At 59.7% G+C, this 226137-nt stretch carries 231 protein-coding genes, 7 tRNA genes, 3 rRNA genes and 1 pseudogene (1 of these 242 running past the window's edge); 77 read left to right on the forward strand and 165 right to left on the reverse strand.

Translation table 11 applies throughout. The features are described 5' to 3' along the window. The 5 genes from rrf to LOY50_RS19330 all read right to left on the reverse strand — a co-directional run. Positions 1–108: ribosomal RNA gene (gene rrf / locus LOY50_RS19310) — 5S ribosomal RNA — on the reverse strand (it extends 8 nt beyond the left edge of the window). 155 nt (positions 109–263) lie between these two features. Then, positions 264–3155 (reverse strand): 23S ribosomal RNA (locus LOY50_RS19315). 246 nt (positions 3156–3401) lie between these two features. Further along, positions 3402–3477, reverse strand: a tRNA-Ala gene (locus tag LOY50_RS19320). A gap of 30 nt (positions 3478–3507) precedes the next feature. Next, a tRNA-Ile gene (locus tag LOY50_RS19325) sits at positions 3508–3584 on the reverse strand. An 81-nt stretch (positions 3585–3665) separates the two neighbouring features. Further along, positions 3666–5202, reverse strand: a 16S ribosomal RNA gene (locus LOY50_RS19330). The 16S, 23S and 5S rRNA genes sit together here with 2 tRNA genes alongside, the layout of an rRNA operon. A 681-nt stretch (positions 5203–5883) precedes the next feature. Here LOY50_RS19330 and rhtA point away from each other — a divergent pair. Together rhtA and LOY50_RS19340 are read left to right on the forward strand one after the other, a co-directional pair. Then, positions 5884–6774, forward strand: coding sequence for a threonine/homoserine exporter RhtA (gene rhtA / locus LOY50_RS19335; protein WP_024619799.1), 891 nt, complete (start codon positions 5884–5886; stop codon positions 6772–6774). 167 nt (positions 6775–6941) lie between these two features. After that, positions 6942–7223 carry a hypothetical protein gene (locus LOY50_RS19340; RefSeq protein WP_014337379.1) on the forward strand — a complete coding sequence of 94 codons (282 nt, stop codon included), beginning with the start codon at positions 6942–6944 and terminating at the stop codon, positions 7221–7223. A 6-nt stretch (positions 7224–7229) separates the two neighbouring features. On the opposite strand, the gene LOY50_RS19345 is transcribed toward LOY50_RS19340, so the two are convergent. Continuing rightward, positions 7230–7799, reverse strand: coding sequence for a TetR/AcrR family transcriptional regulator (locus LOY50_RS19345; protein ID WP_214509800.1), 570 nt, complete (start codon positions 7797–7799; stop codon positions 7230–7232). An 89-nt stretch (positions 7800–7888) separates the two neighbouring features. Between LOY50_RS19345 and LOY50_RS19350 the strand changes: the two genes are divergently transcribed. Both LOY50_RS19350 and LOY50_RS19355 read left to right on the forward strand, forming a co-directional pair. Next, a complete protein-coding gene (locus tag LOY50_RS19350) occupies positions 7889–8617 on the forward strand; it encodes an SDR family oxidoreductase (protein WP_258688900.1) in 729 nt (242 codons plus the stop codon). 34 nt (positions 8618–8651) lie between these two features. Continuing rightward, complete coding sequence (locus tag LOY50_RS19355; RefSeq protein WP_258688901.1) at positions 8652–9242, forward strand: 2-hydroxychromene-2-carboxylate isomerase; 591 nt, start codon at positions 8652–8654, stop codon at positions 9240–9242. Between the two features lie 9 nt (positions 9243–9251). On the opposite strand, the gene LOY50_RS19360 is transcribed toward LOY50_RS19355, so the two are convergent. The 5 genes from LOY50_RS19360 to LOY50_RS19380 all read right to left on the reverse strand — a co-directional run bounded on the left by LOY50_RS19360 (position 9252) and on the right by LOY50_RS19380 (position 13898). Then, positions 9252–11060: an aminopeptidase P family protein gene (locus LOY50_RS19360; RefSeq protein WP_258688902.1), complete on the reverse strand. Its 1809-nt coding sequence runs from the start codon at positions 11058–11060 to the stop codon at positions 9252–9254. Between the two features lie 45 nt (positions 11061–11105). Beyond that, entirely contained in the window at positions 11106–12272 is a 1167-nt protein-coding gene (locus LOY50_RS19365) for a cysteine desulfurase family protein (protein WP_214509796.1), read from the reverse strand. A 159-nt stretch (positions 12273–12431) separates the two neighbouring features. Then, on the reverse strand, positions 12432–13046 hold the full coding sequence (locus tag LOY50_RS19370; protein WP_253476686.1) for a LysE family translocator: 615 nt from the start codon (positions 13044–13046) through the stop codon (positions 12432–12434). A gap of 103 nt (positions 13047–13149) precedes the next feature. Beyond that, on the reverse strand, positions 13150–13416 hold the full coding sequence (locus LOY50_RS19375) for a hypothetical protein (protein WP_018600280.1): 267 nt from the start codon (positions 13414–13416) through the stop codon (positions 13150–13152). 116 nt (positions 13417–13532) lie between these two features. Further along, the gene (locus tag LOY50_RS19380; protein ID WP_253476687.1) at positions 13533–13898 is read right to left on the reverse strand and encodes an antibiotic biosynthesis monooxygenase; all 366 of its coding nucleotides are present in this window, start codon (positions 13896–13898) and stop codon (positions 13533–13535) included. Between the two features lie 96 nt (positions 13899–13994). Between LOY50_RS19380 and soxR the strand changes: the two genes are divergently transcribed. From soxR to LOY50_RS19430, 10 genes are all read left to right on the forward strand, one after another. Beyond that, complete coding sequence (gene soxR, locus LOY50_RS19385; RefSeq protein ID WP_258688904.1) at positions 13995–14447, forward strand: redox-sensitive transcriptional activator SoxR; 453 nt, start codon at positions 13995–13997, stop codon at positions 14445–14447. A 106-nt stretch (positions 14448–14553) separates the two neighbouring features. Next, a complete protein-coding gene (locus LOY50_RS19390; RefSeq protein ID WP_258688906.1) occupies positions 14554–15015 on the forward strand; it encodes a VOC family protein in 462 nt (153 codons plus the stop codon). Positions 15016–15345: 330 nt separating this feature from the next. Then, on the forward strand, positions 15346–16560 hold the full coding sequence (locus tag LOY50_RS19395; protein ID WP_258688907.1) for a PepSY domain-containing protein: 1215 nt from the start codon (positions 15346–15348) through the stop codon (positions 16558–16560). Continuing rightward, a complete protein-coding gene (locus tag LOY50_RS19400; protein WP_258688908.1) occupies positions 16557–17099 on the forward strand; it encodes a thiamine pyrophosphate-binding protein in 543 nt (180 codons plus the stop codon). The genes LOY50_RS19395 and LOY50_RS19400 overlap by 4 nt, the downstream gene beginning before the upstream one ends. After that, positions 17096–17422: a hypothetical protein gene (locus tag LOY50_RS19405; protein ID WP_253476695.1), complete on the forward strand. Its 327-nt coding sequence runs from the start codon at positions 17096–17098 to the stop codon at positions 17420–17422. The genes LOY50_RS19400 and LOY50_RS19405 overlap by 4 nt, the downstream gene beginning before the upstream one ends. Next, positions 17419–17994, forward strand: a complete 576-nt coding sequence (locus tag LOY50_RS19410) for a DUF6162 family protein (protein ID WP_258688909.1) — start codon at positions 17419–17421, stop codon at positions 17992–17994. Before LOY50_RS19405 ends, LOY50_RS19410 begins: the two co-directional genes overlap by 4 nt. Before the next feature lie 35 nt (positions 17995–18029). Continuing rightward, entirely contained in the window at positions 18030–18959 is a 930-nt protein-coding gene (locus LOY50_RS19415) for a metal ABC transporter solute-binding protein, Zn/Mn family (RefSeq protein ID WP_214509788.1), read from the forward strand. Next, positions 18956–19708, forward strand: a complete 753-nt coding sequence (locus LOY50_RS19420; RefSeq protein WP_258688910.1) for a metal ABC transporter ATP-binding protein — start codon at positions 18956–18958, stop codon at positions 19706–19708. Before LOY50_RS19415 ends, LOY50_RS19420 begins: the two co-directional genes overlap by 4 nt. Continuing rightward, entirely contained in the window at positions 19708–20607 is a 900-nt protein-coding gene (locus tag LOY50_RS19425; RefSeq protein ID WP_018600264.1) for a metal ABC transporter permease, read from the forward strand. Before LOY50_RS19420 ends, LOY50_RS19425 begins: the two co-directional genes overlap by 1 nt. After that, positions 20608–21501, forward strand: a complete 894-nt coding sequence (locus LOY50_RS19430; protein WP_253476704.1) for a metal ABC transporter solute-binding protein, Zn/Mn family — start codon at positions 20608–20610, stop codon at positions 21499–21501. Positions 21502–21748: 247 nt separating this feature from the next. On the opposite strand, the gene prpF is transcribed toward LOY50_RS19430, so the two are convergent. The 5 genes from prpF to LOY50_RS19455 all read right to left on the reverse strand — a co-directional run bounded on the left by prpF (position 21749) and on the right by LOY50_RS19455 (position 28636). Continuing rightward, positions 21749–22942 carry a 2-methylaconitate cis-trans isomerase PrpF gene (gene prpF / locus LOY50_RS19435; protein ID WP_258688911.1) on the reverse strand — a complete coding sequence of 398 codons (1194 nt, stop codon included), beginning with the start codon at positions 22940–22942 and terminating at the stop codon, positions 21749–21751. Between the two features lie 42 nt (positions 22943–22984). Continuing rightward, complete coding sequence (gene acnD / locus LOY50_RS19440) at positions 22985–25576, reverse strand: Fe/S-dependent 2-methylisocitrate dehydratase AcnD (RefSeq protein WP_258688913.1); 2592 nt, start codon at positions 25574–25576, stop codon at positions 22985–22987. A 198-nt stretch (positions 25577–25774) separates the two neighbouring features. Beyond that, positions 25775–26902: a 2-methylcitrate synthase gene (gene prpC / locus LOY50_RS19445; RefSeq protein ID WP_013693956.1), complete on the reverse strand. Its 1128-nt coding sequence runs from the start codon at positions 26900–26902 to the stop codon at positions 25775–25777. A 133-nt stretch (positions 26903–27035) separates the two neighbouring features. Then, positions 27036–27926 (reverse strand): methylisocitrate lyase, encoded by an 891-nt coding sequence (prpB, locus tag LOY50_RS19450; RefSeq protein WP_258688914.1) that lies wholly within the window; start codon positions 27924–27926, stop codon positions 27036–27038. Next, positions 27923–28636 carry a GntR family transcriptional regulator gene (locus tag LOY50_RS19455; RefSeq protein ID WP_003204063.1) on the reverse strand — a complete coding sequence of 238 codons (714 nt, stop codon included), beginning with the start codon at positions 28634–28636 and terminating at the stop codon, positions 27923–27925. The genes prpB and LOY50_RS19455 overlap by 4 nt, the downstream gene beginning before the upstream one ends. Positions 28637–28916: 280 nt before the next feature. Here LOY50_RS19455 and LOY50_RS19460 point away from each other — a divergent pair, with 280 nt between their 5' ends. From LOY50_RS19460 to pabB, 4 genes are all read left to right on the forward strand, one after another. Then, positions 28917–29453: an ATP-dependent zinc protease gene (locus tag LOY50_RS19460; protein WP_214509781.1), complete on the forward strand. Its 537-nt coding sequence runs from the start codon at positions 28917–28919 to the stop codon at positions 29451–29453. A gap of 5 nt (positions 29454–29458) precedes the next feature. Then, positions 29459–30991 carry an inactive transglutaminase family protein gene (locus tag LOY50_RS19465; RefSeq protein ID WP_253476718.1) on the forward strand — a complete coding sequence of 511 codons (1533 nt, stop codon included), beginning with the start codon at positions 29459–29461 and terminating at the stop codon, positions 30989–30991. Continuing rightward, entirely contained in the window at positions 30991–31977 is a 987-nt protein-coding gene (locus LOY50_RS19470) for an alpha-L-glutamate ligase-like protein (RefSeq protein WP_013693958.1), read from the forward strand. The genes LOY50_RS19465 and LOY50_RS19470 overlap by 1 nt, the downstream gene beginning before the upstream one ends. Before the next feature lie 320 nt (positions 31978–32297). Beyond that, positions 32298–33641 (forward strand): aminodeoxychorismate synthase component I, encoded by a 1344-nt coding sequence (gene pabB / locus LOY50_RS19475; RefSeq protein ID WP_258688917.1) that lies wholly within the window; start codon positions 32298–32300, stop codon positions 33639–33641. Positions 33642–33767: 126 nt separating this feature from the next. Here the strand turns inward: pabB and thrH are convergent, their stop codons facing one another. Further along, entirely contained in the window at positions 33768–34385 is a 618-nt protein-coding gene (gene thrH, locus LOY50_RS19480; protein WP_223472556.1) for a bifunctional phosphoserine phosphatase/homoserine phosphotransferase ThrH, read from the reverse strand. Positions 34386–34559: 174 nt separating this feature from the next. Between thrH and LOY50_RS19485 the strand changes: the two genes are divergently transcribed. The 3 genes from LOY50_RS19485 to LOY50_RS19495 all read left to right on the forward strand — a co-directional run bounded on the left by LOY50_RS19485 (position 34560) and on the right by LOY50_RS19495 (position 38074). Next, on the forward strand, positions 34560–35303 hold the full coding sequence (locus tag LOY50_RS19485) for a phosphoadenylyl-sulfate reductase (protein ID WP_258688918.1): 744 nt from the start codon (positions 34560–34562) through the stop codon (positions 35301–35303). A gap of 452 nt (positions 35304–35755) precedes the next feature. Next, positions 35756–37285: an NCS1 family nucleobase:cation symporter-1 gene (locus LOY50_RS19490; RefSeq protein ID WP_258688919.1), complete on the forward strand. Its 1530-nt coding sequence runs from the start codon at positions 35756–35758 to the stop codon at positions 37283–37285. 60 nt (positions 37286–37345) lie between these two features. Then, positions 37346–38074, forward strand: a complete 729-nt coding sequence (locus LOY50_RS19495; protein ID WP_018600232.1) for an aspartate/glutamate racemase family protein — start codon at positions 37346–37348, stop codon at positions 38072–38074. Positions 38075–38205: 131 nt separating this feature from the next. Here the strand turns inward: LOY50_RS19495 and LOY50_RS19500 are convergent, their stop codons facing one another. Beyond that, a complete protein-coding gene (locus LOY50_RS19500; RefSeq protein WP_253476722.1) occupies positions 38206–39129 on the reverse strand; it encodes a LysR family transcriptional regulator in 924 nt (307 codons plus the stop codon). Between the two features lie 125 nt (positions 39130–39254). Here LOY50_RS19500 and LOY50_RS19505 point away from each other — a divergent pair, with 125 nt between their 5' ends. Continuing rightward, the gene (locus LOY50_RS19505) at positions 39255–40001 is read left to right on the forward strand and encodes a 3-oxoacyl-ACP reductase family protein (protein WP_253476724.1); all 747 of its coding nucleotides are present in this window, start codon (positions 39255–39257) and stop codon (positions 39999–40001) included. A 69-nt stretch (positions 40002–40070) separates the two neighbouring features. Here the strand turns inward: LOY50_RS19505 and LOY50_RS19510 are convergent, their stop codons facing one another. The 5 genes from LOY50_RS19510 to LOY50_RS19530 all read right to left on the reverse strand — a co-directional run bounded on the left by LOY50_RS19510 (position 40071) and on the right by LOY50_RS19530 (position 45621). Continuing rightward, on the reverse strand, positions 40071–40766 hold the full coding sequence (locus LOY50_RS19510; RefSeq protein WP_014339428.1) for an HAD-IA family hydrolase: 696 nt from the start codon (positions 40764–40766) through the stop codon (positions 40071–40073). Between the two features lie 256 nt (positions 40767–41022). Next, entirely contained in the window at positions 41023–41406 is a 384-nt protein-coding gene (locus LOY50_RS19515; RefSeq protein WP_253476726.1) for a hypothetical protein, read from the reverse strand. A gap of 87 nt (positions 41407–41493) precedes the next feature. Next, entirely contained in the window at positions 41494–41700 is a 207-nt protein-coding gene (locus LOY50_RS19520) for a hypothetical protein (protein WP_253478620.1), read from the reverse strand. 563 nt (positions 41701–42263) lie between these two features. Further along, positions 42264–42674 carry a glycine zipper domain-containing protein gene (locus LOY50_RS19525; RefSeq protein WP_003204097.1) on the reverse strand — a complete coding sequence of 137 codons (411 nt, stop codon included), beginning with the start codon at positions 42672–42674 and terminating at the stop codon, positions 42264–42266. A gap of 757 nt (positions 42675–43431) precedes the next feature. Next, complete coding sequence (locus LOY50_RS19530; RefSeq protein WP_258688921.1) at positions 43432–45621, reverse strand: response regulator; 2190 nt, start codon at positions 45619–45621, stop codon at positions 43432–43434. Positions 45622–45930: 309 nt separating this feature from the next. Here LOY50_RS19530 and LOY50_RS19535 point away from each other — a divergent pair, with 309 nt between their 5' ends. From LOY50_RS19535 to LOY50_RS19550, 4 genes are all read left to right on the forward strand, one after another. Further along, positions 45931–46209 carry a short-chain dehydrogenase gene (locus LOY50_RS19535; protein ID WP_258688923.1) on the forward strand — a complete coding sequence of 93 codons (279 nt, stop codon included), beginning with the start codon at positions 45931–45933 and terminating at the stop codon, positions 46207–46209. 257 nt (positions 46210–46466) lie between these two features. Next, positions 46467–47159 (forward strand): phytanoyl-CoA dioxygenase family protein, encoded by a 693-nt coding sequence (locus LOY50_RS19540; RefSeq protein ID WP_258688924.1) that lies wholly within the window; start codon positions 46467–46469, stop codon positions 47157–47159. An 84-nt stretch (positions 47160–47243) separates the two neighbouring features. After that, complete coding sequence (locus LOY50_RS19545; RefSeq protein WP_258691258.1) at positions 47244–48299, forward strand: alpha/beta fold hydrolase; 1056 nt, start codon at positions 47244–47246, stop codon at positions 48297–48299. Between the two features lie 75 nt (positions 48300–48374). Then, positions 48375–48944 (forward strand): DJ-1/PfpI family protein, encoded by a 570-nt coding sequence (locus LOY50_RS19550; protein WP_253476732.1) that lies wholly within the window; start codon positions 48375–48377, stop codon positions 48942–48944. A 59-nt stretch (positions 48945–49003) separates the two neighbouring features. On the opposite strand, the gene LOY50_RS19555 is transcribed toward LOY50_RS19550, so the two are convergent. Beyond that, complete coding sequence (locus LOY50_RS19555; RefSeq protein WP_253476734.1) at positions 49004–49531, reverse strand: Lrp/AsnC family transcriptional regulator; 528 nt, start codon at positions 49529–49531, stop codon at positions 49004–49006. 132 nt (positions 49532–49663) lie between these two features. On the opposite strand from LOY50_RS19555, the gene LOY50_RS19560 reads away from it, so the two are divergent. The 3 genes from LOY50_RS19560 (at position 49664) to LOY50_RS19570 (ending at position 52351) form a co-directional block, all read left to right on the forward strand. Further along, positions 49664–51124, forward strand: coding sequence for an L-lactate permease (locus LOY50_RS19560; RefSeq protein WP_258688925.1), 1461 nt, complete (start codon positions 49664–49666; stop codon positions 51122–51124). A 116-nt stretch (positions 51125–51240) separates the two neighbouring features. Further along, the gene (locus tag LOY50_RS19565) at positions 51241–51630 is read left to right on the forward strand and encodes a hypothetical protein (protein ID WP_258688926.1); all 390 of its coding nucleotides are present in this window, start codon (positions 51241–51243) and stop codon (positions 51628–51630) included. A gap of 34 nt (positions 51631–51664) precedes the next feature. Beyond that, the gene (locus LOY50_RS19570) at positions 51665–52351 is read left to right on the forward strand and encodes a hypothetical protein (RefSeq protein WP_258688927.1); all 687 of its coding nucleotides are present in this window, start codon (positions 51665–51667) and stop codon (positions 52349–52351) included. Positions 52352–52471: 120 nt separating this feature from the next. Here the strand turns inward: LOY50_RS19570 and LOY50_RS19575 are convergent, their stop codons facing one another. Continuing rightward, a complete protein-coding gene (locus LOY50_RS19575) occupies positions 52472–53332 on the reverse strand; it encodes a LysR family transcriptional regulator (protein WP_258688928.1) in 861 nt (286 codons plus the stop codon). 184 nt (positions 53333–53516) lie between these two features. On the opposite strand from LOY50_RS19575, the gene LOY50_RS19580 reads away from it, so the two are divergent. After that, positions 53517–55043 (forward strand): MFS transporter, encoded by a 1527-nt coding sequence (locus LOY50_RS19580; RefSeq protein WP_258688929.1) that lies wholly within the window; start codon positions 53517–53519, stop codon positions 55041–55043. 8 nt (positions 55044–55051) lie between these two features. Here LOY50_RS19580 and LOY50_RS19585 read toward each other — a convergent pair whose 3' ends face one another. Then, the gene (locus tag LOY50_RS19585) at positions 55052–55822 is read right to left on the reverse strand and encodes a DeoR/GlpR family DNA-binding transcription regulator (protein ID WP_018613693.1); all 771 of its coding nucleotides are present in this window, start codon (positions 55820–55822) and stop codon (positions 55052–55054) included. A 252-nt stretch (positions 55823–56074) separates the two neighbouring features. Between LOY50_RS19585 and LOY50_RS19590 the strand changes: the two genes are divergently transcribed. Then, entirely contained in the window at positions 56075–57355 is a 1281-nt protein-coding gene (locus tag LOY50_RS19590; protein WP_258688931.1) for an HAD family hydrolase, read from the forward strand. A gap of 132 nt (positions 57356–57487) precedes the next feature. On the opposite strand, the gene LOY50_RS19595 is transcribed toward LOY50_RS19590, so the two are convergent. The 3 genes from LOY50_RS19595 to LOY50_RS19605 form a co-directional block, all read right to left on the reverse strand. Continuing rightward, positions 57488–58051: an NADAR family protein gene (locus LOY50_RS19595; RefSeq protein ID WP_258688932.1), complete on the reverse strand. Its 564-nt coding sequence runs from the start codon at positions 58049–58051 to the stop codon at positions 57488–57490. A gap of 178 nt (positions 58052–58229) precedes the next feature. Beyond that, the gene (locus LOY50_RS19600) at positions 58230–58853 is read right to left on the reverse strand and encodes an SMI1/KNR4 family protein (protein WP_258688933.1); all 624 of its coding nucleotides are present in this window, start codon (positions 58851–58853) and stop codon (positions 58230–58232) included. A gap of 90 nt (positions 58854–58943) precedes the next feature. Then, positions 58944–59558: an alpha/beta fold hydrolase gene (locus LOY50_RS19605; RefSeq protein WP_258688934.1), complete on the reverse strand. Its 615-nt coding sequence runs from the start codon at positions 59556–59558 to the stop codon at positions 58944–58946. 213 nt (positions 59559–59771) lie between these two features. Here LOY50_RS19605 and LOY50_RS19610 point away from each other — a divergent pair, with 213 nt between their 5' ends. Continuing rightward, complete coding sequence (locus LOY50_RS19610) at positions 59772–60227, forward strand: GNAT family N-acetyltransferase (RefSeq protein ID WP_258688935.1); 456 nt, start codon at positions 59772–59774, stop codon at positions 60225–60227. A gap of 2561 nt (positions 60228–62788) precedes the next feature. Continuing rightward, positions 62789–63067 (forward strand): hypothetical protein, encoded by a 279-nt coding sequence (locus LOY50_RS19615; RefSeq protein WP_053180799.1) that lies wholly within the window; start codon positions 62789–62791, stop codon positions 63065–63067. A 373-nt stretch (positions 63068–63440) separates the two neighbouring features. On the opposite strand, the gene LOY50_RS19620 is transcribed toward LOY50_RS19615, so the two are convergent. The 5 genes from LOY50_RS19620 to LOY50_RS19640 all read right to left on the reverse strand — a co-directional run bounded on the left by LOY50_RS19620 (position 63441) and on the right by LOY50_RS19640 (position 67168). Next, entirely contained in the window at positions 63441–63884 is a 444-nt protein-coding gene (locus LOY50_RS19620) for a DUF4124 domain-containing protein (protein WP_258688936.1), read from the reverse strand. Between the two features lie 277 nt (positions 63885–64161). Then, entirely contained in the window at positions 64162–64599 is a 438-nt protein-coding gene (locus LOY50_RS19625; RefSeq protein ID WP_258688938.1) for a DUF1851 domain-containing protein, read from the reverse strand. Between the two features lie 70 nt (positions 64600–64669). After that, positions 64670–65485, reverse strand: coding sequence for a suppressor of fused domain protein (locus LOY50_RS19630; protein WP_258688940.1), 816 nt, complete (start codon positions 65483–65485; stop codon positions 64670–64672). Beyond that, complete coding sequence (locus LOY50_RS19635; RefSeq protein ID WP_258688942.1) at positions 65482–66579, reverse strand: sterol desaturase family protein; 1098 nt, start codon at positions 66577–66579, stop codon at positions 65482–65484. The genes LOY50_RS19630 and LOY50_RS19635 overlap by 4 nt, the downstream gene beginning before the upstream one ends. A gap of 100 nt (positions 66580–66679) precedes the next feature. After that, the gene (locus LOY50_RS19640; protein ID WP_258688943.1) at positions 66680–67168 is read right to left on the reverse strand and encodes a GNAT family N-acetyltransferase; all 489 of its coding nucleotides are present in this window, start codon (positions 67166–67168) and stop codon (positions 66680–66682) included. A gap of 101 nt (positions 67169–67269) precedes the next feature. Here LOY50_RS19640 and LOY50_RS19645 point away from each other — a divergent pair, with 101 nt between their 5' ends. After that, entirely contained in the window at positions 67270–67836 is a 567-nt protein-coding gene (locus LOY50_RS19645; RefSeq protein ID WP_258688944.1) for a nucleotidyltransferase family protein, read from the forward strand. Positions 67837–67842: 6 nt separating this feature from the next. On the opposite strand, the gene LOY50_RS19650 is transcribed toward LOY50_RS19645, so the two are convergent. From LOY50_RS19650 to LOY50_RS19660, 3 genes are all read right to left on the reverse strand, one after another. Next, the gene (locus LOY50_RS19650; protein WP_258688945.1) at positions 67843–68289 is read right to left on the reverse strand and encodes an NUDIX hydrolase; all 447 of its coding nucleotides are present in this window, start codon (positions 68287–68289) and stop codon (positions 67843–67845) included. A gap of 73 nt (positions 68290–68362) precedes the next feature. Next, positions 68363–69166: a diaminopimelate epimerase gene (dapF, locus tag LOY50_RS19655; protein WP_258691259.1), complete on the reverse strand. Its 804-nt coding sequence runs from the start codon at positions 69164–69166 to the stop codon at positions 68363–68365. A 118-nt stretch (positions 69167–69284) separates the two neighbouring features. Beyond that, positions 69285–70097, reverse strand: a complete 813-nt coding sequence (locus tag LOY50_RS19660) for a helix-turn-helix transcriptional regulator (protein WP_258688946.1) — start codon at positions 70095–70097, stop codon at positions 69285–69287. Positions 70098–70214: 117 nt separating this feature from the next. Here LOY50_RS19660 and LOY50_RS19665 point away from each other — a divergent pair, with 117 nt between their 5' ends. Next, positions 70215–70556 (forward strand): DUF2834 domain-containing protein, encoded by a 342-nt coding sequence (locus tag LOY50_RS19665; protein WP_258688947.1) that lies wholly within the window; start codon positions 70215–70217, stop codon positions 70554–70556. Positions 70557–70648: 92 nt separating this feature from the next. On the opposite strand, the gene LOY50_RS19670 is transcribed toward LOY50_RS19665, so the two are convergent. After that, positions 70649–71659 (reverse strand): PDZ domain-containing protein, encoded by a 1011-nt coding sequence (locus tag LOY50_RS19670; protein ID WP_258688948.1) that lies wholly within the window; start codon positions 71657–71659, stop codon positions 70649–70651. Positions 71660–72014: 355 nt separating this feature from the next. On the opposite strand from LOY50_RS19670, the gene LOY50_RS19675 reads away from it, so the two are divergent. Then, complete coding sequence (locus tag LOY50_RS19675; protein WP_258688949.1) at positions 72015–73130, forward strand: S1C family serine protease; 1116 nt, start codon at positions 72015–72017, stop codon at positions 73128–73130. A gap of 3 nt (positions 73131–73133) precedes the next feature. Here the strand turns inward: LOY50_RS19675 and LOY50_RS19680 are convergent, their stop codons facing one another. From LOY50_RS19680 to LOY50_RS19710, 7 genes are all read right to left on the reverse strand, one after another. Then, the gene (locus LOY50_RS19680) at positions 73134–73676 is read right to left on the reverse strand and encodes a GNAT family N-acetyltransferase (protein WP_258688950.1); all 543 of its coding nucleotides are present in this window, start codon (positions 73674–73676) and stop codon (positions 73134–73136) included. A 49-nt stretch (positions 73677–73725) separates the two neighbouring features. Then, positions 73726–74307 (reverse strand): hypothetical protein, encoded by a 582-nt coding sequence (locus LOY50_RS19685; protein ID WP_258688951.1) that lies wholly within the window; start codon positions 74305–74307, stop codon positions 73726–73728. 481 nt (positions 74308–74788) lie between these two features. Then, positions 74789–75076, reverse strand: coding sequence for a type II toxin-antitoxin system Phd/YefM family antitoxin (locus tag LOY50_RS19690; protein WP_053189602.1), 288 nt, complete (start codon positions 75074–75076; stop codon positions 74789–74791). A 151-nt stretch (positions 75077–75227) separates the two neighbouring features. Then, positions 75228–76184: a 2-hydroxyacid dehydrogenase gene (locus LOY50_RS19695; RefSeq protein ID WP_258688953.1), complete on the reverse strand. Its 957-nt coding sequence runs from the start codon at positions 76182–76184 to the stop codon at positions 75228–75230. Between the two features lie 32 nt (positions 76185–76216). Beyond that, the gene (locus LOY50_RS19700; protein WP_214509753.1) at positions 76217–76975 is read right to left on the reverse strand and encodes an SDR family oxidoreductase; all 759 of its coding nucleotides are present in this window, start codon (positions 76973–76975) and stop codon (positions 76217–76219) included. 21 nt (positions 76976–76996) lie between these two features. Beyond that, the gene (locus tag LOY50_RS19705; protein WP_258688954.1) at positions 76997–77695 is read right to left on the reverse strand and encodes a fumarylacetoacetate hydrolase family protein; all 699 of its coding nucleotides are present in this window, start codon (positions 77693–77695) and stop codon (positions 76997–76999) included. Between the two features lie 101 nt (positions 77696–77796). After that, on the reverse strand, positions 77797–79146 hold the full coding sequence (locus LOY50_RS19710; protein ID WP_258688955.1) for an MFS transporter: 1350 nt from the start codon (positions 79144–79146) through the stop codon (positions 77797–77799). Between the two features lie 565 nt (positions 79147–79711). Between LOY50_RS19710 and LOY50_RS19715 the strand changes: the two genes are divergently transcribed. Further along, complete coding sequence (locus tag LOY50_RS19715) at positions 79712–80644, forward strand: AraC family transcriptional regulator (protein ID WP_027911477.1); 933 nt, start codon at positions 79712–79714, stop codon at positions 80642–80644. A gap of 21 nt (positions 80645–80665) precedes the next feature. On the opposite strand, the gene LOY50_RS19720 is transcribed toward LOY50_RS19715, so the two are convergent. Both LOY50_RS19720 and LOY50_RS19725 read right to left on the reverse strand, forming a co-directional pair. Beyond that, positions 80666–80893: an integrase gene (locus LOY50_RS19720; protein ID WP_003204158.1), complete on the reverse strand. Its 228-nt coding sequence runs from the start codon at positions 80891–80893 to the stop codon at positions 80666–80668. Between the two features lie 140 nt (positions 80894–81033). Continuing rightward, positions 81034–81516: a nuclear transport factor 2 family protein gene (locus tag LOY50_RS19725; protein ID WP_258691260.1), complete on the reverse strand. Its 483-nt coding sequence runs from the start codon at positions 81514–81516 to the stop codon at positions 81034–81036. Between the two features lie 917 nt (positions 81517–82433). Between LOY50_RS19725 and LOY50_RS19730 the strand changes: the two genes are divergently transcribed. The 4 genes from LOY50_RS19730 (at position 82434) to LOY50_RS19745 (ending at position 86011) form a co-directional block, all read left to right on the forward strand. Beyond that, complete coding sequence (locus LOY50_RS19730; protein ID WP_258688956.1) at positions 82434–82649, forward strand: hypothetical protein; 216 nt, start codon at positions 82434–82436, stop codon at positions 82647–82649. A 727-nt stretch (positions 82650–83376) separates the two neighbouring features. Next, complete coding sequence (locus LOY50_RS19735) at positions 83377–84195, forward strand: Dam family site-specific DNA-(adenine-N6)-methyltransferase (RefSeq protein ID WP_258688957.1); 819 nt, start codon at positions 83377–83379, stop codon at positions 84193–84195. A gap of 59 nt (positions 84196–84254) precedes the next feature. Then, positions 84255–84806, forward strand: coding sequence for a hypothetical protein (locus LOY50_RS19740; RefSeq protein WP_258688958.1), 552 nt, complete (start codon positions 84255–84257; stop codon positions 84804–84806). Then, a complete protein-coding gene (locus LOY50_RS19745) occupies positions 84806–86011 on the forward strand; it encodes a DGQHR domain-containing protein (protein WP_258688959.1) in 1206 nt (401 codons plus the stop codon). Before LOY50_RS19740 ends, LOY50_RS19745 begins: the two co-directional genes overlap by 1 nt. A gap of 96 nt (positions 86012–86107) precedes the next feature. Here the strand turns inward: LOY50_RS19745 and LOY50_RS19750 are convergent, their stop codons facing one another. The 24 genes from LOY50_RS19750 to LOY50_RS19865 all read right to left on the reverse strand — a co-directional run bounded on the left by LOY50_RS19750 (position 86108) and on the right by LOY50_RS19865 (position 104594). Continuing rightward, positions 86108–87088, reverse strand: a complete 981-nt coding sequence (locus LOY50_RS19750; RefSeq protein ID WP_258688960.1) for a hypothetical protein — start codon at positions 87086–87088, stop codon at positions 86108–86110. Then, entirely contained in the window at positions 87061–87765 is a 705-nt protein-coding gene (locus tag LOY50_RS19755; RefSeq protein WP_258688962.1) for a hypothetical protein, read from the reverse strand. Before LOY50_RS19755 ends, LOY50_RS19750 begins: the two co-directional genes overlap by 28 nt. Then, positions 87762–88307, reverse strand: coding sequence for a DNA-binding protein (locus tag LOY50_RS19760; protein ID WP_258688964.1), 546 nt, complete (start codon positions 88305–88307; stop codon positions 87762–87764). Before LOY50_RS19760 ends, LOY50_RS19755 begins: the two co-directional genes overlap by 4 nt. Beyond that, complete coding sequence (locus LOY50_RS19765) at positions 88304–89236, reverse strand: hypothetical protein (RefSeq protein ID WP_258688965.1); 933 nt, start codon at positions 89234–89236, stop codon at positions 88304–88306. Before LOY50_RS19765 ends, LOY50_RS19760 begins: the two co-directional genes overlap by 4 nt. Beyond that, entirely contained in the window at positions 89229–89867 is a 639-nt protein-coding gene (locus LOY50_RS19770) for a hypothetical protein (RefSeq protein WP_258688966.1), read from the reverse strand. Before LOY50_RS19770 ends, LOY50_RS19765 begins: the two co-directional genes overlap by 8 nt. A 2-nt stretch (positions 89868–89869) precedes the next feature. After that, the gene (locus LOY50_RS19775) at positions 89870–92449 is read right to left on the reverse strand and encodes a phage tail protein (protein WP_258688967.1); all 2580 of its coding nucleotides are present in this window, start codon (positions 92447–92449) and stop codon (positions 89870–89872) included. Between the two features lie 9 nt (positions 92450–92458). Next, complete coding sequence (locus LOY50_RS19780; RefSeq protein WP_099312221.1) at positions 92459–92983, reverse strand: phage tail protein; 525 nt, start codon at positions 92981–92983, stop codon at positions 92459–92461. Next, on the reverse strand, positions 92980–94152 hold the full coding sequence (locus LOY50_RS19785) for a baseplate J/gp47 family protein (RefSeq protein WP_258688968.1): 1173 nt from the start codon (positions 94150–94152) through the stop codon (positions 92980–92982). The genes LOY50_RS19780 and LOY50_RS19785 overlap by 4 nt, the downstream gene beginning before the upstream one ends. Then, positions 94149–94466: a DUF2590 family protein gene (locus LOY50_RS19790; protein WP_226476991.1), complete on the reverse strand. Its 318-nt coding sequence runs from the start codon at positions 94464–94466 to the stop codon at positions 94149–94151. Before LOY50_RS19790 ends, LOY50_RS19785 begins: the two co-directional genes overlap by 4 nt. Continuing rightward, positions 94463–96775, reverse strand: coding sequence for a phage tail tape measure protein (locus LOY50_RS19795; protein WP_258688970.1), 2313 nt, complete (start codon positions 96773–96775; stop codon positions 94463–94465). The genes LOY50_RS19790 and LOY50_RS19795 overlap by 4 nt, the downstream gene beginning before the upstream one ends. 6 nt (positions 96776–96781) lie before the next feature. Continuing rightward, positions 96782–96925 (reverse strand): DUF6890 family protein, encoded by a 144-nt coding sequence (locus LOY50_RS19800; protein WP_370881270.1) that lies wholly within the window; start codon positions 96923–96925, stop codon positions 96782–96784. Between the two features lie 20 nt (positions 96926–96945). Then, entirely contained in the window at positions 96946–97233 is a 288-nt protein-coding gene (locus LOY50_RS19805) for a putative phage tail assembly chaperone (RefSeq protein ID WP_099312215.1), read from the reverse strand. A gap of 35 nt (positions 97234–97268) precedes the next feature. Beyond that, positions 97269–97721, reverse strand: coding sequence for a lysis protein (locus LOY50_RS19810; protein WP_258688972.1), 453 nt, complete (start codon positions 97719–97721; stop codon positions 97269–97271). Beyond that, a complete protein-coding gene (locus LOY50_RS19815; RefSeq protein ID WP_258688973.1) occupies positions 97721–98254 on the reverse strand; it encodes a lysozyme in 534 nt (177 codons plus the stop codon). Before LOY50_RS19815 ends, LOY50_RS19810 begins: the two co-directional genes overlap by 1 nt. Then, positions 98251–98457 (reverse strand): hypothetical protein, encoded by a 207-nt coding sequence (locus LOY50_RS19820; RefSeq protein WP_063033543.1) that lies wholly within the window; start codon positions 98455–98457, stop codon positions 98251–98253. Before LOY50_RS19820 ends, LOY50_RS19815 begins: the two co-directional genes overlap by 4 nt. Next, complete coding sequence (locus LOY50_RS19825) at positions 98454–98672, reverse strand: TraR/DksA family transcriptional regulator (RefSeq protein ID WP_258688974.1); 219 nt, start codon at positions 98670–98672, stop codon at positions 98454–98456. The genes LOY50_RS19820 and LOY50_RS19825 overlap by 4 nt, the downstream gene beginning before the upstream one ends. Next, entirely contained in the window at positions 98672–99121 is a 450-nt protein-coding gene (locus LOY50_RS19830) for a phage protein (RefSeq protein WP_099312207.1), read from the reverse strand. Before LOY50_RS19830 ends, LOY50_RS19825 begins: the two co-directional genes overlap by 1 nt. A 5-nt stretch (positions 99122–99126) precedes the next feature. Further along, positions 99127–100248, reverse strand: a complete 1122-nt coding sequence (locus LOY50_RS19835; RefSeq protein WP_258688975.1) for a DUF2586 domain-containing protein — start codon at positions 100246–100248, stop codon at positions 99127–99129. A gap of 11 nt (positions 100249–100259) precedes the next feature. Next, positions 100260–100940, reverse strand: a complete 681-nt coding sequence (locus LOY50_RS19840; protein WP_258691261.1) for a phage virion morphogenesis protein — start codon at positions 100938–100940, stop codon at positions 100260–100262. Next, on the reverse strand, positions 100930–101376 hold the full coding sequence (locus LOY50_RS19845; RefSeq protein WP_258688976.1) for a phage tail protein: 447 nt from the start codon (positions 101374–101376) through the stop codon (positions 100930–100932). Before LOY50_RS19845 ends, LOY50_RS19840 begins: the two co-directional genes overlap by 11 nt. After that, positions 101373–101834, reverse strand: coding sequence for a head completion/stabilization protein (locus tag LOY50_RS19850; RefSeq protein ID WP_258691262.1), 462 nt, complete (start codon positions 101832–101834; stop codon positions 101373–101375). The genes LOY50_RS19845 and LOY50_RS19850 overlap by 4 nt, the downstream gene beginning before the upstream one ends. 99 nt (positions 101835–101933) lie before the next feature. Beyond that, entirely contained in the window at positions 101934–102656 is a 723-nt protein-coding gene (gpM, locus tag LOY50_RS19855; RefSeq protein ID WP_099312197.1) for a phage terminase small subunit, read from the reverse strand. Next, positions 102653–103675 carry a phage major capsid protein, P2 family gene (locus LOY50_RS19860; protein WP_258688977.1) on the reverse strand — a complete coding sequence of 341 codons (1023 nt, stop codon included), beginning with the start codon at positions 103673–103675 and terminating at the stop codon, positions 102653–102655. The genes gpM and LOY50_RS19860 overlap by 4 nt, the downstream gene beginning before the upstream one ends. 1 nt (position 103676) lies before the next feature. Further along, positions 103677–104594 (reverse strand): GPO family capsid scaffolding protein, encoded by a 918-nt coding sequence (locus LOY50_RS19865; protein WP_258688978.1) that lies wholly within the window; start codon positions 104592–104594, stop codon positions 103677–103679. A gap of 163 nt (positions 104595–104757) precedes the next feature. Here LOY50_RS19865 and LOY50_RS19870 point away from each other — a divergent pair, with 163 nt between their 5' ends. The 3 genes from LOY50_RS19870 to LOY50_RS19880 all read left to right on the forward strand — a co-directional run bounded on the left by LOY50_RS19870 (position 104758) and on the right by LOY50_RS19880 (position 107922). Next, positions 104758–106809: a terminase large subunit domain-containing protein gene (locus tag LOY50_RS19870; protein ID WP_258688979.1), complete on the forward strand. Its 2052-nt coding sequence runs from the start codon at positions 104758–104760 to the stop codon at positions 106807–106809. Then, positions 106748–107590 (forward strand): phage portal protein, encoded by an 843-nt coding sequence (locus LOY50_RS19875; protein WP_258691263.1) that lies wholly within the window; start codon positions 106748–106750, stop codon positions 107588–107590. The genes LOY50_RS19870 and LOY50_RS19875 overlap by 62 nt, the downstream gene beginning before the upstream one ends. A gap of 74 nt (positions 107591–107664) precedes the next feature. After that, entirely contained in the window at positions 107665–107922 is a 258-nt protein-coding gene (locus LOY50_RS19880) for an ogr/Delta-like zinc finger family protein (protein ID WP_258688980.1), read from the forward strand. A 38-nt stretch (positions 107923–107960) separates the two neighbouring features. Here the strand turns inward: LOY50_RS19880 and LOY50_RS19885 are convergent, their stop codons facing one another. Together LOY50_RS19885 and LOY50_RS19890 are read right to left on the reverse strand one after the other, a co-directional pair. Next, on the reverse strand, positions 107961–108146 hold the full coding sequence (locus LOY50_RS19885) for a hypothetical protein (protein ID WP_178965117.1): 186 nt from the start codon (positions 108144–108146) through the stop codon (positions 107961–107963). 75 nt (positions 108147–108221) lie between these two features. Continuing rightward, on the reverse strand, positions 108222–108614 hold the full coding sequence (locus tag LOY50_RS19890; protein WP_258688981.1) for a helix-turn-helix domain-containing protein: 393 nt from the start codon (positions 108612–108614) through the stop codon (positions 108222–108224). A 42-nt stretch (positions 108615–108656) separates the two neighbouring features. Here LOY50_RS19890 and LOY50_RS19895 point away from each other — a divergent pair, with 42 nt between their 5' ends. The 8 genes from LOY50_RS19895 to LOY50_RS19930 all read left to right on the forward strand — a co-directional run bounded on the left by LOY50_RS19895 (position 108657) and on the right by LOY50_RS19930 (position 114799). Then, positions 108657–108869, forward strand: a complete 213-nt coding sequence (locus LOY50_RS19895) for a DNA-binding protein (RefSeq protein ID WP_106576223.1) — start codon at positions 108657–108659, stop codon at positions 108867–108869. A 29-nt stretch (positions 108870–108898) separates the two neighbouring features. Continuing rightward, on the forward strand, positions 108899–109378 hold the full coding sequence (locus tag LOY50_RS19900) for a YmfL family putative regulatory protein (RefSeq protein ID WP_275263648.1): 480 nt from the start codon (positions 108899–108901) through the stop codon (positions 109376–109378). After that, positions 109375–109611, forward strand: a complete 237-nt coding sequence (locus LOY50_RS19905; protein WP_242196034.1) for a hypothetical protein — start codon at positions 109375–109377, stop codon at positions 109609–109611. Before LOY50_RS19900 ends, LOY50_RS19905 begins: the two co-directional genes overlap by 4 nt. A 74-nt stretch (positions 109612–109685) precedes the next feature. Next, complete coding sequence (locus LOY50_RS19910) at positions 109686–109919, forward strand: hypothetical protein (RefSeq protein ID WP_099312178.1); 234 nt, start codon at positions 109686–109688, stop codon at positions 109917–109919. 4 nt (positions 109920–109923) lie between these two features. After that, positions 109924–112722, forward strand: a complete 2799-nt coding sequence (locus LOY50_RS19915; protein ID WP_258688983.1) for a toprim domain-containing protein — start codon at positions 109924–109926, stop codon at positions 112720–112722. Positions 112723–112737: 15 nt separating this feature from the next. After that, the gene (locus tag LOY50_RS19920) at positions 112738–113031 is read left to right on the forward strand and encodes a hypothetical protein (RefSeq protein ID WP_258688984.1); all 294 of its coding nucleotides are present in this window, start codon (positions 112738–112740) and stop codon (positions 113029–113031) included. Positions 113032–113096: 65 nt separating this feature from the next. Next, the gene (locus LOY50_RS19925) at positions 113097–113345 is read left to right on the forward strand and encodes a hypothetical protein (RefSeq protein WP_258688985.1); all 249 of its coding nucleotides are present in this window, start codon (positions 113097–113099) and stop codon (positions 113343–113345) included. A 269-nt stretch (positions 113346–113614) separates the two neighbouring features. Continuing rightward, positions 113615–114799 (forward strand): Arm DNA-binding domain-containing protein, encoded by a 1185-nt coding sequence (locus LOY50_RS19930; protein WP_258688987.1) that lies wholly within the window; start codon positions 113615–113617, stop codon positions 114797–114799. A gap of 28 nt (positions 114800–114827) precedes the next feature. Here the strand turns inward: LOY50_RS19930 and LOY50_RS19935 are convergent, their stop codons facing one another. From LOY50_RS19935 to LOY50_RS19950, 4 genes are all read right to left on the reverse strand, one after another. Continuing rightward, positions 114828–115079 carry a hypothetical protein gene (locus LOY50_RS19935; protein WP_258688989.1) on the reverse strand — a complete coding sequence of 84 codons (252 nt, stop codon included), beginning with the start codon at positions 115077–115079 and terminating at the stop codon, positions 114828–114830. A gap of 242 nt (positions 115080–115321) precedes the next feature. Then, on the reverse strand, positions 115322–116188 hold the full coding sequence (locus LOY50_RS19940) for a patatin-like phospholipase family protein (protein WP_176999679.1): 867 nt from the start codon (positions 116186–116188) through the stop codon (positions 115322–115324). Between the two features lie 76 nt (positions 116189–116264). Further along, positions 116265–116870 (reverse strand): RNA polymerase sigma factor, encoded by a 606-nt coding sequence (locus LOY50_RS19945; RefSeq protein WP_258688990.1) that lies wholly within the window; start codon positions 116868–116870, stop codon positions 116265–116267. A 441-nt stretch (positions 116871–117311) separates the two neighbouring features. Further along, positions 117312–117401 (reverse strand) — tRNA-Ser (locus LOY50_RS19950). A 308-nt stretch (positions 117402–117709) separates the two neighbouring features. On the opposite strand from LOY50_RS19950, the gene LOY50_RS19955 reads away from it, so the two are divergent. The 3 genes from LOY50_RS19955 (at position 117710) to LOY50_RS19965 (ending at position 120545) form a co-directional block, all read left to right on the forward strand. Continuing rightward, positions 117710–118399 (forward strand): crotonase/enoyl-CoA hydratase family protein, encoded by a 690-nt coding sequence (locus LOY50_RS19955; RefSeq protein ID WP_253476772.1) that lies wholly within the window; start codon positions 117710–117712, stop codon positions 118397–118399. Between the two features lie 317 nt (positions 118400–118716). Next, positions 118717–119439, forward strand: a complete 723-nt coding sequence (locus LOY50_RS19960) for a 1-acylglycerol-3-phosphate O-acyltransferase (protein WP_258688992.1) — start codon at positions 118717–118719, stop codon at positions 119437–119439. A 134-nt stretch (positions 119440–119573) separates the two neighbouring features. Next, positions 119574–120545, forward strand: a complete 972-nt coding sequence (locus LOY50_RS19965) for a magnesium and cobalt transport protein CorA (RefSeq protein WP_214509746.1) — start codon at positions 119574–119576, stop codon at positions 120543–120545. Positions 120546–120729: 184 nt separating this feature from the next. Here the strand turns inward: LOY50_RS19965 and LOY50_RS19970 are convergent, their stop codons facing one another. From LOY50_RS19970 to LOY50_RS19980, 3 genes are all read right to left on the reverse strand, one after another. Continuing rightward, complete coding sequence (locus LOY50_RS19970; protein WP_003204170.1) at positions 120730–121464, reverse strand: amidotransferase; 735 nt, start codon at positions 121462–121464, stop codon at positions 120730–120732. Between the two features lie 89 nt (positions 121465–121553). After that, positions 121554–123698 carry a 3-hydroxyacyl-CoA dehydrogenase NAD-binding domain-containing protein gene (locus LOY50_RS19975; RefSeq protein WP_258688993.1) on the reverse strand — a complete coding sequence of 715 codons (2145 nt, stop codon included), beginning with the start codon at positions 123696–123698 and terminating at the stop codon, positions 121554–121556. A 25-nt stretch (positions 123699–123723) separates the two neighbouring features. Continuing rightward, complete coding sequence (locus tag LOY50_RS19980; RefSeq protein WP_258688994.1) at positions 123724–124929, reverse strand: acetyl-CoA C-acetyltransferase; 1206 nt, start codon at positions 124927–124929, stop codon at positions 123724–123726. A 609-nt stretch (positions 124930–125538) separates the two neighbouring features. Between LOY50_RS19980 and LOY50_RS19985 the strand changes: the two genes are divergently transcribed. Then, complete coding sequence (locus LOY50_RS19985; RefSeq protein ID WP_258688995.1) at positions 125539–126351, forward strand: cytochrome c; 813 nt, start codon at positions 125539–125541, stop codon at positions 126349–126351. Between the two features lie 211 nt (positions 126352–126562). Here the strand turns inward: LOY50_RS19985 and LOY50_RS19990 are convergent, their stop codons facing one another. The 14 genes from LOY50_RS19990 to LOY50_RS20055 all read right to left on the reverse strand — a co-directional run bounded on the left by LOY50_RS19990 (position 126563) and on the right by LOY50_RS20055 (position 138119). Continuing rightward, a complete protein-coding gene (locus tag LOY50_RS19990; protein ID WP_046063711.1) occupies positions 126563–127366 on the reverse strand; it encodes a transglutaminase family protein in 804 nt (267 codons plus the stop codon). Continuing rightward, positions 127363–128313, reverse strand: a complete 951-nt coding sequence (locus LOY50_RS19995) for an alpha-E domain-containing protein (protein WP_253476784.1) — start codon at positions 128311–128313, stop codon at positions 127363–127365. Before LOY50_RS19995 ends, LOY50_RS19990 begins: the two co-directional genes overlap by 4 nt. A 9-nt stretch (positions 128314–128322) precedes the next feature. Then, positions 128323–129732 (reverse strand): circularly permuted type 2 ATP-grasp protein, encoded by a 1410-nt coding sequence (locus LOY50_RS20000; RefSeq protein WP_014339467.1) that lies wholly within the window; start codon positions 129730–129732, stop codon positions 128323–128325. Between the two features lie 439 nt (positions 129733–130171). Next, entirely contained in the window at positions 130172–130513 is a 342-nt protein-coding gene (locus tag LOY50_RS20005; RefSeq protein ID WP_003179463.1) for a ribonuclease E inhibitor RraB, read from the reverse strand. A 201-nt stretch (positions 130514–130714) separates the two neighbouring features. Beyond that, a complete protein-coding gene (locus LOY50_RS20010; RefSeq protein WP_057452053.1) occupies positions 130715–130951 on the reverse strand; it encodes a hypothetical protein in 237 nt (78 codons plus the stop codon). Positions 130952–131092: 141 nt separating this feature from the next. Next, complete coding sequence (locus LOY50_RS20015; RefSeq protein ID WP_253476786.1) at positions 131093–131701, reverse strand: START domain-containing protein; 609 nt, start codon at positions 131699–131701, stop codon at positions 131093–131095. A gap of 54 nt (positions 131702–131755) precedes the next feature. Next, positions 131756–132010, reverse strand: a complete 255-nt coding sequence (locus tag LOY50_RS20020) for a YkgJ family cysteine cluster protein (protein ID WP_003204182.1) — start codon at positions 132008–132010, stop codon at positions 131756–131758. A gap of 147 nt (positions 132011–132157) precedes the next feature. Further along, positions 132158–132634: a translation initiation factor 2 gene (locus tag LOY50_RS20025; protein ID WP_258688996.1), complete on the reverse strand. Its 477-nt coding sequence runs from the start codon at positions 132632–132634 to the stop codon at positions 132158–132160. 85 nt (positions 132635–132719) lie between these two features. Then, complete coding sequence (locus LOY50_RS20030; protein ID WP_018613628.1) at positions 132720–134162, reverse strand: PLP-dependent aminotransferase family protein; 1443 nt, start codon at positions 134160–134162, stop codon at positions 132720–132722. Between the two features lie 200 nt (positions 134163–134362). After that, positions 134363–135172 carry an OmpA family protein gene (locus LOY50_RS20035; RefSeq protein ID WP_253476792.1) on the reverse strand — a complete coding sequence of 270 codons (810 nt, stop codon included), beginning with the start codon at positions 135170–135172 and terminating at the stop codon, positions 134363–134365. Continuing rightward, positions 135169–135528 carry a DUF4398 domain-containing protein gene (locus LOY50_RS20040; protein ID WP_253476794.1) on the reverse strand — a complete coding sequence of 120 codons (360 nt, stop codon included), beginning with the start codon at positions 135526–135528 and terminating at the stop codon, positions 135169–135171. Before LOY50_RS20040 ends, LOY50_RS20035 begins: the two co-directional genes overlap by 4 nt. Before the next feature lie 9 nt (positions 135529–135537). After that, complete coding sequence (locus LOY50_RS20045; RefSeq protein ID WP_258688997.1) at positions 135538–136362, reverse strand: ABC transporter substrate-binding protein; 825 nt, start codon at positions 136360–136362, stop codon at positions 135538–135540. A 75-nt stretch (positions 136363–136437) separates the two neighbouring features. After that, the gene (locus LOY50_RS20050; protein ID WP_214509736.1) at positions 136438–137367 is read right to left on the reverse strand and encodes an electron transfer flavoprotein subunit alpha/FixB family protein; all 930 of its coding nucleotides are present in this window, start codon (positions 137365–137367) and stop codon (positions 136438–136440) included. Positions 137368–137369: 2 nt separating this feature from the next. After that, the gene (locus tag LOY50_RS20055; protein ID WP_014339477.1) at positions 137370–138119 is read right to left on the reverse strand and encodes an electron transfer flavoprotein subunit beta/FixA family protein; all 750 of its coding nucleotides are present in this window, start codon (positions 138117–138119) and stop codon (positions 137370–137372) included. A gap of 546 nt (positions 138120–138665) precedes the next feature. Here LOY50_RS20055 and LOY50_RS20060 point away from each other — a divergent pair. Next, entirely contained in the window at positions 138666–140330 is a 1665-nt protein-coding gene (locus LOY50_RS20060) for an electron transfer flavoprotein-ubiquinone oxidoreductase (protein WP_258688998.1), read from the forward strand. 170 nt (positions 140331–140500) lie between these two features. Here LOY50_RS20060 and LOY50_RS20065 read toward each other — a convergent pair whose 3' ends face one another. After that, entirely contained in the window at positions 140501–141391 is an 891-nt protein-coding gene (locus LOY50_RS20065) for an AraC family transcriptional regulator (RefSeq protein ID WP_258688999.1), read from the reverse strand. Between the two features lie 180 nt (positions 141392–141571). Between LOY50_RS20065 and LOY50_RS20070 the strand changes: the two genes are divergently transcribed. Then, positions 141572–142624, forward strand: coding sequence for an NAD(P)-dependent alcohol dehydrogenase (locus LOY50_RS20070; RefSeq protein WP_253476800.1), 1053 nt, complete (start codon positions 141572–141574; stop codon positions 142622–142624). Between the two features lie 6 nt (positions 142625–142630). On the opposite strand, the gene LOY50_RS20075 is transcribed toward LOY50_RS20070, so the two are convergent. The 5 genes from LOY50_RS20075 to LOY50_RS20095 form a co-directional block, all read right to left on the reverse strand. Next, complete coding sequence (locus LOY50_RS20075; RefSeq protein ID WP_253476802.1) at positions 142631–143434, reverse strand: IclR family transcriptional regulator; 804 nt, start codon at positions 143432–143434, stop codon at positions 142631–142633. Between the two features lie 59 nt (positions 143435–143493). Then, on the reverse strand, positions 143494–144804 hold the full coding sequence (locus tag LOY50_RS20080) for an MFS transporter (protein ID WP_258689002.1): 1311 nt from the start codon (positions 144802–144804) through the stop codon (positions 143494–143496). Positions 144805–144981: 177 nt separating this feature from the next. Next, positions 144982–146130 (reverse strand): galactonate dehydratase, encoded by a 1149-nt coding sequence (gene dgoD, locus LOY50_RS20085; RefSeq protein ID WP_018613609.1) that lies wholly within the window; start codon positions 146128–146130, stop codon positions 144982–144984. Between the two features lie 49 nt (positions 146131–146179). Beyond that, positions 146180–146800, reverse strand: a complete 621-nt coding sequence (locus LOY50_RS20090; RefSeq protein WP_258689003.1) for a 2-dehydro-3-deoxy-6-phosphogalactonate aldolase — start codon at positions 146798–146800, stop codon at positions 146180–146182. Positions 146801–146819: 19 nt separating this feature from the next. Beyond that, entirely contained in the window at positions 146820–147800 is a 981-nt protein-coding gene (locus tag LOY50_RS20095; protein ID WP_258689005.1) for a 2-dehydro-3-deoxygalactonokinase, read from the reverse strand. Between the two features lie 188 nt (positions 147801–147988). Between LOY50_RS20095 and LOY50_RS20100 the strand changes: the two genes are divergently transcribed. Beyond that, positions 147989–148621 (forward strand): glutathione S-transferase family protein, encoded by a 633-nt coding sequence (locus LOY50_RS20100; protein WP_214509731.1) that lies wholly within the window; start codon positions 147989–147991, stop codon positions 148619–148621. A gap of 5 nt (positions 148622–148626) precedes the next feature. Here the strand turns inward: LOY50_RS20100 and LOY50_RS20105 are convergent, their stop codons facing one another. Next, positions 148627–149109, reverse strand: a complete 483-nt coding sequence (locus LOY50_RS20105) for a GNAT family N-acetyltransferase (protein WP_003204214.1) — start codon at positions 149107–149109, stop codon at positions 148627–148629. Positions 149110–149226: 117 nt separating this feature from the next. Between LOY50_RS20105 and LOY50_RS20110 the strand changes: the two genes are divergently transcribed. From LOY50_RS20110 to LOY50_RS20120, 3 genes are all read left to right on the forward strand, one after another. After that, the gene (locus LOY50_RS20110; protein ID WP_258689008.1) at positions 149227–149883 is read left to right on the forward strand and encodes an HD domain-containing protein; all 657 of its coding nucleotides are present in this window, start codon (positions 149227–149229) and stop codon (positions 149881–149883) included. A gap of 84 nt (positions 149884–149967) precedes the next feature. After that, a complete protein-coding gene (locus tag LOY50_RS20115) occupies positions 149968–150312 on the forward strand; it encodes a hypothetical protein (protein WP_258689010.1) in 345 nt (114 codons plus the stop codon). A 32-nt stretch (positions 150313–150344) separates the two neighbouring features. Continuing rightward, entirely contained in the window at positions 150345–150725 is a 381-nt protein-coding gene (locus LOY50_RS20120; RefSeq protein ID WP_258689012.1) for a Rho termination factor N-terminal domain-containing protein, read from the forward strand. A gap of 283 nt (positions 150726–151008) precedes the next feature. On the opposite strand, the gene araH is transcribed toward LOY50_RS20120, so the two are convergent. From araH to LOY50_RS20235, 23 genes are all read right to left on the reverse strand, one after another. After that, entirely contained in the window at positions 151009–151977 is a 969-nt protein-coding gene (araH, locus tag LOY50_RS20125; RefSeq protein WP_253476812.1) for an L-arabinose ABC transporter permease AraH, read from the reverse strand. Between the two features lie 10 nt (positions 151978–151987). Further along, the gene (araG, locus tag LOY50_RS20130) at positions 151988–153532 is read right to left on the reverse strand and encodes an L-arabinose ABC transporter ATP-binding protein AraG (RefSeq protein ID WP_253476814.1); all 1545 of its coding nucleotides are present in this window, start codon (positions 153530–153532) and stop codon (positions 151988–151990) included. A gap of 75 nt (positions 153533–153607) precedes the next feature. Then, positions 153608–154612 carry a substrate-binding domain-containing protein gene (locus tag LOY50_RS20135; protein WP_253476816.1) on the reverse strand — a complete coding sequence of 335 codons (1005 nt, stop codon included), beginning with the start codon at positions 154610–154612 and terminating at the stop codon, positions 153608–153610. A gap of 175 nt (positions 154613–154787) precedes the next feature. Continuing rightward, complete coding sequence (locus LOY50_RS20140) at positions 154788–155606, reverse strand: SDR family oxidoreductase (protein WP_258689014.1); 819 nt, start codon at positions 155604–155606, stop codon at positions 154788–154790. Positions 155607–155842: 236 nt separating this feature from the next. Beyond that, positions 155843–156718 (reverse strand): SMP-30/gluconolactonase/LRE family protein, encoded by an 876-nt coding sequence (locus LOY50_RS20145; protein ID WP_258689015.1) that lies wholly within the window; start codon positions 156716–156718, stop codon positions 155843–155845. After that, positions 156715–157461 carry a FadR/GntR family transcriptional regulator gene (locus LOY50_RS20150; RefSeq protein WP_003204233.1) on the reverse strand — a complete coding sequence of 249 codons (747 nt, stop codon included), beginning with the start codon at positions 157459–157461 and terminating at the stop codon, positions 156715–156717. Before LOY50_RS20150 ends, LOY50_RS20145 begins: the two co-directional genes overlap by 4 nt. A 575-nt stretch (positions 157462–158036) precedes the next feature. Beyond that, positions 158037–158597: a DUF1285 domain-containing protein gene (locus LOY50_RS20155; protein WP_258689016.1), complete on the reverse strand. Its 561-nt coding sequence runs from the start codon at positions 158595–158597 to the stop codon at positions 158037–158039. A 16-nt stretch (positions 158598–158613) separates the two neighbouring features. Continuing rightward, the gene (locus LOY50_RS20160; protein ID WP_063324923.1) at positions 158614–159219 is read right to left on the reverse strand and encodes a DUF4823 domain-containing protein; all 606 of its coding nucleotides are present in this window, start codon (positions 159217–159219) and stop codon (positions 158614–158616) included. 265 nt (positions 159220–159484) lie between these two features. After that, entirely contained in the window at positions 159485–160453 is a 969-nt protein-coding gene (locus tag LOY50_RS20165) for a GTP 3',8-cyclase MoaA (protein ID WP_058544656.1), read from the reverse strand. Between the two features lie 153 nt (positions 160454–160606). Next, positions 160607–161245: a TetR/AcrR family transcriptional regulator gene (locus LOY50_RS20170; protein WP_003204240.1), complete on the reverse strand. Its 639-nt coding sequence runs from the start codon at positions 161243–161245 to the stop codon at positions 160607–160609. A 384-nt stretch (positions 161246–161629) separates the two neighbouring features. Next, positions 161630–162424 (reverse strand): TatD family hydrolase, encoded by a 795-nt coding sequence (locus tag LOY50_RS20175; RefSeq protein WP_077505178.1) that lies wholly within the window; start codon positions 162422–162424, stop codon positions 161630–161632. A gap of 11 nt (positions 162425–162435) precedes the next feature. Then, the gene (locus tag LOY50_RS20180; RefSeq protein ID WP_253476826.1) at positions 162436–162792 is read right to left on the reverse strand and encodes a PilZ domain-containing protein; all 357 of its coding nucleotides are present in this window, start codon (positions 162790–162792) and stop codon (positions 162436–162438) included. A 42-nt stretch (positions 162793–162834) separates the two neighbouring features. Beyond that, a complete protein-coding gene (locus LOY50_RS20185; protein ID WP_258689017.1) occupies positions 162835–163821 on the reverse strand; it encodes a DNA polymerase III subunit delta' in 987 nt (328 codons plus the stop codon). Next, positions 163814–164446, reverse strand: coding sequence for a dTMP kinase (tmk, locus tag LOY50_RS20190; RefSeq protein WP_253476830.1), 633 nt, complete (start codon positions 164444–164446; stop codon positions 163814–163816). The genes LOY50_RS20185 and tmk overlap by 8 nt, the downstream gene beginning before the upstream one ends. Before the next feature lie 19 nt (positions 164447–164465). After that, positions 164466–165626 carry an endolytic transglycosylase MltG gene (gene mltG / locus LOY50_RS20195; RefSeq protein WP_258689018.1) on the reverse strand — a complete coding sequence of 387 codons (1161 nt, stop codon included), beginning with the start codon at positions 165624–165626 and terminating at the stop codon, positions 164466–164468. Positions 165627–165629: 3 nt separating this feature from the next. Continuing rightward, positions 165630–166445: an aminodeoxychorismate lyase gene (gene pabC, locus LOY50_RS20200; protein WP_258689020.1), complete on the reverse strand. Its 816-nt coding sequence runs from the start codon at positions 166443–166445 to the stop codon at positions 165630–165632. Next, on the reverse strand, positions 166445–167689 hold the full coding sequence (fabF, locus tag LOY50_RS20205) for a beta-ketoacyl-ACP synthase II (protein WP_018613569.1): 1245 nt from the start codon (positions 167687–167689) through the stop codon (positions 166445–166447). Before fabF ends, pabC begins: the two co-directional genes overlap by 1 nt. A 108-nt stretch (positions 167690–167797) precedes the next feature. After that, on the reverse strand, positions 167798–168034 hold the full coding sequence (gene acpP, locus LOY50_RS20210; protein WP_003175607.1) for an acyl carrier protein: 237 nt from the start codon (positions 168032–168034) through the stop codon (positions 167798–167800). Between the two features lie 191 nt (positions 168035–168225). Continuing rightward, complete coding sequence (gene fabG / locus LOY50_RS20215) at positions 168226–168969, reverse strand: 3-oxoacyl-ACP reductase FabG (protein ID WP_018613558.1); 744 nt, start codon at positions 168967–168969, stop codon at positions 168226–168228. A gap of 15 nt (positions 168970–168984) precedes the next feature. Further along, entirely contained in the window at positions 168985–169923 is a 939-nt protein-coding gene (fabD, locus tag LOY50_RS20220; RefSeq protein ID WP_258689022.1) for an ACP S-malonyltransferase, read from the reverse strand. 123 nt (positions 169924–170046) lie between these two features. Then, on the reverse strand, positions 170047–171057 hold the full coding sequence (gene plsX, locus LOY50_RS20225) for a phosphate acyltransferase PlsX (RefSeq protein ID WP_258689023.1): 1011 nt from the start codon (positions 171055–171057) through the stop codon (positions 170047–170049). A 4-nt stretch (positions 171058–171061) separates the two neighbouring features. Further along, positions 171062–171244 (reverse strand): 50S ribosomal protein L32, encoded by a 183-nt coding sequence (gene rpmF / locus LOY50_RS20230; protein ID WP_003179396.1) that lies wholly within the window; start codon positions 171242–171244, stop codon positions 171062–171064. Between the two features lie 13 nt (positions 171245–171257). Beyond that, positions 171258–171785 carry a YceD family protein gene (locus tag LOY50_RS20235; RefSeq protein WP_018613526.1) on the reverse strand — a complete coding sequence of 176 codons (528 nt, stop codon included), beginning with the start codon at positions 171783–171785 and terminating at the stop codon, positions 171258–171260. Between the two features lie 105 nt (positions 171786–171890). Here LOY50_RS20235 and LOY50_RS20240 point away from each other — a divergent pair, with 105 nt between their 5' ends. Then, a complete protein-coding gene (locus tag LOY50_RS20240; protein ID WP_258689024.1) occupies positions 171891–172469 on the forward strand; it encodes a nucleoside triphosphate pyrophosphatase in 579 nt (192 codons plus the stop codon). Between the two features lie 151 nt (positions 172470–172620). Here the strand turns inward: LOY50_RS20240 and sppA are convergent, their stop codons facing one another. From sppA to rluC, 3 genes are read right to left on the reverse strand one after another with little or no spacing between them, the layout of a single operon-like run. Further along, a complete protein-coding gene (sppA, locus tag LOY50_RS20245) occupies positions 172621–173610 on the reverse strand; it encodes a signal peptide peptidase SppA (RefSeq protein ID WP_258689025.1) in 990 nt (329 codons plus the stop codon). A 20-nt stretch (positions 173611–173630) separates the two neighbouring features. Beyond that, on the reverse strand, positions 173631–174293 hold the full coding sequence (locus LOY50_RS20250) for an HAD-IA family hydrolase (RefSeq protein ID WP_258689026.1): 663 nt from the start codon (positions 174291–174293) through the stop codon (positions 173631–173633). After that, on the reverse strand, positions 174283–175239 hold the full coding sequence (gene rluC / locus LOY50_RS20255) for a 23S rRNA pseudouridine(955/2504/2580) synthase RluC (RefSeq protein ID WP_258689028.1): 957 nt from the start codon (positions 175237–175239) through the stop codon (positions 174283–174285). The genes LOY50_RS20250 and rluC overlap by 11 nt, the downstream gene beginning before the upstream one ends. Before the next feature lie 699 nt (positions 175240–175938). Between rluC and rne the strand changes: the two genes are divergently transcribed. Continuing rightward, positions 175939–179151: a ribonuclease E gene (gene rne, locus LOY50_RS20260; protein ID WP_258689029.1), complete on the forward strand. Its 3213-nt coding sequence runs from the start codon at positions 175939–175941 to the stop codon at positions 179149–179151. A 394-nt stretch (positions 179152–179545) separates the two neighbouring features. Here rne and LOY50_RS20265 read toward each other — a convergent pair whose 3' ends face one another. From LOY50_RS20265 to LOY50_RS20320, 12 genes are all read right to left on the reverse strand, one after another. Next, complete coding sequence (locus tag LOY50_RS20265) at positions 179546–180136, reverse strand: nucleotidyltransferase family protein (protein WP_258689031.1); 591 nt, start codon at positions 180134–180136, stop codon at positions 179546–179548. 20 nt (positions 180137–180156) lie between these two features. Next, entirely contained in the window at positions 180157–181128 is a 972-nt protein-coding gene (locus LOY50_RS20270) for an XdhC family protein (RefSeq protein WP_258689032.1), read from the reverse strand. Beyond that, positions 181128–183443 carry a xanthine dehydrogenase family protein molybdopterin-binding subunit gene (locus LOY50_RS20275; protein ID WP_258689033.1) on the reverse strand — a complete coding sequence of 772 codons (2316 nt, stop codon included), beginning with the start codon at positions 183441–183443 and terminating at the stop codon, positions 181128–181130. Before LOY50_RS20275 ends, LOY50_RS20270 begins: the two co-directional genes overlap by 1 nt. Next, the gene (locus LOY50_RS20280) at positions 183440–183910 is read right to left on the reverse strand and encodes a (2Fe-2S)-binding protein (RefSeq protein WP_258689034.1); all 471 of its coding nucleotides are present in this window, start codon (positions 183908–183910) and stop codon (positions 183440–183442) included. Before LOY50_RS20280 ends, LOY50_RS20275 begins: the two co-directional genes overlap by 4 nt. A 266-nt stretch (positions 183911–184176) precedes the next feature. Beyond that, on the reverse strand, positions 184177–185196 hold the full coding sequence (murB, locus tag LOY50_RS20285; RefSeq protein ID WP_253476868.1) for a UDP-N-acetylmuramate dehydrogenase: 1020 nt from the start codon (positions 185194–185196) through the stop codon (positions 184177–184179). Continuing rightward, a complete protein-coding gene (locus tag LOY50_RS20290; RefSeq protein WP_014339516.1) occupies positions 185193–185657 on the reverse strand; it encodes a low molecular weight protein-tyrosine-phosphatase in 465 nt (154 codons plus the stop codon). The genes murB and LOY50_RS20290 overlap by 4 nt, the downstream gene beginning before the upstream one ends. Further along, entirely contained in the window at positions 185657–186421 is a 765-nt protein-coding gene (kdsB, locus tag LOY50_RS20295; RefSeq protein ID WP_053189634.1) for a 3-deoxy-manno-octulosonate cytidylyltransferase, read from the reverse strand. Before kdsB ends, LOY50_RS20290 begins: the two co-directional genes overlap by 1 nt. After that, positions 186418–186603, reverse strand: coding sequence for a Trm112 family protein (locus LOY50_RS20300; protein ID WP_003174668.1), 186 nt, complete (start codon positions 186601–186603; stop codon positions 186418–186420). Before LOY50_RS20300 ends, kdsB begins: the two co-directional genes overlap by 4 nt. Positions 186604–186626: 23 nt before the next feature. Then, a complete protein-coding gene (gene lpxK / locus LOY50_RS20305; RefSeq protein WP_258689035.1) occupies positions 186627–187637 on the reverse strand; it encodes a tetraacyldisaccharide 4'-kinase in 1011 nt (336 codons plus the stop codon). Then, positions 187637–188065 carry a biopolymer transporter ExbD gene (locus LOY50_RS20310; RefSeq protein ID WP_214509707.1) on the reverse strand — a complete coding sequence of 143 codons (429 nt, stop codon included), beginning with the start codon at positions 188063–188065 and terminating at the stop codon, positions 187637–187639. The genes lpxK and LOY50_RS20310 overlap by 1 nt, the downstream gene beginning before the upstream one ends. Continuing rightward, the gene (locus LOY50_RS20315; protein ID WP_170845976.1) at positions 188062–188697 is read right to left on the reverse strand and encodes a MotA/TolQ/ExbB proton channel family protein; all 636 of its coding nucleotides are present in this window, start codon (positions 188695–188697) and stop codon (positions 188062–188064) included. Before LOY50_RS20315 ends, LOY50_RS20310 begins: the two co-directional genes overlap by 4 nt. A 95-nt stretch (positions 188698–188792) precedes the next feature. Continuing rightward, complete coding sequence (locus LOY50_RS20320) at positions 188793–191039, reverse strand: DNA internalization-related competence protein ComEC/Rec2 (protein WP_253476874.1); 2247 nt, start codon at positions 191037–191039, stop codon at positions 188793–188795. Between the two features lie 144 nt (positions 191040–191183). Here LOY50_RS20320 and LOY50_RS20325 point away from each other — a divergent pair, with 144 nt between their 5' ends. After that, positions 191184–191699 (forward strand): DUF2062 domain-containing protein, encoded by a 516-nt coding sequence (locus tag LOY50_RS20325; RefSeq protein WP_003204298.1) that lies wholly within the window; start codon positions 191184–191186, stop codon positions 191697–191699. 93 nt (positions 191700–191792) lie between these two features. Here the strand turns inward: LOY50_RS20325 and LOY50_RS20330 are convergent, their stop codons facing one another. From LOY50_RS20330 to LOY50_RS20345, 4 genes are all read right to left on the reverse strand, one after another. Further along, entirely contained in the window at positions 191793–192572 is a 780-nt protein-coding gene (locus tag LOY50_RS20330; protein ID WP_003204300.1) for an ABC transporter permease, read from the reverse strand. A 2-nt stretch (positions 192573–192574) separates the two neighbouring features. Further along, complete coding sequence (locus LOY50_RS20335) at positions 192575–193507, reverse strand: ABC transporter ATP-binding protein (protein ID WP_214509705.1); 933 nt, start codon at positions 193505–193507, stop codon at positions 192575–192577. Positions 193508–193643: 136 nt separating this feature from the next. After that, positions 193644–194267 carry a glutathione S-transferase family protein gene (locus LOY50_RS20340; protein ID WP_258689037.1) on the reverse strand — a complete coding sequence of 208 codons (624 nt, stop codon included), beginning with the start codon at positions 194265–194267 and terminating at the stop codon, positions 193644–193646. Between the two features lie 44 nt (positions 194268–194311). Next, complete coding sequence (locus LOY50_RS20345) at positions 194312–194971, reverse strand: transglutaminase family protein (protein WP_258689038.1); 660 nt, start codon at positions 194969–194971, stop codon at positions 194312–194314. A 260-nt stretch (positions 194972–195231) separates the two neighbouring features. Here LOY50_RS20345 and LOY50_RS20350 point away from each other — a divergent pair, with 260 nt between their 5' ends. Both LOY50_RS20350 and LOY50_RS20355 read left to right on the forward strand, forming a co-directional pair. Continuing rightward, the gene (locus LOY50_RS20350) at positions 195232–197679 is read left to right on the forward strand and encodes an acyl-CoA dehydrogenase (protein WP_258689039.1); all 2448 of its coding nucleotides are present in this window, start codon (positions 195232–195234) and stop codon (positions 197677–197679) included. A 116-nt stretch (positions 197680–197795) separates the two neighbouring features. Further along, positions 197796–198203, forward strand: coding sequence for a PA2817 family protein (locus LOY50_RS20355; RefSeq protein WP_018604120.1), 408 nt, complete (start codon positions 197796–197798; stop codon positions 198201–198203). A gap of 644 nt (positions 198204–198847) precedes the next feature. Here LOY50_RS20355 and LOY50_RS20360 read toward each other — a convergent pair. After that, positions 198848–199846: a LysR family transcriptional regulator gene (locus LOY50_RS20360; protein WP_258689040.1), complete on the reverse strand. Its 999-nt coding sequence runs from the start codon at positions 199844–199846 to the stop codon at positions 198848–198850. 90 nt (positions 199847–199936) lie between these two features. On the opposite strand from LOY50_RS20360, the gene LOY50_RS20365 reads away from it, so the two are divergent. The 4 genes from LOY50_RS20365 (at position 199937) to LOY50_RS20380 (ending at position 203328) form a co-directional block, all read left to right on the forward strand. Continuing rightward, positions 199937–200563: an alanyl-tRNA editing protein gene (locus tag LOY50_RS20365; protein WP_258689041.1), complete on the forward strand. Its 627-nt coding sequence runs from the start codon at positions 199937–199939 to the stop codon at positions 200561–200563. Positions 200564–201042: 479 nt separating this feature from the next. Beyond that, on the forward strand, positions 201043–202266 hold the full coding sequence (locus LOY50_RS20370; protein WP_253476892.1) for a type II and III secretion system protein family protein: 1224 nt from the start codon (positions 201043–201045) through the stop codon (positions 202264–202266). 56 nt (positions 202267–202322) lie between these two features. Beyond that, entirely contained in the window at positions 202323–203036 is a 714-nt protein-coding gene (locus LOY50_RS20375) for a tetratricopeptide repeat protein (RefSeq protein WP_214509698.1), read from the forward strand. 22 nt (positions 203037–203058) lie between these two features. Next, on the forward strand, positions 203059–203328 hold the full coding sequence (locus LOY50_RS20380; protein ID WP_013694011.1) for a DUF3613 domain-containing protein: 270 nt from the start codon (positions 203059–203061) through the stop codon (positions 203326–203328). Positions 203329–204118: 790 nt separating this feature from the next. On the opposite strand, the gene LOY50_RS20385 is transcribed toward LOY50_RS20380, so the two are convergent. From LOY50_RS20385 to LOY50_RS20445, 13 genes are all read right to left on the reverse strand, one after another. Next, on the reverse strand, positions 204119–204319 hold the full coding sequence (locus LOY50_RS20385) for a nucleoid-structuring protein H-NS (RefSeq protein ID WP_258691286.1): 201 nt from the start codon (positions 204317–204319) through the stop codon (positions 204119–204121). Between the two features lie 209 nt (positions 204320–204528). Then, positions 204529–205494 carry a type II secretion system F family protein gene (locus LOY50_RS20390; protein WP_214509696.1) on the reverse strand — a complete coding sequence of 322 codons (966 nt, stop codon included), beginning with the start codon at positions 205492–205494 and terminating at the stop codon, positions 204529–204531. A gap of 27 nt (positions 205495–205521) precedes the next feature. After that, entirely contained in the window at positions 205522–206508 is a 987-nt protein-coding gene (locus LOY50_RS20395) for a type II secretion system F family protein (protein WP_214509695.1), read from the reverse strand. After that, the gene (locus LOY50_RS20400; RefSeq protein WP_258689043.1) at positions 206505–207947 is read right to left on the reverse strand and encodes a CpaF family protein; all 1443 of its coding nucleotides are present in this window, start codon (positions 207945–207947) and stop codon (positions 206505–206507) included. The genes LOY50_RS20395 and LOY50_RS20400 overlap by 4 nt, the downstream gene beginning before the upstream one ends. A gap of 3 nt (positions 207948–207950) precedes the next feature. Continuing rightward, the gene (locus tag LOY50_RS20405) at positions 207951–209171 is read right to left on the reverse strand and encodes an AAA family ATPase (RefSeq protein ID WP_214509693.1); all 1221 of its coding nucleotides are present in this window, start codon (positions 209169–209171) and stop codon (positions 207951–207953) included. Continuing rightward, complete coding sequence (locus LOY50_RS20410; protein WP_258689044.1) at positions 209165–209659, reverse strand: TadE family protein; 495 nt, start codon at positions 209657–209659, stop codon at positions 209165–209167. Before LOY50_RS20410 ends, LOY50_RS20405 begins: the two co-directional genes overlap by 7 nt. After that, positions 209659–210138: a TadE/TadG family type IV pilus assembly protein gene (locus LOY50_RS20415; protein ID WP_258689045.1), complete on the reverse strand. Its 480-nt coding sequence runs from the start codon at positions 210136–210138 to the stop codon at positions 209659–209661. Before LOY50_RS20415 ends, LOY50_RS20410 begins: the two co-directional genes overlap by 1 nt. Positions 210139–210146: 8 nt before the next feature. Further along, on the reverse strand, positions 210147–211463 hold the full coding sequence (locus tag LOY50_RS20420) for a TadE/TadG family type IV pilus assembly protein (RefSeq protein WP_258689046.1): 1317 nt from the start codon (positions 211461–211463) through the stop codon (positions 210147–210149). A 69-nt stretch (positions 211464–211532) separates the two neighbouring features. Continuing rightward, on the reverse strand, positions 211533–212348 hold the full coding sequence (gene cpaB, locus LOY50_RS20425; protein ID WP_214509690.1) for a Flp pilus assembly protein CpaB: 816 nt from the start codon (positions 212346–212348) through the stop codon (positions 211533–211535). A 15-nt stretch (positions 212349–212363) separates the two neighbouring features. After that, positions 212364–213692: an AAA family ATPase gene (locus tag LOY50_RS20430; protein WP_258689047.1), complete on the reverse strand. Its 1329-nt coding sequence runs from the start codon at positions 213690–213692 to the stop codon at positions 212364–212366. A gap of 2 nt (positions 213693–213694) precedes the next feature. Then, entirely contained in the window at positions 213695–214225 is a 531-nt protein-coding gene (locus tag LOY50_RS20435) for a prepilin peptidase (protein ID WP_258689048.1), read from the reverse strand. 26 nt (positions 214226–214251) lie between these two features. Then, positions 214252–214446 (reverse strand): Flp family type IVb pilin, encoded by a 195-nt coding sequence (locus LOY50_RS20440; protein WP_109754421.1) that lies wholly within the window; start codon positions 214444–214446, stop codon positions 214252–214254. Between the two features lie 156 nt (positions 214447–214602). Continuing rightward, a complete protein-coding gene (locus tag LOY50_RS20445) occupies positions 214603–214797 on the reverse strand; it encodes a Flp family type IVb pilin (RefSeq protein WP_008070254.1) in 195 nt (64 codons plus the stop codon). A gap of 311 nt (positions 214798–215108) precedes the next feature. Between LOY50_RS20445 and LOY50_RS20450 the strand changes: the two genes are divergently transcribed. Continuing rightward, positions 215109–215978, forward strand: coding sequence for a DNA-binding response regulator (locus tag LOY50_RS20450; protein ID WP_258689049.1), 870 nt, complete (start codon positions 215109–215111; stop codon positions 215976–215978). 47 nt (positions 215979–216025) lie between these two features. Here the strand turns inward: LOY50_RS20450 and LOY50_RS20455 are convergent, their stop codons facing one another. After that, complete coding sequence (locus LOY50_RS20455; RefSeq protein ID WP_003204346.1) at positions 216026–216457, reverse strand: Lrp/AsnC family transcriptional regulator; 432 nt, start codon at positions 216455–216457, stop codon at positions 216026–216028. A 187-nt stretch (positions 216458–216644) separates the two neighbouring features. Between LOY50_RS20455 and LOY50_RS20460 the strand changes: the two genes are divergently transcribed. The 4 genes from LOY50_RS20460 to LOY50_RS20475 all read left to right on the forward strand — a co-directional run bounded on the left by LOY50_RS20460 (position 216645) and on the right by LOY50_RS20475 (position 221406). Next, positions 216645–217358 (forward strand): YitT family protein, encoded by a 714-nt coding sequence (locus LOY50_RS20460; RefSeq protein ID WP_214509686.1) that lies wholly within the window; start codon positions 216645–216647, stop codon positions 217356–217358. Between the two features lie 102 nt (positions 217359–217460). Then, on the forward strand, positions 217461–218945 hold the full coding sequence (amrS, locus tag LOY50_RS20465) for an AmmeMemoRadiSam system radical SAM enzyme (RefSeq protein ID WP_027911508.1): 1485 nt from the start codon (positions 217461–217463) through the stop codon (positions 218943–218945). Continuing rightward, entirely contained in the window at positions 218942–220087 is a 1146-nt protein-coding gene (locus LOY50_RS20470; protein ID WP_258689050.1) for a PLP-dependent aspartate aminotransferase family protein, read from the forward strand. The genes amrS and LOY50_RS20470 overlap by 4 nt, the downstream gene beginning before the upstream one ends. A 62-nt stretch (positions 220088–220149) precedes the next feature. Further along, positions 220150–221406 (forward strand): PLP-dependent aminotransferase family protein, encoded by a 1257-nt coding sequence (locus LOY50_RS20475; RefSeq protein ID WP_258689051.1) that lies wholly within the window; start codon positions 220150–220152, stop codon positions 221404–221406. 68 nt (positions 221407–221474) lie between these two features. Here LOY50_RS20475 and LOY50_RS20480 read toward each other — a convergent pair whose 3' ends face one another. The 5 genes from LOY50_RS20480 to LOY50_RS20500 form a co-directional block, all read right to left on the reverse strand. Continuing rightward, complete coding sequence (locus tag LOY50_RS20480) at positions 221475–222107, reverse strand: LysE family translocator (RefSeq protein ID WP_214509682.1); 633 nt, start codon at positions 222105–222107, stop codon at positions 221475–221477. A 272-nt stretch (positions 222108–222379) separates the two neighbouring features. Then, positions 222380–222455, reverse strand: a tRNA-Gly gene (locus LOY50_RS20485). Between the two features lie 3 nt (positions 222456–222458). Next, a tRNA-Glu gene (locus LOY50_RS20490) sits at positions 222459–222534 on the reverse strand. Between the two features lie 104 nt (positions 222535–222638). Further along, positions 222639–222714, reverse strand: a tRNA-Gly gene (locus LOY50_RS20495). Positions 222715–222716: 2 nt separating this feature from the next. Then, positions 222717–222792: transfer RNA gene (locus tag LOY50_RS20500), tRNA-Glu, on the reverse strand. Between the two features lie 371 nt (positions 222793–223163). On the opposite strand from LOY50_RS20500, the gene LOY50_RS20505 reads away from it, so the two are divergent. Next, entirely contained in the window at positions 223164–223922 is a 759-nt protein-coding gene (locus LOY50_RS20505; RefSeq protein WP_253476929.1) for a hypothetical protein, read from the forward strand. Positions 223923–224087: 165 nt separating this feature from the next. Here LOY50_RS20505 and LOY50_RS29190 read toward each other — a convergent pair whose 3' ends face one another. After that, positions 224088–224969 (reverse strand): methyl-accepting chemotaxis protein, encoded by an 882-nt coding sequence (locus LOY50_RS29190; protein ID WP_371128556.1) that lies wholly within the window; start codon positions 224967–224969, stop codon positions 224088–224090. 27 nt (positions 224970–224996) lie between these two features. Continuing rightward, positions 224997–226055 (reverse strand): annotated as a pseudogene (locus tag LOY50_RS29195) (methyl-accepting chemotaxis protein); the annotation flags it as partial. Positions 226056–226137: the final 82 nt, after the last annotated feature.

Here is a 226137-nt window from a genome sequence, read left to right on the forward strand (position 1 = left end):
ATGACCTACTCTCACATGGGGAAACCCCACACTACCATCGGCGATGCATCGTTTCACTGCTGAGTTCGGGATGGGATCAGGTGGTTCCAATGCTCTATGGTCGTCAAGAAATTCGGGTACTGAGTCGCGGCCAGCTGGCCTCGCTTCAGCAAATTTGGTATGTGATAGCGTCGGTGTTTTGTGAGATTCGAACTTTCGGTTCGTTTCGTCTTCACACACCGCAATCTGGTCTCTTTCGAGTTCACAAATTGCTTGGGTGTTATATGGTCAAGCCTCACGGGCAATTAGTACAGGTTAGCTCAACGCCTCACAGCGCTTACACACCCTGCCTATCAACGTCGTAGTCTTCGACGGCCCTTCAGGGGACTCAAGGTCCCAGTGAGATCTCATCTTGAGGCAAGTTTCCCGCTTAGATGCTTTCAGCGGTTATCTTTTCCGAACATAGCTACCCGGCAATGCCACTGGCGTGACAACCGGAACACCAGAGGTTCGTCCACTCCGGTCCTCTCGTACTAGGAGCAGCCCCTCTCAAATCTCAAACGTCCACGGCAGATAGGGACCGAACTGTCTCACGACGTTCTAAACCCAGCTCGCGTACCACTTTAAATGGCGAACAGCCATACCCTTGGGACCGGCTTCAGCCCCAGGATGTGATGAGCCGACATCGAGGTGCCAAACACCGCCGTCGATATGAACTCTTGGGCGGTATCAGCCTGTTATCCCCGGAGTACCTTTTATCCGTTGAGCGATGGCCCTTCCATACAGAACCACCGGATCACTAAGACCTACTTTCGTACCTGCTCGACGTGTCTGTCTCGCAGTCAAGCGCGCTTTTGCCTTTATACTCTACGACCGATTTCCGACCGGTCTGAGCGCACCTTCGTACTCCTCCGTTACTCTTTAGGAGGAGACCGCCCCAGTCAAACTACCCACCATACACTGTCCTCGATCCGGATAACGGACCTGAGTTAGAACCTCAAAGTTGCCAGGGTGGTATTTCAAGGATGGCTCCACGCGAACTGGCGTCCACGCTTCAAAGCCTCCCACCTATCCTACACAAGCAAATTCAAAGTCCAGTGCAAAGCTATAGTAAAGGTTCACGGGGTCTTTCCGTCTAGCCGCGGATACACTGCATCTTCACAGCGATTTCAATTTCACTGAGTCTCGGGTGGAGACAGCGCCGCCATCGTTACGCCATTCGTGCAGGTCGGAACTTACCCGACAAGGAATTTCGCTACCTTAGGACCGTTATAGTTACGGCCGCCGTTTACCGGGGCTTCGATCAAGAGCTTCGCGTTAGCTAACCCCATCAATTAACCTTCCGGCACCGGGCAGGCGTCACACCCTATACGTCCACTTTCGTGTTTGCAGAGTGCTGTGTTTTTAATAAACAGTCGCAGCGGCCTGGTATCTTCGACCGGCGTGGGCTTACGCAGCAAGTGCTTCACCCTCACCGGCGCACCTTCTCCCGAAGTTACGGTGCCATTTTGCCTAGTTCCTTCACCCGAGTTCTCTCAAGCGCCTTGGTATTCTCTACCCAACCACCTGTGTCGGTTTGGGGTACGGTTCCTGGTTACCTGAAGCTTAGAAGCTTTTCTTGGAAGCATGGCATCAACCACTTCGTCACCCAAAGGGTAACTCGTCATCAGCTCTCGGCCTTAGAATCCCGGATTTACCTAAGATTCCAGCCTACCACCTTAAACTTGGACAACCAACGCCAAGCTGGCCTAGCCTTCTCCGTCCCTCCATCGCAATAACCAGAAGTACAGGAATATTAACCTGTTTTCCATCGACTACGCTTTTCAGCCTCGCCTTAGGGACCGACTAACCCTGCGTCGATTAACGTTGCGCAGGAAACCTTGGTCTTTCGGCGTGGGTGTTTTTCACACCCATTGTCGTTACTCATGTCAGCATTCGCACTTCTGATACCTCCAGCAAGCTTCTCAACTCACCTTCACAGGCTTACAGAACGCTCCTCTACCGCATCACTTACGTGATACCCGTAGCTTCGGTGTATGGTTTGAGCCCCGTTACATCTTCCGCGCAGGCCGACTCGACTAGTGAGCTATTACGCTTTCTTTAAAGGGTGGCTGCTTCTAAGCCAACCTCCTAGCTGTCTAAGCCTTCCCACATCGTTTCCCACTTAACCATAACTTTGGGACCTTAGCTGACGGTCTGGGTTGTTTCCCTTTTCACGACGGACGTTAGCACCCGCCGTGTGTCTCCCATGCTCGGCACTTGTAGGTATTCGGAGTTTGCATCGGTTTGGTAAGTCGGGATGACCCCCTAGCCGAAACAGTGCTCTACCCCCTACAGTGATACATGAGGCGCTACCTAAATAGCTTTCGAGGAGAACCAGCTATCTCCGAGCTTGATTAGCCTTTCACTCCGATCCACAGGTCATCCGCTAACTTTTCAACGGTAGTCGGTTCGGTCCTCCAGTTAGTGTTACCCAACCTTCAACCTGCCCATGGATAGATCGCCCGGTTTCGGGTCTATTCCCAGCGACTAGACGCCCTATTAAGACTCGCTTTCGCTACGCCTCCCCTATTCGGTTAAGCTCGCCACTGAAAATAAGTCGCTGACCCATTATACAAAAGGTACGCAGTCACCCAACAAAGTGGGCTCCCACTGCTTGTACGCATACGGTTTCAGGATCTATTTCACTCCCCTCTCCGGGGTTCTTTTCGCCTTTCCCTCACGGTACTAGTTCACTATCGGTCAGTCAGTAGTATTTAGCCTTGGAGGATGGTCCCCCCATATTCAGACAAAGTTTCTCGTGCTCCGTCCTACTCGATTTCACTTCTAAGATCCTTTCGCGTACAGGGCTATCACCCACTATGGCCGCACTTTCCAGAGCGTTCCGCTAAAATCAAAGAAGCTTAAGGGCTAGTCCCCGTTCGCTCGCCACTACTAAGGGAATCTCGGTTGATTTCTTTTCCTCAGGGTACTTAGATGTTTCAGTTCCCCTGGTTCGCCTCTTGCACCTATGTATTCAGTACAAGATAACCATCTTATGATGGCTGGGTTCCCCCATTCAGACATCTCCGGATCAAAGTCTGTTTGCCGACTCCCCGAAGCTTTTCGCAGGCTACCACGTCTTTCATCGCCTCTGACTGCCAAGGCATCCACCGTATGCGCTTCTTCACTTGACCATATAACCCCAAGCAATCTGGTTATACTGTGAAGACGACATTCGCCGAAAATTCGATCTTGCTCATGAGAGCAACTCACAAATTTTACCTTAGCCTGATCCGCTACCAGTGAAAGTAACGTTCAGTCTATCTTTCTATCACATACCCAAATTTTTAAAGAACGAACTAGTCAAAGACTAGAAATCAACATTCACCATCGTACTGATGGAATGCTCATTTCTAAGCTTTATACAATCGAAGCAGTAGTGGTGGAGCCAAGCGGGATCGAACCGCTGACCTCCTGCGTGCAAGGCAGGCGCTCTCCCAGCTGAGCTATGGCCCCGTATTTCTACAGGCGTTTCCCACACAAAATTGGTGGGTCTGGGCAGATTCGAACTGCCGACCTCACCCTTATCAGGGGTGCGCTCTAACCAACTGAGCTACAGACCCAATTTCGGGCTGCTTCTTTCGTCTTCTTCAATGAATCAAGCAATTCGTGTGGGAGCTCATGAAGCAGCTGCGGTCGTCGATTAAGGAGGTGATCCAGCCGCAGGTTCCCCTACGGCTACCTTGTTACGACTTCACCCCAGTCATGAATCACACCGTGGTAACCGTCCCCCCGAAGGTTAGACTAGCTACTTCTGGTGCAACCCACTCCCATGGTGTGACGGGCGGTGTGTACAAGGCCCGGGAACGTATTCACCGCGACATTCTGATTCGCGATTACTAGCGATTCCGACTTCACGCAGTCGAGTTGCAGACTGCGATCCGGACTACGATCGGTTTTGTGGGATTAGCTCCACCTCGCGGCTTGGCAACCCTCTGTACCGACCATTGTAGCACGTGTGTAGCCCAGGCCGTAAGGGCCATGATGACTTGACGTCATCCCCACCTTCCTCCGGTTTGTCACCGGCAGTCTCCTTAGAGTGCCCACCATTACGTGCTGGTAACTAAGGACAAGGGTTGCGCTCGTTACGGGACTTAACCCAACATCTCACGACACGAGCTGACGACAGCCATGCAGCACCTGTCTCAATGTTCCCGAAGGCACCAATCCATCTCTGGAAAGTTCATTGGATGTCAAGGCCTGGTAAGGTTCTTCGCGTTGCTTCGAATTAAACCACATGCTCCACCGCTTGTGCGGGCCCCCGTCAATTCATTTGAGTTTTAACCTTGCGGCCGTACTCCCCAGGCGGTCAACTTAATGCGTTAGCTGCGCCACTAAGAGCTCAAGGCTCCCAACGGCTAGTTGACATCGTTTACGGCGTGGACTACCAGGGTATCTAATCCTGTTTGCTCCCCACGCTTTCGCACCTCAGTGTCAGTATCAGTCCAGGTGGTCGCCTTCGCCACTGGTGTTCCTTCCTATATCTACGCATTTCACCGCTACACAGGAAATTCCACCACCCTCTACCATACTCTAGCTCGACAGTTTTGAATGCAGTTCCCAGGTTGAGCCCGGGGATTTCACATCCAACTTAACGAACCACCTACGCGCGCTTTACGCCCAGTAATTCCGATTAACGCTTGCACCCTCTGTATTACCGCGGCTGCTGGCACAGAGTTAGCCGGTGCTTATTCTGTCGGTAACGTCAAAACACTAACGTATTAGGTTAATGCCCTTCCTCCCAACTTAAAGTGCTTTACAATCCGAAGACCTTCTTCACACACGCGGCATGGCTGGATCAGGCTTTCGCCCATTGTCCAATATTCCCCACTGCTGCCTCCCGTAGGAGTCTGGACCGTGTCTCAGTTCCAGTGTGACTGATCATCCTCTCAGACCAGTTACGGATCGTCGCCTTGGTGAGCCATTACCCCACCAACTAGCTAATCCGACCTAGGCTCATCTGATAGCGCAAGGCCCGAAGGTCCCCTGCTTTCTCCCGTAGGACGTATGCGGTATTAGCGTCCGTTTCCGAGCGTTATCCCCCACTACCAGGCAGATTCCTAGGCATTACTCACCCGTCCGCCGCTCTCAAGAGGTGCAAGCACCTCTCTACCGCTCGACTTGCATGTGTTAGGCCTGCCGCCAGCGTTCAATCTGAGCCATGATCAAACTCTTCAGTTCAAACATCTTTGGGTTTTGAGAAAACCCTAAACTTGGCTCAGCAATCGTTGGTTACATCTTTGATTTCTCGCGGAGTAACTTGTGATGCTGATAATCTGTTGACTAGCAGTCTGACTCCACAAGCACCCACACGAATTGCTTGATTCAGTTGTTAAAGAGCGGTTGGCTGAGTCTTTCGTCTCAACCGAGGCGCGCATTCTACAGCGCCCCATGCATCTGTCAAGCGGTTATTTTCAGAAGTTTTCAAAGTTTCGCTTCGGAAACATCAACAACTTCAACCACTTGCGCTTCCGATCTCTCGTTAGCGGGAGGCGAATTCTACAGCGTTACTCGCTGCTGTCAACACCTCTTTTTCACCGCTTTCGACCGAGAAGATCGAACCGCCAATAGAGCCAAACAACACCGCTCTACCTGCTCCTTCCGAGCCTCGATGAACTGAAGCCCAACACCTTCGAAACTTACTTAACTCATTGAATCTCAAGGAGTTTTCCGTTTCGACTGCGCCGGAAGTGGGGCGAATTATAGACTTCCAGAATCTGCCGTCAACCCTTAATTTGATTTTTCTATCTGTAATCCGAAACCACACTTAAATCTGCCCGGTATATAGACGGAATCGTCGCACATGCGCAATATACTGCTCAATGCAGCCTCCCCCGCCTTTATTCTGGACGACACTTCGTAATGACACCCCCTCCACATCGCAGCCTGGCCTCCACCCTGTATCCGGTTGCCCTGCTATTAATAGCCATGGCCTCCATCCAATCGGGAGCCTCCCTCGCCAAAAGCATGTTCCCGGTAGTGGGCGCACAGGGCACAACGACGCTGCGACTCATTTTTGCCAGCCTCATCATGCTGTTATTGCTACGTCCCTGGCGCGCCAAGCTCACCGCCCAATCCCTGCGCACCGTGATCGTTTATGGAATGGCACTGGGCGGCATGAACTTTCTCTTCTATATGTCGGTTCGTACCGTTCCACTGGGCATTGCCGTGGCACTGGAGTTCACCGGGCCCCTGGCAGTTGCCATTTACGCCTCACGCCGGGCAATCGACTTTCTCTGGATCGCCCTGGCAGTCGCTGGCCTGCTTCTGCTTATACCGACCGGAGCGACCAATGCCGGTATTGACCTGCTTGGAGCCGGCTATGCGCTGGGCGCAGGTGTTTGCTGGGCGTTGTACATCCTGTTTGGCCAGAAGGCTGGCGCGGACAATGGTGTGCAAACCGCCGCATTAGGGGTGATGATCGCCGCCCTGTTCGTCGCACCGATTGGGATCGTGCACGCAGGCGCCGCACTGCTCACACCGAGCCTGATTCCAATCGCCATCGGCGTCGCCATTCTGTCTACGGCCCTGCCCTATACCCTGGAAATGATCTCCCTGACCCGAATGCCAGCCCGCACTTTCGGCACTCTGATGAGCGTCGAACCGGCAGTCGCGGCCCTGTCGGGGCTGGTCTTTCTCCAGGAGTACCTGTCCTTGGCCCAATGGCTAGCCATTACCTGCATTATCCTCGCGTCGGTCGGCGCAACGATGACCATGGCCAACACCGCAAAGCCTGCCGTCGCGGCAGATTGAAGCAGGATTTAACGAAGGTCTGGTATTTGCCACGCATTTAGGCCATGTTTAGACCGCTAACCCAATGTCAGACATGGATTTTTCATACAGGACGTCATGAACGCTTCAAGCAAGAGCGAACACAATCGTACGTGGACACAAGATCCACGACGGTTATAAGGATGGGAATGAAACGAATTTTGATACTGATCGCCGTACTTGCAGTAGCGGGCTGTGCGGCAACATCGAAAACTGAAGTCAAGCGCGGTAAAAAAGGCCTGCACATCAATTGCTCCGGCCTGTCCTCATCCTGGGATCAGTGCGCCGCCAGCGCTGCCAACTCATGTGCTCCCAAGGGTTACAAGGTCATTGCCAAGTCCGGCGACGCCGTCGAGGAACCCGGGGATTATCCCTTCGGGCTCAACCCCGCTGGCTATACCAGCCGCAGCATGATCGTCATCTGTAAATAGGCCATGTCAGTCGAGCCCTTGCTCGGCCATTCGGCGCCTGATCTCCTCATGACTGGACTTGAGGACGTCACGCTGGACCTGCGGCGTGACCAGCATCCGCGCAACGACCAATGCTCCCACGCATTGAGACAGGATGGCCCAGGCCAGACTGTCGCTTCCCAATATCCGCGCCCAGCTTTCGTGCAAACGACATATCCATGTTTGCGCCGCCTCCCTCACCTCGACATCCGATCGCGCGATCTCGGCACCCAGTACTGGCAACGCACACCCTGCTTCGGGCTGCTCAACGTGGCTCATGCTCAAGTACTGCTTGAGGCAGCGCTCCAGCTTCATTGAGTCCATGGCACCGTCGCCACTCAGACGATCCAGGCTTTGGGCCAACTCCCGCTCAACAATGGCCTTGAAAAGCTCATCCTTCGATGAGAAGTGGCTATAAAACGCACCGCCGCTCAACCCGATCGCTTTCATCAAGCCATCGACACCGACCGTGGAGAAACCCGACTTCTTGGCAGAGACGGCACTGCTGGCGAGCAGCTTCTCGCGGGTTTCCATTTTGTGATTGGCTGAATATCGCATGGTCCTGCCCCTGATTGCTCACCTTGACGCTTGCCGGATCTTAGCATAACGTCCGTTCAGTTAACGATCGTTTACCAATGAGGCTGACCATGAATAACAAGAAGGTCGTACTGGTTGTTGGCGCAGGCGATGCCACGGGTGGCGCGATTGCCAGACGCTTTGCACAGGAAGGCTTTGTTGCCTGCGTTACCCGCCGTAGCGCCGACAAGCTCGCGCCACTGGTGGATGGAATCCGCGCCCAAGGCGGCGAAGCCCACGGGTTTGCCTGTGATGCGCGTAAAGAAGACGACGTGATCGCACTCATCGAACAAATCGAGAACCAGATCGGCCCGATCGAAGCCTTTGTGTTCAACATCGGCGCCAACGTCCCCTGCAGCATCCTCGAAGAAACCGCACGCAAGTATTTCAAGATCTGGGAAATGGCCTGTTTCTCAGGCTTTCTCAATGCACGGGAAGTGGCCAAGCGCATGGTCAAGCGCCAGCGCGGGACGATTCTGTTCACCGGGGCAACGGCGGGATTGCGCGGCGCTTCGGGGTTTGCCGCATTCGCGGGCGCCAAACATGGCGTCCGGGCACTGGCCCAGAGCATGGCCCGTGAGCTGGGGCCGCTGAATATTCATGTGGCCCATGTGGTGGTGGACGGCGCCATCGACACCGACTTCATCCGCGATAATTTCCCGGAAAAATATGCCACCAAGGATCAGGACGGCATCCTGAACCCTGAACACATCGCCGACAATTACTGGTACCTGCACAGCCAACCCCGCGACGCCTGGACCTTCGAACTGGACCTGCGGCCCTGGAGCGAACGCTGGTAAACCCTCCCCTCACAACAACAAGAGAGCAGATCCCATGAGCAAATCGGTGGAGTTTTACTTCGATTTCGGCAGCCCGACCACGTACCTGGCCTACACCCAGTTGCCGACGCTGTGCGCGCAGACCAACAGCCAGTTGATCTATCGTCCGATGTTATTGGGCGGCGTCTTCAAGGCAACCGGCAATGCATCACCGGCGACAGTGCCGGCCAAGAACCCTTACCTGTTCAAGGATCTGAATCGCTTCGCCAAGCGCTACGGGGTCGCCTTCAAGTTCAATCCACACTTTCCCATCAATACACTGCAACTGATGCGCGCGGTGACTGGCATGCAGTTGCGCCAACCTGAACGCTTCGAGGCCTTCGTCGATTGCCTGTTCCGCGCCTTTTGGGTGGATGGCCGCAACCTCAATGACCCGACGACTGTCGCTGCGGTCCTGAACGAGGGCGGTTTCGATGCCGACTATGTGCAGGCCTTGACGAACGACGAGCAGGTCAAGCAAGCACTCAAGACCACCACTGAAGAAGCCATCGCACGGGGCGTGTTCGGCGCCCCGAGCATGTTTGTCGGCAACGAATTGTTCTTCGGCCAGGATCGGTTGGACTTCGTCCGTGAAGCCCTCGCCTGACCCTCTACTTCAAATCGCCATCGTTCGCGTGTTGAGCCATTGCAGCGCGTCACCGTCCAGCAACGGGCTCAAGCGACGCTGAACCTCGGCGTGGTAGGCGTTGAACCAGTCTTTTTCGTCCTGGGTCAGCAGCGAAGGTTCCAGGCAGCGGGTGTCGATCGGGCACAGGGTCAGGGTTTCGAACTCAAGGAACTCACCGAACTCGCTGCTTCCTGCTTCACGGTTCAACACCAGGTTCTCGATGCGCACACCCCAGCGACCGGGACGATAAGTGCCCGGCTCGATGGAGGTGATCATGCCAGCCTGCATCGCCGTTTGCGGCGCGGCAGCGGCTTGATAGGCAATCACCTGCGGGCCTTCGTGGACATTGAGGAAATAGCCGACGCCATGGCCGGTGCCGTGGCCGTAATCCACCTGCTCCGCCCAGATCGGTGCACGGGCGATAGCATCCAGCAACGGCGAAAGGATGCCCCGCGGGAATTTGGCCCGGGACAGGGCAATCACGCCCTTGAGCACGCGTGTGCAATCACGTTTCTGCTCAGCAGTGGGTGTGCCAACCGGCACCATGCGAGTGATGTCGGTGGTGCCTCCCAAGTACTGGCCGCCGGAATCGATCAGCAACAGGCCATCACCTTCGATGACCGCATGGGCTTCTTCCGTGGCGTGGTAATGAGGCATCGCGCCGTTGGCGTTAAAGGCGGCGATGGTGTTGAAACTCAGGGAGACGAAGTCCGGCCGGCGCGTGCGGGCGGCGGTCAGGTGCTCGTCGATGGTCAACTCGGTGATGCGCTCGCGCCCCCAGGCCCCTTCCAGCCAGGCGAAGAACTCACAGAGCGCCGCGCCATCCTGCTCCATGGCCCGACGGATGTGTTCGGCATCGGCCAGGCTTTTGCGGGACTTGGCCAGCGTCGTTGGATTGAGACCTTCGACCAGCTTCACGCCGCTGCCCAGGTTATCCAGCAAGCCGACCGTCACCCGCGCCGGATCGATCTGCAGGCTTGCGCCGTCCGGCACTTCACGCAATGCGGCATCGGCTTCGCTGTAATCGCGCAGGGCCACGCCATCCTGTTCAAGAACGGCACGCAGCGCTGCGTCAACCTTGTCCAGGGCCACGAACAGCGTTGCCTGTTGCTGGCTGATCAAGGCGAAGGAGACGAACACGGGGTTGAACGACACATCCGCGCCGCGCAGGTTGAACAACCAGGCGATGTCATCCAGCGTGGCGATGAAATGCCAGTCGGCACCACGCTCCTTGAGGGATTCGCGCAGCTTGGCGAGTTTCTCGACCCGGCTGACGGTCGCCTGGGGAGGCAAATGGGCATAGACCGGCTGATCCGGCAAGCTTGGGCGATCGCTCCAGACCGCCTTGAGCAGATCGATGTCGGTGCGCAACCGTGCGCCGCGTTCCGTAAGCTTGCCGCCCAGGGTGCGGGCCGATGCCACGGCCATAACCGCACCGTCAACGGCGACCACTCCACCCTCAGGCGTTTGTTCCGCCAGCCAGTCCAGGGGCCCAGGCTGGCCGGGAATGAGCTTGACCAGCTCGATACCACTGCCCTCCAGCTCCTTGGTGGCCTGCTCCCAATAACGGCTATCGGCCCAGACGCCAGCGAAACTGCCGGTCACGATCAAGGTACCCACCGATCCGTGGAACCCCGACAGCCATTGCCGCCCCTGCCAATAGCCCGGCAGGTATTCGGACAGATGCGGGTCGGCCGATGGCACCAGCAGCGCATGAATGCCCTCTCGGCTCATCAGTTGGCGGATTTGGGCCAGGCGCTGGGGAACCAGTCCATGGGGCAAGGGCTCGGTGCTCATTGTTTCTCCTGCTCATTGATATTGTTGTTCGATGCCGAAGACGGCTTATGGGGTCGTGGCCCAGAACGCCGGCGCTGTCGCGCACGCCGCCTGGATCAGCCGCACCGCCTCGTCGATATCCTGTTCGGTGGTAAAACGGCCCAGGCTCAAGCGAATGGTCCGCCCGGCCGCGCGCGCATCGTGCCCCAGGGCCAGCAGCACGTGGGACGGGCTGTTCTGCGCCGAATTGCAGGCCGAGGTGGCGGAAAATGCAATCGATGCGCCCAACGTCGCCGGGTTGAACTCACCTTCGTTGAAGGTCAGGCTCAGCGTGTGGGGAATCCGACGGCTCGCACTGCCGTTTATACGCACACCGGGCAAGGCCAGCAGCGGCTCAAGCAAACGATTGCGCAACCGGGCGATTTTTGCGAGTTCTTCGTCGAATGCCTCGGCTGCGAGTTCGAATGCGGCGCCCATGGCTGCGATCTGGTGGGTCGCCAGGGTCCCGGAGCGCAAACCGCCTTCATGCCCACCGCCGTGAATCTGCGCCGACAACCGTGGCCGGGCACGGTCGCCGACGTAGAGCGCACCGATGCCCTTGGGGCCGTAGATCTTATGCGCGGAAAAAGACATCAGGTCCACCGGCCAACGAGACAGGTCGATCTGCACCTTGCCGGCGCCCTGGGCCGCGTCCACATGAAACAGCGCACCGTGCTCGCGCACGATCTCGCCGATGGCGATGACATCGTTGACGGTGCCCAACTCATTGTTCACCAGCATCAGCGACACCAGGAACGTGTCTTCGCGCAGCGCCTCGCGAACCGCTTGCGGACTGATCAGGCCCTCGGCGTCCGGCGCCAGCCAGGTCACCGCGACGCCGCTCTCTTCAAGCTGGCGCGCCGTGTCGAGAATCGCCTTGTGTTCGATCAGACTGGTGATGACATGGCCGGCGGAACCACCGCGCGCCTGGGCCACCCCTTTGAGGGCCAGGTTATTGGATTCGGTAGCGCCGGACGTCCAGACGATCTGTTCGGGCTGAGCCCCGACCAGTTGCGCCACCTGCTGGCGGGCGCGCTCTACCGAGCGCCGGGCTTCCTGGCCAAAGGCATGGGAACTGGAAGCCGGGTTGCCAAAGTTGCCGTCAAAGCCCAGACACTCGACCATGACCCGGATGACCCGCTCATCCACCGGCGTGGTGGCGGCGTAGTCGAAATACAAAGGACGTTTTTTCATAGGAAACTCGCAGAGCCTGCTCCGGGATCAGGCGCCCTCGTTGGGTTCGAGACTAGCAATACCTGATCAAAGACCTTAAAGAAGTCGGACTTCGTTTAAAAGTGCGTAGGAACGCTCCTGAACAGCGAGCTTAGCAGGCATCGCGGCGAAGCTCAGCCCTCAACTGATGCTTTCGAGCAACAACGGATACAGCGAAGCGACCAACAGCAGCGCCATGCCCCAGTTGAACACGCGTAGCCAGCGACGATCACGCAACAGGTTGCGCAACAGGCTGCCGCACACCACCCACAGGCTCACGCTTGGCAGGTTGATCAGGGCAAACACCGCCGCAATCACCAACACGTTGAAGAAATAACCCTGGAGTGGCGTGTACGTACTGATGGCACCGATGGCCATGATCCAGGCCTTGGGATTGACCCATTGGAACGCCGCTGCGCCCCAGTAGCTGATCGGCGTATTGTCTCCCGGCTGGTTTTCCGAAACCGGACCGGAGTGGGCGATTTTCCACGCCAAGTACAACAGGTACGCCGCGCCGATGTAGCGCAGCGCGGTATAGAGCAGTGGATAAGTCTGGAACACCGCGCCCAGGCCAAGGCCCACCGCCAGCACCAGGGAAAAGAAGCCGCAGGTAATACCCAGCATGTGAGGAATGGTGCGGTTGAAACCGAAATTGACACCCGAGGCCAACAACATGGTGTTGTTAGGGCCAGGCGTGATCGAGGTCACCAGGGCAAACAGGGCGAAGCCCAGCAGCAGGTCAAACGAAAGGGTCATGTCAGGTCAGTCCATCAGGGCAGGTCAGTCAAGTCATGACCCTACCCCACGCCTTGGCGCAAACCCACGGACAGTTGGGCAAAACTTTAAGCGGTACAGTCCTTCAGCTTGACCGGCCTGGCTGTTGCACGACCCGCTCGGCACTCATCTGGCCCTGATCGTCGAAACCCACGTTTTTCTGCGACGAACCAAGCAGCTCGGCTTTTTTCGCGTGGTACTCATCGAACGAGAGGCCGCGGCGATTCAAGGCCTCAAGAGCCAGTTCGCGGGTCTCGTCGGCGGTGTAGGGGCGCAGCTCCGGGGAAGAACTGGCGCAACCACCCAGGAGGGTGGCGGTCAACAGCAGCAAAACAGCAAAGGTACGGTTCATGGCAAGTGTCCGGTGTACTGGAGTTGGGCGATGAACAAAGGCTACCCGCCAGCCCTGCGCGGCAGAAATCAACCCTCTCAATAGTGGCTATTGCCTTTGCGGATCAGCCGCTGCACTCAGTCGACCAACTGGCAATGCAGCGCGTTGTCCGGGCTGCGCTCGATGTTGCGCAGCACTTGGAACGAGCCGAACGTCACGGCTTTGGCTCGATGAGCCTGGATCAGCCGCCAGAAATCCTGCTCGCCACTTTCGAAGCTTTGAAGCGCCGCCTCGCCTGCCTCGCGGGTTTGCCACTGCAAATAGTTGAGCACCCGCCGACCATCCTCGCTGGCCTGGATACTGGCACTCAGGAACCCCTGGTGATCCCGAGCCAGGCGCTCGGTCTGTTCCGACAAGGCGGTTACCAGCGCCTGCTGCCATTGCGGTTCGATATCGAATTCCATCAACTGGGTGAAGCTGCGATTGTTCCTTGGTAATTGCATGAAAGGTCCCCTCTGCACGTAAGACGGATCTTGCGATCCGAACGCGTGCAGGGTAAAACCTCAAGTTAACTTGAGGTCAAGCAGTGAATTGACGCGATGACGCAGATCGATATCCACAAGGAACTCACCGTCGGCCAAGTGGCCGCCCGCAGCGGCGTGGCGGTCACGGCCCTGCACTTCTATGAATCCAAGGGGCTGATCAAAAGCACGCGCAACCAGGGCAACCAACGTCGCTATTCACGGGCAGTATTGCGCCGCGTGGGGCTGATCAAGGTTGCCCAGCGCCTGGGCATTCCCTTGGCGGAAATCGGCGAGGCCTTGAAAAACCTGCCGGACGACCGTGCGCCAACGGCCGCCGACTGGCAGACCTTGTCGGCGCAGTGGAGCCGGGACCTGGACGAGCGCATCAACCAATTGGTGGCGCTGCGTGATCGACTCAACGGCTGCATCGGCTGCGGATGCCTGTCGATGGAGGCTTGCCCGCTGCGCAATCAGGGCGACGTGCTGGGAAAACACGGGCCAGGGGCTCACCTGTTGGAGCAGCCGTGAAGCGTTCGTCGGGACATGAGCCCGTCCACGGCGGCTGGCCTATAGTGGATGGGCGCAAAACCGACGAAGACTCTCTTCGCCTCCCATAACAACAAGGAGAACCGTCATGGGCGTCAAAGCCATTCCCGAAGGTTTCCATAACATCACGCCCTACCTGGGCATTCAAAAAGCTGCCGAAGCCATCGACTTCTACAAAAAAGCCTTCAATGCCACCGAGGTCATGCGCCTGGCCATGCCCGACGGCGGCATCGGGCATGCCGAACTGCGGATCAACGGATTTCCGATCATGCTCGGCACGCCTTGCGACCAAGGCCCGCTGAGCAATCCGGACAAATCGCCATCGGTCGGCCTGCATTTATATGTCGAGGACGTGGACAGCGCATTTACCCAGGCCATTGCTGCCGGTGGCACAGTGATTTCAGAGGTCAAGGACCAGTTTTACGGCGATCGTACCGGCACCTTGAAAGATCCCTATGGGCATCTGTGGTTCCTGGCGACGCACAAGGAAGATCTGAGCCAGGAACAGATCGAGCAACGGGCCAGGGAGATGTTCCAACAGCAAGGCTGATTTGCCCTTGCTCCCGCAGGGTTTCGCCCCGTCGGAGCTGTGTAGGAGCTGTGTAGGAGCTGTCGAGTGCAACGAGGCTGCGATCTTTCCCCAGTCACTTGAATCTCAAGCGAAAGATCAAAAGATCAAAAGATCAAAAGATCGCAGCCTTCGGCAGCTCCTACCACGCGAAACATTTTCTTTCATCTTCCCCTTCAGGATTGCGATCGCTCGTTCGTCTTAATTAGATGCAGCAGGCCGCGTCGGCAAAAGCCACGGTCTGCTTTTTACGGTTCACGGTACTGCGAAGCCCGTAATACCGAACCTTTCATCGAATCAAGACGTTCAATCATGTCGAAGAAGTCCCGCTCCAAACTCTGGTTCCTGGTCCATAGCTGGCTGGCATTGCCCATCTGGTTTTTCGTGCTCATCGTTTGCGTCACTGGCACCCTCGCGGTGGTCAGCCAGGAGATTGTCTGGCTGGTCAACCCCGACATGCGCGCCAGCAAGCCCTCGGACGATGCCCAACTGCTCAGCTATGACCAGGTGATCGCCGCGATCAAGCAAGCCCAGCCGCACACCCAGGTGCAAGGCATCGTCCGCCCGGACGAGTCGCACTTTGCGCTGGAGGTCAGCGTCACCTACCCCGACGGACGCCCCGACAAGGTCTACGTCAACCCCTACAGCGGCGTCATCCAAGGCTCGGCGCCGACATTCAACTTCAGGGGGTTTACCCGTGCCCTGCATGGCTGGTGGCTGGTGCCGTTCACCAACGGCTACAGCTGGGGCTGGTACCTGGTGTCCTTGTTGGGGCTGCCGTTGCTGGCCTCGTTGGTGACCGGGCTGGTGGTCTACAAGCGTTTCTGGAAAGGCTTTTTCCGTCCGACGCTGCGGATCCGCCACGGCGCCCGAATTTTCTGGGGGGATTTCCACCGACTCAGTGGTATCTGGTCGATCTGGTTCATCGCGGTGATTTCCGTTACGGGCACCTGGTTCCTGATCGAAGCCTTGCTATCGGACAACCAGATATCCATTTCCAGCGAGCCGGTCATCCCGGTGGTGGCCCGTGAAAACGTTCCGTTGTCAGCCGATGGTCTTGCACCGCAGCAATTGAACCTGGACCGGGCCATTGAAATCGCCCAGCAACGCATCCCGGGCCTGGAAGCGAGTTTCGTCAGCCTGCCCGGCAATGCCTACAGCCATCTCGAAGTCGGCGGCCGCGGTTGGTATCCACTGATGTTCCAGACCGCCACCATCAATCCCTACACCGGTGACGTCGCCGCCTCACGACTGCTGTCCGACCGCACGACCCTGGAATTCGTCACCGAATCCATGCGCCCGTTGCACACCGGCGACTTCGGTGGCCTGTGGATCAAGCTCATCTGGTTTTTCTTCGGTTTGGTCCTGAGCATGATGGTTCTCAGCGGGCTGCTGATCTGGACCAAACGCACGGCCCTGGCCACCGCCAATGCCCTCAAGCGTAGCCAGAAACCCTCCCGTGAAACCCGCATCGCGCAGGCATTGCAGCCGTCGGTCCACCGTGAGTCGTCGGAGGGCAGCCTGTGAATCCGTCCAATACCACTTCATCACCGTCACGCCTGAGCCTGTTCTGGCATAAATGGCGCTTCCACCTCAACGTGCTGTTGTTGCTGATCCCCTTGGGGTTCATGCCCAAATATTTATCCGAAGCCGCGCTGTTTCGCGGGGACGCCGGGCTTGGCGAGCGGGAAGTCGGCGAAGTCCAGGTCGGACCCTGGAGCCTGCGCCTGGCGGAATTTCGCAACGAAGCCCCACGAGTCCAGGGGCCTGCCGGGCCCATGAAGCATTTCAACGCGGCCCTGTGCGAACGCTGTATCGGTCAGGTCAAGGCCACCTACCTGCGCGTCGGCAAACCTCGCAGCCTAAGGGCCGCCGGGGTGATTTTCTTCGGCTCGCCCTATCGCATGAGCGCCTTGTTGCCGGTCCCGCCAAAGACCCAGCCCGATGCCGAACTGTGGATAACCCTCGAGGGTTGGGACGGTTCGATGCACCAGGCCTCCATTCCCCTGAGCCAGGCCTCCCCGGCCACCGTCGCCTGGCTGAAGAACCAAGGACCCAAACCATGACCTTCCGCGCCTTATCCAACGGCCTGGCGTTGCTGTTCTGCGCAGGCGCAAGCACCAGCGCCCTGGCCCACAACCCGATGTGCGAATGCAAGGCCATCGACGCCGAGCAGATCCAATGCACCGGCGGTTTTTCCGACGGCAGCGGCGCGCCCGGAGTGACCCTGGACGTGATCGGCTATGACGAGACCATCCTCGTCCCGGGCAAGCTCGGCGCCGATTCGAAGCTGACCTTCAAGAAGCCGGACGCTGAGTTCTACGTGCTCTTCGACGCCGGCCCCGGCCACGTGGTGGAAATCGACCAAGCCGACATCGAGGCCCCATGACCAACACCACGACTCAAGTCATCCGCCCCGCTGGCGCGGGCCATGAAACCCTGTATGTGTTGCTGCTGTGCCTGGTCATCGTGCTGGTCGCCGGGTCTGTGGTGGCCTGGCATGGCAAAGCCGAAGACACCACGCACCTGGCCTCGAACCAGCTCGACGCCCGCCGCGACCTCAGCGCCGCCGAGCAGGGCATCTACGCTGACCTGCGGGTGACCCTGGATGAAATCCGCTTGCTGCGCGAAGACCAATCCACCCTGCCCGGCCCGCAAACCCTGGCCGAAGAAGGCTTCGCGCCGTTCGCCCAGGACGCCAGCGCTGTCAGCCGGGGCGGCCACGCCTGGCAACTGCTGCAGGACCAGGCCTACTTCGGCGCCAGTGCCAATTCTTCCGTCGCAGGTTCGTTTCTGATGCGCATCGGCGAAGCGTCCGACGCTGCGCCGGACATCTGGCTCAACCGCAGCAATGGCCTCGCGACACCTACCGCGCTGGACGACGCCGCTTTGTCCGCCGCCGGCTGGCAACAGATCGTCGCGCAATTCGATGCCGGCGTAACCCGCCAGCACCGGCACTGACCCCACGCCTTCATTCGAGAGAAGACCGTTTGCCCATGCCTATTGCATCCCAACGCCGCCCCTTGCTGCGCCTGCTGCTGATCGGCCTGCTGGCCTGCCTGTTCACCTCGCCGGTGAGCGCCGAAACAGCCAAGCGCCTGCGCATCGGCATCACCCTGCACCCTTATTACAGCTACGTGGCCAACATCGTCGGCGACAAGGCCGAGGTCGTGCCGCTGATCCCGGCCGGTTTCAACCCCCATGCCTATGAACCACGGGCCGAGGACATCAAGCGCATCAGCGGCCTCGACGTGATCGTGCTCAACGGCGTGGGCCACGACGACTTCGCCGACCGCATGATCGCCGCCAGCGAAACCCCGAACGTGAAAGTGATCGAGGCCAACGAAAACGTGCCCCTGCTGGCAGCCACCGGCACGGCGGCCCGTGGCGCGGGCAAGGTCGTGAACCCGCACACGTTCCTGTCCATCAGCGCCTCCATTGCCCAGGTCAATAACATCGCCCGGGAGTTGGGCAAGCTCGACCCGGACAATGCCAAGGCCTACACCCAGAACGCCCGCGCCTACGGCAAGCGCCTGCGGCAGATGCGCGCCGCTGCCCTGGCGAAGCTGACCCAGGCCCCCAATGCCGAGTTGCGGGTCGCCACGGTGCATGCCGCCTACGACTACCTGTTGCGCGAATTCGGCCTGGAAGTGACCGCCGTGGTCGAGCCGGCCCATGGCATCGAACCGAGCCCGAGCCAGTTGAAGAAAACCATCGACCAACTGCGCGAGCTGGACGTGAAGGTGATCTTCTCGGAGATGGATTTCCCGTCCACCTACGTCGACACCATCCAGCGTGAATCGGGCGTGAAGCTGTACCCGCTCTCACACATTTCCTACGGCGACTACAGCCCCGAGAAGTACGAAAAGGAAATGGCCGGCAACCTCGACACCGTGGTCCGGGCCATCCAGGAGTCTGGCGCATGACCGTCCAGGAAACCCTCACTCTGCAGCGCGTCGGGCCCTTGATTGAGTTCGCCGACGTCAGCCTGAACCTGGGCCGCACCACCATTCTCGACAGCGTGGCGTTTCAGGTCGAGCCCGGCAGCATCCATGCCTTGGTGGGCCCCAACGGTGGCGGCAAGAGTTCGCTGATCAAGACCTTGCTGGGGCAGATGCCGCACCAGGGATGCTTGAGCCTGCAATGGCCAGGCGAGCCCGGTGTGATCGGCTACGTGCCCCAGGCGCTGGAGTTCGACCGGGGCCTGCCCTTGACGGTGGACGATTTCATGGCAGCGATGTGTCAGCGGCGGCCGGCCTTTCTCGGCTTGAGCAAGCACTACGCCGGCGCCATAGAACAGGCCTTGGAGCGGGTCGGCATGCAGGACAAGCGCAAGCGGCGCATGGGCGCGCTGTCCGGCGGCGAGCGTCAGCGAGTGTTGCTGGCCCAGGGACTGATTCCCTCGCCGCAATTGCTGGTACTGGATGAACCGATGTCGGCCCTGGACGAGGCCGGCATCCAGGTGTTTGAACGGTTGCTGCAGGACTGGCGCCAAGCCGGGATCACCGTGCTGTGGATCGAACATGACCTGGAAGCCGTCGGGCGTCTGGCCGACCGTGTCACCGGCCTGAACCGCCGGGTGCTGTTCGACGGTCCGCCCCGCCAGACCCTGACTCCAGAACGCCTGCTGACGCTGTTTTCCACCCATCCGCGCACGAACGGGAGCGCTGCCTGATGAGTTATGAAGCCTTTCGTCTGATGGTCCAGGGCTGGGCTTCGGCCGGTTATCTGCCCGAAGCGCTGGCCTATGGGTTCGTGGTCAATGCCTTGCTGGCCGGGCTGTTGATCGGCCCGGTGCTGGGCGGTCTCGGCACGCTGGTGGTGGTCAAGCGCTTCGCGTTTTTCTCCGAGGCGGTGGGCCATGCGGCGCTGACCGGCGTGGCCATCGGCATCCTGCTCGGCGAACCCTACACCGGGCCTTACGGCAGCCTGTTCGGCTACTGCCTGTTGTTCGGCATCCTGCTCAATTACCTGCGCAACCGCACCGGCCTGGCGCCCGACACGTTGATCGGCGTCTTCCTGTCGGTGTCCCTGGCCCTGGGCGCCAGCCTGCTGTTGATCCTGGCAGGCAAGATCAACGTGCACATCCTGGAGAACGTACTGTTCGGCTCGGTACTGACGGTCAATGGCAATGACCTGCTGGTGCTGGCGGTGGTCGGCTCGCTGGTGATGGCCCTGGCCTTGCCGCTGTACAACCGCATCATGCTTGCCAGCTTCAACCCGCAACTGGCAGCGGTGCGCGGGGTGGCGGTCAAGACGCTGGACTACTTGTTCGTGATCCTGGTGACGCTGATCACCGTGGCGGCGGTGAAAGTCATTGGCGCCATTCTGGTGGGCGCGTTGCTGGTGATCCCCGCTGCGGCGGCGCGCCTGCTCAGCCAATCATTGAAAGGCTTTTTCTGGTGTTCAGTGTTGATCGCCACCGCCAGCACCTTGTGCGGGATTCTCGCGCCGATCGTGTTCGACCTGCCCATCCCGTCCGGCGCTGCGATCATCCTGGTGGCCGGCATCGCCTTCGCCCTGAGCGCCATCGCCCGCGGTGTCGTCCCCAGCCTCAAAGGGAATCTTGGATAAATGGTTTTTTCATTGCGACAACTGACCCTGGCCGTGGCGTTGTGCGGCGTGGCCGTTACTTCGTCATTCGCCAGCGAAAAGGTCCGTCTGCTGGCATCGCTGCCGGTCACCTACGGATTGGGCGAGGCCTTGCTCAAGGGCACCGAGGTCAGCCTGGAGCGGGCCGCGCCCGCCAATCTGCCTGGCACCCGGCAGAGCGCCTACTTCAGCGGCCGTGGCGCGCCGGCGTTGAGCAAACTGGCCAGCGATGCTGACGGGGTGATCGGGCTGCGCTCGCTATGGCCGGACGATCCGCTGTACCCCATGGCGCGACGCAGCAATATCCGCATCGTCGAAGTCGATGCCGCGCGCCCGGTGGACGGTGCCCTGCCCGGTATCGCCGTGCAGCCGGGCATGGCCGACGGCCTAGCGAGCCAACCGTGGATGGCCAGCCATAACCTGGGGCGCATGGCCGACGTGATCGCCGCCGATCTGGTGCGCCTGGCCCCGGCGGACAAACCGAAGATCGACGCCAACCTGGCGACCCTCAAGCAGCGCCTGCTCAAACTCAGCGCCGACAGCGAAAAACGCCTCGCCAGTGCCGATAACCTGAGCGTGGTCAGCCTGAGCGAGCATTTCGGCTACCTGATCAGCGGGCTCAACCTGGACGCAATCAGCACCGATACCCGGCCCGACGCCGAATGGACAGCCGAAACCCTCAAGCAGTTGAGCGCGACGTTGAAAGACAATGACGTGGCGCTGGTGCTGCATCATCGCCAGCCTTCGGATGCGCTGAAGGCAGCTATCACCGAAGGAGGTAGCCGGCTGCTGGTGTTGAGCACCGATGGCGCCGATCCGGTGGCGGAACTGGAAAGCAATGTAGGACTGGTGGTCACCGCACTGACGGGAGGCTGACGGCCATCCCTTGTGGGAGCGAGCTTGCTCGCGATGAGGCCAGCACATCCAACATTGATATCAACTGACACACCGCCATCGCGAGCAAGCTCGCTCCCACAGGGTTGATTGTGGATGTTCGAAGATTCTGTGTTCACCACACATCCACTGTGGGAGCGAGCTTGCTCGCGATGAGGCCGGCACATCCAACATTGATATCGGCTGACACACCGCCATCGCGAGCAAGCTCGCTCCCACAGGGTTCAACTCAGCTCGGGGCTTGCCCCGGCACCCGCACAAACCCTTCCATCAACACCCGAGCGCTGCGGCTCATGATGGCTTTTTTCACGACCCATTCGCCGTTGACCTGGCTGGCCTCGGCGCCGACGCGCAGGGTGCCGGAGGGGTGGCCGAAACGCACGGCGTTGCGTTCGATACCGCCGGCTGCCAGGTTTACCAGCGTGCCGGAGATCGCTGCGGCCGTGCCGATGGCCACCGCTGCGGTGCCCATCATGGCGTGGTGCAGCTTGCCCATGGACAGCGCCCGTACCAACAGGTCAACGTCCCCGGCCGCCACGGCTTTTCCGCTGGATGAAACGTAGTCCGCCGGCGGCGCGACGAACGCCACTTTCGGTGTGTGCTGGCGCTGGGCGGCTTCGTCCAGGTGCTTGATCAAGCCCATGCGCAGAGCGCCGTGAGCGCGAATGGTTTCGAACATGGCCAATGCCTTGGGATCGCCGTTGATGGCGCCCTGCAATTCGGTGCCGGTGTAACCGACGTCCCGGGCATTGATGAAAATCGTCGGGATCCCGGCGTTGATCAGCGTCGCCTTGAAGGTGCCAACACCGGGCACTTCCAAGTCGTCCACCAGATTGCCGGTGGGAAACATCGAACCACCACCGCCCTCTTCCTCGGCGGCCGGGTCCATGAATTCCAATTGCACTTCGGCCGCCGGAAAAGTCACGCCGTCGAGTTCGAAGTCACCGGTTTCCTGCACCGCGCCGTCGGTGATCGGCACATGGGCGATGATGGTCTTGCCGATGTTGGCCTGCCAGATCCGCACCACGGCCACGCCGTTCTGTGGGATGCGACCGGCGTCCACCAAACCACTGCTGATAGCGAATGAACCGACCGCCGCCGACAGGTTGCCGCAGTTGCCACTCCAGTCCACGAACGGCTTGTCGATGGACACCTGGCCGAACAGGTAATCGACATCGTGGTCGGCCCGGGTGCTCTTGGACAGGATCACAGTCTTGCTGGTGCTGGACGTCGCACCACCCATGCCATCGATCTGTTTCTCGTACGGATCGGGGCTGCCGATCACCCGCAGCAACAGGGCATCCCGGACCGGGCCAGGGACACGAGCCGCTTCGGGCAGGTCTTGCAGGCTGAAGAACACGCCTTTGCTGGTGCCGCCACGCATATAGGTAGCGGGAATTCTGATTTGCGGTGCGTGAGCCATGATGCTCCTCAAGCGGACACGCCGGGTGTCCGCAGCTTTGATTTAGACGGCAACCGCCGATTCAAGGAAGTCCTGGGCAAAGCGTTGCAGCACGCCCCCGGCTTCATAGATCGACACTTCTTCAGCGGTATCGAGGCGGCAGGTCACTGGCACTTCGACGCGCTCGCCGCTCTTGCGAGTGATGACCAGGGTCAGCGTCGCACGCGGGGTGCGTTCGCCGATCACGTCATAGGTTTCACTACCGTCGATGCCCAGGGTCTTGCGATCGGTGCCGGGCTTGAACTCCAGCGGCAACACGCCCATGCCCACCAGATTGGTGCGGTGGATACGCTCGAAACCTTCGGCGGCGATCGCCTCGACACCGGCCAGGCGCACGCCCTTGGCCGCCCAATCCCGGGACGAACCCTGGCCGTAGTCGGCGCCGGCAATGATGATCAGCGGCTGCTTGCGCTCCATGTAGGTCTCGATGGCTTCCCACATGCGCATGACCTTGCCTTCCGGCTCGACCCGGGCCAGGGAGCCCTGCTTGACCTTGCCGCTTTCCTGGACCATTTCGTTGAACAGTTTCGGATTGGCGAAGGTGGCGCGTTGCGCGGTCAGGTGGTCGCCGCGGTGGGTCGCGTAGGAGTTGAAGTCCTCTTCCGGCAGGCCCATTTTCGCCAGGTATTCGCCGGCGGCGCTGTCCAGCATGATGGCGTTGGACGGCGACAGGTGATCGGTGGTGATGTTGTCCGGCAGCACCGCCAGCGGGCGCATGCCCTTGAGCGGTCGCGCACCGGCCAGCGCGCCTTCCCAATACGGCGGACGACGGATGTAGGTGCTTTGTGGGCGCCAGTCGTACAGCGGCGTCACTTTCGACCCGGTGTCTTCCTGGATGGCGAACATCGGGATGTACACCTGGCGGAACTGCTCCGGTTTCACCGAGGCCTTGACCACCGCGTCGATTTCTTCGTCGCTCGGCCAGATGTCCTTGAGGCGGATTTCCCGACCGTCCACCACACCCAGTACATCCTTCTCGATGTCGAAGCGGATGGTCCCGGCGATGGCATAAGCGACCACCAGCGGTGGCGAGGCGAGGAACGCCTGCTTGGCGTACGGGTGAATGCGCCCGTCGAAGTTGCGGTTGCCCGACAACACGGCGGTGGCGTACAGGTCGCGGTCGATGATTTCCTGTTGGATCACCGGGTCCAGCGCGCCGGACATGCCGTTGCAGGTGGTGCAGGCGAACCCCACCACGCCGAAGCCCAGCGTCTCGAGTTCGGACGTCAGGCCCGCCTCATCCAGGTACAGCGCCACGGTTTTCGAACCCGGCGCCAGGGACGACTTGACCCACGGCTTGCGGACCAGGCCCAGGCGGTTGGCGTTGCGCGCCAGCAGGCCGGCGGCGATCACGTTGCGCGGGTTGCTGGTATTGGTGCAGCTGGTAATGGCGGCGATGATCACCGCACCGTCGGGCATTTGCCCCGGCACATCGTCCCATTGCCCGGAAATGCCTTTGGCAGCCAAATCCGACACCGCGACACGGGCGTGCGGGTTGCTGGGACCGGCCATGTTGCGCACCACCGACGACAGGTTGAAGCTCAGGCCCCGCTCGTATTGCGCGCCCTTGAGCTTGTCGGCCCACAGGCCTGCCTGCTTGGCGTAGGTCTCGACCAGTCGCACCTGCTCGTCTTCACGGCCAGTGAGCTTCAGGTAATCGATGGTTTGCTGGTCGATGTAGAACATCGCCGCCGTGGCGCCGTATTCCGGGGCCATGTTGGAAATGGTCGCGCGGTCGCCTAAGGTCAGGGCACTGGCGCCTTCGCCGAAAAACTCCAGCCAGGCACCGACGACTTTTTGCTTGCGCAGGAATTCGGTCAGCGCCAGCACCATGTCGGTGGCGGTGATGCCCGGTTGCAGCTTGCCGGTCAGCTCGACGCCGATGATCTCCGGCAGGCGCATCCACGAGGCGCGGCCGAGCATGACGCTTTCGGCCTCCAGGCCACCGACGCCGATGGCGATCACGCCCAGGGCATCGACGTGGGGCGTGTGGCTGTCGGTGCCCACGCAAGTGTCGGGGAACGCCACACCGTCACGCTGCTGGATCACCGGGGACATTTTTTCCAGGTTGATCTGGTGCATGATCCCGTTGCCCGGCGGAATCACATCGACGTTCTTGAAGGCCTTCTTGGTCCAATTGATGAAGTGGAAGCGGTCTTCGTTGCGCCGGTCTTCGATGACGCGGTTCTTGGCGAAGGCTTGCGGGTCGGAACCACCGCTTTCCACCGCCAGGGAGTGGTCGACGATCAGTTGGGTCGGCACCACCGGGTTGACCTGCGCCGGATCACCGCCCTGCAAGGCGATGGCGTCGCGCAGGCCAGCCAGGTCCACCAGCGCGGTCTGGCCGAGGATGTCATGGCACACCACGCGCGCTGGGAACCACGGGAAATCCAGGTCGCGCTTGCGCTCGATCAGTTGCAGCAACGACTCGCCCAGCGTAGCCGGGTCGCAGCGCCGTACCAGGTTCTCCGCCAGCACGCGGGAGGTGTACGGCAGGCCGTCGTAGGCGCCGGGACGAATGGCATCCACGGCCTCGCGAACGTCGAAATAATCCAGCGAAGTGCCGGGCAGCGGTTTGCGAAATTCTGTGTTCATCGTCAGGACTCGGGTCACGGTGGTTTCAGAAGGGTTGGCGCCGGACTTGAAGCGCCCCCGGCCACTGTGGGAGCGAGCTTGCTCGCGATAGCGGTGTATCAGTCGACATTAATGTTGAATGTCAGTGCGCAATCGCGAGCAAGCTCGCTCCCACAGGGTTTCGGGGGTATCCAGTTCCTGCGGCTAGAACCCTCCAGCTCAGCGTTGTTCGATTGGCACGAACTTGCGCTGTTCGACGCCGGTGTATTCGGCGCTCGGTCGGATGATGCGGTTGTTGGCGCGTTGTTCGAACACGTGGGCGGCCCAGCCGGTCAGGCGCGAGCAGACGAAAATCGGCGTGAACAGCTTGGTCGGGATGCCCATGAAGTGGTACGCCGAGGCATGGTAGAAATCGGCGTTGGGGAACAGTTTCTTCTGTTCCCACATGGTCTTGTCGATAGCTTCGGAGACCGGGAACAGCACCGTGTCGCCCACTTCATCGGCGAGTTTTTTCGACCAGCCCTTGATCACCTCGTTGCGCGGGTCGTTGTCCTTATAGATCGCGTGACCGAAGCCCATGATCTTGTCCTTGCGCGCCAGCATGCCAAGGGTGCCCTCGATGGCCTCCTGCGGCGAGCTGAAGCGCTCGATCATTGCCATCGCCGCTTCGTTGGCACCGCCATGCAGCGGGCCGCGCAACGAGCCGATGGCGGCAGTGATGCAGGAAAACAGGTCCGACAACGTGGAGGCGCAAACCCGGGCGGTGAAGGTCGAGGCGTTGAATTCGTGCTCGGCGTAGAGGATCAGCGAAACATTCATCACCTTGACGTGCAGCTCGCTCGGCTTCTTGCCGTGCAGCAAGTGCAGGAAATGGCCGCCGATGGACACTTCGTCGGTCACGCATTCGATGCGCTGGCCTTCGTGGCTGAAGCGATACCAGTAGCACATGATCGCTGGGAACGCGGCCAGCAGGCGGTCGGTCTTGTCGTGCTGCTCGGAAAAGTCTTCCTCGGGTTCCAGGTTGCCCAGGAACGAGCAGCCGGTACGCATGACGTCCATCGGGTGGGCGTCGGCGGGAATGCGCTCCAAAACCTCTTTCAGGGCTTGGGGCAAGTCCCGCAACTGGCGCAGTTTACCGGTGTAGGCGTCCAGCTGTGCCTGGGTCGGCAGCTCGCCGTACAGCAGCAGGTAGGCCACTTCTTCAAATTGCGCATCTGCCGCCAGGTCGCGAACGTCGTAGCCGCGATAGGTCAGGCCGGCGCCCGACTGGCCTACGGTGGACAATGCGGTTTGCCCGGCCACCTGGCCACGGAGCCCGGCGCCACTGAGTACTTTTGCTTCGGCCATTTGCTGTCTCCATTTTTTAGATTTGTAGAGATTGGAAAAAGATCGCAGCCTCGTTGCACTCGACAGCTCCTACACAGCTCCTACGCGGCCCCACCCTGTAGGAGCTGTCGAGCGAAGCGAGGCTGCGATCTTTTCATTTCTTCGCCGCGAACAACGCATCGAGCTTCTGCTCGAAGGTGTGGTAGTCGATGCGATCGTAAAGCTCCATGCGGGTCTGCATGGTGTCGATGACATTCAGTTGCGTGCCGTCGCGGCGGATCGCGGTGTAGACGTTCTCGGCCGCTTTGTTCATGGCCCGGAAGGCCGACAACGGGTACAGCACCAGGGACACGTCGGCACCGGCCAGCTGTTCGGTGGTGTACAGCGGGGTCGCGCCGAATTCGGTGATGTTGGCCAGGATTGGCGCTTTCACGCGGCTGGCGAACAGCTTGTACATCTCAAGCTCGGTGATGGCCTCCGGGAAAATCATGTCGGCACCCGCCTCGATGCAGGCCGCGGCGCGGTCCAGGGCTGATTCCAAGCCTTCCACCGCCAGGGCATCGGTACGGGCCATGATCACGAAGCTGTCATCGGTGCGGGCATCGACGGCGGCCTTGATGCGGTCGACCATCTCTTGCTGCGAGACGATTTCCTTGTTCGGGCGATGGCCGCAACGCTTGGCGCCGACCTGGTCCTCGATATGAATGGCCGCCGCGCCGAACTTGATCATCGACTTGACCGTGCGCGCCACGTTGAACGCCGAGGAACCGAAACCGGTGTCCACGTCCACCAGCAGCGGCAGGTCGCACACGTCAGTGATACGGCGCACATCGGTCAGCACGTCATCCAGGCCGGTGATGCCCAGGTCCGGCACGCCGAGGGAGCCGGCCGCCACGCCGCCACCCGACAGGTAGATCGCCTTGAAACCGGCGCGTTTGGCCAGCAGCGCGTGGTTGGCGTTGATCGTGCCCACCACTTGCAACGGATGCTCGGTGGCGACCGCATCGCGGAAACGCTGGCCTGGCGTGCTCTTGCTGGAACTCATGACTCACCTCGTTCAGTGGCGGCGCTGTCCTGGAAATGACGCGCAATGTTGCGTTTGGACGCACCGATGTGCCGGCGCATCAATAATTCAGCCAGTTCGCCGTCACGGTCGGCGATGGCGTCTAGAATCCGGTGGTGCTCGGCAAAGGCCTGGCGCGGACGGTTGGGCGTGGTGGAAAACTGGATGCGGTACATGCGCACCAGTTGGTACAGCTCGCCGCAGAGCATCTGCGTCAGGGTGCGGTTGCCGCTGCCCTGGATGATCCGGTAATGGAAGTCGAAATCGCCTTCCTGCTGGTAATAACCGACACCGGCCTGGAACGCCGCATCGCGCTCGTGGGTTTCCAGCACCCGGCGCAGCTCGTCGATTTCTTCCAGGGTCATGCGTTCGGCCGCCAGGCGGCAGGCCATGCCTTCGAGGGATTCACGGATTTCGTAGAGTTCCAGCAGCTCGGCATGGCTCAGCGACACCACCCGGGCACCGACGTGAGGCACCCGCACCAGCAGGCGCTGGCCTTCCAGGCGATGAATCGCCTCGCGCAGCGGCCCGCGGCTGATGCCGTAGGTGCGCGCCAGCTCGGGCTCGGAGATCTTGCTGCCGGGGGCGATCTCGCCTTTGACGATGGCGGCCTGGATACGTCGGAAGACGTTCTCGGAAAGCGTCTCCGAATCGTCTTGGGCCATCACCGGGGTTTCGAGCTGATCGAGCATATTGTCGACACCTTGCAAATCAATACGGCAAAAACTAACCAATAGCGGCGTTAACGTCAAAGCAAAAATCAACATTGTCGACAATCGTCTAATAAGCTCACCCGCCATAACCGCTCGTTTGAATGCGTCGTAGCGTCCGGCCAGCGGTGGCGTCAGAAAACCACCGTGCTAGAATGCCGCGCGATTTGCCGCTCTCCTTTTATAGGGAAGGCTGCCCAGGGAGCTTGTGCAGTAATGCCAGGGCCTGAACCGATAAACGGAACGCTGCGCACCAGGATCTATGACACTCAAGCCCTTCACCGCTGCTCTTTATTTCGTGTGCCTGCCGGGGCTTGCCGTGGCGGGTGAAAAAACCGTGTACGGCCTCAACGAATATGCCGCCCTGCAGGGCATCGACCTGGAGGTCGCCGCCAAGCTCGACACCGGCGCCAAGACCGCGTCCCTCAGCGCCCGGGACATCAAGCGCTTCAAGCGCAATGGCGAGTCCTGGGTGCGCTTTTACCTGGCCATTGACGCGGCCCACTCGCACCCCATCGAACGTCCGCTGGCCCGGGTCAGCAAGATCAAGCGCCGCGCCGGTGACTACGACCCGGAAGAAGGCAAGAAATACACGGCCCGGCCGGTCATCGAACTGGACATCTGCATGGGCTCGGCCCTGCGCAGCATTGAAGTGAACCTGACCGACCGTAGCGCCTTCCAATACCCGTTGCTGATCGGTTCCGAGGCGCTCAAGCGCTTCGACGCGCTGGTCGACCCCAGTCTTAAATACGCTGCCGGCAAACCCGCCTGCGCCAATGCCGCTCAAACCGCAGAGTAATTCCAATGCGCTCCCTTACCCTCCATCTGAAAATGCTGATCGCCATCCTGGTGGTGCTGGGCCTGTCGGTGACGGCCTATCAGATTTTCGTGCTCGGCATTCCGGTCACCGAAGACGCCACCGACGACTTGTGGAACATCGACGCCAAGGTCGAGTTCGTGCCCAATGCCAAGGACCCGGTGAAGATCCAGATGTTCGTGCCACCGCTGAGCCGCGACTACGTGAGCCTCAACGAGAGTTTCATTTCCAATAATTACGGCGTAGCGGTGAACCGGGTCGACGGTAACCGCAAGGTGACGTGGTCGGCCCGGCGCGCCAAAGGTAACCAGACCCTGTATTACCGCCTGGTGCTGACCAAGCGCTACAGCGCCGAGAAAACCAAGGTCAAGGGCCCGACCTTCCGCGACAGCATCGCCGTCGAAGGCCCGGAGAAACTGGCCGCCGAGGCTCTGCTCGCGCCGATCCGCCAGCATTCGGCCGACGTCGAGACGTTCATCAGCGAAGCGATCAAGCGGGTCAACAACCTCAACGACGACAACGTCAAGCTGTTGCTGGCCGGCGACCCTTCCTCGGCCAACAAGGCGCGCATCGTCGAACTGGTGCTGTCCATCGCCCACGTGCCGGTGGAAAAGGTCCACACCATCCGCCTGGTGGCCGAGCAGCCGCAGACACCTGAGCTGTGGCTGCGCAGCTTCAACGGCACCGACTGGCTGTATTTCAACCCGGACACCGGCGAACAGGGCCTGCCCACCGACCGTCTGCTGTGGTGGACCGGCGATGAAAACCTGATTACCGTCGATGGCGGCAAGAAAGCCACCGTCACCTTCAGCATGAACAACAGCGAAATGAACGCCATTCGCCTGGCCAAGCTGACGGACGAGAACACCGACGCCAACTTCCTCGAATACTCGCTCTACGGCCTGCCGCTGCAAACTCAGCAAACCTTCATGATCATGGTCATGATCCCGATCGGCGTGCTGGTCATCCTGATCCTGCGCAACCTGATCGGCCTGCAGACCCTGGGGACTTTCACCCCGGTACTGATCGCCCTGGCCTTTCGCGAGACCCAACTGGGTTTTGGCATCATCCTGTTCTCGGTGATCACCACGCTGGGCCTGTCGTTGCGTTCGTACCTGGAGCACCTCAAGCTGCAAATGCTGCCGAGACTCTCGGTGGTGCTGACATTCGTGGTGGTGCTGATCGCCGCCATCAGCCTGTTCAGCCATAAGCTGGGCCTGGAGCGCGGCTTGTCGGTGGCGTTGTTCCCGATGGTGATCCTGACCATGACCATCGAACGCCTGTCCATCACCTGGGAAGAGCGCGGCGCCGGCCACGCGATGAAAGTCGCCATCGGCACCTTGTTCGCCGCGTCCCTGGCACACCTGATCATGAGCGTGCCGGAACTGGTGTACTTCGTATTCACCTTCCCGGCGATCCTGCTGATCCTGGTGGGCTTCATGCTGGCCATGGGTCGTTATCGCGGCTACCGCCTGACCGAACTGGTACGGTTCAAGGCCTTCCTCAAGGCAGACTCCTGATGTTCGGCTTCTGGAAGACCTGGAAGGCCCTGGAAGCCCGGGGCATCATGGGCATCAACCGGCGTAACGCCGACTACGTGCTCAAGTACAACAAGCGCAGCCTGTACCCCATCGTCGATGACAAGATCATCACCAAGGAACGGGCCATCGCCGCCGGCATTCATGTGCCGGAGCTGTACGGGGTGATCTCCACCGAAAAGGAAATCGACAAGCTCGACGAGATCATCGGCGGGCGCACCGACTTCGTGATCAAGCCGGCCCAGGGCGCTGGCGGCGACGGCATCATCGTCATCGCCGACCGCTTCGAAGGCCGCTATCGCACGGTGTCCGGCAAGATCATCAGCCATGAGGAAATCGAGCACCATGTCTCCAGCATCCTCACCGGCCTGTACTCCTTGGGTGGGCACCGTGACCGGGCACTGATCGAATACCGCGTGACGCCGGACCAGATCTTCAAGAGCATCAGCTATGAAGGCGTGCCGGACATCCGCATCATCGTGCTGATGGGCTATCCGGTGATGGCCATGCTGCGCTTGCCAACCCGCCAGTCCGGCGGCAAGGCCAACCTGCACCAGGGCGCCATCGGCGTGGGTGTCGACCTCGCCACCGGCCTGACCCTGCGCGGCACCTGGCTGAACAACATCATCACCAAACACCCCGACACCACCAACGCGGTGGACGGCGTGCAACTGCCCTACTGGGACGGTTTCATGAAACTGGCCGCCGGTTGCTATGAGCTGTGCGGGCTGGGCTACATCGGCGTCGACATGGTGCTGGACCAGGAAAAAGGCCCGTTGATCCTGGAATTGAACGCCCGGCCAGGCCTGAACATCCAGATCGCCAACGACTGCGGCCTGACCTTGCGCACCCACGCGGTGGAAGCCCACCTGGAAGAACTCAAGGCCCGCGGCGTTACCGAAACCGTGGAAGAGCGCGTGGCGTTTGCCCAGGCGTTGTTTGGGCATATTCCGCCGGTTGAAGGCTGACGGCTGACGGCTGACGGCTGACGGCTGAAAATTGAACCTTGCTCCCGCCGGGTTCTGTAGGAGCTGGCGAAGCCTGCGATCTTTTGATCTTGATCTTGATCTTTCGCTTGCGACTCAATTGTCTGGGACAAGATCGCAGCCTCGCTTCGCTCGTCAGCTCCTACACAGCTCCTACAGGCGCAATCCTGCGGGAGCAAGCTCCCTTGCCACAGATATCGTCGATCCTTCCAGACATGCCCATCTCCGACATCCCTCTAGGAGCAAATCCTACAGAGGGATTACAATCGCTCCCCCGCCTGAACGGCTGATCTGCCCCGCCCATGCCAACCTGCTCCGTATACCCGCTGCCCTACCGCGCCAACCCTGCCGAGTATTTCGCGGCGATCCGTCATGCCCCCGGCAGCGTGCTGCTCGACAGCGGCCGGCCGAGTGCCGAGCGCGGGCGTTACGATCTGCTCAGCGCCTGGCCGCTGGCGCAACTGGCGGTGTTGCCGGACGAGAGCGGTAGCGACTTCTTGCAACGCCTGCGCATTCAACTGACACAACTGGGCGACGCGGTACTACCGACCACGGTGCAATTGCCCTTTGCCGGCGGCCTGATCGGCTATTTGAGCTATGACTTCGGCCGACACCTCGAAACCTTGCCGTCCCACGCCAAGGACGACCTGCAACTGCCCGACGCGCGTTTTGGCGTGTACGACTGGGCGCTGGTCAGCGATCACCAGGCCGGCACCAGTCAATTGGTCTTCCACCCCCATTGTGGCGAAGGCGAACGCCAGCGTCTGATCGCGCTGTTCAGCCAGCCGACTGCGGCATCCGTTGGCGTCTTCAGCCTCGAAGGAGCGATGACCCCCGACCTCAGCGCCGAAGCCTATCGACAGGCCTTCGAGCGTATCCAGGCGTATATCCAGGCGGGTGACTGCTACCAGGTCAACTTTGCCCAGCGCTTTCGCGCGCCCTGCCAGGGCGATGCCTGGGCCGCTTACCAAGCTCTGAGGGCGGCGTGCCCAACACCGTTTTCCGGCTTCCAGAGCCTGCCCGATGGCGGCGCGGTGCTGAGCCTGTCCCCCGAGCGCTTCGTCAAGGTCAGCGAAGGCCAGGTGGAAACCCGGCCGATCAAGGGCACCCGGCCCCGTGGCACAACACCCAGCGAAGACGCAGCCCACGCCGCCGAGCTGCTGGCCAGCCCCAAGGACCGGGCGGAAAACCTGATGATCGTCGACCTGCTGCGCAACGACCTGGGCCGCACCTGCCGCATCGGCTCGGTGCGGGTGCCGGAGTTGTTCAGCCTGGAAAGCTACCCGAACGTGCATCACCTGGTCAGCAGCGTGACCGGCGAGTTGGCTGTGGATAAAGATGCTCTCGACCTGATCGCTGGTAGCTTTCCCGGCGGCTCGATCACCGGGGCGCCGAAAATCCGCGCCATGCAAATCATCGACGAACTCGAACCGACTCGACGCGGCCTGTATTGCGGCTCGTTGCTGTACCTGGACGTGCGCGGGGAAATGGACAGCTCCATCGCCATCCGCAGTTTGCTGGTCAAGGATGGGCAGGTGTGCTGCTGGGGCGGCGGCGGGATTGTCGCGGACTCGGACTGGGAGGCCGAGTATCAGGAGTCGATTACCAAGGTGAAGGTGCTGCTGGAAACCTTGCAGAACCTCTGAACAGCCCCCTGGCCTGACCCAAGACCTTGTGGGAGCGAGCTTGCTCGCGATTGCGTTGGGCCAGCAGCCTTTGTGCTAACTGATACACCGCTATCGCGAGCAAGCTCGCTCCCACAGGGGTTGGGGTTACAAGCTCAGGCTGCGGTTCGAAGCCTTGAGGAATTCCTGCTTCAACTCGGCAAAGCTATGCACCGCCGGGAATTGCGGGAATTCACGGATCACGTTTTCAGGCGCATGGAACAGAATCCCGGCATCGGCTTCGCCCAGCATCGTGGTGTCGTTGTAGGAATCTCCCGCGGCAATCACCCGGTAGTACAGGCTCTTGAAGGACAGGACCGACTGGCGCTTGGGATCTTTCTGACGCAACTGGTAGCCGGTCACCCGCCCGCTGTCATCAGTAATCAGCCGATGACAGAGCAATGTCGGGAAGCCCAACTGGCGCATCAATGGCTGGGAAAACTCGTAGAACGTGTCGGAAAGAATCACCACCTGGAAGCGCTCGCGCAGCCAGTCGACGAACTCGATGGCGCCGTCCAGCGGCTTGAGGGTGGCGATGACTTCCTGGATATCGGAAAGCTTGAGGCCGTGTTCATCGAGGATGCGCAACCGTTGCTTCATCAGCACGTCGTAGTCGGGAATGTCCCGAGTGGTTGCCCTGAGGGAGTCAATCCCGGTTTTTTCAGCGAAGGCGATCCAGATCTCCGGGACCAGTACACCTTCCAGGTCGAGACAGGCAATTTCCACAAGACACTCCCATTTTTTCTGATGTTTATTGGTTGAGCGAACAAAAGGCTTGCCGACTCTAGCCATTCGTCGAAGCCTGCGCAACGCACAGGAACGCGCCAGCCCCGACAGCTTTTGTTACCATCAGCCCTATATAGAGCGCCCAGCGCCACCGACCTGTAGGAAACCGCCCTGATGAGCCCATCGTTTGACGTCGTGGAACTCGCCACGATCTATGCCAACAAGTCCCCGCAGGACATCCTCAAACTGGCCTTCGCCGAATTCGGCGACGAGCTGTGGATATCCTTCAGCGGCGCCGAAGACGTAGTGCTGGTGGACATGGCCTGGAAACTGAACAAGAACGTCAAGGTGTTCAGCCTCGACACCGGCCGCCTGCACCCGGAAACCTATCGTTTCATCGACCAGGTGCGCGAGCACTACAAGATCGACATCGAGCTGGTTTCGCCGGACTACACGAAACTTGAACCCTTCGTGAAGGAAAAAGGCCTGTTCAGCTTCTACAAGGACGGTCACGGCGAGTGCTGCGGCATCCGCAAGATCGAACCATTGCGGCGCAAACTGACCGATGTCCGCGCCTGGGCCACCGGCCAGCGCCGCGACCAGAGCCCCGGCACCCGCAGCCAGGTGGCGGTGTTGGAAATCGACACGGCGTTTTCCACCCCGGAGCGCACCCTGTACAAGTTCAACCCCCTGTCGCAGATGACCAGCGAAGAAGTCTGGGGTTACATCCGCATGCTGGAACTGCCTTACAACAGCCTGCATGAACGCGGCTTCATCAGCATCGGCTGCGAGCCCTGCACCCGCCCGGTGCTGCCAAACCAGCACGAGCGCGAAGGCCGTTGGTGGTGGGAAGAAGCCACGCAGAAAGAATGCGGGCTGCACGCCGGGAACATCATCGCCAAATCCAAGACCGTCTAAGCGCCCGCCGCACCCTGTACACAAAAATGTCACTGCAAGTGGCATTTTTGTGTGCACTTATTACGTTACTGCCCCCAAAGGTTACACACACCTTCCCGCCTCGCCTGCCCTCCTTACTCCATTGGCGTTCGCCAAAAAATAAATACCTGTTTAAACGGTCAGTTTTAAATCACGGTATTTCAGTTACTTATTCAAAGATCATAACGAAACGAAATTAGCGCTTCTTCGGATAGATCCGTAAGTGGCATAGATCTGGCTTGAGTAGACACGTGTTTTGTATACAACTTATATAAAACATACACACACTTTAGATCCGCAAGCCTGAAGCGCCCTATCCCGTACAGGCTGCAGATGCCCCGTAATCAATGATGCTCGACCGCCGCGACGAAGATTTGTCGAGCCCCGCGCTCATGCACAGTCATCGCTGCGCCGAGAATCAGGAGCCTGCCGGAATGCGTACAAGTCTCTCCAATAACATCGCGCTGGATCTGCCCTCCACCACCACGGCCCTCGACGACAACACTGCCGCGTCCCTGGCCCTGAGCCCGAGGCTGCACAACAAGGACCTGGCGCCGACCAAGGCCGAAGGTCGACGCTGGGGTCGCTACAGCATCTTTGCCCTGTGGACCAACGACGTGCACAACATCGCCAACTACTCCTTCGCCATCGGCCTCTATGCCCTGGGCCTGGGTGGCTGGCAGATCTTGCTGTCCCTGGGGATAGGCGCGGCGCTGGTGTATGGCTTCATGAACCTGTCCGGCTACATGGGCCAGAAAACCGGGGTGCCGTTCCCGGTGATCAGCCGGATCAGTTTCGGTATCCACGGTGCGCAGATTCCTGCCTTGATCAGGGCGGTCATCGCCATTGCCTGGTTCGGTATCCAGACCTACCTGGCGTCGGTGGTGTTTCGCGTATTGCTGGTGGCGATCCACCCGGGCTTCGCCGACTACGACCACGATTCGATCCTCGGCCTGTCGAGCTTGGGCTGGGTGTGTTTCGTGGCGATCTGGTTCGTGCAACTGGTGATCCTGGCCTACGGCATGGAAACGGTGCGCCGCTACGAAGGTTTTGCCGGCCCGGTGATCCTGGTAACCGTCGCGGCCCTGGCCGGTTGGATGTACACCCAGGCCGACGCCACCATTGCCTGGTCGATCCGCGAACCGCTGACCGGTGGCGAGATGTGGCGCAATATCTTTGCCGGTGGCGCGCTGTGGCTATCGATCTACGGCACCTTGATTCTCAACTTCTGCGACTTCGCCCGCTCCTCGCCGTGCCGCCGGACCATCGTCGTCGGCAATTTCTGGGGCCTGCCGGTGAACATCCTGGTGTTTGCCGGGATTACCATCCTGCTCTGCGGCGCGCAGTTCCAGATCAATGGGCAAATCATTGAAAGCCCGACCCAGGTGATTGCCTCGATCCCCAACACCTTCTTCCTCGTGTTGGGCTGCCTGGCGTTCCTGATCGTCACCGTGGCCGTGAACATCATGGCCAACTTCGTCGCCCCGGCCTTCGTGCTCAGCAACCTGGCGCCCAAATACCTGACCTTCCGTCGCGCCGGGTTGATCAGCGCCGCCATTGCCGTGCTGATCCTGCCGTGGAACCTCTACAACAGCCCGTTGGTGATCGTGTATTTCCTGTCCGGCCTCGGCGCCCTGCTCGGGCCGCTGTACGGGGTGATCGTGGTCGACTACTGGCTGCTGCGAAAAGGCCGCATCAACGTGCCGCAACTGTATAGCGAGGACCCAAACGGTGCGTATTTCTACAGTAATGGGGTCAACCTGCGGGCGGTGGCGGCATTCATTCCGGCGGCGCTGATCGCGATTATCCTGGCGCTGGTGCCTGGTTTTGACAGCGTGTCACCGTTCTCCTGGCTGATTGGCGCTTCGATTGCAGGGCTGCTGTACCTGATCATCGCCAAGCGCCAGCCGTATTACGAGGACGTCAGCGGCGAATCCATCGCTGTGGATAACGTCAATCATTGATCGCTCGAACGGCCCGCCAGGTTCGGGCCGCTTACTTTTATGTGTTAAGGAGGACAGTTCATGCGAATTCTTGTGGTCAACGTCAACACCACCGAATCCATCACCCAGGCCATCGCCCGCCAGGCCCAGGCCGTGGCCGCGCCGGGCACCGAGATCGTCGGGCTCACGCCGCATTTCGGTGCCGACTCCATCGAGGGCAATTTTGAAAGCTACCTGGCGGCCATCGCGGTGATGGACCGCGTGATGTCCTACGACCAGCCGTTCGACGCGGTGATCCAGGCCGGCTATGGCGAACACGGTCGTGAAGGCTTGCAGGAACTGCTGAACGTGCCGGTGGTGGACATCACCGATGCCGGCGCGAGCACCGCCATGTTCCTCGGCCACGCTTATTCGGTGGTCACCACCCTGGACCGCACCGTGCCGCTGATCGAAGACCGGCTCAAGCTGTCCGGCCTGTTCGACCGCTGCGCCTCGGTACGGGCCAGTGGTTTGGCGGTGTTGGAACTGGAGCAGGATCCGCAACGGGCGGTTGAAGCCATCGTGCAACAGGCCGAACTGGCAGTGAGCCAGGACAAAGCCGAAGTGATCTGCCTGGGCTGCGGCGGCATGGCCGGGCTCGACGAGCAGATCCGCCAGCGCACCGGCGTGCCGGTGGTCGATGGGGTGACGGCGGCGGTGACCATTGCCGAAGCGCTGGTACGGCTGGGGTTGTCGACGTCGAAAGTGCGCACCTACGCGACGCCTCGGCCCAAAACCATCATTGGTTGGCCGGGGCGGTTTGGGCGGTGAGTTCATGACTTTAGACTGAGGTGCCTCGAATCGCGAGCAAGCTCGCTCCCACAGGGTTGGTTGTGTTCACAAAAATCAATTGTGGGAGCGAGCTTGCTCGCGATTCGGCCCAACGCGGTCCAGAGCCCAGCTCAAACCGCACTAAACCGCCGCGCCAACCCCTGCTCGGCAAACTGCTCGATGATGAAATCCACAAACGCCCGGGTCTTGCCTGGCAACAGCTTGTGTTCGGCGTAGTAGATGGAGATGTTGCCATCGTCGACATACCAGTCCGGCAGCACCCGCTGCAGTGCCCCGCTTTCCAGAAAGGGAACGGCGATCGGCATGCTCACCAGACCGATACCCAGGCCTTGGGTGGCGGCCGCGCAGTCGGCTTCCGAATCGCTCATGGTCATGCGCGTCTTGAGCGTCAGCGGGCTGTGTTCCCGATTGCGACTGGTCAGTTGCCAGGAACGCACGCGCCCGGTTTGTGGGGAACGAATCAGGATGCCTTGATGCTGTGACAGATCGTCCGGCTCTGTCACCGCGGCATGGGTTTGCAGGTAGCCGGTCGAGGCAACCAGCACCCGATGAGCCACCGTCAATTTGCGCGCCACCACCCCCTGGGGCAGCTCGAAACCGCCGCCGACGGCGGCATCGAAGCCCTGGCCGATCAGGTCCACCTGGCGATTATCGAAATGCCAGTCCGGGTTGATCGCCGGATAACGTCGCAGAAATTCCCCCAGCAACGGCACGACATACAATCGACCGAACGCCGTGCCCATGCTCACCTTCAGCGTCCCCGCCGGTTGCCCGCCGGCGCTGGCCAGATTGGCGACGGCGTTCTGGATGGTGTTGAAGCTGCTGCCAACTTCTCCCAAGAACAACTGGCCGGCTTCGGTCAGCCTCAGGCTGCGGGTGCTACGCTGGAACAGGCGTACGCCCATTCGCGCCTCCAGCTTGGCGACGCTTTTACCCACCGCGGCCGGGGTCACGCTCAGACGTCGCGCCGCCTCGGCAAAGCTGCCGACTTCGGCGCTGCGCACGAAGCATTCGATACTGTTGAAGGTCTCCATGAGCCTCACTCTAAACTTTTGGTTTAGACAGACTATAGCAATGACGGTCTACACAGCCCACGGCACCTTCTTGATACTCGCCCCATCGCCGCGGCATCTCGCCCCGGCACTTTTTGGAGATCATCATGAGTAACCAAGCACTGAGCGGTAAAGTCGCCTTGATCCAGGGCGGTTCTCGCGGCATCGGCGCCGCCATCGTCAAACGCCTGGCAGCAGAAGGCGCCGCCGTGGCCTTCACCTACGTCAGCTCTGGCGCAAAATCTGAAGAACTGCAGAACAGCATCACCGTAGCAGGCGGCAAGGCCCTGGCGATCAAGGCCGACAGCGCCGACGCCGAGGCCATCCGTAACGCCGTCGCGGCCACCGTCGAGGCTTTTGGCCGGTTGGACATCCTGGTCAACAATGCTGGCGTGCTGGCGATAGGGCCGCTGGATGAATTCAAACTCGAAGATTTCGACCAGACCCTGGCCATCAACGTGCGCAGCGTGTTCATCGCCACCCAGGCCGCTGCGCCGCACATGGGCGAAGGGGGTCGGGTCATCAACATCGGCAGCACCAACGCCGACCGCATGCCCTTCGCCGGCGGTGGGCCCTACGCCATGAGCAAGGCCGCACTGGTTGGCCTGACCAAAGGCCTGGCCCGTGACCTCGGCCCGCGTGGTATCACCGTCAACAACGTGCAGCCCGGCCCGGTAGACACCGACATGAACCCGGCCGACAGCGATTTCGCCTCCAGCCTGATGTCGCTGATGGCCGTCGGGCGCTACGGCAACGTCGATGAAATCGCCAGCTTCGTCGCTTACCTGGCAGGGCCGGAGGCCGGTTACATCACCGGTGCCAGCCTGACCATCGACGGTGGTTTCGGCGCCTGATCCAGGCATGAAAAAACGCCGGTCATGGCTTTAACCATGACCGGCGTTTTGCTGTGTAACGCGACAGTGTCAGGCCCACTCCAACTCCGGCAGACCGCAAAGGCTCGGCTGGAACATTTTCAAGGAGCGAATGATCCCGTCGGCGTGGGCGTATTTTTCATCCGCCATGGCCGAATCCGGAATGGCAATGGCGGTCATGCCAGCGGCTTTCGCCGCCGTCACGCCGAACGGCGAATCCTCGAACACCAGGCAGTCGCGCGGCTCGACACCCAGGCGCCGGGCAGCCGTGAGGAAGATATCCGGCGCTGGTTTCGCCGCCCCGACCTCAGGGTCATCCGCCGTCACGATGAAGTCGAACAGCGCGAACCAGTCCCGATGCAAGGTGGTTTTCAGTGCGAACGTAGGGCTCGACGAACTGGTGCCCACCGCAATGGGAACGTTGTGGGCTTTCAAATGCCGCACCAGCTCCTCGGCGCCGGGCATCCCCAGGGCATGAGGAAAACGCTCGCGCATCAAGGGCTCGCGGATGACCAGGAACTCTTCGGGGGTGATCGGCAATTCCAGCGCCTGGACGACGTAATTGGCCAGGTCCGTGGCCCCGCGCCCGATGATGTTCTGCTTGACGCTCCAATCGAACGTGCGCCCGTAGCGCTCGGCGATGATGGACGTGACCTCGGTGTAGATCCCCTCGGTGTCCAGCAACAGTCCATCCATGTCGAAAATCACAGCTTTGATCGGGCCAAACTCTTTCAGCGGTGCATTCATCGCATCTGATCCGTTATCAACACAACATTCCAGGGATGGCTCAGGTGCGGCCAGGGCAGCGTGTTCGCCTTAAAGGATTCAGCAGGATAACGAAGGGGGCTTGGAGGCGGCAATGGGCAATCTATGAATGGGTTTTTGTGGCGAGGGAGCTTGCTCCCGCTCGGGTGCGCAGCGACCGTTGGATCGTGGGGTCGCTTCGCGACCCAGCGGGAGCAAGCTCCCTCGCCACAGAAAGCGGATGGGTGTGGAGGGATGGTTATTGACCCGAGCTGCCGGAGCCGCCCGATCCCGAGCCACTGCTGCCCGAGCTGCCGCCGCTGTCGCGGGTACCGGTTCCTCCGTTGCTCCCACCGCCGGCGTCGGCACCGCCCATCGTGCTGCCTCCACTCATCGAACCGCTGCCGGTACCGGGGCTGGTGCTGCTGCCGTTGGCATCGCCGCCGTTCCCGCCGCTCACAGAGCCCGGGGGCAAGGCGTTACCGTTGGCACCGGAATTGGAGCCGGCCTCCATTTCCGTGGAAGGTGGCATCCCGCCCTTGTCCACGGGGGGCGTGCCGCCCGAAGATTCTGCCAAGGCAGCCAGTGAACTGAGCGAAAGAATCCCGGCGAGTGTCAGCGCTGTCATGTTGGACTTCATCATGGTGAGTCTCCTTTTCAAGATCCTTACCTGATGTGTGGCACGCGTGGCGGGACGATGGTGCCGCTGAATCGACAGACGGGCCTGCGATCAGCTCGGCTTGCCGGAGGCATCGTCACCGGCGATGTCCGGGTCATCCGGGCTCGCTTCGATCTCCTCATCGTCGCTGGGGACCTGCTCGACGCCCGCATCGTCATCGGGTGGACGCTGGTCGCGGCTCAGGGAGTTGGTGGGCGAAGGCAGCGGGTATTCCGGGGTTTCATCCTCCTCGATCAAGGGAACTTGGGCGTCATCCATCAGGGAACCGGGGTCTTCATTACCTGGGTCATTGACGACAGGCGTGCCCGAGGAGTCGTTCTCGTCCTTGTCTTGCGTTTGCGGCGTCATGGTACACCTCGCAATTGTTGATGGATGTATGAGTTCGAAGCGGGGGGATGGCAATCGTTCCGGAGATTTTGATTTGCCGTTCTGGGGGGTATGTTTCAGTGGGAGTGTATATCCATTTCCTCGGTAACGGCCGCGTATGGTTCCGCTCTTACAGCGGCTCACTTTTGAGAAGCCCGGGAGCCGGCCCAGTCAAAAGTAAGCAAAACGCTCATGCCCCACCGCGAGGCGGCCTGACAGCCGATCTGGTTCTTGATGGAGACCGCGTTTCTCCTGTGGGAGCGAGCTTGCTCGCGAAGGCGGTAGTGCAGTTGCATAGCGGCTGGACTTGCCTGCTGGACTTGCCTTGGGTACTTAGCCCGCCAACCCAAAAAAGCCCAAAAAAAACGGCGCTTCCCATTGCTGAAAGAAGCGCCGTTTTTTCCAAGCGAACAGCATCACGGCACAAGGCCGGGTCTATTCATCCAAGCATCCGCTTAACGATGCTTTCTCTTGTGCTTGTACTTCTTGCCACTGGAGTGACGGTCGTTGTCATTGGACAGGTTGCTGCCCAACGCGCCGCCCGCCGCGCCGCCGATGCCTGCGCCGATGGTGGAACCGGTGGAGCCGCCCAGACGGTTACCGACAACCGAACCACCGGCCGACCCCAAGCCACCGCCAATGGCCGCTTCGGTGCGGCTGCCCTTGCGAGCGCCTACGGCACTGCCGGCTGCGCCGCCAACGCCCGCGCCAATCGCGGCGCCGGTGCTGCCGCCCATCTGCTGGCCGACCACGTTGCCCAATACACCGCCCAGACCACCGCCGACCGCGGCGGTACCATCGCCGGCAGCCATCGCGCCCTGGGCAACCACCAACCCCAGTACCAAGGTGGACAAAGTCAAACGCATGATAGAAACCTCAAAAATGCCGCATCGGGGAGAAATGGCCGGTGCGCGCGGGCGCGAGTCTACGCCAGACAGCGTCAGCCATGATGGTTGGACAACGAAACGGGGGTTTATTTTATGACAGGCAAAAAAAAGCCCGCTGGGGAAACGGGCAGGTACTGCTTTCTAACGGATGAGCTGAGACTACGTACCTGCTTGTGAAAGAAACGTGAAAGAAAATGCCAGTTGAGAAAAGATGAAAAATATTTACGCAAAAGCCGAAATCGCCCTGTAGGAGCTGCCGAAGGCTGCGATCTTTTGATCTTTCGCTTGAGACTCAATTTGTCTGGGGAAAGATCGCAGCCTCGTTGCACTCGACAGCTCCTACACAGCTCCTACGCAGCCCGGCGGGAGCAAGCTCCCCTACCACGATCCGCCGTCACTTTCTGACCGGGACCCTGGGCAAGAACTTGGCCTTCTCCCCTCGCTGTACTTTGGCCACCTTCGTCCTGATGGACTTGATCGGCTCGTCACCGAAGTCCGCATGATAGGCCGACTGGCCACACTGCAACCCCTCATTGATCGGATACGCGGCAGTGTTCTCCTCGCTGTACGGTGTTCCCATTGCCTTTCCCCTTTCATCGAGGCCCATACCGGCAACAATCGGTTGCCTGACAATATCGACCCTCACGACAATGAGACTAGTCGGTCATCAACAGACTGTTGATTCAACAAAGCCGTTGGCCGACGAATGGAACTCACTGTTTCAGAAAGGAAACACTCATTCAGCCCCCAGGATCGTCCGGTTTAAAACCCGGGAAACCTGATCGGCCGAATAGGGTTTGGACAAGAATTCAAAGCCCTCATAGCCGCTGTGGGCCAACTCTTCGCTGTAACCAGAAGTCAGCACAACCGGCAAATCCGGGCGCCGCTGGCGCAGTTCCCTGGCCAGGGCAATGCCGCTGATGCCGGGCATCACCACGTCAGAAAATATCGCGTCGAACGCCATCGCATCCGGGCCGACCATTTCCAGCGCTTCTTCGGCGTTGGTCGCCCAGGCGGTTTCGTAGCCCAGGTCCTGGAGGATCTGGTTGGCAAAACGCCCCACCTCCAGGTTGTCTTCCACGATCAATACCCGACGCTTGCCCTTTTCCGGCAGCAGATGCGTGTGTTCTTCCCGGACAGGCTCATGGTTTTTCTCGGGCGCCACCTCCGGCAGGTACAAGGTGAACACCGTGCCCTCGCCCACCACGGTCGAAACATCGACGTTGCCACCGGACTGCTTGGCAAAGCCAAACACCTGGGACAAGCCCAGCCCCGTGCCCTTGCCCACTTCCTTGGTGGTGAAGAAGGGCTCGAAGATGTGCTCGAGCACTGGCGAGTCAATACCGGTACCAGTGTCCGCCAGGGTAATGGCAGCAAAGGATTGCCCGGCCCCGGCATGACCACGGATCGGCGGCATGCCACCGCCGCAACTGAGCCGAAGCCACAGCGTGCCCTGGCCATTCATGGCATCCCGGGCATTGAGGGCCATGTTGATCAGCGCCGTCTCGAACTGACTCAGATCCGCGCGGATGTAACAGGGCCGATCGCACAGCTCGACGTGGACCTGGATCCGCGCCCCGGTGACGGTTTGCAGCATGTCCCCCAGGCTCTGCACTTGCTTGCCCACATCGATGACTTGCGGCTTCAACGGCTGGCGCCGGGCAAACGCGAGCAACTGGCTGGTCAGCTTGGAGGCGCGCTCCACAGTTTCGGACACCGCCGTCATGTAGCGTTGCCGACGTTCCTCGGACAGGCTGGGCATGCGCAGGAAGTCGACCGAAGAACGAATGATCGTCAGCAGGTTGTTGAAGTCATGGGCCACACCGCCGGTGAGCTGGCCGATGGCTTCGAGCTTTTGCGATTGGCGCAGCGCCGCTTCGGTCTGTTTCAAGCGCGTGGTGCGCTCCTCGACCCGTTCTTCCAGCGTCGCGTTCAATTCGGCCAGGGCCGCCAGGCCTTCGCGCACGGCAGCGTCGGCACGGGCGCGCTCGATGTGGGCCCAGGATCGCTCGGTGACCTCCATCAGCAGCGCCAGGTCGTAGGATGACCAGACCCGCGGCGTTTTATCGTGGATCGCCATCAACGCGGTCAATCGCCCGCCCTTGATCAACGGCACGCAGATAGTGGCCGCGATGCCAATGGCCTGGAACGTCGCAGCTTCCTCCGGCGCCAGTTCCTTGAGATTATCGTTGATCACCAGCGGCTTGCCGGCCCGCAGGTTAGTGACTGCCAGTCGGCCAAAATCAGCCAGTCGATAGTGCCCAAGGATATGCGGCGAGCCCACCCTGGCCCAATCACCACGAATGGTAAAGCCGTCCTCGTCTTCATCCATGGCCGCGTAGGCACAATTGGACAGGTTCAGGTGCGCCGCCAGGATCCGTGTGGTGGCCGCCATGATGCTTTGCGGGTCGGTGGCATTCGCCACGGCATTGCCGATGGCATCGAGCACCGCCAGCCGCTGGGTCATGAACACCGTGGACGTGGTCTCGGTGACCGTATCCAGCATGCCCACGACCTTGCCGAACTGGTCACGGATGGGGCTGTAGCAGAACGTGAAATAAGCCTGCTCAGGACCGCCGCCGCGCTCGATGACCAGGGGGAAGTTCTCTATATAAGTCGCTTGCCCATCGAAGGCGCCCTGCACGATCGGCCCGATATCGCTCCAGACCTCCTGCCAAACCTCATCGAACGGCCGCCCCAGCGCCTCGGGCTTGCTGCCGAGGATCTGCAGGAACGCATCGTTGTACAGCGTGATCAGGCCCGGCCCCCATACGATGGCCTGGGGAAAATGCGAGGCGAGGCTCAGCGCCACGGTGGTCTTCAATACATCAGGCCAGTGGGCAAGCGGCCCGAGCGGCGTGTCCTCCCAAGGATGGCGGCGAACCCGCTCAGCCATTTCTCCATAGCTCTGGAGCCAATCTGTCATTGCGTTCGATCCTTCTGAGCCGCCAATACCAACGAGGGGGAAAAGCTTGTGACCCCTAGCAGGCCCGTATTATCCCGCGTCGGGTGGGAATGCGCGATTGGATTGTGGGATGCGTCGGGGGGCAAATAGGGGATGAAAGGCGAAAAATGGGGGTGGGGCTACAGAAAGGTCCTACATACCGTTGGGAATTGGCCTGCCTATCCATCTATTGCGTCGTTTTTGTGGGGGCGTCTATAGTTTTGCCGTCGCCCAGATGGCGACCGGGTTTGGCGACCCGCAGTGGGCAAAACTATCCAGTGGAGCTTACTTATGAACCGATATATGGGCCTTACCAGCAACGCCGACTCCCAACCCCTCTACGTCGACACCACCGCCCCGCTACACATCCTGCTCGACTCAGCCGCCTACCGAATCCGTGCCGCCACCCAGTTCCTGGAGAATTTGGCGATGCGCGATGAACAGACCATCGACCCCGCGACCTTGCAAGATCTGGCGCAGCTTTGCTGCATCCCACTGAGTGATGGGTGCGACGTGATGGATGTGATTGCACGACGATTGGATGCGGCCCCGGCAGGTTCCACTCTATAAGCCTGCCAGCCGACAACCTGTGGCGAGGGAGCTTGCTCCCGCTTGAACTGCGTTGTAGGAGCTGTCGAGTGCAACGAGGCTGCGATCTTTTCACTGCCAATTGAGTTCGGAGCGAAAGATCAAAGGATCGCAGCCTCGTTGCACTCGACAGCTCCTACACAGCTCCTACAGGGCCCCTGACTCATCAAGGGCTGGTGGTCCCACTTTGGTTTGCGTACTAGCCTTCCAAAGGCCCGCACAAGGACGTCAAGAAAACCATGCCTGACCGCAAACAACTCCACCAAGACGGCTACGCCCTGCTCCGTCAAGCAATCCCGACCGAGTGGCTGGCCGACCTTCGTGCCGTGTTTGATGCGGGCGTGAAACCGTTGGACCAATGGCCAGTGCCCCGCGGCATGGACTGGCGCTATTCGATGCTGGATGACGATTCAACAATTCAGGCCGTGTGTCGTCTACCCCAGCTACTGTCGGTGGCGGGAGAGTTGATCGGCGAGCGATTCTTCCTCTCCCAAGTGGAAGGCCGCGAGCCTCTTGCCGGTGGCGGCCACCAACAACTGCACCGCGACTTGTCGGCCCAACGGCCAGGCGACATCGCCATCGCCCTGGCTTTTTTCGACGATTACGGCCCCGAGAACGGCGCGACACGGATCGTCCCCGGCAGCCATCGACCTGAGCCGGGCGCCCCACCTTTCGACTTCAATGACGAGTCACGCGCCGTACAGCTTTCCGGCTCTGCCGGTGACATCCTGGTGTTCGATGTCGATCTGGTGCATGCGGGCAGCCTGAACGTGATCGGCGAACGCCGTCGTTCCATTCTGATCAGTTATTTCTCGGAGTCGCTCTACGCGTCACACCTGGAAACCGTGGTACTGCGCAATATTCGTATGGACACCAGCGACCGGTTCGCCCCTTCGGAGTTTGCTTTCGGGGGCGAGGTTTTTGGTCGATAAAAGTTGTGCGCAGCGGTTCGAATCTGAGCTTTAATGCCCATGCTTATCGACACGCCCATTCGTCTATTCAAGGAAGAAACGACATTGAAAACAGCTTTCGGCGCCCTGTTGTTGGCTTGCCTGACAACTACCGCATTTGCTGACGAAAACCCCGTCGGTTTCCAATCCTCCACCCTGCCGGATCCGCACAATGGCCGCGCACTGGAGATGGTCGTTTGGTACCCCAGCGCAACGACCGAAACCCCGCAACTGATCGCCGATAACGCGGTGTTTGTCGGCGCTGCTGCCGTGCGTAACGCACCACCCGCTGCCGGCGAACATCCATTGGTGGTGCTCTCCCACGGCTACAGGGGCAACTGGAGCAACCAGATCTGGCTGGCCAGCTCGTTGGCCCAGAAGGGTTACATCGTCGCCGCCATCAACCACCCCGGCAGCACCACCCATGACCGCAGCCCGCAAGCAGCGGCGCAGTTATGGCAGCGGCCCGGCGATCTGCGTCGAGCCATCGATGCGGTCACGACTCAACCGGAAAAATTTGGCCGGGTCGCCAATGGCCGAATTGCAGCCGTGGGCCATTCACTCGGTGGTTGGACCGCCCTGGAAATCGTCGGCGCTCGCTTCGACCCAGAGCGCTTCGCCCAAGACTGCAAAGCCCATTCGCAGTTATCCAGTTGCACCGTTTACGAACAGATGAACCCCGCCAGCACCGCTGAATCAAAGGCCGAACTGGCCGCCGATTGGCGTGATAAACGCGTTACTGCGGTGGTGACATTGGACCTGGGCCTTTCACGGGGCATGACCGATAAAAGCTTGACCGCACTGCCTGTCCCCGCCCTGGTGATCGCGGCTGGCGTACCGTCGCGAGAGCTTCCCGCCGAGTTGGAATCTGCCAACCTGGCCAAGCGCCTGCCCTCGGCGTCAAGCCGTTACATCGAGATCAAAGACGCAAGCCACTTCAGCTTCACGTCGATGTGCAAACCTGGTGCGCAGGGGATGCTCGAAGAGGACGTGCCGGGGGATGGAATCATTTGTCGGGATGGTGATGGCGGTCGTGCTCGCGGGGTGATTCAGCAGCAGGTTGTATCGCTGATCGCGGAGTTTCTGGCGCAATCACCTGCAGACAAAAAAGACAGTTTGTAACCGGTGGAACTGACTCGCTGCGGCTTAACGAAAAGGCCGTGGCAGTCATTTGGCATTCATGGAGGATTCTGACTGATGGCACGCGTGGGTTTGATACTGACACCCGGTTTTGCGGACTGGGAATACGCTTTCATCGCTGGAACTGCGTCCCCTTTTTACGGGGTCGACGTCAGGTTTTTCGCTCCTGCTACGGGGCAGTTCCGTTCCCAGGGTGGATTGGCCGTAACGGTTGATAGCAATTTGCAGGAATGCCTGGACTGGAAACCGGACGTTGTCGTGGTCATTGGTGGAATGGTCTGGGAACGTGCAGAAGCGCCCGATATTGGCGATTTTCTTCAGGCGAGTCGATCACGTGGAGCGACAATTGCCGGTATCTGCGGAGGAACGCTGGCACTGGCCAGGGCTGGGCTTCTCGACACGGTTCCTCATACCTCGAACAGCGCCGACTTCTTGCAAAAGAATGCCGTGGGTTATGAAGGCAATGAGTTTTATCGAAGCAGCCCAGTAGCTGTGGTTGCGGACCGCATCATCACGGCTCCAGGCCCTGCTCCCGTGAGCTTCACCTGCGCAGTGTTCGAAGGTGCCGGGTTATCTTCAGAGATCATTGCTCAGTTCAGATCGATGTTGGCAGCGGAACATGGGTAAGCGCTTCGCCCCACGTGAGCGTCTGTCAAAGTCACGTGCCCGACCCGGCCGGATTTGTTTTATGGAAGTAAAAGTAAATCCCCCTTTTCCACCCCTTTTCCCACAGGCATGCTCGGCACATTAAGCCCGACTTTCACACGGTCCAGCGCCACGATTGTCTTGAACCAGGTAACGTTGGAATTTTCGGCAAACAATCGCCGCGCCAACGCCTGGTATTCGTTCATGCTGGCAACGGTTAATACCAGGACGAAATCCACTTCGCCGGTGACGTAGTAGCACTGCTGAACTTCGGGCACCGCGAAGTGTGCCTTCATCGCCTCCAGTGCCTCGATGCTGGTGCGCTCTGCCATCACTTCCACAATGATCGTGATCGGCCGTCCTACGGCGGTGGGATCCACGATGGCTACGTTGCCCGTGATGACGCCCCCCGCTTCCATCCGCTTGATGCGACGCTGAACGGCGGCCGTGGAAAGATTGACCTGCTCGGCCATGAGGCGCAGCGGCATCGTGTTGTCGCGCTGGACGAGGTCCAGGATGGCCCGGTCGAACTTGTCCAACGATTCAAGTGCTGCGTCGTTTTTAGCCATGGTAAACCCGTGAGAAATTTTCTCGAAAACTAACAGAAAACCGCACCCCTTTATCTAGCCAAGAGAAATATTATCTTGCCAGCAGTCTGCGTACGCAGCCTTAGTCGGGAACACACACAGGATATTATTGGCATGCTCGCACTGTTCCATCTTTCCCCTGTCCTGTTGGTTACAGCCATGCTCGTGGTGCTGCGCCGGCCACCCGTGCACGCCGCCATTGCAGGTACTGCATTAGTCATGGTGCTCTGGCTCGCCGGCGCTGCCGACGCGTGGCGCCTAGGCAGTATGGTGGCCGCCGCTCAAGATACGGCCGTGCTGTTTGCAAGTACGGCTTTCGTGATCGTTCCAGGTCTGGTCTTCGTGATTTTTATCGAGCGCATGGGCGTGAACCTGGCGCTTAGCCAATGGGTGCGGTCGCTGGGGCTTGGACGCGGCGATCAAGTCGTGTTTATCGTTCTTGGACTGGCACCGTTGCTCGAAGCGATGACCGGCTTCGGCGTGTCGTTGATCGCCACGGTGCCCCTGCTGCTCAGTCTCTTCGAACGTCGGGTCGCGCTACGAATAGCACTGACCGGCATGGCAATCATGCCCTGGGGAACGCTGGGCCTGGCATCGGTCATTGGTGCTTCGTTGGTTCACCTGGACGCACCCACGCTGGCGTCGACCTCGGCACTGACCAGCGCACCGGTTTTTTTGGTCCTCAGTGCAATCGCGCTATTTCTTGCAGGCGTTCGTGACTCGCGGGAATGGAGGGCGCTGGGCGCTTTCTGGCTGCTGTTTGTGGGCGTGCTTTACAGTGCCAGTCGGTGGCTGGGGCCGGAAGTGGCCGGCGTGGCCGCGGGCCTGGTGACGGCCGCAGCGGTACTCTCTGCGGGGCTGTGGCGCTTGCGCCGCAACGATAGCGAGCGCGGTACGGTGCAATGGCCGCGCCAGGCATGGCCGTATCTGGTGCTGATTGTCTGCATTGTCGCGTTGAAGATGGTGTGGGCGATCACCTCTTGGCAGGATCACTGGCTTGTACAGGGCGCCCAGGTCACCTGGAAGCCACTCGCCTCACCAGGCCTGGCACTGGTTCTGGTGCTGATCGGGCTAGGGTTTCACACACGCCACACCCAACACCAGACAGCACTCGACGTCAGCATGCCTGCTGCGTTGGTGGCGCGGGCGAAGCGACCACTGTTGACCATTTTCTTCTTCCTCGCGATGTCGCAGATGATGGTGAAGGCCGGCTTCCTCGCGGGTTTGATGCAACTGCTGGCGGGCCTGTCGCCCGCCGCCGCGACGTCGCTGGTTGCCCTGTTTGGCGCGCTGTCAGGCTACATGACCGGGTCGAATGTTGGCGGCAATGCGATCTTCATGCCGGCCATCGCGATGTTGCCCGAATCCTCTCGCCTGTTGCTGGCTGCCGTCCAGAACAGCTCGGCCGGGCATGCTGCGCTGGGCTCGCTGTCGGTTGTCATGCTGATCCTGGGACTTGCCAAGACCCAGGCCAAGGAGGAAGGCGAACTGGTAAGGTTTGGCTTCACGCTGGTCTGTCTCAATACCGCGTTAGTCGCGTTGGGCGCGGCGGTGCTGAGTGGATGGTTTGGATAGCGGGGTATTGGCAGATGTGCACCCCTTTCTGCCATTGTTCGAGTCCCCTTTTTTCTCTTTCCCAAGAGTTTCTGACTTAACTATCCTACGCCCCCACCCCAAACGGATTCGCCACGATGTATCTGCGTTCAAGCGTGTTGTGCCTGTGCCTTTTCAGCAGCCTGAGCCAGGCCGCTGTTAACTGTTCGGCCCTGGCGGAAAAGATCTCCGGAACGGTGCCTGAGTTTCATCCGTCGGTGCAAGGCAAGGTCATTGGCACCGGACGTCTGCATTTCCACGAAGCGCCGGATGAAGCCTGTGCCAATAAGAAGATTTTCGTCATACCCGGCGACTCCCTCACCGTTTACTCCAGCCTTGAAGACGAATCATGGCTGGAAGTGAACTTCATCGCCAAGAGCGGCGACGACTATACCGGTTGGGTAAAGGCTGATCGGGTCGAGATTGGCGCACCTTATGGGGCACCAGCGGAGGATGCCGACGATGAGCCGGCGAGTGATGCCCAATAATTGTCTTTTTCATTTTTGAAGCGCAGGAGAAACGATGACGGGTTCGCCAGAAGAGAACGGTTTATTCCCGGCCAGCACACCCGGCGACCTAGACGTGGCTGATGGCACGGGTTTCGACGCCTGGGCTCGCGTCTGGGCGGAGCTTGGCGTTGTATGCGCGTCACGAGAGGCGTACGAAGCACTCATTCGGCATTACTGCGAGCCGCACCGCGCCTACCACAACCTCCAGCACCTGAAGGAATGCCTTCAAGTGCGCCGATTCGTCAACGCGGCCTGCCAGGCCCCCGCCGAAATCGACCTCGCGCTGTGGTTCCATGACGCGATCTACGAGCCCCTTCGCAGCGACAACGAGCTGCGTAGCGCGCAATGGTTGGACGACGTGGCACGTGATAGCGGCCTGGGCGATGAAACGCGACGCAGGCTTTACGACCTGATCATGGTGACGCGACACGATGGCGCCCCGAAGTCGGCAGACGAAGCGGTGTTGGTGGACACGGATCTGGCGATCCTTGGAGCGTCGTTCGAACGGTTCGAGGAATACGACCAACAAATTCGCCACGAGTACCAGTTTGTGCCTCTGCCTGTGTACCGCCAAAAACGGCGCCAGGTCCTGGAGGGATTCCAGGCGCGCGGGCGAATCTATACGACCGCAGCGTACTTCGACGCATTCGAGCAGCAGGCACACGCAAATCTTGCACGCGCCATCGGCCGCCTCGACTGAGGACTGGATTCAAGCGGCGAAGGGATAACTTAATCCCCTGACTGCACTCGCTTCATGGCTTCGAGAAGCTGGCCCTCAAAGTACTCGCACCCATCTCGTTCCTGCTCTTTTCAGCGTGTTCTAGATCGATGGTGACTCAGACATTTCCACCAGCAGTTGCCCAAATGCATAGGCCGCTGGGGTCTTTCCTGTGACACTCCATATCAGTCTGAAATCAGCCTCCAGCAGCGGCGGCAGGCCATGTTGACCGTCAATCACCACCATGCCGGGCTCTAGATCTCCTAGCGGTAGAGCGGTGACGGCAAGCCCCGCCAATACCGCCGCCCGCAGTCCTTGTTGACTTGGAGAAGTAAAGGCGACCCGCCAATCCACGGTGGAACGCTCCAATGCTTCTACGGCCACCTGGCGGTGCACGCAGGGCGCTGGTGCGAACGCCAGCGGCAAAGGGCAATCGCCGGTAAAGTCGAAACTCTGCGCCGCGGCCCAGACAAACCGGGTTTCGCGCAGCACGGTACCGCCAACCTGACTGCCCGGCAATGCCATGACCACGGCCAGATCGAGCCCATCGGCATCGACCAGCGCGCGCAGGTCGAGGTAAGTGCCGACGGTTACATCAAGACGTACGGCGGGAAATTGTCTGGCGAACCGAGTCAGTAACGGCGGCAGGCCATCGCCGATAAAGTTTTCTGGCACACCGAAGCGCACGGCCCCGGATACCGATGACGCTTCGAAACGCCGGGAGAGGGCGTCTTGCGCTCTGAGGACGTGTTCGGCATGGCGCAGAAAATCTTCGCCATCTTCTGTCAGCATCAAACGTCGGGTGGTGCGCACCAGTAGCGCGGTACCGGCCTGTTCTTCCAAACGCCGGATCTGATGACTGATCGCTGACTGGCTCAAATGCAGCCGCTCTGCGGCACGAGTGAAACTACCGGTCTCCTTGATCGCGACAAAAGCACGCAACAGAGCTGGGTCAAAGTCCATTTAGTCCACTCATGATGAATATTAATGAAACTTACGAAATTAAATCATTTCTGTCATTTTTTAATTACTTCCAGAATGCCGCCGGTCACTTGGAGTTATGTCTGGTGACGCTGGTGAGGCGATCGTACCAACGCCCCTCAGGGCGGTCTTGCCAGTGCCCATCAACTTGATCTGGAAGATCACGATGCAGTTCTCTTCTTCGCGAAAAGATGTTTTCACCATAGCCGCCGTTTGCCTGGCCGCGCTGATGTTCGGCCTGGAAATCTCGAGCGTACCGGCAATCCTGCCCGCTCTTGAATCGGTTCTGCGCAGCGATTTCAAAGATATGCAGTGGATCATGAATGCCTACACCATCGCCTGCACCACGGTGCTGATGGCCACCGGCACACTGGCGGATCGGTATGGGCGCAAGCGAGTGTTTGTCATTAGCCTGGTGCTTTTCGGCATGACCTCTCTGGCCTGTGGATGGGCTCAAAGCGCTAGCGTGTTGATCGCCAGCCGATTCCTGCAAGGTATGTCCGGTGGTGCCATGCTGATCTGTCAGGTGGCAGTGCTGTCTCACCGATTCCAGTCGGGAGCTGCGCGCGGCAAAGCGTTCAGTGCCTGGGGGATCGTCTTCGGCATTGGCTTGGGGTTCGGTCCGATTATCGGCGCAGGTATTGTGGCGTTGTCGAGTTGGGAATGGGTGTTCCTGGTGCATGCACTCATTGCTGTGCTCGCGCTGGTGCTGGTGATCGCTGGTGTCGATGAATCACGGGATCCGCAGCGTCGCAGGCTGGATGTGTTGGGCATTATTTCGCTGTCGCTGGCAGTGTTGGGCCTTTCCTGGTTCATCACTCAGGGAGCGGGGACGGGTTTCTCCAGCGGTTCGGCCATCGCCAGCCTGGTTGTGGCAATGGTCAGCTTCATCGTCTTTGTCGTCGCGCAGCGACGCTATGCCGATCCCATGTTCGACTTCTCGGTATTGCGTATCCGTCGCTTCTCGGGTGCCTTGCTAGGGTCGGCGGGCATGAACTTCAGCTTCTGGCCATTCATGATCTACCTGCCTCTGTACTTTCAAAACAGTCTGGGCTACGCCAGTGTCGGCACCGGTCTGGCACTGCTGGCCTATACGCTGCCGACGCTGGTTATCCCCCCGTTAGGCGAACGGCTGGCGCTGCGCTATCGACCTGACGTGGTGATTCCCGCAGGCTTGTTCACCATCGGTCTGGGGTTCCTGCTGATGAAATGGGGTAGCAGCGTCACGCATGCCAGCTGGCTGACAATGCTTCCAGGCTGCCTGATCGCCGGGATCGGACTGGGGCTGACCAACACGCCTGTGACCAATACCACCACCGGATCGGTGCCCAGTGAGCGTGCAGGCATGGCATCGGGCATCGATATCAGCGCTCGTATGATCAGTCTTGCAATCAATATCGCGCTGATGGGGTTCATCCTGGTGGAAGGCATTCTGTCTTCCCTGCGCAACCAGTTATCTGGCTCGCCCGATGAGGTGCAACTGAGGTTGCTGGCGGAGAGTATTTCAGCTGGCAACTCTGCCGTGTTGGCGCAGGCTGGCCAGGGGACTACGATCCCGATCGATGTCGCCAACGCAGCTTTGGCCCATGGGTTTGGCTGGGTGATGCTGTATGGCGGTATTGCCGCATGGGTGCTGGTGGCGGCGAGTTGCCTGGTCTTTCGTTCGAGCAAAGCCGTTCATACTCAGCAGTGACTGTAATCCTACACCAGGACAATACGTTTCAGCTTGGCGTTCAGCGCGGCGAACGCCGCTTCGGTACTGGCCTTGTGGTTGGTGATGAGCACGTCGATGCGTTCTGGCGGGCAGAAAGCGACGCGGCTCTCCACGCCAATCTTGCTGTAATCGGCGAGGATGACTACGCCTTCGGCATTGTCGGCCATGGCGCGCGCCACTTCGGCTTCGCGGTGGTCGTAGTTGCTGGCACCGCGCTGGGCGTCGATGCCGACCGGCGACAACAGCGCCAGGTCGGCCCGATAGCGGGCAATTTCCGCCACCGTGGTGCTGCCGACCGTCGCCGGCGCACGATCGTCGAGTGAACCGCCCAGTACGAGCACCTCGTTATGCCGACCGCCCGACGCAGCGGGGTTGCGCAGTTGCAGTGCCACGTTGAACGAGTTGGTGATCACGGTCAGCCCTCCCAGCTTGGCCAGCTCTTCGGCAAGGATGACGGTGGTGGTGCCCGCGTCGATGAACACTGTCTGCCCATGTGACAGCAGACTGACTGCGGCGCGCGCGAGGTCACGCTTGAACTTGACGTTGCTTTGCGCCCGCTCGGCGATGGGCGCTTCGTCCTCGACGCGGATGGCGCCGCCGTGTATCCGCTTCAACTCTCCCTGTTCTTCCAGAGCGACCAGGTCGCGCCGCACTGTCTCGCGAGAAACATTCAGGTCCGTGACGATGCGGTCGGTGGTGACGCGCTGCAAGGTCGATAGCAGTGCGCGGATCCGCTGGTAACGCTCTTCTTGCCACATACCGTGTGTCCCTGCTGTTCGAGCACGCATTGTGGAGGGGCGTCAGTCGCTGTCAAGTTTGGCGCGGCCCCAGGATCAATGCGCTGACACGGTTTGCGCGGCATGCTTGTGTAATATTGAGGCAATATTGTTTTTTTGTGTATTTGGAGCTAGCCTCGTGGCCGGACGGTCTCTTCCCCTCGTCCGTATTTCGAAACACGCTTTCGCCATCGCCTCGGTTGCAACCTCTCGTCTAGAAGTAGGAGCTATGCCATGCAGCGTCGCCAGTTTCTGAACACCCTCGCCACCGTTTCCATCGTCTCTCCGCTGTTGTTGTCATCCCGCATAACGCAAGCCGCCACGCCTGCGACCACACCGAGTGCACTGGACCCAGCGCGCTGGTCGCCGCTTAACCAAAAGCGTCTGCAAGCAGTGATCGATCAGCACGGCGTCAAAAGCGCGTCCTACCGTCCTGACCAGCGCCCATACGCGGTGTTCGACTGGGACAACACCTGCATCATGAACGACTGTGAAGAAGCACTGCTGGTCTACCAGATCAATCATTTGCAGTACAAGCTGACACCTGATGAGTTCGCTGCCGTGGTGCGTCAGGACGTGCCGAACGGCGCGTTCATGAAGGACTACACCACGGTGGACGGCAAGCCGGTCAAGATGGAAGACATCGCCAGCGATGTGGAAGCGGATTACCGCTGGTTGCACGCCAACTACAAGGGGCTCGCTGGCGACAAGAGCCTGGAAGAGATCCAGACCAGCGAGCAGTACAAGGATTTTCTCGCCAAGCTCTACTTCATGTACGACGCGATCTGCGAAAGTTACCCGGTGGAGATCGGCTACAAGTGGATTCTGTATTTCTACAAGAACATGACCACGGCTGAGTTGCAGGCGATGGCCGAGGCTTCCAACAACTACGCCATCGGCGACGCGCTGCGCAAGGTCAAGTACGAGAGTTCGCGCACATTACCGGGCAGGGCCGGGGTGGTGGCCGATACCCACTTCCATGGCATTCGTATCCATGAGGAGATTCGCGGCCTGATGCACACGCTGCGCGCCAACGGCATCGACGTCTATATCAGCACCGCCTCGATCGACGATGTGGTACGCGTATTCGCGGGCAATCCTCATTACGGATACGGCGTGCCGCCTGAGAACGTGATCGGCCTGCGCATGGCGATGGAAGACGGCAAGTACACCACTCGTTATCAGCCAGACTGGCACTTCAATTACGGTCCGGGCAAGACCGTCGGCATCAAGAACGTAATGGTTAAACAGAAGGGCTATGGCCCGGTGTTGGTGGCTGGCGACAGCGATGGCGATGCCTGGATGCTGCGCGACTTCAACGATACGGCGGTGGGGGTGATCGTCAACCGCATGAAGAAGGGCGAGATCGGCGCCGACAGCCAGCAGGCCGCTACCCAACTGGGCAAGCCGGACGCCCGCTTCGTCCTGCAGGGGCGCGACGAGCACACCGGCCTGATGATTCCAGACGAGAAATCGCTCAAGTACGGTAAAGACGAGCTTAAGCTGCTGGCTTGATGGCACTGGCTCGCGGGTGGCCGGCGGCCATCCGCGAGCAGCAGTGCAACTCGCCTTGTATCTGCGGGAATGATGATTCTGCGTCGGAAAATCGCTACCACTGCCGGCCCGAGGGAGTCTGTAAGCAGGACACTACCTTGGGGCTGGCACACTCGTCCCGTCCCGCACCTGCATCAGCGCAAACCCCAGCAGATTCAAGCCTTTCCACAGATTCGGATTGTTCGCATCCGCGTTGTCCTGTGCGAGCCCTATACCCCAGATGTTATCAACCGGGCTGGCTTCGACAATAACGCTCGAACCGGTTTGTAGAAGGTATTCGTGCAACTGCGGATTCTGAGAGAACTTGGCCTGGTTCGCTCGAACGACGATGTCGTATCGGTGTTGCAGCCAAACCCTATCATTGAAGCCGCGCACGTTGCGGCCCAGTGCTTTGGCGGCATTAGGAGTAGGTGCGTGGAGCACCTGCGCACGAATGTCCTGATCGCCGAACAAGGCCGCTTTCTCGGCCATCATGAAGTGTTCGGCTGTCGGGTAATGTTGCCCCTCGACAATGAACCCGGCCTCGAACCATTGGCTGAAGCACGAAGCCGTAACGGCAATTTTGCTGCGCTGGTGCCCCCAGAAAAACGTAAACGTCAGATGTTCTCCAGAGTTGAAACGGGCGCACAGTTCTTTCACATGTTCAGAGTCGTTCAATGAGATGTCCTTGCTGACTGAAGATCGAAGTTACAGCTACTGTGCTGACCAAGGCCGCTTCGTGTCTATAGCGCCCACTTGCATCGCTCATAGCTTACGAAATGGTGGCGACGGCTTGGGAAGTAGAGGTAAACAGCCTCCAGGGGACAAGACCGGAATTCATCCACCCAATCAGTCTTCAGATCAACCGATCCACAACCCTCGCATTCCACAATTCCCGATACCGCTCCCGCCACCCCGGACTCCCCTTATCCAACCACTCCAACGTCGCCTCGATACTCTCAGGGCTGATCATGAAGTGATTGATATGCTCCTCGATCCGCTCTTGCGATAAATGCAGCGAATCCAGATAGCCATTGAAAGAATCCGCCAACACCACGTACTCATCGCCCTGCTGACGGCGCCCAGTCCAGGCAGGCAAACCCGCGACCATCGCCGCCACGTCCTGGCGCCCTTCTCGCAGGTCCAGCAGCAAGATGCTCGCGCCGCCGTCGCGACCGATCGGCAGTAATCCCATTGCGGGGAAGCCGGGCTGGGCCCGCAGTTGCTCCAGTTCGAAGGGGTTGGATTCATACTCTTTGTCCGGGTCCAGCCCGTACAGCGAAAAACTAAGCAGTTCCTCATCGCCATTGGCGAGCGTTGCAAGCACATCGTATTCCACATAGGCGCCGTTGCAGGTCTTGAGGAATTGGCGATAGTCGTCCGGCAAGCGAGCCCCCAGGCTGGCTTCCAGTTGCGTGATGGCACGCTCGGTGGCGCCTTCACGGGTGTCTTCGAGGATGAGTCCGCGGTAGTCAGTCATTGATGTCTCGAAAAGGTATTGGGTCCCTGAAGGTCTTGAAACACGCCGCGCCGCACAATCAGTCCGACACGTCGATAACAAGTGCTCCGCTCACTCGCTGGCCAGATGTCTCTCGATCAGCCTCGCCGCCTCATCTGCGTGAGTAAAGCCCAGGCTGTGATCGGCGCCAGGGAAAACGTGCAGTTCAGCACGGGGCAATAGTTGGGCAAGGTACTGGCCGACGCGAACGGGGCTGATCGGATCAGCGTCGCCCCAAAGCAGCAGGACCGGCATGCGCAACTCGACCAAGCGGGACGTGAGGTCGGTACGGTCGTCGAGGAACCAACTTGGCAGTGTCGAGTTGGCCGCCGCAAAATCCGGGCGCCAGTCGTGCGCGCCCAGCGCCGACATGTCCACCCCGCCCGAGGTGACTGTCAGCACAAGGTGGGTGATCAGCTCAGGGCGTTCAAGTGCTGCGAGCACAGCGACGATACCGCCCATGGATTGCGCCACCAGCGCTGTGGGTCGGTCGATCTCGGCCAGCACACGCGCCACCAGGTCACTCATGCCGGTCACGTCAGGCACGGGCGGCGTGTCTCCAAAACCGGGCCAGCCGATGTGTACTTGCTGCGCCGGGTGGGCCAAGCGCTCGGCGACCGGACGCCAGAACTGGGTGTTGCCTGAGGCGCCGGGCAGGAAGATGAGTTTGGAGGGGGATGCGGTCATAGGTTCGTCCTTGAGGGTGGATTTGAAAGGGTCAGCAAGAATGCAAAAGAGATACCGCTGGGTTCGATGACCGCTTCGGGACGAGAGCTGTTATCCATAGCAGCCCTTCGTGGAAGAGAGATCATGGACGACAGCAGCCATTGCGCCTTTCGTTTTGGTCAGTGAGGCCGAATCCTTCTATGCTCAAGCGATTATGCGCAAGGAATTACCTTGATGGATTACCTGATTCGAAACGCTATGGATACCGATGCCCCGGCCATCAGTCAAACGATCATCAATGCTCTGCGCCAGTCCAATGCCCAAGACTACTCATCCGAAATTATCGATCAAGTGGCGCAAAGTTTTTCTCCCTTGGCAATTCTTCAATTGTTGACTCAACGTCAGGTACTCGTAGCAATAGTCGACAATCATATTGTTGCAACGGCGAGTCTTGATCAGGACGTTGTCCGAAGCGTGTTTGTCGAGCCGAGCTATCAAGGGCAGGGTCTCGGGAGACACCTGATGGAGAGGCTTCAATCGATCGCCATAAATGCAGGTCTGAACCTGCTACGGGTTCCCTCTTCAATCACCGCAGAGGGCTTTTATGCTTCGCTTGGCTTTATAAAAGTCAGGGATGAGTTTCACAAATCTGAGCGCACGATCATCATGACGAAAATCTTGGACCTGTAGCACTGCAGCGATCCATCGGCATCGGGGACAGACCACGATATTGATGACGCCGATAATCCGTAAGGGGTCGGCTGCTGCCCTTCGAGACAGACTGAAATCGGCCAGGAGCGGTCAATGAAGCTGCTGGCAGTGTTGTTTGATTTGCCGCCTACACTGATCAAGCAGCTTGGCTTGTTATCTGTATCGTGTTTTTCCTTGAATAAGCTCGCTTTCGCCGTGATCACCCTAGGGAAAACAAGGACGTACAGGACATCAAGGAACGTTATACGACATTACTATCGCGTTTAAATGCGAGAGCGATGTCGCTAGCTAGATGCGGGAGGCACATGCGATTTCAACTTAAGCTTTTCACAGCTCTTGCGATTTTGGTTGCTCGGTCAGCGATAGCTCAAGACCCTGACGCGGCCTTATCTAAGCTTTCTACCGACGCACGCGATTGGGTCAATCGTTCATGTACTCGCAGCCTCGGGCCGTCTCTCTGGTCTAGCTGCGTCGTGCGGGAAGCGTCAGCTGCTTCGCGTGGAAAACCAGATCTCTCCAGTCTAAATCCGGAGCTGCGGGCTTGGGTCATAAGAAGCTGCTCCGACTCCCTCGGCCCATCTCTTACCATTAGTTGCCTCACCCGCGAGAAAGCTGCACTGGCAGACGGGCTGCCAAACATTTCATCTCTTACCGAAGAACAAAAGCAATGGTTGTTCAGCTCCTGCTCTACATCTCTGGGGCCTTCGCTATTTGCGGCATGCGTTCAAAGAGAATCGGCAGCTCTTCGTGGCACACAATCCGCTCCCCAACAACCACGCGCAACCGCGTCTCCTGCTCCACGCCAGCTCTACAACACACCAAGCAGAAGCTCAGGTCATGAGAGCTATAAAATCGAGGTAGCCCACAACGATGAGCTTTTCATTATCAATGGAGAAAAATTTGAATCACAAACTTATTGCCTGGGCTGGGAAGAAGGAGATGAAGTTCTATTTCTAGAGGGAAGCCCGGTCGGTGCGTGTACAAGCGCAGAGCTTCTAAACCTGAGAACTCGCGAAAAGTGCGATGTATGGTGCGAGTAGCCGCATCTAACAAACTATTCCAGCCGATGATCTGACTCCGCTTCGGGCCGGCATACCCGCGGCTGAGCCTAGACGTTATGAATGTCTGCAAAGGGTCGATTGTGTTGAAAAAGTCGGCCATGGTTTGCGCATCAGAAAAGTACGCGTCCGAGATTGAAATCTTTACTTTTGGCAGAGGCTTCCGGACTCGGATTTCACGTAGCAGCGTGCAAAAAAGGCGTTTTCGCCAGTCAATGATCAGGCAGTTTGGGCAGACCGACTTTTTCAACAGAATCGGTCGATTGCAGCCCTTCAAGACAGGCACAGTCGACCCAAAAGAACCCGTATACATCCATGAAGCATGGGACTCATTCACCGGCAAGACTTCAAATCGTCCGAGCTACAACCCTCGCATTCCACACCCCCCCATACCGCTCCCGCCCCCCCGGAATCCCCTTATCCAACCACTCCAACGTCGCCTCAATACTCTCAGGGCTAATGACGGAGTGATTGATATGCTCCTCAATCCGCTCTTCCGATAGATGCAGCGAGTCCAGATAGCCATTGAAAGAATCCGCCAACACCACGGACTCATCGCCCTACTGACGACGCCCAGCCCAAGCGGGCAAGCCTGCCACCATCGCAGCCACATCCTGGCGCCCTTCCCGCAGGTCCAGCAGCAAAATACTCGCGCCACCGTCGCGACCGATCGGCAGCAACCCCGTTGCGGGAAAGCGGGCTGAGCTCGCAGTTGCTCCAGTTCGAAGGGGTTGGATTCATACTCTTTGTCCGGATCCAGCCCGTACAGCGAAAAACTGAGCAACTCCTCATCGCCATTGGCGAGCGTGGCCAGCACATCGTATTCCAAGTGGGCGCCGTTGCAGGTCTTGAGGAACTGGCAATAGTAGTCCTACAGCCGGGCACCCAGGCTGGCTTCCAGTTGCGCGATGGCACGGTCGGCGGCGCCTTCACGGATGTCTTCAAGGATCAGTCCACGGTAATCAGTCAATGATGTCTCGAAAGGGTATTGGGTGGGACGCGATATCAATCTTACTTCTCTGGTTTGCATGGCTTGAATCACTCGTCATTCTTTAAACGCTGTGAACGCTGCCATTCGCCCCCAGTATTCGCAATGTTCTTGCCCGCGGAAGATGTAGGTGGTGGCCCTGCTGATTTGTAAGACGTACAGCTCGGATGCTTACGATCATGCCAACGTCCTACATATGATTGGGAATCCCCTTCCCTATCAATCCCTTGCGTATTTTTTACTGTGGCGACTATAGTCTTGGCGTCGCCCAAATGGCGGCCGGGTTTGGCGACCCGATTGACACAAGTGCAACGGTGCTTTCTGCTGTGGCAGAAGCACCCTTGTGCTCACAGAAACTGCTTTATGGCAGCTGTGCGCGGGAGACCTTCGGGTCTGCCGGCTCCTTGTGTCTCCGGTTCGCCAACCTGCGTACAGCTGTCACCCTTTGTTTGGCGACAAAGCGTGACAGTTCATTCATGACACAAGGAATAGATATGAACCGATATATGGGCCTTACCAGCAACGCCGACGACCAACCCCTCTACGTCGATACCACCGCGCCGCTACACATCCTGCTCGACTCAGCCGCCTACCGAATCCGTGCCGCTACCCAGTTCCTGGAAAATTTGGCGATGCGCGATGAACAGACCATCGACCCCGCGACCTTGCAGGATCTGGCGCAGCTTTGCTGCATCCCACTGCGTGATGGGTGTGACGTGATGGATGTGATTGCGCGACGATTGGATGCGGCCCCGGCAGGTTCCACTCTATAAGCCTGCCAGCCGACAACCTGTGGCGAGGGAGCTTGCTCCCGCTGGGCTGCGCAGCGGCCCCTTTTGTGAGCGCTTCGCACTCAAGCGGGAGCAAGCTCCCTCGCCACGCATTCATCGCTCTTAAGTGCGCATTACAGAGCTGTAGGTAGAGAGATTTCCAATGACCCAAACAGCTACTGATAGCGGTCCGAAAGCTTGCTAAAGCCCACGATGAAAGCTTCGTATCGGGGCGCTTTTGGCTGGATGCTATCTAGGGCAAAGAGTTGCTTCGCCCCATGGACCAGAAAGAGGTATCACTTATGCGTTAGAGTCTTGAGCAGCACGAAAAGCCCAGTCACGCGCAACTATCAATCCAAACTCGTCACTCAAGAAATTACTGTCGGTAGTAAAGCTCTCGAGCCTCCTCTCTCAGACGTATAGCTTTTTCGTGATTGGTTTCGCTACCCTTATTCTTGATTACCGTCACGCCCGGAACTTTCGGTTTCAGGCTGTCGAGGTACTCCTCCTGAGCCCTTAAGCGTCGCTTGATACGACCATCCCTTGTATCTTCATCAGCGGAATCCCGAACTACAGTCGGCGAGTTAGCAGGCAAATCCCGATCCACGCTTTGGATTTCTCGGTGCTCAGATGATGGTTTGATGGGCTCCCCCATGTTGTTGATTTTCAGTTCCTGTAGTTCTGCGCTCCCGCTTGCGGTTCCGCACCCGAAGTTCGAGAAAACCACGTGACCATCCGGGGTCGTGCATTTGTACACATCCGCAGCTTGGACAATGGAGCTACAAAGGACCGCGAGTGCCAAGTGCGAAGTCCATTTCATGACGCACTCCCAAAAAGACTAGACGACACAGTGATCTGCTGTGACGCTCCCAGTTTCTGAATCCAATAATAAAAAAGCACAGTTACATGATGATAGCCGTAATGACCAAGATCGCTGTCGGGTACGCTCTATTATTGGAAAGGGAAGGACGAGCTTTCGGAGGTTCTCCTCTGGCAGGTGGCTGCCCCTCAGGGAGCGCCGCAATCGAGCCGAAGCAGGCTGTCAGATTCCTGTGCAACGGTATGTCTCGGGGTATGAAGCTCTGTTTAAAGAGGCGCTACCTCGTAACATTAAGGCGGATTTGTGCGCCATCGGGTAAACCGTCGATTTCCTCAGCAAGGTAGCCTGAAACTGCCACCAGCTCATGAAGTGAGATGATCGCCAGATTGCTCTCCTCGTACTTCCCACCCAACACGGCAGGGATTTTCAGACAGTACTTGTACCCCGGACGAAGCAGGCCGAGTTTATCCCTTGCCTGGTTGACCAACGCCTCCATGTACCAGTCATGCAAAAACTCCTGACTCTGAGCGAGTGCGTCAAACTCCGCGCGATCATTGGCAACACGATTGCAGCAAAGATCTTCGGGACACAGGCGCCAGTAACTACCTGCTGCGTCTTTGATGATGAGGTTGCCACAATCGTTATCCCCAATAACTACTGCAGGTTTGAGCCCGACCCAGCCCCATGCTTTTTCGATTTCTTCAATCAATTCCATGGGGCCTCACTGTCCTTGAATGTCCAATGCGACGGTTAGTCCGCTTCTACTAATCAATTGCCGCGAAGCATCACACCACACTCGCCCGATGCAGGCTGCTCATATGCCCAACACCCGCCGCCTGCAAACGGCTCACCAGATCCTCCCGCGCCGCTCGCCCTCCCGAACGCACGTACTCCAGCTCCGCCGCCGTAATCAAGACCACCGGCACCAATCTGACCGGAGACAAGGGCATGTCATCCAGTTGGGTAGGAAAATCCGGTGCCGGCGCGCCGAGCAGAACGCCGGTGGAGTCGTCATCGGTCACGAAGAGTTTGGGCAGTTGATCGCTCATGTGATGCGATTGGCTGAGCCCGGGCAGCTCAAGGGATAGCGTCCCGTATTGGTCGAGTTGGTGGGTGATGCCGCCAGCGTCGGCCACCGTTTTGGCGACGTGCTCCACCAGCTCGAATGCCCAGCTGCGCTTGAAAGGATCGACCTCCCCCACGGGGCCATAGGCGTGCTCGGGGATATCCGAGGTTTCGACGAACAATTCCATCTCGAAGCCGTTGCCCATTCCTTCCGCATCATCGAACGGATCGGACAGGCCTTCAGTGGCGAGAATGATCGTGTCGCCACGGCGAACCACGCGGTAGGCCTGGCGGGTCGAAGGCCAGTACGGGCCGCCGGAAAAAGTCGGGCTGATCAGGTAGGCAAGGACATCCCGCTCGACCGTGCCGACAGCGCTCCAATGACGATCCAGGCACGCTGCGCCGGCTTCCCGGACGGCCAGATTGGCGGCTTCAGCCTCGGTCAGGTCGCCAAGCTCGTGGGATTGCGGCGCAGGCTGGTCGTCTTGGGTTTCAGGGGCTTTCGATGAACCGAAGAGCTTCTTGAAGAAATTCATGGGCGTTCCTTGCTGGGTTTTCGCTCGGCTTCACCGGTATCAACACTCGCTGATCCGAGGGCAGGCGTTGGGCGCATTGTGGCGTGTTGGCGTTGATATGAAAACGCGGGCAGGTACTTGCGGGCAGTTTCAACGAAAGGCGTGACAATCAGGCTATACACCGTCAGGTAACGCTGGTGGTCCTGTTCTCCGGTGCCGAAACGCAAGTGCTCGGGCTGCGAGCGGGTGACATAGAGCGTGCCGAACATCCAGTCCCACAGCGACAGGTTGACGCCGAAATTGCGGTTGAAATGACGCGGTGCATCGCTGTGGTGAATCTGGTGCTGGGCCGGACTGTTCAGCACATGTTCCAGCACCGGGCCAAAGGACAGCCAGACATGGGTGTGACGCAAGTTGGCCGCCAGGCTATTGAAGATGAACACCAGGTACGTCACGCCGAACAACGTGTAGCGGCTGATCTCACCACCACAGGCGTACCAGAAACCACCCGCGAAGAGGCCCATGCAGGCTGTGATGCCGAGTTTCTCGACGATCTTTTCCAAAAAATGCATCCGACTGGCCGTAGCCGGCACCAGCACTGGCGCCGAGTGATGAACCTTGTGAAACGCCCAGAGCCAGCGCGAATGAAACGCCCGGTGCGCCCAGTAGTGGACGAAGTCCTTCACCAGGAACACCCCCAGCCCATAAAGCAACGCGAGCGAAAAATTCTCACCGAGGCGCGGACGCGCGCCCCAGAGGTTGCTGAAAAAAGCCGAGTAATCTCCGGAGCGCAGGATGTACGGATCGACCAGATGAACAATGGGCAACACCAAGGCAATCTTGAGAATCGCCCGGACGAAGTAGTAGCGATAGTCCAGCAACGCCGAACGATGCAGGTAAACCCCACGACCACCGATGAATTGCCAGAACGAACGAGCGTCAGTCAGGCCACGGTGTTTTCTGAAACGGAACAGGCCATAGGCGACACCGTAGGAGGCGCAGAGAAACAGGACGCCGAACCGACCGTTCAAGTTGAAGATGTCGAGGAACTGCTGGGTGATGGGGGCGATTACCCATGCGCCCAGGTGTTGATAGACAAGGGAAAACGCATCCACGAAAGGCCGGTCTCTGTCGAAGGAGCGGCATTGTAAATCAGTCGCGTTGGGCTGGGCTTGGGTTTTCAGGCATTTTCTGGGGGTAGCCGCTCAAAAGAATCTAAGGTCGACCCGATCTAACGCGACGCATGTGGATGAGTGCGGTTCTACGATTATCTGGAGAAACTCGCTCTTCGACAGCGAAGGGCAAAAAGCCCAGCTTTGGATAAAGCAGCAAGCCTGCCGTGTTTTCATTGAAACACGATACCTGCACCTCAGTGGCGTCATAGCGGTCGAACGCCAGGGCCGTCATCGTTTCCACGAGAAAACTGGCAACACCTTTACCTCGAGCCTCTTGGGCAACGATGACATTACCGATACAGCAAACCCCGCCCGTTTCGGCCCGATAGAAGTTAGCAAAACCAATGACACGGTTCCCTGCCTCGATGACCGTCGAATCGAATCGTCGAGCGATAGCTTCAGACAACTGAGCCTCAGTCAGAGGGTATTGAGCTTTCGGGAACATATAGAACAGTTCCCGAGCGTCCTGCGCAAAGCTACAGAGGGTCTTGATGTCATCAGCCATCACTGGCCTGCTTTGCAATATCATTGGGCGTCCTTGAGATCTATGCACTTAGTGCCCTGGCTCACCAGATTTTGCTCAAACATCTGTCGGGGCGCCAGGACCGGACCGATTCCAAAAGGATGAATATGACATTGACGGTCGAACGTTTGGTCAGGATAGCAATGACCAATCCAATCAACGCGCAGATCACCTCGCGCTTGCCTTCACTCGGGTTGAATCAATGCATACTTACGGCTGGCTGCCTGTTCCAAGCCGTCTGGAATCATCAGTCGCAACGGCCACCCGCTTGGGGCGTGAAGGATTACGATGTTTTTTACTTCGACCCTGACCTGTCTTGGGAAGCCGAGAATGAAGTCATCAACGCCGCCCAGCGTCTCTTTCAGGACCTGGACGTCAACATCGAGGTCAAGAACCAGGCCCGCGTCCACCTTTGGTACGGTCAGCGGTTTGGCAAACCTTATCCTCAGCTTCAGTCGGCCAAGGATGGCATTGATCGTTACTTGATTGCGGGAACGTGTATTGGGTTGGATGTTGAAACCGGTGACGTCTATGCGCCCTATGGCCTGGACGACATAGAGCAAGGTGTTCTTCGTATCAATCCAAAGAACCCCCAGCCAGATCTGTTCGGTGAGAAGGCGAAGAGTTATCAAGCTCGCTGGCAGTGGCTCCGAATCATGGATGACCTTCACTGATCCGACTCACTCCAGGAGCGAAGCCGACTTGAGCAAATCGTAAAGTCCTTCAGGCACCAGCGGTGATAGGGCGGTGAAACTGGCACTGGAGCACCACGTTGCTCTGAACGATGCACCGTCGCTTTCAAAGCCTTCCAACCAGGTTTTTTCGTAGAGATCAGCGTCGTCGAACCTTGCGTCATAGACCTGGACGATCTCGTGCCCAGGCTTGCCGGCGTAGGTAAAAATGCTTTCCAAAGTGCCAATCAGCCGAAGGTCACTGATCGAGGCACCCAGTTCTTCTTGCACTTCTCGGACAATGGCATCGTGGCTCCTCTCGCCGAATTCAATACCACCACCAACGGGACGAAAAAACATCTGCTGTTTGTTGGCGTCGTAAAACTGGTTGACCAGTATTTTTCCATGATGATGAAAGATACAAAGAGCTAGGGGGCGAATGCGTTGCTCCGACATGAATAAAACTTCCTTTTGATTTAATGATTCACAACGTCCTGCAAATCCCAGTATCAGGGTTAGAACACCCGACTCAGCCTTGACTCATCGTCCCCGAAAAACTCACCTCCACCGGCCCGATAAGAAAGACCGCCCCCACGCCATCCCATTGCACGGTCACACACCCGCCATCACATTCAACCTCGACGGTGCTGTCCAACAACCCACGACGAATCCCATTAACAACCGCACCGCACGAACAGGACCCCGAACCCAGCGCAATACCCGCCCCGCGTTCCCAGATGCGCAACCGAATATGCGTGCGATCAATGATCTGGACGAAATGCACATTGGTCTTGAGCGGGAACAGCGCGTTGGTTTCGATGGCCGGGCCGATGGTCGCGATATCAACGCTAGCCAGGTCATCGACAAAATAAGTGCAGTGGGGATTTCCCATGCTGCACGCGGCTGGACTGCCGGCAAGTGGCAAGGCGGAGGTGTCCAGTTCTTGCGCCAAAGGAATGTCCGACCAGCCGAAAAGCGGCGCGCCCATATCGACGGAAATGTCGCCGGTTGGGGTACGTTCGCACGTGAGCAGACCACGGTTAGTGCGCAGCACCAGCGAAGTAATATTGGCTTCGCGCATGAGCAGGTCCGCCGCCCCCCGCGTCGCGCTGCCGCAAACATCCAGCGCAGAGCCATCGGCGTTCCAGAACATCACGCGCGCATCGGCATCGTCGCAATCGAGCAACACCGCGAGTTGGTTGAAGCCTACGCCCCGGTTACGGTCACCCATTCGCTGGGCCATGGCACCCGTCACCGGGCTGGCTGCATTGCGCGAATCGACAATAACGAAGTCATCGCCATTGGCATGCATCTTATGAAAGCTCAGTGGCATGCAAACGCTCTGCTGGCGATGGAAATGGAATGAACGTAATGAAAATTGCAGGTCGCTTGAACGTTCCGGGCATACAACATGGTTCGATTGAGTGACGGTTGCATGGGTTCTTCCTTGATCATTGTGGGTGTTGCGCCTGCTCATATGCCTTGGTCATGACCTCCCAGGTCTTGGCGTCGGCAGGAATCAGATGCTCGATACGCAATGAGCTCATCGTGATGTCGAGCGGCATGCCGAAGGTGGTGAACGTTGACATGAACTTCAGCTCCCCATGGAGAGACTCGACTCGCGTCAGCAACAGCGGAGGCAGCTCGTTAACCAGCGCCGCAGAGCTGTATGGGGCCGGCAGGCTCTTCAGAATCTCAGCCAACGCGGGATTACTCAAGGCTTCCCGAGATGCCCGTTGCCAGGCCACTAATCTTATTTCCTCGGCGTTACTCAAATGATCGCCCAAGCCACCGGGTTGCAGCAGTGTCACCAAGAGGTTGAGCCCATCGGCTGCATCCCTGGCAAGACCCACCAGATCGAACAGAACACCCGCGCTGGTGTTGGCTGCAAGGATGTCCCATTGGGCACCCAGAACAATCGCCGGAGCGGGGTTATTGGCGTGAAGTACATGATTAATGGCATCACGTACCACTTCCATTGACGAAGACGTGAGCGGCGTCGTTTCGTAGCGAGGGGCATAGCCACTGGCAATGAAGATGTCGTTGCATCGCTCCAAAGGTACATCCAGGGCAGTCAACAAGTTATGCAGCGTGCCGGGGCTTGGTTTGGCGCGCCCCGTCTCGATGCAACTGAGGTGACGCTGAGAGATACCTGTGATCAGTGCGCAGTCCAGCTGACTCAGTCCGGCCTGTTGGCGCAAGTGACGCAGTTGTTCACCGGCTGAGGTTGCTGGCGTTGTTCGAGAAAAAGGTCGACTGGTCATCCGTTGACTCTGGCATTGCGGGGGAGCGGCGTCGATGACCTCTGAGGTCATTGAAACCATGACGGTCAAATCACTAGCCTACCTCCACTGATCAATGAACTTGTCCAAGGAGGCAACGTGAAGAAACCTTACATCGCACTTGTCACGCTGCTGTTTTTTTCCGTGTACACGGCGAGTACTTTGTTTCTCGCCGAGCAATCGCTCCTGGCGTTCGGCATCAGGCTCATGTCTAGCCCGGACACCACGCAGGTAGTCATTGATCTCTATTTGCTCGCTTGCATGGCGTGCATCTGGATGTACCGGGACACCCGTGCGAAAGGCAGGTCGCTCACATCGCTGCTGCCTTACCTCGTGATCACGGCCATCTTCGTATCAATCGGTCCACTGTTGTACATCGTCGTTAACGGATTTGGACGTCAATCGCCGGTGACAGGTACTCATGATTACCCACCGTCTTAAGCAATGCACCACAGCGGCCCCATCATGCGCATGCCTCCAGGCGCTCTAGCACTTCAAACCGCTCGATCATAACCGCACAGGACAACTACCGCTCAAGGCCAATCAACGAGCACCGCTTTCGGATCCCCCTGACGCATCTGGGCCAGTTCAGCATCCGCCTTGGCTTGCGTCGCGTGGCAGAACTCGAAGGCGTTCTGTTTCTTGCCGGTCGGCCCCTTGGCCTCGGCCATGCACACAACAGCGCCCGGTGCGCAAATGGCACTGTTGAGTTTGAAATCACCCCAAACGCCGGGCTGTTCCTGCTTCACCTTGGCGATGTAGCTCTTGAGCGACGGTTGCATGTCGCTCGCGGCCCCGGCGATCAATTTGACCGGGCTGACGCTAGCGCCGTACGTATGCTGGGTGGACAGCACGGCGGTGCAGTACATTGCAGCGGCCGGGATCATCGCCGTGGCACCGTTCGCCATCACCGTCGGGGTCACCGAGACTTGAGTCCCGCCAGGCCCCACCAGAACCGGAACGATGCTGAACGCGTTGTTTCGCCAGACTTTCAGGTTGACCCGCGAGCCGATTGGCGCTTTTGCAACGGCCACCCTGAAATCGATTGAGTCGGCAATAAGCCCGTTGTCCACCGCCACGATCACGTCTTGAGACAAGATCCCGGCCTGTTGCGCACCGCTCCCCGGAACAGTCGCCAAAACCACAACCCCAGCGGGGGGAAGTGACAGGGCCATGGCCCGCTTCGGATCGATGGTGTCGATGTTGGCGCCGATCCGACCGCGAGGCAAATTGGCTGGCTGGCAACTTTTTTCAAGCCATACCTGGCTGGCCGCTTCTTTTCGAGCCGTGGCGACCTGCTTCATGATCGGCTCAGCGCTCGCCTGGTACATCGGCACCTCGCTGAGGGACATTTCGATGTACTCACAGGATTTGGAGCGATACCGGTCTGGCGTTTCCCGGGTCACCAGTTTTTGCAGGTCAATGGGAGGCAGGCCTTGGGGCGCAGCGATGGTGGAGGTCGCGGGAGAGACACTGGCGGAGTCCGCTGTCGCGACCGAGGAAACCACGTAGGCGCCGGCCGCCAGGCCTACGGCACTGGTCATTACGCTGGTGTCGACTCCACCCGGCATGGGAAGGAGCATCGCACCGACTACCGCAGCCTCACCGAGACCGCCATCAGAGGCACAGCCAGCCAAGGCAGTGAATGACAGCGCAACGGCGAGCCTGGTGCTTGATTTGAAGGCAGGAGCAGACATTTCGCTTCTCAGTGATGGATTCGAATGGATCGTGCCGCATCATGGCAAAGTGCCTTTAAGTTGTATATCGAATGCATGTTTGCCCGAATGCCGCTCGTCTCAATCACCACGCCAGCGAAGCGCCTGGTTGCGGTTGGACAGGATGATGGCCAAATAGTACCTTGCCTGGACCCACCTGAACGCCCCGATCTCAGAGAAGCCCATGTCAACAAAATGCCTTGCCGCAATACTGGTGCTCTCCCCTCTCCTGGCGTCTTGCGTCAACCCCATGTACAGCGCCGCCGAGCGAGCCGAAACAGCGGAATACCTGCGCAAGGTCAGAGACCCGGCGACCTACTACGCCATGGATTGTGAGACGTTCCTGGCCACCAAACGGGGCTGGGAAAAATACCCCAACATGGCGGCCGACCCCGTCAACCTGGTGATCCAACAGGTCGCCACACAACGCGACTGTTCAGCCAGCGGCGCTCCTGTGCCCAGCGCGGCTGCAGTGCAACCGACGCCCGTGACGCCAGCGGCAATGCCCGCACCGGTGTCCAATCAGTCAGGAGCCTTGGGCCTGCACATCACCCCTGTTACACCGACGGTGGCTCGGCAATTCGGCTTAACCGGCGTCAGCGGTGTATTGGTCGTAGGGCCAGTGCCAGGAAGTGGCGCGGAAAAAGCAGGCATATTGGCCGGCGATATCGTTTTGCAAATTGCCGGGACCCTGGTCAATAGCCCGGCCGAGCTGACAGCTGTCGCCAACCGTATTCGACCTGGTTTCACCGCGCCACTGAAGGTATGGCGCAATCGGACCCCCATCGACGCGCTGGTGGAAATAGGCGAATCATCGGGCTTGGCACCCTCGGTAGCGACTGCGCCTCCGGCGGCTGCCGCACCGACGCTCCCCTTGGCTGCTCCCGTTACATCGCCAGCAAGCAACAGCGCGACCAATACTTCGTTCTGTTTTGCCCTGTTCGAGGCCAGACAAGTCCAGGGGCTGAGCGACTATCCATCAAGAGGCCTGATCACCCCCGTCTGGCAAGGCCCGGCATTGAGCGGTACGCCGGCTCGGCTCGCCATGCCAGAGTTCCAGGCATTCACTCGGGCCCAAGGCTACGACGTAAAAATGCAACCGATGTTCTGCCAGCCAATCGGTGCCAGCGAACAGTGCCAGGCGCTGGGGTCGGAGAGCTTCATGCTGACCGACCGCAGCTTTACCGCGATGGTCAATTGCACTGAAACCTTGCAGGGCGTGGAAACAACGCGTGGTCTACTGCTCAAACAGTGGCCTTATCTACAGACCACGGCGTGGCGTCCTTTGGCGGGTAAATAATGGCTATCTCTCAAGCCAATCTTCCCGCGTCATTTCCCAGACTTCCTTAAGCAACGTCCCACAAACGAAGTCCCCCTGCTGCGTCGCAATCATGCGCATGCCTTCATGTTCCGAAACTTTACGTGAAGCCTGGTTGCCCACTGCCTTGGGCACCTGCATGACGGGGCGCCCCAGGGTTTCAAACCAATAGGTGTTGATCGCCTCGCACGCTTCGCGCATGTAGCCTTTCCCCTGCCACTGCGGCGACAACCAGAAACCCCGGTTGTTGCCAGGCTGGTCGTAGAGGCTGATGCTGCCGATGCTCTGTATCGGCTCTTCGGCAATACGGATCATCCAGTGCCACTCGCGTCCGGCTGCCATAGCGGGGAGCGCATGGTCGCGCACGTAGGCCAGCGCGCCGTCATCCGGGTAAGGCCAGGGTACGCGGCTGTCCAGGTAACGGACCACTTCCCAATGGGGAAATAGCTGTTGGATCGCCGGTGCATCTGTCAGCTCAAGGGGGGTTAGGATGAGGCGGCGGGTTTGGAACGTGGGGATGGGGCTCATGCTGAAACTCCTTTTTCAACGTTATGGCGTCCTTGGAAAACCCTCCACGCTAAAAGTTATCCGTCATCCTGCACAGCTTGCTGTCCTCCAAGGATAAAGGGGGAAGCTCAGTCGTTTTCACGGACAGTTGCTTGAGAGTCACCGTGCACTTGTATCGCCCCGCGGCGTCCAGTTGGTAGTCCGCCCCTGCTTTAGGGACAAAGCGGAACATGTTGTAGCATTGAGCACCGATGTAATGAAACGCGATGGGCTGCCCGGCAGGCACCAGCAACTCAGTCATCACCGTGGAAGATGAGTGTTTATCGTCATCTGGCATGCCCAGGCTTTCGCCATTGCGATTGGCGTAACCATCGCGGAACGCCACCATGACCCCGGCGCCCGGCAGGCGGAAGTCCACGCAATCGGACTTGGGTACAGCCCTGACCATGCCATCGCTGATCACCCGCAAGCGCGCTGTCTCACCACCGTCTGGCGTTGAATAGGGCGTGGAGAAAGAGCGGACATCCGACAGCGCTCCACAGCCGGTGAGCAGGGTCAGTAAGGTGAAGTTCCAGGTCTGTCGCAGGACGCGGGACGTAATGCGCGGGCGAATGTCAGTTCGGGAGTTGAGGGGGCGTGGCGATTGGCTCACGATGATGCTCCATGCGGGTCAGATATCCATGGCCAACGACGGTCGAGATGAACGCGATGCCAGCGCGAGATTTTATAGAGGGTTCGGGGATTGGCTGCAATGGCCGATGTATCAGGGCGCGTGTCATCCTGAACTTCCGTGAATCGACAACCAACCCCGCCCCTTGATCAGCAGATGATTGCCCTACCCCTTATCCGGTTCTTTGGCTGTCTTTCTGCGGCCGTTCGAAGTCACCACGTTGTATTCACTGGCACCGGCCTCTTCAACTGAATATGCGACCGGAGAGCCCTCGTGCAAAACGTAATGAGCTGAAGTGTTACTAACGGAAAGAGGGACAGTTTCGATATGAGCCGTCACCTTTGCTGAGGCCGCGGTCAAGAAAGCACTCGGCTCCATCGCAAACTGCAGAAGCTGCAGACGGATAGCACCATCAACTTTTCTAAGCTCCTAGAGTGCCTTCGGATCCCATTCGACATCGTAATCAACGCCCATTGACGATATCAGCCTCAGCCTCGCCAATAAGCTCGTCAAAAGACACCCGAACAGGTGTTTCGTTGGCCTCGATGCGTGCCTTGACCACTTGCGCCAATTCCAGTTCTTCCAAGCGATCAACCATCGCCTCGTAGACACTAGCCGGGACCATGTAGCCCATGACCCGGTTATGGTTCAACACCGCCACCGGCGCGCCGTTGGCGCCGTTAAGGACGGATGATGGGTTTTTTTTGAGTTCAGATACGCTGACGGCCACATCAGCCAAAACGATTTGCATGGAGGCGGCTCCCGCTTAAATAGGTCGTTATTTTGGTCTTTATTGACTGATCGAGCAAGCACAGCCATCGCACACCTGAGACCTACCTGCCGCCCCCTAGCTCAACAGAGCACATCCATCAATTTGACCGCAACGCCGCAACTCTTGCGCCTCACCCCGTCACACCACCCTGCGGCACCTTCCCAGCAAAACTATCCACCAGACTCGCCACCACCATCTCCCCCATCCGCGTGCGGGTCTGCAACGTCGCGCTCGCGCGGTGGGGTTGCAGCACCACCTGTTCATTGCCAAACAATGCCTCAGGCACATGCGGCTCATCGACAAACACATCCAGCGCCGCACCGGCGATTTCACCAGCGGTCAGCGCCGCGACCAGGTCGGCCTCGTTGACCAGTTTGCCCCGCGCCACATTGATCAGATACCCGCCCTGGCCCAAGGCGCGCAGCACCTCGGCATCGATGATGGCTTCAGCCTTGTCCGCGGCGGCCGCGAGGATCAGCGCGTCGCTGTCGCGGGCCAGTTGCTTGAGGTCGGCGACGAAGGTGTGGTTCACGTCGCTCATGGGTTGCAGGTCGGTGTAGCTGATCGGGCAACCGAACGCGGCGGCGCGGGTTGCCACGGCGCGACCGACCCGGCCCATGCCAACGATGCCGATGCGCATGCCGGACACCTGCCGGGCCAATGGCAGCGGGGCCAGTGGCGTCGGGCTCTGGGGCCATTGGCCGGAGCGCACGTAACGGTCACCGGTGCACAGCCCGCGACACACCGCAATCAATAGGCCAATTGCCAGGTCGGCGACATCTTCGGTCAGCGCGCCGATGGTGGCCGTCACGCGGATTCCGCGATCCCTGGCGTAGGCCAGGTCCACGGCATCGGTGCCTACGCCGTTGACTGCCACCACTTCCAGCTTGGGCAGTTGGGCCATGAGCGCCTGGCTGATGCCGGTATGCCCGCCAGTGATCACGCCGCGAATATTGGCACCGTGTTCTTGCAGATAGGCTTGTTTGTCGGCCTGCTCGAAATAGCGTCGCACCGTGAACAGCTCGTTGAGCCGGGCGTTGATTTCAGGGATCAGGATCGGGCTGAGTTGCAAGACTTCTGGCTTCATGTAGACCTCGTAACAGAATAAAAAAGACTGGCTCAACCGCGACCGGCAAACGGCATGGCCGTGGCCATGACGGTCATGTTCAGGACGTTGGCCGACAACGGCAGGCCGGCGATGTAGCGCACCGCATCGGCGACGTGCTTGACGTCCACCATCGGCTCCACCGCGATGCTGCCGTTGGCCTGGCGTACGCCCTTGGTCATGCGCACGGACATTTCAGTGAGGGCGTTGCCGATGTCGATCTGGCTGCAGGCGATGTTGTATTCACGTCCGTCCAGGGCCAGGGATTTGGTCAGCCCCAGCACCGCGTGTTTACTGGCGGTGTAGGCGCTGCTGAGCGGTCGTGGGGTGTGGGCCGAGATCGATCCGTTGTTGATGATCCGTCCACCCTGGGGCTGCTGCCGGCGCATCAGGCCGAAGGCACCACGGGCGCAAAGGAAAACGCCGTTGAGATTGGTGTCGATCACGTTTCGCCACTGCTCGAACGTCAGCTCATCCAACGGCACGGCGGGCGCGTTGACCCCGGCGTTGTTGAACACGACGTCCAGGCGTCCGTAGACCTCGGCGATGGTTGCAAACAACCCATCGACACTGACCGGATCGCGCACATCGGTGGGCACCGCCAAAGCTTCGCGACCCTGGCTGGCCGCCAACTCGGCCAATGCCTGCAAGGGCTCTGGCCGGCGACCGGCCAACACCAGTGTGTAGCCGTCCTCCATCAGGCCCAGGGCCACCGCACGACCAATCCCGCTGCCGGCGCCAGTCACCAAAGCCACTTTCAATGTGTTGGACATGTGGGTTCTCCCTTCTCGAATTCAGTAAGACAAACGCGGACCGACGCGCATTTCCAATTCGCCAATGCCATCGATGCCGGCCGTGATGACATCACCCGGCTGCAATACATCGACGCCTGCCGGACTGCCAGTCATGATCAGGTCGCCGGCCCGCAGCGCCACCGATTGGGAGATGCGGGCGATCACTTCACTGACCGACCAGATCTGGCTGTCGAGGCTGTCGCGCTGGCGCTCCTGGCCGTTCACGTTCAGCCACAACTCGCCATCGGGGTGCCCCGCCCGGGAGACCGGGACGATGGCGGTCATTGGCGCGGCGCCGTCGAACACCTTGGCGCCCTCCCACGGCAAACCGTTGCGCTTGGCCATGCGCTGGACATCACGCCGGGTTAGATCCAGACCCGCCGCGTAGCCCCACACATAAGCCAACGCCTGGCTCTCAGGGATGTTGGCGCCGCCCTCACCGATGGCCACGACCAATTCGATTTCGTGGGCAAACTCCTCGGTCACCGATGGAAACGTCACCTCACCCGCCGCTTCCACCACGCAGCTGGCTGGCTTCATGAAGAACACCGGTGGCACTCGGGATTCACCCTGGGTATCGGGCCAGGGATAGTTGCGACCCACGCAAAAGACCCGGCCGACGGGAAAACGCTGCGGGGTGCCAACAACCGACAACGTCACTGGCAGGTCCGGGGTAAAGACATACTCGGGCATGTTCATCCTGATAAAAGTCCTGTTGGAAGGGTCAGCGTACGGCGGCAATCCCTGGCGAAGTTGGAGGAATGCCGCCTCGTGTTGGAGAAAAACGGCTTTTTCCGGGTTCAGCGCGCCTTGAGTTCAATGCGATACAAACGGCCAAGCAGCAACGAATAGGACAAGGTGCCGATCAGCGCCACGCCGCCGATGAACCAGAAGGCCAAGGCGAATGAGCCGGTCTTGTGGACGATTGCGCCAATCACGATGGGGGTGACAATCCCGCCGATGTTGGCCGCCAGGCTGGTGATCCCACCGGTCAGCCCGATCAGTTCCTTGGGCGCCACTTCCGACACCGCCGCCCACGAGGACGAAGCGATGCCCTGGGCGAAAAAAGCAATCGTCAGCACGGCGATGCAGATCACGTTCGATTCGGTGAAATTCACCAGGACGATGGACATGCCCAGCATCGACCCGACCACCAACGGCAACTTGCGGGCGAAGGACAGCGAGTAGCCGCGACGGATCAGCAGGTCGGACACGATCCCGGCGAGCAGGATGCCCACCGTCGCGCCCACGAACGGCAGCACGGCGAAGATCCCGGCCTTGATCATGGTCAGTTGACGCTCTTCGATCAGGTACGTGGGGAACCAGGTGAGAAAGAAGTACAGCGCCGACGTGCTGGCGAACTTGCCGATGCAAATCGCCCAGACCTGCCGATAGCTGAACAGCTCGGCGATCTGCCGCCAGTTGAAGCGGGTGCGCTCCTGGCTGCTCTTGACCAGCCCTCCCCCGGCTTCGATGTACTTGAGTTCTTCCTTGCTGACTTTCTTGCAGTTCATCGGGTCGCGATACAAGAACAGCCAGGCCACACCGAAGACGATGCCGAGTGCGCCGGTGCTGTAGAACACATGGCGCCAGTCATAGGTGGTGGCCAGCCAAAGCAGCGCTCCGGTAAACAGCGCCGTGCCCAAGTACTGGCCGCAGACATAAATGCTACTGGCCAGGCCCCGCTCCCGCGCCGGGAACCACACCGTGACCGCCCGGCTGTTGGCCGGAAACGCCGGCGCTTCCATAGCGCCGACGGCCAGGCGCAGACCGAACAGCGAAGCGAAGCCCGTGGCCAAGCCCTGGCACACGGTGACGGTCGACCAACTGATCAGCGACACCCCGTAGGTGAACCGGGAACCGAAGCGATCGGCGATGAAGCCGGCCGGCACCAGTGCGATCGCGTAGGTCCAGGCAAACGCGGAAAAAATCAGGCCCATCTCGATCTTGTCCAGGCCCAGGTCCTTGGCGAGGAACGGCGCGGCAATCGAGATATTCACCCGGTCGATGTAGTTGATGATCGTCGCGATCAGCAGCAACGACAGCATGAACCAACGCCGCCGAGACGGCAGACGCTCTGGCACTGCGGCGTCCCGGGCGCCGGCAACCACCGGTGCGGCGGCGGTCTGGGAGGTGTGGGAATTCGACATGAGTGGACCTCGTTATTGTTAGAAGCGTCGAAATGTTTACGAGCAGCCGAAATCAATGCCCTCGATGCCGGGGCAGAACAATCGCTACTGGAATGAGAGGTACGAACAGCCGGTGTCAGGTGTTCGAAAAGGCCTTGCAACAGGATCTGTTGCAGGAGCGGTCGGGAGGGTCAGCGTGAAGCAGGAACAGGTTCATGATGTGCGCACCTTTTGATTGTTTTTGGATGGAGGGTCGGGTTGCGTGGCTCAACAGTGGTCGTACAACAACTCAAAATCAACTGAGCTGTTAGATCATTTTTCCCGTTTAAAACCGCGTCCAAGGAACCTGTCCAAAAAAATCAGATTGGTGAATTTTTTATCATTCCTGCTACAACAAACTTAAATATTTGTTTTTAAAAGATAAATTAACAATCTAAAACTTATCGTTTTTGGACAAGTGCCCTCCATTTTCGAGAGGCAGAAAATTCACGCCAACAGCTTTGTCATCGTATGACTTCTTGAAAATCATCCAGATGCACCGTCACAATCGTCATCACCGTCATGCACCGCAAAGGATTCCCAGGAGATGTCATCACCGAGCCGAGTCCCCACCTACGTCATGCAGCAACGCAGCGAATTGACGGATTTCTACATCCGCGACAAAAAGGGCCGGCGCGCCGAAACCAGCCCGCACCGCCACGAGTACTTCCAGATCCAGATCAACCTTGGCGGCGACACCGTGCAACACATTGGCAACGTCGAACGTCCGTTTCCGCGCAACACCCTGGCCTTCATCCTGCCCCACCGCGTGCACGTGATTCCGCACCCGGCCGAGAGCAACTTCATGGTGATCAATTTTTCCCAGACGTTCCTGCTGCCGCATTTGCAGTGCGACCCGATGGACCTGGAAGAGGTCTCGATTCTGCTGGCGCCGGAACTGTCGCCGTTCCGTTTCCAGGAACACTTGGACTTCATTCTGGGGGATGAGGATTTCGCCAAAGCCTGCGCGCTGATCGAGCAGATGCGTGGCCTGGACCAGAACCGTCAGTTCGGCACCCGCGAGATGCTCAAAGGCTTGTTGCTGCAACTGATCGGCAGCGTCTGCGCCTTGTACGCCGAGCCGCTCAAGCGCTTGGCCGAAGAGAACGCCGCCGAAGTCAGCCGACGCGATGCGCTGGGCCGGATGTCCGAGTACCTGCGCAAGAACATCGCCGATCCTGACCTCAACCTGATCAAAGTGGCCGCGGCGACTTACTTGTCGCCGACGTACCTGACCCACTGGCTGCGCAAGGAAATCGGCAAGACCTTCACCGAACTGGTGCTCGAACGCCGGATGCATGCGGCGCGCAATTACTTGCTCAATGGCACCCGCCCCGTAGGCGAAGTGGCGAGGTTGTGCGGGTTTGCCGACGAGGCATATTTTTCCAGGCGGTTTCGCCAGATACATGGGCAGCCGCCGGGGCAGTTCAGGCGGCAGCAGTTGAATCCGGACAGTCCGCAGTTGCCGTTGAACACATAAGCCGACAGTCGCGGATACGGGTCACCGCAAGATCAACACCGCGGCCACCGCAATCACGGCCACCACACCAAAGACCATCCGCGCGATCCAGGGCGCGGTGAGCCAGACGCCGGTCACCCCGGCAATCTGCCCCACGTTCTTTTCGGTCAGGCGGAAACTCGGCTCCCGGAAAGGATTGCCGCAATGTGGGCAGGCGTAGGCCTTGTCGGAAATTCGGGAAGCGCATTCAGGGCAATCGATCAGACTCATGTGCGACCTCAGGGAGAGACGAACTTGGGGTACTGACAAAGACCACGCATTTCCGGTTTTTGTTCTGAATCGAGTAGACCTTTTGAAGAGCACGCTACGCAAAAGCGAACTGCTTCACAGCCAACAAGATAGCCCAGCCACTACTGTGGGGGTTTTACGCGCCGCATAAGATCGTTCAACACGTAGGTGTCCAGGAAGGCTGTGACTTCAATGACCTGACCATTCTTGAAGGTCATGTGCCACAGGTAGGTGTTGTTGTAGGGTTTGTGATCAAGCGCCGTGGCTGTTCCATTCCACAGAACAACCACGACATCATTCTGGGCAACGATGCTCTGCACCGTGGGGACAATCGGTGTTGTCAGTCGCGCAGTAATCGGCCGCACGACTTGGGCCAGCTCAGCCTTGCTGTTATAGACACCGGAAACAGGACTCGTCCCGGCCACGGTCCATTTCGCATTGGGCGCCAGCAGATCGAACACCGTGCCTTTGCCCTGCTGCCAGTGAGTGAACGCCTGGCGGACCAGAGTCGCATTCGCGTGCTGGGTGTTTTCCGAAGCCCAGACGTTGTTCGTAAAAAATATTAAAGACAGTGCAAGCGCCTGGACGCGCCAAGCAAAATTCATCCATCTGGTCATGATGTTCTCTCACAGCAATGCAGTTGATAAGGCGCTCTTCCAGGAGGACCTTAACGGCATGTGCCCAGAAACCTTTGCCCGATACTGCTGTGAGGTTGTCTGATGCTGTTTGGTAATCAGGCCACTGTGGGAGCGAGCTTGCTCGCGATAGCGGTGGATCAGTCACTTTGATGTTGGATGTATGGCCGTCATCGCGAGCAAGCTCGCTCCCACAGGGGGGCGGTGCTTATTCCTGGATACTCCACATGCCTTGTGTATTTTTCAGACGGCAGAAACCACAAAACCCCTGGTTTTCTTGGAAAACCAGGGGTTTTGTGTGTATCGAATGTGGCGGTGAAGGAGAGATTCGAAACTACCCGCAAAGTCACTTTCATTATGCAAGCACCCGATTTACGCGGGCTGCAGCGATGGTGTCGCTCAAAAAAATCGGCTTTCTCAGTCCCATGGTAGTCCCATGGGTTTTGCACCAAGTTAGTGCGCGAGCGTCGAGAAGGGGTAAAAAACGGCGTGCCGCCCGGTTTATGTTGAGGCACGGGAAAAAGGTAATATTGGTAATCCGTTTGGAAAATCAGAATAAAACCCTTTAATTTCAATGGTTTGATAGATATTTAGAAAGGTAATAATTTGGTAATTTATAGGTTAGGTCATTACCTTTTCGTCGGGTAATTCCTGACAAGCTCAATCCCCAGCAAAACCGGGCACTTGGACGAATATTACCTTTGCCATTACCAAATATTACTCCTCAAGGTAATGCGCCAACCCCATGGACTACGTGGGCTGCAGCGGCTTTCGTGCCTTTCCTAACCAAAATTACCTTTTTCCCAGCCCTGGTTCCAAAAAAGCCGTCTGTGAGGCGAATCCTGCAGCTTGAGGCTAGTCTGATAGTTCACTACAGGAACCTTCATATGGCGCATGAATATTCGCTCTCAGATGTGCTTGAAAGGATGTACGAGAATCAGTTGGCACTTGAAGCAGCTGTGATGGAGATCACCCTACGCCTGGAACAACAAGGCTCAGCAGAAGCAGCTGAAAACGTGCGTGGGTCCTTAGAGGCAATCGGTGAGAACGCGGGGCATATCAAGCAAGGCTTGGCACGCCTGAAAAGGTCAGGAGCCAGCTAAGGAGGCGGGACAAATTGTGAAATGCTTCAATCTCGACAAGGCCCACACGTTTCGTGGCTTGCGGCAGCTTTCAGCCTCTTCGAAGACAGCTACAGACGGCGAGAAAAAAGATCTATCTCGTTTCGGAAAATGCCCGTATTCCTACGTTTTCTTCCCTTCCAACCAATGAACCCGGGGCCTCCAAGCCTGCCACGTTCATGATCGCCTGCTACGTCGCTGTGCGACCGCCCTGCACTTCTCTTCAAATCTTTGCAATCCGTGAAACTGCCGGTCGCCCGTAGAGCGCGCCGGCCCGCCTGGGCTACGAGTCCGTTTGCACTACATCTGGGTTTGCACAAAAAAAGGACGCAAACCCCGTCGGCGGGAGGGGGATAAGTGCTTTTTCAGCCATTTTTTCGTCGTATCATCGATTCGGACCCTCGCCCTGAAAGTCAGGCTCTCACCTCTTTCGTCCTCACCAAGCAAAAAATTGGTAGGATGGCCAGAGACGAGCGTACAAGCATCTGAGCTACAGAAAGCACTTTTGATATCTGAATAGCATTCTCCCTGCTCACAACAGGTGTCTACACTACGATGGCAATTTGCCCGTTGGTCGTAGCGTCCTACCGAGTCATGGGGGTATAGTCGCGAGCTATGGAATGGTTAAGCGAGCAATGCATCGGCTTCAACACCTCGCTTTAATCTGCAACTAGGCTGAATTAATTAGGCCTAAATTTAGGAAATCAGTTTGGAAACCTTGGATACTAAAAAGCTTATACCCTTCCTGAAGTGGGCAGGAGGCAAGCGCTGGCTGGTTGAAAAACATTCAAACTTCTTAAATGACAGTTACGATAGATTTATTGAGCCTTTCTTAGGCAGCGGAGCTGTTTACTTTAGTCTGCAGCCTGCTGCCGCGCTTCTCTGCGATAAAAACGAACAACTTATTGAAACGTATTCCGCAATAAAAGAGAATTGGCCGACGGTCGTTAAACATTTAAAACTACATCACCGGCTTCACTGCAAAGAGTACTATTACCTTCAACGCTCAAAAAAAATGAGAACACCTGAAACCAGAGCAGCCCAATTCATTTATCTGAATCGGACATGCTGGAATGGTCTCTACAGAGTAAACTTAGAAGGTAAATTTAACGTCCCCATTGGTACGAAGCAGAACGTTATACTTGAGACCGATGATTTCAAGGCGACCGCAAAATTGTTGGTCGGTGCAGAATTGGTATGCGGAGACTTTGAGAAAGTAATCTCAAGAGCCGGCGCTAATGATTTCGTCTTCGTAGATCCTCCTTATACCGTAAAACATAACTACAACGGCTTTATCAAGTATAACGAAAGTATTTTCTCTTGGGACGATCAGGTTAGGCTTCGAGATAGCGTAAAAGCCGCTTCCAGTCGCGGAGCAAAGGTATTAGTTACAAACGCATGTCATGAAAGCATTCGAGACATCTACGAAGATATAGGCGAATTAATAGTTTTAGATCGGGCGAGTGTAATAGCAGGGAAATCTGCTGCCAGAGGAAGGTACGAAGAAATGGTGATAAAATGCTTCTAAAAATAATTAGCAAAACTCCTTATTTACAGTGTTTATCATGCTTTCCATATGAAGCGCACATGAGTGCCCTAAAAAAATTTGCAGTATTGTGGGTACTGACAAGCCTACCAGTCATTTTTGCCGCGCTCTTGTCACCAGTTAACTTGGGAGGTGATGCAGCACTTTCCGATTGGATTGATAGATTAAGTGAGTCAATTTCCGTATCCGAACAATTTGTGTATACGGCTTCTTTTCTCACTCCAATCCTTTACATATGGTATGAAAAATACATTAATTCAAGCCAAGATAGTTTCAACAAGAAACTGTCGCAAAGCCTGCGGGAGCTATTTAATGGCTATGGAACGGTTGTATTTACTGCTCTGTTGATGATTTTACTTACAGCATCTGCATTTAGTGCATTAAAGACCAATCCTGACAATTTCAAGTCTACTTACTTGAACCTTTTTCTGACCAAATATTCAGTATTTATTTATCTATTTGCACTCTACTGCTGGTACCTTTCATTATTGGATGGGATCCATGCGGGCGACTTTGTCGTCGCCACTCGAAAGTCAGAGAAAATGGTATCGAATGGTTTAGCTGAGCGATTGAAATTCCGAGGAGATACATAATGAGCAACAAGGAATTATGCTTACCGGTTCTGAAAGTAGAACAGCCGATTGGCACGTTTTACATTGCCTCGGTAAAAGCGAAGGACTTGGTAGAGATCTCATTCTCTGACGTTCGGCGTTTGGCAGAGGATCAGCGAGACTTAGAAAAGTATCTTGGCATTCAACGCCCAGTAAGCCCAAAACGCATTAAAGACATAAAAAAATACATTCAAGGCAATGACGCGACCTTTCCTACTTCAGTGATACTTGCAGTTGATGAGCGCTGCGCTGAATACGAAGCCATCAATGATTACATGGGCACACTTACTCTGAGAGCTTTTGACCCAACCGCAGACTCAGAAGAGAGCGGAATACCATTTGATAAAATCGCAAAAGTTATAGATGGACAGCATCGAATCGCTGCCTTTATGGACGATGATCGAAACTGGAGCTTCGATTACGGAGAAAACGAGTTCGACATAAACGTATCTCTGTTCATAGGCGCCGACGTTTCCGAACAAGCCAATATATTTGCGACAGTGAACCTAGCACAAACAAAAGTTAACAAAAGCCTAGTTTATGATCTTACAGAACTTGCAAACACATCTAGCCCATATAAAACATGCCACAACGTAGCTGTCGCACTAGATGACGAGCCTTCGAGCCCGCTCTACAAAAGAATCAAACGGCTGGGAACTGCAACTCCGGGTAGAAAAAAAGAACCTTTGACTCAGGCCTCGTTTGTAGAGTCCTTGGTAAAGTTTATTTCACCGGATCCAGTTCAAGACAGAAACGATCTTTTGGCAAATCGAAAGCTAAAAACGGCCAACGAACTCGAGTTAAAGAAGTTCCCATTCCGCAATATGTTTATTTCAGACAAAGAAGTCGACATTGCTGAAATTATTTATAACTATTTTTCCGCAATCGAAATGAAATGGCCCGAATCTTGGAAGGCAGTTGATCGGGTTGGTAACCTTCTTCCGAGATCGAACGCATTCAAGGCCTTCATGATTTATCTAAGAGAAGATCTGTACCCTGAACTGGCGAGGGAAGACTACGGCCGAATCCCAACAGTTAAAGAGTTTGCACAGCAGCTGAAGCATATCGAACTGAAAGACGAAGACTTCACCATCCGAAACTTCGCGCCTGGAAGCGGTGGTCAATCAACATTCTTGAAAATGCTGAGGGGCGAAATTACTTTAAAAGACATGCTCCAGGAGGATTAAAAGTCTGGCTAGCAAACGCATGCTTTCTCGCTAGCAAAAATCTTGTGAGAAAGCATGTGTTATGCCTGCTAAGCCCTGCGGATTACCTATGCCTATTTATTCGAGCGTCACATCTTTCAATTTCATCGCCAAGGAAAAGGCACGTGTTGACTTGGCGATAAAAGCAGATGAATCGGCAGGACTGGGCGACGCCCCAGGTAGGTGAGTATGAACCGCAAGTTGGGTATTCATTTGCTGTATTAAATCTAACAACTCGCACACGACTTGGAAAAGATTAACAGAATGCGAGCCGATCCAACTTTTCGGTGCCTGCATCCGCTGGCTAACACCCGCCACACTCTGACGCCCCCCTTCAACCTTTTCCTCCATGTCCCCACCCACCGTGGCGTTGTGCTTCTGCCCCACCACCATGTTCAAGTCTCTCCCGGTTGCCTGGTGCAGATCATCCACCGCCGCCAGGCTCGCAGATCCGCCCGACAACAGCTTGAGCGCGCCCAGGGCTTCAAGCGTCTTGATGCCCCCAACCGACTCCGTTGAATGGTCGTCCACGGTCCTGGTGTGGCTCTGGTACCGCTCGGTGTTGCCCATCGCCTCCACTTCCCGCTCGATCGCCTTGTCCAGGATCTTGCCGTCAGTCTGGCGTAGCCAGTTACCGTCGGCGTCGACGCGCTGCTGGCACGCCTCGCTGTGCTGCCAAACCTGGTCCCCCTTCGGAACGCTGGGCATGCTCAGGCCGTGGGGCAGAATAGTTTGGATATAGGGCTTGTGCGGCAGGCCGTAGGCAAAGCACACCACAACCTGGGTGCCTTCCTCCGGAAACGCATAGATGCCCATCTCTTCGCCACCGGTGGGCAGCGGTAAAGGCACACCGGCCAGGATCGGCAGCTTAGTGTCTGGTTCGCCGTCCGGCCCCATGACCTCGATGTCGACCGCGTAGCGCGGGCGGAAGTCGTCGCAGATCCCGGCGCCGGCGGGCGCGTCGGCCACGGCGACGACGCGGGCAAAGCGTGGCAGGTGGTAACCACCGGTGAGTTCGGGGAATTGTCGTTCTACGCTGCGGCGGATTGCGTCGTCCATCGGATGGCCATCTGGTTGTCGATGAGCGCCACACTGGTGATGCGCTCGCCGTGATTGATCGTTGCACCTGGTCGCAACCCGGGAAGGGCTGCAATCATGGCGCTCTGGTTGCCCTGGTAGTCGTCGAACAGTTCCACCGGCAGCTGCAGCGGCGTGCGCACGCCAAAAAAGCTGTCGGCCCAACTGCCCACAAACACTTCGCCGTCACCCTGCTGCTGCCAGATGAAGTCGGGGATGTTGAAAACCCGGGCCAGGCTGTCCATGGCTTGATAGCCGGCAGCCAGGCTGTAGAAAAATGGCGTCTTGACGCTCGCATAGGTCTGTTCCGGGACGCGAAAGCGCAAGCCGGTGTGCTGGCCGATCTCGACCAGGACGGCGCGCAGGTCGACGTGACGCAGGTTCAACGGCAGCGGTTTGGCCAGGATCGCGGCCAGCTCACGACAGAACAGCACCTGCTGGGTGCTGCTGGCCGTGGTGGAGCGCTCGACGTAGCCGATAAAGTGCCGCTGCAGCGTGCTGTCGTTGTAGCCGATATCGAGCGTTACCAGGCCTTTAACCGGGGCTTTGGCCTGGATAGTAAACGTCGCCCGCCCGGGGCTTTTGGCGTCCAGCCGGACTTCGTTTTTGACCAGGACATAGGGCACGCCGTTAACGGCCAATTCCTTGTGGAGCTTCATGCCTTGGGACTCCCGCCTAACCAGGTATCCACCTTTTTAAGCGTCGCTTCAAAGCCGGTCAGTTCCTCGGGCCCACCTGGTGTGTCGCCACCGGTACCGCCGACCGCGCCGCCCGGGCCAGACTGCGCCGTCACCGAGTTGCCCGATCGGCGCCCTTCCACTTTTTCCGGATTGGAGAGCTTTTCGGTCAGGGTGAACTGGATCAGCCAGCCGCGCAGGTTGTCGTCTTCCCGAGCGCTCACGCCTTCGGTGAACGTCACCTGACGCATGCCGAACGCGGCAGCGGTGTCGTTGACGATGCGGTATGTCTTAAGCTGGCCACCGCCTTCGGTCGCTTCCACCAGGTGCATCAGGTCGCGCAACTGCACCTGGTCAACAAACGGAATCATCAGGCTGACGGTCAGGGTTTTGGGCTTGAAACCCTTGTGCCCCTTGTCGGTGTTGCTGGTCTGGCCGGACAGATCGTCGCTTTCAATGCGCAGGTTGCCGGTGACTTTGAGGTTCTTCCCGCGCACCTCTTGCCCGTCGAGTAGCAGTGTCATAGGCCCACCAGTTCACGAACAAAGCTCAGGCCCTGCTCAGATCCCACCAGCAGCGCGCCGGCGCACAACACCCATTCGTGTCCCGGGGCGTCACCGGCCAGCAGTTGGCCGCGCAGCTCGGTAGCGTTGCCCGGGCCGATCAGCCGTGCGCGCATGCTGCTGTCAGGGTTGCCATCAGCCAGTAGGGCTTTCAGGTCAGCCAGTTGCTTGTCACGGCCCTGTTGCTGGGCGGCTTTCCGGTTGGCCAGGGCCGAGAGGTCGGCCATGGGCGAACTGTCGGCGGCGTAACTCTCCAGGACGGCGATCTGTCCGGCCATGGATTGCTGGGCAGCTTTAACCACAGTGCAACGCTCCAGGGGCAGATCCTGCCAGCGTGGCAACGCGCCGGCGGTGGGGATCTCCCACTTTTCCGTCTCCAGTTTGGACAGGTGCCGCGCTCGGCGCTCGGCCCGCACCAGGTCAGGCATCGGCAGCAAGGCATTGAACCGCGCCAGGCTCTCGGCCAACTGATCAAAGCGAGTGGCCAGGAACATCAGGCATAGGGCGTGCTGCTGACCATCGGGCCGGCCTGTGTCGCTCACGTCCACCAGTTTGCCGGCCAACTGCTGCAGCAAGTTCGGTGCAGACAGAAAACACTGGTAGCCGCGGCCCTGCCCAATGCCACTTTGAAACGGTGTCACCACCAGGCAGGCCGGGGCCTCGCCCATTTGATCGGCGAGCGCGGCACGACCTGCAGCGATCGCGCCTTGGGCAGCACCACCCACCGGCCCCGGGCTGGTACTGGTCTTGCCACTCAAATCAGCCAGGCGTTTAGCCGTGCTGGCCAGCTCGCCGCCGGCCAGGCCCTGGGCGGCTGACAATTGCCCCATCCATTCGGTGGCCTGCGCGGGCCAGCGCATTGTCACCGGTGCCCAGTTCGCGTCAGGCATTGGGCAGTACCAGGGCAGGTAATTCGGCCACCAGCTCGGCGCTGGTCGGTGCCTTGCGCTTGTCCTGCTCGATGGCGGCCAACTGCTCGTAGCAGTAGGCCCAGCACAGTGAGCGCCAGGTGCGGAACGCCAACCCATCCGCCTGAAACTTCGGTACCGAAGGTTCATCCGCGTAGGTGATCGCGTCCTTCAGGTCACTGTAGCCGGAGGCTTTCGCCGTTCTATCGAGGAACATCTGGACGCTGGACACATACTCGGATTTGCGCTGCTCCCAGGTCAGCGGCGGCGGGTCGACAGCCACGGGCCGGCCCTTCACCGCTTGAATGACTTTTCCCATAGCCTGGGCGGCAAACAACGATTGGTACTCGCCCAGGGTAATTTCCAACAGTTCGCCGGCAGGTGGCAGGCTGCAGCCCGGGTTGGAAACCTCAACCAGGGGCGGCATGGCTTTCGGGTCTTTCACTTTGATCGTCGGGGCCTTGTCCTTCGAACCTTCGGAGGCCATCCAGCTGGGATCCGGGACACTGATCATCGGCTGTTTCCACTTCGGGTCGGCTACCAGCAAGGTGCGCTCGCCGTGGGCGCGTGTGTCGTAAAAGCCTGCGGTTGTGGCGTGAAAAAATATGCTCATGATTAGTAGCCTGTGGCCTCCCAATAAATGTCATCTGGCGAGCTGAACGGGCCAGAAATCACGGAAAATTGGCTGTTGCTGACGATCAACGTGTTCGTGCCTGTGGCAGGGTCCGAATAGAAAAGGCTGGTCCGGGAGGCGACCAGGGACACGCAGCGGTTCGGGAAAGCGATCGGAAAACTGCGGTGGGTCACGGTGTCAGAGGCACCCAGGGTGATGCCCCACTGACGGATCAACCCGGTTTGTGCACACTTCCACCAGCCGTTTGGGCCAAGGGATGCGTTGTTCTTGAGCACCGCACCAGGTACATCGGGTGTCGCCTGGGGGAGATTGGTCAGGCCTCCGGCATTACCGCTGTAGCTGCCGGCGATACTTAAATTTCCGCCTTCACTGAGGGTCATCGCGTGGTTGGTTGCCCCAACGTGCATCACTACTCTTGCAGGGCTCGCGGAGCCACCACCGGCATGCACATCTACGGACGCCAAATGGCGCTCTGCCCAGTTGGTCGCTTTCCACACGAGATAGGCGTTGCCGTTGTCCGGGCAGTCGACTTGCACAGCGGGGAGTCGGGTTCGCCAATCGACGTACGCACCGCCCATTGCACGGAAATCGAACCGTGCAGGCCCGCTCAAGGTACCGCCACTCAACGGCAGCTTTGAGTTATCCGCGATCGCAATGTTGGCGGTGCCATCGAACGACACACCGTTAATCAGCCGAGGCGTGGCCAGCTTGGTCGCTGTGGCGGCGTTGCCTGTCACCGCAATGTCGTAGGTACCGCTCAGTCGGGCTCTGGGCAGCGTGCCCAGGGTCAGAGCACTGGCGTTCAAGCCGCTCAACTGCCCACCGTCGCCAAAATACGAGCCTTTGACGGTCAGGTGCCCCGCACCGTCCAACGTGAATGCTGCGACGGTACCGCCGACGTGCATGACCACGGACGGTAATGAAGCCGATGTTCCGCCGGCATAAACTTCCATAGCGGCCAAGTGTCGCTCGCTCCAATTGGTGCCTTTCCACACGGAATACGCGGCGCCATTGGATGCGCAGTCAATCTGGATAGCGGTTTGGCGCTCCTGCCAACTGACAAATGATCCGCCGATCGTAGGCACGTTGAATCGCACGCCGCCGGTCAGCGTCCCGCCGCTAAGTGGCAACTTGGAGCCGTCGCCAATCGCGATGTTTTGGGTACCGTCGAACGCCACGCCGTTGATCAGGCGGGCCGTTTCCAAACGGGTGGCCGTACCAGCATTGCCGGTGACCTGGATGTCATAGGAGCCGGACAGGTTTACCCGGGGCACCGTTCCTGCAGTAAGGGCGCCGGCGTTGAGGTTAACCAGTCCGCCACCGTCGCCAGATAGTTTCCCGGTAATAGCCACGCCGGCGTCAGAAACACGCACGCCGTTGCCGTAGATATACCCATCAGTGCCCAAGCCCATGAACAGGGTTTTAAAGCCGGTAGACGAGCCGTAACCGCCGATGCTGCCCACGATGTTGCCGCCGGACGTGAACGTCATCCCACGCGCCCAGGCGCTGCCGAAATAGTTGCCGGCGGCGTAGACCACATCACCGATCATCGTGCCGCCAGTCAGCGGCAGTTTGGTGGCGTCCTGCACCGTGATGTCTTGGGTACCGTCGAAGGGCACACCGTTGATAGCGCGGGGGTTGGCCAGCTTGGTGGCGGACCCCGACCGTAAGTCAGGGTAATGGCCCACCTTGGCGGCGAAGTGATCCACCAGCGGGCCGTCGATTGGCGCAATCGTGCGCAGATCGTTGATCTGGTTCGCGTTCACCAGGTGCGCCAAGGGAATGCAGTAGTGCCAGGAACCGTCAGTGTCTAGGTAGTCGACCTGGTTGGGATCAAAAACCACTTTCCAACTGGCCTGCACGTCGTTCAACTCACGGCGCAATGACACATGCAGCCACACCGGTGCCGGTACCGCCGGCGGCGCGATCGGCAAGGCGCTGGCCAGCTCCACGCGGATGCCTTCGATGTAGGCCAACCCGGGCTTGAGTTGATACCCGGCCCCAACCTTTTCCACCTGCAGGCCGCTACGGTAGAAACAGGCACGACCAAATACGTCGCGATTGCTCAGCCGCTCGCGCTCGTCAATGCCCTTTAGGCGCACGGTGAAGTCATGCTGCCAAGTGCTGGCGTCAATGGTGATGCCGGTCAGCGCCTGGGCCCCGTCGAACACCACTAGGATATTGCGGGTGACGTTGTTGCCCAGCTGCAGCGGCGGAATGTTCTTTCGCTTTTGCTGCACAGGCACGTAGGCCACGGCGAGCAATACATTCTCGGCGGTTTCCAGGCCGATCCAGTTCCAATCAAAGTCGCCGACATCGCTGCCCAACATCGAGCTGTAAACCACCTGGTTGGGGTTCACAAAGCCGATGTTCTGTTTCGGGATCGTGTAGGTGTGGACGATCTGCGCCGCCGGCGGTTTACCGGCTGCGCGGTTGACCGGAGCATTTGGGTTCAGGCCTGGCACGCTGGCGAAGACAAAGCGCACGACATCGAGGCGCTGCTGTGCGCCTGTTTTTTTGGCGATCAGGCTTTCACCTGCAAGGGTAATACTGGCTCCCATGGGGGACTCCTACAGGCGGGCGATCAGCGTTTGCTGATCATCGTTAAAGTCAGCCGCGACAATGCGCAGCGATACGGGGGTGATGGTCACAAAGTCATAGCGCCGGCACGTGCGGCCGTACTGCTGAATCAGCACGCGCAGCAGCTCGGGGTTCTGCGATAGCTGGGAGTCGGAAAGGCGCAGCAGCACCACGTCCCAGTCCCGATCGGGCATACGCTCGTCTATCTCGACGTAGCCCACGCCCAGACGCTGCAGGATGCGTTTGAGCCCAGCTGTGCTGCCGGCGTCGACGGCGTTGATAAATGCGAACTTGACCCGCAAGCGATACAAACTTTCAGGCTCGTCCTTGAACCGGGTGGTGTCCCGCTGCCAGGCCAGCAGATCGAGGACGGTCAGGTGGCAGGTCTCGGCGTCCATCTGCAGGAGCGGCCATTGCAGCCAGCCTTCGACTTTCTCCCACCAGGACTGGGCGGCGGCCTTCAGCTTGGTGAGCTGTGGTCCATCGAGCCAGAACGGCAAATTCAGCTTGATCATGCCAACACCACCTGCAGGCTGCTGATCCTGGGAATGGTCAGCTCTGACACGATGTCGGCGTTCTCGAAGTGCAGCGACTCGATGCCGGCGAACTGCTGGTGGAGTTCTTCGCCCAGGCGACTGAATGAAAAGCGCGACTGTGGATAAGTCAGTGTTGGCTGATAGTCGCCGGCGCTGCTTTCGCGGAAGGCCGCACGAATGAACAGTTCCACTTCCGCCTGCAGCTTGGTGCGCTGCTCTGCGGTCAGTAGCTGACGTGGCCACACGGTCAAGCTCAACGCGTGCTGGGTTTCAGGCATGACCATGACCAACAGATCATCGCCGTGGCCATGATTGCCCTGGTCGCGGATATGCGCGTTGATTTGCTCCAGGTATGTCGCCGCCGGCACGTCTGCATCAAACAGTACGTAGGCATTGGCACTGCCTGGGCCCCGGGGGGCTCCGTGCAGGAAATACACACCATCGGGCCGCACGCCCGGGAAGACTGAAATCATGGCGCGGTATACCGAATCGGTGTGCCACTGATTGACCGCCGAGAACTGGTTGCGCACCCTCAAACGCAGCTGATCGTCCGGTTCAGGATCTGCACCAGGTGCGATCAACCAGCCGTCGACGTTCACCACCTGGGCGATGCCGGCAATGGGTACCGGCAGGATCGCGTAGTAACCCGGGGCCAGGTTGTAGCCGCTGCCAACCTCTTGGGCTTCTACCGGGACTTCCAGCTGCTGCAGGCCGTCTGCAAAGGTTGCGGCCTGCGTGGTGATCAGTTGGTAAATATGGCCGTTGATAGCGGCGGATTGCACCAGGACGCCGGCGGGCAGCTCCAGCACGCCGCCGGCGACGTCCCGGGTAAACAACAGCATGCCCTGGGCCTTGGTCGCACCTTTGCGCTCGACGTTGACCGCCCAGGCCAGCATGTCCAGCCACTTGTCCCGGGCAGTTTTTACAAAGAAGTTGGGCAGGACCGTGTCACTGACAAAGCTGATCAGCCACATGACCGGTTTAGTCACCAGGGCCGTGATCACACGCCAGAACGGCGAATAAGCGCTGGTGTTGCTCATCTTGCTGCCCTGGGAGGCTACTTCCTTTTCCCAGGCCTTACGCAAGCCGTCCTCGGTGGTGGGAATGCCGGCGTCAGCGAGCGCCTGTTTAAAATCTACGTCGCTCACAGGGTCACCTCGATGTCGCCAAACTTAAGCGTTTTGGCCGTGACCAGGTACTGGCCGGACTGCACCTGGTTAATCAGTGCGGTGCCCGGCACCAAGCGTTCGTCCGCCTCCACCAGCAGTTCCAGTTGCTGGATGCAGTCGCGTTGGCGCAGGCGGCTACGCTCAGCCACCAGCGTCACCAGCAGGCCGCTTTCGCGGATCATGTGCGCGATGTCCTGGGCGATGCTGGCCCGGTCCTCGATCAGCAGCGGCTGACGGGACGGGTCCAGCGACAGGTCGTTGTCGACGATCAACAGGTCGATGTATTCGCTCATCCGCCCACCGCCATGGCCAACATGCCTTCCAGCTCCAGCGGGTTCATCGGTTTACCGGTGTGAATGTTGACGTTCTCCACGTGGGTGCCCTTGTTCTGGGTTTGGTTATTGTTCTGGATACTGCTCAGCAGGCCGCCCCGGGGCACGGCGTCGGGCCGCTTCGGTGACAGGCTGGCCACAGATCCATTCATGCGTTGCTGGCTTTGCTCGGCCTTTTCAGTGGGTGCCGGCGCGGTCACCAGCGCCGGCGGCTGCTTCGGCTGCGGGATGTTTAGCTGCGGCCCGATTGGCGCCGGTACCTTCAAGGCAGGCGCGGCCACCAGTGCCGGCGCTGTGCGCGGGGGCTCGGGTGCCGTAAGGGGCTGCGGAATAGGCGCCGGCGTTTTCGGTACCGGGGCCAGCACCAACGCTGGCGGCTGTGCCTTGGGTTGCAATGCATTGAGCGCAGGCATGGCCGGGGCCTGTGCCTTCTGCGCGGCAGCCATTACCAGGGGCGGCCCCTGGACGGGTTGCTGGGGAGCGCTCACGAGCTGAGGCAGCAACGGTGCCTCGACCGTCGGGCCGGTGATGGTGGGCAGTTGCGGTGCCGCCGGCATGTCGCCAAACGCGGCATCAATCTGCACGCCCGGGATCTTGTTCAGCATCTCGATCAAGCCATTGATGGCCGATTTAAAGATATTGACGATGCCGTCCCACGCGGCGCTGGCCATGCCCGACCAACCGCCCATGGAGTTGAACCAGTCAGACAGCGCCGTCAGCTGGCCGCTGATCCACTTAAACGCCTCGGTGTTCATCAAGGCGCCGGTCCACTCATCCCAGTAGATGATCGCTGCCGCTACGACGCCGATCAGAAGGGCGATGCCCATCACAATGACGCCGACCGGGTTGGCCGCCATTGCCACGTTGACCAGCCAGATCGCGCCCTGCCACAACAACATGGCCCCACGGATAATGCCGAGGGCCGTATACAGCAGGACCAAACCGGTGACGTACAGTGCAATGAGGGCCACCTGCAGGATGAACGCAGCCACAGAGCGCAGCTGCAGCAGCTGTACCACTCGCCAGACTGTAACCAATGACAGCCAGACCATCTTGCTGAGTCCGACCACAAAGGTCAGCGCTGCCAGGCCAGCCGTCAGCCCAAGGACCACCAGGCTGATAATGCTGATCAGACGGGTGATGTTGGGGAACAACTGCGACCAGCGTGTCAGGGTCGTGGCCACGCCGGTCAGCCTGGCCATGAGCGGCTGCAGGATTGGCATCAAGGATTGGCCGAACGCGATACGCAACGCCTGCACGGCGCTGCCGAACTGCTGCCACGGGTCGACCATGGCCATGGCCATCTTCTCGGCGTTTTCCAGGCCTCGCACGTTGCCCAGTTGGTCCATGCCGTTCTTTAAGCGGTCGGTGTCGCCCATCAGGGTGGTGATCAAGCGCGCCGCTTCACCGCCAAATGCGTCACGCAGCTTCTTGCCGTTGGCCTCAATCGACAGATCCCCGAACTTGCCTTTGAGCTTGTCCAGGATGTCCATCATAGGCAGCAACTTGCCCTGCTGATCCACAAAGGACATACCGAGCTTTTCCGATGCGCCGCTGACGTTCTCAAAGAACGACTTGTACAGGCCGCCTGCCTCGCCCCCGTCCATGGTGCTGCCCAGGGTGCCCAGGACCGCCATCTGTTCAGCCAGGCTCACACCGGCGGTGCTGGCCAGGCCGCCGGCGGCCTTGAAGGCCTCCCCGATCTGCTCGCCGCTGGTACGGAACAGTTTCACAGCCGTCGCCGTCTGGCCGGTCAGGTTGTCCACCCACTGGCCTTTGCCCATGGCATCGGCCTGGCCCTTGAACAGGTTGTACATGGTGCCGACGTACTGCCCCATGGTGCCGGCGTCCGACTTGGTGGCCTTGGCCAGCAGGTTGCTGGCATTGGTGAACGTCGCCAACTGGCTGCCGCTCAGGCCCTTAATCGCGCCCTCGATGCTGTACGCCGAGGCCACAAAGTCCCGGGCGTTTTCACCGTAGGCCACCGAAAAATCCAGGGACTTTTTATTCAGCGCATCCAACGCTTCTTCAGCTACGCCCAGCGATCGGACCTCGCCCAGGGCACGGTTCATCTCCAGGGCAGGTTCCAGGGATCCGCTGATGGCCATCCCGGCGCCCACCATCCCAGCGAGGCCAATGCCCATCTGGGTGATGTTCTTCTGGCTCTGTGCTGCCAGGTCAGAAAAGCCCGTTTTGACCTTGCCCAGCGGGGCGGTGACCTTATCGGTCAGGTTCAAAATGAAGGCCAGGCGGGCGCTTTTGTCAGCCATCTGTGGTTATCCGTTCAATGCGTGGGCGATGCCGTTGGCGATGGCGATTTCCATCCGCCGCCAGTGTTCGTCCTCCAGCCACTTGGCCGTGCCCATCACCTCGGCGGTGGGCTCGGCACCTGGTAGCCAGCGACCGGCCAAGGCCAGCAGTTGGCCCAGGCCGTTTTCGGTCAGTCGTTCGGCGTGGTCGAGGGCTTTTTTACGGTGACTTCAACGTCTGGGCTGTATTCCTCCAGGAGCGCGCCGGCCAGCTGCATGACCAATACCGGGTTGCCCAGCATCGGCTTGAGGGTGGCGCGTTCTTCCTGCTTAACGGTGTTCACCAGGAGGTTGTTCGCCGGCGCGACCTTGTTGGTCTGGGTCACGGCGTTGAAGTACTTGGTCACGTCCTGCGGGGTCAGCTCAAAGGTGAATTCCTTGTCGCCTACTTCCAGGGTGATCTCGCGTTTATCGGTCATTCGTGTTGCTCCGTTTAGGTTTTAAAGTGGGTGAATCAGCGCAGGCAAACCCGGCGCACGTGGTCCTGCAGCCCCAGGATCATTTGCTTGCTGAGGGCAAGCTGATCTCTGAGGGTGAAATAATCCGATCGAGCGTCTGCTGAGAGTTCGGCGGATCCGCCATCAGCCACGCCGCTGGCGCCGGCATCGCCGGGCTTGGGGGCGCTGCAGGTGGCTTTGATCCGCAGCCGGCTAAGGCCATCGTCAACAGCACGGCGCAGACCGTCGTTTTGGGCGCGTTCATTGTTCAGTTCCTGGGTACGTTGAAGGTCGATAGCGTCACGCTCGGCCAGCCTCTCGCCGGCGAGGCGGGCCGCTTCGCGCAGGCCCTCCACTTCGAACAAGGCGCTGTCGCGTTCGCTGCGGGCGGTATCGCGCTGACCTTCCAGCAGGTCGAAAGCGAACCAGGCCACCAGGCACAGCACCAGGGGGAAAATGGCTTCGCGCATTACAAACCCGCCTTGCACAGCTGTGCTTCGGCCAACCGGCGCCGGTGCAGGCCCCGTACAAATTCCTTTTGCCCCTGGGCGGTGGTGACGTAGGCCCACACTGGGGTTTTGCCGTCAGCGGCCCACGCCAGCGCGTTGCATCCGTCCTTGATGCGCCCGGCATTGATCAGCGCGACGGCACGACTGGCGCAGGTGCTGGGCACGCCGAAGTTGTGGCTATGGCTGCTCAGCGCGTCGAAGGTGCTCTGGCCCACGTCCTGGTTGGTGATGCAGTCCGCCAACTGCAACTGGCCCTTGCTGATCACCAGCTGTTCCACCTCGTCGCACCGCGCGTCTGACCAGTAGTCACCGACCACCACCGGATAAGGGCTGGTATGGCGGGTGATGCCTTTGCACACGGTCGGCAGGCCCTGGGCGAGCTTGTCGGCATACACGGTGTTCTGGCCGTTGCCTTCCCAGGTACCGAGGAACACCACCAGCGTGGAGCTGCAGAGCGCAATGGCGCCGGCGGCGATCTTGCCGCGCAGGCTCATGGCTTCACCTTCCAGTCGCGCAACATCTGGCGATACTTCGGAACCAACAGCAGGATCTGCAGCACCATGTAAACGGCAGTCAGCATGTAGGCAACAGCCGACCAGTCGACGGCCCCTGTCGCTCCAGTTGCCGCTACTCCGATCGCAGGTGACGCCTTCGCGAGTGCGATGGCGGTGTCCTGGGCCGCCTGATTCGTACTCATCGCCGCCCTCCTTTCTCGAAAAAGGACTGGCACAGGACGCAGCGGGTTTTGCCGCCGAGCGCCTGGCGCGCTGCAGGAATCTCGTTATTACAGTCCTGGCAGTGGGTAAGGCTTGGGCCCGCTGACTCACGCCGGGCCTGGGCCAACTGGGCGTTGATAGCCTGGTCCCGCTGACGTTGTTCCAGGGCTTGGGCGCGATCGAACGGGCAGACCATCAGCTAATGCCCTCGATCTCGGTGGCATCCAGATACGGCACGCCGTTGATGCGGATAAAGTCCGGGCTGGTGACCTCAAACGGCACCTTGTGCTTGGTCTTTTCGCCGCCCTTGGGATCAATGCTCAGCAGGCTGGAGACCTTTAACTTGCAGCCGAAGGCCTCAATGCGCAGCTCGTCGTCGCCAGCCTTGGCAAAAAACACCGCGTCGAAGGCCTCCAGCTTGCGAAAGCTGCCGGCACTGCGTGCCGCCTCGATCAACAGATTGAAGTTGGTGGAATCCAGCTCCAGGTCGCCAGCAGCCGCCACATCGCCGTCGACGTAGCCGTCAGGCACGCCCCGGGTTTGCGCGGTCTTGCTGTTGTCGGTGATGTCCAGGGTGCAGCTCTCGACGTGGACCTGCAGGTCGCCCAAGTTCACGTCAAAGTTCTTGCCGCCAATACGTGACATGGGGGTTACTCCGAATCGTCGTTGGAAAGGTCCAGGGCGATGTTCGCCGTGAGGTCTTTCGGGCAGTTGTGGGGCTTGATCTTGATGAACGCCTCTACGGCGGTTTTGCTCTTCCAGACCAGCACGATGTCGCCGTCCTTCGGCGATTCGATCTCGCCCGGGAACACCTCGCCGGCGAACTTCACTGACTTGGCCATACGGCGCAGAGGCGCCATTAGCGCGGTGATGTTCACGGCCATGCTGTTGGGGGTGTTGTTCAGGCGCCGATCGCCCACGCGGCGAATCAGCAGCGGACGGACTTGGCGAGCGGCCTTGTCAGCCAGGCGCAGGTATTCGATTACCTGGTAGTCACTGCCAGGGGTGTCCAGCATGTTGCCGTCACCCCAGTACACGCCCGGGTAATCGGAATAGGTCTGGGAGACGGAGAAACGCGCCTTATCCAGCTCCGATCGGATCGAGGACGGCAGTGGCACGCCTTCGGAGTCCACAGGCACTGGTCCCAGGCCCAGCAGCGCGCCAGTGGCCACGCGCATAGGGCTGTCAGCAATACTTACTGCAGCATTGGCCAGGCGACCGGCCAACACGCCCAGGTCGTTACCGTGTAGTTGCGGCACCACCAACACCCGGGGCGCAGCCAGGCCGCCAGTGATTGCCTTCTGGGCTACCAGGTATTCCGCCCAGCTCTGGAAAGGGCTCAGCGACAGGCCTGCCGTGGCCGCCATGACAAAAACACGACGACCATAGGTGTCATTCATCGACACCGCCGCGTCGTGCATTGCCGACAGTTCGGCACCGGTGGCCACCGGCTTGGTGATCACCACCGCTTCGACGGAAAAGCCCTGCTGCTGGGACATTTCCAGGGCCTTGGCCCAGTCGCCATCCGCTGCGATCGGCGCCGCCAGGCAGGCCCAGCGATCGCCACCGTTCAAGCGTGCTGCAGTGATCTGGGTTTTCAGGTCACTGGCTGGCACGCCCAGGGCGGCATCCAGGTCGCTGTCGGTGTTGAGGGCGATCAATTTGCCGGTGTTTTTCGGACCGGGGCCGATGTACAGAAAATAGCGTTCGATCTCAGTCACGGCACCTTGGCCCAGATTGAGATTGTTAACGCTGACTTTGCCAAGTGCCATGCTGTGCCTCGTTAGCGGGGTGAATTAAGGATTTGTTGGAAGACCTGGTTAACCAACTCGCGGGTTTCGCTCCCGGTCTCTACCCCGAGGAACTGGCGTTTTGGCAGGGTGATGTCCCAGCTTTGCGCGCCCGATGTCTCGGTTTTTTCATCGTTCAAAATGCGGATCAGCAAGCCGGCCTTGGCGTAGTTCACGTGTTCCTGAATCCATGCCACTGACGGCCTGGTCAGCGTCTTTTTGCCCTTCTGCCGGGTGCGAAACCCCAGCCGGCGTAAGCGCTTGGCTTGTTTGTCGGTGCAGGCAATTCCCGGCGGGACTTTGTTCCAGCGCCTCATCTGTGCAGCGGTACGCCGCTCGCTGACGCCGTTGTGCTGCTGGGATGCAACCCACCGGGTAAGCGCGTTTTTCCAGCCCAGTTCGGCTTCATCGGAACTGACGCGGGTGACCTGCAGCAGCTTGGCCAGGCCGGCTTCCATCTTCTTTTTGCCCTTGGCAGACCCCTTGCGCTCTGCGAAGGGGCTGCCGTCCAGATTCTTTTGTTCACGTACCCGCTTGCGGCTCATCGAGCGCACGCGCTTGGTCACGTTGTTCAACAGCCGCCGGCGCAACTGGGGCGACAGGTCAAGCAACGCCAACTGGGCATCGATGTTGAGCAAACCCCTGACATCGAGGTCGAGCGGGCTAGCGGCCATGACCGACCTCGCCCTGTTCAGCAATCCACAGGTCGAACGGCATGAACGCCCAGGTCTTGTTGAACGCCTCGATCTCGCCGGCGGGATCCTCGGCCAGGTATTGCGGCTCAACGAATTCCAGCGACAGCTCCACGTCGAAGCTGTCCTGGTCCAGGGGCTCAACGGCGAACAGTGGCGCCGGCAGGTCGTGGCGGTACCGATCGGGATCGTGGGTTTCCAGCCAACTGCCCACCAGGGCCATCAGCCTGGCCGGGTGACCGGTGAAACGCTCCAGGGAGAACGCAGCGCGGTAGCGCATATCAGCCATGTGCAGGCCGTCGCGGTCGGGCTTCCAAATCAGCTCCAGACTGACCTGTTCGGTCCAGCTGTCGAACTGCTCCGGGGGCACCAGGTTGCGGGCCATCAGGTAGGCGGTCAGCGCCTGCAGCTGGATCACTGCAAAGACGCCGTGATGCGGCCACGGCCCTGCAGAGCGCGAACGGCTTGCTGGCTGAAGGCCAAGAATGTTTCAGCCCGCTCCGGGGCTTCCTTGCCGGTGTTCTCGGCGCTGTCCCTGCGGGTAACCGTGGCGAACTGCGGCAGCAAATTGGCTTTGGTGCGGCAGTACACGGCGCGCTTGTACAGCTTCACCTTGAACGTACGCTCGGGCAGCAGCACCGTGTCTGCGGCTTCAACGTTGTTGATACCGAAGGCCTGCCACCGGGCCTTGCACTTGGCCAGGTCGCCGTTGACCTCGATCATGGCCATCGTCAAATCACCGCCCAGCAGCTCTACCAGGTACTCCGCCGGCAGGCGGTATTCCTTCTGGAACTCGGACAGAGAGAGGTTCGGCCAAAAGCCGTCGTTCTCGATTGTCTGCTCCACAAAGGTGGTAGGTTTCCCGGAAAAGCTCATCGCTGGGCGCTCAAATAGGGCGGGGAGCCTGTTTTCAGTGGGACGGTCCATAAATGGGCGGCTCACTTCCACAGGTCCCCGCTGGGGGGGGGTAGTCGGTTATTCGGAAGCCGTGCTGGCCTGTTGTTTTGCCAATGCCTTGCGGCATTTCACGATGCGCGTTTCGTTGCCCGCTTTCGGGTACAGCTCGGTGGAGCGCTCAAGGTGCTTGAGCGCGGTTTCCCACTGCTCGGCCTCCATGGCGCGCATGCCGATCAACTTGTGGTACTTGCTCGGGATCTGTTCCGTCAGGTTCCACTCGTTGTCTACACGTGGCAGCAGGTCCGACAGGTAGGGCTCTGGGCTGCGACCGGCGTTGTATTCGGCATAGGCCCACTCGCACACGGCGTCAGCGACAAACGTCTGGATGTCCCGGCGCTTGAAGCGCTCCGGCATTTCCTGGCCCTGCTCCATCAAGAAGTCGGCCAGCTCCAGGGCGTCTTCGAACTGGGCGGTGTCGAACAGCCAGACCAAAACCTGCACCGCAACGCGGTTGGGGAAGTTCAGCCCCGATTCGCAGTAGCGCTGGACGTATTCCTGGTATTTGGGCAACAGCTCTTCACGCTTCAGCGCCTGGCGTCCGGCCAGGCCATTGATAGCGCTGATTCGCGCCAGGTCCTGATCCAGTGCCGCTTCCTGCAACAGCAGATGCTTGCGCGCATTAGCGGGACTGCTCAGCGCATCGGCCGGGGAATAAGCCATGCCTGCAGCAGCGGCGAGCGCCGCTACTGCAGTGCTGCCCAAGGCCAGGGTGCGGCGCTTGTGCGCCAGGGCCAGGCTCACGCGACCACCAGCTCAACGTTTTCGGTGAACGCGATCTTTTCCAGTTGCTCGATCACGTAGCCTTCGTTGCGGCTGTTGTAGTCCTCGACGCGGGAGCGCTTCGGATTCTCGATCGTCTGCTTACGCCAGCTAGTGTCCTGGTAGTAAATCGAGAGGTTGTCCCAACTGGTGACCAGCACCGCGTTGACCGGAAAGTTCGGCACGCTGAACGCCGGCAGGCCGCCATAGGTCGCAATGACCTGAGCGTTTTCGATACGCTCCTTTTCAGTCGGGGTGTCGCCCTGTTTGGTGTACAACTTGGCCTTATCAGCAGCGAGCAAATCGGTGCCGATGATCGCTACCAGGTCGCCGTCTTCGCGCAGGATCTCGTCCACCATCTGCTTGGTGTCATGCACCAGGGCATCAAGGTTGGCGTAGTCGCCACCGGCGCCCAGCGTGACCTTACCGACAGTCTTGCCCTCTTTGAGCACCTGCTGTGGGGCCTGCTCGCGTAGTTGCTGCAGCCAGCCTTTGTTCACGTCCTGCAGCTTGGGGAATTTTTCCAGATCAGTATCAACAGCAGCGTGAGTACCGTGAAAGCCGATAACGATCCGATCTTGTGCGATACGCTTCTGCACAGCGGCGGAGTAGCGTTCTTTGAAGTCTGGAAACTTCGCCCAGGCGTCGATTTTGGCGTACGGAAGACCAACGTCTGACTGGGTATCAGCCAGTTCGTATTGGGTGTTATCCAGCGCCGATGCGTCCTTGGCTTCGCGATCGGTTGTCTTGGTGTTGGTGCGGCCAGTGACCGGGCCGTTCACACCGATGAACACCTTCTCACCTTTGATCTCACTGACCGGGGTGACGTTGATGCGCTCCAGGAAGTCGGCCTTAGCGGTGATCGCGTCGTTCAGCTCCTGAGCAATCGACGGTTCAACACTGAACATGCGGCTCGATCGTTCAACACCATAGGCTTCGGCGATTGCGGCCTGCAGCTCAGCATATTGTTTGGCGCCACGGGCGCTTAATGGCTGGGCCATGTCAGAGCACCTTGCGTCGTGGGGTGTTTACCGGGCCTGGATTGCGTGGCAACTGGCGACCGGTCGAAGTGTTCTGCAATGCGGAAAACTGCTGCTCCAACTTCGCCATGCTGGCGAGCAATGCCTTGTTGGTGGCGCTGCCTTTACGGCTGAATTCGCGGTCGTCTTCGGCAGTGGTGACGATATCGTCAACAGCTGCTGCTACGTCGTCGATTGGAGCGGCTTCGGGCTCTGGGGCGTCTTCCGCGACGGGCTCAATCACAGCCTGAATGCCGGCAGCGACAATCAGCAATTGAGCCAGCAGGGCTTTAAGGGCCGTTGCTGTAGCTTCATCCATTGGGGGTTTGCTCTCGTTTGGGGTGGTGGGTTCGACGGGCTCGTCATCCGTGGAAAAGCGCTTGAACAAGCCAGCGAGCAAGCCGATAAGCTTGCCGACCTCGCTCTGTGGCTCAGCCTCAAAAGAGCCCAGTTCAACGGACGCGGCATAGAAAGAGTTTTTGTGGGTCTGCTTCGAAAAATAGAGTTCCTGGGTGCCCAGGCTGGCCGGCTCATCGGTGACGCCCAGACCTGTCAGGTAGGCTTTTCCGCTGCCGGCGAAGTTCGGAGTGATCTCGATGCTGGAGAAGAGCTTTTGGCCCTGATCATTCAACTGCAGTAGGCGATCATTCGGCTTGAGCTGTGCCTCCAGAGCGATTTGTCCGGGCTCCAGATCTTCGCCCTCCTCCAACAAGCGCACGGCAAAGACGGTGCCGTGGGAACCGCTCCAACGTTCGTGGTCGCACCAGATCACTGCCGTATATTTCGAAGGCTTGTAGGTTTCAGCGATGTCGCGCAGTTCCTGGGGAAGGATCTCGCGACCATCGACGGTAGTGCCGCTGGTGGCGACACGTTTCCAGTACGAAACAAGGGAACGGGGCATGGGCGTTAACTGCGCTCAATCGGTTGAATGAGCCGCCAAGATAGGGAGCCGCCAAGCCCTAAACAAACGGTTCAAATGCGCGTTTCTCCTAGATTCGGCATATAGGAGAAACGCGGAATTTAACCCCGCGTTTCCAGCGTTTTCGCCGCATAGACTGCGGCCCATGTACTACTCGACCGAAGTTAAAGAAGCCGCCAAACGCCTGTTTCTACGCCGCTGTAAGGCCAAGGAAATTCAGGCGCAGCTCAACCTGCCTAACATCCGCATCGTCTACTACTGGATCCGCCAGGGCGGGTGGGAAGACATGCTGTCGGACGAGGAACCGCTGACGGCCGTGGGCCGGCGAATCACCCTCCTCCTGGACAAAGCCAGCAGCCTGACCAAGGACGAGCTGAACGAACTGGACCGGCTGACTACCGTCCGCGAGCGGTTATTAAAACAGGCGGTCAAACCGGCGCCGGCACCGATCGGGGAATCTGCCAGCGAGCCCCAGGAACGTCGCCCAGGGCAACGCAGCGAGCGCTCCAGCCGTGGCGATAGCGGCGCAAAGAAGCGCGAAAAGAAGGTGAAGAACGACGTCAGCGAACTGACCGAAGTCGACTTCCTGGATAAGTTCATCAGCAAGATGTACCGCTATCAGCAGGAGCTGTTCGCGGCCAAGCAAAACCCGCTGACGTGCCGGATCCGCAACATTCTGAAAAGCCGCCAAGTCGGCCTGACTTACTACTTCGCCGGCGAAGCGTTCATGGACGCGGTGCTAACGGGCGACAACCAGGTGTTCCTGTCGGCCAGCCGCTCGCAGTCGGAAATCTTCCGCAGCTACATCATCCAATTTGCAAAGCAGTGGTTTGACATCGAGCTAACCGGCAACCCGATCGCGCTCAGCAACGGCGCCGAACTACGGTTTCTCAGCACTAACAGCAGCACTGCCCAGGGCTATCACGGCCATGTGTACGTGGACGAATATTTCTGGATCCGCGACTTCGAAAAACTCAGCACCGTGGCCAGCGCCATGGGCACCCACAAGAAATGGCGTAAAACCTACTTCTCGACGCCCAGCGCCGTGTCGCACCAGGCATACCCGTTCTGGTCGGGGGAGGAGTTCCGCAACAGCAAGCGCGGCAAGAAGGCCGGCGGCACCTGGCCTACCGAGGCGTCCTACACACAGGGCGCGCTATGCCCCGATGGCCAGTGGCGCAAGACCATTACCATCGACGATGCCATCGCCGGCGGCTGCGATCTGTTCGACCTGGAGCAACTGCAGCTGGAGTACGACGAAGACAAATTCCAGCAGCTTTTCTACTGCAAGTTTATCGACAGCAGCCAGAGCGCCTTCGGCCTCAAGGATCTGGAGCGGTGTTATTCCGACCTGTCGTTGTGGGAGGACTACAACCCGGAACTGGATCGCCCTTTCGGCAACAGCCCGGTGTGGCTTGGCTACGATCCCAGCCGCACCCGCGACGACGCCACCTGCGTGGTGGTCGCCCCGCCGCTGGAACCCGGGGCGAAGTTTCGAATCCTGGAGAAGCACAGCTGGCGGGGGCATTCGTTCACCTACCAAGCCGCCCAGGTCAAAAAGCTTACCGAGCGTTTCAACGTCCAACACATCGGGATCGATATCACCGGCGTGGGCTATGGCGTGTTCGACCTGGTGCGCGACTTCTACGCGAAGGCAACGCCGATTCACTACAGCCTTGAGACCAAAAACACCCTGGTACTCAAGGCCCAGGACACGATCCAGGGCAGCCGCATTGAGTGGGACGCCGGCTGGACGGACATCGCCCAGGCGTTCCTAACCATCAAGCGCGGCACCACCAACAGCGGGCAGGTCACCTACAGCGCTTCGCGCACCGACGCCACCGGCCACGCCGATATCGCCTGGGCCGTCATGCACGCCCTGGCCAACGAACCCCTGAATACCAACAAGCGGCGCCGTAGCCGCTACGTCACGAGCGGAAACAATGCCCAAACCACAACGCAGAAAGCCCCAAGCCAGTCAGCAGGTACGACAGCAGCAGCCCATGCGGGCGTTCACGTTCGGGGAACCCGAACAGGTGCTGTCCGGCAACATCGGCGAGTATCTGGGGGTATTTCTCAGCGACGACGGCGAAATCTACAAACCGCCGGTATCGCGGGCGGGCCTGGCCAAGTTGCTGCGCGCCAACGCGCACCACGGCGCCATTCCCAAGTTCAAACGCAACCTGCTGTTGCGTGAGTTCATCCCTTCCGAGGGCTGCAGCACACAGACCATGGGACGGGCGAGCCTGGATTACATGGTGTTCGGCGAGGCGTATTTCTATCGCGACACCAATGCCTTCGGCGAGGTGCTGGAGATGCAGCACCTGCCAGCGATCAACATGCGCGTGAAGGTCGACGGCGGTTTCAGGATGCTGCTGCCGGACAGCAAGTTCATGGACTTCGACCAGGACGAAATTGAACACGTCCTGGACTACGACGTGGAACAGAACATCTACGGCGTGCCCGACTACCTAGGTGGCCTGCAGGCGCTGCTGCTCAACGAAGCCGCGACCCTGTTCCGCCGGCGCTACTACAGCAACGGCGCGCACGCGGGCTACATCTTCTACACCAACGACCCGGACCTGACCGAGGAAGACGAAGAGAACCTGCGCGCACAGATCAGCGCCAGCAAGGGCGTGGGCAACTTCCGCTCTATGTTCGTCAACATCCCGAACGGCAAGGAGAACGCGATCCAGATCATCCCTGTGGGCGACTTCCAGGCCAAGGACGAGCTGGAGAAGGTGAAGAACATTACCCGCAATGACGTGATCGCTGCCTGGCGTATGAACCCCGCCCTGGCCGGGATCATCCCGGAGAATAACGGCGGTTTTGGCGATATTGAGAAGATCGATCGCGTGTATACCAGCAACGAGATCAGACCGATCTGTCAGCTGTTCAATCAGTTGAATGACAGCCTTCGACGCGACAGGCACATCAACTGGAAAAAGATAGATAACTCAGGGGAAAGCATTATCTGATCGTTCAAAGATAGAGAAATATCCTGCACCACATGCGACCATAGTGGCAAATAGCTGCACCCTGGGGAGGGAATATGAGAGTTACTTGTAAATGCGGGCACAAAGGCCGGATTGCGTCGCGTGAGGTGCTATCTACCGACTTTGCGAAGCTTTATTGCCAGTGCCTTGACGCGAAGTGTGGGCACAGCTGGGTCGCAAATCTCACGTTCTCCCACACACTCAGCCCGTCTGCACAGACGTTCGACAGGCTGCTGATTGATCGTCTGCGAGACATGCCTAGAGACCAGCAGCGGGAGCTATTCGAAAGGCTCGGATCGCAGGCAATCGCATGATCAAAACCGCCGACAATCGAGTGCCGGCGGCGCTGGGATCAGTCTTCGTCGGAATGATCCGGGTTGCTTATCAGCGCTTCGGTCAGTCTGCGCAATTGCTCTTGGTCGCGAAGGCTCAACTGACGATACAACCCAATCAGACGACGCTCAATTTGCGAAAGCTCATACCGCGCAGATGCTGCCATTTCAACGTAACCAACATCCGCGTTTGTGCGATCCAACATGCTTACCACTCCATTAAATCCATTGCTGTCGCAGTGATATGGGGGCAAGCGAGTGGCGAGACGCGAATGGGGGGATTAACTCACCTCTTTGGCAGCATCGTCAGCGATGGCTTTAAGAAAGCGCCGGATGGCTTTTTGATCGTCCACAGGAATGCTGCGGTACTGCTGAACAATGCTGTCCTCAACCTCAGACAACGCATCAACTTTCAGCGTGGTACGAGTTCCGCTCACGATGTAAAGCACGTCAAATCCGAGCGCGCTTGCAGCCATACTCAAGTAGGAGGCTGGCGCGTCACTGGCACCGGATTCGTAGTTTCCTTGAGTTCTTTTCGAGACACCAAGTTGTTCCGCAAGTTGATCTTGCGTCAGCCCAGCCTGGGCTCGTTGTTGGCGCAACCTTGCGCCAATCTCTTCGGAGAGTGTCAATATTTTTCCATCCAGATATTTACATTGGCAGATTTTTGCCACATCCTGCGCTTGTCATCACATGAAAACGCAAGGAATTGCACTATGCCCAACTCACCCATCACCGAGCAAGCTCGCCAGCAGGCGCGCGCATCCTTGGAGAAGCGTGGCCAGACTGCCAGAAATTTTGCTGAACGGAACAACCTCAACCCCAGCACCGTTTATGCGGTACTGAATGGCCAAAGCCAATGCCGTCGTGGGGAGGCTCATCGCGCAGCCGTATTACTCGGAATCAAAGACGGCGTGATTGAACAGTAATGGCCGGTGCACTGAGGGAACAGCAGAAGATGAAAAGTCAGGTTCTAAAAACACGGCGTGAAGTCGTCAGTGCAATTATTTGCACCTTCGAAGGTGGCCGCGAACGCGCCGCCGCTCGCATCGGCCTACCTCTCAAGAAGTTTGATAACCACGCTTACGAGAACAATAACTGCCGTCCGCTGACAGACCTACAGATCTATCAGCTGGAACAAGTCACAGGTACCCAGCACCTGGCCAACTACGTGGCGGCCATGTACGGCGGCATGTTCGTGCCGGTCATCCAACCGGAAAACCTAGACAACGTTGAGATGTACGCACGGGCAGTGCAGACCTCAGCCAAACAGGGCACGGTCGACCAGGTTATCGCTCAGGCTATCGAAGACGGCGTAATCACCGAAGACGAGGCCGAATTGATCCTGAACGCGCACGTCTTGCACATAGCTGCACGTACTGCCGAAATTCATGCCGCCATCGATCTCTACCGCGCCAAGTCAGGTAAAGGCCAATGAACACTCAAACCAATACCCTGGACTACAAGCAGTGTATGCAGAACGCTGCACTGGCGTTTCTTGAGCGCCATCAAGCCGAACACCTGGGCGACCTATCGGCGCTACGCAAACGGGCAATCTTTCATCTGGTTGAGAATCTCGACGTGGCCGAACCGGTAGCAACCAAACTGACCGACCTTGCCCACATTGAGTTGTTGGACCTGGCACACCGCCAACGCTCCGCGAACTCGTAACACCCAACCCAACCAATCGCCGGCCCCACGTCCCGTGGGTTTGGGTGAGCTGCGCCCGAAATTGAGGTTTAACGATGACAAACGCCGTAATTGTCACCACACAACTGCCCCCAGCCGAGGCCGAAGCGTTGCTGGCCAACCTGCGTGAACAGTATCGCTTGAGCCTCAACGAACACTGGTACGCCGACCAATTCCGCCTTGTAGCGGCTGGCCTGCGCCACGGCGCGATTCTCGCCCACATCCCGGTCATGGCTGCGCAAAAACGCCTCATGGCAGCCCTGTCCCACAGCCTCAAAGCAGTGAAGTAACCCCATGAAAGAAGACCTTCGTCACGACGTGCTGCAACGCCTCCAGGCCGACTTTGGGCTCAAGCACCGCACGGGCACCGACTACATGCGCGGCGGTACCTGCCCGAAGTGCAAAAAGAAAGAACTGTATTCCCGCTTTGATACGCCATGGATGGTGATCTGTGGTCGTCCCGAAAAATGTGGTCACACCCTACACGTAAAAGAGCTGTACGACGATCTGTTCGAAGACTGGAGCAAGCGAGCGCCGGCGACAGATCAGCATCCCAACGCAACTGCACGCGCCTACCTGGAGTTCGCCCGGGGCTTTCGGTTTGAGCTGATCCAGGGCTGGTTCACCCAGGAAACGTTCTACTCTGCTGAACACAATGCCGGCAGCGCAACGGTGCGCTTCGCCTTGGAAAAAGGCGGTTGGTGGGAACGCCTGATCGATCAGCCACACCGCTTCGGCAAGATGAAAGCCCGCTTCAAATCCAAGGATAGCTATCGCGGCGTCTGGTGGTGCCCGCCCTGCGTCGACCTACTTGAAGCCAAGGAAATCTGGATTGTCGAAGGTATCTTCGACGCCATCGCCCTGGTGCATAACGACATCGCGGCCGTATCGGCAATGTCGTCCAATGCGTTCCCTGGTGACTCACTCAAGGGCCTGATTAAGACCCGCGATGGCGGGAAGTTGCCCAAGCTGGTCTGGGCGCTTGATAACGAGCCCAGCGCCAACGCCTACACCCGACGTTGGGTGCGCGAAGCCCGTGCCCTGGGCTTCGTATGTGAGTCCGCGCAGATCCCGCAACGCGACGGTCGCAAGTCAGACTGGAACGATCTTCATCAGCGCTGGAGCTTCATCCAGGACGACGCCAAGCGCGCCGAACAGATCGCTGCTGACCTCAAGCAAGCCCGGCACCAGGGCGCCCTGCTACTGGCCGAGAGCGCAGCGGAAAAGGCCTTGCTGATGTACGACTGGAACAAGCGCGGGGAATTTCACCTGGGCTTTGCCAACCGCCTGTACTGGTTCAAGTTGGACATGGAGAAATTCAACCGGGCCATGTCCGACATCGAGGACAGCGAGAATCACGACGACCAGTTGCTCAACCAGGCACAACAGCGCGAAAAGGCGCTGCAGCAATCCGGCAGTGTTGTTGAGATTGCCAACTGCTACCCGCAAGCCCTTTATTTCCAGCGCAACGAAGTAACGGACGAGTCCTGGTACTACCTGCGCGTGGACTTCCCGCACGATTCCGAAAGCGTGAAAAACACTTTCACCAGCGGCCAGCTGTCGGCCGCGAGCGAATTCAAAAAGCGACTGCTCGGCATGGCGGCAGGTGCGATGTTTACCGGCAGTGGCCAGCAGCTCGATAAGCTCATGAAGGACCAACTGTTCGGCATCAAAACTGTGTCGACCATCGACTACGTGGGCTACAGCAAGGAATACGCCTGCTACGTCTACGGTGACATCGCGATCAAGGACGGCACCACCTACAAGGTCAACAGCGAAGACTATTTCGAGTTCGGCAAGCTGCGCCTGAAAACCCTGCAGAAAGGCGTCCCCATCAAGCTGCAGCGCGAAGCAAAGGGCTTTGATGAAAAGTGGGTGCAGTTGCTGTGGACCTGTTTCGGCGCCCAGGGCTTCGTCGCGCTGGTGTTCTTCTTCGGCTCGCTGTTCTGCGAACAGATCCGCGCCCGCTACCAGTCCTTCCCGTTCCTGGAGGCCACCGGCGAGGCCGGCGCCGGTAAAACCACCCTGCTGAACCTGCTCTGGAAGTTACTCGGCCGCGAAGGCTATGAGGGCTTCGACCCCATGAAATCGACCAAGGCCGGACGCTCGCGCCTGATGGGCCAGGTCTCTGGCATGCCGGTTGTGTTCCTGGAAGCAGATCGCCACAGCGATGATCGAGCGCACGCTAAAACCTTTGAATGGGACGAGCTGAAAGACTTCTTTGGCGGGGGCACCCTGGCCACTAAGGGCGTCAAGACGGCCGGTAACGAGACGTACGAGCCGCCATTCCGAGGAACGATCGCAATTAGCCAGAACGCGGCCGTGGTCGCCCACGAAGCGATCATGACGCGCATCGTAAAGTTGCACTTTGTGCGCCCGGTCGTCACACAGCAAAGCCGTGCGGCAGCTGACCAAATGAACGCGCTGGATGGCGGCACCCTCAGTCACTTCCTGTTGCGGGCGGTGGGCAAAGAGTCCGCGGTGCTTGAGTTGTTCGCCCAGCGTATGCCCGAACACGAAGCTAAGCTGCGCCGCCTGCATACCCATTGCTTTGCTTGCGGTACCGCCTACACCAGCGACCAGGGCAACTGCAGCAGCTGCGGCTATGACTTGCGCGGTTACCTCCGTGTCGAGCGCATCAGCAAGAACCACGCGCAACTGCTTTCGTTGTTGGATTGCCTACGCCTGGTGTTGAAATTGAGCGATCCCCAGGTCGCTGCCACCCAACGCCAAATAGTGCGGATGGCCATCGAGCGCCAGGCCTCGATCAGTTCCGACCATTCCGCCGTGGCCGAGTTTTGGGAGGTCTACGACTACCTCGAATCCTTGAGCGAAGACCCGGTGGTCGACCACAGCAGCGACCCCGCTGTGATCGCTATCAACCTAAACGAATTCTGCGAGCGCGCCGCCGAACACAAACAGAAGTTGGCCGACGTGGCCACGTTGCGCGATCTGCTCAAAGAGTCCCGTTCCCGCAAGTTTCTGGACAGCAACAAGGCGGTGCACAGCGCTGTACGTGCTGCCTTCAACAACCGCAACCCGTGTTCACAACCCCGGCCGACGACAGTTAAGTGCTGGACATTCAAGGCGTAAAGGAGAGTAAGACCGATGCAAATCCAAGTGTTTATGGGCAGTTCCAGTCACGGCAAAACCAGCAAGCTCCAGTCAGTTCAGGACCGCTTGGACTTCACGGGAGAAAGCGCGCCGATCATCCAGGCCGGGGCATATGGAGAGGATGATTTGCTGGAAATTTTGGAGGTGCGCGCAGCCGGTGGCCAACGCGAAATCCTGGTGGACGACTGCAGCCGGCAACAGATTTTGAGGGTGCTGGAATGGCAATCATGCAGTGAACATGAGCTGAAGTTTGATGGCCTGGTGATCCACCTGGCCCGCAAGGACTGACCTTTAAAAAACAGTGCCGAGGAGTTGCAGCTCCTCGACACCCGACCGCAACAGAGGGCTATACCATGCAAGCACAGAACCTAAGCAGCAGCGCCGCGAAGGCTACCACACCAGCCCGGCACCTTGTGGCCATCGCGATTATCGGCGCGGCCGTCATTGGCTACCTGGTGCACAAAACCCCTGAATCACGCACCCGCCTCGAAAGCCTCAGTCAGATGGCCAGCACCCTGGGCGAACTGAGCGAAACGGATGCGGCTGTCGTCGCGCAGTTGCTCGCCAACACCTCATCCCGGGGGACGGCGCGCCATGCCTAAGCAATCCCATGCAACTCGTGCACGACGCTTTCCCTGGAACATCGACTACACCAGCGTTTGCGACGTATGCGGTCGGTGGCGCGCCCAGGGCAACCACGAACAATGCAGCCGGCAACGCCAACGGCTGAATGCCCATCTACGCAACCCAAAGCCCAAGCCATAAGCCGCGTCCACCAGAAGATGCGCTTCCAGATACTTGGCCCGGAAACGGGCCTTTTTGTTTCCGATCGTCAGACTGTCGCTATACGAATACAGCGTTAGGGGTTTACATGAGTGGGGTCGAAGCTCGCGGTAATTCCGTGAGAATCTATTTTCAATACGACGGCGACAAATGCCGCGAATCATTACCTGGAGGGAACACACCGGCGAACGTTGCCCAGGCCAAGCGCTTGCTCGCCATCATCGAATACGAAATCCAAGCGGGCACCTTTGACTACGCACGCCACTTTCCCAATTCGGCCAGGCTGGTGGAAAACACGTTTGGTCACTACCTGGACCTGTGGTTGCGGATCAAGGCTAATAGCGTCGCGGCATCGAGTTACCGGGGTTACGCCAACAAGGCCGAAGTGCATGTACGACCGCGCTGGGGCAAGGTGCAGATCAACGCGATCGATCACCTGGACCTACAGGAGTGGATCCAAGGCACGCTGTCCAAAACGCTAAAAAACAAAACGATCCGCGACATCATCAGCAATGTGCGCCAGGTGTTCCGGCTGTACCGCACGAGGATGAAAGTCGCGCACGATCCCACCGAAGGCTTAATGGTGCGCCTGCCCGATCCCGAAGCACCGGACCCGTTCACCCGGGCGGAAATCAAACAGATCCTGGAAACGCCGACCACCCGCACGCTTGAGTTGCTGATGGTGCAGTTCATGATTTGGGCCGGGCCCAGGGTATCCGAGACCATCGCCCTGGCGTGGGAGGACGTCGACCTGGAACACGGCACGGTGACCTTCCGCCGATCGAAGGTGCGCGGTGCTTATCGCGTCACGAAAACTCGGCGCTCGATGCGCAAGGTTCGTTTACTGGCGCCGGCCTGGGATGCGTTGCGCAAAGTCGAGGCACTGACCCGCAAAAGAAAAGCCGAAACCGTTGAAATCGTCGAGCGGGACAATAAAACCGTGCGACGGCACACGCTGCATTTTGTGTTCTTGAACACCAAAACCGGACTGCCGCACGCCAACGACTTTGTTGTGCGTGACCGCTTTTTTAAGGCTCATTTGCTCACGGCGGGGGTCCGCTATCGCGGGCCTGGGCAGTGCCGTCACACTTACGCCAGCCAGCTACTGACGACGGGCATTGCCTCAATCGATTGGATCGCCGAACAGATGGGGCACACCAACGGCAACATGATCCGCCAGCACTATGGGACTTGGATCAATGAGGACGGGCCAGACGTGGTGGGAATGCTACAGCTGGCCCTAAAGCTTTCGCCGGTCACGAGTGTTGGCTGACCAGGGCTTTCAGCGTCTCTCTCGCCGATCATCCTTTCAGCACCACCATACGCGCTACCGCGACCCGATCGAAGTGCACATACAGCGCCTCGATCGTACTGTCGTTGAATGCCCCGGATGCCTCCAGCCCTTCGATCAAACTTTCCGCTCGGTTGAGCCAGACGTACACAGTGGCGTCGTCCTCAGCGCGCTCAATACAACCCAAATGCTTCTCCACGCATTGGCGAGCCTGCGTAGGAAGATTGATACCGTGCAATTGCGTAGTCGTGGGGGTGCCCATGGGTCGATTCCTTTCTGAATGGGTTTTAGTGCCTAAAACCACTGTAGGGGGCATCGGCATACCAGTCCAGGGGGTTATGGCTTCCGCCGGTAACAAAAAGGCCCCCACACCTGGCTCAGGTGTGGGGGCCTTTTGAACATAAGCGGCGTTATTCGAATTTCGCTTTCAATCTAACTTTCGTGAACCGCCGCAATCGGCCAATCGAAACTGACCGATCGCTTCTAGAAACCGAGGCTATTTACTTATATCTGGGTATGGGTGTGAGCCTGCAACGAATCCGGCACACCAGTGCGAATTAACCCACCTTCCTCAATCCATGTCTGGGTCGACTGGTAAGCGCGCTCTAGGAGCTGATCTGTTTGGCTGAAATCGAATACCGAAGCATTTAATGGGCACAACGGCGCAACAACGTGAATAGACGCCCGCGGAGCGTACAACTCAATATCACGCACCAGTTGACGCATGCTCATTAAGTTGAGTGTGTGCAAGGCTAATGCAACGAGCCCGATCGGAGGGTTAGGACAGGCACAACCGAAACCAGTTGGTACCACAACAACACGAGTGGCCCCTAGTGAGATCGCACTGGCAATAGGAGTGTTGCTAGCCACGCCACCGTCAATTAAAAGTTTGTTACTTATTCGAACGGGTGGAAACACCAGCGGGATTGCTGCGCTGGCGAGTAATGCCTGCTCAGCACTGCCACTGGACAGTAATTCTTCGGCACCGCTGAGCAGATTGGTGGTGACGATATACAAAGGCAACTCAGTATCTTCGATCAATTTCACCGGCAGCGATCGGCGCACCAGGTTTTGTAACGCTGAAGCGCGTAGAAGATATCCACGACGTCGCAATATTGCCGTCAGGGTGTCGATTACAGAGAATGGAAACACATCCGCCTTTCGCAAGCCCCGCCAGAAGTCAGCGAGCTCGGCAATCCCCTGGGAATTCGGCCTGGCTGCGAAATACGCACCATTGATGGCACCGACAGATGCGCCGACCACCAGATCGAATCTAATGCCGTCTTCCACTAGAGCTTTTAACATTCCAACTTGAACCGCACCGAGGCTACCGCCACCTGCGAGAACGAGTGCAGTTTTTACAGTCGCCATGGCAGACCTCCAGTGGAAATCTCAGTACCATTTTTCGGGTGCCAACATTCAGGCAGTTGGGAAATCCCCTTGATGCTCACATATCAAGAACAGACTGGTACTCCGCAATCGCCGAAAAAACCTTTAAACGCGCTCGGTGCAAAAGCACTCTTACGTTAGTCAGCGATACTCCGAGGAGCGTAGAAATTTCATCCAGCTCCAATCCAGAGCGCTCTCTCAGTATCAACACGCTTCTTTGCAGATCCGGTAGAGCCTCAAGAGCAACGTTAATTAGAGCATATAGCTCGGATTCGCTCAGAAGTGCTTCGGGGCTATCTTCATGCAACACCGCAGGCGGAGAGTGGGAAAGATCATCTACAAATAAAGATCCTCTTGCTTCAACCCAAGAGGTAAATGGGATGCAGTTCGATTCACTTCGCCGAGCTTTGTATCGACATTTCGCCGTATTGGACGTGATCCTTAGCATCCAGGTTTTTAAACTAGATCGTCTCTGAAATTTTCCCATGCCTCTCACAATCGCAAGCCATGCATCTTGCACTACGTCGTCTGCATGGCGCGGTCCCACGATTCCATAAGCTATGGCCTTCATTGCTCCCTGATGCGTGCACACCAAATCACGATATGCGTCTTGTTCTCCGCGCAATAGGCGGTCCAAAAAATGAGCGTCATCCGTGGCGTTCATGGCAGTACCTGACTGTGGTCGTATCATGATCGTAGCTGTCCTTGGCAGGAATGATGGTTCGGTTCAAGAAATGCCTGAACCGCTCATCGCACTGCATCGCTTGCTGATCTCGGATACTCATCGCACTCGAGCCCTCAAGAGGACATACGGATCAATCCCTCCGCTGGATGCACAGCACAGAGAATCAAATATGGGAGGAGATTAGGTATGGCAAGGAATCGCCTTGGTTTGATTGACACCATTAAGTTGCAGCTGTCCACCAAAGTTAGCCAACCGCATCCCCAATTAACGACGGAGAGATGCGATCTATCTCGCGAACAAAAAACGCACCAGAAATGTGCACCAGTCCCATGACGGTCCCATGGGGCCATTTTTTGGACGCCAAAAACCACAAACCCCCGACTTTCTCTAGGAAAATCAGGGGTTTGCGTTTTCAGAATGTGGCGGTGAAGGAGAGATTCGAACTCTCGATACAGTTTCCTGTATACACACTTTCCAGGCGTGCTCCTTAAGCCACTCGGACACTTCACCGTATCTCGGCAAACTGTTCAGTCTGTCGAGGCGCGCTAATGTAGTCGAAAGCTTTTCCGATGGCAAAGGTTTTTTTCAGAATTTTCATGCGGTTAAGCTTGGTCGGGCATTTCAAACACGCCTGGGCATGGCAAACCGGCCAATCTTCGGGGTTATGCAGGCGCTGCTCAATAGATGAAGGCGAAGCAGGATGGGCGGGCCAGGCTGTTTGCAGAGCCTGAGGCTGACCGGTGAGTCAGTCACGGCGCTTTACCTGACCTGCGGCGGTGGGTAACGTCTGCGTCACTTCTCTTACAAGGAATAGCGTCATGAGCGACTTGATTGCCTACCATCTCGACGACGGTATCGCGACCCTGACCTTGAACAACGGCAAGGTCAATGCCATCTCGCCAGATGTGATTGCCGCGTTCAACGCTGCGCTGGACCAGGCGACGGCGGATCGGGCGGTGGTGATCATTACCGGGCAACCGGGGATTTTGTCGGGCGGTTACGATCTGAAGGTAATGACCGCCGGTCCCAAGGAAGCGGTGAGCCTGGTCACAGCTGGCTCGACCCTGGCCCGTCGCCTGTTGTCGCACCCCTTCCCTGTCGTTGTCGCTTGCCCGGGGCATGCGGTGGCCAAGGGTGCGTTCCTGCTGCTCTCGGCGGACTACCGCATTGGCGTGGAAGGGCCGTTCAGCATCGGGCTGAACGAAGTGCAGATCGGCATGACCATGCACCACGCCGGTATCGAGCTGGCCCGTGATCGCCTGCGCAAGTCGGCGTTCCATCGCTCGGTAATCAATGCCGAGATGTTCAATCCGCAGGGTGCTGTGGATGCCGGCTTCCTCGACAAGGTGGTGTCGGCCGAAGAACTGCAGGGCGCGGCCCTGGAAGCGGCGCGTCAGTTGAAGAAGATCAACATGTCCGCCCACAAGAACACCAAGCTGAAAGTGCGCAAGGCTCTGCTGGAAACGCTGGACAGTGCGATTCTGCTGGATCAGGAGCATATGGGCTGAGGCTTGTAGGAGCTGTCGAGCGGAGCGAGGCTGCGATCTTTTGATCCTTCGCTCCGGACTCAATTGGTAATGGAAAGATCGCAGCCTCGCTCCGCTCGTCAGCTCCTACGGGCCCAGAGAGAGCGAGCCCTCACCTGGAGTCGGACTTTTTCCTACGTGCGTCGTTTAAAAGTCCGCAACCGCTCTAGGCCGCTTCTGTCGCCTTATTTCGCAACATGCGCTTAAACATCGTCCATTTCCTACATCTATAGGGCCAATTGCCGAAAACAGTGCACATCCGTACACTGCGCCACCTTTTGTCCCGATGGGGCCTGTAGATGCTGTTTGTATTGCGTATGTTGTTGATGGGCCTGCATTTTGTATTGGCTGGCGTGCTCGGGGTGATTGTGGGCCTGTGCCGGCCGTTCAACCCGGACAACAGCCGTTTATGCGCAAGGTTGTACGCGTTGCCAGCGATGTGCATTTTGCGCCTGCGGGTCCGGACGCAAGTCGACACGCTGGTGAACAAGCCCAATGGCTGCGTCATCATCGCCAACCACCAATCCAACTATGACCTGTTCATGTTCGGCAACGTGGTGCCGCGCCGTACCGTGTGCATCGGCAAGAAGAGCCTGAAATGGGTGCCGCTGTTCGGGCAATTGTTCTGGCTGGCGGGCAACGTGTTGATCGACCGCGGCAACGCGATCAAGGCCCGAAAGTCGATGCTGACCACCACCCATACGTTGCAGCACGAGGACACCTCGATCTGGGTTTTTCCGGAAGGCACGCGCAATCTGGGCGAAGACCTGCTGCCATTCAAGAAAGGCGCCTTCCAGATGGCAATAGCCGCCGGAGTGCCGATTGTTCCGGTATGCGTGAGCAGCTACATCAAGCACATGCGCCTCAATCGCTGGCGCAGCGGTGACATCCTCATACGTTCATTGCCGGCGATTCCTACGGCCGGATTGAGTATGGATGACATGCCCCGGCTCATTGCCCAATGCCGTGAACAGATGCGCGAGTGCATCGCGACAATGGACCGGCAGCTGCAAACCGCCTGAATGGAAACCCGCCCCCTCGGCGGGTTTTCTTTTGCCGCCGAACTCCGCAGATTTTGCTGACTCTCAAGCTACAGGGCGCGTTAAGCTGGACGCTGCCTGCCACTGCCATTTTCAATAAGAAGTGAACCACCATTATGGGTAGAGTCGTTGCTGCTGCGGTCTACAGCGCCGGTAAGAAAGTCACCAATATCACCCTCGACGAAGGCAGCGCCTGGGCTGCCAAACCTGGTCATTTTGTATGGATCGGTCTCGAAGAGCCCAGCGCCCTGGAGCTGACCAACCTGCAGCGTCAATTCAACCTGCACGAACTGGCGATCGAAGACGCCATGGAGAAACACAGCCGTCCCAAGTTGGAGACCTTTGGCGATGCGCTGTTTATCGTCACGTATTCGCCGATACGCAAGGACGGCAAGCTGCAGTTCATCGAAACCCATATCTTTGCCGGCAAGGGCTACATCATCACGGCTCGCAACGGCCATTCCGCGTCCTACGCCCACGTCCGGCAGCGCTGTGAGGCGCGTCCGCTTTTGCTGAAACACGGGGAAGATTTCGTTCTCTACGCCATCCTTGATTTCGTGATTGAAAACTACCAGCCAATGGGTGAAGCCATTCACGCCGAAATCGATGAGCTGGAACACAATGTCATGTGCAGCTCCCTGAACGAACGGGACATCCAGAACCTGCACAGCTTGCGCCGCGACGTATTGCGCCTGCGCCGTTATGCGGCGCCAATGGTGGAGATCAGTGAAGAGTTGCAGCGACTGGACTTCCCCTTCATCGACAAGAACATGAGCCCGTATTTCCGCGACGTGCAGATTCATGTCACGCGGCAAATGGAAGACCTGACGACCCTGGCCGACATCGCCAGCCAGACCATCGAAGTCGGCGTGTTGCTCGAAGCGTCGCGCCAGAGCGTGGTGCAGCGCAAGTTTGCAGCTTGGGCGGCGATCCTGGCGTTTCCCACGGCTGTGGCCGGGATCTATGGGATGAACTTCCAGGACATGCCGGAGCTGAGTTGGCAATACGGCTATTTCGCGGTGCTGGGGGTTATTGCGGTGGGCTGCTCGTCGCTGTGGTGGAGCTTCAAGCGATCGGGTTGGTTGTAGGCGAACAGTGGAATTTGTGTGGGATTCATCGCGAGCAAGCTCGCTCCCACAGGGGATTTGCGTCGTACACAGATCCAGTGTGGGAGTGAGCTTGCTCGCGATAGCGGTGGATCAGTTGGCCTGATGCTGGATGTGCCGCCGTCATCGCGAGCAAGCTCGCTCCCACATTAGAGAGTGGTGATCTTTAGCCTTGGGTGGCTTCGGCCTGCGGCTTGTGAGCGACGAAACGCATCATCCACTCCGCCACCGTGGTGCCGTGGTGCTCGTGGGCAAGGCTCGCCACGCCCTGGCTATAGATCTGCTCGCCGAGGTGCTGCTGGCGAATCTCCAGCAAGGCCCGGGAATAATCGTGGATGAACTCTGGGTGACCCTGGAAGCACAGCACCTGGTCGTTGATGTGGTAGGCGGCAAACGGGCAGAAATCGCTGGAAGCGATGACCGTCGCGCTTTCGGGCAATTCGGTGACCTGGTCCTGATGGCTGATCAGCAAGGTCAGTTCTTCCATCACCGGGCTCATCCAAGGTGCCTTGGCGGCGAGTTTGTAGCGATGGGTGCCGACACCCCAGCCTTGGGTGGCACGCTCGGTCTTGCCGCCCAGCAACAACGCCAACAGTTGGTGACCAAAGCACACACCGAGCAATTTATCGCCGCGCTGGTAACGCTCCAACAGGTAAGTCTTGAGGGTTTGAATCCAAGGGTCGGTGCCGAAGGAGTCAGCCTTGCTGCCGGTCACCAGATAAGCGTCGAACTGCTCGTCATCGCTGGGGTAATGCCCCTCCATCACGTTGTACACAACAAATTCGGCCGCAATGGGCTGCTGCGAAAACAGGCGCTGGAACATCTGCCCGTAACCCTGATATTGGTCGACCAGTTCCGGACGCAGGATATCGGTTTCCAGAATGCAGATGCGTAGCGACATAAAAAATACCTGACACGATGATGGGAATATTGCACACCCCAGAGCCTGCCCTGAAACACGGTCCCAAGGCAAGCCCCTTCCCGGGTCTGTCAGAACAGTTCGTGGCGGGCGGCTTTCTCCAGCAACAAGGCCGGCGGTGAGAAGCGCTCGCCATATTGCTCGGCCAGATACTGGGCGCGACCGACAAAGTCTTGCAGGCCGTATTGATTGATAAACTGCAGCGCACCACCGGTCCAGGCGGCGAAACCGATGCCGAAGATCGAGCCGACGTTGGCGTCGGCCGTCGAAGTCAGCACTCCCTCCTCCATGCAGCGCACGGTTTCCAGGGCCTGGATGAACAGCAGGCGATCGCGGATATCCTGCGGGGAAATCTGCCCGTCGGCTTTCTCGAAGCGGCTTTTGAGCGCCGGCCACAGGTACTTTTGCCCATCGGCCGGGTATTCATAGAAACCGGCACCGGCGGCCTTGCCCGGTCGCTTGTATTCGTTGAGCAGCAAGTCGATCACGGCGAACGCCGGGTGCTCAATCGGCGCTTTCTCTTCTGCGCGCAGGTCCTTGGCAGTTTGCGCGCGGATATGGCTCATCAGGCTGAGGGAAACTTCGTCAGAGATCGCCAGAGGCCCGACCGGCATCCCGGCCTTGCGCGCTTCGGTCTCGATCATCGGCGCACTCACGCCCTCGCCGAGCATGGCGATGCCCTCGTTGGTAAAGGTGCCGAACACCCGCGACGTAAAGAAGCCGCGACTGTCGTTGACCACAATCGGCGTCTTGTTGATCTGCAGGACAAAATCGAACCCCCGGGCCAGGGTCGCGTCACCGGTGCGTGCGCCCTTGATGATCTCCACCAAAGGCATTTTCTCCACCGGGCTGAAGAAGTGCAGGCCGATGAACTTCGTCGGGTCTGGCACAGCCATGGCCAGGCCGGTGATGGGCAAGGTCGAGGTGTTGGAAGCGATCACCGCATCCTCGCCCACCACCGCCTGGGCGGCGGCCGACACACTGGCTTTCAGGGCGCGATCTTCAAACACCGCTTCGATGATCAGGTCGCAGCCGGCCAGGTCGGCGTTGCTGTCGGTGGGGTGAATCCGCGCCAGCGTGGCTTCGCGTTGCTCGGCGGTGAGTTGACCGCGTGCGACCTTTTTATCCAGCAACGCCGCCGAACGGGCCTTGCCCTTCTCGGCCGCCGCCAGATCGACATCCTTGAGTACCACTGCGATGCCGGCCACGGCGCTGACATAGGCGATACCCGCCCCCATCATGCCCGCGCCGAGCACGCCGACTTTTTTCGTCAGATAAGGCGCAAAACCCTGTGGGCGGGAACCACCGTCCTTGATCTCGTTGAGCTGGAACCAGAAGGTGCCGATCAGGTTCTTCGCCACCTGGCCGGTGGTCAGTTCGGTGAAGTAACGGGTTTCGATCAGGTGCGCGGTGTCGAAATCAACCTGGGCGCCCTCCACCGCTGCGCAGAGGATTTTCTCCGGTGCTGGCAGGCAACCCTGGGTCTTGTTGCGCAGGATCGAAGGGGCAATTGCCAGCATTTGCGCAACTTTCGGGTCAGACGGCGTGCCGCCCGGCAGTCGATAGCCCTTTGCATCCCAGGGTTGGATGACGCTGGGGTTGGCAAGAATCCAGGCCCGGGACTTGGTCAGCAGCTCGTCACGATCCTTCGCCAGCTCATCGATCAAACCGGCCTGCAGCGCTTGTTGCGCATTGACCTTCTTGCCCTCGAGCAGATACGGCAAGGCCTTTTCCAAACCGAGCAGGCGCACCATCCGCACCACCCCGCCGCCACCCGGCAACAGGCCAAGCGTGACCTCCGGCAAGCCGAGCTGCACCGATGGCAGGTCCAGGGCCACGCGATGATGGCAGGCCAGGCAGATTTCCCAACCACCGCCGAGGGCCGCGCCATTGATGGCCGCCACCACGGGTTTGCCCAGGGTCTCCAAGGCTCGCAGTTGCGCTTTAAGCAGCAGGACCATGTCGTAGAAAGCCTTGGCCTCGGGCTTGCCGACCTTGATCAATTCGTTGAGGTCACCGCCTGCGAAGAAGGTGTGCTTGGCCGAGGTGATGATCACACCGGCAATCGAGTCCTTTTCAGCCTGCAAACGGGCGACGCAGGCGGCCATGGCCTCACGGTACACCGCGTTCATGGTGTTGGCGCCCTGGCCCGGCATGTCCAGGGTCAGGACGACGATCCGGTCCTGGCCGGTTTCGTAACGAATGGCATCGGTCATGAAAAAGTGTTCCTTGAAGTCGGGCTCAGAGGCGTTCAATGACGGTGGCAATGCCCATGCCGCCGCCGACACAGAGGGTCGCCAGGCCATAGCGCAGGCGACGCACCTCCAATTCGTCGAGCAACGTGCCAAGGATTGCGCACCCCGTGGCGCCCAAGGGGTGCCCCATGGCGATGGAGCCGCCGTTGACGTTGACCTTGGCGGGGTCGATGGCCATGTCCTTGATGAACTTGAGCACCACCGAGGCGAAGGCTTCGTTGACTTCGAACAGGTCGATGTCCTCCACCCGCAACCCGGCCTTGGCCAGGGCCTTGCGGGTAGCCGGCGCCGGGCCGGTGAGCATGATGGTCGGGTCGGTACTGGTGACAGCGGTGGCGACGATCCGCGCCCGGGGCTGCAGGCCCATGGCGCGCCCCTTGGCTTCGGAACCGATCAACATCAGTGCCGCGCCGTCGACGATGCCGGAACTGTTGCCCGGTGTGTGCACGTGATGGATTCGTTCGACATGACTGTAGACACGCAGCGCTGTGCCATCGAAGCCCATCTGGCCCATGGCCTCGAAGCTTGGCTTGAGCTTGCCCAGGCCGTCGAGCGTGGAGTCGGCGCGGATGAATTCGTCGTGGTCCAGCAGCACGATGCCATTCTGGTCCCGCACGGCGACCAGGGATTTATTGAACGAACCGTCACCCCGGGCACGCGCCGCTTTTTGCTGGGAATGCAGCGCATAACCGTCGACATCCTCACGGCTAAAGCCTTCCAGCGTGGCGATCAGGTCGGCGCCGATGCCCTGGGGAACGAAGTGACCGTGCAGGTTGGATTGCGGGTCCAGCGCCCACGCACCGCCATCGCTGCCCATGGGCACCCGGGACATGGATTCGACGCCGCCGGCCACCACCAGGTCTTCGAAGCCGGAACGCACTTTCATGGCCGCCAGGTTCACCGCTTCCAGGCCCGAGGCGCAAAACCGATTGAGTTGCACACCGGCCACGCTGACATCCCAATTGGCCACCAGCGCAGCGGTCTTGGCGATATCGGCCCCCTGTTCACCCACCGGGGTCACGCAACCGAGCACGATGTCATCGACCTGGCTGGTGTCCAGATCCATGCGCTGCTGCAAGGCGCTGAGCAGGCCGCCCATCAGGTTCACCGGCTTGACGCTGTGCAAGGCACCATCGGCCTTGCCCTTGCCGCGGGGCGTGCGTAATGCGTCGAAAATCAAAGCTTGGATCATGACGTCCTCGAAACCACGGGGTAATGCGATGCCTTCAACCATAAGCCCAGCGGCGCCGGATTCAATGACCACAGCGCTCAATGGCGTTGACGGCCACGCTCAGACGAACGGTAGCGAGCTATCGGGTTAACCGATTCAGGAGGGCAAGCTGTCTAGCAAAAGGGCCGGCAGGAAGGTGGCAATAGGCCTCATACCTTTTTTAGAGCAACCTGTACCAAGCTGATATGAATTGGATCTAAGCCAAGGCCGCCGCGGCCCCTAATGTAATCCTTGTACAAGAAAGTCGTCGGGTTTTGCCGAGGCGCTTGTCGAACAGGAAGTGCAACGCCAGCCGCCATGGATATGCAGGCTGGCTTCTAGGAAATAACAATAAAGGCGGGTCAGCCATGTTCAAACATTCGAAAGTTCGCCAAGCCGGACTCATTCTCTTTGCCACGACGCTGCTGTTGATTTTGCCGAATATCACCAAGGTGATTGGCTGAATCCTGCGCGAGGGCATCTGCATCATCCATTAGTTGTGTCGCCAAAAAATGTAACGGGTTCTCTGTTCGAGCCGCGATGGCTGTGCCAACCTTTGCGGCCCCCCCCTCGACATGGAAGGCGATCGACTTGAAAGCTCTTATTGTGTTCGGGGCGTTGCTGCTCAGCACGCCCCTTTATGCCGCGCAACTGGTGCTGGAGTTGGGCGCGGGCACGCGCACCTGGCAAACCGAAGAACTGCTCAAGCACCCGGACGCTCAAACGGTCCAGATCGCTGATGACGCTTCCTACAAGAAACCGATGAGCTATCGAGCCGTGCCGCTGACGGCACTATTGACGGGCGTCCAAGCGGACGACCACCTGCAAGCCGTGGCCCTGGACGGCTTCGCTGCCGAAATGCCTGCGGCACCGTTACTCAACAAGAGTGGGGCCCGGGCCTGGCTGGCGATCGAGGACCCGGCCAAGCCATGGCCGTCGCTGGGGGAAGGCAAGCACAGCGCCGGGCCTTTCTACCTGGTCTGGACCGATCCGCAGGCTGGCCATATAAGCCCGGAGCAATGGCCCTACGCGGTGGCGACTATCAAGCGCCTGTCGGCCGTGGCCGAACGCTTCCCCGCCCTGCTGCCGGCGCCCAGCCTGGCCAAGGACGACCCGGTCAATAAAGGTTTCGAACTGTTCCAGAAAAACTGCCTGGCGTGCCATCGGCTCAATGGCGCGGGTGATGCGCAGTTCGGCCCGGACCTGAACATCCCTTTCAACCCGACCGAATACTTCTCCGGGGATTTCCTCAAGCGCTACATTCGCGCCCCGCAAGCGCTGCGTCACTGGCCCCAGGGCAAGATGCCCGGGTTCTCGGCTGCGGTGCTGCCGGATTCGGAGCTGGATCTGCTGGTGGGTTATTTGAAGCATATGGCGGGACGCAAGCAGCCATTGGCCCCGTGAGATAGCTTTTTTTGTGGCGAGGGAGCTTGCTCCCGCTGGGCTCTGTAGGAGCTGCCGAAGGTTCGGGCCGCGTTCGGACGATCTTTTGATCTTTCGTTTGAGATTCAAGTGACCGGGAAAAGATCGCAGCCTCGTTGCACTCGTCAGCTCCTACAGGGCGCAGCCCAGCGGGAGCAAGCTCCCTCGCCACAGAAGCTCCCCCGCTGGAGAGTTATTGTTGTTGCACCGTGATCACCGGCGCCGGTGGCACGACCAGCTTGGCATGCATCTGCTCACAACCGCCGCCACGGCGCATGCCACGCACCGGGCAGGCGTCCAGGTAATCCAGGCCCACGGCCAGCTTCAGGTGGCGCTCCGGACGGGCCAATTGGTTGGTCACGTCGAAGCTGTACCAGGCGTCGTCAAGCCAGGCCTCCGCCCAGGCATGGCTTGCCAGGTGTTCGCTCTCTTCGCTGAACAGATACCCCGAGACATACCGCGCCGGCACCCCCAGGCTACGGGCGCAGGCCAGGAAGGCGTGGGTGTGATCCTGGCACACCCCGCTACGACCGGCAAAAGCCTGAGCCGCACTTGTCTCCACTTCAGTGGTGCCAGGGGTGTAGATCATGTGCTGGTTCAGCCCGTGCATCAGGTCAATCAGCGCCGTGCGATCGCGACGCTGCTGGCACTGCTGCGCAGCAAAGGCTCGAAGGGCCTCGTCCGCCTCGGTCAACCGGGTGAAGCGCAGGAACGGCAGCGCTGACTGGCTCTCGTGCTCGGCTTCACGCGACGGATCGATATCCACCTGTCCACGGGCGCCGATGATGACCGTTTCGTGGGGTTCGTCCAGGGTCAGTACGTGAAGGATGTTGCCGAACGGGTCCAGCTGCGCCCGCACCGGCCGGGGCAAATCCAGTTGCCAGCTCAGCACATGCTGGCGTTCGCTGTCGTGGGGCGTCAGGCGCAGGTACTGGATGCTGGCGCGCACCTGATCTTCATAGTGGTAGGCCGTTTCGTGGCTGATCGAGAGTCTCATATGACCTCCAGGTAGGAACTGTGAATGGCATTGCCCAGTTCACGGACCAGTGGGATGAATTCGGTGAGCCAGGCATGCAGGCCCCCGTCGAGGATTTCGTTGATGCCGGTGTAGCGCAGGCGCGCGTCCATTTCCGCCGCCAGCCGTTGTGCCTGCCGACCGTTGGTGCCCGGCAGGCTCGCGAGGATCTGGTTGATTTCTTCGGTACAGGCGCGCAGCGAACGCGGCACATCGGCGCGCAACAGCAGCAACTCGGCCACATGCCGAGCGCCCGGGGCGTCACGGTAGATCTCGGTGTAGGCCTCAAAGGACGACAAGGCCCGCAACAAGGCGCTCCATTGGTAATACGCGTGGGCCGTGCCGTCGCTGACCGCGTCGGCCTGGTCACCGGCCATTTCGTAGCGGGCGTCGAGCAAGCGCAGGGTGTTGTCGGCCCTTTCGATGAAGGTCCCCAGGCGAATGAAGCGGAACGCGTCGTTACGCATGATGGTGCCGTAGGTTGCGCCACGAAACAGGTGGGATCGCTCCTTGATCCACTCACAGAAACGGCTCATGCCGTAGCGATTCAAGCCTTGCTCGGCGATACCGCGAATTTCCAGCCAGGTGGCGTTGATGTTCTCCCACATGTCGGCGGTGATTCGCCCACGTACCGCGTGGGCACTGGCTCGCGCGGCACCGAGGCAGCTGTAGATACTGGCCGGGTTGGCCGCTTCCAGGGCAAAGAAATGCAGCAGGCGCTCGGCGTGCAGCTCGCCGTGTCGCTCCCGGTAATCATCCAGCGTGCCGGTGATCAGCAATGGCATGGCCAGCTCGTGCAGGCCGTCGCCACGCCCGTCCTGGGGCATCAGTGACAACGAATAGCTGACGTCGAGCATCCGTGCGAGGTTTTCCGCACGCTCCAGGTAGCGCGACATCCAGTACAGGTCCGAGGCGGTTCTACTCAGCATGGCAGCACCTCAATCCTCGACGACCCAAGTGTCCTTGGTCCCACCGCCCTGGGATGAATTCACCACCAGGGAGCCTTCGCGCAGCGCCACCCGCGTCAGCCCACCAGGCACCACGCGGGTCTCGCGCCCCGACAGCACAAACGGCCGCAAATCGATGTGGCGCGGGGCGATGCCGTTTTCGACAAAGGTCGGGCAGGTCGAGAGCGACAGCGTCGGCTGGGCGATGTAGGCGTGCGGCTTGGCCTTGATCCGCTCGCGGAAAGCATCGATCTGCGCCGTCGTCGCGGCCGGCCCCACCAGCATTCCATAACCGCCGGAACCCTGGGTTTCCTTGACCACCAGGTCGGGAAGATTTGCCAGCACGTGGGAAAGCTCGGCGGGATTACGACATTGCCATGTAGGGACGTTCTTCAGGATCGGCTCTTCGTCCAGGTAAAAACGGATCATGTCGGTGACGAACGGGTACACCGACTTGTCGTCCGCCACGCCCGTGCCGATGGCATTGGCCAGCACCACGTTGCCGGAACGGTAGGACGACAACAGGCCCGGCACCCCGAGCATCGAGTCCGGATTGAAGGCCAGCGGATCGAGAAACGCGTCGTCGAGGCGACGGTAGATCACATCCACCGCTTTCGGGCCGTCGGTGGTGCGCATGAACACTTTGTCATCGCGTACGAACAGGTCGGCGCCCTCCACCAACTCCACGCCCATCTCCCGGGCCAGGAACGCGTGCTCGAAGAACGCGCTGTTGAAACGCCCCGGCGTGAGCACCACGACGCTGGGATCGTCCAGCGGGCTGGAGCTTTTCAGGGTGTCGAGCAGCAGGTTCGGATAATGGTCGATGGGGGCGATGCGCTGGGCGGCGAACAGTTCGGGGAACAGGCGCATCATCATCTTGCGGTCTTCGAGCATGTAGCTGACGCCGCTGGGCGTACGAAGATTGTCTTCGAGCACGTAGTACGTGCCGTCACCGTCGCGCACCAGATCGACACCACAAATGTGCGCGTAGATGTCACGGTGCAGATCCAGCCCCTGCATCGCCAGTTGGTACTGCTCGTTGGCCAGCACCTGCTCGGCGGGAATGATGCCGGCGCGGATGATCCGTTGTTCGTGGTAGAGATCGGCCAGGAACATGTTCAGCGCCTTGACCCGCTGGATGCAGCCACGTTCGACCACCCGCCATTCACTGGCCGGGATGCTGCGCGGGATCGTGTCGAAAGGGATCAGCCGCTCGGTCCCCTGCTCATCGCCGTAGAGCGTGAACGTAATGCCAGCACGATGGAACAACAGGTCGGCTTCGCGCCTGCGTTGCGCCAGCAGCTCGTCAGGCGTTTCAGCCAGCCATCGGGCAAACGCCTGGTAATGCGGACGGACCTGGCCGTTGGCATCGTACATTTCATCAAAACCGCTGCGGATCATGCCGTACTCCTTGTCACCCTGGCAGCAAGGCTTCGCAAGCCCCGTGCCATCGGCATAAACGCTTTATGATCAACGGGTTGGATTCTCCTCTGAGAGGCCGTGCACTTTTCTAGTGCAACAAATGCCCCCACCCCGCTGCCCCCCGCTTCATTGCGACGCAGGGGCGTCGCTCTGCTGAGCATAGTCTCGGAAAAACGACGCGGCTTGATCTGGATACAGTTAGGTTACAAAACCTGGCGGTTGTGGTGTTGGCGGGTGCATGACATTCCCTGTGGGAGCCGAGCTTGCTCGCGATGGCGTCGGCACATTCAACATTGATGCAAGCTGAGCCGCCGTCATCGCGAGCAAGCTCGGCTCCCACAGGATTCTTGCGGAGTTCACAGACATGAAAACGGCCGACACAAAGGTCAGCCGTTGCTGTGGTTGCGGTGAGTAACTGTCAGGCCTGCAGGCGCCGGATCTCTTGCTTGACGCCCCAGCCCTCGATCACACCACCCAAGGGTTCGACGACTGCCTCAAAGTCTTGCTCGAAGTCTCCTATGTCATCGTAAGTGGCGTACATCACCCGGCTCAGTTCCAATGACCAAGCCCCGTCGTCCCGTGCACTGATCTGCGCGTTCAGCGACTCTCCCCGAAAATGACCTGCCGCCCTGCGCGCCCGCTCCTCGTCCGGGAAAATGGCGTAGAACTCAATGGGATGGAATCGGGAAAAATCGAAACCGCCTTCTTTCATGCGGCGCAACACGCTGGTGCTGATGTCTTCTTGATAGGCTGTGCTCATGAAACGTCCTCCTGAAACCAATGGATAGACTTTCCGTCTTCCCGTGCGTGAAGCCCTCAGGCTGCAAGCGGTACGGCATCAAATGGCCGTCGGGACACAAGCATGTAGCTGACAAGACCGGACCTTGGCGATCCTTTCGCTGATCTCAATTGCAGAGTAGCCGTAAGTGGCAGCCGCTGCCAAGCGAGACCAGGCACCGTTTCATGAAATCGGTGTAATGCTGATGATTTCAATGCTGTGCTGGGACTTGAGGTTCTTGACGGTGGGATCTTCTGTACGACCCTCCAGGTCGTTGAGGTCCAATTGGGCGGAAACGGGCAGCAATTTTTCGCGAATCAGTTGTGCAGCCTGCTCCATCGTAGGCTCCTGCTCGTAGTCGAACTGCTCGGCGATGGCTTCGCCATGATCATCCACGAAAGTGATTTCCCACTTTTGCATCGGTGTCTCCTTGATCAATTCAGGGCCTGGCTTACCTTTATCTCGACATTGAGGGCCGGACAATTGTTCCGCCGGGCGTCTGGACGGCACACATGAAAAGACCGCCTCTGGGGCGGTCTCTTGCAGTGCAGCCGTGGCCGATCAGTTCTCGGCGCGTTCCTTCAGGGCTTTCAAGGTGTTGAACGGTGCATCCACCACGAACTTGTTCGCCAGCCAGGACGGCACGTCACCCCCTGGTTCGGTGTGGACCTGGTAGGTCACTTCGATCTGGTCTGCGCCCTTTGGCGTGAACTTCCAGAAGCCGTCGACCTGGGTCACTCGCACGAAACCTTGCTCTTCGGGAAGGTATTTCGGCACACCCTTGAGCTTGCGGGTCAGGCTGCCATCAGCGCCCTCCTCGGTGGTCACTTCCAGTATCGAGTCCCGGGACGTCACCGGCCATGGCGTGTTGAACTGAGTGTAGGTCCAGCTCTGATTGCCTTCGTGCTTGAGCAGTTTCTGGCTCTTGCATTCATGAATCCAGGCGCAGGCACCGGAAACGTCTTCCTGCAGGGCCCGCAGCTTGGCCATGGTGGTTTTCATCACCGTCACGCCGCGATAGGCCTTGTACTTGGAGCCCGCCACCTCACTGAGGGAAACCTTGATACCGTCCTTCTCCTTGGCAACCTGCCAGTCCTCTGCCTGAGCGGTGGCCGTTGCCAGCAACACGGTCAACCCACACAACACAGCCATACGATGCAGCGAACCCATAGTTCTTTTCCTTATTGTCCAAGTTCGTTCAGTTAGGATCCGTTCATTAATTCATTACGCTGCCGTGATTTGCTCCCACCAACCGATCAGCCGGATGGCCTCTTCACTGCTGCTGCCGCAAACCTCGATGTCGGCTTCGAACGCCGAGCACACCGCCGGACGCTCCGGCTGGCCGAAGATCCGGCACAGGTTATCGACCGACAATTGCGCGCAACGTTCTCCCGCCGGCTTGCCTTGGGGCATGCCAGGGATAGGTGAGCTGATGGAAGGGGCGATGCAACAGGCGCCACAGCCTTCACGGCATTTCATGACGACAACATCCTCACGACAGGTAATGGTTAGTAACAGAACACAGAGTAACGGCTAAAACACTCGTTTTAAATTACCGTCTGCGTGTTTTTTTGACCACGGCGGGATGACCGAATGGTCAGCGACGAACTGCAGGCCTGCCGAAGGTTATTGCTTGAATTCGAAATCCAGCGCCGCGCCTTCCACCTCATTACGCTCCTGGTTGCGCAGTGGCAGCTGCATTTCATTGCTCAACAAACGGCCATTGAGCTGAAACGGCCCAGGTTTCTCGCCGAACATCGACGGCAAGAGGGGTTCACGCTTGAACTGCATCACCTTACCCGGCGGTTGCAGTTTATCGACCATTTCATGGGGCAAGCTCAAATCCAGCTTGGCCGGCGGCAATGGGGTCTTGGCGACCTCGTGGGCGGATTTGCTCTTGGAGGCGATGGGCGCGCGTTTTTTCTTCGCGGGTGCCACCTTCTTGGCGGAAGGCTTCTTGGTCGCTGTGGTTTTTTTCGGCGCATCCTTCGTGGCACTGGCAGCCGGTTTTTCCTGCGCTGGCGCTGCCGCGACGACGCCTCCCATGTGGAAGACGCTCAACAGGCCGATCAAAATCCAGGCAGCAGGAACAATGGCTTTCATAGATACAACGGCATTGACGGCAGAGACCCCCATGCTCGCCTGATAATGAGGCGCTGACAAGCACATCGAGCTAAGCCACTGACGTCTAAAGAAATCCGTTGGCCGTCTCTTGGCACAATTGAGTGGCCAACATCCCGAGCGTCATCAGGGCTCGCTCCGCCTCACGGTTCCAGGGCGTACCGCAGTTCAAGCGAATGCAGTGGTTGAACTGCTCGGTGTTACTGAAAATCAGCCCTGGCGCGATGCTGATGCCTTGTTGCAACGCCCGCACATGCAACTCCTGGGTATTGACCCGCCCCGGCAGGCTGACCCACAGGATGAAGCCTCCAGTGGGACGGCTCATCTGCGTGCCTTCGGGGAAGTACTGCTGCACCGCCAGCTGAAAGGCGCTGAGGTTCTTGCGGTACTCCTGCCGGATATAGCGCAAGTGCCGGTCATAGCCGCCGTTTTCCAGGTACGCGGCAATGCCCATCTGCGTGACGCTGCACGCCGAATGCGTACTGAAGGTCTGGAGCCGCTGGATTTCCTGCTGGAATTTCCCCGCGATCATCCAGCCGATGCGCACACCCGGCGACAACGTCTTGGAAAAACTCGAGCAGTAGATGACCCGATCCAGTCGGTCGTAGGCCTTGAGGGCCTTGGTGCGCCCCTGCTCGAACATCAACTCGCCATAGATATCGTCCTCGACGATCTGGATGTCGAAGTCCGACGCCAGGCGCAGCAGTTGCTTTTGCCGCTCTTCCGGCATGGTGCCGCCAAGAGGATTGCTCAGGCGCGTGGTCAACACCAGCGCCTTGATCGACCATTGGTTGGCCGCCAACTGCAAGGCCTCCAGGCTCATGCCGGTGACCGGGTCGCTGGGGATCTCGATGACCTTGAGGCCCAACAGATCCGCCAGTTGCAGCAAGCCGTAATAGGTCGGCGACTCGGCGGCGATCAAGTCCCCCGGCCGCGTCAGCACCCGCAAGGACATCTGCAAGGCATCGACGCAACCGTGGGTGATCACCACCTCGGAAGGGTCCACCACGACGCCGGCATCGCGCATGCGAATCGCCACTTGGCGGCGCAATGGCTCGAAACCCGGGCTGAACATGTAGCTGAACGCCCGCGGGCTGTGGAAGCGTGTGACCTTGGCCAATTGCTGATGCAGGGCCCGGACCGGCAGATAGTCGACGCTCGGCACCGCCGCTCCCAGGGGAAACACCCCTTCGCGGCGCGACTCGACCAATACTTGCTGGATGATGCTGCTGCGCGTCACCAGCCCCGGACGCTCGACCCGGGCAATATCCGGCGTCGGTGCCGTCAGGGCCGGCGTCTGGTGCACGTAGTAGCCCGACTGCGGCCGCGCGCGGATCAGCCCCTGATCTTCAAGGTTGGCGTAGGCCTGCAGCACCGTGGCATGGCTGACGTTGAGCTGCGAGCTCATCTTGCGCACCGAAGGCACGCGTTCACCGGGCTGATACACACCGCGCCGGATATCTTCAGCCAGCTGTTGAGCAATACGTTGATAGAGCAGAAGGTTGGTCATGACGCAGCACTCGATTTCACGGGCATTTTATTCTTGTCGGAAACGATACCGGAACAGTTTAGAAGTGTACTGGGACAGTTGCCAGATTACTCGACAGTACAGTGGAGTGACAGCTCTAACTGTACTCATCGTGCATCGATTGCAGGGCCAAAAAAACCCGGCGCCTTTTGCAGGGGCCGGGTTTTCCAGTGACGCAGCCCTCAGCGGGCGGCGCCGAGCTGGCCTTTTTCGTCGGAGAACACAATTTCAACGCGACGGTTCTGTGCCCGGCCGCGCTCGGAAGCGTTGACGTCCACCGGGTATTCATCGCCGTAGCCTTCGACCTGGATACGCTTTTCGTCTATCCCCAGGTCCACCAGCACATCCGCGACCGCTTGGGCGCGGTCGCGAGACAGCTTGAGGTTTTCCTGCTTGCCACCGGTGCTATCGGTGTACCCCTCGATACGGACCACGCGCTTGGGGTTGAGCTGCAGGAACTGCACGATTTTGAGCACGACCCGGTTGGCCGAGTTCTTCAGTTCCGCTTCGCCGGTATCGAACAGCACGTCACCCAGGGTCATCACCAGGCCGCGATCGGTTTGCGTGGTCGCCATCGCCATGATCTGTTCTTCAAGCCATTTGCCCTGCTGCTGCACGCTCAGCAACTTGGATTCACGCAGGGCCAATTGCAGGCGCTGGCGTTCCAGTTCGAGCTTAGCGGCACGCTCTTCGTTGACCACCTGGTTGCTGTGCTCCCGGGCGATCGCACTGTAGCGCTGGCTGAGGTAGGCGTAATGCTGCACATCTTCGCCGCTGCCCCAGTAGCTGGACAAACGATCAGCGCGGGCCAGGGATTCGCCAGCGCGGATCACGTCCCGGGGCGCGGCACGCAATACGTTCGCGTCTTCCTTGACCTTCTGGAAGTCGGTGCTGGCCTGCTCAAGCGCCGCTTCGCTACGCTGGCCGGCGCAGCCATACAAGCTGGCCACGCCGACGAGGACCAGGCTGCCCAATACGTGGGAGTGCTTCATTGGGCATCCTCCCGCAATTGTTTGTGCAAGCGCTTGATGCGGGTGTCGAGCACGTTCAGTTGCTCCTGGCTCTTGAGGGTCAGCACCTTCGCTTCGGCCAGGCGGGCGTCGAGTTCGGCCTGTTCGGCCCGCATGCGCGCCTTCTTGTAGGATTCGTCGGCCATGTTGGATTTGGCGCGGGCGAACTTTTCTTCTGCCAGTTTCAATTCGGGCACTTCGTCGGCAGTAGCGCCAACGGCCCGGGCTTGCTCCAGTGCCTGTTCGGTCAGGCGGATCTGTTCATTCGGCGCCGGATCGGCTGCGCAGCCCGCCAGAGCCAGAACGGCCAGGGCAGCGAAAAGAGGTCGAATAGTCACTAATGTTCCCTACTGTTTTGGGGCACTGACAGATGGCTGCAACTGTGTATTCCAACGTTCGAGATTGCGTTGCAACACAGCCTCCGCCAGGCCGGACGCGGCCAATTCTGTCATCTTTTGCGCCAGCTGTCCGCGTAACCATGGGTCATTGCAGGCGGAGTTATGGGAAATCGCGAGGAACAGCCCGGGTTTGTCCACCGGTTGCGGTGCGGCTTGCAGGTCGTTGGCCATCCCCAGTGTCTGCGCCATTGCCAGGCCCGAGTAGCGCCCCGCCAGGACATATTCCACCTCGCCCAGCAGCAGTTTCTGAAAGGCCTGGGTCAGGTTGGGCGTGCGCACCAGGGACAATTGCTGCTCGGCAAAGACGCCGAATCCCTGGGTCATGCGGGCCTTTTCCGACAAGGCCCCGGGATGACCGTGAAGGTCTACGGGCTGGTTGATGACCAGCGTCGAGTCCTTGCGGGTCCAGACCAGGTAATCGTTTTCGAGCAAGGGCGGATGAACGTAATCCAGCACTTCAAGCCCGGTAACGGTCAGTGGCGCGTCGGTGAGCAGGTCCATGCGTCCGCTGCGCACTTCGTCCAACGCCTGGGCGCGCTTGCCGGCATACAGCAGTTCGATCTTGATCCCCAGTTCTTGCGCGACGTGCGCCAACAGGTCGGCACCGGCGCCAATCAAGTGCTTGGGGTCCTGAGGGTCCTGCCAGAGATAGGGCGGTGCATCCGGGCTGCCGGTGGCGATCAGTCGTTCACATTTGCCGGCGGCAACAGACAGGCCTGGCACGAACGCCAACGTCCACAACAACGACCAGCCAGCCAAACGACGCAGATCCATGGCAATACGCTCCTCTGAGGCAGAAATAAAAAGCCCGGCCAAAGGGCCGGGCTCTTTATAAGTGAAGACGCCGGATTAGACCAGCTTCTCCAGCTCAGGGATGGCTTCGAACAAGTCCGCCACCAGGCCGTAGTCGGCCACTTGGAAGATCGGTGCTTCTTCGTCCTTGTTGATCGCAACGATCACCTTGGAGTCTTTCATGCCGGCCAGGTGCTGGATCGCGCCGGAGATACCGACGGCGATGTACAGCTGTGGCGCAACGATCTTGCCGGTCTGGCCGACCTGCATGTCGTTGGGTACGAAACCGGCGTCGACCGCGGCGCGGGAAGCACCGACGGCAGCGCCTAGCTTGTCGGCCAGGGCGTACAGGTGCTTGAAGTTGTCACCGTTCTGCATGCCACGCCCGCCCGAAACGACGATCTTGGCGGCGGTCAGTTCAGGACGATCGGACTTGGCCAGTTCTTCGCCGACGAAGCTGGAAATGCCGGCGTCGTGGGCAGCGCCTACCGCTTCAACGGCAGCCGAGCCACCTTCGGCGGCAACCGGGTCGAAACCGGTGGCGCGGACGGTGATGACCTTGACCGCAGCGTTCGATTGCACGGTGGCAATGGCGTTGCCGGCGTAGATCGGACGCTTGAAGGTGTCGGCGCTTTCTACCGAGATGATTTCGGAGATCTGGTCGACGTCCAGTGCAGCGGCCACGCGCGGCAGGATGTTTTTGCCGTTGGAGGTGGCGGCAGCCAGGATGTGGCTGTAGCCCTTGCCAAGCTCGGCAACCAGTGGCGCAACGTTTTCCGGCAGCTGGTGAGCGTAGGCAGCGTTGTCAGCCGACAGCACTTTAGCCACGCCAGCGATTTTCGCAGCGGCTTCAGCCACGGCGCCAGCGCCTTGGCCAGCGACCAGCACGTGAATATCGCCACCGATTTTAGCGGCAGCCGCAACAGTGTTCAGCGTGGCCGGAGCCAGCGCCTTGTTATCGTGTTCGGCGATTACGAGGATAGTCATGATCAGATCACCTTCGCTTCGTTTTTCAGTTTCTCGACCAGTTCAGCCACCGACTTGACCTTGATGCCCGCGCTGCGTGCAGCCGGCGCTTCGACCTTGAGGGTCTTGTTGGTGGAGGCGGTGGAAACGCCCAAAGCGTCAGGCGTCAGCACTTCAAGCGGCTTCTTCTTGGCTTTCATGATGTTTGGCAGCGACGCATAGCGCGGCTCGTTCAAACGCAGGTCGGTAGTGACGATCGCTGGCAGTTTCAGGGAAACGGTCTGCGCGCCGCCGTCGATCTCGCGAGTCACGGCAACGCTGTCGCCGGACACTTCGACTTTGGACGCGAAGGTGCCCTGACCGTAGCCGCTCAAAGCAGCGAGCATCTGGCCGGTCTGGTTGTTGTCGCTGTCGATGGCTTGTTTGCCGAGGATCACCAGCGATGGCTGTTCCTTGTCGACAACAGCCTTGAGCAGCTTGGCCACGGCCAGCGAGGTCAGGTCTTCGGCGGATTCGACGAGGATGGCGCGATCGGCACCCAGTGCCAGCGCGGTGCGCAGTTGCTCCTGGGCGGTGGTCGGGCCGATGGAGACGACGACGATCTCAGTCGCCACGCCTTTTTCCTTCAGGCGTACGGCTTCTTCTACGGCGATTTCGCAGAAAGGGTTCATCGACATCTTGACGTTGGCGAGGTCGACGCCGGAGTTGTCCGCCTTGACGCGAACCTTGACGTTATAGTCGACCACTCGTTTGACAGCTACAAGAACCTTCATGGATTCCTCGTTACTCTCCGGTGAAAAAAAGTCGCCTAGGCGAACCTGGCGGTTGATGCTCATGGGCGCAAGGGCACCTCTAAAAACGCCGGCATGAACCACACATGACCCAGCTCACGGGAGTGAAGACCATTCGTCAGTGATGACTGATGAGTCATTCATTATCGCGGCGTGTAAACTGCGCGTCGGAACCACGCAATGCGTCACTTTGTGCTGCCTTCGCCCTGTTTTTAGAGGTGCTCTTGAAACCAACAGTCAGCCTACGGCGAGCGCAAAACCGCCCGTATCTTGACCGGAACGCCTATTCCGGTCAATACGGCAAAATGGTCAGTCATAAGCCGTACGTCTGTGATTTATCTGGGCTGCGGCAATTTCAAACAAACGTTTGTATTGGACCCTGAGAGTGGTGTAGATATAATGCGCCGCTTAAGAGAGACACGCGTTTCATCCATTGTCGCTTTCGTCGCTTTTCGCGAAGGAAACAACGGATGCAACGCCAAACCTCCAATTAGAAAAAACTGTGAGCCTTGAGTAGGAGATAGCCCTGTGGAACGCGAATACATGGAATTCGACGTGGTCATCGTCGGTGCCGGCCCCGCTGGCCTGTCTGCCGCTTGCCGACTGAAACAGAAGGCCGCCGAAGCCGGTAAGGAAATCAGCGTCTGCGTGGTCGAAAAAGGCTCCGAGGTCGGTGCGCACATCCTCTCCGGTGCGGTGTTCGAGCCCCGCGCCCTGAACGAACTGTTCCCGGACTGGAAAGAACTCGGCGCCCCGTTGAACACGCCCGTCGTGCGCGATGACATTTATGTCCTGAGAAACGCCGAGGCCGCGAGCAAAATCCCTGACTTCTTTGTGCCCAAGACCATGCACAACGAAGGCAACTATATTATTTCCCTGGGCAACCTGTGCCGCTGGCTGGCCCAGCAGGCCGAGAACCTGGGCGTGGAAATCTACCCGGGCTTCGCCGCCCAGGAAGCGCTGTTCGACGAGAACGGCGTGGTTCGCGGGATCATCACCGGCGACCTGGGTGTCGACCGCGAAGGCAATCCGAAGGAAGGCCTCTACACCCCAGGCATGGAACTGCGTGGCAAGTACACGCTGTTCGCCGAAGGCTGCCGTGGCCACATCGGCAAGCAACTGATCAAGCGCTTCAACCTGGACAGCGAGGCTGACGCCCAGCACTACGGCATCGGCCTGAAGGAAATCTGGGAAATCGACCCGGCCAAGCATCAACCCGGCCTGGTGGTGCACACCGCCGGCTGGCCGCTGGACATCATGGGCACCGAAAACACCGGCGGCTCCTTCCTCTATCACCTGGAAAACAACCAGGTGGTGGTCGGCCTGATCGTCGACCTGTCCTACAGCAACACGTTCCTGTCGCCGTTCGATGAGTTCCAGCGCCTCAAGCATCACCCGGTGCTCAAGCAGTACCTGGAAGGCGGCAAGCGTGTCAGCTATGGCGCCCGTGCATTGGCCAAGGGTGGTATCAATTCGCTGCCAAAAATGGTCTTCAAGGGTGGCGCATTGATCGGCTGCGATCTGGGCACCATGAACGTGGCCAAGATCAAGGGTAGCCACACCGCGATGAAATCCGGCATGCTCGCCGCCGAATCGGTGGCTGAAGCGTTGCTGTCCGGCGGCGAAGGCGGTGATGAACTGACCAACTACGTCGACAGCTTCAAGAGCAGCTGGCTGTATGAAGAGCTGTTCGCCAGCCGCAACTTCGGCCCGGCAATCCACAAATACGGCGCCATCATCGGCGGCGGTTTCAACTGGATCGACCAGAACATCTTCGGCGGCAAAATACCGCTCACCCTGCACGACACCAAGCCGGACTACGCCTGCCTCAAGCTGGCAGCCGATTGCAAGAAAATCGACTACCCGAAACCGGACGGCAAGATCAGTTTCGACAAACTCAGCTCGGTGTTCATCTCCGGTACCAACCATGAAGAAGAACAGCCTTGCCACCTGAAGCTGACCGACCCGAGCATCCCGATCAGCAAGAACCTGCCGCTGTACGACGAACCGGCCCAGCGCTACTGCCCGGCCGGCGTGTACGAAGTGGTGACCAAGGAAGACGGCGAGAAGCGCTTCCAGATCAACGCCCAGAACTGCGTGCACTGCAAGACCTGTGACATCAAGGACCCTTCGCAGAACATCACTTGGGTGTCGCCGGAAGGCGCTGGCGGACCGACTTACCCGAACATGTAAGCCGTTGCGCTGAACATCAAGGCTCCCGTAATGGGGGCCTTTTTGTTGCCTCCGATTCAAGCAACACAACAGTCCAAATGTGGGAGCGAGCTTGCTCGCGATAGGGATTTTTCATTCAACACAGATGTCGACCGACACACCGCGATCGCGAGCAAGGGATTTTCAAAGACTCAGGCGGCGCGCTCTTCCCCAGGGTTGCGGTCGAAGTAGCGCTTGTACTCCCGACTGAACTGCGACGAGCTCTGATACCCCACCTGGTGCGCGACCTGGGCCACGCCCATGCCCTCGGTGATCAACAGCCGCTGGGCCTTGAGCAGGCGCAAACGCTTGAGGTACTGCACTGGCGACAGCAAGGTGCTGCGCTTGAAATGCTCATGGAAGGTCGAGGCGCTCATGTTCGCGCAACTGGCCAAGGTCTCGACGTTCAGCGGCTCAGTGAAGTGCGCATGCAAATGGCTCAGGGCCGCGGCAATCCGGGCGAATTGACCTTGCTGCTCCACCAGCGCCCGCAACACATCGGCCTGGGGCCCGCGCAACGCGACGAACAGCAACTCCCGCAGCCGCGCCTGGCCCATGACCTGGCACTCCAGTGGGTCGTGCAAGCAACGCAACAAGCGTTCGACGCACCCACGCATGGCGTCATCGAGCACGGCGCAGGTCATCGATTCCAGCGTCTGCGGCGCCAGGCTCCGCCCCGGCACCAGCCCCATGGCCAGTACCAACTCCCCAAGCAGCGCCCGATCGATCGCAACGGAAACCCCAAGCAGCGGAGCATTGGGCATGGCGTAGGTTTCGCATTCGAAGGGCACCGGCAAGGCCTGGATCAGATAGTGCCCAGCGCCATATTCCAGTGTCCGCGGCCCCAGGTACGCCAATTTGCTGCCTTGGGCGATGATCACCAGGCTCGGCTCATAGAGCTGCGGGCCACGGGCGACGTCCTGGCTGGCCCGCAGCGCATGTACGCCGGGCAGTGGCGTCGGGACGAAGCCGTCACGGGTCGCCAGGGGTTCTATCAGTGAAACCAGCGTGGCGTTGGCATCAAGATGACGGGTCAACAACATGGGCAAAAACTTCACGAAAAATGGGATGAAACCATCATCGCAGGTCTGGCGTCACATAGGATCAGATCCTGGCCAAGACCGGAGGATTAGGCATGACACGCGGAGGAATCGCCATCGCCGCCGGCCGCCAGGACTCCCAGAATGGAACCCCTCACCGTTCACTGCTTAGCGAGGTCCATCATGTACACAGCCATCGGATATGCCGCCCAGTCGGCCACCACTCCCCTCGCCCCCATGAAGTTCGAGCGTCGCAGCCCGCGAGCCGACGATGTGGCGATCGACATTCTCTACTGCGGCGTCTGCCATTCCGACATCCACCAGGCCCGCAATGAATGGGGCATCGCCGTTTACCCGCTGATGCCCGGCCATGAAATCATCGGCAAAGTCACCGCCGTCGGTGCGAATGTCACCCGCTATAAAGCAGGCGATTTGGTCGGCGTGGGCTGCATGGTCGACTCTTGCCGCGAGTGCGAAGCTTGCCGCGCTGACCTGGAGCAATACTGCCTGGAAGGCATGACCCAGACCTACGCCAGCCCGGACCGCGTGAGTGGCGGCCACACCATGGGCGGTTACTCCAACAGCATCGTGGTCAGCGAACACTTCGTACTGCGCATTCCGGCAGCACTCGACCCGGCCAGCGCCGCACCACTTCTCTGCGCTGGCATCACCACCTACTCGCCCCTCAAGCACTATGGCGTGAAGGCTGGCGACAAGGTTGGCGTGCTGGGCATGGGCGGCCTGGGCCACATGGGCATCAAGTTCGCCAAGGCCATGGGCGCGGAAGTCACGTTGTTCACCCGCTCGGCGAGCAAGGCCGAAGAAGCCCGTCGCCAGGGTGCAGACCATGTGATCGTGTCCACCGACGCCGCACAGATGGCCGCCGCAGCCGGACGATTCCACTTCCTGCTGGACACCATTCCGGTGCAGCACGACCTCAATCCCTACCTTGACACGCTGCGTTTCGACGGCGTGCACATCATCGTGGGCCTGGTCGAGCCGATCGATCCGCCGGTACACGCGGCAAAACTGATCATGGGTCGCCGCGTCCTCGCCGGCTCGCTGATCGGCGGTGTCGCAGAAACCCAAGAGGTGCTGGATTTCTGCGCCGAACACAACATCAGCTGCGACATTGAAATGCTCGACATCCGCCAGATCAACGAGGCCTACAGCCGCATGATCGCCGGGGATGTGAAATACCGCTTTGTCATCGACATGGCCACGCTCAAGGCCTGACGCTCGTCAAGCCTTGGCGCCCAGTTCCGCCGACAGCCGGGCTGTGACCCCTTTGACCAGGGGAATCAGCTCGGCCATCTTTTCCAGCGGCATGTACGGCACGGTGCTGGCGATGCTGATACCGGCAACAATGCGCTTGCCGGCGTCACGGATCGGCGCCGCCACACAGCGAATCGACGGTTCGTTGTCTTCCAGGTCGAAGGCATAGCCCCCCGCCACGTACTCCACCATCCGTTGCTGGAACTGTTCCCAGGATTGTTCCTGATGCTGGGGCCAGAACTGATTCTTCCCACCCGCTGGCAGGCTGATTTCATACAGCCGCTTCCATTGTTCCTGCGAGTCATCGAGCATCAGCGCCTTGCCGATCCCGGTGCGCGCCAACGGCATGCGATGGCCTACGCGCGAGCGCATTTCCGGACCGTTGCGCCCTGGATTTTTCAGCAGGTACAAGACTTCGTCGCCCTCGCGAATCGCCAAGTGCACGGTGTCCCCGGTGAGCGCCGACAGCTCGTCCAGGTACGGCCCCGCCAGGCTCACCAGTGGCAACTCTTCCCGGGCCTGAAAGCCCAGTTCGATCAGTTTCGGCCCCAGCAGGTAGCCCACTTGCGGCACCACGCGCAGGTAACGCTCGTCCACCAGGCAACTGGCCAGGCGATGGGTGGTGCTGCGGGTGGTGCCGATCAGCCGGGCGATTTCCTTCAAGTCACGGGCGCCGCTGGCGACCGCCTGGACCACCCCCAAGCCACGCAACAATGTCTGCGTGCCTGTGGGCGCGGCGTCCTTGGTGATTTTTGGATCGTCTTGCTGCATAGCCGGCCTTCAACAGTGAGCGGGGAACGGGCGGCATTATGGTCGCCCGCCCCGTCGGACTACAACTCGATGCGCTCGACCTTCCCGACCAGCAGGATGTAGGACAGCGCGCCAGCCAGTGCCAGGACAGCGATATAGGTGATGGCCGGGGCAAACGAATCGCCGCTGGCGAGGAAGCCAATGACGATCGGCGTGGCGATGGCCGCCAGGTTGCCGATGAAGTTGAACACCCCACCGGTCAACCCGAGCAGTCGCGCCGGCGCCAGTGTGGAGACCAGCGACCAGGTGATCGACGCCAGGCCATTGCCGAAGAACGCCAAGGCCAGGAAGGCAATCACCAGCGGCGTCGACTCGACGAAGTTGGCGCCGATGATCGAGGTCGAGATCAGCAACCCGCCAATGATCGGCAGCTTGCGCGCAAACCCCACGGTGGCGCCGCGCCGAATCAGCCAGTCGGAAAAGAACCCGGAGCACAGCACGCCGACAAACGCCGCGAGGAACGGCAACGACGCCAGCAAGCCGGACTTGATGAAGTCCATGCCGCGATATTTCACCAGGTAGGTCGGGAACCACGTCAGGAAAAACCACAGCGTGGAGTTGAGGCAGAACTGCCCCAGGTAAATGCCCCACAACTTGCGTTGGGTCAGGACGATGCCCAGGTCAGTCCAACTGAATTTCGCCTTGACCTTGGCGGTATCGGCCTGGATATCCACCAGCCCGCCGCCTTCGCCGATCAATTCGATTTCGGCGGCGTTGGCGCCTTTGAAATCCCGTGGCTCGCGATACACCGCGTACCAGATCGCCGCCCAGAGAATGCCCACCGCGCCCGTGGCGACAAACACCATGTGCCAACCGAAGGCGTGTTGCAGCCAGGCCAATACCGGGGTCAGGAAGGCCAGCCCGACAAACTGCCCGGAGGTATAGAAACCGATGGCCGTGGCCCGCTCGCGCTCAGGAAACCAGGTGGTGACCACGCGGCTGTTGATCGGATAAGCCGGCGCTTCCAGGGCACCGACCGCCATGCGCAGCACGAACAGCGCGATGAAACTGGCGGCAAAACCCAGCATTACCGTGGCCACCGACCACAACAGCAGTGCCACGCTGTACAAAATGCGCGGCGGCACTCGATCTACCAGCCAACCACCGGGGATCTGCATGGCAGCGTAGGTCCAGCCGAACGCCGAGAAAATCAGCCCGACGTGGATCGGATCGATGCCCAGGTCGCTGGTCAATGCGGGGGCGGCGATCGAGAGGTTGCTGCGGTCCAGGTAATTGATCACCACGGTGATGAACAGCAGGACCATGATGAAAAAACGCTTGCGACTGGGCGTCACCAACGACGCCTGCGCGCTCAGGGTGTGCGCTTGCATGTGAGGTGCCTCTTTTTATGTTTATTGAGGAGTCGAGCACGCCCGATCGTTCCCACGCTCTGCGTGGAAACGCCTCTACGGACGCTCCGCGTTCGGCTCTTGAGGGACGCGGAGCGTCCCTGGCTGCATTCCCACGCAGAGCGTGGGAACGATCAAACCGAGAGAGTCAGGGCTCACTCACCACTCGGCAAAACTGCCATCGGCATGGCGCCAGATCGGGTTGCGCCAGCGGTGGCCGATGGCTGCGCGTTCGATGACGTATTCCTCGTTGATCTCAATGCCCAGGCCCGGACCATTGGGGATTTTCACGAAGCCCTTGTCGTAGTCGAACACCTGTGGATCCTTGATGTAATCCAGCAGGTCGTTGCTCTCGTTGTAGTGGATACCCAGGCTCTGTTCCTGGATGAACGCGTTGTAGCAGACCGCATCCAGTTGCAGGCACGCCGCCAGGGCGATCGGGCCCAGCGGGCAGTGCAATGCCAGCGCCACGTCGTAGGCCTCGGCCATGTTGGCGATCTTGCGGGTTTCGGTGATGCCGCCGGCGTGGGACGCATCCGGCTGGATGATGTCCACGTAGCCTTCGCTGAGTACGCGCTTGAAGTCCCAGCGCGAGAACAAGCGCTCGCCCAGGGCAATCGGGGTGCTGGTCAGCGGCGCCAACTCCTTGAGGGCTTCGTAGTTTTCACTGAGCACCGGCTCTTCGATGAACATCAGCTTGTAGGGGTCGAGTTCCTTCATCAACACCTTGGCCATGGGCTTGTGCACCCGCCCATGGAAGTCCACGCCAATGCCGACGTTCGGCCCCACCGCATCGCGCACCGCCGCGACGTTGGCCAGGGCCAGGTCGACTTTTTCATAGGTGTCGAGAAACTGCAGCTCTTCGGTGCCGTTCATCTTCACCGCCGTGAAGCCCCGCGCCACGGCTTCTTTCGCCGCCCGGGCGGTGTCCGCCGGCCGGTCGCCGCCGATCCACGAATACACCCGGATCTTGTCGCGCACCTGGCCGCCCAGCAGGTCGCTGACCGACACGCCCAGGGCCTTGCCCTTGATGTCCCACAGCGCCTGGTCGATACCGGCCAGGGCGCTCATGTGAATGGCCCCGCCGCGGTAGAAGCCGCCGCGATAGAGCACGGTCCAGATGTCTTCGATGTTGCGTGGGTCTTTGCCGATCAGGTAGTCGGACAATTCCTCGACAGCCGCCGCCACCGTGTGGGCCCGGCCTTCGACCACCGGCTCGCCCCAACCGGTCACGCCCTCGTCGGTCTCGACCTTGAGGAAGCACCAGCGCGGCGGAACGATAAACGTGGTCAGCTTGGTGATTTTCATCTTGTTGTCTCTCTTGTCAGATGCAGCGCACGGGGCGCTGGAAAAGTCTTCAGTTCAAGGCGTTCCATGCGGCCACGTAGGCCTTGGCCCGCACCGCCACTTCATCCGCTGTCAGGCCCGGCTTGAACAGCCCGGAACCGAGGCCGAAACCCTTGACACCGGCGTCGACAAACACCGCCATGTTGTCCGGCGTAATCCCGCCCACCGGCACCAACACAGTCCCGGCCGGCAGTACCGCGAGCCAGGCCTTGACCACCGCCGGGCCCATTTGCTCGGCGGGGAACATCTTCAGTACATGGGCCCCTTCAGCCAGCGCGGCAAAGGCTTCGGTGGGCGTGGCGACGCCTGGCGACAGGTACAAACCCGCCGCTTTCGCCGCGCGCAGCACCTTCGGATCGCTGTGGGGCATGACGATCACTTGGCCGCCAGCGGCTTTCACCTGCTCGACCTGTTCCGGTGTGAGCACGGTACCGGCACCGATCAGGCAATCGGCGGGCAAGGTACTGCGCAGGATGCGGATGCTTTCGTACGGTTCGGGGGAATTGAGCGGCACTTCGATGACGCGAAATCCGGCGCTGTACAGGACTTCGCCGATGGCTGCCGCCTCTTCGGGACGCAGACCACGCAGGATCGCGATCAACCCGTTGTGCGCCAGTGCTTGTGCGAGCATGTGAGACCTCCAGTCAGGTTCAGGGGGCGGTGGAATCGAGCAACCCAGCCGCCACGGCCAGTTGCCACAAACCGCGTTCGGTGGCCTGTTCGGCCAAGACCACCCGGGCGAAGCCGCAGGCGTCTAGGGCCCGTTGATAACGGACACAGAGTTGGGAGTTGCCGATCAGCACCACCGTCGGCAGGTGCAGGCTGTCGCGGCGACGGCGTTGCACCTCGGCCAGCGCCGTCAGCTCATGGCCGATCAGCAGGCCCGAGAGGTAATCGGCCTGGGCGCTGGCCTCCAGTTCGCCGGTCAAGCCCAGGCTGCGAGCGCTGAACACCGTGGACAACGGCCCGATCCGGCCGTCCACCGACAACGCCACCTGTACGCCACGATCAAAGGCCACGCCATCGAAGGTCGTACTCCGTTGCTGGGTGCGGCCAAGAATGCTGTGGTCACTGAGCACGGCGAAGATCTCGCCGGTCATGAAGGTGTCGAAATGCACGATGCAGCCATCGGCCACTTCCACCCATTTCGAATGACTGCCGGGCAAACCGATCAGCACCGCTTCGTCCGGCAGGCTGTGCAAGGCGCCAAGCACCTGGGTTTCTTCACCGCGCATGACATTGGGCAAGCGTGAACGCTGAATCACGCCGGGCACAATGTGCACATCGACACCGCGAAGGCTGCGAACGGTTCGTAGGGAATGTCCGAGATTGGCGACGTTGGCGGGTGTGTCGCAGTACGGCGCTTCACGCCAGCCCTGAGCGCTGCCGACCATGCCGCAGGCAATGACAGGCAAGCCAGGCTGCGCATCGAGCCAATCGCCGCAGGCCTCGTCGAAGGCCAGTTCGAAACCGTCGATGCACACCCGGCCGGCCACGGTTCGCGGCCCGGAAGGCAACTGCATGATCCCCGATGACAGCGAGCGCTGCTCGAGCACCTCGCCACCGGCTGCGAGTTTGTAAGCCCGTAATGAGGTGGTCCCCCAATCGAGCGCGATCAATTGCGCCTGCATCCGCTTCACCTGTTCTGTTTTTTGGCAGTGAGTGGAACGGACTATAAACCTGGGCGCGACAATATCTCAATATATAAATATCACTCCCATATATTGGGATCTAGTAAACCAACCACAAAGCCAATCGCCATCCGTCCAAGACCCTGCTACGTTTCTGAACGGACGCCAAACAACTCAGGGAAAAAGTGATGGGACAACAGCTGAAAATCCTCGGCCGCACTTCCTCGATCAACGTCAGGAAAGTGCTGTGGACCTGCCAGGAACTGGAAATCGCCTACGAGCGCGAAGACTGGGGCATTGGTTTTTCTTCGACCCAAGACCCGGATTTCCTGGCCTTGAATCCCAACGCCCAGGTGCCGGTGATCATTGATGAGAACGGTGTGCTCTGGGAGTCGAACACCATTTGCCGCTATCTGGTGGGCAAACATGGGCGCAACGACCTGCTGCCTGTCGAACCTGCCGCACGGGCGCGTGTCGAGCAGTGGATGGACTGGCAAGCCACAGAGCTCAACCCGTCATGGGGTTACGCATTCCACGCCCTGGTACGCAAGAATCCGGACTTCCAGGACCCACAGCGCATCGCCGCCGGCGTCAAAGGCTGGAACGAGAAGATGGGTTTGCTGGAGCAGCAGTTGAACCGCACCGGCGCCTACGTGGCCGGTACGGCGTTTTCCCTTGCGGATGTGCTCATCGGCTTGTCGGTGCACCGCTGGCGCCAGGCGCCCATGGAGCGTCCCGACTATCCGGCCGTGGCGGCCTACTGCAAACGCCTCGAACAGCGACCGGGGTTTGCCGAGTACGCATCCGCCGCGCACTCATGAAGTGCTCAGTTGCCGTTAGCGAAATCCCGTAGCACCTTGCCGTCCATTCGGTAGCGCACCCACTCTTCCTGTGGTTGCGCGCCGAGGGATTTGTAGAACTCGATGGCCGGCGTGTTCCAGTCCAGCACACTCCATTCGAAACGCCCGCAATCGTTGTCACAGGCAACTTTCGCCAAATGGCGCAGCAACGTCTTGCCCGCCCCGCCACCGCGCTGGTCAGGCGTGATGTACAAGTCTTCGAGGTACAGGCAGTTGCTGCCCAGCCAGGTGGAATAACTGAAGAAAAACACCGCGAAACCGATTGGCACGCCATCACGCAGGCAGATCAACCCGTGGGCCGTTGCGCCTTCGCTGAACAGGCTGCGCTCGATGTCCGCCACACTGGCGATGACTTCGTGGCGGGCCTTTTCGTAATCGGCAAGCTCGGTGATGAAGGCAAGGATTTGAGGCGCATCGCTGGGTTGCGCAGGACGGATCTCGATGGACATGAACAGGCCTTGTAGCCAATTGAAAGCGCCATACTAAGCCGCCACGGGGCGCTCGTCACATATGAAAATGAACATCATCCACGAACCCACGAAGTACCGACATACAAAGGATCTGTCATGACCGCTGCCGTCTTTGCACCTTTTCAAACCGTCGCTGCCCAGTTGCTGCCTCACGCACTGGAGCCATCGGAGGATGGCGCTCACGATCTGTCACACCTGCAACGGGTCTGGCACAACGTACGCTTGCTCCACCGTCATGAAGGCGGTGACCTGCTTATCCTGCTGGCGGCAACGTTGCTGCATGACTGCGTGGCAGTGGAAAAGAATTCACCGCTGCGCGCCCAAGCCTCTCGCCTGGCAGCGGATAAGGCATCGACACTGTTGTCGACACTGAACTGGCCAAACGAAAAAATCAGCGCCGTTGCCCATGCCATCGAGGCTCACAGTTTTTCGGCCAATATCGCAGCAATCACACTCGAAGCCAAAATTCTCCAGGACGCCGACCGCCTAGACTCATTGGGCCTGCTCGGGGTGGCGCGCACATTCTATGTGGCCGGACGCATGGGCAGTGCGCTCTATGACCCTCAGGATCCGCAGGCCAAATCCCGGGATTACGATGATCGACGTTTCTGCCTCGATCATTTCCAGACCAAATTGTTGCACCTGGCCGACGGTTTCCAGACTGCCACCGGGCAACACATGGCGCTGACCCGTCACGAAAAACTAAAAAACTTCATGGAGCAATTCATGGAAGAAGCCGGACTCGACGACTAGACCATTCGTCGCACCCGAGGCACCAACCCAAATCCAGCGAGGCCCAAGATCAGGTAAGCATTCTGAAAAATGGAGGCGACACCCATGATCACTTCAAGGCTGACCGCGTTCACCTTCGCCGCGTTGCTGTCCTCGGTAGCCTTCGCGGCTTCGACCTCCGGCACCGGGCCGACCGATCCCGTGCAAGCGCCCAACTCCCCCGCCACGCAAGGCCTGCCCAAATTGAACACCGACGGTACCGGCGGCGGCCTGAACAATGGCCAGCCACCCGCCACCGGCACTGATCCGCGCGTGCAGGGTAATGACACGGGTCGTCAGGGCGGCATGAATACACCGGACTCGACAGCGCCTGATAACGCCGAGACCGGGGTGGGCTCGAAAACCACGACCGGTGGTTCGGGCTCCGAAGGTGGCTCCGCCAGCCAATAGCCTCTGCCCGGACATTTGAGGAGGAAGATCCCATGCCTCGTGGAAGCAAAGACAAATACACCGCCGAGCAAAAGCGCAAGGCCGCACACATTGAAAAAAGCTACGAGAAAAAAGGTGTGTCCGAGAACGAAGCCGAGGCACGCGCCTGGGCGACCGTGAACAAGCAGTCCGGTGGTGGCGAACGCTCCGGCGGTTCGGGCAAGGAAAAGCCGGCAACGGCCAAGAAAACCGACCGCAAGGAGTCGGCCCGCCGCGCCGCCAAGACCCGCGAAGGTCACCCGCGTACCAGCAAAGCCTCCCATGCGACTCAGACGGTGGACAGCCTGATGAAGGAGGCCCGGGCGAAAAACATTCCCGGGCGCTCGAGGATGCGTAAGCAGGAATTGGTTGAGGCGTTGCGCAAGGCGGGGTGATTGGTGGCGTCAGGGAGGACGCTATCGCGAGCAAGCTCGCTCCCACACTGAGTTCTGTGCTGTGCCGGGGTTCTGCGCCCTGGCACAAAAACCTGTGGGAGCGAGCTTGCTCGCGATGGCGGTGGGTCAGGTTAGCAAGTGTTGAATGGACCGACGCCATCGCGAGCAGGCTCGCTCCCACATTGGATCTGTGCTGTGCCGGGGTTCTGCGCCCTGGCACAAAAACCTGTGGGAGCGAGCTTGCTCGCGATGGCGGTGGATCAGTCGCCAGTAATCCTGCCGTCTAGCGCTGTTTCAAGCGGTCGATCACCACCGCCAGCAGCAGGATCGAGCCGCGGATGACGTATTGGTAGAAGGTGTCGATGTTCTTCAGGTTCATCGCGTTTTCGATGATCGCCAAAATCAGCACGCCGGCAATGACGTGGCGGATCATGCCGATACCACCGCTCAACGACACACCACCCAGCACGCAAGCCGAGATCACCGTCAGTTCGAAACCCTGGCCGATCATCGGCTGGCCCGAGGTCATGCGCGACGCCAGGATGACCCCGGCCAGGGCGCCGATCAAACCATGCACGGCGAAGATGATGATCTTGGTGCGATCAACGTTCACCCCCGCCAACAACGCCGCTTCCTGGTTGCCACCGATGGCCATGGTATTGCGCCCGTAGGTGGTGTAATTCAGCAGCCAACCGAAAAACAGAAAGCAGGCAATGGTGATCAGGATCGGCACCGGTACGCCGAACAATTGGCCGTTGCCGAACACGAAGAACGATTCCTGCGACACACCCACCGCTTTGCCGTTGGCAAAGATGTAGGCCAGGCCGCGGACGATCTGCATCGTTGCCAGGGTGGTGATCAACGCGTTGACCCGCAGCTTGGCGATGACGATGCCGTTGATCAGGCCGACGATCAGCCCCATCACCAGCGCCGCGCTGACGCCGAGGAACACGCTGTTGGTGTCGCGCATCACCACCGCCGCGACGACGCCGGCACAGGCAATCACCGAACCGACCGACAAGTCGAAGTGCCCGGACGCCAGGCAATACAACATGGTGCAGGCCGCGATGCCGGTGGTGGAAATCGCCAGGCCCAGGCCGCGCATGTTCAGCGGCGACAGGAAGTTGTCGATCATCAGGGTGCAGAGCACGAAGATGCCGATGGCCGCCAGCAGCATGACCCAGTCATCCAGGAAACGGCGCAGGTCCAGGGGTTTGCGTGCCGTTGGCAGTGCATTGTTTTGAATGGTCATGATTTACCTCTCAGTTCGCCGCGTCGGCAACGCGTTGGCGCGGCAGCGCCAGTTGCAGCAGGTTGGATTCGTTGGCCTGGTCACGCGGCAGCTCGCCGCGCATGGCCCCTTCGCAGAGCACCAGGATTCGGTCGGAAATGCCCATCACTTCCATCAGGTCGCTGGACACCACAATCACCGCGATACCGTCGGCTGCCAGGTTGTGGATAATCTGGTAGATCTCCGCCTTGGCGCCGATGTCGATGCCGCGAGTAGGCTCGTCCAACAGCAGGACTTTCATCGGCATCGACAACCAGCGACCAAGAATCGCCTTCTGCTGGTTGCCGCCGGACAGGTACATGATTTTCTGGCTGGCCGCCGGGGTCTTCACTTTCAGCGACTTGATCTGCTTGTCGGCATTGCCCCGCTCCCAGTCGCCACGCAACAGGCAGCCGAGCGTGGAATGAGACGGGCGCGCACTGATGTTGATGTTCTCGCCCACACTGCCCAACGGGATGATGCCTTCCTTCTTGCGATCCTCCGGGCAGAGCAGCACGCCCGCGGCGATGGCATCCCGAGGTGAACGCAGTTTCAGTTCCTTGTCGTGCAGGACGAGACTTCCTTCGCGCTGACGCTCCAAGCCACTGAGCAAGCGCAGCAGCTCGGTACGACCGGCGCCGACCAGCCCGAACAAGCCGAGAATCTCGCCCTTGTGCACCTGGAAACTCACCGGTTCGCGCAAGCCCGGCCCCAACAGGCCCTTCACGTGCAGCGCCACATCGCCGCGCTCCCGAGGACGGTAGTCATAGATGTCCTGGATATCGCGACCGACCATGCACGTGACGAGTTGATCATGGGTCAACTCGCTCATGTTCTCGAAGGTCCGCACGTAACGACCGTCCTTGAACACCGTCACCGCATTGCAGATGCGAAACACCTCTTCCATGCGGTGGCTGACGTAGAGCACCACTTTGCCCTCGTCTCGCAGCCGGCCGATGATCGCCATCAAACGGTCGATTTCCCGGGCAGAGAGGCTGCTGGTGGGCTCGTCGAAAGCAATGACGTGGGCACCACGAGACAAGGCCTTGGCGATTTCCACCAATTGGCGCTGGCCGAGGGACAGGCGACCGACTTTTTCCTGGGGGTCGATTTCGTCGGCCAGGCCTTTGAGCAGTGTCAGCGCCTGTTGGCGCAGCACGCCACGATTGACCAGGCCGAAACGTGCCGGCAAATGGCCAAGAAACAAATTTTCAGCGACGGTCATTTCCGGCACCAGGTGCAGCTCCTGGTGAATCACTGCCACACCGCTGGCGATGCTGTCAGCAGTGCCTTTGAACGCCATCGTCTGTTCGCCGATCTGCAAGTCGCCGCTGCTCGGGATGTAGGCACCGCCCAGGATCTTGAGCAGCGTGGACTTGCCGGCGCCGTTTTCACCCATCAAGGCATGGACCTGCCCCGGATGGGCCACGAAACTGATATTGGCCAGCGCCTGCACGCCGGGAAAGGACTTGCCGATCCCGTTGAATCGCAAGCTGCCGCCGATGTTGTGTTGCCGTGTCGCTGTTTGCGCTTGCATAACCACCTCGAACTTACAGAGATCAAGCGACCCCGCCACCCAAGTGACCAGGGCCGCTTTTGAATCAACCGGCCGTCAGTTCCACAGGCCGATTTTTTCCAGCTCTTGCTTGAAGTTCTCCCGGGTGATCAGCGTCACCTCGTCCATGGCGGTGTACTTCGGCGGCTCCTTGCCGGTGGTGATCCACTCGTACATCATTTCGGCGGTCTTGTAGCCTTCGATGTGCGGGCTTGGCAGCATCGAACCGAAGAAGCCGCTGTCAGGTTTCTTCAATTCACCGATAGCGTCGGTGCCGTTGATGCCGATGCCGATCACGTTCTTGGCATTGAACCCGGCGGCTTCGGTGGCGCGCACGCCGCCCAGCACGGTGTTGTCGTTCATGCCGCCGATGATCAGGTTTTTCGCGGCGCTTGGCAGCTTCACCAAGGCCGAGTTGGTGGAGTCCATGCTGCCGGGTACGTCGAGGGTTTTCAGCGCCGCCGTGAGGATGTGATCTTTCGGCATACCGGCATCTTCAAGAGACTTGATCGAACCATCGGTGCGCTTCTTGCCAGTGTCCAGTTCGTTGTAGGTGTTGATCACCGCATAGGTTTCTTTCCAATCCCAGCCGCGTTTTTTCGCTTCAGCGGCCATGGCGGCGCCCTGCTTCTGGCCGACTTCGAACGCGGCCATGCCCAGGTACGGTACGTCTTCCATGAACTTGCCATCGGAACCGACGAAGCGGTCGTCGACAGCGATCACTTTCATGTCATTGAGCTTGGCCTTGGCCACGATGGCCGGGCCGAGGGATACGTCCGGCGGGCAGATCACGAAGCCCTTGGCACCGTTGGCGGCCAGGCTGTCGATGGCCGAGAGGGTTTTCTCGCCGTCGGGCACGGCGATCTTGATCAACTGGAAGCCTTTATCCTTGGCCGCCTTCTCGGCAAACGCCCATTCGGTCTGGAACCAAGGCTCCTCGGCCTGCTTGACCAGGAAACCAATTTTTACCGCCTCGGCCGCCAGCAAGTGGCTGCTGAGGCTGACGGCGGTAACCGCCAGGGCGGCGCGACACAGGGAACGGATCCCACGACGATGTTTCATAGTTGACTCCTTGTTTTTTTTATTGAAAGCCAAACGTCCAGGTTTCTGCTCCACCGTCGGTGGAAATGCGCAGGCTGGGCGGTTACATCAAGTTGCTACACAGCATAGGCCTGAATAGTCATATCGTATGATGATTGGATTACAGGCGAAGTTTCCCACTGCAATCCAGGAATATTCAGTCGTGGTACATGACCGAACGTCCCCCATCGATGGTGATGCATGAGGCATTGATAAACGGTGCTTCGTCACTGGCCAGGAACACGGCCGTCATTGCCACTTCGATCGGTTGCCCGACGCGCCGTGGCGGGTGCAGATCCAGCGCACGCTGGCGTTCGGCATGGGGATCGGCAAAGCCGTTCCAGTAGTCGACGTTCAGTTGGGTTTCGATATAACCCGGGGCGATGGCGTTGACGCGTACCCCTTTGGGCGCGTATTCGATGCCCAGGGCGCGAGTCAGGCCGAGCAGGCCATGCTTGGCCACCGGGTAAGGGAAACAGCCGGGAATGATGTGGGACGAATGGACCGAGGCAATGTTGATGATGCTGCCCACGCCCTGCTCGATCATCTGTGGCAACACCGCCTTGCAACCGTACCAGGCGCCATCCAGGTCGATGGCGAAGCAGCGACGCCAGTCCTCTTCGGTCATTTCCAGTGGGTCGCGGAAGACATTGACGCCAGCGCAGTTGACCAACACATCGATGCGACCGTGCAGCTCAAGGGCGCGCCGGGCCATGGCCTGCAAGTCCTGCGGCTTCGACACATCGGCCTGCAGCGCTTGCACATCGGCCCCGCGCTCACGCCAGTGGGCGGCCACCGCCTCGACCTTCTGCGCCTGGATATCACTGATCACCAACCGGGCCTGTTGCGACGCGAACGCCGCGACGATGGCCTCGCCAATGCCTTGGGCGGCACCGGTCAACAGCACGACCTTGTCTTTCAGGCGCTCGCCCTTCGGTGGCTCCGGCACGGGGGGCAAGACCAAGGGCTCAGCCATGGTTTACGCCTCCTGCTCGCGGGCACGACAAAAACCGGGCATCCACGGATGACCGGCGCAAAGACGCTTGAAAAAACAGTGGCCGGCGTACGCCACCGGGGCGTACGGGGAAAGATCGTTGCATCACTTCACCTGTTTTGTTTTTTTAGTGTGAGTGCGTATTGCCGATGGAGCCGACTATAAACCCGGCCACCAAATAATCTCAATATATATATTTACATCCCATATTTTGGGATTCAGCCTGCAAACCTTGTACACGCCACGCCAGGCACATCGACACGCATCGACAGCACGGCACCGTCCAGCGGATGACCCAATGGGCTCGCCGCGCTGGTGATGTACAGCGTCTTGAGGTCTTCGCCGCCGAATACACAACTGGTCGGGCGGCTGACGGGCAGTTCGATCACCCGATCGACCTGTCCATCCGGGCTCAGCCGCAGCAGGCAACTGCCGTCCCAGCGAGCGTTCCAGATATAGCCCCGGGCATCCATCGCCGAGCCATCCGGGCCGCCACGGGGATGGGGGCCGAACCAGACCTCGGCAGGCGCCAGGTTGCCCTCAGGGTAGATAAAGTGCCGATACAACGTGCCATCCAGGCTCTCGCCGAAATACACCGTGGTGCCATCGGGGCTCCAGAGCAACGTGTTCGGAATACCCAGCCCGCGCAGCAAGGGCATGACCCTGCCATCACCGGCGACGCGAAACAGCCCGCCGGAACGCCGCTCGATCGGCAAGTCCTCGCCTTCGTCACCGATATTGTTCTGCATGGTGCCGAGCCAGAGTTGACCCAGGGCGTCGCAACGGGCCTCGTTGGGACGATTGCCTGGCTGGGGATCGGCCATGCACAGCAACGTCAGGCGCGGTTCCAGGCCCGGAGAATCGAGATCAAGGCGGTAGACCCCACTGCTCAGAGTCACCAAGGCGTCGCCACTCTGGGTCGGAATGAAAGCGGACACATGCTCGGGCATCTGCCAGATCTGTACGTTGGCGCCGATCAGCCGCAGTGCCTGCTTGCCGGCGATATCGACCCAATACAACGCCTGGGTCGGCTCGTCCCAGAAGGGCCCTTCGCCCAACTTCGCCCGGTGTTCCGTCACAGCCGTCCACTTCATTGAAACCTCCCGTTCCCGGCTTGCCCGGCAGCGTCTGTTCGACCGGCCATGACATTGGGGTAAAAGCGTTTGATGGCCAGGTCAGCGTTATCGATCAGGGTCATGCAGGCCCAGACGCCCCGCGCCGCGTCACGGGCGGCGATAGCGTCGGCGATGTCCTTGTGGATGGGCAAAGTGCGGCGCAGCTCATCCGGGTCGGCCGCCGATACTTCGAACGACACCGCCAGCAGCGCTCCGAGGGCCGGGACCATTTGCTCGATGAACTGATTATGGCTGGCCGCGAGGATGCACTCATGGAAAAACTGGTCGGCACGGTTGTAATCGGCGCCGCTGTCCACGGCGCGCTCCAGCGCATGGTAGGCCAGGCGGATCGCCTGCACCTGATCAGCCGTGGCCCGCTCACAGGCCCAGCGCACCGCCATCGGCTCGATGGTGCGACGCAGGTCCAGCAAGTCATCGACAAAATTTTCCGGTAGGCCGCTGCGTGACAGCCAGCCAACCACTTGGGGGTCGAACAGGTTCCAGCGCCGCACCGGCAATACCCGCGTGCCGACTTTCGGCCCGACTTCCAGCATGCCTTTGGCCACCAGGGTCTTGATCGCCTCGCGAATCACCGTGCGACTGACGCCCAGTTGCTCGCCCAAGTCCGCTTCGACCTTGATGGTTTGCCCAGGCTTGACCTGACCGGCGGCTATCCAGCCCCCCAGCCAATCGACGGTCGATGCATGAAAACTGCTGGACATGAAAACCCCGCGGACCACTCTTATTGGAGGCCCACGCTAATCATCATACGATTGGGTGTCAATTTGAATTTTGCATACCCCTGTGGGAGCGAGCTTGCTCGCGATAGCGGTGGGTCAGTTAAGGAGGTGTTGGATGTGCCGGCGTCATCGCGAGCAAGCTCGCTCCCACAGTAGATTCCGGGCGTTCACATTGTTTGTGTTCACCACACATCTGGTGTGGGAGCGAGCTTGCTCGCGATAGCGGTAGGTCAGCTGAGAAGAGGTTGGATGTGCCGGCGTCATCGCGAGCAAGCTCGCTCCCACAGTAGATCCCGAGCGTTCACATTGTTTGTGTTCGCTACACATCTGATGTGGGAGCGAGCTTGCTCGCGATAGCGGTGGGTCAGTTAAGGAGATGTTGGATGTGCCGGCGTCATCGCGAGCAAGCTCGCTCCCACAGTAGATTCCGGGCGTTCACATTGTTTGTGTTCGCTACACATCTGATGTGGGAGCGAGCTTGCTCGCGATAGCGGTGGGTCAGTGGAGAGATGTTGGATGTGCCGGCGTCATCGCGAGCAGGCTCGCTCCCACAGGGGTTATGGTTCCAGGCCTATGGGGAAAAATTCGCCGCTGCTCCACACGCCCAACCAGCGCTGCCCGTCGATCTCGCGGCTGACCGCCAGCTCTACCAGTTGGTAGAAGACATTGCGATGGATCAGCGCTTCGAGATTGCTGCGCACATGCACGTAGGGCGCAGGTTCCTGGGTCTGGGGATCGATCACCACCCGCAGCGGATGCTCGGCACCGGCCTCGGTGGTTTCCTCGACATTGGTGGTGAAGCGCAACAATTGCCCTTCCCCCTGCCCTTCGACCTCAAGGGTCACGGCCACGAACGGCGCGTCATCGACCTTGATGCCGACTTTTTCCACAGGGGTAATCAGGAAGTAATCATCGCCGTCGCGGCGGATGATGGTGGAGAACAGCTTGACCATCGGCTTTCGCCCGATGGGCGTACCCAGGTAGTACCAGGTGCCGTCCCGGGCGATGCGCATGTCGATGTCGCCGCAGAAGTCGGGATTCCACAAGTGGACCGGCGGCAGGCCTTTGGTCTTGGGGATCTGCCCCAGCAAGTCATTGGCTTTTTGCGGTCCGCTCATGGTGACTCCTGATTATTTATTCGTCGCTCATCCCCAGCAGGCTACGGGCATATTCACGCAAAGGCGTGGCGATGAGGTCTTGTGGCTGCTTGTCGTGCAACGTCAGTAAACCGCCACGACTCTTGATCCGTGCAGTATCAATCAAATACTGGGTGCTGGTCTCGATCAACATGATTTGAATCACGCTGGTATCGACACCCAAGCGATCCAAGGCTTCTTCATCCTGCCATTCGTCAGTGTTGCCGATGCGGTTGTCAGCCTTGGCGAAGCGGGTGTACAGCAAATAATGGGCGCCGGCGGAACGGGCCTCGCCCATGGCCTGGTCGAGGCCTTCGGGAACGCGGGCGCGACGGACCATGGGGAAATATTCGATGAAGCCATTGAAGGCTTCTTCGGCCACGACGTTGGGACGCGGATAAGCGCTGCCTGGCGGAGCGAAAGCGCCCTGGGCGATGTAGATGAACGAGTCGGGCTGAATACGCAGGTTGTTCACACGACGGCTGTCGCTATGGTCCAGCAGGCCGGCGTCGCTCATGTGATAACGAACGCCCTCTCCCATGTCGCTGACATTCATGCAGCCACCAAGCGCCAAAATGGCCAGCAGCAAAACCAGGCTACGCATCCTACCCTCCAAAGAACCGGTGTCGGAAAACCGGCGAATGGTCGTGGGATGCAGCTTTTGCGCCAGCTTGCAGGATGAAGGTGCGCAGTAACCCGTAGGAGCTGCCGAAGGCTGCGATCTTTTGATCTTGATCTACTGGGCGTTCACTCACGACTCAATGGTTTGGGTAAAGATCGCAGCCTCGTTGCACTCGACAGCTCCTACAGCTCCTACAGCTCCTACAGCTCCTACAGCTCCTACAGCAGAGTGCACCTGGTCGAGTCGGTCAGCCGCCGATGATTTTCATGATGGTCGCCCCGCCGGAGAATGCCACTTCCTGCTTGTCCCCCAACGCCTTGACCAACAAGCGCTGAAGCGCCGGCAAGGCCTGGTGGCGGGGCTTGTCCAGCAGATCGCCGACGAAGTGACGGTTACTCGACGACAGGCAGCCATGCAGCCAACCCGTGGAAGACAACCGCAACCGTGAGCAGGTACGGCAGAAAGGCACGCTTTCGTTGGCGATCACGCCAAAGTGCCCCAGCCCCGGTATCTCATAGCGCACCGCGGTAGCATCTACCGGCGCATCGGCTTGCAGGTATTCGTACTGATCGCCGATCAGGCTGAGCAGTTGCTGGAGGCTGACGAACTGCTGCAAAAATGCGTTGGAATCGCTGGCCAGGTGTCCCATGCGCATCAACTCGATGAAACGCAACTCATAGCCACGTTCCAGGCAGTATTCGAGCAAAGGCATCACCTGGTCCAGATTCTGCCCGCGCAACGGCACCATGTTGACCTTGATCTTCATCCCGGTGGCCCGGGCCTGCTCCATACCATCAAGCACAGTCGCCAGGTCGCCGCCACGGGCGATACTGCGAAACGCGGCAGGGTCCAGGGTGTCGAGGGAAACGTTGATGCGACGGATACCGGCGTCTACCAGCAAGGGCAGTTTTTTCGCCAGCAACTGGCCATTGGTCGTCAGGCTGATGTCCTCCAGGCCCATCTGCCCCACCGCCATCATGAAACGCTCGAGCTTGGGGCTGACCAACGGTTCGCCGCCAGTGATGCGCAGCCGCTCGATGCCGGCGGCCTCGATCAAATAGGCCACGCCACGCGCCATGGCCTCGGCTGACAGCTCATCCTGCGCAGCCACCAACCGCTTGCCGTCAGGCACGCAATAGGTACAGGCGTAATTGCAGGCTGAGGTCAGGCTTATCCGCAGATTACGGAAACGCCTGCCTTGACGGTCAACGATCATGGATCACTCCGGCACGAGAAAAAACGGACTCACGAAAATTGACCTAGAAATCAAGATTTCGCAAGACCCAAGCCCGAGTATATTACTGGGACACTGCGCCATGTAAGCGGACATGGCGCAATAAGACAGCTGAATGTCTTGGCCTGTGCGGCCTTAGCTGCTCGGGACGTCAGTATCGCGCTTGCGCTTGTTGCCCATGCGCACGCCGATGTCCATCAGGAACTGGAAGAAACCTTCCTGGTCTTCCAGCACGTTGCTCCAGAACGGCGAGTGATACAGCGCCACAGCGCCGTGCACCAGCGCCCAGGCAGCGCAGTAATGGAAATAAGGCGGCACGTCTTCGAGCTTGCCTTCGCTGATCCGGCCCTTGATCAGCAGGGTCAGACGTTCGAAGTTCGAGGCGCGGATCTTGTGCAGCTCCTCGACCATCTCCGGCACCTGGTTGCCCTTGACCACCTTCTCTTCCAGGCGATCGAACAAGCGGTAGCGCTGCGGGTCGCGCATGCGGAACTCGAAGTAGGCCCGGGACAGGGCCTCCTTGTCCTTGTCCACATCGGCCGAGTGCAGCAGCTCGTTCAAATCGCGCTCGTAGTCGAGCATCAGGCGCAGGTAGATCTCCGCCTTGGATTTGAAATGTTTATAAATCGTGCCTTTGCCGATACCCACGGCATCCGCAATCATCTCGACGGTGACACTGTCTTCACCCTGGTCGAGGAACAACTTGAGCGCGGTGTCGAGAATTTCCTGCTCGCGGCGGCGAAACTCACGGACCTTACGGGGTTCTTTGTGCATAAGAAAAAGGTCTGAAGGGTCAAAATTCGAAGCCGGGTATTATGCCTAACTTACGCAAAAATGCACGGATCATCCGTTCTCGGCCACTGTTCTTCACAAAACCGTACACACCCGGCTCGCCGTTTCCCACACCAATGCGCCGCGCCTGCGAGCTTTGGCGACAGTGAGAACTTATCCGAAGCGAGCGTATTCCAAATTTGTTTAAAAACCGCCCCGGCCAGACTGGACGGGTTGGCATACTGATCAATACTTGAACTGTCAGCGCGACATCTCCCCCAAGTGACGCGCTGATGAAGGTACCAACGGACCGCGTACCTTTGTTTTACTCCTAATGGTCTTAACCCGGATTCACCCCCCAGAACCCGGGTTTTTTTTGCATGGAATTCAGGCTTGCGCCGCACGCACGTGAGCCAGTGGAAACAATTGCTTAAAATTTTCCGTCGTCTGCTCGGCAAACCGTTCGTAGGACTCACCGCGCAGCATCGCCAGGAACTCTGCCACTTCCCGTACGTATTGCGGAAGGTTCGGCTTGCCACGATAGGGAATGGGCGCCAGGTAAGGCGAGTCGGTCTCCACCAACAGCCGATCAGCCGGCACCTTGCTGGCTACGTCGCGTAATGCATCGGCATTGCGGAACGTGACAATCCCGGACAAGGAAATGTAATAGCCCATGTCCAGGGCGGCCTTGGCCATGTCCCAGTCTTCGGTGAAGCAATGCAGCACCCCGGCCTGGGGCAGCGCGGCGTCACGCAGCAAGGCCAGGGTGTCGGCCCGGGCGCCACGGGTGTGGATGATCACCGGCTTGCCGGTTTGCCGGGCGGCCTCCAGGTGCAGTCGGAATGACGCCTGCTGCACGTCGGCAGCTTCCGGTTCGTAGTGATAGTCCAGGCCGGTTTCGCCGATGGCGACTACCCGTGGATGGTCCAGCTCACGCAACAGCCAATCGAGCGCCGGCGCGGCATCGGGCTGGACATCCAGCGGGTGGACACCGACCGAGCAATCGACATCGGCATAACGTTCGGCCAGGGCCTTGACGTCGGCGGCGTTGTCGACGCTGACGCCGATGCACAGGAAATGACCGACACCCCGCTCACGAGCCGCGTCCAACGCAGCATCCAGGGAGCCGCCATGGGCAGCGAGGTCGAGACGGTCAAGGTGACAATGGGAATCTACAAGCATAAAAGGCCGGGCTACATCGTATGAGTGGAACGGTCGGACTTCAGGGAGCCGGCCAAGTGGGTTTCGATCTGATTGCGGGCGGAATTGTCGCCGTCGCTGAATTGCACGCCGACGCCGGCGGCCCTGTTGCCCTGGGCGCCTTTGGGGGTTATCCAGATCACCTTGCCGGCGACCGGGATCTTTTCCGACTCATCCATCAGGCTCAAGAGCATGAACACTTCATCACCCAAGCGATAATTCTTGTTGGTCGGAATGAACAGGCCGCCGTTCTTGATGAAGGGCATGTAGGCGGCGTAGAGCACCGACTTGTCCTTGATGGTCAGGGACAGGATGCCGTTGCGTGGCCCGGGACTGACAGGTTCGTTCATGCTGATCTCCGCTGCGATTGAGCTGAGTTTAGGCGGTACCTGTCAGTTTCGACCAGGCAAACTCGCCCACTGCACCAACAGCGCCTCGAGCAACAGCACCCGGTTGAGGTTCGCTTTGCCCAGCACCTTCTGACGTTGGGCAAGAATCCAGTCCTGAATGTTCAAGATTTTATCCTGGCTGCTTTTTTGCGCCAGGTACTGGATCACCTTGCGCATGTCCGCCAACCCCAAGCCAGCCTCGTCCTCGGTCAATTGGTAACGCAGGATCAGGCTCGACCAGTCGCAGAACCAGTCAAACAGCAAGAGCAACGGGATCGCGTTCCAACCCTCGGCCAGTTGCGTGGGGGATTGCTGCTGCTTGAGGAGTTTCTTGACCCCGTCCACCACCAAAGCTCGCTGCTCCCGCACGCCCTGGGCCTGAAGGCTGACAGCCGCCAGGGGCGAGCCGGCCGCCAGGGTCAGCAGCTCGACACGCTCTTCGTCGCTGCTGTCGGGCAAGGCCTGGGCCAGCCACTGCAAGCTCATCGCCTCGCTCGGCAGCGGGCAGGCCTGTTGCACGCAGCGACTCTTGATGGTCGGCAGCAAGCGACTCGGCTGGTGGCTGACCAGCAACAGCACGGTGTCGCCAGAAGGTTCTTCGAGACTTTTGAGCAAGGCGTTGGCAGCGTTGATGTTCATCGATTCGACGGGTTCGATCAGCACCACCTTGCGCCCGCCCATCTGCGAGGTCTGGACCACGAAGCTGACCAAGTCCCGAACCTGGTCGACCTTGATCGCCTTGTCCGCTTCTTCCGGTTCCAGCACGTAATTATCGGGATGGCTGCCCGCCTTGAGCAGCAGGCAGGACTTGCACTCGCCGCAGGCATTCGAGACACCCGGGCGCTGGCACAGCAGGCTGGCCATCAGGCGCTCGGCCAGTGCCCGCTTGCCGATGCCGGCCGGGCCGTGCAACAGATAGGCATGGGCATGCTGGGCACGACCGGCCAGTTGCTGCCAGAGGCTGTCTTGCCAGGGATAGGCTTCAGCCACGGACACGCTCCAGCAAACGCGGCAGCAAGCCGTCCAGGGACTGCTGGACCTGGGTCAGCGGTTGCGCGGCATCGATCAGCAGGTAACGTGCCGGATCGGCCTTGGCGCGACTCAGAAAGGCACTGCGCACGGCATTGAAGAAAGCCTGGCCCTCAAGCTCGAAACGATCCAGGCGACCACGGGCACTGGCGCGGGCCAGGCCGATTTCCACCGGCAGGTCGAACACCAGGGTCAGGTCTGGTCGCAGGTCACCCTGGACGAAGGTTTCCAACGCGGCGATGCGCTCCACGGACAAGCCCCGGCCGCCGCCCTGGTAGGCATAGGTCGAATCGGTAAAACGATCGCAGAGCACAACGGCGCCACGGGCCAGCGCCGGGCGAATCACCTCGGCCAGATGCTGTGCCCTGGCCGCGAACACCAGCAACAGCTCGGTGTCGGGGTTCATGACCTCTTCAATGGGAGCCAGCAGCACCTCGCGAATTCGCTCGGCCAGCGGCGTACCGCCCGGCTCGCGGGTCAACACCACCTCGATGCCGGCAGCCCGCAGGCGTTCGGCCAGGTATTCGCGGTTAGTGCTCTTGCCGGCGCCTTCCGGGCCTTCCAGCGTTATAAACAAGCCAGTCACAGGCGATCCTTAATCAAAGTCATTGCGGGCTCGGCGGCTCGCTGGCATCCGGTTCGGGAGCAGGCACTTGGGGCGGCACCTGGGGCACGGCTTCCGGCGCCGTTTCGGGTGATGCCGCGGGAATGGGTGCCTGCTCGTCCGGTGTTGCCGGGGCCGGACTGGAGCGGTAATCGGCACGGCGCTTGAGTTGGAATTCGCGCACCGCGTTGTTGTGCGACTCCAGGTCATCGGAAAACACGTGGCTGCCATCACCGCGCGCGACGAAGTAAAGGCTATTGCCCGACGCCGGGTTCAATGCCGCATGAATCGCTTCGCGCCCCACCATCGCAATCGGCGTCGGCGGCAAGCCCGGGATCAGGTAGGTGTTATAGGGGTTTTCTTCTTTCAGATGGGCGCGGGTGAGTTTGCCGGTGTAGCGCTCGCCCAGGCCATAGATCACCGTGGGATCGGTCTGCAGCAGCATGCCCAGGCGCATGCGCCGAACAAAGACGCCGGCAATCTGCCCGCGTTCCTGGGGTACGCCGGTTTCCTTCTCCACCAACGACGCCATGATCAGCGCTTGATACGGCTGGGTGTAAGGCACATCGGCGGCACGCAGTGCCCACTCCTTGGCGAGCACGTCTTCCAAGCGGTCGTAGGCTTTTTGCAGCAGGTCGACATCCGAGGTGCCGCGCACGAAGCGATAGGTGTCGGGGAAAAACCGGCCTTCGGGAAATATCCCGGAGTGACCAAGACGGTCCATGACCTGGGCGTCGCTCAAGCCGGTGAGGGTCTGCTGGAGCTTTTCATCCTTGGTCAGCGCGGCGCGCACCTGACGGAAATTCCAGCCCTCCACCAGCGTCACGCTGTACTGCACCACTTCGCCGCGTTTCCAGACGCCGATCAGGCCCTCCATGGTCATGCCCGGCACCATCCGATATTCACCGGAATGCAGTGGCTGGTCGGCAAGATTGAAGCGCCAATAGATCCGCAGCCAGAAGGCGTCCTTGATCAGGCCATCGGCTTCGAGGCGCTTGAGGGTTCCGGTCGGGGTGGTCCCGTTGGGCACGTCCAGCAATTCTTCCTGGGTGATGTTCAGCGGCTGTTGCAGCGCCGAATGAATCTTCCAGGCCGAAGCGCCCAACAACAGCCCTGCCAGAACCAGTCCGGTCTCCAGCAGCAGCAAGAATTTACGTCTCACGAATCAAACATCCAATAGCGCACGGGCAAGGGTTTGCAGTTTACGGGTGAGCGGGCCAACCGACCAGCGCGCCGAACTGCATCCGCGTACCGGCCACACGCCATAAACGCTGTTGCAGACGAAGACTTCATCAGCCTGGTGCAGCTGTTCGAGACTGATGTCCGTGATTTGCGTGGCGATGCCCAGGGACTTGGCTTGAAACAATAATTCTGCACGCATCACGCCGGCCACGCCGCAACGGCTCAGGTCCGCCGTGAACAACACGCCATCGCGCACCAGGAACAGGTTGCTGAACACACCTTCGATCACCCGTCCGGACGTATCCAGCATCAAGCCTTCGGCGTACTGCCCATCGTTCCATTCGGCACGGGCCAGCACTTGTTCCAGGCGATTGAGATGCTTGAGGCCGGCGAGCAAGGGCTGCTCGGACAACCGCACGCTGCAGGGAAACAGCAGAACGCCTTGTTCGGCATGGGCGGCGGGATAAGCGGCGGGTGGGCTCCCTTGCAGGATGCGTCGGGCCGGGGTCGAGGGATCTGCGGCATAACCGCGCAGACTGTCGCCACGGGTCACGATCAGCTTCAGTACGCCGGCGCCCAGGCAGCGGGCATAGGCATTCAACTCGGTGCTCAACGCGCTCATGTCGACATTGAACGCCAACCGCCGGCAACCGGTTTCCAGGCGTTGCAGGTGACGCTCCAGCAACACTGGCGCGCCATCGTGCACGGCGAGGGTCTCGAACAACCCATCGCCGTAAGCCAGGCCGCGATCTTTCAGCGACAGGACGTCGGCCGGCTGACCGTCGACCCAGCTTTCCATCAACCGGCGAACCGGCGGAACACCAGCGAACCGTTGGTCCCGCCAAAGCCGAAGGAGTTGGACAGCACCACATCGATGTCCATGCTACGGGCAGTGTGCGGCACGAAGTCCAGGTCGCAGCCTTCGTCCGGCTCATCGAGGTTGATGGTCGGCGGCGCTGTCTGGCTGTTGATCGCCAGGACGCTGAAGATCGCTTCCACCGCCCCAGCCGCACCCAGCAGGTGACCGGTCATGGACTTGGTCGAGCTGACCGCCAGCTTGTAGGCGTGTTCGCCGAACACGGTCTTGATCGCCTGGGCTTCGGCCAGGTCGCCGGCCGGGGTCGAAGTGCCGTGGGCGTTGATGTACTGCACCTGCTCGCCGTTGAGCTTTGCATCACGCAGGGCGTTGGCGATGCAACGGGCAGCACCGGCGCCATCGGCCGGTGGCGACGTCATGTGGTACGCATCGCCACTGGTGCCAAAGCCGATCAATTCAGCGTAGATGGTCGCGCCGCGCGCCTTGGCGTGCTCCAGCTCCTCGAGCACCAGCGCACCGGCACCGTCGGACAGCACGAAGCCATCGCGGCCCTTGTCCCACGGCCGGCTCGCGCGGGCCGGCTCGTCGTTGCGGGTCGACAGCGCACGGGAAGCACCAAAGCCACCCATGCCCAGGCCGCAAGCCGCCATCTCGGCGCCACCGGCAATCATCACGTCGGCTTCGTCGTACATGATGTTGCGCGCGGCCATGCCGATGCAGTGGGTACCGGTGGTGCACGCCGTGGCAATGGCGTAGTTAGGTCCCTGGGCACCCAGGTGGATGGACAGAAAACCGGAAATCATGTTGATGATCGAGCCCGGCACGAAGAACGGAGAAATCCGTCGCGGCCCCGATTCGTGCAGCGTGCGGCTGGTTTCTTCGATATTGGTCAAGCCGCCAATACCCGAACCCATGGCCACGCCGATGCGTTCACGGTTGGCGTCGGTGACTTCCAGCCCGGCGTTGCGCACTGCCTGGAAACCGGCTGCCAAGCCGTATTGAATGAACAGGTCAAGCTTGCGAGCTTCCTTGACCGACAGGTATTCCTCGACATTGAAGCCCTTTACCGAGCCGCCAAAACGGGTGGAATAGGCAGAAAGGTCGGTGTGTTCGATCAGACCAATGCCACTGCGGCCAGCCAGAATGCCCTGCCAACTGCTCGGCACATCCGTGCCCAGTGGCGACAACATACCCATACCGGTGACTACGACGCGTCTACGCGACACAGCACTCTCCTTTTTCTAATGACGACTTTGCATCAGGCCTAAAGAAAAAACCGCACGCCGTGATGGCAGTGCGGTTTTTCCATGACAGCTAGCGACGACTAAAAACGATTACGCCTGGTGGCTGGTAACGTAGTCGATAGCAGCTTGTACAGTAGTGATCTTCTCAGCTTCTTCGTCAGGAATCTCGGTCTCGAATTCCTCTTCCAGAGCCATCACCAGCTCAACAGTGTCAAGGGAGTCGGCACCCAGGTCTTCAACGAAGGAAGCGGTGTTCACAACTTCTTCTTCTTTAACGCCCAGTTGCTCGGCAACGATTTTCTTGACGCGCTCTTCGATGGTGCTCATACCTTGTTTTCACTCCTAATGGACAAATTCAGGCAGCTGGCCGGTGGGTAAGTGTATAGAAGAACTTTTCGGTTTTTCAACCGAAAGCTTCACTCCTCAAACCCTGCGGCCCGCCGTCTATAAATTGATTGCAGCTTTATAACGGATTTTAGACAGCTCGTATGACATTTTTTTGAAGCAATCCGTCACATTTAACTCATGTACATCCCGCCGTTTACCGGGATTGTAGCCCCGGTCACGTATGCCGCACCGTCCGACGCAAGAAAAGCGACCACGGACGCGATTTCTTGAGCTTGCCCCAGACGACCCAGGGGAATCTGCGTCAACAAGGCTTCACGCTGTGCTTCTGGCAGTTCACGGGTCATGTCGGTGTCGATGAAACCCGGTGCAACCGAGTTTACCGTAATCGAGCGCGAACCCACTTCACGCGCCAGCGCACGGCTGAAACCTTCCAGACCGGCCTTCGCCGCAGCATAGTTTACTTGGCCTGCGTTGCCCATGGCACCCACAACCGAACCGATACTGATAATTCGACCCCAGCGAGCCTTGGTCATGCCACGCAAAACGCCCTTGGACAGCCGGTACAGACTGTTCAGGTTGGTGTCGACGACATCGAACCATTCGTCATCTTTCATGCGCATCATCAGGTTATCGCGGGTGATACCGGCATTATTGACCAGGATCGCCGGCGCACCGAACTGCTCCTGAATGCTTGCCAGCACCGCCGCAACGGATTCGTCGCTAGTGACGTTCAGCTCAAGACCGGTGCCTTGGATGCCGTTTTCCTTCAGGGTCGCAGCGATACGCTCGGCGCCCGAAGCGGAAGTCGCGGTGCCGATAACGATGGCGCCTTGACGACCCAGTTCCAGGGCGATGGCCTGGCCGATGCCGCGGCTTGCACCGGTCACCAGTGCAACTTTACCTTGCAGACTCATGCAAGCTTCTCCTGTTCAGGCCTGCGCTGCACGGGCGGCAGCGAAGGCGTCTGGGGTGTTGAGGTTGGAAGTCGACACGCCTTCGGCGCAGCGTTTGTTCAGGCCTGCCAGCACTTTGCCAGGGCCGCATTCGACCAGCTCGGTCGCGCCCTTGGCCGCCAGGGCCTGCACCGATTCGACCCAGCGAACCGGCTTGTAGAGTTGCTCCAGCAGATCACGCTTGAGGGTCTCGAGATCCGGCGCCACGTTGGCGCTGACGTTCTGCACCACAGGGATCTGCGGGGCCTTCCAGTCGATGGCGGCAATGGATTCGGCAAAGCGCTCGGCAGCCGGACGCATCAGCTCGCAGTGCGACGGCACGCTGACCGGCAGTGGCATGGCGCGCTTGGCACCACGGGCCTTGCAGCCCTCGATGGCGCGCTCGACAGCAGCCTTGGCGCCGGCGATGACCACTTGGCCCGGGGAGTTGAAGTTCACCGCACTGACCACATCGCCTTGCGCCGCTTCGGCACAGGCGGCCAGCACATCGGCGTCTTCCAGGCCGAGGATCGCGGCCATGCCGCCCTGCCCGGCCGGAACCGCTTCCTGCATCAACTGGCCACGACGCTCCACCAGTTTCACCGCGTCGCCCAGGCTCAGGCTGCCAGCGGCTACAAGGGCGCTGTATTCGCCCAGGCTGTGACCGGCGACGAATGCCGGACGCGCGCCGCCTTCAGCCAGCCACAGGCGCCACAATGCGATCGAGGCGGTCAGGATGGCTGGTTGGGTTTTATCGGTTTGATTGAGGCGCTCTTCCGGCCCTTGCTGGGTCAGCGCCCAGAGGTCATAGCCGAGCGCATCGGAAGCTTCTTTGAATGTTTCGAGGATCAGCGGGTATTGCGCGCCCAACTCGGCCAGCATGCCGAGGGACTGCGAGCCCTGTCCTGGAAAGACGAATGCGAGGGAAGCAGACATGAAAACAAAGCCCCTAATGATCTTGTCGTCAAAAATTGACGCCCCTGGGGGCGTTAGCAAACTGAAAGTTGGATGGCGGCTTGAACCGACCGGTCACATTTAAGCATTGTCGGACGAAAACGCCTAAGTTAACAAATCCTCGAGGCGACCGTGCAGGCGCTCCGGCAGGTTTTCCTGGATCTCGATCACCGCCCGGTTGATCGCGCTCTGGAAACCCTGCACGCCCGCCGAACCGTGGCTCTTGATCACGATCCCCTGCAACCCGAGGAAACTCGCACCGTTGTGCCGCGCCGGTGCCAGGTCGGCCTGCAACCGACGCATCAATGGCAGCGCCAGTGCGCCGACTGCCCGCGAGGCGAAGCTTTGCTTGAACAAGGCCTCGATGCGCTGGCCGATCATGGTCGCCAGGCCTTCGCTGGACTTGAGCAGGATATTGCCAACGAAGCCATCGCACACCACCACATCGGCCTCGCCACGGTACAAGCCATCGCCTTCGACGAAGCCGATGTAGTTGATGCCGCGCGCGCCCTGCAGCAGCGTGGCCGCCAGCTTGACCTGCTGGTTGCCCTTGATGTCTTCAGTGCCGATGTTCAACAACGCCACACGAGGACGCACGATGCCCAGGGTTTCTGCCGCGACCGAGCCCATCACCGCAAATTGCAGCAAATGCTCGGCACTGCAATCGACGTTGGCCCCCAGGTCGAGCAACTGGCAAAACCCACGCTGGGTCGGGATCGCCGCCACCATCGCGGGCCGGTCGATACCCGGCAAGGTCTTGAGTACGTAGCGCGACAGCGCCATCAGCGCACCGGTATTGCCAGCGCTGACGCATGCCTGGACCTTGCCATCGCGCAGCAGCTCAAGGGCTACCCGCATCGAGGCGTCAGGTTTGCCGCGCAGGGCCTGGGCCGGCTTTTCGTCCATGGTGATGATTTCGGACGCCGGAACAATCGTCAGCCGCGCACGATCGACAGCCGATTGGCCGCTGAGCATTTCTTCCAGGAGGGAGGGTTGACCGACGAGGGTCAGGTGCAGCGAGGGCGTAGCATTCAGACAAGCAAGGCTGGCCTGAACAATGCTGCGGGGACCGAAGTCCCCGCCCATTGCGTCAATCGCGATGACTTGAGCGGACAAGTGATTACTCGTCAGCGCCCTTGTCGATCACTTTACGGCCACGGTATACGCCTTCTGGCGATACGTGGTGACGCAGGTGAACTTCACCAGTGGTTTTTTCTACGGACAGGGTGCTAGCCTCGAGAGCGTCGTGCGAACGGCGCATGTCACGGGCAGAGCGGGATTTTTTGTTCTGCTGAACAGCCATAATTGATTAACTCCTAAACGTTTGGGTCACGCTTTAACTGCGCCAATACACTGAACGGGTTGGACCGCGTTACCTCGTCCTCGCTCGGTTCGGGCTCATCTGCTCCCGCCGGCTGCTGGCATTCTTCCGGATGATGAGCAGGCACAATGGGCAAGGCGAGCAGAAGCTCCTCCTCGATCAGTGACTGCAGATCCAATGGATCTTCGCCCAGTTCCAGCACGTCATAACCTTTCGGCAACGACTGGGTATTCGCACCCTCCTTCACCACGGCGTAACTGCATTCGCTGTGGATCGGCAGGGTGACCAGCTCAAGACAACGCTGGCAAACCATTTTGACTTCAGTGTCGATAAAACTGTGGATTACCACAGATTTACGTTCATCTCGTTCAAAAACGAATTTGGCCTGGACCGTACCGACATCGTCGGAAAGCGGGTCGCAGAGTCTCTTCAAATTGGCCAGCAGCAGTTCACCTTGAAGGGTGGTGCCACGGTCAGCCAATTTGCGCGGGTCAACGTGAGGTGGAATCGGGTCATTCAACATAGGCGCAGCATTATAGGGATGCCCCCGGCCATGTCAAAGGAAATTCAGCCCTGTCCGTCACTTGCGCGCCTCGCTAGAATTCGCACCTGCCTTTTGGAGCCGCCCATGCTGCCTTTATTACTTGCCTCAAGCTCGGTCTATCGCCGGGAATTGCTTGCCCGCCTGGGACTGCCGTTCGTCTGCTGCTCACCCGACATCGACGAAAGCCATCGCCCCGGCGAGCTCGCCCTTGAACTGGTCAAGCGCCTGGCCCGGGAAAAAGCCCTGGCACTGGCCGACAGCCACCCGGCACACCTGATCATCGGTTCAGACCAGGTCGCCGTGCTCGGCGAACGCATCCTGGGCAAGCCTCACACCTTCGAGAACGCTCGCGAGCAACTGCTGGCTGCCAGCGGTACCAAGGTCACGTTCCTGACCGGCCTGGCACTGCTCAACAGCCAGACCGGCGCCTGTCAGGTCGACTGCATTCCGTTTACCGTCACCATGCGCACCCTGGACCCAGAGCGCGTCGAACGCTACCTGCGGGCCGAGCAGCCTTACGACTGCGCCGGCAGCTTCAAGGCCGAAGGACTTGGCGTGAGCCTGTTCCAGAGCACCGAAGGGCCAGACGCCACCAGCCTGATCGGCCTGCCGCTGATTCGTCTTGTGGATATGTTGCTGGCCGAGGGCGTGCAGATTCCCTGACCTGAGAATCATCCGTGGCGAGGGAGCTTGCTCCCGCTCGGTTGCGCAGCGACCGCAAAAATTTGGGGCCGCTTCGCAGCCCAGCGGGAGCAAGCTCCCTCGCCACAAGGGCCAGCACCAGCCGCCCCCTGCATTGAAGCTCCCAATACGATCAGCGCAACGCAGGCCCCTGGAAGCCCATCCACATCGCCAGATGCTCGGCGATGCTTGCCCCCAGCTTTTTCGAGAAGCGATCGAACGGCGACTCTTCGATCGTGAAGTTCACCAGATCCTTCTGACCAATCACATCCCGCGCCACCGAACTGGCACTGCCCAAGCCGTCGATCAGGCCCAGCGGCAACGCCTGCTCCCCCGACCAGACCAGCCCGGAGAACAACTCAGGATGCTCCTTGTCCTTCAGGCGCTCGCCCCGACCTTTCTTGACGCTGGCAATGAATTGCTTGTGAGTGGTGTCGAGCACGCTCTGCCAAAAAGCGGTTTCTTCAGGCTTTTGCGGCTGGAACGGATCAAGGAAGGATTTATGCTCGCCGGAGGTATACACCCGACGCTCCACGCCCAGCTTCTCCATGGTCCCGACAAAGCCATAGCCGGCCGCTGTCACACCAATGGAACCCACCAGGCTGGCCTTGTCGGCATAGATCTGGTCCGCCGCACTGGCAATGTAATAGGCACCGGAAGCACCGAGATCGGAAATGACCGCATACACCTTGATATCCGGGTGCAATGCGCGCAACCGCACGATCTCGTCGTAAACGTATCCCGATTGCACCGGGCTACCACCGGGACTGTTGATGCGCAGCACCACGCCCTTGACCTTCGAGTCCTCGAAAGCAGCCCGCAGGCTACCGACAATGTTGTCGGCGCTGGCAGGCTCTTTGTCGGCGATCATGCCCTCGATATTGATCAAGGCGGTGTACGCCGAGCCGGCGACAGCGCTTTTCTCCATGTCCATCAGCGGCGTGAACAACGCCAACGCAACAAAGAGATAAGTAAAGGTCAGCAACTTGAAGAAAATACCCCAGCGACGGGAGCGACGCTGTTCCTGCACGCTGGCGAGCAAGGTTTTCTCCAACAGCTTCCAGCTTTTGTCATCCCCGCTCTCGGCGCTCGCCTTGACAGGTGCTTTCCATTCATCGGTCATGCGCGAATCCCCAGCAAAACTTAAAGAGCCCGCTGGCTCAGCCAGGCGTGCAACTCAGGAAAATGATCAATGGCCAGTCGCGGCTCGAATGCCCGTAGCGCCTCGATCGGTTGAGCGCCGTAGCTGACCGCCACCGACCCCATGCCGGCGTTGTGCGCCATCTGCAGGTCGAAAGACGAATCCCCCACCATCAGCGCCTGCTCCGGTCGCACGTTGCAGTGCGCCAGGATCTGCTCGAGCATCAACGGGTGCGGCTTGCTGGCGGTTTCGTCCGCAGCACGGGTGATATCGAAATAATCCTCCCAACCATGGGACTTGAGCACTCGATCCAGCCCGCGACGAGCCTTGCCGGTCGCGACAGCCAGGTGATAGCCCTCGGTACGCAGAGCCTCCAGCGTACCCGCCACGCCATCGAACAACGGTGAAGGCTCGGCGTCCAGTGCGATGTAGTGATCAGCGTAATGCTGGCGAAAAACCACCAGCTTATTGTCGTCAATTTCCGGATACAGGCTGCGAATGGCTTCTGGCAACCCGAGACCGATGATGCCCTTCACTGCCAAGTCGTCGCACCGGGCAAACGCCATGCGGTCCGAGGCGACATGCATCGCCTCCACGATCCGACCAATGGAGTTGGCCAGAGTGCCGTCCCAATCGAAAATCAGCAGTTTGTAGTCAGGATGCACTCAACCGCTCCACGGTCTTGGCCCACATGTCATCCACCGGGGCCTGCAATTTCAGCTCGCCACCATCGGGCAGTGGCACAGTCAGCATGTAAGCATGGAGAAACAGGCGCTTACCGCCCAGATCGCGGATTTCCTTGGTGAAATCGTCATCGCCGTATTTGCTGTCGCCGGCAATGCAATGCCCGGCATGCAAGGTGTGGACACGGATCTGGTGAGTACGCCCGGTCACGGGCTTGGCCTCGACCAGGGTGGCGAAGTCGTCGAAGCGGCGCAGCACCTTGAACACCGTCAGCGCCTCCTTGCCCTCCTCGTTGACTTCGACCATGCGTTCGCCGGAACGCAGGTTGCTCTTGAGCAACGGCGCACGGACTTGCTTGATGGAGGTTTCCCAGCGGCCACGCACCAGCGCCATGTAGCGCTTGTCGATGCCGTCGCCGCGCAATTGCTCGTGCAGGTGGCGCAACATGCTGCGTTTCTTGGCGATCATCAGCAGGCCGGAGGTGTCGCGGTCGAGGCGATGGACCAGCTCCAGCTCCTTGGCGTCCGGACGCAACTGACGAAAGGCTTCGATCACACCGAAATTCAGGCCGCTGCCGCCGTGAACCGCAATGCCCGCGGGCTTGTTGATCACGATCAGGGCTTTGTCTTCATAGATAATCGAGGCTTCAAGGCGTTGCAGCAGACCCTGGGCCAGGGGCACCGGCTCATCGCGCTCGGGCACGCGAACCGGCGGCACGCGCACGATGTCACCGGCCTGGAGCTTGTACTCGGGCTTGATCCGACCTTTGTTCACCCGCACTTCGCCTTTGCGCAAAATGCGGTAGATCAAGGTCTTGGGCACGCCTTTGAGCCGGGCCAGCAGGAAGTTATCGATTCGTTGGCCGGCATATTCCGGCGAGACCTCGAGCAGTTGAACGCCAGGGGTCGAAGGGGCAGTAGTTGTCATGGCGGCGATCATAACAATTTTTTATGGAATTGAAGCACTTAATCATTGCTGCTATAGTCGCGAACGCCGCCAAAAGTGGCTGGCCAGTGGACTAACGGTCAAAAACCGGCCCTGACCAACGCAATTCACGAGGACGAGAGGCCGTCCTACGGGGCTTTCGCTACGTAACGGTAGAGTTTTCAGGTGTAACGAGCGCAGGTGACATGAGGCCTGAAATACGCCGCAAAGCAGAGTTTTGACTCGCCTTGCGCGCCACATTCACGGCCAGTTCACAAAGTGCAGTCAGCTGCGGACGACCCCGAGCGAATGCTTCGGAAACAACGCCTAAATTAGCCATGATGCGTGACCTCCCCTTCCGGAGCTCACGGTAAATGCCAACCCGCTGCGGATTCTGCGCGCGGCAGCACCCGAATTATCAGGGATACGTGTAGGGTGGAGATGTACAACCGTCGGACTGTGTAGCACTAGGCTTATATTTAGACGCTTCATCTCGTCCACAGGCGCCGGTTGATTCCTCCTCCTGACTGAGTGCTTGAGTACCAGCAAGCAGGACGCGTCCGTCGCGACTTCGCCATCATTGGGTCGAACTCGCTGGACACTGGAGTGGCCTTGCCATCTCCAGGACGCACCTGACACCGACCGTGAGAAGTCGTGTGTGCCGAACGCCGTTTCCGGCAGCCCGGAAACCGACGGTACTACATGAAAAGAATGCTGATTAACGCAACTCAACCCGAAGAGTTGCGTGTTGCACTGGTAGACGGCCAGCGCCTCTACGACCTGGATATCGAATCCGGTGCACGCGAGCAGAAGAAGGCCAACATCTATAAAGGCCGGATTACTCGCATCGAACCAAGCCTTGAGGCTGCCTTTGTCGATTTCGGCTCCGAGCGCCACGGCTTCCTGCCCCTCAAAGAAATCTCCCGCGAATACTTCAAGAAGGCCCCTGAAGGCCGCGTCAACATCAAGGACGTCCTGAGCGAAGGCCAGGAAGTCATCGTTCAGGTCGAAAAAGAAGAACGTGGCAACAAGGGCGCCGCCCTGACCACTTTCATCAGCCTGGCCGGCCGTTACCTGGTCCTGATGCCGAACAACCCTCGCGCCGGTGGCATCTCCCGCCGCATCGAAGGCGAAGAGCGCAACGAACTGCGTGAAGCCCTGAACGGCCTGGTTGCCCCGGCTGACATGGGCCTGATCGTGCGCACTGCCGGCCTGGGCCGCAGCAGCGAAGAAATGCAGTGGGACCTCGACTACCTGCTGCAACTGTGGACCGCCATCAAAGAAGCCTCGCTGGATCGCTCCGCGCCGTTCCTGATCTACCAGGAAAGCAACGTGATCATCCGCGCCATCCGCGATTACCTGCGCCAGGACATCGGCGAAGTGCTGATCGACAGCGTCGAAGCCCAGGACGAAGCCCTGACCTTCATTCGCCAGGTGATGCCGCAGTACGCCAGCAAGATCAAGCTCTACGAAGACAGCGTTCCGCTGTTCAACCGTTTCCAGATCGAAAGCCAGATCGAGACCGCCTTCCAGCGCGTCGTCGAACTGCCGTCCGGCGGCTCCATCGTCATCGACCCGACCGAAGCCCTGGTGTCCATCGACATCAACTCGGCCCGCGCCACCAAAGGCAGCGACATCGAAGAAACCGCCCTGCAGACCAACCTTGAAGCGGCCGAAGAAATTGCCCGTCAGTTGCGCTTGCGCGACATCGGCGGCCTGATCGTCATCGACTTCATCGACATGACGCCGGCCAAGAACCAGCGCGCCGTGGAAGAAAAGGTCCGTGAATGCCTGGAAGCCGACCGTGCCCGCGTACAGGTCGGTCGCATCTCGCGCTTCGGCCTGCTGGAAATGTCCCGTCAGCGCCTGCGTCCATCCCTGGGCGAAAGCAGCGGCATCGTGTGCCCGCGTTGCAACGGCACTGGCATCATCCGTGACGTCGAGTCGCTGTCCCTGGCGATCCTGCGCCTGATCGAAGAAGAAGCCCTGAAAGACCGCACCGCCGAAGTTCGCGCCCAGGTGCCGATCCCGGTGGCCGCGTTCTTGCTCAACGAAAAACGCAACTCGATCACCAAGATCGAACTGCGCACCCGTGCCCGTATCGTCATCCTGCCGAACGATCACCTCGAGACGCCGCACTTCGAAGTGCAGCGCCTGCGCGATGACAGCCCGGAAGCCCACACCAACCAGTCCAGCTACGAAATCGCTGCTGCCGCTGCCGAAGTGGAAGAAGTCCAGCCGGCCGCCGCCGCCACTCGTACCCTGGTTCGCCAGGAAGCCGCGGTCAAGACCGCTCCGGCCCGCGCCAACGCTCCGGTTCCGACCGAAGTGGCCGCTCCGGTTGCCGCCCCGGCCGCTGCACCAGAGCCAAGCCTGTTCAAAGGCCTGGTGAAGTCGCTGGTCAGCCTGTTCGCCACCAAGGAAGAACCTGCTGCCCCGGCTGTCGTCGCCAAGCCTGCCACCACCGAGCGCCCTGCCCGCAACGAAGAACGCCGTAACGGTCGCCAGCAGACCCGCAACCGCAACGGTCGTCGCGACGAAGAACGCAAACCTCGCGAAGAACGTGCACCGCGTGAAGAACGTGCGCCACGTGAGCCGCGTGAAGAGCGTCAGCCGCGCGAAGCCCGTGAGGAAGCGCCAGCCGTAGCCCGCGAAGAACGTGCACCACGTCCGCCGCGTGAAGAACGTCAGCCGCGCGCACCGCGTGAAGATCGCAAGCCACGTGGCGAGCGTGAAGAACGTGTTCGCGAACTGCGCGAGCCACTGGATGCCGCCCCGGCTGCTGCTGCCGCCACCGCCACTGCCACTGCCACTGCCACCGCTGAAGAGCGTCCGGCCCGCCAGCCTCGTGAAGAACGTGCACCGCGTCCACCACGTGAAGAGCGCCAGCCACGCGCCGAGCAGGCAGCCGCCGCTGCCAGCGAAGAAGAAGTACTGAGCACCGAAGAGCAGTTGCAGGAAGACGGCCAGGACACCGCCGAAGGCGATCGTCCACGCCGCCGCTCCCGTGGCCAGCGTCGTCGCAGCAACCGTCGTGAGCGTCAGCGCGACGCCAACGGCAACGTGATCGAAGGTTCGGAAGAGTCCGAGTCCACCGAGAACGCCGAAGCGCCAAGCGCTGCGGACCTGGCCGCCGGCCTGGCCGTGACTGCGGCCGTTGCCAGCAGCGCAATCAGCGCCCCGGCCGAAGCCCAGGCTCACGAACAAGCCGAACGCGCTACCGCGGCGGTGGAAAGCGCGCCGGTTGAAGCGCCTGTGGTCGAAGCCACTACCCCGGTAGAAGCCACTGCTTCGCCAGAAGTGGAAGTCGCCCCAGCCCGTGAAGCCCAGGTTGCTGAAACTGAAGTGGTCGCCGAGCCTGCACCGGTCGTCGAGCAGCCAGTGGTAGCCGCTGAGCCGGCCTTCGAAGCACCGACCGAGGAAAAGGCCCCAGAGCCTGCCCGCGAGGAGCAGACTGCGTTCAACTGGACCGCCGAGCCAGCTGCACCGGCACCTGTTGTCGAGCCAGAACCGACACCAGAGCCCGTGAAAGCGGTCGAGCCTGAAGTGGTCGAGCCTGCTCCAGTGGTCGAGGCACCCGTGGTTGTCGAAGTACCTGCCCAGGTTGAAGAGCCAGAACCTGCCAGCGCCTTGACCGCGAATGGCCGCGCGCCGAACGATCCGCGTGAAGTGCGTCGTCGCAAGCGTGAAGCCGAGCGTCTGCAGAAGGAAGCCGAACAAGCTGCCGCTCAAGCGCCTGCTGCCGAGCCAGCTCCAGCCGTGGAAGAAGTCGCCGAGGCAGCCCCTGCCCCGGTCGCCGAGACCCCGACTGAATCGACTCCGACATTCGACGAACCTCAGCACACCGCTGAAGAAGTCGCGCCGCGTCACACTGAAGCCCTGGAAAAAGAGCACGAGCCTAAACCTCACGCCTGATTCCACCGCCCAGTAAAAAGCCCCGCCTGGTCATGCCAGGCGGGGCTTTTTTATGCCTTCATACTTATCCACAGTGGATCTGAGCCCAGGCACAAGACTTATGCCAACTGAAAATCCAATGTGGGAGCCGGGGCCGGACACAAGTCTTATATACACTGAAGATCCAATGTGGAAGCCGAGCTTGCTCGCGATGGCGCCGGATCAGCTTGCATCAATGATGAATGCCAGGCCGCTATCGCGAGCAAGCTCGCTCCCACAGGGCGCCCTGGGTCGGGTACAAGATTTATGCACCACCGAAGATCCAATGTGGGAGCGGACTTGCTCGCGAAGGCGTCGGGTCAGCTTGCATCAGTGTTGAATGCCAGCTCGCTGCCACAGGGTTCTGCGTCGTTTGTTATTTGAAGGCCAGTGCCTCTGGCACATCGACATCCCACGTCACGCCTGGGTCATCCACCGGAACTTCGACCACTTGCGCCCCGGCAAACAATACCTTGGCCCCTCGATCGCCGGTCAATGCCATCAGTTTCGGCCCAAACCCACGACCGAATCCCACCGGATGCCCGTACTCCCCTGCAAGGACCGGCACGCTGATGCCGTCCGCACGGATCCCCGCCACCACCTGTTCGATGCTCGACGGCAGGATGAAGGGCATGTCGCCCAACACCATCAGCCAGCCATCAAGGTCCGGGCAGGCCTGGACGCCTACGGCAATGCTGTCGCCCAGGCCGGGCGAGTCCAGTTCCACGAAATCGCAGCCATAGGCCTGGGCCATGCGAACGGCTTGCGGCCGGTCCCTGCTCGTCACCAGCACGCGCTTTTCCAGGGAGGCAGGCAGATTCACCAGCACCTGCTCGATCACCGACCGCACGGCACCGTCACGCCCTGTGCAATCAGCCAGCAATTTATCCTTGTCCGGACCTGCAATACGGCGGAAACGGCTGCCCGATCCGGCCGCCAGAATGATCACGCCAATCGACTCACTCATACGCCCTCCTCGCCCACGGCTTACAGCGACTTTTTCTGCCGCAGTTCAACGCCATTCTTGATGGCCACGATTTCGGCCAGCAGCGACAAGGCGATTTCCGCCGGGGTGTGGCTGCCAATGTGCAAGCCGATGGGTCCATGCAAGCGTTCAATGGCCTCTGCTGACAAGCCTAGCTGAGCCAGGTTATCCCGGCGCTTCTGGCTGTTGACTCGCGAGCCCAGGGCACCGACATAAAAAGCCCTGGAGTCCAGGGCCGTGAGCAGCGCCATGTCGTCCAGGCGTGGGTCATGGGTCAAGGCCACAATGGCGGTGCGCTCGTCGGTCTGGATGCTCAGCACCGCTTCGTCGGGCATCCCCGAGACGAAGCGGCCATGCTGCTCTTCCCAACCGTAGACAAACTCCTTGCGCGGATCGCAGATCAACACTTCGAAATCCAGCAACCGGGCCATTTCCGCCACGTAGCGCGACAGTTGCCCGGCGCCGATCAGCAGCAGCCGCCAACGTGGACCGTATATGGCCCGCAGGACCTGCCCATCGAACACCAGGGCGTCGGTCTTGCTGGCGGGGGTCAGGACCACGTTGCCGCTGGTCACTGTCAGCTCACGGGCAACAATCTCATGGGCTTCGCAACGTTCCAGCAATTGCGCAACCCAGTGTGGATCGCCCACCCGCTCTTCGGTCAGGCGCAGGGTGCCGCCGCACGGCAGGCCGAAGCGCGCCGCTTCTTCGCGGGTGACGCCATAGGTGATCAGTTGCACCGGCGGACCGTCCGCCGGAATGCGACCGTCGTGCAGCCGGGCGATCAGGTCATCCTCGACACAACCGCCCGACACCGAACCAATCACCGCGCCATCTTCGCGCAGGGCCAGCATCGCCCCCGGCGGCCTTGGCGCGGTGCCCCAGGTCTGGACCACAGTGAACAGCACCACCCGCTGCCCGGCGCGGCGCCACTCGAGCACGCTGCGCAGGACGTTCAGATCAACGCTGTCCATCAGGCCTTCGCCTGCTGCCAGCCCTGCAGCTGATAGCGCACAGGCAGGCTACGAATACGCTTGCCAGTGGCGGCGAAAATCGCGTTGCACAGCGCAGGCGCAATCGGCGGCACGCCCGGCTCGCCGACACCGCCCAACGGCACCTCACCCGGCGGCGTGACCAGATGCACCGCCACTTCCTTGGGCGCCAGGAACATGCGCGCCACTTCGTACATATGGAAATTGTCCTGCTGCACCTTGCCGTCCTTGAAGCTGATTTCGCCTACCATGGCATTGCCCAGGCCCATGACGCAGGCGCCCTCGAACTGGGAACGGATGCGCTCTGGGTTGATCTGCGGACCGCAATCCACGGCGATGTCCGCCTTGTGCACGATCACCGTGCCGTCGTCCTTGACCTCCACTTCGATCACCGCCGCCACGTAAGTGACGAAGCTGTAGTGCACCGCCAACCCCAGGCCACGGCCCTTGGGCAGCTCCCGCCCCCAACCGGCGGCCTTGGCAGCGGTTTCCAGCACCATGCGAATCCGCGCGGTATCAATCGGATAACGCTCGGGGGATTCGCCATAGTTCCATTCTTCGCTCAAGGTACGCGGATCAATCTTACGGTCCGGCCCGAGCAATTTGACCTGGTACTTCAGCGGATCCTGGCCGGCCTTGTGGGCCAATTCGTCGATGAAACTCTGGATCGCGAAACCATGGGGGATGTTCGACACCGAGCGATACCAGCCCACCCGGGCATGGGCCACCGCTTCGGGATTCTCCAGGCGCAGGTTCGGGACGGCGTAGGCCATGTTGGTCACGCCCATGCCTATTTCGAACGGCGCCTCGTGGGTCATGCCCGGCGCAAACAGTGCGGTGATGCTCGGCGCTACGGTGCGGTGCAACCAGCCGGACGGCATACCGTCCTGGTTCAGGCCGGCCTTGAGGTATTCGGCCGATACCGTGTGGAAATACGAGTGATGGATGTCGTCCTCGCGGGTCCATTGCACCCGTACTGCCTGGCCGGGAAACACCTTGGCGAGCACGGCCGCTTCGACGACAAAATCGGGTTTTGACTTGCGTCCGAAACCGCCGCCCAGCAACGTGATGTTCACCGTGACCTTCTCGAAAGGAATGCCCAGGCGTTCAGCGACACGTTCACGGGTTACCTGCGGGGCCTGGCTCGGTGCCCAGGCCTCGCATTGGCCGTCCTTGAACCGGGCAACGGCAACCATCGGTTCCATCGGTGATTGGGACAGGTGCGGCAGGTAATACGATGCTTCCAACGTCGAATCAGCCTTGGCCAGCGCGTCGTCGAGATCGCCGCTGCTGCGCACGACTTTTCCGGGCTTGAGGGCCGCCGCTTCCAACTCCTTGCGATAGGCAATGGAGTCATAACCGGCATTCGGGCCGTCGTCCCATTGGATTTTCAGTGCTTCGCGGCCCTTGATCGCCGCCCAGGTGTTCTTCGCCACCACCGCCACGCCGCCCAACGGCTGGAATTCCGAGGGCAGCGGGCGCCCTTCGATCTGCACCACCTTGACCACACCCGGTACTTTCAGCGCCGCGCTGCTGTCCACGCTCTTGACCTTGCCACCATAGACCGGCGGACGCGCGATGACGGCATAGAGCATGCCGTCGAAATGCACATCAGCACCAAACACAGCACGGCCATTGACGATGTCCGCGCCATCGATGGCCCGGCTCGCCTCCTTGCCGATGTAGCGGAACTCCGATGGCGACTTGAGGCGCAGGCTGTCACGCCCCGGTACCGGCAAGGCACTGGCAGCAGCGGCCAATTCGCCATAGCCCAGTTCACGCCCCGAAGGCTGGTGCAGCACTTTGTGCAGTTGGGCATGGCATTCACTCACTGGCACCTTCCACTGCGCAGCGGCGGCCAGTTCCAGCATGGTCCGCGCAGCGGCACCGCAACGGCGCATCGGCTCGTACCAATGACGCATGCTGCGCGAGCCGTCGGTGTCCTGGTTGCCGAAGCGCGCCTCATCGGCCGGCGCCTGTTGCACCTTCACACGCGCCCAGTCGGCCTCCAGCTCATCGGCCACGACCATGCTCAGGCTGGTGCGCACACCCTGGCCCATTTCCGAACGGTTGCAGATCACGGTCACGCTGCCATCGGCGGCAATGCTGACGTACACCTTCGGGTCGTCGACCGCGCCATGGGGCATGCCCTCGGCACCGAATTTCTTTTCCTCGGCAAAGGCCTCCGGCAGGCCCCACGTGGCCGCCAGCACCAGCACACCGGTGGCACTCGCGCCTTTGAGGAAGCCGCGACGGCTGAGGTTGCTCAGGACAAAATCATTGGGCAAGCGGCTCATGCCTTGGCCTCCTTCAGGTGAGTGGAGGCCTGGCGGATCGCGGTCTTGATCCGGTTGTAGGTGCCGCAACGGCAGATGTTGCCGACCATGGCTTCTTCGATCTGCTCATCACTCGGGTTGGGGTTGGTCTTGAGCAAGGCGGTCGCCGACATGATCTGCCCGCCCTGGCAGTAACCGCACTGGGCCACCGCCGTGTCGAGCCAGGCCTTCTGGACGATTTGCCCAACCGGATCGACATGAAGTTCGTCGATGGTGCTGACACTTTGCCCATTCACAGAACCGATTGGCGTAATGCAACTGCGCGCCGGGGCGCCGTCGATGTGGATGGTGCAGGCGCCACACAGGCCCATGCCGCAGCCGAATTTGGTGCCGTTGTAACCGGCCACATCCCGGATAGCCCACAGCAGCGGCATGTCCTCGGTCACATCCAGTTGATGGTCTTTTCCATTGAGTTTCAGGGTAATCATGGGCACGCCCGCATAGTGATCGAGTTATGGGGTCGAGCAATCTGCCGCCGGGTTGACGGTTCGGTTGTCGCAGACTGGCTCAGGCTGATCGGGCTCTCTTATGCCGGCGCACGCAGGCGTCTGCATCGGGCCTTTAGGATGCAATGGTCGCATCGTTAGGAAGCTAAATTAACCCAGGATCACGCAAAACGCCCTGCACAATCCTGCACAAATGCTTGTGTGCAGGGTGTGCAGGGCGTTTTTTCAGACGCTTGCGTGAAAGTCGCTCAGTACCGATTGGGTTCCATTTCCAGCTCGACCTGGAAACGCTCGGCAATGTCTTTCTGGATGCGCAGGGCCAGGTCCAGAAGTTGCGGGCCCGTGGCGTTGCCGTAGTTGACCAGCACCAACGCCTGCAACTTGTGCACCCCGGCATCACCTTCGCGAAAGCCCTTCCAGCCGGCGCGCTCGATCAGCCAGCCGGCAGCGATTTTCATCTGCCCTTCAGGCTGTGGATAAGCCACCAGGTCAGGGTATTGCAGCTTGAGGTGTGCTACGTGCGCGGCCGGCACCAGCGGGTTCTTGAAGAAGCTGCCGGCATTGCCCAGCACGGCCGGGTCCGGGAGTTTCTCGCTGCGGATGCTGCAAATGGCCCGGCTCACATCGGTGGGTGTCGCCTGCTCGATGCCCTGCTCGGTCAACCGCTGGCGAACCGGACCGTACTCCAGATGCAAGTGTGCGGCGCGGCTGAGGGCGAAGCGCACCCGCAGGATCAACCAGCGACCCGCTTGCTGTTTGAACAGGCTGTCGCGATAAGCGAACCGACAGTCTTCAAGGCTGAAATCGCGCAGTTCACCGGTCTGGCGATCCAGCGCGGTGAGGCCGGCGAAGACGTCTTTGATCTCCACACCGTAGGCGCCGATGTTTTGCATCGGTGCCGCGCCCACAGTGCCGGGGATCAGGCTGAGGTTCTCCAACCCGGACCAGCCCTGCGCCAGCGTGTGCTGGACGAACGGGTGCCACGGCTCCCCTGCTTCGGCTTCGACCACTACGCGTTCGCCGTCATCGCTGAGCAGGCGAATACCGTGGCTGGCCATGCGCAGCACCAGCGCGTCGATGTCGCCGGTCAGCAGCAGGTTGCTGCCGCCGCCGATTACCAACAATGGCACGGCATGTTCGGTGGCATAAGCCAACGCCTCGCGAACATCACCATCGCTACGGGCTTCGGCGAACAACCGGGCAGTGACGTCCACACCGAAACTGTTGAAGGGCTTGAGGCTGACGCCCGCCCGAACCTGCAAGGTCATAACCGCCCCTTCAATTCGATCACCAGGCGATCGGTAGCGCGTTCGATCAGGTCCAGCACCTGTTCGAAGCCTTGTTCGCCGTCGTAGTACGGGTCCGGCACATCGTCGAGCTCGGCTTCGTAGCGCCGCAGGAACAGGTCCAGCTCGGCCCTGCCATTGGCCGGTTGCAGGGCCTTGAGGTTGCGCAGGTTGCTGCTGTCCATCGCCAGGATCAGGTCATAGGCAGCGAAATCAGCGCGGGTCACCTGTTGCGCACGCTGGGCCGACAAGTCGTAGCCACGCTTCAGGGCCGCCGCCTGGCTGCGCTTGTCCGGGGCCTTGCCGACGTGCCAGTCACCGGTGCCGGCGGAAGCGACTTCCACCTGCCCGGCCAGCCCGGCCTCACGCAACTTGTGGCGCAGGATACCTTCGGCGGTGGGCGAGCGGCAGATGTTGCCGAGGCAGACAAACAGGACCCGCATCAAGCCTCCAGCAGGCGACGAACGCGCTCGAGGTCTTCGGCGGTGTCGACACCGGTCGGCGGGGCGATCAGCGCATCGGCGACGTGGATCCGCACGCCGTGCCACAGGGCCCGCAGCTGTTCCAGGGCTTCGGTGTTTTCCAGCCAGCACGGGCCCCAGGCGACGAAGTCCTGGAGGAAGCCGGCGCGGTAGGCATAGATGCCGATGTGGCGGCGGTATGGCACGCCTTCCGGCATCACGTCACGGCTTTGGGCGAATGCGTCCCGCGCCCAGGGCAACGTCGCGCGGCTGAAGGTCAACGCCAGGCCATTGAGGTCACTGACCACCTTGACCACGTTGGGGTTGAACAGGGTCTGCACATCCTCGATCGGCTCGGCCAGGGTGGCCATGCGCGCCTCGGTGTGGGCCGCGAGGTTGGCGGCGACCTGATCGATCACGCTCGGCGGGATCAACGGCTCGTCACCTTGCACATTGACCACGATAGCGTCGGCGGCAAGACCGAGTTTCGCCGCGACCTCCGCCAGGCGGTCAGTGCCGGAATTATGGTCTTCACGAGTCAGCACGACTTCGGCGCCAAAGCCTTTGCAGGCCTCGACGATGCGCGCATCGTCAGTCGCCACCACCACACGCTGGGCGCTGCTTTTGCAAGCCTGCTCCCAGACGTGCTGGATCATCGGCTTGCCGGCAATCGACAGCAACGGCTTGCCGGGCAGGCGCGTCGAAGCGAAACGCGACGGAATGACAACGGTAAAGGCTGCGGTCATTTATCCAGGCGCTCGTCGGTGGTCAGGGTGCGAGCTTCGCTTTCGAGCATCACCGGGATGCCGTCGCGAATCGGGTAAGCCAGGCCGGCACCCTTGCTGATCAGCTCGGTCTTGTCGGCGCTGAGCTTGAGCGGGCCTTTGCAGATCGGGCAGGCCAGAATATCGAGCAGTTTGGTGTCCATGGAATTCCCCTGGATAAAAGGTTTTAAGGCAAAAGCCGATCCGGCAACAGGCGCATCAACTGCGTATCGAACCAGGCCGCGAAGGCCGGCGACGGCGCGGCGTCTACCGCTAGGTACCACCAGTCGGGTGCGGCGAAGGCACGGCATTTGACTGCGTCCTTTTCCGTCATGACCACCGGCAGCGATGGCGTGAAATTCAAGGCCTGGGCGTTGTATGCGGCGTGGTCGGCAAACCCATGCGGTATTGGCCGCCAGTGTAGCGTTTCGAGGGTCTTGAAGAAACGCTGGGGATTGCCGATTCCGGCCACGGCATGCAGGGCCTGGCCGGGTGGAAAATGCTCAAGGGAGCACCGCTCGCCGCTGGCCAGGTTCACCAGCGCGGTGGGGCGCAATTGGAAGGCGAAACCGTCTTCGCGGTCGGCACTGGCGCCGTTGTACAGCACGGCGTCGACCGATTGCAGGCGCTCGACCGGCTCGCGCAATGGCCCTGCAGGCAGGCAACGGCGGTTGCCCAGGCCACGGGCGTTGTCGATCAACACCAGCTCGAGGTCGCGGGCCATCCGATAATGCTGCATGCCGTCGTCGGACAGGATCAGGTCCAGCGGCTCGGCCTCCAGCAGCGCCTGGATCGCGCGACTGCGATCAGGGTCGATCATCAACGGCACACCGGTGCGCTGGACGATCAACAGCGGTTCATCACCCGCGACGTCGGCGCCCTGCTCGGCCGTTACCCGCCAAGGCAGTTGCGGCGGCTTGGCGCCGTAACCCCGGCTGACCACCCCGACCCGCAGGCCACTGCGCTGGCAGTGCTGGATCATCCACAGGATCAACGGCGTCTTGCCGGTGCCGCCAACCGTGATATTGCCGACCACGACCAACGGCACGGGAGGCTGGTAGATCTGGCCTTCACCCGCCAGGAAACGCTCGCGCTTGCCCACCACCACCCGGCGGTACAACCACTCCAGCGGCCGTAGCAAGGTCAGCGCCGGGTGACCTTCATACCACGCGGCAAGCAATCGATCGGACATGGCCATCAGGGTGCGGGGGCCGCCTCGACCGTGGTCATGCGCAGATGGCTGAAACCGAGCTTGCCGGCCGCGTCCATGGCGGTGATCACTGATTGATGAGGGGTCTTGCCGTCGGCGCTGATGGACAGCGGCAGGCTGGTGTCGCCGCCAGACTCTTTCTGCAAGGCATCGATCAGGCTCGCCAGGTCGCTCTTGGGCAGCAATTGGTTGTTCACCGAGAACGCCCCTTCGGCGCTGATGGTGATATCCAGGTTCTTCAGTTGCTGGTCTTCGGCCGGCGAGCCGCTGATGGCCTGCGGCAATTCAACCTTGAGCTGGGTTTCCCGGGTGAACGTAGTGGTCACGACGAAAAACAGCAGCAGGATGAACACCACGTCGATCAGCGACGCGAGGTTGATCTCGATGTTTTCCCGTGGCTTGCGGCGGAATTTCACTTCTTGCCCCCAGCCAGGTCCACGTCACGGTCACCTTGCACCACCTCGACCAGCTTGATCGCTTCCTGCTCCATGCCGACCACCAACTCGTCGACGCGGCGTTGCAGGAACCGATGGAAGAACACGGCCGGAATACCCACCATCAGGCCGGCGGCGGTGGTGATCAAAGCCTTGGAAATACCCCCCGCCAGTACTGCGGCGTTAGTGGTCATGCCGGAGCCGGTAAACGCACTGAAGATGTCGATCATGCCCAGCACCGTACCCAGCAGGCCCAGCAGCGGGGACATGGCGGCGATGGTGCCCAGGGTATTGATGTAGCGTTCCAGCTCATGGATGACCCGCGCGGCAGCCTCCTCGATGCACTCCTTCATGATCTCGCGACCATGCTTGGAGTTCGCCAGGCCGGCGGCGAGGACTTCCCCCAAGGGCGAACTGGCTCGCAGCTCCTTGAGCTTGTCCTTGTTCAGCTGCTTGTCCTTGATCCAGACCCAGACCTGCCCGAGCAGATGCTCCGGGGTCACGCGGCTGGCCCGCAGGGTCCACAGGCGTTCGGCAACGATACCCAGTGCCACGATGGAACTCAGAATGATCGGCAACATCATCCAGCCGCCGGATTTGACCAATTCCCACACAGTGACTGCCCCCTCGAAAAAGTGCGCCACTTTATCACACAGACTCGCCTTGCAGACCCGCCCCACCGATAAGCGCATCAGCCGATTGCGCTGGATCAATATTGCCCCGCTGGCCCGACGGCTGGCGGATCACGCCAGTAGCGGCGATGCCCGGCCTCGGTGCGCGGCAGTTCGAAAGCGCCCAGTTGCAGACGAATGGCGCCCTGCTCGGCGCTGTCGTAGACCGCCAGGCCCGAACGTCGATACCGAGCCATCACCTGGGGGTGAGGGTGGCCGAACGCGTTGCCCTGCCCTCGGGAGATCAATACCGAATGCGGCTGGAGACGCGACAGCAATGCCATCGACGACGAACTGCGGCTGCCGTGATGCGGCGCGGCCAGCCACTGGATCGGCACCGCCAGGGCCTCGTCGAGCAAGGCGCGCTCGGCCGGGGTGTCGATATCGCCGGTCAGGAGCAGGCGTTCACCGCCGGCCTCCACCAGCAAGACGCAGGACTTCTGGTTGCTCTCGACAGCAGAGGCCCACCGCCATAGCTCGAACCTGACCCCGTCCCATTCCCAGCGTCTGCCACTGTCGCAAGGCCCGGCCAGCAGCTCGGCGGGCAGCGCGTCGGGATCGCCGCTGATCACCTCCATCGTCGGCAGCCCATTGCGCACGGCGCGGGCACCGCCAGCGTGATCGGCGTCGGCATGGCTTAGCAACATCAGGTCCAAGCCGCGCACACCCAGTTTGCGCAAGGTCGGCAGTACGACCCGCTCGCCCGCGTCAGCCTCGCCAAAGCGCGGCCCGGCGTCGTAAAGCAGGGCGTGCCGCCGGGTCCGCACCAGCACCGCCAGCCCTTGGCCCACGTCCAACTGCCAGATCTCGGCGTGCCCTTGCGGCAGGTGTTCTTGCGGTGGAAAAACCATCAGCAACACCATCGGCCACCCCAGTACACGTAGCGGCACACCTTTGGGCAACAGCAGCAAAAAAGCACCGAAGGCGGCGATACCCAAGGCCCAAGGCGGAACCGCGGCAGGAACCCAGGCTGGCATTCGTCCGGCAACCAGCGTCAGCCCCTTGAACAGCAGATCGAGCAGCCCGCCGGCGATCCACAGCAGGCCTTCGCCCATGAACGGCACCGGCAACAATGCCGTGCCAAGCAGCGCTGGCGGCAATACCAACAGGCTGATCCAGGGCACCGCCAGCAAGTTCACCAACGGCCCGCTGAGGCTGACCGGCAAGCCCACGATCAACAACAACGGACACAGGCCAAGCGCAACCAGCCACTGGGCACGGGTCCAGGTTTGCCACCAGCGCCAGGGCCCCAGGCGAGCGCCAAAGGTGAACATCAAGATGGCCACGGCTGCAAACGACAACCAGAACCCCGGCCGCAAGCTGGCAAGCGGGTCGAACACCAGCACCCCGACGAAGGCCAGCAGCCATGCCCACCACGGATCTGGCTGTTTGAAACGCAAGCGCCACAGCAACACCAGGCCGATCATCGCGCAGGCCCGCCGCACCGGCACCTCGAAGCCGGCGAGCAAGCCGTAGCCCAGGGCGGCACAGAAGGCCAGCCCACAGGCCCAAGGCAACCAGGCCAGACCCACCGGCCACAGGCCATAACGCGCCGCACCGGCCACCAACAGGTACACCAGGCCGGCAAGCAGGCCGATGTGTTGCCCGGAGATCACCAGCAAGTGGACGGTGCCGGTGTCTTGCAGGACCTGCCAATCCTCGCGACTCAACCCGCCGCCGTCGCCCAGGACCAGTGCCGCCAGCGCACCGGAGCGGCCGTGGGCATCGACCTGTGCCAGGGCCTGGCGCACCTCATCGCGCCAGGCCCCCCGGGCCGCTTGCAGGAGATGGCCATCCTTGATCGTACCAGTCGCGCCGATGCCGCGGCTCAACAACCAGGCGGCATAGTCGAAACCGTGCGGGTTCAGCAGCCCACTGGGCCGCTTGAGCTTCACCGCCAATCGCCATCGTTCGCCGCTGTTGACCGGCGGCCCACCGAACCAGGCGAGGCGCATCGCCGTCGGTAGACGGCTACGGCGTGAATGGACATCGGCCAGTTCGAAGCGCACCACGCCTTCGCCCTGTTGCGGCAAACCGACCACTCGCCCCTCGACCCAGCGGGTTTCGCCGTCGAGCGCGATGGGTAACCGGTCGTCCAGCGCAAACTGCGCCGACAGGCAGGCCCAGGCCAGCCCGAACAGGAAAAAACCCAGCGGATAGGTTCGAAACGGCAACGCCATCAGCGCCAGCACCGGCATGGCTGCAATCAGCCACAACGGCGGCAGTGCCGGCAAAAAAATCGGGGCCAACAGCCCCAGTGCAAGCGCGACTAACCCTGTGCGCATAACCCGTCCTTGAGAGTGCCCTCTTCAGGCATAGACGGTCTACGGCACCGCTGGCGTTATCAATTGTCACAAAGTCTGAATCTGTCAGCCGTAGAATCCGGACATACTTGCGGCCTTACTGCGTTGAACCGACCGAGAAGCCTTATGCCCCGGCGCCTTTTCAAACGTTACATGCCAGACCCAGAGAGCATTCGGGAACATAAATCCTTACGTTTTCTCGGCACCCTGCTGCACGATCCCAACCTTTGGCACCTCAATCGGCACTCGGTCGCCCGGGCGATGGCTGTTGGCCTGTTTGCCGCCTTCTTGCCGATCCCGTTGCAAATGTTGCTGGCCGCCGCACTGGCCATCACGGTGCGCGGCAACATGCCGATTGCGGTGAGCCTGGTGTGGCTGACCAATCCGATCACCATGCCGGCGGTGTTCTTCTGCACTTACCAGACCGGCGCCTGGCTGATGGACGTGCCCGCCCGGACGCTGCCCGAAGAGCTGACCTGGGAATGGATCAGCGGCCAGTTGTCCACCTTGTGGCAGCCGTTCCTGCTCGGCTCGGTTGTGACCGGCCTGGTACTCGGCGCCCTCGCCTACTTCGTCACCATGAGTTACTGGCGCTGGTGGGTGGCCCGACAGTGGAAGCGGCGCAAGAAAAGCCGGATGTGAAATGCAAAAAGGCCTCCTGGGAATGGAGGCCTTTTTTTGTGGAGTTCGTACTGACGCCATCGCGAGCAAGCTCGCTCCCACAGGGGGATGGGGTCAGGTACGCATCCCGCGCCCGCTGACCAGCAACCGCGCGCAACCGATGTAAAGCACCAAGGTCGCCACCAGCATGAAGGTAATGGCGATGCTGATCTTGATGTCCGACACCCCGAGAATGCCATAGCGAAAGGCGTTGACCATGTGCAGCACCGGGTTGGCCAAGGACACGGTCTGCCAGAACGGCGGCAGCAGGGAAATCGAGTAGAACACCCCGCCCAGGTAGGTCAGCGGCGTGAGCACGAACGTCGGGATGATGGAGATGTCATCGAAGTTGCGCGCAAACACGGCATTGATGAAACCCAGCAGCGAAAAGATCGTGGCCGTAAGCACCACCACCAATACCGTCACCCCCAGGTGATGCACCTGCAAATGGGTGAAGAACAACGACAGCAGGGTCACGATCAGACCCACCGCCAGGCCGCGCAGCACACCGCCCAGGGTGTAGCCGATGAGGATCGTATGGGGCGACACCGGCGAGACCATCAGTTCTTCGATCGAACGCTGGAACTTGCTGCCGAAGAAACTCGACACCACGTTGCCGTAGGAGTTGGTGATCACCGACATCATGATCAGCCCCGGCACGATGTAGTCCATGTACGTGAAGCCGCCCATATCGCCGATCTGCCGGCCGATCAGGTTACCGAAGATCACGAAGTACAAGACCATGGTGATGGCGGGCGGCAGCAGCGTCTGCGGCCAGATCCGCATGAAACGCCGAACCTCACGGTAAACGATGGTATTGAGGGCGATGAGGTTGGGGCGCAATTCGGAACTCATGCTCATACCGCCACCTTCGCCAGATTTTTCTCCACCAGGGACACGAACAACTCCTCGAGGCGATTGGTTTTGTTGCGCAGGCTCTGCACTTCAATGTTCTGCAGGGCCAGTTGGGCGAACAGCCCGGTGATCCCCACGGCCTTGTCCACCTGGACTTCCAGGGTGTGGCTGTCTACCAGGCGGGCCGGATAACCCATGAGCTGGGGTGCCGTCGCCAGGTCGTTTTTCAGGTCCAGCAGGAAGGTTTCCACATGCAGTTGGCTGAGCAACTGGCGCATGCTGGTGTTCTCGACGATGGTGCCGTGGTCGATGATGCCGATGTTGCGGCACAACTGCTCAGCCTCTTCCAGGTAATGGGTAGTGAGGATGATGGTGATGCCTTTCTGGTTCAGCTCGGTGAGGAAGGTCCACATCGAACGACGCAGTTCGATGTCCACGCCGGCAGTCGGTTCGTCGAGGATCAGCAGGCGCGGCTCATGCACCAGCGCGCGGGCAATCATCAGGCGACGCTTCATGCCGCCGGACAATGAACGGGACGGCACGTCGCGCTTATCCCACAGGCCCAGCTGGGTCAGGTACTGCTCGGCGCGCTCGTTGGCGATCTTCGGCGGGATGCCGTAGTAACCGGCTTGGGTCACGACGATGTCGAAGGTCTTTTCGAACTGGTTGAAGTTGAATTCCTGGGGCACCACGCCAATGCAGCGCTTGAGGGCGGCAGGCTCGCGGTCCAGGTCATGGCCGAAGATATTCACCGTGCCGCTGGTCTTGTTCACCAGCGTGGAAAGAATACCGATGGTGGTGGATTTGCCGGCACCGTTGGGGCCGAGCAAGGCGAAAAAGTCACCTTCGGCGACGTCCAGATCGATACCACTCAAGGCCTGGAAACCGTTGCCGTAGGTTTTGGTTAGCTGCCGGATGGACAGAGCGGAACTCATATCGGATTACGCACCAAGAAGGGAGGGAGGAAAAGAATAGATAAGGGCGGGCGGCGAGCAATGCAACCACGGCGCACGAAGGCAATGGTGCTTGGCGTCGCCGCACAAGTACAGTCAAGTGTGTCGATAGTAAGTATTAAGTCAACGCGGTCATGACAGCCTTGCGGTAGGCCGCACGCTCCTGCAACCGCGCGTACCAGGCCTGCACGCCAGGTAGCTCGGCGCGCTGGATGGGCATCTCGAACCAGGCATAAATGAAACTGCCCAGGGGAATGTCGCCCATGCCGATTTCAGCACCCGACAGGTAAGGCTGCTCACTCAAGGTCTGCTCGACCATCGCCAGCAAGCCGTCGCACTCTTTGATCGCCGCGTTGATGGCCGCCCAGTCCTGTTGCTCGGCGGGGGTGCGCAAGACGCCCCAGAACACCGTGCGAAACGGTGCGGCAAAACTGGAGGTGGTCCAGTCCATCCATTTTTCAGCCTGGGCCCGTGCCTGTACGTCAGCGGGATACCAGGCCGAACCCGACGCATGGCGAGCAGCCAGGTAACGCACGATGGTGTTGGATTCCCAGAGCACGAAGCCGTCGTCTTCGATCATCGGCACCCGGCCATTGGGGTTTTTCGCACGGTACTCGGGCGTGTCCACCACACCGAATGCCCCGCCCGCATCAATGGCCTCGTAGGCCAGCCCCAACTCTTCTGCGCACCACAACGCCTTGCGCACATTCGATGAATTTTTCCGGCCCCATATCTTCAGCATCACGGCGTCCTCGATGGATAAATGCCGCAGCAGCATACGCCGGATCAGGCGCGACTCAAATCGCCCTGCAGGTCGCCGAGCAAGCGCGGCACCTGCGCGCCGAACAGGTGCGGGTAGCATTTCTCCAGGTGTTCGAAGAAGAACGCTTCGGGCACATCGGCGAACTGGCCGTGGTCGGTGAGGTACTCCATCAGCTTCGCCCCTTGTCGATTGAACGGGTGGAAAACGCTGTCGTAGCGACCGTCGAATTCCAGCGGGGCCACGTCGAACAACTCGCACAGCCCCTGGTTGAATGCCGGCGTGGCCTTGACCCAGCGGTCGTTCAGGTACAGCTCGGTATAACCGTGCATGGCGAACACGTCGCTCCTGAGCAATTCCAGCAAGCGCGGTGTAGACAAGTGATTGCGGACATCCGCCAGGCCGATGCGCGCCGGGATGCCGCAATGCCGGGCGCAGCCGGCCAGCAAGGTGGCCTTGGGCACACAATAGCTTTCGCCGACGGCCAGCGCGTAACTGCCGCGCAGGGTCGCCGGGTCGCGACTGAAAGTGTAGGGGTTGTAGCGCACTGCCTCGCGCACGGCGTAATACAGGCTGACCGCTTGCGCCAGCGGGTCGCGGTCGGTGCCGCGGTGGGTTTCGGCGAAGTCGATGACCGCGAGGTGATCGCTGTCGATGAAGGGGCCGGGGTTCAGGTATTGCTGCATAAAAGGAAGGCCTCTGGAGAAACATCACCGCTTGCCTCGAGTTTATCCACAGCCCTCAGCCAACGATAACGGCATTCCGGCCAAACAATGGCGTTTTCTCACCTTGTTAACGAACGATTTCCCACGGCTGTTGCCAACCAGACTGGCGCAATGCACCCAGGGTTTCCCACGAAATCAATCACATCGCGCTGACCGCCGGTTTTGCAGATGCCGTCTAAGCTCTGAAGGTCGGTTTTGCCTTGGTTCACGGAGGATTACATATGCTGTTGTTGTGGATACTGGTCCTGGTCGTCGGGATCGCCTGGCTGGCGCATCGGCGCACCGACCCGCTGCCCGCGCTGGGTATCGTCGCGGTCTATCTGTTGGCCATGGGCATTTTCAGCCATGCGCCCGGCTGGCTGCTGCTGATCCTCTGGGTGGTACTCGCGGCTGTCGCCGCCCCGCTGCTGCTACCGGACCTGCGCCGCAAATACTTCAGTGCACCGATGTTCGAGTGGTTCCAGAAAACCCTGCCGCCCATGTCCGAGACCGAGCGCGATGCCATCGACGCCGGCACGGTGTGGTGGGACGGCGAACTGTTCAGCGGCCGCCCGGACTGGGACTTGCTGCTGGCCTACCCCAAGGTGCAACTGACCGAGGAGGAGCAGGCGTGCCTCGACGGCCCCACCGAAGCCCTCTGCGCAATGGTCAGCGACTGGCAGATCGGCCAGGCCATGGACCTGCCGCCTGAAGCCTGGGCTCATATAAAGGAGCACGGGTTCTTCGCGTTGATCATTCCCAAGGAATACGGCGGCAAAGGCTTTTCTGCCTACGCCCATTCCCAGGTGGCAATGAAACTGGCCACGCGCAGTGGCGACCTGGCCTCCACCGTGATGGTCCCCAACTCCCTTGGCCCGGCAGAACTGCTGTTGCACTACGGCACTGATGAGCAACGCGACCATTACCTGCCGCGACTGGCCCGTGGCGACGATATTCCCTGCTTCGCCCTGACCGGGCCGCTGGCCGGTTCCGACGCCGGGGCGATGCCCGACACCGGCATCATCTGCAAGGGTGAATGGGAAGGCCAGGAAACATTGGGCCTGCGCCTGAACTGGGAAAAGCGCTACATCACCCTCGGTCCGGTAGCCACCCTCCTGGGCCTGGCCTTCAAGGCGTATGACCCCGACCACCTGCTGGGTGAGGAAGAAGACCTGGGCATCAGCCTCGCCTTGATTCCCACCGACACCCCTGGCGTGCATATCGGCCGCCGTCACCTGCCCCTTGGCGCCGCGTTCATGAACGGGCCGAACTGGGGCAAGGACGTGTTCATCCCGCTGGACTTCCTCATTGGCGGCCAGGACATGCTCGGCAAGGGCTGGATGATGCTGATGAACTGCCTGTCGGTCGGGCGCTCGATTTCCCTGCCGGCGGTGGGCACCGGTGCCGCGAAGTTCACTAGCCTGGTGACGGGCCAGTACGCCCAGGTGCGCGAGCAATTCAACGTACCGTTGTCGGCGTTCGAAGGTATCCAGGAAGCCATGGCGCGCATCGGTGGCAACGCCTGGATGATGGATGCTGCGCGCATGCTGACCGCCAACGCCGTGGACCTGGGGGAAAAGCCTTCGGTGCTGTCGGCCATTCTCAAGTACCACCTGACCGAACGCGGCCGCGAGTGCATCAGCCACGCCATGGACGTGCATGGCGGCAAGGGCATCATCATGGGCCCGAACAATTACCTGGGTCGCAGTTGGCAAGGTGCGCCGATCTTCATCACGGTCGAAGGCGCGAACATCCTGTCGCGCAACCTGATGATCTTTGGCCAGGGCGCCATTCGCTGCCATCCGTTCGTACTCAAGGAAATGGCCCTCGCAAGCCGTGAAGACAAGGACCAGGCGCTGGTCGAGTTCGACGCCTTGTTGCTCAAGCACATTGGTTTTGCCGTGAGCAACGCCGCCAGCACCCTGGTGCTCAACCTCGGCCTGGGGCATTTCGAGAAGGCCCCCGGCAATGCCTTGAGCCAGGGTTATTTCCGCGCCCTCAACCGGCAGGCTGCGGCGTTCGCCCTGCTGGCGGACCTGAGCATGATGCTGCTGGGGGGCGAACTCAAACGCCGGGAACGCTTGTCGGCCCGCCTGGGCGACGTATTGAGCAACCTGTACCTGGCGTCCGCAGCGCTCAAGCGCTATCACGACCTGGACTCGCCGGACCACATGACACCGCTGTTCACCTGGGCCATGGAGGAAAGCCTGGGCCAGTCGGAGCGTGCGCTGGATGAACTGCTGAGCAACTTTCCGAACCGGGTGCTGGGCTGCCTGTTGCGCCTGGTGGTGTTCCCCTTCGGTCGTCGTCACAAGGGCCCGAGCGACAGGCTCGACGCCGAGGTGGCGGCGGTCATCTGCCGACCCAAGGGTGACCCGACCCTCGAAGAGTTGCTGCAGGGCTGCTATCGCCCACAATCCGCCGATGATCCGGTGGGCGCCCTGCAACACGCCGCAGACCTGCTGGCCGCCGCCCATCCGCTGCACAAGAAACTGCACGTGGCGCTCAAGCAGGGTCAGCTCAACCCCGCGCCGGGCGAACCACTCATCGACGCAGCCCTGGAAGCGGGTGTGCTGCAAGCCGGTGAAGCGCAGACCTTGCGCGCGGCCGAGGCGGCGCGGCGCAAGGTCATCGATGTGGATGACTTCGATAAGGAGGAGTTGACGCTGGCGCAGGACAAGGTCCGTTGATCCTGACGACCGGCTACGCTCGTGAGCTATAGCTTTCACCTACAGCTCTTCACCTATAAAAGCGGGCGCAAGGGCTTTATACTCCTGCGCCCGTTTTGCTCTTGAGGACTTATCTCGTGTCCAATGTCGTTGCCGATCACCTTGTCTTGCTTGACCACTTGCGCAGCATCCTGGTCGCCGTGGGTGAGGCCGAACAGGTGCCCGAAGAAAGCCACGCCCTGTTTCTGGAGCGCTTCGACGAGTTGCGCGCGCAACTGCCCGTCGACCCGATAGAAAGCCAGTACCTGGGCCAGGATCTCCTGTGCCAAGTGATCGTCCGTTATCCACAAATCGCCCACCTGGTGCCTCGCGACCTGCTCTGGTACTTCGCCGGCGACTGCCTGCACTACATGCCCGACGAAGAAATCGCCCTGTACCAGGCCCTGGAGGAGCGTCGTTTCGAAGCCGAGCAAAACGACGAGCCTTTCGACTGGAACCAGGAAAAGCAATTGCTGGCGATGTCGGAGCAGGACAGCAAGCACTGATTGCGATCCGTCATGCAAAGGCCCGCACGGTTAACCCGGCGGGCTTTTTTTTGCCTTGCCAAAGTGTGTTGCCTGGACGGGCCTCATCGCGAGCAAGCTCGCTCCCACAGTTGGATCGGTGTACGACTGAGAGAGCCTGGTCGGCTGCCAGGCCGCCTCGCGAGCAAGCTTTGCTCCCACAGATCGGAAGGGTGTACGACCGCAAGAGCCAGGTCGGCTATCAGGCCGCCTCGCTTTTGCTTTTGATCTGGAGGCCCCGTTAACCACGATGGCCGAACGCAGGCATTGTGGAGTGGGCAACCCGGCATGGATGCCGGGATAGCCGCGCTGGGCCATGGATGGCCCTTCGCGGCGGGCCCACGGAGCAATGCCGGAGAGAGGGCATGCCGAGCCTAGGCGAGGCACCGAGTGGTGGGGCAAGCCCTTTTTGCTTACTTTTTTGGCGTCTGAAAAAAAGTGAGCCGCCGTAAGGGCGGAACCCTAAGTAGCCGTTACCGCAGCAAAGGATATGTACCTGGTCAACAAAATCCATGTCGACTGACACCTCGCCATCGCGAGCAAGCTCCCCACTGGTTTGTGGTTGATCATAAAACTCATGTACGCAGCAAATTCTGTGGGAGCGAGCCTGCTCGCGATGAGGCCGGTCAAAACAACCCATCACTCTCCGGCAACTCATAACCCGTCGCGACCTGGCTGGGGCCACTCCCGCCGCCCACCGTGCTCAAGGTCGGTTCCTTCTCCAGGCACGCCACCAGATAATCAATGAACACCCGCAGCTTGGGCGGTAGGTAACGAGTCGGTGAATGCAGCAACCACAAGCCACCGTGGTAGGAAGCCAGGAACGTCCAGTCGGCCAATACCTGCACGATCAAGCCTTGCTCCAAGGCATGACGGGCGGTGAAGTACGGCAGGCTGCCAATGCCGATGTGCTGCAAGACGGCCCCCAACCGCACGCCCGTGTGATTGGCCGCGTAGCGCCCATGCACGCCGACGGTGATGGACTTGCTGCCTTTCTTGAATTTCCAGCGCGCGTCGTTCGGGGTTGCCCCCAGGTAAATGCAGCTGTGTTCCAACAAGTCGTGAGGATGCGTGGGCGTACCGTGTTCGGCCAGGTATTGCGGCGTGGCGCAGAGCAGGTGATCGATGGTCAGCAACTGACGCCCCACCAGCCCGACCGGAGGTTGATCGGTAATCCGGATGGCCAGGTCGACATGATCGTCGATCAGGTCAACCTGCCGATCCTCCAGGAACAGCTCCACATCGACCTTCGGATAACGACGCAAGAATTCGGGCATGTGCGGATGAATCACGAAACGCCCCACCGCCTTGGGTACGCTGACGCGGATGCGGCCTTCAGCCTCCTGGGTGAACTGCCCGCTGATTTCCATCACCGACCGAGCGGCAGCGACCATTTCCTGACAGCGCTTGAACACCTCTTCCCCACCATCGCTCAAACGCAACTTGCGGGTGGTGCGTTGCAACAAACGGGTCGCCAGGGCTTTCTCCAGGCGAGAAATACTGCGGCTGATGGCCGATGGTGATGAACCTGACTGGCGGGCCGCCTCGGAGAAACTGCCGGTCTCCACGACCTTGACGAAGATGGCCATTTCGGCCAGCAACGGCAATGGTAGATTTGTGCTCATGGCGCAACAGTCCTTTGAAATTTGAACGGATTATCACCCTTTTATGCCCTACCTATAATCCCGTCACAATTTCTGATGTGGGTATGGCACATGACGCTTCGCCTCTTTTTCCATAGCGATGACCTCAAGGCCAACGTGGAAGTCCTGGATTGCAGCCCCCGGGAACATGAATTTGCCGTGGTGCTGCACGCCACGCTGTTCCATCCCCAGGGTGGCGGTCAGCCCTGCGACACCGGATGGATCGGTGAAAGCCAGGTGCTGCGCGTGGTCCAGGAAGGGCCACAGATCGTCCATTACGTCGACCGCCCGGTGGCCTTGGGCACGGCTGCGATCCGCGTGGATGCGCAGCGCCGACAGTTGAATGCGCGTCTGCACTCGGCTGGGCATCTGATCGGCCATTTCGCCGAGACCCGTGGCTGGACGCCGATCAAGGCCCATCATTGGCCCGGTGAAAGCCGCGTGCAGTTCCAGCCAGGGGAAAATCCTCAGGAACTGGACATCTCGATCATTCAGCAAGGCATCGACGAATGGATTGCCAACGACCTGTCGCGCTTGATCACGTTGCGCGAGGGCCTGCGCGAAGTCGGTTTCGGTGAGCTGGCCGCCTACGGTTGCGGCGGCACTCACGTGCAGCACCTGCAGGAACTGGGAACCGTCACCATCGCCTCGCTTTCGCAAAAGAAAGGAACACTGTCAGTGCACTACCACGTGGCCTGATATCCGCCAGCCCCTGCGACCCGCAATGGCTCGCAGGCCTCGCCTCCCCCTGTCAGGTCTGGCTCCTGCAAATCCCCTTCACAACACAAAAAGACAGATTATTGACGCCCGCTTGCGCGAGTTTTTCCCTTCCGTCACTTTTTAGTCATTTTTTTTATTTAAGGCGTGGCGCTTTGCCATGCTTGAACTACCGTCAAACAGAAGCGATGACAGGGTCGGCAAAACGCTCCTGAAGCGACCTGATCGACACCGTCTTTGCCTTCGTAAATCCCGGATCCCCCGGGTACCGAAACGTTGTTTGCAAGCAGCCTGTCGTTCAGTCAGGCCGGTGAAATGCGCCCGTTTGCTGGTAAGCGACGCGGCCTGAAACCGGAACCAATGAACGATCAGGTTAGATGGAAAGGGGTAGCCCGGGCCTCTTAAGTGATCCGCGGCAAATAGTTAAGCCTAGGGATGGTCTCTTCATCGAGGATCACTTCATGACCCATCGTACTGCTCCCGTTCTAAAACATTTCCTTCATGGCCTGTTCTGGATGGGTCTTGGCTTGGATGCGGCCCAGGCCGCAGCGGCAAATTGTTCGCAGCTGGACAATTTGCCGGCAACCTTCGAGGTCGGCCAAGGGCTCCAGAGCGAACTGCGCATCCTCGCCCCCGTGACGAAGTTGGCCGTCGGCGACCCAAAAATTGCCGATGTGCAGCCCAGTGGCAACGATGCCTTTATTCTCACGGGCCTGGCGCCCGGCGCCACCAGCCTGATGGTCTGGACCGACTGTTCGAAAATACCGCGCCAGAGCATGGTCTTTGTCAAAGGCCGGGCCACCGAGGCGCTGACCGGCGCGGCGAGCATCCCGTCCGAAGATCCGATGCTGCTTGCCCAGGTACAGACCGACATTCGTTTCGTTGAAGTCAGCCGGACCAAACTCAAGGAAGCCTCGACGTCGATTTTTGGCAGCCGTGGCAACTTCCTGTTCGGCTCGCCGAGGACCTTGCCCACCGTCGGCGGTATTGTCCGGCCTTCATTGCCGGTCAATAACGACATGTTCAACCTGTCTTTTGCCACCGGTAAAACGCTGTTGATGATCAACGCACTGGAAGGCAGTGGTTTCGCCTATACCCTGGCGCGGCCGAGCCTGGTGGCCCTCAGCGGGCAAAGCGCGAGCTTCCTGGCCGGCGGCGAAGTGCCGATCCCGGTGCCCAGTGCCGGCAGCGACAACGTGTCAATCGAGTACAAGGAGTTCGGCATTCGCCTGACCCTGACCCCCACCGTCATCGGCAAGAATCGCATCGCGCTGAAGGTGGCGCCGGAAGTCAGTGAGCTGGACTTCACCAACGCGGTGAACATCGCCGGGACACTGGTGCCTGCACTCACGGTGCGTCGTACCGACACCAGCATCGCCTTGGCCGATGGCGAAAGCTTCGTCATCAGCGGCCTGATCAGCACCCGCAACAGCTCCCAGGTGAACAAGTTTCCGGGGCTGGGCGATATACCGATTCTCGGCGCGTTCTTTCGCGACAACTCCATCAACCGCGAAGAGCGCGAGCTGCTGATGATCGTCACGCCGCACCTGGTCCAACCGTTGGCCGCCGACGCGCAACTGCCAACGTTGCCGGGCGAGCAACTGCGTAATTACGACCCGAATTTCTACCGCATGTACTTCCTCGAACATGGCGAGTTCGACAACCGCAGCGGGCTTTCCCAATGAGCCGGCGCCAGACGTGCGAAGCACCTATTGTCCAACGGCTTGCCAAGGGGCATTCAATGAAAGCAGTGATCGCAATAGCGGCGACCTTGATGCTCGCCGGCTGTGCCAGCAACGGCGTAGTGGCTTCACGCTCGACCCAGTGCGCCAAGCCCGAATCCGACCAGGAACTGGCCCTGAACATGGCCGAAGACATGGCCAACGAAGGTCGTTTGTACGCCAGCCTGGCGAACCTCGAACGCTTGCCCGATGACTTGGTCCAGGTCCGCCTGCGCAAGGCTCGGGTGCTGCGCCTGATGGGTCGCAACGAGGCCGAACCGTTGTACAAAAGCCTGCTCGGGACATGCCTGGCCGCAGACGGTGAACATGGTCTTGGGCAGTTGGCGGCTGCCAGAAATGACAATGCGACGGCTACGCAATACCTCGAACGCGCAGCGAAAATGGCCCCGACCGAAGGCAAGATTCGCAACGACCTGGGGGTCGTCTACCTCAACCAACGACGCATTTCAGAAGCCCGCTTCGAGTTCATGACCGCGATGGAGCTCCAGCAGTCAGACACGCTGGCAGCGCTCAACATGGTGACCCTGCTGATCTACCAGGACAACTGGAAGCAGGCCGCCGAGCTCGCGAACATGGCCAAGCTGAGCCCCCAACAAGTGGCAGATGCCCAAGCCCGTGCGGAAAAAATCAGGGGTTCGGCCGCTAACGCCGTGACGTCACAAGCCAACCGCCTGACCGAGGTTGTCGACGCCTCAACTGGCGCGGTCAAGTAGAGCGTTACGAGGAGTCCAAGAAATGATGACCAAACAATTGATGATTGCATGCATGGTGAGCCTTTCCAGCAGCGCCTGGGCCATTGACCCGGGCCCCTCTTCGCCCGCACAGCAAGGCACCGAGAGCTGGATGCAACTGCAGATTCGCGGCGTGGTGGCCTCCACCAACCTGCAAACCGCCTCGGCCGCCGAACGCGAGATGGCCATGCAGCGTTGGCTCAACAGCTTCAACTACCCGATCCCGGAATTCTTTGACCAGGACTCGGCAGGAGAAATCACCAGCAGCAAATGAAGCATGCTGGAAACGAAAGACCGCGGCCTCTGGAAGTACCTACATTTGATCCGATGTAGGTACTTCCGGAGGCTGCGGTCTTTTGGCTTGAACGGTCGGCTGACTAAAGGCGCAAACCTGTGGGAGCGAGCTTGCTCGCGAAGGCGGACTGACATTCAACACCTTCATTGACTGACCCACCGCCATCGCGAGCAAGCTCGCTCCCACATGGGGTCTGCAGTGAACACAAAACCCATGAACATCACAGATCACCTGTGGGAGCGAGCCTGCTCGCGAAGGGGCTTTCATATCCAACATCCATGCAAACTGACCCACCGCCTTCGCGAGCAGGCTCGCTCCCACAATGGACCTATGCTGAACACAAGACTCATGAACACCCAAGATCACCTGTGGGAGCGAGCTTGCTCGCGAAGAGGCCTTCATATCCAACATCCATGCAAGCTGACCCACCGCTATCGCGAGCAGGCTCGCTCCCACAATGGATCGGGGTACGACCGGGAGAGCCAGGTCGGCTGTCAGGCCGCCTCGCGAGCAAGCTTTGCTCCCACAGATCTGATGGCTCCCACAGATCTGATGAGGTGTACGACCGGGAGAACCAGGTCGGCTGTCAGGCCGCCTCGCGAGCAAGCTTTGCTCCCACAGATCTGATGGTTCCCACAGATCTGATAAGGTGTACGACCGGGAGAACCAGGTCGGCTGTCAGGCCGCCTCGCGAGCAAGCTTTGCTCCCACAGATCTGATGGTTCCCACAGATCTGTGGGGTGTACGACCGGGAGAGCCAGGTCGGCTACTAGGCCGCCTCGCGGTGGACGTTGATCTCGGGCGCCCCGTTAACCACGATGGCCGAACGCAGGCATTGTACAGTGGGCATCCCGGCATGGATGCCGGGATAGCCGCGCTGGGCCATGGATGGCCCTTCGCGGCGGGCCCACGGAGCAATGCCGGAGTGAGGGCATGCCGAGCCTAGGCGAGGCACCGAGTGGTGGGGCATGAAGCGTTTTGCTTACTTTTGACTGGGCCGGCTTCCGGGCTTCTCAAAAGTGAGTCGCCGTCAGGGCGAAACCCTAAGCAGCCGTTACCGCAGCAATGGATATGTACTCGATCAACAAAACCCTGGCCAACTGTCAGGCCGCCATCGCGAGCAAGCTCGCTCCCACAATGGGACTGTGGTGAACACAAGCCCCATGAACACCCACCGATCTACATATTCCCGAAGGCCCTGAACACACCGATCATGGCCGGACCAATGGCAACCAGGAAGAAGCTCGGCCACAGGCAGAAAATCAGCGGAAAGATCAGCTTGGTGCCAATCTTGGCCCCCATTTCTTCGGCAGCCTGGGTACGCCGGTCGCGAAACTCATCGGCGTAGATCCGCAGGGTATCGGCCACGCTAGTGCCGAAACGGATGCTCTGCGCCAGCAGGCTGACCAGACCCTGGATATCCTCCAGGCCGGTACGCACGGCCAGTTGCTTGAGGGCCTCGGTGCTGGTGATGCCCGCCCGGATCTGCGCATTGACCAGCGCCAGCTCCTCGGCCAGTTCAACCTGGCTGACCGACATCTCTTCAGCCACCCGCTCGATCGTCGTGGGCAGGGCCAGGCCCGACTCGACGCAAACCACCATCAGGTCCAGCGCATCCGGGAATGCGGCACGCAGCCGGCCTTGCCGTGCCTCCTTGCGTTTGCCGACGTAGATCGCCGGCAGCAACCAGCCAATGCCCGCCACAAGGGTCACCGCCAGCAGGCCGATGGCCACTGAAACCTTGACCATCGGCAGCAGCAACAACGCAACGCCGACCATCAACAACGGCAACATCAGGCGCACCGCCCAATACATCTGCACCGCCGAGGCAGACCGGTAACCGGCATGGGTCAGCAAGGTCTGGGTCGCGGACGTGTGGGCCTGATCGGTCGAGGCAAAGCGCTGGCCAACCCGTTCCAGCAAGAGCTGCAGGTTACTGGGCGCCTCCTGCCCCACAGTGTTGCCAGCGTAACCGCGCTTGATCAGCGCCAAGCGCCGCTGCACCGGATCCTGCAAGCCCAACATCAATAGCATGAGCGCGACGACCGCCAACACCGTGCTGACGCCGACCACTGTGACGAACAACAGGCGTGCCAGCTCTTCGTTGCCGGTAAACCGACTCAACAATCCGAGCAAAAAGTCCATGACTGAAACCTCTCGGCGCAACAGCGCTTATACCTGGATCCGGATGATCTTTCTTATCCAGAAAATCCCGATCAACATGGCGCAGAACGCGCCGATGATCAGCTTGTGCCCTATGGGGTCATTGATCAGTACCGGCATGTAGCTGGGGCTGGTGAGCACGATGGCGATCGCCAGCACGAACGGGATCGCCACCAGCACCCAGGCCGACATGCGCCCTTCCGCCGACAGCGTCCTGATCTTGCGCTGGAAACGAAACCGCCCACGAATCAAGCGACTCAGGCGCTCCAGCACTTCGGTCAGGTTGCCACCGGTCTCACGGTGGATCAGGATCGAGGTCACCAGCATCATCACCGTCATGCTCGGCATGCGCTCGAGCAGGCCGAGCATGGCCCGGCGCACATCGTTGCCATAGTTGATGTCGGAAAACGTCATGCCGAATTCCTGGGCGACCGGTCCTTTGTGCTCCTCGGCGACCAGGCGCAGGGTTTCGTTGAACGGATGCCCGGCGCGCAAGGCCCGGCACATGGCGTCCAGCGCATCCGGCAAACCTTCCTCGAACGCGGCGAAACGCTTGTTGCGGTCACGCAGGATTTTCAGCACCGGCACCCAGGTCAGCGCAAATGCCGCCAGCAGCGCCAGCCACCAGACGGGCGAGACCATCAGCACCAGGGCACCGGCCACCACCCCCAGGATCAGACCGAGCAGCATGACCCGATAAGCCCGGTATTCATGCCCGGCCTGCTCGATCAGCTGGGTCAGGTTGGCCATGAACGGCAGCTGTTCCAGGCGGGCTTCCAAGGGTGACAGGCGCGTCAGGTACTTCTGCCGCAACACGGTCTGCATGTTGGGCAAGTGGTTGGCCTTTTCCAGCACATGCAGGCGCCCGCGAATGCGCTTGCGCATCTTGCCGGCTTCTCCGAACACCGGCACCACCACGCCCTGGGACAGCAGGAATACGGCGATGAACACCATGCCGAGGAAAATCAGGATGAATTCACTGGGGATATTGCTCATGACGTCCGGCCCTCCATCCACTCAGGGCGAAACAGGGTCAGTGGCAGTTCGATGCCGCGCTTGGCCAGCACATCGCGGAAGGCCGGGATCATGCCACTGGGCCGATACTCCCCAAGCACCTCGCCGTGCTCGCCGATGCCCTGGCGCACGAAGGAGAAAATTTCGGTCATGGTGATGATCTCTCCTTCCATCCCGTTGATCTCTTGCATGCTCACCACGCGTCGCTTGCCGTCTTCTTGACGCTCCAGTTGGATCACCACATCGATGGCCGAGGCAATTTGTTGACGCATGGCCTTGATCGGAAAAGTCGCCCCGGTCATCGACACCATGTTCTCGACTCGCCCCAGGGCATCCCGCGCGGTGTTGGCGTGAATGGTGGTCAGCGAACCATCGTGACCGGTGTTCATCGCCGTGAGCATGTCCATCGCCTCGGCGCCGCGCACCTCGCCAATGACAATGCGGTCCGGACGCATCCGCAGGCTGTTGCGTACCAACTCCCGCTGGCTCACCTCGCCGCGCCCCTCGATGTTCGACGGCCGGGTTTCCAGGCGTACCACGTGAGGTTGCTGCAGTTGCAACTCGGCCGAATCCTCGATGGTGACGATGCGTTCGTTGTGGGGAATGAAACTGGACAGCACGTTGAGCATGGTGGTCTTGCCGCTGCCGGTCCCGCCGGAGATCAGCACGTTCAGGCGCCCGCGAACGATGGCCTTGAGCAGCAAGGCAATGGCCGGGGTCATGGTGCCAACCTGGATCAGGCTGTCGGTGTTGAGCAGGTCCACGGCGAAGCGCCGGATCGACATGCTCGGACCGTCGATGGCCAGCGGTGGAATGATCGCGTTTACCCGCGAGCCGTCCTTGAGCCGGGCGTCCACCAAGGGCGAGGACTCGTCGATACGTCGCCCCAGGCTGGAAACGATGCGGTCGATGATGTTCAGTAAATGCTGGTCGTCGCGAAAACGCACGTCGGTGCGTTGCAACTTGCCGAAGCGTTCGACGTAGACCGAGGCAAACCCGTTGACCAGGATGTCGGACACGCTATGGTCGGCCAACAGCGGTTCCAGCGGCCCGAGGCCGAGCACTTCATCGGTGATCTGCTTGATGATCAACTGCCGGCTGACGGTACTTACCGGCGCCGAATGTTCCTCGAGCAGGCGCTGGCAGATATCGCGTATCTGCCGCGTGGCCTCGACTTGTTCCAGGGCATCGAGCAACGACAGGTCCATGACCTTGAGCAGTTGCTGGTAGATCTTTTCCCGCCACTCGGCCTCCACCGGCGTGACCTGGCTGCGAGTTTCGTAAAGCACGTCGGGGATGGCCTGCTCCCAGGCCATTAACGCGTCTGTCGGGTCAGGCAGGCCGTCGCCGGGCTGGGCGCCCACTGAAGCGCCATGTTTGGCGGGCTGTTTGCGCAAGCGGTTACGAAAGTCGCTGATCATGGGTCATCCCCCGAAAAAACGGTTGAAGGCACGTTTAAGCAGGCCCTTGTCTGTGGCCATCTGGTGACCGACCAGGTCTTCGGTCAAATCGCGCAGGGCGGCGGTGATTGCCGCCTTCGGCGCATGCAGCCCCAACGGCACGCCAGTGTTCTGACTCTGGCTGACCAGGTTGAAGTCATTGGGCAATTTCGACAGGTTCGTGCAACGCAGGGCCTCGCCGATGTCCTTGAGGCTGACAGCAGCGTTTTTGTCATAGCGGTTGATCACGATCTGCAACTGATCCCCGCGCACGCCCAGGTCTTCACGCAGGATGCGCACCAGGGCACTGGCATCGCGCAGGTGGCTGACGCTCTGTTGCACCACCACGTACACCCGGTCCACCTGTTCCAGCACCGAACCGGTGAGGTGATCGATCTGCCGCGGCAGGTCCACCACCACCCACTCATAACTGGCGCGGGCCAGTTGCAACAGGGCGTCAAGCTGTTCCGGTTGGGCGTCCTGGGGCAGGCACAATTCGCCAGCCCGGCCACCCAGTACGTGCAGGGTCGGGCTGAAGTGGCTGCAAAAACCCCGCAGCGCGACGCTGTCCATGTCATCGATCTGCTGCAGTACTTCCAGATGACTGTGGGACTGCGCCACGTCCAGGTAATGGGTCACGCTGCCAAATTGCAGGTCCATGTCCAGCAGCAAGGTATTGCCTGCCCGGGCGCTGAGCTGCTGGGCCAGGTTGCAGGCCACCAGGGTTCCGCCGGAGCCGCCCTTGGCGCTGATCACGGCGACCAGCTTGCCCTCGTTGCCGTTGCCCAGGCGGACTTCCGTCACCAGGCGATTCAGGGCCGCTACCAATTCGGTATCGGCGATGGGTTCAGGCAGCACATCCCGGGCGCCGGCCTGCATCGCCAGGCGCATGCCCTCCTGCTCACCCAAGGGGCCACATACCAGCATCGGCGGACGTTCATGGGCCGGACGTTGCAACAACGCCGACAGCTCTTCGCGCCACAGGTGGCTGACGCGCAGCAGTAGCAGGTCGGGCATGCGGTCCAGGCCGTAGAGTGGGTCGACATGGCCGTTGCTGACCAGGCGCGTGCTCACTTCAAGGCCAGGCATGCGCTGGCAGACGCATTGCAGGTCGCGCAGCGACGTGGCATCGCGACTGCTGATCAGTATCCGCAGCCCGGCTCTGCCAGTCGCGGTCGAAAGCGGAGTTTCCTTGGTGTTCAGCATGGTGTGATCTCCCCGGAATCGGAATGACGCCCAAGGCTTTCGCGTGGCAAGGTTGCCCTGAACGTGGGCAGGGTGATGGGCACGCCTAAGCCGGGAATGAACAGGTTGAAAACGAAGTTCTGCACGCTCAGCCGGACATAGCGGATGGCTCGAAAGCCGGTGGTGCCGGTGGTGTTGGCGGGGTTCGCCACCACCGCTCCGTTGACGTCCAGATAAGTCAGCGCCAGGTTCGAGGTCGCCAGGCTACTGATCAGTTGACTGGTACCGGCGTCCGTCGCGGCGTTGAAGATGGCCCGGCGCAACACCACCGGGTCGCTGATATTGCACACCGCCGCCAAACGCGCACCACGGCGCGCGGCTTCATCCAGTGCGTTGACCGTAAAGTACAGCCGGCCCATTTCCACCACGCCAAACAGCAGGATGAAGACCAGCAAACCCACGAAGGAGAACTCCACGATGTAAGTGCCGCGCATGTGTTTGTTATTCATCACAGCGCCCTCATGACAGTGGTTGCGACCAACTGGATGCCCAGTGGAATGGCATTGCCGAAAAATCCTGGAATCGAACCCGTGCAGTTACCCGCACCAATCACCGGGCAGAAGGTGTAGGTAATAGTGACGCGCACATGATTGATGCCCACGGCGGCGACCTGTACGTTAGCCGTGGTCAACCCTGACACCGCGGCGGTGCCGGCAGCGCTGGGCACGCCATACACCGCAACGTTTTTCGTCTGGGTCAATAGCGTGTTGCTCAGGGCAATTCCGCCGAGAGTAGAGTTCCACGCCTGGCTGGCGACGAAGCGGTCGGCATCGCGACTGGCCTGCAGCAGCACGTTGTACTGGTAGAGCATGCGACCGAACTCACCGAAGGCCAGCAGCAACAACAGCAGCAATGGCAGCACCAGGGTGAACTCCACCAGCGCCACGCCTTGCTGGGCGTGCGGTGGCTTGAATCGGGCAAGTCTCATGACGCCTCCTACGAGTCGGTGCTCGGAGTGCCGCTGCCGTTGAGATAGGTTTTGTAGAGCTGGATGATCTGCGGGCCGGCATCGCTGGACGGCGTGGGGCCGGGGACGTTATCGCCCTCGCACTCCTTGACGAACTGGCCAAAAACCAGGGAGTCCGAGCCCCCGCCATCCACCGGTTGCACGACGAAATAGCAGCCGAACCCCAGGACCGGAATCGAGGTGGAACCGCCCTGCTTGCCGGTGCAATTGCCAATCACGATCTTCAGCATCCGACGTTCGAAAACCCCGTTGCTTTGGCAGCCGCTCGCCCCTCCCGCTACACAGGCGGCAACCTTGGTCCGCCAATCGTTGTAGTCCTGTATTGCCTCGCCGCCCGCCGAGAGATCGCCGTTGCTCGAAGTGACGGCTTTGCCTTTGTATTGCGCCTGGGAGAGCGCATTGTTGTAGGTCATCGCCGGGGTGCTCGACGTAGTGACCAGGTCCGGTGGGTAGTCCGAAGAACTGACCGGACCGTTGTAGATACCGAAGCGCGTGTTCATGCCTTGGGACGTTGGGCCGGCTTTATTACCTGGTGCAGTCTGGACGTTGTCGCCGACACTGCGGCAAACCGAGCCACCGCCGGCAAGATCCTCCCGGACTGCACTGCCGCCTGAGCCGAAATCCAGCAATTGGAAATTCCCCGGGCCGATGGGCGACGAGTTCCCCGCCGCCGTTTTCAAGACTTCCAGGTCGCCAAATTGATACCCCCAGAAGTTGCCGGCGGCCGGGTTGTATTGAGTGGCATCGCCACAGACCATCAACGGCGCCAGGTCACAAGGAGAGGTCGGACTGGGACCCGCAGTGGCAATCGCCGCCACGCGCTTATTGCCCAAGCCGGCGCTGCCCATCGTTTGCACGAAACTCCAGAAGAACCCGCTCAACTGATAGCTGGATACCGACACCCGTACGTATTTGGCATCGGTAGGCCCTGGGTAGGAGAACGGGCCGTAGACGCTGCTGGAGAGTTCCACCACGGCAAACGCACCCGGGTTGCCGGCGACGGCGGTTGCCAGCTCGGTGTTGCCGGCGGCGTTGGCGTTTCTGTTGAGCGTGTCCAGGGCCGCCGCGCGGGTGGTGCTGGCCATGTTGATGCTGCCACTCACCTGGCTCAGGGTCTTGGCGCCGCCCAACGCCGCGGCATCCACCGCATTTTGCAGGCGCGTCTTGTTCAGCAGCATGTGCCCGCCATCCAGGGCCAACGCCGCCATCATCGAAATCGCCACCAGGGCGATCACCATCAGTACACTCACCGCCCCTCCCTGGCGCCGGATATTGGCATTCATCATCGAGCCCTCATACAACGTTTGAGGATCGGCATCGCCACGGCCCGTAACGGCCTGGCATGGAGGCGTCACTCAGCGAACATTGATCACGCTGCTTTCAATCCCACGGATCAACGTGATCGCCCCGCCTTGCGGCTTGGCACTGCGCAGCACCACAGGTTTTGGCACTGGGGCCGCCGCCATCGCCATGACCGGCGCAGGGGCTGGCGGCGCAACGGCCACGGCCTTCTTCTCCAGGTTCAACGGGTTGCGCAAGGCCAATTGCAACTTGCCCTCGGTCTGCGCAGTGACCAGCAATTCCGCTTCGGTGGCGGACATTTCCAGCGTCACGGCCCGCACCACTACGGGTTGGGTCTTGTCCGTGCCTGCGGTCTGGTCCACGGCCAGTACCCGCAGGTTTTCCAGGAGAGTCCGGGATGTCGCACTGTTGCTGCCGGCACTGGTGGTCTTGGTCGCCAAGACATCGACCCGGTTGCCGGGCAAGAGGAAGCCACCCACGCCGACCACATCATCCACACGCACCGATATGGCCCGTTTGTCCGGTGCGATCAGCGAAGCCAGGGTGCTGCCGCCCAAGTGCTCGCTCAGCCGCGCACCCCGCACGATGTCGCCGCGCAGGATGTCGAAGGTGGCGATCTTGCCCACGGCCTGTTCGCTGGAATCGAAGGCGTCGTCCGGGATCGTGTCCATGGGCATGCGCACGGTCGTGACCTGCTGGGCCTCGACCATTTGCCCGAAGGGGATTTCCACCGTGGCGACCACCACGCTTCGCAAGTGATCGTCGGGGGTCGCGTTGAGTCGCGCGCTCAGCCAGGAGTCAGCCATCCATGCGGCACCAAGGCCCATTACCAGGGAAATGCCTATCAGCGGAAGCGTACGAGAGCTCATGTCGGTATCTCCAGATCAAAGGAAGTCGAGCTGAACGAAGTAGTTGTGCCAGGCCCATTCCAGCTCTTGCGGCGACAGGGGCCCGGAACCGCCCAGGTAACGCTGGCGGTCGAGCGCCATGTTCAACAGGTCACGGGGATGGCAAGGCACCAGCGGCATGCCTTCGGCTGCATACAACCGCTGCAGGACATAGCGCACCAACAGTGGGTCATAGGGGATGCCCAAGCGTTCGCACTCCTGGCGCCAGATCTGTTCGTATTCCTCGGGCTTGAGGTAGCCGAACTGCACCTTGTAGCCAATGCGCCGCAGGAAGGCCTCGTCGGCCAATTCGAGGGGATTGAGGTTGGTGGAAAACACCAGCACCAGGTCAAACGGCAATTCGCAATGCCGGCCGCCGCCCAGGTTGATGAAGTCGCGCTTCTCCTCCATGGGCACGATCCAGCGATTGAGCAATTCGGCCGGGGCCATGCGCTGGCGGCCCATGTCATCGATGATGAACAGGCCATTGCTGGCCTTGAGCTGCAACGCCGCCTGGTATTGCCGGGTGAACGGGTCGTAGCGCACGTCCAGCTGTTCCATGTTCAGCTCGCCGCCGGTAATGACGATCGGGCGTTTGCAGCACAGCAGCCGGCGATCGATGCCTTCGTTGAGCATCAGATTGTTCAATTGGCCGTTGTCATCCAGGCGCTGGTGCACCTGCGGGTCGTAGATCTCGATCACCGACTCGTTGATGACGATGGCATGGGGCACCCAGATCGCCTCGGCGAACAGCCGGATCAATCGGCTGCTGACATAGGTTTTGCCCGTGCCCGCCGGGCCGTAGATCATGATCGCCCGCCCGGAATTCAGGGCGACGCCCAACTGGTCGAGCATGCCCTGGCTCAGCACCAGGCCGGCCAGCGCCTGGTGCATGTCCTTGGCGGTGATGCGGCCATGGTGAATGGTCTGGATCTTGATCAGCGAGCGATAGGTGCTCACCGGGAACGGGGCCGCGCCGATGTAGCCGCTACGGGCCAGGGCGTCACGCGCCGAACTGCGGCCGCGCTCGGTCAAGCCATAACGCAGCGTCTGTCCGCCCGATTGCCCCAACTGGCCCAGCACTTCGACGCGACCGTCCTTGCGCAGGAACGCCAGGACTTCTTCCAGCACCGCGCCGGTCAGGGCCAGGCGCTCCACCAGCCGCGACATGTCCAGCACACCGGCGTCGTGCAGGTGCTTGCACACCAACTCACCCAGGAAGCTGTCGGTCAGGCCGGTGTCGCGAATGGTGCAGGGTTGTGGCGCCAGGCGTTGGACCGCTTCCCGTTCGCTGGGGTAGGCATCGCTATCGTTGATGACGTGCATGACTAGACTCCCCAGCCGCTGGCAACCAGTTGCCAGTAAACGCTGTTCAAAGTACCGATCAGGATCGCAATCGAATAAGGAAAGGGTTTGCCGGCCACCTCATCGGAAGTCGGCGCCAGGTAGGCCTGGGCTCGCACAATCAACCAGTAGCGCCCCAGGGTCTGGAGCAATTGGCCCCGGGCCAGGACGATCAGGAAACCGCACACACCGCCGGCGATCAGGCTGAACAGCGCCGCCCACAGTGCGTAATGAAAAGGCAGGAAGCTGCCGACCATGGTCATCAGCTTGACGTCACCGGCGGCCATGCCACCGACCGCGTACATAGGCAGGAACAGCCCGAAACAGATCAGCATGCCCAACAGGCTGTCGCCCAGGCCACCGACCCCATCGGCGTACACCTGGCCGGCCAAGCCCAGGGCAAGGCCCAACAGGACCAGCGTGTTGGGGATGCGGTGGCGAAGCAGATCGCTCACCACCGCCACACCCAGCAGTCCTAGCAGCAGTACCGTCGACACCAGCAATTCCATGGACATGATGCGTCTCCCTAGTGTGATTATCGTTAGCAGGCGACGTTGCTATTGACGACCTGGCACAGCGCCCGGATCTTGGTATCCACGGCGCCGCCCAGAAGGACGAATGCCGCCGCCACCAACACCGTGATCAAGCCACCCGCCACCGCGTATTCAACAATGGTCAGGCCGTCTTCATCTTTGGCGAACTTGCTGATCGAAGTGCTTATTGTCTGGAGAGTCATTTCATGAACCTCACGCTGGTAAGAAGTACTGCTAAAACCTGGTTGGAGGGGGACAGCGCGAAGTCCATTTGATTTATTCGTTGTACTCACTGCAAAAGAGTCGCAAGCGTTATTCCTTGAAAGTTACCGTGTCCCCGTCACCGCAAGTTGTCGCTGTCAGCAGGCAACGTTGCCGTTGACCGCCTGGCACAGTGCACGGATCTTGGTATTCACGGCACCACCCAGAAGCACAAACGCGGCGGCCACCAATACGGTGATCAACCCACCGGCCACGGCGTATTCCACAATGGTCAGGCCGTCTTCATCTTTGGCGAACTTCAGTACCGAAGCCTTGATTGTTTGAAGAGTCATTTCGCACACCTCATCGGGGTTGTTTTTCAAGGGGCAGTACATTGCGAACTGCCTGATGCAACCCTAGTCAGCAGGTGGTCATAGCCGTTAGGAGGATTTTGCACATCGCTAGGATTTTTTTGCGGGGGATGGGAAAGGCCCAGAGGCCGGCAAATCCATCCGTACTGCAGCGCAAACGGGCGCTCGCGAGCGTCTCGTGGCGGGGACGGCGCTAAAAGATCGGGTTTTTATAAAAATTTATTCGGCGAAGTGATAGCACAGTGACAATACTGCTAGCTAAAGGGCAGGAAGAACCTCTGGGTAGTCGTCCTATGGCGCCAAGTCTGACTGAAAAACCAAAGCTGTTATGGTTCGATCTGACTCACGATCGGTCCACCAAGGAACTCGTCTCCCAGTTCCAGGACAGCTGCGACTGCACGTTGGCAAAGAACGCCATGCTGCCCAGCGGGGAACAGGTCGACATGATCTGCATCCACTTCGATCGCCCGGACACGCCGGGCCTGCGGCGCCTGTTGGAGATCAAGCGGACCGTTCCGACCATCCCCATCACCATGTTCACCGTGCAGCACTCCGAAGAACTGGCGGTGTGGGCCATGCGCTCCAGCGTCTGGGAATACATGGTGGTGCCCCTGTCTACCGCCGAGAGAAGGCGCTACCTGACGGCCGTGGTGCAACTGTGCGAGTTGCGTCGCAATACCAATGGCCGGGCAAAGACCTCGCAGATCGACCACTCCCCGACCCTGCCGGACAGTATCCGCCTGACCTCCGGGCACCAGAAACACCAGGCCCTCAGCCACATCATGCTGTACATCGACCAGCATTTTCGCGACAGCATCGACCAGCGCGATCTGGCCAAGCGCTGCGGAATGACCACATTTCGCTTCAGCCGGGTGTTCAAGGAGGCCAACGGGCTCGGCTTCACCGACTACGTGCTGAACAAACGCATGAGCTTTGCCAAGGAACTGCTCGACAACAGCCAGATGCCCATCACCAGCATCGGCTACGAGGCCGGCTTCAAGGACCCGTCCTACTTCGCCCGCGCCTTCAAGCAATACGCCAGTTGCACCCCCAGTGAGTACCGTCTTGCGTACCAGGTACGCAGCGCACGTCCTGCACCACCCTCTGTGGATGAAGCGGCTCTGGAAGCGATTGAAAACCTGGTGCACAGCCTTGAGGGGTGAGCCCTATTTGTTCAGCAAGGCACGTAGTCAGTGCGCAGCACCCAGGCTCATGGGGCGAGCTTTCTTCTCTCGATAGGAATGGACAGGACAATGCTGGTACGCGTCTCTCCGTACGCGTTGATTTTCGCAATGATGTCCTCGATTTCAGCCATGGATCTGGCGTAGATCCGGATCAGATAGGAGTCGTTTCCCGTGATGTGCAGGCACTCGACGACTTCGGGTATGTCGGTGAGTGTTGCTATTAATTTGGATTTCGCTGGCTTGAGGGTGGTGATGCCGACGACAGCTGATATGCCGTACCCCAGCTTGGTTGGATCTAACTGAGCGCAATAGCCCTTGATGACCCCTGAGTCTTCAAGTTTGCGCAACCTGTCATTGGTGGCAGGAATAGAAAGACCTGCGTGCTTGGAAAGCTCTGTGATGGAAATGCGACCACAGTCCTGTACCTTACCCAGGATTTTGACGTCTATACGATCCATGTGCGTTTTCCCCGGTTAAAAGTATAAATTTTAATGAAAAGCGCGCGTTTTTCATTAAAAAAAGCATGCACCAAAATAAAGCAGGACGCTAGTCTATTTCCAGCCTGAAAGCCGAGGGCAATCAATAGCCCTGCTCTTTAGCGTGACGCACTCATAATAAAATATTCTCTCCAGGGATGGTGTTCGCATGGAAGATGAAAAGATAAAGTGTGGAAAAAAGTCATACTCTTTCACCCAGCACATTGGCACGCAAGTACTAAATCTTCGCCGCTTCAAGAAGGACCAGATCCTGATGTACTTGACGGGTGTCGGTTTCTTTTCGCTGGGCGCCAAGTGCTTCATCATCAGTCAACTGGGTACCGATCCATTAGACGTCTTGATCATTTCCATCGATAAAATACTTATGCTTGGCATGGGCATTTGCTCGGCTATCGTGTCCCTCTTCTTCCTCACATGGTGGATGCTCTGGAACAAAAAATATCCGCCGATAAGTCCCTTTATTACAACAACACTGACCGGTCTGTTGATTGATCTCTGGTCATGGTTGGGGCTCGGAGAGTATTTGATCGCGAGGATGAATGAGTACACGTTATTGGCGACGGGGCTGATGTTATGTGCCTATTCCTCCGCGTTGATCATCATGAGCGGTATTGGAATCAGGATCATGGACCTGGTGGTCCTGACCATGGTCTCCAAGTGGGGCTGGTCATTCACCAAAGCAAAAATGATCATTGAAATCGGCATCTTTTCGAGCGGATGGCTTTTAGGCGGCCCGTTCGGCGTGGGAACGATTGCATTCCTGCTAGTGATCGGCCCACTTATTCAACCCTTCATGAACATGAATGCCAAGCGCTTTTCTCTCAAGAACTATGGATTGATTCGCGCTTCATCCGCCTACTAATACCCATAAAGATAGCTGCCATCCATGGCAGCGGGATTGTTTCGCCTCGACTTTTTCAACCGATGATATTGATAGCAACTTCCGTGATGAGGACTGAGAAAGATGGACACTACAAAAAATAAGAACTGGACCTTGGAAAGCAGCCCGGCAAAACTGGAAGAAATACTTCCGGGGGGCGTCGTCAAGTGTCATCTCTCCCCACGAAACTGTGTCATACAGGAGGGCAAGGTAGGTTTTTGCAAAGTGCGCGGAAACCGCGGCGGCAGACTCGTTACATTGAACTACGGCAAAGGCGTTCACAGCACGGAAGAAACGATCGAGACCGAAGCCGTTTTCCACTTCGCCCCTGGAGAGCGGATCCTGTCCCTGGGCAATATCGGCTGCATGCTCAACTGCGGTTATTGCCACAACTGGAAGACCTCGCAAGCCAAGTACGTCACCGACAAAGACGTTTACTACTACACCCCTGAACAAGTTGTGGAAACCGCACTCAAGCACGGAATACGCGTCATTTCCTGGACGTATAACGATCCCGTTGTCTGGCATGAATTCATCCTCGACACGGCAAAGCTGGCCAAGGAAGCGGGCCTGATCAACCTGTATAAATCGGCGTTCTTTATCAGTGAAGAAGCCATTGATGAATTACTGCCGGTCATCGATATTTTCTCGATTTCGCTGAAATCCATTTCCCCGGAATACTACCGCAAGGTCACCACCGGCTGGGTAGAGCCAGTCCTGGCGGGTATCAAGAAGGTCTATGACGCCGGCAAATATGTCGAGGTCAGCACCTTGATGGTGACCGACATCAGCGACGACGAGGAAACGGCCCGGAAAATCAGCCAGTGGGTATTGGATGAGCTGGGCCCGAATGTGCCGCTGCACTTCGTCAGGTTCCACCCCGATTACAAAATGAGCAACAGCATCCGTACCCCTGTGGACCGGCTGCTGAAGGCTCGGGACGTTGCTCGGAGCATGGGCGTTGAGCATGTCTACCTGGGCAACGTGAATGACGTCGAGGGCACCAACACCAGCTGCAACAACTGTAACGCCCTGCTCGTCACCCGCTACGGTTTGAACGCTGAAATCATCGGGCTGGACAGCAAAGGCTGCTGCTCTCAATGCGGCCACGACGCGCATTTCAAATTACTCGGCGAGCATCAGGCAAACGCCCCTGTCGAGTTGCGCGAGGACGCGCTGAGCGCTTACGAGAAACGCAAGTTCGAGTGGCACGGGGACATCGTGTCGCTGCACGCCCAAGTGCTCAATACCGAAGACTTCGAACAGACCGTCTACCTGCGACGCAACTATACGGACGGGCACAACAGCGATTGGAAATCACTGACGCTGCGGCCACATGAAAGCTATCGATTCATTATTGCCAAGGCACGCATCGATGAAACCGGTCCTGAGGTCTGGCTGCCCAACGGGGTGAACTCGAACCTTCATGAAGTATTCGACAGGGCTCACTTCCCCACGGAATCGATTGAAGAAATTGGTATTTCGCAAAACGACATTACCCCGACCATTGGTTACGAGGGCAAGCAGAACATGTACGAACAGGTCATCAAACTGGTCAGCCAGGCATGAAAGTGTCCACTGAAATACTTCATATCAAGGTCGATGACCGGGACGCGCGTCCTTCGGTCACGCCTATTTATCAGTGCAGCGCCTTCAGCGCTGACTCGGCCTTCTTTTACTCAAGGAAGGCCAATCCCAACGTGAGTGAATTGGAACAGGTCGTCGCATCCCTGGAGGGCAGCGAATATGCCCTGGCCTACAGCACCGGGATGAGCGCCATCTACATGGTGTTGGAACTGTTGAAACCGGGTGCTTCACTGGTCATCAACAAATACATCTATGGCTGCTCTTATAAATTGTTCCAGCGGTATGCGGCACGTATCGGCGCAGACCTGACGATTCTAGATCTCACCACGGCAGACGGGTTGAAGGCATTGCCGGCGAACGTCGACATGGTCATTTTCGAAACACCGACCAATCCGTTCCTGAAAGACATTGATATTCATGCGGTCAGCCGGGCCGTCAAGCAAATCAACCCGCACGCGCTGGTAGTCGTTGACAATACCTGGGCCACGCCGATATTCCAGAAGCCGTTGAATTTTGGCGCCGACATTTCCCTGTACAGCGCAACCAAATACTTCTCTGGGCATAGCGATGTCATGGGCGGCCTGGTTCTGGTCAACAACGAGAAGATTTATAACCGCCTGCTTGAAGGCCGCTTTTATTCGGGCACGATATTAACCCCCAATAGCGCATGGTTGCTTCGCAGAAGCATGCAGACGTTCAACCTGCGCATGGAGAAACACAGCCAGACGACATCCAGCATGCTCAACTATCTGCGCGAGCTGCCTTTTATTGAGCATGTCTATTACCCACGCGTCGATGGCAAACAACTGACCGGTTATGGCGGCATTGTGTTTGTTGATATTCGGCCGGACCTGGTTCCCTTCTACAAAACGTTCACCAGCGCGCTCAAATGGTTTGGCACGGGCACTGGGATGGCCTGCGTGACATCAATGGTTGCCCAGCCCTTCAGTGGCAGCCATGCCTCGATGACGGATCGGGAAAAAGCGGACATGGGCATCGAGAAAGGCCTGGTTCGATTGTGCTTTGGCCTGGAGGACCTGGAAGACCTCAAGGAGGACCTGCTGCAAGCATTCGAAGCCACGCAGAGCAAGGTCGATCAAGAACGCTCACTCGATCCTGCGTAGCGGGTGTTGATCATGAGCAACGGGCCTTCAATGGCTCGTTGCTTTTTTTATGGAGAAGCGAAGTGTCCAGCGCATTCGAAAACACGATATTCGACGACCCCATCCTGAACGTCATCCACCTACTGAACTCCATTGCCCAAGAAAACCCGGAGGCCATTTCACTGGCCTCCGGTCGACCCGATGACGAGCAGTGCGACCCTTCGCTCATCGACAGGGGCCTGGCCCAATACAAGGATCACGTTGCCGGCACCGAACAGTCACTGGCGACGCTGCTTTGCCAATATGGAAAAACCTCTGGAATCATCAATGAAATAATCGCCAACCATTTGCAGGTGGATGAAGCGATCAACGTTTCCAACCCTGAAAGCATTGTGGTGTGCATGGGCTTTCAAGAAGCCTGCACCTTGACGCTCCTGTCCATTTTTGAAGGCGGTGGGGTTTTATTGGTACCTGACCCGGTGTTTTCCGGGATCACGGGCATCGCAAAATTGCTGGGGATAAAAGTAGCCCCCGTCCCCATGGCTGCCTTTCTTGATCCGATCGCCCTGCGCAGGCTCATCGAAGCACTGGAATCCAGAGGTGAAAGAATCAAGGCGCTTTATGCAATTGCGGACTTTAGCAATCCTACCGCCGACAGCCTTTCCCATGACAACAGGAGAGCCATGCTCTCCCTGGCCGATGAAAAGAACTTTTTCATCCTCGAAGACACCGCCTACCGTTACTTCAGGTACGACGGCGATGCCATTGCGTCCATGAAGTCCATCGACAGCCGTCGGGTGTTCTTGCTGGGCTCGTTTGCCAAATCGATTTTCCCGGGCTTGCGCATGGGCTATGTGGTCGCCCCAGAGGGCACGGGGGTCATGTCCTTCAGCGGCCGATTGAGCAAGGCCAAAAGCCTGATCACGGTGAATACCCCCGCTCTGTGCCAAGCGGTTGTCGCAGGCTTGCTGATCGAGCACGACTACTCGTTGAAAGGGCTGAACCAACCCAGGGTGTTGTCTTACACAAAGAAAAGAAATCACATGCTTGAATGCCTTGAGCGCGAATTCCCATTCAAGGTCGGCGCCCAAAGAGCGGTCAGCTGGAATCATCCGGCAGGCGGCTTCTTCATCAACGTGCAGCTGCCTTTCGCCTTTGGATATTCTGAAATGCGCGAATGCGCCAGGTTGTTCAAGGTGATTGTATTTCCCACCACCTTGTTTTCGCTGATGAATGAGGCCACCACCCAGGTCAGGCTGTCGTTCAGCAATGCAACCACCTCGCAAATCACCCAGGCGATAGGCCGTTTCAGGGCGTACGTCGAGTTCAAGCTGCAATAAAACGTCTGCGTGTATTGCAGGGGGAATACCAAGGCTTATGCCTCGCTCAGCGAGGCATAAGCTCCGGGTCAGGCTCCCGTGGCCAGCATGACGCCAGTGGCGACCTGGTAGGCCCCCAGGACGGTGATGGTTGCCCCTGAAAAGTAGTTGATCAGCCTTAGCTTTGATTCGGCAATCCGCGCCTTGAAAATGGAGGAGAACCCACTCAACCCCAGCCACCAGGCAGCCGAGCCCAGGAAGATACCGGTCACCATCGGCAGCAAGGCGTGCTGGCCGCCTTGGTCACTGGCCATACCATCACTCAACGCGGCAAATATCGCGATAAACGACAAGATGGTCATGGGGTTGGAAAGCGTCAGGAACAGCGTCGTCGAGTAGGCTTTGAACATGTTGGCACGCTCACCCGCCATGGCCGTCGAGCCGCCCTTCGATCGTATTGTCTGATAACCAATGTAGGCGAGGAACAACCCACCAAAAATACACAACCAGGGTTTAAAGCTGATGAGCGTCGCAATGATGGCGGTGACACCCAGGGCACCGATGAATCCATAGATCGAATCGGCTGTGGCCGCACCCAATCCCGTCGCGAAACCGGCTCTCCACCCAAGCATCAGACTTCGCTGTATGCACAACAGCCCAATGGGTCCCACAGGGGCTGCAATGCACAGCCCAATGACCATCGATTTAACGAATATCAGCATAAATGCATCTCCAGAAGGGGTACTGGAAGGTTAGGAGAAGTGCATTTCTTTAGGAATGAACTATTAATCTTACTAAGCGTTTTCCCTTAAATTTTGCAGGAAGTATTCTCCACTCCCCTTCAATATTAAGGAAAATCGTCGCCAGCCCCCTCATACAAGGCAAATCGCTGGTTAAAGGCCCTTGAGCGCCGGATACATAACCTTGGGCATTGAGATGGCTTTTTTACGCGCATAAAAAAACGCCGCTCATTTGAGCGGCGTTTTTTTGAATTTGGAGCGGGAAACGAGACTCGAACTCGCGACCCCGACCTTGGCAAGGTCGTGCTCTACCAACTGAGCTATTCCCGCAAATGGCGTCCCCTAGGGGACTCGAACCCCTGTTACCGCCGTGAAAGGGCGGTGTCCTAGGCCACTAGACGAAGGGGACACGCTGCCCGGAACACATGGTGTGTGTTCCAGTGCCCAGATCCGCCTCCGAAGATTTGGTTCTGGTTTCACTCAGCGCTTCCCGAAAGCAACGCTGTTTAAAATTGGAGCGGGAAACGAGACTCGAACTCGCGACCCCGACCTTGGCAAGGTCGTGCTCTACCAACTGAGCTATTCCCGCATTGGCGTCCCCTAGGGGACTCGAACCCCTGTTACCGCCGTGAAAGGGCGGTGTCCTAGGCCACTAGACGAAGGGGACACACGTACAACATTCACTGCTTAGAGCGTTTAGCTGAGTGCTTTACGCTGTAAGTGGCGCGCATTCTATGGATGGATTGAAGGGTCGTCAACCCCCAGATATAAATTTATTTAAATCAATGACTTCGCCCGGTTTGGGGGCAATCCGGACATTTTGTCCGCCCGGTCTCTGACGCCTATATTCTGTCAGCCGCCGAGACGCTATAGTCGCGCCCGGCAAATGATGGCAATGTGCATCCACCCGTTTATGCTTCCTATAAACAGCACGACGCCCGTCTAATCGCGTCGCTCGGGCCTATGCGCTTAAAAGCCAAGCCACTACACTGATGACATGCGTACCACAATAAAGAGGTCTTACCGGTGACACCACTCATGATCACCCTGCTCGTCGTAGCCGGGATCGCCCTGTTGATCGCCATTGGCTACATGAACCACGTGGTGGAAAACAACAAGCTGGAAAAGGCCCGCACCAAGGTAGAACTCAACGACCGCATGCGTCGCTGTGGCGAGCTCACCGAAACCTTCCCCGGGCAGTTGATGACCCCTGCCCTGAAGTTGTTGATGACGCGCCTTGAGATGAACGCCTGCCAGCGTTTGCTAAACCTGGACAAGACCAATTCCGCGGTCAAGGCACGCCTGGACGAATTGAGCGCACTGGCCGCCCAAGGTGAATCGATCCCGGTGAACAATCCACCGGCACCGATCCTGACAGAAGCCAAGGCCAAGGACGTACGTTTTCTGCTCGAGGCCTTGCACGGCCAGATCACTCGCGCCGCCCAGGACGGTTTCCTGCCGTCTAACGAAGCCAAGCGCTGGATTCGCGAAGTGCGGCACATCCTGGTACTGCTGCACATCGAGTTCTTCAACAACCTCGGCCAGCAAGCCCTGCAGCAAGAACAACCCGGGCAGGCCCGCCTGGCCTTCGAGCGCGGTGTGCAGTACCTGCGCAAGCAACAGGAACCCCAGGTCTACGCCGAACAACTGGCCTACCTGGAGAAACTCCTGGCCCGCGCCAATGCCCAGGTCCTGGCCAGTACCCAGCCGGTCGAAGGCGAGGTCAACCAGTTGACCGAAGGGCTGAAGGACGCCGAAGTCAACGACGAGTGGAAGAAGAAGAAGGTTTACGACTGAGATTACTTGGCTGGATCAAGCACCCTTGTGGCGAGGGTGCTTGCTCTCGCTGGGCCGGTCCGACGCCGCGGGCTTCGGGCGTAGCAGCTCTTTAATGCTGAGTGCTCCGCACTCAAACGGGAGCAAGCTCCCTCGCCACAGGGTATATGTCGAGCCACCACCGGCTCACAACTTGAAATGCCCCACCATCCCTTTCAGCTCAACCCCCAACTGCGCCAGCTCGATGCTGGAAGCGGCATTGCCGCGCATCGCCAGGGACGATTGATCGGCGCTGGCGCGAATGCTGGTGACACTGCGATTGATCTCCTCGGCCACCGAACTCTGCTGCTCGGCCGCCGCCGCGATCTGTTGGTTCATCTGTTGGATCAGCGATACCGCCGCCGCAATACTGCCCAAGGCGCTTTCGGTCTGCAGTGCATCGCTGACCGCCATCTTCACCAACTCGCCGCTGCTCTGGATCTGCTGCACGGAAGCTTGGGCCGCTGAACGCAGGGCACTCACCAGGCGCTCGATCTCCTCGGTGGACTGTTGCGTACGCCTGGCCAACGCCCGCACCTCATCGGCCACGACCGCAAAGCCCCTGCCCTGTTCCCCGGCCCGGGCCGCCTCGATAGCGGCATTGAGTGCCAACAGGTTGGTTTGCTCGGCCACGCTCTTGATCACACTCAGCACCGTGCCGATGTTCTGGATCTCGGCGCTGAGGCTCTCGATGCTGGAGCTGGCCGACGTGGCCGAATCGGCCAACTGCTCGATGCGCACCATGCTCTGCCGCACCACCTGCTGGCCACTTTCGACCTTGTCGTCGGCGGTCTGGGCCGCTTGTGCGGCTTCCTCGGCGTTGCGTGCCACATCATGCACAGTCGCCGTCATCTGGTTCATCGCCGTGGCAACCTGCTCGGTTTCCTCTTTCTGGCTGCTGACTTCCAGGTTGGTCTGTTCAGTCACGGCCGACAGCGATTGGGCCGAATTGGCCAACTGCTCGATGCCGGCCTGCAGGCCGCTGACGATACTGCTCAGCCCCGCGCCCATCTGTTGCATCGCCTGCATCAACTGACCAATTTCATCCCGGCGCGTCACCTCGACCGTGGCGCTCAAGTCACCCGACGCAATCTGCCGGGCCACGCGAATGACACTGCGCAGCGGCGTCACGATCAGCCGGGTTATGACCCACGCCGCGATCAATCCCACCAGCAACGCCAAGGCCGACGAACCGATGATCAGCAGCGAGTTTTTCTTCAGTTCGGTCTGCATGGCCTGGTCTTCGGCACTGAAGGCCTGGTCAACCCGCGCCACCACTTGGTCGGCCCGCTCGTGCAGTTGCTGGTAGACGACTTTTTCCTTCGCCAGCAGGCCGGTGTATTCGGCCAATTGTTCATTGAACCCGGCGATATGCCCGGCCACTTCATTCAGCACGGTCTGGTAACCCGGGTCCTTGACCGTGGTCTTGAGCACTTCGGCCTGTTTCATCGCCTGCTCGGCCTGTTCGATGCTGCCTTCTCCGGCGCCCTCGACATTGCCTTTGCGGCTCTGGTCCAGGCGGACCCGTGCTTCGTTCATGGCCTGCAACATCAAGCGTGATACTTCGCTGACCTGGTTGGCCTGCTCGATGAACTCGGCACCCTCCTTGCCCTCGGAATCTTTCAAGGTATAGGCGCCGTCATCCGCCAGCCCGGCCTGCAACACATCCAGGTTATTGGCGACGCTGGACACCGACCAACTGGCCATTTCCAGCGCCAGGTCCTTGCTCTGGCTCAACCCGACAAATTCGTCGAACGCCTTGCGATACGCGGCCAGCGCCTGCTCCACGTCGTTCATCACTGGCACGTTGGCAGCCGACTGCACCTTGAGTTCGTTCGCCTGGGCCACCAGCCCATCGACGCCCTGGCGCAGGGCGTCGGCCGTCTTGGGATCGGAGCGCGAGGCGTATTCCTGCTCCAGCAGCCTGACCTTGAGCAACCCGCTGTTGAGGGAGGACATCTGTTTCAGGCCATCGAAGCGATAGCTGATGGTCTGCAGGGACCAGACACCGATGGCCGCGACCACTGCGGTCAGCAACAGCACCAGGACAAATCCGATACCCAGTTTCTTTGCCATACCGAGGTTGGCAAAACGTCCTTGCACGGCCGAAATCATTGCGCTCAGTCCTCTGCCAGCGTGTGTTGATTGCAGATTCGCAACGAGACGCCCTGCAACACAAGATGCTGGCGTCGGAATA

Origin of the sequence: Pseudomonas sp. B21-010, assembly GCF_024749325.1 — a bacterium.
GTDB lineage: Bacteria > Pseudomonadota > Gammaproteobacteria > Pseudomonadales > Pseudomonadaceae > Aquipseudomonas > Aquipseudomonas kilonensis.

Coding starts and splice junctions, on each gene's coding strand:
- LOY50_RS19630 (WP_258688940.1), bottom strand. CDS start 65,485: ATGAATTTCTTCAAGAAGCTCTTCGGTTCATCGAAAGCCCCTGAAACC.
- LOY50_RS19490 (WP_258688919.1), top strand. CDS start 35,756: ATGCGTACAAGTCTCTCCAATAACATCGCGCTGGATCTGCCCTCCACC.
- LOY50_RS19510 (WP_014339428.1), bottom strand. CDS start 40,766: ATGAATGCACCGCTGAAAGAGTTTGGCCCGATCAAAGCTGTGATTTTC.
- LOY50_RS19550 (WP_253476732.1), top strand. CDS start 48,375: ATGGCACGCGTGGGTTTGATACTGACACCCGGTTTTGCGGACTGGGAA.
- LOY50_RS19975 (WP_258688993.1), bottom strand. CDS start 123,698: ATGACCGATGCCATTCGTTACGAAACCGGCCAGGACCGGATCGTCGTC.
- LOY50_RS19775 (WP_258688967.1), bottom strand. CDS start 92,449: ATGGGAGCCAGTATTACCCTTGCAGGTGAAAGCCTGATCGCCAAAAAA.
- LOY50_RS20175 (WP_077505178.1), bottom strand. CDS start 162,424: ATGCTTGTAGATTCCCATTGTCACCTTGACCGTCTCGACCTCGCTGCC.
- LOY50_RS20375 (WP_214509698.1), top strand. CDS start 202,323: ATGAAAGCAGTGATCGCAATAGCGGCGACCTTGATGCTCGCCGGCTGT.
- LOY50_RS19660 (WP_258688946.1), bottom strand. CDS start 70,097: ATGACCAGTCGACCTTTTTCTCGAACAACGCCAGCAACCTCAGCCGGT.
- LOY50_RS19865 (WP_258688978.1), bottom strand. CDS start 104,594: ATGCCCCGTTCCCTTGTTTCGTACTGGAAACGTGTCGCCACCAGCGGC.
- LOY50_RS19750 (WP_258688960.1), bottom strand. CDS start 87,088: ATGGACGACGCAATCCGCCGCAGCGTAGAACGACAATTCCCCGAACTC.
- LOY50_RS19395 (WP_258688907.1), top strand. CDS start 15,346: ATGTCGAAGAAGTCCCGCTCCAAACTCTGGTTCCTGGTCCATAGCTGG.
- LOY50_RS20080 (WP_258689002.1), bottom strand. CDS start 144,804: ATGCAAGCGCACACCCTGAGCGCGCAGGCGTCGTTGGTGACGCCCAGT.
- LOY50_RS19870 (WP_258688979.1), top strand. CDS start 104,758: ATGTACTACTCGACCGAAGTTAAAGAAGCCGCCAAACGCCTGTTTCTA.
- LOY50_RS19880 (WP_258688980.1), top strand. CDS start 107,665: ATGAGAGTTACTTGTAAATGCGGGCACAAAGGCCGGATTGCGTCGCGT.
- dgoD (WP_018613609.1), bottom strand. CDS start 146,130: ATGAAAATCACCAAGCTGACCACGTTTATCGTTCCGCCGCGCTGGTGC.
- dapF (WP_258691259.1), bottom strand. CDS start 69,166: ATGCCACTGAGCTTTCATAAGATGCATGCCAATGGCGATGACTTCGTT.
- LOY50_RS19520 (WP_253478620.1), bottom strand. CDS start 41,700: ATGGATGACGCCCAAGTTCCCTTGATCGAGGAGGATGAAACCCCGGAA.
- LOY50_RS20420 (WP_258689046.1), bottom strand. CDS start 211,463: ATGATGAATGCCAATATCCGGCGCCAGGGAGGGGCGGTGAGTGTACTG.
- acpP (WP_003175607.1), bottom strand. CDS start 168,034: ATGAGCACCATCGAAGAGCGCGTCAAGAAAATCGTTGCCGAGCAACTG.
- LOY50_RS19560 (WP_258688925.1), top strand. CDS start 49,664: ATGCTCGCACTGTTCCATCTTTCCCCTGTCCTGTTGGTTACAGCCATG.
- LOY50_RS19645 (WP_258688944.1), top strand. CDS start 67,270: ATGACATTGACGGTCGAACGTTTGGTCAGGATAGCAATGACCAATCCA.
- araH (WP_253476812.1), bottom strand. CDS start 151,977: ATGACCATTCAAAACAATGCACTGCCAACGGCACGCAAACCCCTGGAC.
- LOY50_RS20045 (WP_258688997.1), bottom strand. CDS start 136,362: ATGGATCTGCGTCGTTTGGCTGGCTGGTCGTTGTTGTGGACGTTGGCG.
- fabD (WP_258689022.1), bottom strand. CDS start 169,923: ATGTCTGCTTCCCTCGCATTCGTCTTTCCAGGACAGGGCTCGCAGTCC.
- LOY50_RS20005 (WP_003179463.1), bottom strand. CDS start 130,513: ATGAGCACAGCCTATCAAGAAGACATCAGCACCAGCGTGTTGCGCCGC.
- LOY50_RS19430 (WP_253476704.1), top strand. CDS start 20,608: ATGGTTTTTTCATTGCGACAACTGACCCTGGCCGTGGCGTTGTGCGGC.
- LOY50_RS20390 (WP_214509696.1), bottom strand. CDS start 205,494: ATGGACTTTTTGCTCGGATTGTTGAGTCGGTTTACCGGCAACGAAGAG.
- LOY50_RS20105 (WP_003204214.1), bottom strand. CDS start 149,109: ATGTCCATCGAGATCCGTCCTGCGCAACCCAGCGATGCGCCTCAAATC.
- fabG (WP_018613558.1), bottom strand. CDS start 168,969: ATGAGTCTGCAAGGTAAAGTTGCACTGGTGACCGGTGCAAGCCGCGGC.
- LOY50_RS19340 (WP_014337379.1), top strand. CDS start 6,942: ATGAAACGAATTTTGATACTGATCGCCGTACTTGCAGTAGCGGGCTGT.
- LOY50_RS19375 (WP_018600280.1), bottom strand. CDS start 13,416: ATGAACCGTACCTTTGCTGTTTTGCTGCTGTTGACCGCCACCCTCCTG.
- LOY50_RS19770 (WP_258688966.1), bottom strand. CDS start 89,867: ATGAGCATATTTTTTCACGCCACAACCGCAGGCTTTTACGACACACGC.
- LOY50_RS19745 (WP_258688959.1), top strand. CDS start 84,806: ATGAGCAACAAGGAATTATGCTTACCGGTTCTGAAAGTAGAACAGCCG.
- LOY50_RS19780 (WP_099312221.1), bottom strand. CDS start 92,983: ATGATCAAGCTGAATTTGCCGTTCTGGCTCGATGGACCACAGCTCACC.
- LOY50_RS19990 (WP_046063711.1), bottom strand. CDS start 127,366: ATGAGACTCTCGATCAGCCACGAAACGGCCTACCACTATGAAGATCAG.
- LOY50_RS19500 (WP_253476722.1), bottom strand. CDS start 39,129: ATGGAGACCTTCAACAGTATCGAATGCTTCGTGCGCAGCGCCGAAGTC.
- LOY50_RS20180 (WP_253476826.1), bottom strand. CDS start 162,792: ATGAACGAACCTGTCAGTCCCGGGCCACGCAACGGCATCCTGTCCCTG.
- LOY50_RS19790 (WP_226476991.1), bottom strand. CDS start 94,466: ATGAGCGAATACATCGACCTGTTGATCGTCGACAACGACCTGTCGCTG.
- LOY50_RS19420 (WP_258688910.1), top strand. CDS start 18,956: ATGACCGTCCAGGAAACCCTCACTCTGCAGCGCGTCGGGCCCTTGATT.
- LOY50_RS19705 (WP_258688954.1), bottom strand. CDS start 77,695: ATGAACATGCCCGAGTATGTCTTTACCCCGGACCTGCCAGTGACGTTG.
- LOY50_RS20435 (WP_258689048.1), bottom strand. CDS start 214,225: ATGTCCATGGAATTGCTGGTGTCGACGGTACTGCTGCTAGGACTGCTG.
- prpB (WP_258688914.1), bottom strand. CDS start 27,926: ATGAGTTCCAGCAAGAGCACGCCAGGCCAGCGTTTCCGCGATGCGGTC.
- LOY50_RS20350 (WP_258689039.1), top strand. CDS start 195,232: ATGCTGTTGTTGTGGATACTGGTCCTGGTCGTCGGGATCGCCTGGCTG.
- LOY50_RS19360 (WP_258688902.1), bottom strand. CDS start 11,060: ATGAGCACCGAGCCCTTGCCCCATGGACTGGTTCCCCAGCGCCTGGCC.
- LOY50_RS19535 (WP_258688923.1), top strand. CDS start 45,931: ATGAACCGATATATGGGCCTTACCAGCAACGCCGACTCCCAACCCCTC.
- LOY50_RS20460 (WP_214509686.1), top strand. CDS start 216,645: ATGGAAGATGAAAAGATAAAGTGTGGAAAAAAGTCATACTCTTTCACC.
- LOY50_RS19495 (WP_018600232.1), top strand. CDS start 37,346: ATGCGAATTCTTGTGGTCAACGTCAACACCACCGAATCCATCACCCAG.
- rhtA (WP_024619799.1), top strand. CDS start 5,884: ATGACACCCCCTCCACATCGCAGCCTGGCCTCCACCCTGTATCCGGTT.
- LOY50_RS19590 (WP_258688931.1), top strand. CDS start 56,075: ATGCAGCGTCGCCAGTTTCTGAACACCCTCGCCACCGTTTCCATCGTC.
- LOY50_RS19755 (WP_258688962.1), bottom strand. CDS start 87,765: ATGAAGCTCCACAAGGAATTGGCCGTTAACGGCGTGCCCTATGTCCTG.
- LOY50_RS20400 (WP_258689043.1), bottom strand. CDS start 207,947: ATGATCAGCGACTTTCGTAACCGCTTGCGCAAACAGCCCGCCAAACAT.
- LOY50_RS19345 (WP_214509800.1), bottom strand. CDS start 7,799: ATGCGATATTCAGCCAATCACAAAATGGAAACCCGCGAGAAGCTGCTC.
- LOY50_RS19530 (WP_258688921.1), bottom strand. CDS start 45,621: ATGACAGATTGGCTCCAGAGCTATGGAGAAATGGCTGAGCGGGTTCGC.
- LOY50_RS19555 (WP_253476734.1), bottom strand. CDS start 49,531: ATGGCTAAAAACGACGCAGCACTTGAATCGTTGGACAAGTTCGACCGG.
- LOY50_RS20365 (WP_258689041.1), top strand. CDS start 199,937: ATGACGCTTCGCCTCTTTTTCCATAGCGATGACCTCAAGGCCAACGTG.
- LOY50_RS19995 (WP_253476784.1), bottom strand. CDS start 128,313: ATGCTGAGTAGAACCGCCTCGGACCTGTACTGGATGTCGCGCTACCTG.
- LOY50_RS20505 (WP_253476929.1), top strand. CDS start 223,164: ATGATCACCCTGCTCGTCGTAGCCGGGATCGCCCTGTTGATCGCCATT.
- LOY50_RS20145 (WP_258689015.1), bottom strand. CDS start 156,718: ATGAAGTGGACGGCTGTGACGGAACACCGGGCGAAGTTGGGCGAAGGG.
- LOY50_RS20340 (WP_258689037.1), bottom strand. CDS start 194,267: ATGCTGAAGATATGGGGCCGGAAAAATTCATCGAATGTGCGCAAGGCG.
- LOY50_RS20320 (WP_253476874.1), bottom strand. CDS start 191,039: ATGCGCACAGGGTTAGTCGCGCTTGCACTGGGGCTGTTGGCCCCGATT.
- LOY50_RS20160 (WP_063324923.1), bottom strand. CDS start 159,219: ATGCGTAGCCTGGTTTTGCTGCTGGCCATTTTGGCGCTTGGTGGCTGC.
- acnD (WP_258688913.1), bottom strand. CDS start 25,576: ATGAACACAGAATTTCGCAAACCGCTGCCCGGCACTTCGCTGGATTAT.
- LOY50_RS20095 (WP_258689005.1), bottom strand. CDS start 147,800: ATGCAGGCGCAATTGATCGCGCTCGATTGGGGGACCACCTCATTACGG.
- LOY50_RS19715 (WP_027911477.1), top strand. CDS start 79,712: ATGTCATCACCGAGCCGAGTCCCCACCTACGTCATGCAGCAACGCAGC.
- LOY50_RS20165 (WP_058544656.1), bottom strand. CDS start 160,453: ATGATCGTTGACCGTCAAGGCAGGCGTTTCCGTAATCTGCGGATAAGC.
- LOY50_RS19825 (WP_258688974.1), bottom strand. CDS start 98,672: ATGGTCTGCCCGTTCGATCGCGCCCAAGCCCTGGAACAACGTCAGCGG.
- LOY50_RS20065 (WP_258688999.1), bottom strand. CDS start 141,391: ATGTTGTTGACCCGTCATCTTGATGCCAACGCCACGCTGGTTTCACTG.
- LOY50_RS20430 (WP_258689047.1), bottom strand. CDS start 213,692: ATGCACGTCATCAACGATAGCGATGCCTACCCCAGCGAACGGGAAGCG.
- LOY50_RS20290 (WP_014339516.1), bottom strand. CDS start 185,657: ATGCGGGTCCTGTTTGTCTGCCTCGGCAACATCTGCCGCTCGCCCACC.
- LOY50_RS19830 (WP_099312207.1), bottom strand. CDS start 99,121: ATGTCACGTATTGGCGGCAAGAACTTTGACGTGAACTTGGGCGACCTG.
- LOY50_RS20440 (WP_109754421.1), bottom strand. CDS start 214,446: ATGACTCTCCAGACAATAAGCACTTCGATCAGCAAGTTCGCCAAAGAT.
- LOY50_RS19485 (WP_258688918.1), top strand. CDS start 34,560: ATGAGCCCATCGTTTGACGTCGTGGAACTCGCCACGATCTATGCCAAC.
- LOY50_RS19980 (WP_258688994.1), bottom strand. CDS start 124,929: ATGATCCAAGCTTTGATTTTCGACGCATTACGCACGCCCCGCGGCAAG.
- LOY50_RS19740 (WP_258688958.1), top strand. CDS start 84,255: ATGAGTGCCCTAAAAAAATTTGCAGTATTGTGGGTACTGACAAGCCTA.
- LOY50_RS20020 (WP_003204182.1), bottom strand. CDS start 132,010: ATGAAATGCCGTGAAGGCTGTGGCGCCTGTTGCATCGCCCCTTCCATC.
- LOY50_RS20055 (WP_014339477.1), bottom strand. CDS start 138,119: ATGAAGGTTCTTGTAGCTGTCAAACGAGTGGTCGACTATAACGTCAAG.
- LOY50_RS19910 (WP_099312178.1), top strand. CDS start 109,686: ATGACAAACGCCGTAATTGTCACCACACAACTGCCCCCAGCCGAGGCC.
- LOY50_RS19410 (WP_258688909.1), top strand. CDS start 17,419: ATGACCAACACCACGACTCAAGTCATCCGCCCCGCTGGCGCGGGCCAT.
- LOY50_RS19840 (WP_258691261.1), bottom strand. CDS start 100,940: ATGGCCGCTAGCCCGCTCGACCTCGATGTCAGGGGTTTGCTCAACATC.
- LOY50_RS20335 (WP_214509705.1), bottom strand. CDS start 193,507: ATGAGTTCCGCTCTGTCCATCCGGCAGCTAACCAAAACCTACGGCAAC.
- LOY50_RS19405 (WP_253476695.1), top strand. CDS start 17,096: ATGACCTTCCGCGCCTTATCCAACGGCCTGGCGTTGCTGTTCTGCGCA.
- LOY50_RS19460 (WP_214509781.1), top strand. CDS start 28,917: ATGACACTCAAGCCCTTCACCGCTGCTCTTTATTTCGTGTGCCTGCCG.
- LOY50_RS19470 (WP_013693958.1), top strand. CDS start 30,991: ATGTTCGGCTTCTGGAAGACCTGGAAGGCCCTGGAAGCCCGGGGCATC.
- LOY50_RS20120 (WP_258689012.1), top strand. CDS start 150,345: ATGCCTCGTGGAAGCAAAGACAAATACACCGCCGAGCAAAAGCGCAAG.
- LOY50_RS19795 (WP_258688970.1), bottom strand. CDS start 96,775: ATGGCTGACAAAAGCGCCCGCCTGGCCTTCATTTTGAACCTGACCGAT.
- LOY50_RS20050 (WP_214509736.1), bottom strand. CDS start 137,367: ATGACTATCCTCGTAATCGCCGAACACGATAACAAGGCGCTGGCTCCG.
- LOY50_RS20415 (WP_258689045.1), bottom strand. CDS start 210,138: ATGAGACTTGCCCGATTCAAGCCACCGCACGCCCAGCAAGGCGTGGCG.
- LOY50_RS20455 (WP_003204346.1), bottom strand. CDS start 216,457: ATGGATCGTATAGACGTCAAAATCCTGGGTAAGGTACAGGACTGTGGT.
- LOY50_RS19805 (WP_099312215.1), bottom strand. CDS start 97,233: ATGACCGATAAACGCGAGATCACCCTGGAAGTAGGCGACAAGGAATTC.
- LOY50_RS20405 (WP_214509693.1), bottom strand. CDS start 209,171: ATGCTGAACACCAAGGAAACTCCGCTTTCGACCGCGACTGGCAGAGCC.
- LOY50_RS19370 (WP_253476686.1), bottom strand. CDS start 13,046: ATGACCCTTTCGTTTGACCTGCTGCTGGGCTTCGCCCTGTTTGCCCTG.
- LOY50_RS19650 (WP_258688945.1), bottom strand. CDS start 68,289: ATGTCGGAGCAACGCATTCGCCCCCTAGCTCTTTGTATCTTTCATCAT.
- LOY50_RS19960 (WP_258688992.1), top strand. CDS start 118,717: ATGCTGTTTGTATTGCGTATGTTGTTGATGGGCCTGCATTTTGTATTG.
- LOY50_RS19915 (WP_258688983.1), top strand. CDS start 109,924: ATGAAAGAAGACCTTCGTCACGACGTGCTGCAACGCCTCCAGGCCGAC.
- LOY50_RS19820 (WP_063033543.1), bottom strand. CDS start 98,457: ATGAGTACGAATCAGGCGGCCCAGGACACCGCCATCGCACTCGCGAAG.
- LOY50_RS19905 (WP_242196034.1), top strand. CDS start 109,375: ATGAACACTCAAACCAATACCCTGGACTACAAGCAGTGTATGCAGAAC.
- LOY50_RS19620 (WP_258688936.1), bottom strand. CDS start 63,884: ATGAAATGGACTTCGCACTTGGCACTCGCGGTCCTTTGTAGCTCCATT.
- LOY50_RS19640 (WP_258688943.1), bottom strand. CDS start 67,168: ATGATATTGCAAAGCAGGCCAGTGATGGCTGATGACATCAAGACCCTC.
- LOY50_RS19835 (WP_258688975.1), bottom strand. CDS start 100,248: ATGGCACTTGGCAAAGTCAGCGTTAACAATCTCAATCTGGGCCAAGGT.
- LOY50_RS19920 (WP_258688984.1), top strand. CDS start 112,738: ATGCAAATCCAAGTGTTTATGGGCAGTTCCAGTCACGGCAAAACCAGC.
- LOY50_RS19700 (WP_214509753.1), bottom strand. CDS start 76,975: ATGTCCAACACATTGAAAGTGGCTTTGGTGACTGGCGCCGGCAGCGGG.
- pabC (WP_258689020.1), bottom strand. CDS start 166,445: ATGGAAAGCTGGGTCGACGGTCAGCCGGCCGACGTCCTGTCGCTGAAA.
- LOY50_RS19670 (WP_258688948.1), bottom strand. CDS start 71,659: ATGACCAGTGCCGTAGGCCTGGCGGCCGGCGCCTACGTGGTTTCCTCG.
- LOY50_RS20280 (WP_258689034.1), bottom strand. CDS start 183,910: ATGATTACCCTGAAACTCAATGGAAAAGACCATCAACTGGATGTGACC.
- LOY50_RS19585 (WP_018613693.1), bottom strand. CDS start 55,822: ATGTGGCAAGAAGAGCGTTACCAGCGGATCCGCGCACTGCTATCGACC.
- LOY50_RS19680 (WP_258688950.1), bottom strand. CDS start 73,676: ATGAGCCCCATCCCCACGTTCCAAACCCGCCGCCTCATCCTAACCCCC.
- pabB (WP_258688917.1), top strand. CDS start 32,298: ATGCCAACCTGCTCCGTATACCCGCTGCCCTACCGCGCCAACCCTGCC.
- LOY50_RS19600 (WP_258688933.1), bottom strand. CDS start 58,853: ATGACTGACTACCGCGGACTCATCCTCGAAGACACCCGTGAAGGCGCC.
- LOY50_RS20240 (WP_258689024.1), top strand. CDS start 171,891: ATGCTGCCTTTATTACTTGCCTCAAGCTCGGTCTATCGCCGGGAATTG.
- LOY50_RS19455 (WP_003204063.1), bottom strand. CDS start 28,636: ATGCTCGATCAGCTCGAAACCCCGGTGATGGCCCAAGACGATTCGGAG.
- LOY50_RS19900 (WP_275263648.1), top strand. CDS start 108,899: ATGAAAAGTCAGGTTCTAAAAACACGGCGTGAAGTCGTCAGTGCAATT.
- LOY50_RS19380 (WP_253476687.1), bottom strand. CDS start 13,898: ATGCAATTACCAAGGAACAATCGCAGCTTCACCCAGTTGATGGAATTC.
- LOY50_RS19730 (WP_258688956.1), top strand. CDS start 82,434: ATGGCGCATGAATATTCGCTCTCAGATGTGCTTGAAAGGATGTACGAG.
- LOY50_RS19765 (WP_258688965.1), bottom strand. CDS start 89,236: ATGCCTGACGCGAACTGGGCACCGGTGACAATGCGCTGGCCCGCGCAG.
- LOY50_RS29190 (WP_371128556.1), bottom strand. CDS start 224,969: ATGCAGGCGATGCAACAGATGGGCGCGGGGCTGAGCAGTATCGTCAGC.
- LOY50_RS19945 (WP_258688990.1), bottom strand. CDS start 116,870: ATGAACGCCACGGATGACGCTCATTTTTTGGACCGCCTATTGCGCGGA.
- LOY50_RS19935 (WP_258688989.1), bottom strand. CDS start 115,079: ATGGGCACCCCCACGACTACGCAATTGCACGGTATCAATCTTCCTACG.
- LOY50_RS20265 (WP_258689031.1), bottom strand. CDS start 180,136: ATGAGTGAGTCGATTGGCGTGATCATTCTGGCGGCCGGATCGGGCAGC.
- LOY50_RS20075 (WP_253476802.1), bottom strand. CDS start 143,434: ATGCAGCAAGACGATCCAAAAATCACCAAGGACGCCGCGCCCACAGGC.
- LOY50_RS19605 (WP_258688934.1), bottom strand. CDS start 59,558: ATGACCGCATCCCCCTCCAAACTCATCTTCCTGCCCGGCGCCTCAGGC.
- araG (WP_253476814.1), bottom strand. CDS start 153,532: ATGCAAGCGCAAACAGCGACACGGCAACACAACATCGGCGGCAGCTTG.
- LOY50_RS19365 (WP_214509796.1), bottom strand. CDS start 12,272: ATGAAAAAACGTCCTTTGTATTTCGACTACGCCGCCACCACGCCGGTG.
- rne (WP_258689029.1), top strand. CDS start 175,939: ATGAAAAGAATGCTGATTAACGCAACTCAACCCGAAGAGTTGCGTGTT.
- LOY50_RS19815 (WP_258688973.1), bottom strand. CDS start 98,254: ATGAGCCTGCGCGGCAAGATCGCCGCCGGCGCCATTGCGCTCTGCAGC.
- LOY50_RS19575 (WP_258688928.1), bottom strand. CDS start 53,332: ATGGACTTTGACCCAGCTCTGTTGCGTGCTTTTGTCGCGATCAAGGAG.
- LOY50_RS19355 (WP_258688901.1), top strand. CDS start 8,652: ATGAGCAAATCGGTGGAGTTTTACTTCGATTTCGGCAGCCCGACCACG.
- LOY50_RS19350 (WP_258688900.1), top strand. CDS start 7,889: ATGAATAACAAGAAGGTCGTACTGGTTGTTGGCGCAGGCGATGCCACG.
- prpC (WP_013693956.1), bottom strand. CDS start 26,902: ATGGCCGAAGCAAAAGTACTCAGTGGCGCCGGGCTCCGTGGCCAGGTG.
- LOY50_RS20385 (WP_258691286.1), bottom strand. CDS start 204,319: ATGCCCCACCACTCGGTGCCTCGCCTAGGCTCGGCATGCCCTCACTCC.
- rpmF (WP_003179396.1), bottom strand. CDS start 171,244: ATGGCTGTTCAGCAGAACAAAAAATCCCGCTCTGCCCGTGACATGCGC.
- LOY50_RS19625 (WP_258688938.1), bottom strand. CDS start 64,599: ATGGAATTGATTGAAGAAATCGAAAAAGCATGGGGCTGGGTCGGGCTC.
- LOY50_RS19810 (WP_258688972.1), bottom strand. CDS start 97,721: ATGCGCGAAGCCATTTTCCCCCTGGTGCTGTGCCTGGTGGCCTGGTTC.
- LOY50_RS19610 (WP_258688935.1), top strand. CDS start 59,772: ATGGATTACCTGATTCGAAACGCTATGGATACCGATGCCCCGGCCATC.
- LOY50_RS19675 (WP_258688949.1), top strand. CDS start 72,015: ATGTCAACAAAATGCCTTGCCGCAATACTGGTGCTCTCCCCTCTCCTG.
- LOY50_RS20025 (WP_258688996.1), bottom strand. CDS start 132,634: ATGAAAGCCATTGTTCCTGCTGCCTGGATTTTGATCGGCCTGTTGAGC.
- LOY50_RS20470 (WP_258689050.1), top strand. CDS start 218,942: ATGAAAGTGTCCACTGAAATACTTCATATCAAGGTCGATGACCGGGAC.
- LOY50_RS19615 (WP_053180799.1), top strand. CDS start 62,789: ATGAACCGATATATGGGCCTTACCAGCAACGCCGACGACCAACCCCTC.
- rluC (WP_258689028.1), bottom strand. CDS start 175,239: ATGACAACTACTGCCCCTTCGACCCCTGGCGTTCAACTGCTCGAGGTC.
- LOY50_RS19390 (WP_258688906.1), top strand. CDS start 14,554: ATGGGCGTCAAAGCCATTCCCGAAGGTTTCCATAACATCACGCCCTAC.
- LOY50_RS20100 (WP_214509731.1), top strand. CDS start 147,989: ATGGGACAACAGCTGAAAATCCTCGGCCGCACTTCCTCGATCAACGTC.
- lpxK (WP_258689035.1), bottom strand. CDS start 187,637: ATGGCCATGTCCGATCGATTGCTTGCCGCGTGGTATGAAGGTCACCCG.
- LOY50_RS19895 (WP_106576223.1), top strand. CDS start 108,657: ATGCCCAACTCACCCATCACCGAGCAAGCTCGCCAGCAGGCGCGCGCA.
- LOY50_RS20140 (WP_258689014.1), bottom strand. CDS start 155,606: ATGGCTGAGCCCTTGGTCTTGCCCCCCGTGCCGGAGCCACCGAAGGGC.
- soxR (WP_258688904.1), top strand. CDS start 13,995: ATGACGCAGATCGATATCCACAAGGAACTCACCGTCGGCCAAGTGGCC.
- LOY50_RS19525 (WP_003204097.1), bottom strand. CDS start 42,674: ATGCGTTTGACTTTGTCCACCTTGGTACTGGGGTTGGTGGTTGCCCAG.
- LOY50_RS19760 (WP_258688964.1), bottom strand. CDS start 88,307: ATGACACTGCTACTCGACGGGCAAGAGGTGCGCGGGAAGAACCTCAAA.
- LOY50_RS20360 (WP_258689040.1), bottom strand. CDS start 199,846: ATGAGCACAAATCTACCATTGCCGTTGCTGGCCGAAATGGCCATCTTC.
- LOY50_RS19465 (WP_253476718.1), top strand. CDS start 29,459: ATGCGCTCCCTTACCCTCCATCTGAAAATGCTGATCGCCATCCTGGTG.
- LOY50_RS20275 (WP_258689033.1), bottom strand. CDS start 183,443: ATGAGCCGCTTGCCCAATGATTTTGTCCTGAGCAACCTCAGCCGTCGC.
- LOY50_RS19540 (WP_258688924.1), top strand. CDS start 46,467: ATGCCTGACCGCAAACAACTCCACCAAGACGGCTACGCCCTGCTCCGT.
- LOY50_RS20450 (WP_258689049.1), top strand. CDS start 215,109: ATGGCGCCAAGTCTGACTGAAAAACCAAAGCTGTTATGGTTCGATCTG.
- LOY50_RS20110 (WP_258689008.1), top strand. CDS start 149,227: ATGACCGCTGCCGTCTTTGCACCTTTTCAAACCGTCGCTGCCCAGTTG.
- LOY50_RS19725 (WP_258691260.1), bottom strand. CDS start 81,516: ATGAATTTTGCTTGGCGCGTCCAGGCGCTTGCACTGTCTTTAATATTT.
- LOY50_RS19970 (WP_003204170.1), bottom strand. CDS start 121,464: ATGTCGCTACGCATCTGCATTCTGGAAACCGATATCCTGCGTCCGGAA.
- LOY50_RS19690 (WP_053189602.1), bottom strand. CDS start 75,076: ATGCAAATCGTTTTGGCTGATGTGGCCGTCAGCGTATCTGAACTCAAA.
- LOY50_RS20090 (WP_258689003.1), bottom strand. CDS start 146,800: ATGCTCGCACAAGCACTGGCGCACAACGGGTTGATCGCGATCCTGCGT.
- LOY50_RS20395 (WP_214509695.1), bottom strand. CDS start 206,508: ATGAGCAATATCCCCAGTGAATTCATCCTGATTTTCCTCGGCATGGTG.
- LOY50_RS19925 (WP_258688985.1), top strand. CDS start 113,097: ATGCAAGCACAGAACCTAAGCAGCAGCGCCGCGAAGGCTACCACACCA.
- LOY50_RS19425 (WP_018600264.1), top strand. CDS start 19,708: ATGAGTTATGAAGCCTTTCGTCTGATGGTCCAGGGCTGGGCTTCGGCC.
- LOY50_RS20115 (WP_258689010.1), top strand. CDS start 149,968: ATGATCACTTCAAGGCTGACCGCGTTCACCTTCGCCGCGTTGCTGTCC.
- LOY50_RS20150 (WP_003204233.1), bottom strand. CDS start 157,461: ATGTCCAGCAGTTTTCATGCATCGACCGTCGATTGGCTGGGGGGCTGG.
- LOY50_RS19695 (WP_258688953.1), bottom strand. CDS start 76,184: ATGAAGCCAGAAGTCTTGCAACTCAGCCCGATCCTGATCCCTGAAATC.
- LOY50_RS20345 (WP_258689038.1), bottom strand. CDS start 194,971: ATGCAGCAATACCTGAACCCCGGCCCCTTCATCGACAGCGATCACCTC.
- LOY50_RS20170 (WP_003204240.1), bottom strand. CDS start 161,245: ATGCACAAAGAACCCCGTAAGGTCCGTGAGTTTCGCCGCCGCGAGCAG.
- LOY50_RS19860 (WP_258688977.1), bottom strand. CDS start 103,675: ATGGCCCAGCCATTAAGCGCCCGTGGCGCCAAACAATATGCTGAGCTG.
- LOY50_RS19885 (WP_178965117.1), bottom strand. CDS start 108,146: ATGTTGGATCGCACAAACGCGGATGTTGGTTACGTTGAAATGGCAGCA.
- LOY50_RS20445 (WP_008070254.1), bottom strand. CDS start 214,797: ATGACTCTTCAAACAATCAAGGCTTCGGTACTGAAGTTCGCCAAAGAT.
- prpF (WP_258688911.1), bottom strand. CDS start 22,942: ATGGCTCACGCACCGCAAATCAGAATTCCCGCTACCTATATGCGTGGC.
- LOY50_RS20380 (WP_013694011.1), top strand. CDS start 203,059: ATGATGACCAAACAATTGATGATTGCATGCATGGTGAGCCTTTCCAGC.
- LOY50_RS20035 (WP_253476792.1), bottom strand. CDS start 135,172: ATGAAGCACTCCCACGTATTGGGCAGCCTGGTCCTCGTCGGCGTGGCC.
- LOY50_RS20030 (WP_018613628.1), bottom strand. CDS start 134,162: ATGACCAACCTTCTGCTCTATCAACGTATTGCTCAACAGCTGGCTGAA.
- LOY50_RS19415 (WP_214509788.1), top strand. CDS start 18,030: ATGCCTATTGCATCCCAACGCCGCCCCTTGCTGCGCCTGCTGCTGATC.
- LOY50_RS19505 (WP_253476724.1), top strand. CDS start 39,255: ATGAGTAACCAAGCACTGAGCGGTAAAGTCGCCTTGATCCAGGGCGGT.
- LOY50_RS20010 (WP_057452053.1), bottom strand. CDS start 130,951: ATGCAAAAGTGGGAAATCACTTTCGTGGATGATCATGGCGAAGCCATC.
- LOY50_RS19720 (WP_003204158.1), bottom strand. CDS start 80,893: ATGAGTCTGATCGATTGCCCTGAATGCGCTTCCCGAATTTCCGACAAG.
- LOY50_RS19965 (WP_214509746.1), top strand. CDS start 119,574: ATGGGTAGAGTCGTTGCTGCTGCGGTCTACAGCGCCGGTAAGAAAGTC.
- murB (WP_253476868.1), bottom strand. CDS start 185,196: ATGACCTTGCAGGTTCGGGCGGGCGTCAGCCTCAAGCCCTTCAACAGT.
- LOY50_RS20325 (WP_003204298.1), top strand. CDS start 191,184: ATGCCCCGGCGCCTTTTCAAACGTTACATGCCAGACCCAGAGAGCATT.
- LOY50_RS19850 (WP_258691262.1), bottom strand. CDS start 101,834: ATGAGCTTTTCCGGGAAACCTACCACCTTTGTGGAGCAGACAATCGAG.
- LOY50_RS20410 (WP_258689044.1), bottom strand. CDS start 209,659: ATGAATAACAAACACATGCGCGGCACTTACATCGTGGAGTTCTCCTTC.
- LOY50_RS20135 (WP_253476816.1), bottom strand. CDS start 154,612: ATGAAACATCGTCGTGGGATCCGTTCCCTGTGTCGCGCCGCCCTGGCG.
- LOY50_RS20480 (WP_214509682.1), bottom strand. CDS start 222,107: ATGCTGATATTCGTTAAATCGATGGTCATTGGGCTGTGCATTGCAGCC.
- LOY50_RS19940 (WP_176999679.1), bottom strand. CDS start 116,188: ATGGCGACTGTAAAAACTGCACTCGTTCTCGCAGGTGGCGGTAGCCTC.
- LOY50_RS20155 (WP_258689016.1), bottom strand. CDS start 158,597: ATGAGCGGACCGCAAAAAGCCAATGACTTGCTGGGGCAGATCCCCAAG.
- LOY50_RS19570 (WP_258688927.1), top strand. CDS start 51,665: ATGACGGGTTCGCCAGAAGAGAACGGTTTATTCCCGGCCAGCACACCC.
- LOY50_RS19580 (WP_258688929.1), top strand. CDS start 53,517: ATGCAGTTCTCTTCTTCGCGAAAAGATGTTTTCACCATAGCCGCCGTT.
- LOY50_RS19515 (WP_253476726.1), bottom strand. CDS start 41,406: ATGATGAAGTCCAACATGACAGCGCTGACACTCGCCGGGATTCTTTCG.
- LOY50_RS20070 (WP_253476800.1), top strand. CDS start 141,572: ATGTACACAGCCATCGGATATGCCGCCCAGTCGGCCACCACTCCCCTC.
- LOY50_RS19710 (WP_258688955.1), bottom strand. CDS start 79,146: ATGTCGAATTCCCACACCTCCCAGACCGCCGCCGCACCGGTGGTTGCC.
- LOY50_RS19955 (WP_253476772.1), top strand. CDS start 117,710: ATGAGCGACTTGATTGCCTACCATCTCGACGACGGTATCGCGACCCTG.
- LOY50_RS19565 (WP_258688926.1), top strand. CDS start 51,241: ATGTATCTGCGTTCAAGCGTGTTGTGCCTGTGCCTTTTCAGCAGCCTG.
- LOY50_RS20330 (WP_003204300.1), bottom strand. CDS start 192,572: ATGAGTTCCGAATTGCGCCCCAACCTCATCGCCCTCAATACCATCGTT.
- amrS (WP_027911508.1), top strand. CDS start 217,461: ATGGACACTACAAAAAATAAGAACTGGACCTTGGAAAGCAGCCCGGCA.
- LOY50_RS20370 (WP_253476892.1), top strand. CDS start 201,043: ATGACCCATCGTACTGCTCCCGTTCTAAAACATTTCCTTCATGGCCTG.
- LOY50_RS20000 (WP_014339467.1), bottom strand. CDS start 129,732: ATGATCCGCAGCGGTTTTGATGAAATGTACGATGCCAACGGCCAGGTC.
- cpaB (WP_214509690.1), bottom strand. CDS start 212,348: ATGAGCTCTCGTACGCTTCCGCTGATAGGCATTTCCCTGGTAATGGGC.
- LOY50_RS20015 (WP_253476786.1), bottom strand. CDS start 131,701: ATGGGTTCGCTGCATCGTATGGCTGTGTTGTGTGGGTTGACCGTGTTG.
- LOY50_RS19930 (WP_258688987.1), top strand. CDS start 113,615: ATGAGTGGGGTCGAAGCTCGCGGTAATTCCGTGAGAATCTATTTTCAA.
- LOY50_RS20270 (WP_258689032.1), bottom strand. CDS start 181,128: ATGGACAGCGTTGATCTGAACGTCCTGCGCAGCGTGCTCGAGTGGCGC.
- LOY50_RS20235 (WP_018613526.1), bottom strand. CDS start 171,785: ATGTTGAATGACCCGATTCCACCTCACGTTGACCCGCGCAAATTGGCT.
- kdsB (WP_053189634.1), bottom strand. CDS start 186,421: ATGACCGCAGCCTTTACCGTTGTCATTCCGTCGCGTTTCGCTTCGACG.
- LOY50_RS20300 (WP_003174668.1), bottom strand. CDS start 186,603: ATGGACACCAAACTGCTCGATATTCTGGCCTGCCCGATCTGCAAAGGC.
- sppA (WP_258689025.1), bottom strand. CDS start 173,610: ATGACCGATGAATGGAAAGCACCTGTCAAGGCGAGCGCCGAGAGCGGG.